The sequence below is a fragment of the Brevundimonas sp. genome, from assembly GCF_965227765.1.
Classification (GTDB): domain Bacteria; phylum Pseudomonadota; class Alphaproteobacteria; order Caulobacterales; family Caulobacteraceae; genus Brevundimonas.
Genome location: NZ_OZ245778.1, coordinates 114,619 through 337,433, shown reverse-complemented (window position 1 = coordinate 337,433; position 222,815 = coordinate 114,619). Strand labels below are relative to the sequence as shown.

Here is a 222,815-nt window from a genome sequence, read left to right as displayed (position 1 = left end):
TCAGGCTCGCGTGTGAGTCTTTCGCTGGGAAATGGAGGGAAGACGAGGATGATCGGCTGTTTCACCCGCTGCATCTGTCGCAGAAGATGGGCCATCAGACTGTGATCGAAGGCGCGCTCCGCTGCCGTGACGAAGGCGCGCTCGCTTATCAGACGCGCCTGTCCACCGACATGGCAGGCATGGGGCTGAAAATCCTTGAACAGATTCAGCACACGTTGTTGCTTCATGCCTAGGTCAACCAGAACAAAAGCGTCATAGTCTGCGAACGAAATCTCCGTGGCCCTCGCGGTCAGCTTGAGCCATCGGCTGGCGTCGCGGGTCTCGGCGATAAACCCGGACTTGTCCGGCCTCAGGGTCAGGCCGCGCAGCATGGAGGCCGGAGCGCCGAAGAAGGTGAAATCCATTTCGCTGCCGACGCCGGCCTTAGCGGCGAACAGGAGCATATTCACGTGGGAGTTGGCGATGACGCAGACCTTCATGGCGCGACCCTGCAGCAAAACGCCCGGTCGCGCCACGCAGCCTTGCTCAGCGGCTGGTCAGATTCGGAACCGCCGTTCCTCGCAGCCTATGCCAAGGCGTAGGGCCCCGAGTCGTGGCAATCCCACTCACTTCCGTCGTCGGAGAGATCGTCGCTGTCCCCATCATGCGGTTGGGCCAGCGCCCGAGCATTCAGCGCCGTCTCGATAGCTTCCAGAGAGCGAGCGATACGCTCCAGCTTGTCCTGGCCGCCCGCGTTAGAACCTCTCATCCAGATCATGACTCTGACTCCCGTCGCGATGAACTCGCTCTGGAAAAATGCCTGATCGGGACGATGATTTCGTGACGGTTGTCCGACACTCAGGCGAAGTTTCACCTGCTGAGCAGTTCCGTCGCTCAGCTCTCCACCGTCACCACGATCTTGCCCATGGCGGTGCGGTCGCCCAGCGCCTGAATGGCCTCGTCGGCGCGTTCCAGGGGGAAGGTCCGTGACACGCGCGGCTTGATCTTGCCCTCGGCGTAGAGCGCCAGCAGGTCGGCCATATTGGCCATGTGGGCGGCGGGGTCGCGCGCCACCGCCGCGCCCCAGAAGACGCCGATCACCGATACCGACTTCAACAGGGTCAGGTTCAGCGGCAAGGACGGGATGCCCGCCGGGAAACCGACCACCAGATAGCGACCGTTCCAGTCCATGGCCCGCAACGCAGGCTCGCAATAGTCGCCGCCGACTGCGTCATAGACCACGTCGGGGCCGTCGCGGCCCGAGGCCAGCTTCAGCTCGCCCGACAGCTCCTTCTGGGCCGTCTTGTCCATCTTGCCCGCCGGATAGATCAGGCCGTTGTCGGCCCCCATCTCCAGGGCGAACTGGACCTTGTCGTTGGTCGAGGCGGTGGCGATGACATGGGCGCCCATGGCCTTGCCCAGTTCCACCGCCGCCGAACCGACGCCGCCCGCCGCACCCAGCACCAGCAGGCTCTCGCCCGCCTTCAGCTGCGCCCTGTCCTTCAGCGCGTAGTAGGAGGTGCCGTAGGTCATGACGAGGGCGGCGCCCTCTTCGAATGACATGGCGTCCGGCATCTTGATGACCGAGGCGGCGGGAACGGCGATCCGTTCGACCAGTCCGCCCCAGCCCGGAACGGCGATGACGCGGTCGCCCTTGAAGATGCCCTTCACCCCCTCGCCGACACCCTCCACCACGCCGGAAATCTCGGCGCCGGGCGAGAAGGGGCGCTGTGGCTTGAACTGGTACTTGTCCTCGATGATCAGGGTGTCGGGGAAGTTGATGCCCACGGCGCGCACCTCGATGACCACCTCGCCGGGCTTGGGCGTCGGGTCCAGCACGTCCTCGACGACAAGGCTCTCGGGTCCGCCGACGGTCTTGGACAGGACTGCGCGCATCTTTTGGGGTCTCGCTTCGCTCGGACGGGCTATCGCGCGTTCGCGCTACTTGAGCCCGTCTTGTCAGGTGGGTTTGAGCGGGCGCCCCCGGCTTGGGTGAGTGGTGGCGCCCGCACGCGGAGAAGGCTAGTCAGCGGACGGCCCGATTGAAAGGGCCAAATCCGAGGAGCCCCCCTTGTCTCAACGCGCCATGACCCGACCAGCCCTGATCCTACACGGCGGCGCAGGCGCGCGGCGCGAGCGCAACTATGACCGCGAGGTCGTGCATATGCGCGAGGTGGTCGAGGCGATGAAGCTGCGGCTGGACGCCGGGGCCAGCGCCCTGGACGTGGCCATGGAGGCGGTCGTCTTGCTTGAGGATTCGGGCCTCTATGTCGCCGGGCGCGGCGCCTCGCCCAATCTGGCCGGCGCCTATGAGCTGGACGCCAGCATCATGGACGGTGCGACGCGCAAGGCCGGCGCCGTGGCGGCGCTTCAAGGGTTCAAGAGCCCGGTCACGGCGGCGCGCGCGGTCATGGATCGCACCCCCCACGTCATGCTGGCGGGCGAAGGCGCCGCCCTGTTCGCCCTGGATCAGGGCCTTGAGCCCATCGCCGACGAGGCGGCCTGGTTCACCCAGGCGGGCAAGGGCGAGGACAACCATCCGCCGGGCACGCTGAGCCACGGCACCGTCGGCTGCTGCGTGCTGGACAGCCAGGGCCGGCTGGCGGCGGCGACCTCGACGGCGGGCGTGTTCGGCAAGATGCCGGGCCGTGTCGGCGACACCCCTATCCCCGCCGCCGGAACCTGGGCCGACGAGGGCGCCGCGGTGTCCTGCACCGGCCAGGGCGAGTATTTCATCCGCGTCGCCGCTGCGGCCCAGGTCGCCTGGCGGGTCAGGGCCGGACAGTCCCTGGCCGAGGCCACCCGCGCCGTGATCGACGAGATCGGCGGGCTGGACGGCGATGGCCAGGACGGCAAACCCAGGGGCGGCGACGGCGGCCTGATCGCCCTGGACGCCCATGGCCATATCGCCGCGCCCTTCAACAGCCAGGGCATGAAGCGGGCCTGGCTGACGACTGCGGGTGAGATGGGCGTCGAGGTGTTCGGGACCTGAAGACCGCGAGGGACGACATTACATCTCGGTAAGGTGCGCCTTGTCGGAACGCTGGTAGGGTCGCGCCCGACCCTTTTTCGCATTTCGTCAGGACGCCCTCCGATGAAGCTCCGTCTCACCGCCACCGTCGCCGCCTCCGCACTGATCCTCGGCCTTGCCGCCTCGCCAAGCTTGGCCGAGCCCGCCGCCGCCCCCTCCGTCGCGGTCGCCCCCGCCTCTGCCGGCATCGAGGTGCCGCCGCTGGGCTTTACCAAACGCACCCTGGCCAATGGGCTGGAAGTCTATACGGCGCGCGACACCACGACCTCGAACGTGGCGGTCCAGGTCTGGTACCGCGTCGGGTCCAAGGACGATCCGGCCAACCGCTCCGGCTTCGCCCACCTGTTCGAACACCTGATGTTCAAGGCCACCAAGGACTTCCCCGACGAGACCTTCGACCGGCTGACCGAGGACGTGGGCGGCAACAACAACGCCTTCACCGCCGACGACGTGACCGCCTATCACGAGACCGTTCCGGCCAATCACCTGCAACGGCTGATCTTCGCCGAGGCCAACCGCCTATCGTCACTGGTGGTCGATGAATCCGTGTTCGAGAGCGAGCGCGATGTGGTCAAGGAGGAGTACCGCCAGGGCATCCTGGCCAGCCCCTATGGTCGGCTGTTCGGCCTGTTCATGCCCCAGACCATCTATCAGGATCACCCTTATCGCCGGCCCGGCATCGGCTCGATCGAGGACCTGGACGCGGCGACCATCGAGGACGTGCGTCGGTTCCACGCAACCTACTATCGGCCCGACAACGCCATCCTGATCGTCGCCGGCAACTATGACGAGGCTCAGCTGAACGGCTGGATCGACCAGTATTTCGGCCCCATCACCAACCCCGACCGCCCCCTGCCGGTCAATGACGTGGTCGAGCCCGAGCCCACCCAGGCGCGCGAGGCCACCTTCCACGCCCCCAACGTGCCTCTGCCCGCCGTGGTCGTCGCCTATCCGGCCGTGGCGGCCAGGAACCCGGACAGCATCCCCCTGACGGTGCTGGACGCCATCCTGTCGACCGGCGAGAGCTCGCGGCTGTACCGCGCCCTGGTCTATGATCAGCAGATCGCCAACGAGGCCTCGTCCGTTCCCGACTTCGCCCAGCAGGCCGGCTATCTGGCCGCCTACGCCATCATGGCGGACGGACAGGACCCCGACGCCGGCGTCGCCTCCATCCAGGCCGAGATCGCCCGTCTGCGCGACCAGCCCGTCACCGCCGCCGAACTGGCCGAGGCCAAGAACGAGCTGATCGCCGCCGCCCTGCGCGGACGCGAGACCGTCGCCGACCGCGCCCAGGTCCTAGGCTGGGCCCTGATCCGCACCAATGACGCCGCCACCGCCGACCGCGAGGTCGCCGACATCCAGGCCGTCACGGCCGCCGACATCCAGCGGGTGGCCCAACGCTATCTGACGCCCGAACGGTCGATCACCCTGCGCTATCTGAACACCGACGACACAGCCCAGGTGTCGCAACAGACCCTGAACGTCGATGCGCCGGTCAAGATCGCCGACCTGGCGCCCGTGGGCCAGGTCTTCACCCTGTTGCCGCAAGGCCAGCGGGCGCAGATGCCCGAGCCGACCGCCCCCGTGGCCCCGGCCACGCCCGCCGTCGCCGACTTCCGCCTCGACAACGGCTTGAGGGTGCTAGTGGCGAGAAAGGCCGGCCTGCCTCTGGTCTCGGCCCGCCTGGGCTTCGATGCCGGAACCGCCGACGAGCCGCGCGACAAGGCCGGCGTGGCCAGCCTGACCGCCGCCCTCCTGACCCAGGGCGCCGGCGACCTGACCGCGCCCGAGATCGCCACGCAGATCGAACAACTGGGCGCCGACGTGGGCGCCTCGGCCGGCCCCGACTTCACCAATGTCTATGCCAACGCCCCCAGCGACGTCTTCCCCCAGACCCTGGCCCTGATCGCCAAACTGGTGCTGGAGCCGACCTTCTCGGGCGAGGAGCTGGAGCGTCAACGCGACCAGGCCCTGGACGGCCTGCGCGTGGCCCTCAGCACGCCCGGCCCCGTCGCCGGACAGGTCGCCGCCCGCGCCGTCTATGGCGACGCCGCCTATGGCGCGCCGGGCGCCGGCACCCTGACCAGCCTGCCCGCCATCACGCGTGAGGACATCGTGGGCTTCCACGCGTCTCACTATCGCCCGTCGGACGCCACCCTGGTCTTTACCGGCGACATCACGCCCGAGGCGGCCCGCACCCTGGCCCAGTCGGCGTTCGGCCAGTGGACGGCCGCGCCCCTGACCGCCGTGCCGCCCGCAGCGGCGCCGTCCGGCCCGGCCCTGCCGCCCCGTGTCATCGTCGTCGACCAGCCCGGCGCAGGCCAGGCGGCGGTGATCGTCGCCGGACGCAGCATCGCCCGCAGCGACCCCGACTACTTCCCCCTGACCCTGGGCAACACCCTGCTGGGCGGCAGCTTCACCTCGCGGCTGAACCAGGAGATCCGCATCAAGCGCGGCCTCAGCTATGGCACGCGATCCTCGCTGGGCGTCCGCCGTCACGACGGGGCCTTCACCGCCTCGGCCCAGACCAAGAACGAGAGCGCGGTCGAGGTGTCGGACCTGATCCTGGCCGAACTGACGCGACTGAGCACCACCCAGCCGACCGACAGCGAACTGACCACCCGGCGCGCCATCCTGACCGGGGCGTTCGGGGATTCGCTGGAGACCGTGGACGGACTGGGCGGACTAATCGCCAACCTGGCCCTCTATGACCTGCCCATGAGCGAACTGGCGTCCTACGTCGCCAACGTCGAAGGGGTCGATGGCCCAGAGGTCGAGGCCGCCTTCGCCCGCGCCCTGCCGGTGGATCGCGCCAGCCTGGTCATCGTCGGCGACAGCGCCCAGTTCATCGAGGCGCTGCGGGCCAAACACCCGAACGTCGAGGTCATCCCCCTGTCCGACCTGAACCTGGGCTCGGCTACGCTCAGGTAGGCCTTAGTCTGGCGGGCTCAGGTGGACAGACAGATCACCTGAGCCACCCGCAGGTCGCGGCGCAGCGTATCGGCGACCCGGCCGTAGTTTTCGACCGTGACCTGTTCGCCCAGGGCCGCCTCGTCGGCGCCCTGTTCGCCACGGATGGCGGGGCCGAAGGTGTCAGGCGCGGTGGTGTAGATCCGGCCCCGGCGGGGGGCCTCGGCGATGGTCACGCCCACGACCCGGCCCCGACGATCCATGACCGGGGCGCCCGACAGGCCCGCCAGAGTGCCCTCCAGGCCATCCGTCCGGCCCACCTCGGCCCAGGCCAGGACGGGCTCGTCATGCTTGCCCCGGCCCTGGACGTGCAGGGTCTCGCGGCCCAGCAGCCGGCTGGCCACCTCTCCGGCGCGGCCTTGCGGATAGCCCGGATGGAAGGCCCGCTGGCCGACCCTGAGGTCCTCGTTGGCCGACACGGGCAGGGCGGGCGGTCCGCCTTCGGTGATCAGCAGGGCGATGTCGGCCCGGTGCGCCAGGCGCACATCGGCGGCCACGACCCGGCCGCCCCCGACCACCAGCGCGGGCTGGCGGCAGCCCTCGACCACATGACGCGCGGTCAGCCAGCGCCCGGCTCCGGCGATTGAAAAGGCGGTCCCGGCCGAGGGCTGGAACGGCGTATCCGGCGCATTGACGGTGACTGAGGGGTCGAACGGGGTCACAGGCCCGAGCAGCGCCCCCTCGACCGCGTCGGGCGGCGGCGGGGCAGGCGGCGCATTGGCGTTCTCGCGGTGCAGCAGGGAAGCCCCGACCAGCAGGCCCAGCCCCGCAGCATAGATCAGCCAGTCGGGCGCACGCATCCGGGCCTCAGCCCGTCAGGGCCGCCGCCAGGATCAGGGCGGTAGCCAGCTTGGCCGCGACCAGCAGCACGGCGGCCGAGATTTCGCCCTCCTGGATGCGCTGGGGCAGGCCGGTCAGGATGATGTCGACCACGCGGAAGGCCAGCAGCTGAAGAATGAGGGTCGCCAGGCCCCAGATGGCGATGTCGCGCACCGAGGTGGAGACCGACATGGACACGGCCAGGGGGATGGCCAGGCCGACCAGGACCCCGCCGAAGGCCACCGCCGCGGCCGAATTGCCCTCGCGGATCAGGTCGACTTCTTTCCACGGCGTCAGCAGGGCGTAGACCACCGCGCCGATGCCCAACAGACCGAAGGTCACGACCAGATGCAGCACCAGAACGGGGAATCCGCTGGCGAAGGCCTGGATTTCCGGGCTGGACAGGGTGTCGGTGAGGGCCTTGGGGTCCATGGAACTCGGGCTGAAACAACAGGGTCCGGGCGCGGACCGAGGAGGATTTGACAGGGTCTTGCCCGAATCTCGCCCCAATCCGCAAGCGCGCTGACGCCACACTTGGTGACGAAAGATTGCAGCCGCTCAGCGCCTGCGGGGTGACGAAAGATTGCAGCCGCTCAGCGCCTGCGGGGTGACGAAAGATCACAGCCCCTCAGCGCCTGCGGGGTGACGAAAGATTGCAGCCGCTCAGCGCCTGCAGGTGACGAAGGATTGCAGTCTTCGCGGCGGCCTGCTGTAGGCCTTGGCCATGACCGAAACATCCAGCATCCCCACCGTACTTGTGGTCGCCGTCGCCCTGATCGACGTGGATGGCCGCGTGCTGATCGCCAAACGCCCCGAGGGTAAACAACTGGCGGGTCTCTGGGAGTTTCCCGGCGGCAAGGTCGAGCCGGGCGAACGACCCGAGGCCGCCCTGATCCGCGAACTGCGCGAGGAACTGGGCATCGAGGTCAACGAAAGCTGCCTGGCGCCCTTCGTGTTCGCGAGCCACGCTTATGAAAACTTTCACCTTCTGATGCCACTCTACCTGTGTCGGCGCTGGTCCGGCGTGGTCGTGGCCAACGAACACGCCGCCCTGGCGTGGGTGAAACCGGCCAAGCTGTCGGACTATCCCATGCCGCCTGCCGACGCGCCGCTGGTCGCCTGGTTGCGCGACATGATCTGACCTGCAGACCCGACTTTGATCGGCCAGGAGGAGGCAGGATGCGAAATGCTATCGCGCGCTTTTTCCGGGATCAGTCCGGGGCCACGGCCATCGAATACGGCCTGATCATCAGCCTGATCGTCGTGGTCATCCTGACCGCCCTGACGGCGTTCGGCGGAACCTCGACCGGCATCTTCAATACCGCCATGGACACGCTGCGCGCGGCGATCGGCGGCTAGATCAACCGCCCTTCAGCTCACGCACATTCAGCGCATCGGCCAGCCGCGTCTTGGCCGATCCGCGCGCCAGGGGCTTTTGCTGGCTTTCGTGGGGCGCCCATCCGGCCAGGTTGACGATCTCGAAGGTCGCCGGGATCCGCCCGTCCGCATCGCCGAACCGCTCGGCATAGAGGGCGGCGGCGCGCATGACGATGCCGCGCGTCAGGGGCCGCACGATCCCGGCCAGCTGATTGGTCTCGCCCATGGCGCGCAGGTCGCGGACCAGGGCGAACAGATCGGGATAGCGCACCGTCACCCGGTCCACGTCCGAGACCGGCAGGGCGAACCCTGCCCGCTGCAACAGGGCGGCGCCGTCGTATCCGTCCGCAAACGGCGACACCCGCGCCTGGGCCCCGCCCCGCTCGGCCAGCTCGGCCTCGGTCAGGACGGCGCGAAGCTCCTTCAGCGTCGCCGCGCCCAGAAGCGTGCCGATGAACAGGCCGTCCGGCTTCAGCGCCCGGCGCATCTGGCTGAGCGCGCCCGGCAGGTCGTTGGCCCAGTGCAGGGTCATCAAGGACACGATCAGATCCGTCGAACCCGCCGCTAGCGATAGGGGCCTCGCGCCCGGATCGGCGGCGTCCTGCGGCATCGAGACCAGGCTGCCGATCCGCCGTGCGGCCTCGCTGTCGGCCAGGCGTTGCGCGAACGGCCCCGGATGGGCCGACAGGTCGACCGCGACCGCAAAGTCCCGCATGATCGCCTCAAGACTGTCCACCGCGCCCAGGGCGGCGCGGTCGTGCAGGAAATCGGCCTGATGCAGCCGGGCGGTGGACCGGCTCAGGCGGGCGGCGCGGCGGGCGCTGTCGAAGATGGTCGGGGGGCCGACAGTCTGGGCGGTTGCGGTCATGGGCTGCAAGGATGGGGGTTGCGGATGGCGATTGAAAGCACCGGGAACATATCGCCCGTCATCCGGGGGCTGGCGCTCCAACTGCGGACCCTGGGGCGCGGCCTGGCCGACCTGATCCTGCCGCCCGTCGCCCACGACAGCCGCGAGGCGACCGCCGCCGCCGGGCTGAGCACCGACGCCTGGAGCCGGGTCGTTTTCCTTGAGGCCCCCGTCTGCGACGGCTGCGGGGCCGCATTCGATGTCGACGGGGGCGCCTTTGCCGAGGTGCGCTGCGCCGCCTGTATCGCTCAGCCCTACGCCTTCGCCCGCGCCCGCGCCGCCTGCGTCTATGACGAGGCGTCGCGCGGCCTGATCCTGAAATACAAGCATGGCGACCAGCAGCAGTTCGCCGGCCTGTTCGCCCGCTGGCTGGGCCGCGCCGCCGCCGACCTGATCGCAGACGCCGACGCGATGGCGCCCGTTCCCCTGCACTCCAGCCGTCTTCTGGCCCGTCGCTTCAACCAGGCCGCAGAGATCGCCCGGCCCCTGGCCCGTCACGCCGGGTTGGAATACCTGCCCGACGCCCTGATCCGTCAGGTCCGCACCGGCAGCCAGGGCGGCAAGAGCGGGCGGGCGCGCCGGCTGAACGTCAAGGCCGCCTTCGCCGTGACCGAGGCGGGCCGTCGCCGGATCAAGGGGCGGCGCATCCTGCTGGTCGACGATGTCCTGACCACGGGGGCCACGGCCGAGGCCTGTGCGCGGGTCCTGCTGGAGGCCGGAGCCCGCGCCGTCGATCTGGCCGTCATCGCGAGGGTGCGTTCGGCCCGACAGTTGCCTATGTAGGTCACATCCATTCCGGCCTGCGGCGCGTTGCGTCAGTCCAAGCCACTCTTTTTCAAGGAGCCACTCCCATGGCCGACGTCGTCATCTACACCAAGCCCGGCTGCCCCTACTGCTCGTCCGCCCTAGCCCTGCTGAACAAGAAGGGCGCCGACTACACCGAGATCGTCGCCTCCAACGATCCCGAGAAAAAGCAGGAAATGATCCAGAAGTCGGGCGGCAAGGCCACCTTCCCGCAGATCTTCATCGACGGAAAACACATCGGCGGCTGCGACGACATCCAGGCGCTGGAACGTCGCGGCGGCCTCGACGAGCTTCTGGCCGCCTGATGACCGCCGGGCTCGACATCGCCCTGATCCAGACCCGCACCCCGGCGACGCCGGAGGCGGCGCTGAGCCATGTCGAGCCCCTGATCCGCAAGGCCGCAGCCGAGGGCGCCAGGTTCATCCTGACGCCCGAGGTCACCAACTTCGTCGAACAGCGCCGCGACCGCCGCGGCCTGTCGACCACAGACGAGGACCAGGACATCGTCGTCCTTGGCCTGAGGCGGTTGGCGGCGGAACTGGGCGTCTGGCTGTTGATCGGCTCGGCCATCGTCAAGTCGGGCCATGCCGGCGACGACCGGGCGGCCAACCGGTCTCTGCTGATCGATACGGGCGGCGGGGTCGTCGGGCGTTACGACAAGCTGCACGTCTTCGACGTCGACCTGGCCAATGGCGAGACCTATCGCGAGAGCGCCACCATCCGTCCGGGCGACGGGGCGACCGTGGCCGACACCCCCTGGGGCCGGTTGGGGATGGCGGTCTGCTACGACATCCGCTTCCCGCATCTGTTCCGGCAGCTGGCCAAGGCGGGGGCGGCGATGATCTCGGTCCCGGCCGCCTTCACCGTGCCGACCGGCGAGGCCCACTGGGAGACCCTGTTGCGCGCCCGCGCCATCGAGACTGGCGCCTTCATTCTGGCCCCGGCCCAGGGCGGGACGCACGAGGATGGCAGGAAGACCTGGGGCCGTTCGACCATCGTTGGTCCCTGGGGCGAGATCATCGCCAAGGCGGACGACGACGCGCCCGGCGTCCTGCACGCCAGGCTGGATATGGCGGCGGTCGAAAAGGCGCGGGGCTCGGTGCCGGCGCTGAAGCACGACCGGGATTTTGCGGCCCCCCTATGATCCGCTATGCCCTGTCATGCGAACACGACCACCCGTTCGAAGCCTGGTTCGGCTCGTCGTCGGACTATGACGACCAGGCGGCGCGCGGCCTGGTCGAATGCCCGTTTTGCGCCTCTCGCAGCGTGGCCAAACAGATCATGGCTCCGGCCGTGTCGGGGACGAAGAAGGCCGCCCCGACCTCGCCCGACATGGCCAAGATGCAGTCGATGATGATGGAGGCGGCGCGCGAGGTCCGCGCCCATGTCGAACGGAATTTCGACTATGTCGGCGACAGTTTCGCCCGCGAGGCGCGCGACATCCATGAAGGCCGCTCCGAGAAACGCGAAATCTATGGCCAGGCCAGCCCCGCCGAGATCAAGGCGCTGAAGGCCGACGGCGTCCCCTGCTCGCCCCTGCCCGCCGCCCCGCCCGATCCGGCCAAGGTCAACTGACCATGGCCGGGGGGCAGGAACGCTATGACGAACACGAGCCGCCGCCGTCTCTACGGCCCTGGGTGCGCACGATCTGGACCTATGCCAATCCCGAGCCGTCAGGCGCGATCCAGCGTATCGCGCCGGACGGCTGTCCCGAACTGATCCTCGATTTCGCCCATCCCTATGAGGAACAGGGGCCGGACGGCGTATTTCGCCTTCAGCCCCAGGCCCTGTTCGCCGGCCAGATGACCCGCCCCCTGGCCATGCGCTCGGTCGGACCGGTCGAGCTGGTCGCCGTGCGTTTCGAGCCGGACGGCGCCCGCGACTGGCTGGACCGGTCAACCCACCTGGCCGTCGACCAGAGGCTGGACATGACCGCGCGGCTGGCGGGCGTCACGGCTCAGGCGGGAGATCCGGAAGGCCAGGTCGCCGCCATGGTCGCCCGGCTGGAAGACCACCGCGCCCAACACGACTGGACCCTGGATCCGCTCGTCCGTGCCCAAGTCGAGGCGATCCACGCGCGCGAGGATGTGGAGGCTTCCTCTCACGACCGCTCGTCCGCCGAACAGCGCGCCCTGCAGCGCCGCTTCCGCGACCGGGTCGGCGTTTCGCCCCGTATCCTGAGGTCCATCGTGCGGTTTCGCCGGGTGTTCGATCATGTGGCCGAGGGCGACGCCACGCCCTGGCTGGAGGCCGGGCTCGACGCCGGCTATTTCGACCAGCCGCAGATGGCGCGCGACTTCCAGAGGTTCCTGGGCTGCACTGCCACCCAGTGGGCGCGCGATCAGGTCGAACTGGCGCGCAGCCTGGCGTCGCAATCCTACAAGCCCTTGCCCCACTCGCCGCTCTAGCCTGGGGTCTCAACCGCTGGAGCAAAACCCATGACCGTCACCGCCCTCGCCCTGACCGCCGCCCTGACCCTTCCGGCCGCGCCGATCACCGCCGATCAGCTGTCGTGGATGGCCGGCTACTGGCTCGACTGCGAAGGCCGTCGCGAGGCGTCCGAAACCTGGAGCGATCCGCGCGGCGGCCTGATCCTGGGTTCGGCCATCACGCTCGAGGACGGCAAGGTCAGCTTCGAACAGTCGCGCATCGCCCCGGCGGCGACCGATGCTCTGCACGTGGCCTATTTCGCCGGCGTCGAGGGCGCGCCGCCCGTCGTCTTCCCGGCCATCGCGGCGAGCGGAACCCGCGTGGTGTTCGAGAACACCGCAAACGACTTCCCGCACCGGGTGATCTACGAGCGGCGCGGCGATGTCCTGCACGCCCGCATCGAGGGCGAGATGGACGGCCAGCCCCAGGCTATGGACTGGACGCTGCAAAAGGCCGATCTGAACGCGCGATGCCCGATCTAAACCAAGACCTGAACTGGCGACCGATGACCGAGGCGGATCTCGATGCGGTCGCCGCCATCGCCGTGCTGGCCTTTCCCGATCACTTCGAGGGCCGAGGCTGTTTCGCCAATCGGCTCGACCTCTATCCGCGGGGCTGTTTCGTCCTGGCGGAGGGGTCGTCGGTGAAGGGATACCTGATCGCCTATCCCTGGCGGTCGGAATCGGCGCCGCCCCTGAACACCCTGATCGAGGCGATACCGGACGAGGCTGAGGTCGTCTATCTGCACGACCTGGCCCTGCATCCCGATGTCCGGGGCGGCGGCCATACCTCGAAGATCGTGGAGCGGCTGGCCGATCAGGCACAGGGCGACGGCTGGCCCGCCGTGGCCCTGGTCGCCGTCAATGACGCGGCCGGGTTCTGGCGACGTCAGGGCTTTGTCGAACAGGCCGCAACGCCCCAGCTGGCGACCAAGCTGGCCAGCTATGGGGCGGACGCCCGCTACATGGTCAGGCGGCTGAGCGCCTAGGCGTCTCCGAGAGAGAGACATCGCCCGCCCCCTCCCAAGCTCTTCGGCTTTTCGGAGGGAAGCGGGCGTCGAGGCGTTTTTAGCCCTGGGTCCAGCCCTTGGTCGCCATGCAGCTGGCGAAGGCGTCGCGACGGGCGGCGCCCAGAAGGGCGGCGCGGCATTCCGTCTTGGAGGCTTCCAGCGGCTGGGCGTTGGCGCCTTCGACCCAGGTCACGGGACCGGCGGCGGGGGCGGGTTGCAGGCCGGCGGTGGTGCCGCAGGCGGCGGTCATCAGGGCAGCGGAGGCGGCGGCGAGGATCATGAGGCGTTTCATCGGGGATCTCCTGTTTCGATGCGCCGTCATCTCACCGCTAAGGTCGGAAATCCCGTTACAAGGCCGAAAGGTAGATGAATTCGCCGTAAGCTTGGCTTAACGGGAAACCAGCGTTCCACAGCGCGGCCCTCGGCGGCCCGCACTTCAGTCCCGCCCTTCAGTCCCGCGTGGCGACCATCATGTAGTTGATGCCGACGTCGTCGCTCTCGCTCCAGCGACCGGTCAGGGGGTCGATGACCAGGCCGAAGGGGCCCGTGACGGCCAGGGGTTCGGCCGACAGCATCAGGCGGATCTCCTCGGGCTTGAGGAACTGGCGCCAGTCATGCGTCCCCGCCGGAACCCACCGCAGGACGTATTCGGCGGCGAACTTGCCCAGGGCCAAAGCCTTCAGCGTCCGGTTCAGGGTGGCCACGATCATGATCCCGCCCGGCGCGACCAGCCGCGAGCAGGCGCGGATGAAGGCCTCCGGATCGGCGACGTGTTCGATCACCTCCATGGTCAGGACCACGTCGAACGGCCCCGCCCCGCCGGCCAACATGTCGGCCTCCATCTGCTCGACCGTCGCGGCGCGATAGGCGATGTCGAGGCCTTGCGGCTCGGCGTGGGCGCGGGCGGTGCCGATGTTCTCGGACGAGGCGTCGATGGCGGTGACGTCAAAGCCCATGCGCGACATCGGCTCTGCGATCAGGCCGCCGCCGCAACCGATGTCGATCAGGCTGAGACCGGCGAAGGGCGCGCGCTGGCGGGTGTCGCGGCCGAACCGTTCGGCGACCCGGTCGCGCACGAAGGTCAGGCGGGACGGATTGAACCGGTGCAGCGGGGCGAACGGCCCGCGCACATCCCACCACTCGGCCGCCTGGGCGGAAAAGCGCGCCACATCGGCGGGGTCGATCGAGGGACCGGCGGCGGTCTGCGCCAGGGGTTTCGGGTCGAGGATGGGATCGGAAATCTGGGTCACCGCCGATGCCTCGCGCCGAAAGCGGGCGGGGTCAAGGCGCCGGCCCCGATAGCAGGCCTGTCGGCGTCCGCAGGTCTGTGAAAGCAGAGCTGCGTTGTGATCCCCCGCCCGGGCCGCTAGAAGCCCCTCGTCCTGATACACCGGAGCCACCCGCTCGAGATGACGACACCTGACACCACCCGCTTGGTCATGAAGTTCGGCGGCACCTCCATGGGTGACCTCGAACGCATCCGCCGCGCCGCGCGCATCGTCGCCGCCGAGGTCAAGTCGGGCAAACAGGTCGCCGTGGTCGTTTCGGCCATGGCCGGCAAGACCAACGAGCTGGTCGCCTGGACCGACGGCGCGGGCCCCGCCGCCGCCGGCCTGCCGCTGTCGGACGATGAATACGACGTCGTGGTCGCCTCGGGCGAGCAGGTGACGGCCGGCCTTCTGGCCCTGACCCTGCGCAACATGGGCCATAACGCCCGCACGTGGATGGGCTGGCAGATTCCCATCATCACCGACGACGCCCACGGCCGCGCCCGCATCGAGGACGTGCCGGGCGAGGTGCTGGGCGCCGCCATGGACCTGGGCGAGATCGCCGTCGTCCCCGGCTTCCAGGGCGTCACCACCGGCGGTCGCATCACCACCCTGGGCCGGGGCGGTTCCGACACCTCGGCGGTGGCGGTGGCGGCGGCGCTGAACTGTCCGTGCGACATCTACACCGACGTGGACGGCGTCTATACGACCGACCCGCGCATCGAGAAGAAGGCCACCAAGCTGAACCGGGTCTCCTATGAAGAGATGCTGGAGATGGCGTCCCTGGGCGCCAAGGTGCTTCAGACCCGCTCGGTTGAACTGGCCATGGCCAAACAGGTGCCCCTGCGGGTCCTGTCGAGCTTCATCGAGCCCGATGAAGACGGAAACCTTCCGGCCAACGCCGGCACCCTGATCTGTGACGAGGAAGACATCGTGGAAAAGCGCATCGTATCGGGCGTCACCGTCAGCCGAGACGAGGCGCGCATCACCCTGCTGGGTCTGGCGGACCGCACCGACGCCCCCGCCGACGTCTTCACCCGCCTGGCCGAGGCCAACGTCAACGTCGACATGATCGTTCAGTCCCAGGCCCGCACCGAGGGGGCCGTCAACCTGACCTTCACCACGGGCCGCCGCGACGCCGTCCGCGCCGAGGAGCTGATGCGCGCCGCGCAGGCTGAGATCGGCTTTGAGGAAATCCGCGTCGACGCCGACGTGGCCAAGGTGTCGGTCATCGGCGTGGGCATGCGCAGCCACGCCGGCGTGGCCCAGACCATGTTCCAGGCCCTGGCCGACAAGGGCGTCAAGTTCCAGGCGATCTCGACCTCGGAGATCAAGATCAGCGTGCTGATCGAGGACGCCTATTCCGAACTGGCCGTCCGCGCCCTGCACGCGGCCTATGAGCTGGACGCGCTTTAGGTCACCAAAATCCGGGCATGAGGGTTCATTCGCCATCTTCCCCATCCGCGCTATAGGTAACCCGACGCGCGTCTCCTATCTGGGGAACGCAACACGGGAGGCGGGATGCCGGTAGGCGGCGGATTGACGACGAGGGGGCCGCGCAACCTCCTGCGCCAGATCCGCGAGGCCATGGCCGGTGCGGGCGCGGGCGCTGCGCCGGCTCAGGAGCGGCTGGACCGGGTGGTGCGCACCATCGCCCAGTCCATGGTCGCCGAGGTCTGTTCCATCTATCTGCGGCGCGGCTCTGGCGAACTGGAGCTGTTCGCCACCCACGGCCTGAACGTCGAGGCCGTGCACAATACCCGCCTGCGGCCCGGCGAGGGCCTGGTCGGCGAGGTGGCGCGGATGGCCGAGCCGATCAGCCTGTCCGACGCCCCGTCCCACCCCTCGTTCGCCTATCGCCCCGAGACCGGCGAAGACCCGTATCACGCCTTTCTGGGCGCGCCCCTGCTGCGCGGCGGGCGAGCCATCGGCGTGCTGGTCGTGCAGAACCGGGCCGAGCGGCGCTATGACCCCGACGAGGTCGAGGACATCCAGACCATCGCCATGGTCCTGGCCGAGACGGTGGCCTCGGGCGAGCTGCTGGCCCAGGACGAGCTGCGCGACGTCGAGGTGGCGCCCCACCGGCCCGAGCGGCTGAAGGGCCAGAAGTTCGCCGAAGGTCTGGCGTTCGGCCACGTCGTCCTGCACGAGGCGCCCCTGGCCCCCGAACGGCTCTTGTCCACCGACGCGGCGGCAGAGGAAATCCGCCTGAACCTGGCCCTGGCCGAGCTGAAGGCCGGCATCGACGCCATGCTGGACCGCTCCAAGGGCAAGCTGGTCGGCCAGTCGTTCGAGGTCCTGGAAACCTATCGGATGTTCGCCGACGACCGGGGCTGGAACCGCTCGCTGCTGGAGGCGGTGCGCGGCGGGCTGACGGCGGATGCGGCGGTCGACCGGGTGCGCAACGAACACCGCGCCCGCTTCGCCCAGGCGCGCGACCCCTATATCCGCGAACGGCTGCACGACTTCGAGGACCTGGCCAACCGGCTGCTGAGGGTGCTGGCCGGGCACAAGCCGGGCGAGCGTGAACTGCCCGACGACGCCATCCTGGTGGCGCGCAACCTGGGGCCGGCCGACCTGCTGGAATATCCGCGCGACAAGCTGAAGGGCCTCTTGCTGGAAGAAGGCTCGGCCGCCAGCCACGCCGCCATCGTGGCGCGGGCCTTTGGCATTCCGTGCGTCGGGCGCCTGATGGGGCTGCGCGACCGGCTCAGCGAAGGCGATATCGTCATCGTCGACGGCGAATCCGGCGAGGCCTATCTGCGGCCGCGCGGCGACATGCTGGATTCGGCCCAGTCGCGCATGGCCGTCCGCAGCCAGCAGCAGGCCGAGTTCGCCAAGCTGCGCGACGTGCCCGCCGTCACCGCCGACGGCCAGCGGATCACGCTTCTGACCAACGCCGGCCTGGCCGTGGATCTGGAGAACCTGGACACCACGGGCGCCGAGGGCATCGGCCTGTTCCGCACCGAGTTCCAGTTCATGGTGTCCGAGGAACTGCCGCGCCTGAACTCGCAGACGGCGCTGTACAAGCTGGTGCTGGACGCGGCGGGCGACCGGCCGGTCACCTTCCGCACCCTGGACATCGGCGGCGACAAGGTCCTGCCCTACATGGAGACCACCGAGCGCGAGGAGAATCCGGCCCTGGGCCGCCGCGCCGTTCGCCTGGGCCTGGATCGGCCTTCCCTGTTGCGACTGCAGTTGCGCGCCCTGCTGTCCGCCGCCGCCGGGCGCGAGCTGCGCGTCATGTTCCCGATGATCGCCACGGTGGACGAGTTCCGCGCCGCGCGCGAACTGGTCGATGTCGAATGCGAATGGGCCCGGCGTCGCGGCCGCGCCCTGCCCGCGCGGCTGCGGGTCGGGGCCATGATCGAATGCCCCAGCCTGTTGTGGCATCTGGACGCCCTGCTGCCGCTGACCGACTTCGTCTCGATCGGCACCAACGACCTGTTCCAGTACATGTACGCCGCCGACCGGACCAACCCGCTGGTCTCGGACCGCTACGACCCCCTGTCGCCGCCGACCCTGCGCGCGCTCCAGGCCATCCAGACGGCCTGCGAGGAGACGGGCACGCCGGTCTCGGTCTGTGGCGAACTGGCGGGGCGGCCGCTGGAAGCCTTCGCCCTGATCTCCCTGGGCTACACCCAGCTGTCGGCCCCGGCAGCCGGGGTGGGTCCGGTCAAGCGCATGATCCTGTCGGCCGACCTGGGCGCCGCTCGCCGAAGCATGACCAGCCTGCTAGCCAGCTCGGCTGGGTCGATCCGAAACGAGATCGAAAGTCTGGCCCGGAAGTTGAACGTCGCCGTCTGACGCGTCTCACGCCGGGACAGGGGCGGAACTCAACCCTCCTGAGGGGAAAAACACCCCATCCGAGCGAACCGCGCGTCCATAACAAGACGTTGATGGGGCGGCATTAATGGTTTATCCACAGCAGCAGGACGATGGGCTTCCGGGGGGAAGCCAGGGTCGCGATCTCAACGTGATATCGTTTCCCGGTTGGTCGAGTACGGCAAGCGCCCAGAATTTCGCAGTTCCGGAATTCGGCGCGCCGAGTGTGGGGTCAGGCGTCATGGCGCTGGATACGGGGACTGTCCCCGACGAGTTTCGTTCGCATCCGGACTGGAAGGACCCCATGCCCTCCATCGACGATGCCGCGACTCTGGGCGCCGGACTGCGCATGGTCCGCGAAGCTTCCGGCAAGTCCATGGCCGAACTGTCGGTCGAGACCCGCGTCCACACCCGCTATCTGATCGCGCTGGAGGAAGGCGACTTTTCCGCCCTGCCCTCGCGCGTCTTCTCCATCGGCTATGTCCGCGCCTATGCCAGCGCCCTGGGCATCGACGAACAGCTGGCCGTGGAACGGTTCAAGCGCGACAGCCCCGACGCCTCGGTGCCGCTTCAGGCGCCCGTCGGCGTGGCCTTCGAGGAGGTCCGTCGCTATTCGCCCCGCATCGTCGGCGCCATCGCCATGGTCGCCCTGGCCGTCGTCGGCTGGAACGTGTTCCAGCGCGTCAGCCTGATCCACGCCGCCGCCCCGTCCGACATCGCCGAAGTGCCTGAAAGCTGGTCCCTGGGCGCCGTGCCGGGTCAGGAAGGCCTGGTCATGATCGGCGCGCCGCGTTCGGCCCCTGCAGATCAGACGACACCCGCCCTCTACATCACGCCAGGTCTCGAGGCCCAGCTGACCGGCGTCGATCCCACTGATCCCGCGTCTGTGGCGGCGGCTGCCGCTGCCGCTGCCGCCTCGCCCGTTCAGGCGGCCTTCAACCCGCGCGGCGCCATCTATGGCGCCTCGGCGACCGCCTCGCAGGTCGTGCTTCAGGCCAAGAAGGCTGCGGCCCTGGTGGTGCGGATGTCCGACGGACGCGTCCTGTTCGCCCGCCAGCTGGCCGCAGGCGAAAGCTGGCGCGCCCCGGCCGACGTGGCCGCCACCGTGGACGTGTCGGACCCCACGGCTTTCGACGTCTATCTGAACGGCGAGCACAGCGGCGCCCTGGGCGGCGTTCTGACACCGCTGAACCAGCTCAATACGCGCGCCCAGGCCCTGGCCCGGACCACAGCAGCCCAGTTGGCGGCTCAGGCCGACGCGGCTCAGGCCGCCGCCAGCCAGGCCGCCTATCAGACCGGGCAACAGTTCAACACGGCGGTTCAGACGCAGTAGTCGGACAGACGGTATTCGGGGTGGGCAAGCGTCTCAGCCGCACCCGCCCCAGTCCCTGTTCGCTTCGCCCTACTCAGGACGCTCGGAAGCGCCTATCTTGCGTCCGACATGAGCGACCATTCCCACATCCGACCCTGGCGCCACATCGAGCGCCGCAAGAGCCGCCAGATCATGGTGGGCAATGTGCCGGTGGGCGGGGATGCGCCGATCACGGTCCAGTCGATGACCAACACCCTGACCTCGGACGCCAATGCGACCATCGGTCAGATCCGCGAATTGGAAGAGGCCGGCGCCGACATCGTGCGCGTCTCCTGTCCCGACGAAGACTCGACGGCGGCCTTCAAGACCATCGCCAGGGCCGCCAAGGTCCCCTTGGTCGCCGACATCCATTTCCACTACAAGCGCGGCATCGAGGCGGCCCAGGCGGGCGCCGCCTGCCTGCGCATCAATCCCGGCAATATCGGCAATCCCCAGAGGGTCCGCGACGTGGTTCAGGCCGCCAAGGACCACGGCTGTTCGATGCGGATCGGCGTCAACGCCGGGTCTCTGGAAAAGGAACTGCTGGAAAAATACGGCGAGCCCTGCCCCGACGCCATGGTCGAGAGCGCGCTGAACCACGCCCGCATCCTTCAGGACCACGACTTCCACGAGTTCAAGATATCGGTGAAGGCGTCCGACCCCTTCCTGACGGTCGCCGCCTATCAGCAGCTGGCCGAGGCCATCGACTGTCCCCTGCACCTGGGCGTCACCGAAGCCGGTCCGCTCCGCACCGGCACGATCAAGTCGGCCATCGGCATGGGCAATATGCTGTGGTCCGGAATCGGCGACACCATCCGGGTCAGCCTGGCCGCCGATCCGGTCGAGGAGATCAAGGCCGGGTTCGACATCCTGAAGTCGCTGGGCCTGCGCCACCGGGGCGTCAACATCATCGCCTGCCCGTCCTGCGCCCGCCAGGGCTTCAACGTCATCGAGACGGTGGGCGTGCTGGAGGAACGGCTGGCCCATATCTCGACGGCCATGTCGCTGTCGATCATCGGCTGCGTCGTCAACGGTCCGGGCGAGGCCCTCTATACCGATGTCGGCTTCACCGGCGGCGGCAAGGGATCGGGCATGGTCTATCTGAACGGCAAGATCGCCCACAAGCTCGACAACCCCTCGATGGTCGAACACATCGTCGAGCTGGTCGAGGCCAAGGCGGCGGAACTGGACGCGGCGCGGGCCGACGCCCTGGAAGCCGCCGAGTAGGGCGACCGTTACGCTTCGCAGGCCGGGGCATTCGTCAAAGGCCGGAGTTTGCGGCTCAGACCAGGGTTTGCAGCTCAGGGCTTTTCGAACGCCTGTTTGCAAAGCTCCTCGCCGAACGCATTGCTCATATGGGTTTCCGCCCCCGTGGCCATGACCATGCCGCCGACCCCGCCCATCGTGAACGAGCGCCTGATCCGGTAGACGCCGACGACCGCGCCGCTGTCATCCAGCAGGCGAGCAACGCCGCTGATCTGGCTCTGAGCCGGAGCGAACAGGGCCAGGGCGGGATTGGCCGCGCTCCAGCCGTCCAGCGTGACCTCCAGTTTCAGGGCGCGTGTTCCCGCCGCACAATCCGACAACCGCGACTGCACCCGTTCGGCGAAAACGGTTTCGAACGCGCTGCTCGTTCCCTGGGGTGTGTTCTGCAGGGCGATCGTAACCACCCGCGCATCCGCGCGAAGCGCCTGGGGCAGAGCCGTGAGCGTGGCGCTGCCGGTCGACGACTGGCATCCGACCAGCAGGAAAGCGGCCGCAAAGCCGGCGATGATCACCTTCATGAAATCCCCCGAGAACATGGCTTATTGTCAAGCTCGGTTCGGTTCTAGGTCGCCCCGCATAGGTTGTCTTGAGAAAAAGACCGCGTTGACTGTCGCGGCGGTCAATGCGAGACAAACCATGGTTCGCCGGGGGGCGAACCTTATCCTTTTCAGGGGCTTTCATGTTCTCATATGTTTCGACGCGCACCGGCGTGCGTCTTCTGGCGCTTGCCGGTGCGGCTCTGTCCCTGTCCGCCTGTGCGACCGTAACGCGTGGCAGCAGCCAGGAATTCCGTGTCGAAAGCACTCCGGTCGGCGCACGCGTCGAGACCTCCAACGGTTTCCGCTGCGACGCGACGCCCTGCGAGTTCAAGATCAGCCGCAAGAACCCCTTCAGCGTCTCGGTGTCGCTCGACGGCTACGTCACCCAGGAACATGAGATCGAAACGAAGGTCGCCGGCGCCGGCGCCGCGGGCATGGCGGGCAACTTGCTGGTCGGCGGCATCATCGGCGGCGTGGTGGACGCCAGCTCCGGGGCGATGAACGACCTCACCCCTAATCCGCTGATCGTGCGTCTGCTGACGCCGGCCGAACAAGCCGCTGCCGATACGGCGGCGCGTGAACTGGCTCCCGCAACCAGCGGCGCGGCCGACTGATCGAGAACTGCGGGGCCTGGCCTACACAGCGAAATAGGGCGGGATCGGCGCAGGCCGGTCCCGCCTTTTTCGTTTCGCCTACAGCACCCCGAACAGCCGCAGCGCCTGGTAGCCGGCGCTGAGCAGAACCACCGCGCCGACGCCATAGGTCAGGACCTGGCGCGGGGCGATGCGGGCGATGATGCCGGCGAAGGGCGCGGCGATCAGGCCGCCCAGGATCAAGCCGGCGATCGAGCTGGCATGACTGGTGATGCCCTCGGCCTGGTCCCAGTGTCCGGTCAGCAGGGCCGTCAGGAAGGTCGCCGAGATGGCGGCGGTGACGAAGAATTCGGCGGTATTGGTCGTGCCGATGGAGATGCGCGGGTCCTGTCCCGAGCCGACCATGGTGGTAGTCACGGTGGGCCCCCAGCCGCCGCCGCCGATGGCGTCGAAGAAGCCGCCGACCAAACCCAGGGGGCCCGAGAACTTGATCGGGAAGGCCCGTTCGCGCGTCTTCTTGGTGGCGCGCCAGATGATGACCAGGCCCATGATCGACAGATAGACGGTGATCCAGGGCTTCAGAATGTCGCCGTCGATGCTGGTCAGGACAAAGGCGCCCAGCACCCCGCCGACCACGCCCCCGGCGACCAGCGGCGCGAACAGCTTCCAGTTGACGTTCTTGTTGACCGTATGGGATCCGGCCGAGGCGGCCGTGGTGAAGACCTCGGCGGCATGGACCGCGGCCGAGGCGGTCGCGGGCGGAACGCCAAAGGCCAACAGCACGGTCGAGGATATCACGCCGTAGGCCATGCCCAGCGCGCCATCGACCGACTGGGCCAGGAAACCGACGAGCAGGAAGATCAGGAAATCGTGCATGAAAGCTCTGCGGGAAGTGGAGCCGACGTTGTCCGATGGCGCAGAACGCCGGTAAAGCCACAAATCCTAGCTGACAGAGGGAGTATTTCTCGCCGCGCTGCGCCGAGCCCTCTGCCTAGCCGCGCCCCCGTCTAGCCGCGCTGGCGGCGAAGACCGGCCTGAAAATGCGCCAGGGCGGCCAGCACGTCGCGCCCTGAATAGGGCTTCAGCACCATGGCCTCGGCCAGGTCGGCATGACGCGCCGCCGCCGTCACATCTCCGGACAGGAACAGGATGGGCAGGCCCCAGCGGTCCTTCAGCGACCGCGCCAGGGTCACGCCGTCGGTCTCGCCCGACAGGTTGATGTCCAGCAGGGCCACGTCGATCTGGTGCAGGGCCGCCGCGGCCTCCGCCGCCTCGGCGATGTGAAAGGGACCGACGACGCTATGGCCGGCGTCGGTCAGGGCCTCGGTCAGGTCGGCTGCGGTCTCGGGGTCGTCCTCGACGACCAGGACAGTCATGGGATCCAGCGCCTCTGCGGGGGTGACTTCGGCGTCCTCCTGGGGGGCCGACTTGGTCAGAACGGCGCGCAACTCGGCCCAGGTCTCGGCGTGGGGCCGGTCGGTCTGAAGATCATAGATCCCCGCCATGGCCGTCAGTTCTGAAGCCTCTGTCTCGCTCAGCACCGTATCGGGCGCATCCAGCAGACGGTCATAAGCGGCCCGCAGACGCTGGGCGCTTTCACGGGCGGTCGGGGTGTTTTCCGATGCGGTCTGGGCCGTTTGGGGGGCGGCGTCTGGCTGGCGGTCGAACATGGGGCGATCTCCGGTCTGAACGTCTTGGCCGCCACCTAAGCCGTGAAAGCCGGCTTGGTAACCGCCCCTGACGGGAACGTGAGACCTCATCAAGTTTTCGCCATCGGGCGGATCGGTCGCGTTTCTGAGCAAACCCGCCGCCCCTTCTCTATGCGGTCGGGGCGCCGTAAAGACGCGCCTCTTTCCGTGAACAGGCGATATTTCCCTTGCGACTGCCCCAGGCCCGGCTCGATCAGGTGCTCGACCGTTTCCACCAGGTGGAGGCGCGGATGGGTGCGGCCACCGACGGCCAGGAAATCGTCCGCCTGTCCAAGGAATACGCCGAGATGAAGCCGGTCGCCGACGGGGTCTCGGCCCTGGCCCGCGCCCGCGCCGAGATCGAGGATCTTCAGGCCATGGCCGAGGATCCCGAGATGGCCGCCATGGCCGCCGACGAACTGGAAACCCTCAACGCCCGTCTGCCGGACATGGAGCGGGACGTGGCCCTGCTTCTGGCCCCGCGCGACGCCGACGAGAACGCGTCGGCCGTGCTGGAAGTCCGCGCAGGCACCGGCGGGGACGAGGCCGCCATCTTCGCCGGCGACCTGTTCCGCATGTATTCCCGCTATGCCTCGGGCCGCGGCTGGAAGGTCGAGCTGGACTCAGCCACCGAGGGCGATTCCGGGGGCTATAAGGAGATCATCGCTACGGTCACCGGCGACGGCGTCTTTGGCCGGCTGAAATTCGAGAGCGGCGTTCACCGCGTCCAGCGTGTGCCCGCGACCGAGTCTCAGGGGCGCATCCATACCTCGGCGGCGACGGTCGCGGTCCTGCCCGAGGTCGAGGACGTCGAGATCGAGATCCACGACAAGGACATCCGCATCGACACCTACCGGGCCTCCGGCTCGGGCGGCCAGCACGTCAACACCACGGATTCCGCCGTCCGCATCACCCACCTGCCCACCGGCATCATGGTGACCTCGTCGGAGAAGTCGCAGCACGTCAACCGCGACAAGGCGATGAAGAACCTGCGCGTGCGGCTGTACGACATGCAGCGCCAGGCCAAGGATCTGGCCCGGTCCGATACGCGCAAGTCCCAGGTCGGCTCGGGCGACCGCTCCGAGCGCATCCGCACCTACAACTATCCGCAAGGCCGGGTCAGCGACCACCGGATCAACCTGACGCTCCATTCCCTGCCGCAGATCATGGAGGGGGACATCGACCCCCTGCTGAACGCCCTGATCGCCGAGGACCAGGCCGCGCGTCTGGCCGACCTGGAAGCCGAGTTCTCCTAGGGTTCATAGCCTCAAGCACTTCCGTCATCCTCGGGCCTGTCCCGAGGATCCAGGCGCCCGGTGCAGGCTCATGGGGCGCGGTCTTGGGGGCGCGATCTGAACGCCCCGTCTTAAACGGAGCGCGGACGGCGACCACGGTGAGTCTGGATCCTAGGCACAAGGCCTAGGATGACGGTGAATCTAACGCAGCGCCTTCAGCCGATAGAGCGCCTCCAGCGCCTCGCGCGGGCTCATAGCGTCGGGATCCAGCGCGGCCACCGCGTCATCGACGGCGGACGAGATCGGCGCGGGCGCAGGCTCGGCCACCGCGAACAGCGGCAGGTCGTCGAGGCGCGCATTGGCCGCCTTCTCGCTTTCCAGCCGGTCCAGAACGCTGCGGGCGCGCGCCACCACCGAGGCCGGAACCCCCGCCAGCTTGGCCACCTGAACCCCATAGGACCGGTCCGCCGCGCCCGGCCCGGCCTCATGCAGGAAGACCAGTTCGCCGTTCCATTCCCGCGCCTTCATCGACAGGTTGGAGACGTGGTCCAGCCGCTCCTCCAGCCGCGCCAGCTCGTGATAATGGGTGGCGAACAGGGTGCGGGCGCGGTTGGTCTCGTGCAGAGCCTCGGCGCAGGCCCAGGCGATGGCCAGGCCGTCATAGGTCGCCGTGCCGCGCCCGATCTCGTCCAGCACGATGAAGCTCTGCGGCGTGGCCTGGGTCAGGATGGCGGCGGTCTCGACCATCTCCATCATGAAGGTGGAGCGGCCCCTCGCCAGGTCGTCGCCGGCGCCGACTCTGGAGAACAGGCGGTCGACGCTCCCCAGCCGCATCGACCGGGCCGGCACGAAACTGCCTGCCTGGGCCAGCACGACCAGAAGCGCGTTCTGGCGCAGGAAGGTCGACTTACCGGCCATGTTCGGCCCGGTGACGATGGACAGACGCGGACAGTCGGACCCGGCCAGAGGCGCGCCGTCCAGCTTGCAGTCATTGGGGGTGAAGGGGTCGCCGGCCTTCTTCACCGCCGCCTCGACCACGGGGTGGCGACCGGCCTGGACCTCGAAGGTCAGGCTGGAATCGACCACGGGCCGCACGGCGCCCACTTCCTCGGCCCATTCGGCCAGGGCGGCGGTGGCGTCCAGTTCGGCCAGGGCGTCGGCGACCGCCTGAAGCGGATGAGCAAGGCTCTGCGTCTGGCCGCGCCACGCCTCGAAGATCTCGCCCTCCATGGCCAGGGCCCGGTGACCCGCCTGGCTGATCTTGGCGTCCAACTCGGACAGTTCGACCGTGGTGAACCGCACCTGGGCGGCCAGGGTCTGGCGGTGGATGAAGGGGCTTTCGGGGCCGGCGCGGAACAGGGGCTCGGCGTGTTTGGCCGTGGTCTCGAGGAAATAGCCCAGCACCGCATTGTGCTTGATCTTGAACGGCACGCCTGAGTCAGCGACGGCGCGGGCCTCCAGGTCGGCAACCACCCGGCGGCTGTCGTCCCTCAGGGTGCGGGCCGCATCCAGTTCGGGCCGGTGGCCGGGCCGGACGAAGCCGCCGTCGCGCGCCAAGTGCGGCGGCTCCTCGATCAGCCCCTCGGCCAGGTCCAGCATCAGCCGCGACAGCTCGGGCGACAGGGTCAGGCGGTCGAGACAGCCCAGGATGCGGGCGGGCGGCGCGGTCAGAGGATTGGGCGAGGCGACGAACAGGCCGGCGATGGCTTCGGCGATGGTCAGCCCCTGACGGATGGCGGCCAGATCCCTCGGCCCGCCGCGCCCCAGGGCCAGCCGCGACACGGCCCGCGCCACATCGGCGGAGGCGCGCAGACCGGCACGCAGATCGCGCCTCAGGTCGCGGCGCTCCAGCAGCCATTCGACCGCGTCCAGTCCATCATTGATCAGGACCGGGTCGCGCAGAGGCCGGGCGATCCGCTCGGCCAGGGACCGGGCGCCGCCCGAGGTCACCGTCCGGTCGATACAGGCCAGCAGGGATCCCTCGCGCTCGCCCCTCTGGGTGCGGTCGATCTCCAGGCTCTGGCGGGTCGCCGGGTCGATGGCCAGGAAACCCGTCTCGCCCGAGCGGCGCGGCGGGGTCAGGGCCGGGATACGGCCCGCCTGCGTCGTCTCCAGATAGGCGGCCATCAGGCCCAGGGCCGAGACCTCGGCCTCCTCGAAGGCGCCGAAACCGTCCAGCGAAGAGACGCCGTACAGCCGCTCGACCCGCCCGCGCGCAGCCTGGGGCTCGGCGACGGCAGACGCCAGGGCCTGAACGATGCCGCCCGAGCCATCCAGGGCCGCCTTCAGATCGGCGTCGGAAAACGCCTTGTCGGTGACCAGCACCTCGCTGGGCCGAAAGGCTGCGAGCGTCGCCGCCAGATCGGCCAGATCACAGGCGACCGAATCCACCACCCCGGCCGACAGTTCGACCACCGCAACCGCCGCCCGGCCCTTGCGGACCGCGACCGCCGCCAGCCGGTTGGCGCCGCGCGCATCCAGAAGCGTGTCCTCGGTCAGGGTGCCGGGGGTGACGACGCGGACGATGTCGCGCGCCACGATGGATTTGGAGCCGCGTTTCTTGGCCTCGGCCGGGGTCTCGATCTGGTCGCAGATGGCGACCCTCTGACCGGCCCGGATCAGTCGCGCCAGATAGCCGTCCATGGCGTGGACCGGCACCCCGGCCATGGGAATGTCCTCGCCCCTGAGCTTGCCCCGCTTGGTCAGGGTGATGCCCAACAGGCCCGAAGCGATCTCGGCGTCCTGGAAGAAGAGCTCGTAGAAATCGCCCATGCGGAAGAAGACGATGGCGTCGGGCTGGGCCGATTTGGCCGCCAGATATTGCGCCATGACGGGCGTGACGCCCTCTAGGTCGGGGGCGGCGGTCGGGGGATGGGAAAGGGGGGCGTTCATGCGTGCCGTCAGGGTGACGGATCAGGCCCATGGGCTCAAGCCCGCTGGCTCAAAGTCTGCCGACGCTGCACAGGCTTTGCCGCTCTGCGACAGGCTGGCTTGACCCGGTCAGGCCGCGTTGCTGATGGACAGACGCGGACCGACGGCCAGGGCCGCAGGTTCGTCCAGCGCCAGCGCCTCCCAGTCCAGGTCTGGCCGGGGCGCGTGGGCGGCGGCCACGATCGCGCGCAACTCGGCGGCCGAGGCCACGCTGGCGATAACGGCGGCGGCCGGCGGCAGGCCCAGGGCGAAGGCCAGAGCGGCCTGCATCGGATCGACCCGCGCCTCGGCCAGTCGCCTGCGGGCGCGTGACAGGGCCATGCCATGGGCGGCCAGATGCGGGGGCAGGCTCTCACGGCTGGCGAACAGAAGTCCGCGCGCAAAGACGGACGAGACGTGGACCTCGACCCCCTGGCCAGCCAGTTCATTCAGCACGCCTTCGGTAACCGGGCGCTGATCCAGAAGATTGCAGGGCATCTGGACCACGTCGGGCTGGAAGCGACGCGCCAGCAGGGCGGGACCATCCTCCATCGTGGCGCAGAAGCCGATGCGGCGATAAAGGCCGCGATCCTTGAGCGCCTTGATCCGGTCCCACAGGGCGCGGCCCTCGGCCCCCGCCAGGTCGGCGGCGTTTGACACCAGAAGCACGTCGCCGCGCGGCAGGCCCAGCCGCTCCAGCGAACGGCGCGCCCGCGCCTCGACCCGGTCCACGCCCTCGGAAACGGACACCGTGCGAACGGAAACCCGGAAGGGAGAGGGGAAGGGCCAGGCCTGGCCCAGCAGACGTTCGGTGTCGGCCTCGGGCCGGGTGGCGATGATCTGAACCCCGGCGTCGGCGCCGGTCTGCAACAGGGTGCGCATCGCGTCCTCGCGCGCGCCCGCCGGCGCGCTCATGACCGAATGCTGCGCGCGCTCGGGCGCCGTCACCACCGCAAGGGCGAGTTTGCCGATCGGGTCCTGACCCTTGGGGCCGAGACCTTTCGACGATGAGGCGTGGAAGGGCTGCACGCCGCGACCATGGCGCCTAAAGTTTAAGGGAGGCTGACCCGGAAGCTTACAGAGTCTTACTCCGCGACCGCCGGTCGATCGAAAGACCCAGTGGAATCAGTCGGCGTCCGGCTGCAGATCCGGGTGGGCGGCCACGAATACGGGATGTTCAGCCGCGCGCGCTTCGATGGCCCGCAACCGGGGCCAGGGCGTCAGATCGACATTATAGCGGTGCGCCGAATAGAGCTGGGGAATCAGGCAGCAGTCGGCCAGTCCCGGCCTGTCGCCGAAGCTCCAGTCTCCGCCGACCTGCGCGATCATCGCCTCCAACGCGTCAAAGCCCGGCCTCATCCAGCGCGCGGCCCAGGCGTCGACACCCGACTGGTCCTGGCCATAGTCCTCGCGCAACGACCGGACCACGCGCAGATTGTTCAGGGGATGAATGTCGCTGGCCACGATCCCGACCATGGCCCGGACCTGGGCGCGATCCGAGGCGTCGGCGGGCAGCAGCGGCGGCTGGGGATGGGTCTCTTCCAGCCATTCGAGAATGGCCACGCTCTGGACGATGACTTGGCCGTCGACCTCCAGCGCCGGGACCATGCCCTGGGGATTGAGCGCCATATAGTCAGCGGCCTTCTGGGCGCCCGTCCGCAGGTCGTGCGGCACGGTGCTGAAGCCGATCCCTTTCAGCCCAAGGCCGATGCGAACCCGATAGGCCGCGCCCGAGCGCCAGTATCCATGCAGAATCATCGCCGCCGCCTATCGCACCGTGAACGTCAGAGACGCCAGGCCCGCCACATCGGCCTCGACCCGGTCGCCGCGCACCAGGGGGCCGACCCCCTCGGGCGTGCCGGTATAGATGAGGTCGCCCGGTTGCAGGCTCCACAGCTCCCCTGCCGCCGCCAGGACCCTGGCGGGGTCCAGGATCATGTCGGACAGACTTCCCGACTGGCGGACCTCGCCGTTGACCTTCAGCGAAATGACGGCCGCCGGATCGGGCAGATCGCCCAGGGTCAGGGCGCCGCAGGGGGCGGACTGGTCGAACCCCTTGGCGGCATCCCACGGACGCCCCTTGGCCTTGGCTTCGGCCTGGATGTCGCGGCGGGTCAGATCGACGCCGACGGCCCAGCCGATGATCGTTCCGCCCGGTCCGACCGCAGCGACCAGTTCGACTTCGTGGTGCAGATTGTCGGTCATGCCCGGATAGGCGGGATCCAGGCCATCCGAGACCAGGGCGTCCCCCGGCTTGGAAAAGAAGAAGGGCGCCGACTTCGTCGGATCCGAGCCCATCTCGCGCGCATGGGCGGCGTAGTTCTGGCCCACGCACAGGATGCGCCGGACGGGAAACCGCCGTGTATCGCCGACGATGGGCAGGGACGGGGCGGGCGCGGGGGGAAACAGCCAGTCGGTCATGGGCACAGTCTTATGCCCCCTATGAGCCTGCGTCATGTTGCATTGCATCAGCCGCGACCGGAACAAGCGTCGGGGTGTGGCGTTCAGGGGCGGGGACCTCTATTTACGGTCAAGCTAGACACCGGAGCGCAGATCATGGCCACGACCAAGGCTCGAGAAGACATCAAGAATGACCTGAAGACGCTGAAGGATGACCTGAAGGTCGGCGCCCGCGAGGAAACCGAACGCCTGAAGGAAAAGGCCGCCGAGGCCAAGGCCCGTCTGTCGGCCAAGGCCAGCCAGGGCGAAGCCGCCGCTCGCGAGAAGGCCGAGGAGCTGCGCGAACAGGCGCGTGGCTATTATGACCAGGCTCGCGTTCGCAGCCGTGAGTATTACGACGACGCCTCCGAGCGGTTCGATGAAGCCCAACGCTACATCACCGAGCGGGTGCAGGAACGCCCGGTCCAGTCGACCGCCATCGCCCTCGGCGTCGGCGTCGTGCTCGGTCTGCTGCTGGCGGGTCGTCGCCGCTGATGATCGGCAAGGGGCTGGTAAAGAAGCTGGTCGCCGCGTTCGTCGCCGCGGCCAGCGCCTCCGTTGCGGTCGTCGCTCTTGGCGCGGCCCTGTTCTTTGCGCTTGATCTGGTGATGCCGGCCCTCGGAGCCGCCGCCATCACCTTTGCGGTCTTCGCCGCCGTGACCGGCCTGGTCGCCGTCATCTTCCTGGGCGCAGGCCCGGATCACGATGACGAGGACGAGTTCGACGAGCCCGAGACCCTAGTCGAGAAGGCGGTCCACCTGATCAAGGACCGGCCCATCCTCGGCGCCGCAGGCGGTCTGGGCGTGCTGTTCTTCCTGCTGCGCAATCCGGCCCTGGCCGCGATCGCCGCCAGCATGATCACGGAGCGTCGCATGGAAAGCCGCGGCTACGGTAAGCGGCGCCGGTGAATTGACGGCCCAGGGAACAGTGAGGCCAGGGAACAGCGAGGGTTGAGACGCGTTGACATTCTAACGAAGCAGCGAACCAGCAGCTTCAAGTCATCGTTGCTTTCGTCTCAACCCTTTACTCGGAGATCGTCATGATCCGCTGGGCCATTATCTTCTTCATCGTCGCTATCGTAGCGGCTGTTCTCGGTTTCGGCGGCATCGCCGGCATGTCGATGGAAATCGCCAAGTTCGTCGCCGTCATCGCCGTCATCCTGTTCGTGATCTCTCTGGTCGCAGGCGGGCTTCGCGGGCGCGGCACGCGAATCTAGCGTCGTCGTCACGCAAAAATTCAAAGGCCGTCGTCCGAAAGGGCGGCGGCTTTTTCGTTCGCGCTGAGGCAGTTCCGGCGAGGCCTTCCGGACGGGCGTCAGACCGCCGCCCTCTCCTTCTCGCCGGGTGCGGTCGGATCGGGGGCCGTCTCGGGATGCCGGGTGTCCTGGCGTCGGGGCAGGCGCCAGGTCTGACTGGGCTCGAACATCGAGCCGGTCCAGGCCATGGCCGTGACCACGATCTCTTTCGAGGTCCAGTCCACCTGGTTGAAGCTGGGCGGTGCACCCCGCTCGCGATGCGACAGGGTTCCGCAGCCGACGGCATAGGAACAGCGGTCCGACAGCTCGATCGGCAGGGCGAAGGGAATATGGGTGTGGCCCGTCATGATCAGATCGACCCCCGCCTCGGCGAAAATCTGGGCAGCCGCATCGCCGCGTTTGACGTCGCCGGTCATGGGCGTTCCGATCATCTCGATCAGGGGATGGTGACAGGCCAAAATACGCAGGGCGCCCACCGGCGCCTGACGCAGGGCTGTCGCTGCTCGCCGGGTCTGATCCAGGTCGATGACCCCTTTTGACCAGTTCAGTCGCGCCTGCCAGCCACGCGCCGTGGTCACGCCCCGCACCATCAGCCGATCGGATTTGAACTCGCCGTCGTGAGCCGGGTGGCCCGTCGCCGCCTCGAAAGCCTTCCACGGCCAGAACAGCCGGTCGAGCAGTCCGTAATAGGGCACGTCGTGATTGCCCACGATGACGAAGCGCGGTTCCGGCATGGCCCGGATCCAGTCGCCCGCGGCGCTGAATTCATCCGGCAGCCCCTTCTGCGTCACGTCGCCGGTGATCAGGATCAGGTCGCTGGGCGTCGCATGGGCGTATTCCAGGGCAGCGGCGCAGGCGCGCCTGTGCTCCACCCCGAAATGCACGTCCGAGAACTGGATCAGGCGACCTTCACTCAAGACGCAGCTCCAGAACGTGTCACGCCACCCGCCATCACGTCGCCGCGTCGGCGTCGGCAGCCGGATCGGGATTGGGCGCCAGGGCGCGGAAAGCCTTGGGCATGAAGGTCACCTTGGCCTCGGATCCCAGCAGCACCGGCTCGCCGTCGATCACGGCAGGAATCTTCGAGCGCCCCCAGACCTCGATGAGCCTGGCCGGTTGCGTCGTTACCGAAGCGTCGGAGCGCCAGTCGCTGAACAGGGCCGTGGCCGCCAGCCGGAAGGCCTGTGAGGTGTCGCCCGGATCCATGGCAGCAGCCTCCAGCCCGACCGGCTCGTCCAGGGCGCGCGAGATCATCGGGCTGATCAGGACCAGGGCCTCGGTCTTGCGCCGATCTCCGCCGTCCAGAGAAAACCGCAACCGGCCGCTGAAAGCGCGCCTCCAGGCGCGGCGCCCATAGGCCCAGGCCAGGGAAATCTTGCCGGTGCGCATCGCCTCGCGCGCGGGCGCCCACAGCGCCGGAGAGCCCAGGATGGCGGCGCAATAGAAGGCCTGGCCCGCCACAGTCCCACCCGAGACGAACTGGGCCTCGCCCTGTTCCAGGGCGGCGCGCATGGCGATCTTCCAGTCCGCCGTGCCGTACAGGGCCCTGGGCAGCATATTCATGGTCCCGCCAGGCAGGGGGACGATCAGCGCACCCTTGGCCCCGGCGCGTGACGCCACCGCCCGCGCCGTGCCGTCACCGGCCAGTACGAACAGGACATCGGGGCTGGACGACAGAGCCTGATCGATCTGGGCGTCGATCTGTCCGTCGCCCAGAATGACCACCTCCGCCTCGCAGTCGTATTCGGCCATGATGGCCTCGACCTCGGCGGGGGCCTTGGGACCGACGGAGCCGGACAGCGGATTGATGAGGACGACGACCCGCCCAATCTTGACATGGCGCGTCAGGGTTCGCGCCTCGGCGGGCGTGTCCGCGTCGGAGGCCGACGTCGTCTGAGGCGTCGGGGGCGTGGTCAGGCTATCGGTCATCCCGCCCGAACGAACGGGCGGGACTGACGTTCCGAACAAGCGTGACTATTGTTTCTTCAGCTGGTCCGCAGTCTCGGCGGCGCCGGCCTGAAGCGCGTCGCCGGTTTTCTCGGCTGCGGCTCCGGCCTTGTCGGCGGCGGCCTGGGCGGTTTCGGGCGCCTTTTCAACGGCCTGGCCTGTGGCGGTCTTCACCTGGGCCACGCCAGCGGCGATCCAGCCGTCGACGATCGCGCCGCCCTCGGCCAGCGAGCGCTCCTTGATGCCCAGCACTGCGGTCAGGGCGCCGAACAGGGCAAGCAGGGTGACCAGGACGCCGACAAGGCCCGAGCCGCCACCGCTCGACCGACGCTTGCTGCGCGCCCAGACGGGGCTGTGGCTGTCCTCAGCCATACGAATTGGTTCAGGAAATTGCATTTCAGACCCCTCCCAGTGTCATCACGCCAGTCGCTGCTTTGATACAGCGATTTTTTCAGCCTAATCCATGGCCGAATACGAGCATAGGCCGGGAACCTGTGCCATAATCCAGCGTTCTCCCCCCGGGGGCGAACTCAAGGCCCGCAAACAGGGAAAAGGGATCAAACCCATGAAGATGACAATCCTCGCGATCGGCGCTGCCGGTCTCATGGCCACCGCCTGCGCCAGCGACCCGTATGGCAACTCCAACCAGACCGTCCGCCAGGGCGCCATCGGCGCCGGCCTGGGCGCTGTCGCCGGCGCCATCATCGGCAACAACGTTGGTGACGGCAACGCCGGACGCGGCGCTCTGATCGGCGCGGCCATCGGCGGCACCGCCGGCGCCATCCGCGGCTCGAGCCAGGACCGCGCGAACCAGCAGCGCTACGGCTCGTCGGGCCAGTACTACTACTGCTACGACAACAATCAGCGTGAATGCTACTGGGAGAACGGTCAGCGCCGTAACTAGGCCGCCGATCGCTCGGCTCCTAGGGGCCGGATGAGTTCAAGGGGCGGTCGTCGCAGGACGGCCGCCCCTTATCGTTTGTGAGGACTGCTCGTGGGGCGAGCAAAGGGGATGCATCGAATGAAGATCATTATCGCCGTGACCGCGATCGGGCTGGGCCTTGGGCTGACCGGGTGCGAAAGCACGGGCCTGTTCAACAGCCGCGACCAGATTGTCGCCGCACCGGCGTCCTGCGCCCCGCAACGATTCGAAATCTATTTCGCCGAGGGCCAGGCCCAGCTGACCGATGCGGCCAAGCAGGCGATCAGCATGACGGCGGCTCAGGTTCAGGGCTGCAATATCCGCTCGGTTCAGGTGCTGGGTCTGGCCGATGCACAAGGAACCGCCGACGCCAACCTGAGCCTGTCCGAGCGCCGGGCGCGCACCACGGCCGAGGCCCTGGTCAAGGCCGGCCTGCCGATCCCCGCCTTCTCGGTCGCCGCCGTGGGCGATCTGGGCGCGACGACATCCGAGGGGCTGCGCGAACCGCTGCGTCGGCGCACCGAGGTCGTCATCGACGCCGTCTCACGCTGATTGAAGACCCGAGCCCGGCCGCGCATTTCGGCGCATGGTCGGGACGGGCGGGACTGGCTATAGAGCGCGGGTGTTCTCGCGCGCCCCCTTCTCACTGTCGAACCGCTTGCGGACCGCTTGGCTGACCCTGCTGGCGGGGGCTGTCCTGCTGGTGGGCGGCGCGCCTGTTGCGGCCCAGGTTCCCGACGCAGCCGCCCTCGACCGGTTGGAGGCCGAACTGGTCCCCATGTCGACCTGGGCCACGCCCGGCGCGACCGTCATCGTCGCCGTGCGCCAGAAGATCGCGCCCGGCTGGCATACCTATTGGCGCAATCCCGGCGATTCCGGCGGGGCGACGACCCTGGACTGGACCCTGCCCTCAGGCGTCGAGGCCGAGCCCATCCTGTGGCCCCTGCCCCAGCGCCAGAGGCTGCAAAGCCTGATGAACTACGGATATTCGAACACGGTCTATCTGCCCGTGCCGATCCGCATCCCGGCCGGCGCGCGGCCCGGTTCGACCCTTCCGCTCAGCGTCCAGGCCCTGTTCCTGGTGTGCAGCGACCAGATGTGCGTGCCGGATCAGCGCACCCTGAGCCTGGACCTGCCCGTGAGCGAGGGCGCCGCCCCCCTGGCCGGCGCCGACGGCCGCCGCATCCAGACGGTGATCGAGACCGCGCCCCGCCCCGCCGGGATCGAGGCGCGCGTGACCAGAAACGGCTCAAGCCTGACGCTTTCGGCGACCGGCGGCCCTCTGGCGGGCGCCGACCTGAGCCGGGCGACCTTCTTTCCGTTCGAAGGCGCGGTCATCGACCACGCCGCCCCCCAGTTCGGTCGCCTGGGGCCCCAGGGCCTGACCCTGGAACTGGCCGCCGCCCCGGCCGGCAAGGGCAAGGTCGCGACGCAGGACGGGCCCATCTCCGGCGTCCTCGCCACCGATGCGGGCGCCTGGGAGATCACCGCCACGCCCGGCCCGCCCCTGGCCGGCGCCGCAGGCGGCAAGGCGCTGGAGGCCTCCGAGGACGCGCCCGCCGCCCCCGGCTGGAGCCTGATCCTGCTGCTTCAGACGGCGGGCCTGGCCCTGCTGGGCGGGCTGATCCTGAACCTGATGCCCTGCGTCTTTCCGGTGCTGGCCATGAAGGCCGCCGCCCTGACCCGCACGGCCCACGACCCGGCCGAGGCCCGCCGCGACGGCCTGGCGTTCCTGGCCGGGGTGCTGCCGACATTCGCCGCCCTCGCCATCGTGCTGCTGGCGGTGCGGGCGGGCGGACAGGCCATCGGCTGGGGCTTTCAGCTGCAGTCGCCCGCCGTGGTCGCCGTCCTGGCCCTGCTGATGCTGGCCGTGGCCCTGAACCTGTCGGGCCTGTTCGAGATCGGCGTGCGGTTGCAGAACCTGGGGTCAGGCCCCCTGTCGCGCCTTCACGGCGGGGCGGGCGCCTTCTTGACCGGAGTGCTGGCCGTGGTCGTCGCCGCCCCCTGCACAGCGCCCTTCATGGCCTCGGCCCTGGGCGCGGCCCTGCTGCTGCCGGCGCCCGCTGCGGTCCTGGTTTTCCTGATGCTGGGGCTGGGGCTGGCCCTGCCCTATCTGGCCATCAGCCTGTCGCCGCGCGTCCTGGCCCTGCTGCCCCGACCCGGCCCGTGGATGGCCAAGCTGCAAAGACTTCTGGCCCTGCCGATGTACGCCGCCGCCCTGTGGCTGGTCTGGGTCTTCGCGCGCCAGACCGGGACCCTGCCTCTGATCCTGCTGGTCTGCGCCGGTCTGGCCGTCGTTCTGGGCCTGTGGGCCTTTGGCCGCCCCGCCGCCAAGCCGACGCGAGCCATCGCCATCGCCGGCCTTATCGCCGCCCTGGCGCTGACAGGATTGGCCGTCCGCACCGCCGGATCGGCGCCCGAGGCTGCAGAAATCCAGCCCGACGCCTGGTCGGAGGCCCGCGTCGCCGAGGCCCTGGCCCAGGGCCGCCCCGTCCTGGTCAACTTCACCGCCGACTGGTGCGTGACCTGCAAGATCAACGAACGCTCGGCCCTGGGCTCGCCCGCCGTGGCCAGGGCGCTTGAGCGGACCAACACCCTGTATCTGAAGGCCGACTGGACCCGCCGCGACGACGCCATCACCCGCGCCCTGCAACGCCACGGCCGCTCGGGCGTGCCGCTCTATCTGCTCTATGCGCCCGGCCAGCCCGAGCCCCGCATCCTGCCGCAACTGCTGACCGAGGGTCTGGTGGTGGAGGCGCTAAAGCGGACGCCGTGAAGGTCGGCTAAGGGTGGGAAGCGGTCGATCTCACAAAGGCGGAAAGCAACCTACCAATAGCTATTGCGGCGTCACCGCCTAACTGACGGCTTCATCCCTTCTGTCCAGCTGCAAATCCAGTCCCAAATGCCACCGAGCAAAAACATGAAAAGTACTGAAACTTGAGAAATTACGTCAAAATGCCAGCGGAATTCTACAGGCCCCCAATAAGACAGGGGCAGACTTACCATCCAAACAACGATGACGACTAGAGAAAGCGCTCTTCGACCTTTCTGGCCATAGGCCAGTTTTGAAAGAAGCCGTTGATTGTGCCGATGTTTGCTCACGCCGCATTCCCGCTTCGATCTCAGGATGGGTCAACCCTCTGAGCTCGTCAATGTCCGCAACGGGTCGGTTGACGACTTCGGCGCCCGGCCCGAAAGCGGACATTCCGCTGATCGCCCGCAAACGAACTCCCCTCGCACGGTCGGCCTAAGGGCGGTCTGCAGACCCTGGCTCAGCGACGGACGTCGGAGGCAGAGGCGCCGGTGCGGGCCGGCCTCGGTCGCCCGGCAGGGATCGGATGTATCGATAGATCGCGCGTCTGTCGTATTCCGACATGTTGCGGACGCTGGGCCACGGCATCGGCGGCAGGCTCGATCCCGTGCCGAGAAGCGTGACCCATTCATCTTCCGAAACACTGGCGACGGTGAGCCGCAGGTTCTTGCCGTAGCTTGTCCCCCAGGGGCCGGTGTGCGGTTCCGAACTGCCCTTCAGCCATTCGGCCTCAGCAGGCGTGGCGCCCCCGGTCTGGGCATACATCGGCGTGTGGCAGTCGTTGCATCCGCTGGTGGCGACGATGTAGCGGCCGGCCGCGATGTCGGAGGCGGCCACCACGCGCGGACCCTCGGTCAGATCGACCTGGACGACATTGCGGTCATCCCGCGGCTGACAGGCCGACAGGAGCACGGGAACTGCAAGGACCCACGCCCATGCGCCGCTTTTCATCATCCGAAATTCCCCCGTTCGCCGAACAGAGACATCGGCGCGCGGGCAGGGTCAAGAGAGATTAGGCCGGACGGCTGCCCTACCCCTCCAGGCCCGACTGGGCGTCGTGCTGGGGCGGCGAGGTGATGACCTCGACATTGTCGTTCAGAAGATAGGACATTTCCGACAGGGCGACGGCGCGGGCCTCAGGCGAGGCGGCGGCCTCCAGGGCGGCGATCTTGTGCACGATGTCCTCGGAAATGCCGCGCAGGATGCATTTCAGGTCGCCATCGGTGCCACGCTCCTTGAGGATCAGGTGGGCCTGCATGTCGGTCTGCGACAGGGCCTGGGCGCGGGTCTTGAAGTCGGCGTAGGCCGGGCCGGAAAAGAAGCCCTCGGCGTCGGCGGCCTTCGAGGCGGTCCAGGCGTCGACCACCGACTTCAGGGCGGTGGAGCGGCCGACGATATCGACGAACAGGGGCTCGGACGCGACCGAGACCGGGGCGTCTGCGGCGGGGGGCGCCAAAGCTGCGGCGGCGGCGACATTGGGGTCGCTCATCATCAGGGCGAGGCTGAGGGCGAGACCACAGGACATGACGGCTATCTTCCGATGGGCGATGTAACGCGGATCAATTCCGGAAACAGCGATTGAACCGGCTTACGCCTGACCCGTAAACGAGAGCTTGATAACCATGAGGATCGCCGGATGACTGCCGACTGGACCCGTTTCGACGCCGCCGCCCATAAAGACGCCGACGCCCGCATCGTCGATCAGTTCACGGCCGACGCCGGTCGGCTGGCGCGGATGAGCGTGGAGGCGGCGGGCCTGTATCTGGACCTGTCGAAACAGAGCTGGACCCGCGAGGGCTTCGAGGCCTGCCTGGACCTGGCGCGCTCGGCCGGGGTCGAGGCGGCGCGGGGGCGGCTGTTCGCCGGCGAGGCGATCAACTCGACCGAGGGCCGGGCCGTGCTGCACCCGGCGCTGCGAGCCGCGAGGGGCTCGAACTATCACGCCCTGGGCGAGGCGGTTTCGGCCGAGGTGGACGCGGTGCGGGCCGACATGGCCGCCTATGCCCATGAGGTGCGCTCGGGCGCGGCGACGGGGGCGACGGGCAAGGCGTTCAAGGCCATCGTCCACGTCGGCATCGGCGGATCGGACCTGGGGCCGCGCGTGGTCTGGGATGCGCTGAGGCCGCTGGATCCCGCGATCGACCTGAGGTTCGTGGCCAATATCGACCCGCGCGACATGGCCGAGGCCCTGACCGGGCTGGACCCCGAGACCACCCTGGTCATCGTCGTGTCCAAGACCTTCACCACCCAGGAGACCCTGGCCAACGCCGAGGCGGCGCGGGCCTGGCTGGCGGCGGGCCTGCCCGAGGCCGGACGCGACAGGCATTTCATCGGCGTCACGGCCGCCCCGGACAAGGCCAAGGCCTTCGGCTGCGCCCGCACCTTCGCCTTCCGCGACTGGGTCGGCGGCCGCTATTCCCTGTGGTCGGCGGTGTCCTTGAGCTGCGTCATCGCCCTGGGGCCGGACGTGTTCGAAGCCATGCTGGCGGGGGCGGCGGCCATGGACGACCATTTCGTCGCCGCGCCCCTGGACAAGAATGCGCCCGTGCTGCTGGCCCTGGCCCAGGTGTGGAACGTCGATGGTCTGGGCCGCACGGCGCGGACGGTGGCGCCCTATGCCCACGCCCTGCGGCGCCTGCCCTCCTTCCTGCAGCAGCTGGAGATGGAATCGAACGGCAAGCGGGTGGATCGTGACGGCAAGCCTGTCACGCGTCAGACCTGTCCGGTCGTGTTCGGCGAGCCCGGCACCAACGGCCAGCACGCCTTCTTCCAGCAGATCCATCAGGGGCCGCAGGTGGTCCCGGCCGAGTTCGTCATCGTGTCGAAGACGCATGAGGATGCGCCGGAATCGCCGCTGTGGTCCAACGCCCTGGCCCAGGGGCAGGCCCTGATGCTGGGCAAGACGACGGACCAGGCGCGAGCCGAGCTGATCGCATCCGGCGCCGACGAGGCCGAGGCCGACCGGCTGGCCAGCCACAAGACCTTCCCCGGCAACCGGCCGTCGTCGGCCATCGTGATGGACCGGCTGACGCCCGAGACCCTGGGCGCCCTTCTGGCCCTTTACGAGCACAAGACCTTCGTCGAGGGCGTGATCTGGGACATCGTCAGCTTCGACCAGTGGGGCGTCGAACTGGGCAAGGTGCTGGCCAAGGCCATCCTGAAGGATGTGGCGGCGGGCGGGCCGTCGGCGGATCTCGATCCCTCGACCTCGGCCCTGATGACGCGGCTGATGGCCTGACAAAGAAAAGGGCGGGCGCCGTCTCCGGTAGCCCGCCCTCAGCCTGGCAGTCTCAGGCGATTACCAGCGATGCCCGCCATAGCCGCGGCGGTCGTGGTCGCGGCCCCGGTGACCGCGATCGCGGTAGTAGTGGCCCCGGTCATGGCGGTTGTCGTTCAGCGCGCTGACGACCAGTGCGCCCGCGACGGCGCCGACGGCCAGCCCGACCCAGGCGTTGTTGTTGTTGCTGGGCCGGCTTTGCGGCTGGCCCTGGTAGCCTCGGTCGTAGCCCTGGTCGTAATAGCCGCCCTGATCATAGCCCTGGCTATAACCGCCGGGCTCGTAGTTCTGGCTGTAGCTCTGGCTGTAGGTCTGGCCATAGGTCTGCGCGGCCGGGGTCGAATAGTTGGACGGATAGTCCTGATAGACCGGGCCGTCATAGGGCTGATAGCTCTGGGCCTGGACGGGCATGGCGCCCATCACGGTCATGGCCAGCAGAGGCGCGGCCAGTACGGCGATCTTGATCCTGGTGTTCATCCTTCAGCCCTCTTGGCCGGTGCGGCCTGCGGCGGCCCTTCAGACCGTCACCCAGATCTGTAACAGCCCAGGCTGAACACGCCTGAACAACCGGCGTTCATTTTCGGTTCATGTCGCGCTTGTCGGTCTCGGCCCTGAGGCCTAGCCTTCCTTCGGGGGAGCGACCGATGACACGAGGACTTTCGGCGGCGTTGGCGATGACGGGCGGCCTCCTGATGGCCATGCCGGTCGAGGCCGCAGCGATCCCAGCCCAGACGACCCCAGCCCAAACGGCCGCAGCTCAGTCCGATCTGACCGCCCAGGTCGAGGCCGGTCTGGCCGCCGCCCGCGCCGCCTATGCCGCCGACCAGACCGACGAGGCCGTCGCCGGGCTGGAGGCGACGAAAGCCCTGATCGTGGCGCGCGAGGGCGAACAGTCGCCGCGCCTGGCCCTGCCGCTGAACCTTCTGGCCCGCATCCGCATCGACCAGGGCCGGTACCCCGAAGCCCTGGCCCTGATCGACCGGGGCCTGGGCGTCAACGCCCGCGCCGACCCGCCCGCGCCGGTGATCGAGGCCGGTCTGCTCTACGACAAGGCTAAGGCCTTCGACGCCCTGGGCCGCAACGAGGAGGCCGAGACCACGGCGCGCCAGAGCTATGACCTGCGCGTCGTCCATCTGGGGCCGGCGCACGAAAAGACCGCCGACGCGCTGAACCTGTACGCCAACGCCCTGGCCGCCCAGGGCCGCTACGCCGAGGCCGACCCCGCCTATCGCCAGGTGCTGGGGATGTACGAGGGGCTGCACGGGTCCAAGGATTTCCACCTGGCCATCGTCCTGTCCAATCTGGGCAACGCCCTGCGCCGCACCGGACGCGGGCCCGAGGCCAGTCCGCTTTATCGCCGCGCCGTCTCGGTCGCCGAGGTGTCGGACGACCCGGTGCTGCTGGCCCAGTGCCTGACCAACTACGGCTGGTATCTGCACACCCAGGGCGACGGCCTGAAGGCCGAGATCCAGTTCCGGCGCGCCCTGGACCTGGCCGTCGAGGTCGCCGGGCCGGACCATCCCTTCACCGGCGTGGTCCACACCAATATCGGCCACGCCCTGTCCGACCAGGGCCGATACGCCGAGGCCGAGCCCGAGTTCGCGCGCGGCCTGGTCCTGCTGGACGCCGGCCTGGGACCGGAAAGCCCCGACGTGGTCGATACATTGACGGGCTATGCCGGCGCCCTGTCGGCCCTGGGCCGACCCGGCGAGGCCGAACCCCTGTTCGTGCGCGCCCGCGCCATCACCACCGCCCGGCTGGCCCCCGGACATCCCGACAGCCTGGTCGAGGCCAATCTGTTCGCCGGCTTTTTGCTGGACCAGGACCGGCCCGGCGACGCCATGGCCCAGCTGCGCACCGCCCTGGCCGCCCTGCTGCGGCGTGAACAGGGCCGCACCGACAGCGAGGGCGGGCGCGACTGGCGCACCAGCGTACGCGGCGCCGCCCCCCTGTTCGAACGCCAGGTCGAGGCGGCGTGGCGACTGGCCGCCACCGAGACGCCCGCGCCCTGAGGCCTTCTGCAAAATCCCGGCCGACCCTTTATCCGGGCTGAATCTTTGCGTCTCCGCCCACCGCCCCCGCTTGACGGTGGCAGGCGGCCCCCCTACTTGCACCCTGCGTTAGCACTCGTGAGGACCGGCTGCCAAAAGCCGACCCCGAGCCGCTTGCGAGGAAACTTTGAAGTTCACATCGGAGAATATGCAGATGGCGTTTCGTCCCCTCGGCGATCGCGTGCTGGTCAAGCGCGTGGAAGAAGAATCCAAGACCAAGGGTGGGATCATCATCCCCGATACGGCCAAGGAAAAGCCCCAGGAAGGCGAAGTGATCTCCGTCGGCCCCGGCGTCCGTGACGATTCCGGCAAGGTCAACGCCCTGGAACTGAAGGCCGGCGACCGCATCCTGTTCGGCAAGTGGTCGGGCACCGAGGTCAAGCTGGAAGGCGAAGACCTGATCATCATGAAGGAATCCGACGTCCTGGGCGTGCTGTAAGCACACCGATGTCCCGGGCGTGCTGTAAGCACACCGACGTTTCGACGACCTTCCTCAACGAAATCAATATTTAGGAGCTGCCCGCATGGCCGCTAAAATCGTACAGTTCAACACCGACGCACGCGACAAGATGCTGCGCGGCGTCAACGTCCTCGCCAACGCCGTCAAGGTGACCCTGGGTCCCAAGGGCCGCAACGTCGTGATCCAGAAGTCCTTCGGCGCCCCGCGCTCGACCAAGGATGGCGTGTCGGTCGCAAAAGAGATCGAACTCGAAGACGCCTTCGAGAACATGGGCGCCCAGATGATCCGCGAAGTCGCTTCGAAGACGAACGACAAGGCGGGCGACGGCACCACCACCGCCACCGTCCTGGCTCAGTCGATCGTGCAAGAGGGCCTGAAAGCCGTCGCCGCCGGCATGAACCCGATGGATCTGAAGCGCGGCATCGACAAGGCCGTCACCGCTGTCCTCGCCGACATCAAGGCCTCGGCCAAGAAGGTCGAGAACAACTCCGAGATCGCCCAGGTCGGCACCATCTCGGCCAACGGCGACGCTGAAGTCGGCGAAATGATCGCCAAGGCCATGGCCAAGGTCGGCAACGAAGGCGTCATCACCGTCGAAGAAGCCAAGACGGCTGAAACCGAGCTGGACGTCGTCGAAGGCATGCAGTTCGACCGCGGCTACCTGTCGCCCTACTTCATCACCAACGCCGACAAGATGGAGGTTCAACTCGAAGAGCCTCTGATCCTGCTGTTCGAAAAGAAGCTGTCCTCGCTGCAGGCCATGCTGCCGATCCTGGAAGCCGTCGTGCAATCGGGCCGTCCGCTGGTCATCATCGCCGAGGACATCGAAGGCGAGGCCCTGGCCACGCTGGTCGTCAACAAGCTGCGTGGCGGCCTGCGCGTCGCCGCCGTCAAGGCGCCGGGCTTCGGTGATCGCCGCAAGGCCATGCTGGAAGACATCGCCGTCCTGACGGGCGGCCAGGTCATCAGTGAAGACCTGGGCATCAAGCTCGAGAACGTCACCATCGACATGCTCGGCAAGGCCAAGAAGGTCACGATCACCAAGGACGACACCACCATCGTGGACGGCGTCGGCGGCAAGGAAGAGATCGAAGCCCGCATCGGCCAGATCAAGAAGCAGATCGAGGACACCACCTCTGACTACGACAAGGAAAAGCTGCAGGAACGTCTGGCCAAGCTGGCCGGCGGCGTCGCCGTCATCCGCGTCGGCGGCTCGACCGAAGTCGAAGTGAAGGAAAAGAAGGACCGCGTCGACGACGCCCTGAACGCCACGCGTGCAGCGGTTGAAGAAGGCATCGTCCCCGGCGGCGGCATCGCCCTGCTGAAGGCTTCGAAGGCTCTGGACGGACTGAAGGGCGACAACGCCGATCAGACCGCCGGCATCGCCATCATCCGTCGCGCCATCCAGGCCCCGATCCGTCAGATCGTGGAAAACGCCGGCGTCGAAGGCTCGATCGTGGTCGGCAAGGTGCTTGAAAACGCCTCGGCCACCTACGGCTTCAACGCCCAGACCGAAGAGTACGGCGACCTGGTCGCCATGGGCGTGATCGACCCGGCCAAGGTGGTTCGCACCGCCCTGACCGACGCCGCCTCGGTGGCCTCGATCCTGATCACGACCGAAGCGGCCGTGGCCGATGCACCCAAGAAGGGCGGCGCCGGCGGCGCTCCCGACATGGGCGGCATGGGCGGCGGCATGGGCGGCATGGACTTCTAGTCCACGCTTCTCCTACGCTGAACAAAGAGAGGGCGGGTCCAGCAATGGGCCCGCCCTTTTTGTTGCATCAAACCCTTCTCCCTTTCGTCATCCTCCGGCAAGCCGCGCCTTCGCGGCGCAGACCGGGGGACCCAGCGGCGCCGAAGGCGACCCTTGAGCTGAGGCGTGTGACAGGTCCCGCTATCGCGGGCCGCTGGGTCCCCCGGTTCCGCTGCGCGGCCCGGAGGATGACGAAAGAACGGTGATCGCTTAGGTTACACCCATGCCGACGCATCGCACTTTTATTGCGACCTACATCATGGCTAGCCAGCGGAATGGGACGATCTATGTCGGTATGACATCGAACCTTTTCGCCCGGGTCTGGAAGCACAGGAATGGAACTTTCGACGGGTTCACCAAGACATACGGTTGCGACCGTCTGGTCTGGTTCGAGCGCCACGTCTGGGTCACTGAAGCCATCCAGCGCGAGAAGCGGCTGAAGAAATGGCGGCGCGACTGGAAGCTGAAGCTGATCGAGGACGCCAACCCCGGATGGGACGATCTGGCGGCGGACTGGTATCCGGTCAACGATCCCGACTGGCGGCCGCCGGTTGAAGACTGATCGGACGGTAAACAGCCCCTTAACCCTGCCTGGGCGACAAGGGCGGTTCCTGTGTGTCGGCTGGAGTTCGCCTGCCCATGTCCGCCGTTCTCGTCCTTGGCAATCGCGCCTGGTCCAGCGCCCGCATTCTGTGGGACGCGCCCTTTGTGGTGCGGTTCAGGGGGGTGTTGCAGGCCCTGCTGGCGAGCCTGTTGCTGGTGGCCCTGATCTCGTGGAACCCGGCCGATCCCAGCCTGAATGCGGCCTCCTCCATGGCGGCGACCAACTGGCTGGGGGCGAACGGCGCCCTGTTCGCCGACCTGTTCATGCAGAGCCTGGGCCTGGCCGCCTGGCCCGCCTGCGTCCTGCTGATCGCCTTTGGACTGGCCGGCGCCATCGGCGAGGCCATCCAGCAGAGGCTCAAGCCCACGCCGCTGAAGGCCCTGTCGGCCAGCGCAGGGGTGCTGTTGCTGTCGGCCGCCCTGTCGGCGCCGACCGAGCCCGCCGCCTGGCCCCTGGCCTCGGGCCTGGGCGGGTTGTGGGGCGACGGGGTCTCGGGCCTGGCCATCGCCGGGCTGACGGCCCTGAGGATTCCGGGCGGGGCGATCATCGTCGGGGTGCTGTTCGCGGCCCTGGGCCTGTGGGCCTGCGGCTATGCCGTGGGTCTGAGGACCGCCGACTTCACCGACACCCTGGACTGGAGCAAGACCCTGCGTCGCACGCCGGCGGCGCCGGAACCCACAGCCGCCCGCAAGCCTGCGCCGCGCAAGGCCCGACCCGCGCCTGAACCCACGGACGAGACCCCGGCGAACGAACGGACCGCCGCCGTCGCCTCGCCCCGCGCCAGCGCCGCAGCGGCCGATCTGGACGACGACACCCCGCCCTGGGACGAGCCCGAGGTCGAGCCGGTGCTTCAGCCCGTGACCCGCGCCAGCGAGCCCCGCGTCGCCGCGCCCAAGGCCCCTCGCCCCAGCAAGAAGGCCGTCGACGACGACCAGATCGGGTTCGAGTTCACCCGTCCCGAAGGCGCATTCGACCTGCCGCCGCTGGGCATGCTGTCCAAGCCCGCCGCCCGCTCCGGCGCGGTGGACGAAGAGGCGCTGAAACAGAACGCCAAGATGCTGGAAGGCGTGCTGGCCGAGTTCGGCGTGCGCGGCGTGATCGACCAGATCCGCCCCGGCCCCGTCGTCACCCTGTACGAACTGGCCCCCGCGCCCGGCGTCAAGCACGGCCGCGTCGTCGCCCTGTCCGACGACATCGCCCGGTCGATGTCGGCCCGCGCCTGCCGCATCAGCGTGGTTCAGGGGCGCAACGCCATCGGCATCGAACTGCCCAACGCCAAGCGCGAGACCGTCTATTTGAGGGACCTCTTGTCCTCGGGCGAGTTCGACAAGAAGTCCCATCTGCTGCCGCTGGCCCTGGGCGAGACCATCGGCGGCGAGCCCTATGTCGCCGACCTGGCGCGCATGCCCCACCTGCTGATCGCGGGCACCACCGGCTCGGGCAAGTCGGTCGGGGTCAACGCCATGATCCTGTCGATCCTGTATCGCCACTCGCCGGCCGAATGCCGCTTCATCATGATCGACCCCAAGATGCTGGAGCTGTCGGTCTATGACGGCATCCCGCACCTCCTGGCGCCCGTCGTCACCGATCCCAAGAAGGCCGTCGTCGCCCTGAAATGGACGGTGCGCGAGATGGAGGACCGCTATCGCCGCATGTCCAAGCTGGGGGTCAGGAACGTCGCCAGCTACAACGAGCGCGCCATCGAGGCCCAAAAGAAGGGCGAGCATTTCGAGCGCACGGTCCAGACCGGCTTCGACGACCAGGGCCGCCCGGTCTATGAGAGCGAGAAGATCCGCCCCGAGCCCATGCCCTATCTGGTCGTGGTCATGGACGAGATGGCCGACCTGATGCTGGTCGCCGGCAAGGACGTCGAGGGCGCCGTGCAGCGCCTGGCCCAGATGGCCCGCGCCGCCGGCATCCACCTGATCATGGCCACGCAACGCCCGTCGGTCGACGTCATCACCGGCACCATCAAGGCCAACTTCCCGACCCGGATCTCCTTCCAGGTCACCTCCAAGATCGACAGCCGCACCATCCTGGGCGAGCAGGGCGGCGAGCAGCTGCTGGGTCAGGGCGACATGCTCTACATGGCCGGCGGCGGCCGCATCACCCGCCTGCATGGCCCGTTCGTGACCGATCAGGAGGTCGAAGAGGTCTGCAAACACCTGCGCGCCCAGGCCGAGCCCGACTATCTGGACCTGATCACCGACGATCCCGATGGCGACGGCGACAACGCCATGGGCGGCGAGGACGGCGGGGGGTCATCGGGCGACGACCTGTACGACCGGGCTGTGGCCGTGGTCACCCGCGACCGCAAGGCCTCGACCTCCTACGTCCAGCGCCGCCTGCAGATAGGCTATAACCGCGCCGCCTCCCTGATCGAACGGATGGAGCAGGAGGGCGTGGTCAGCCAGGCCAACCATGCCGGCAAACGCGACGTGCTGGCGGGTCCGCCGCCGATGGGGTGAGGCGGCTCAGGCTGTGCGTCTCGCACGGCTGAGCCCCAGAGACATCACGGCGACGAACAGGCCAAGGGCCACCAGGCTGATGCTCTGGGCGCGGTCGGGAGCCGTCACCCCAAAATCTACAGGCCCAACGGCCTGCAGCGCCGCCTGAACATTCATTTCGCCATAGGCGGCGCCGAGCAGACCGATGGCGACTGCGAGCAAGGATACAATCCCAGCAAGCGCCGCTTCACGCAGCAAGCCTCCGATCACCCCCGTCATCGCCAGCAGCAGGACCACAACGGCCGCCATCTTCATCACCACGGACATCTCAAGAAGGACGGCGAGTGGTGAAACGCCGGACATGAAGGTCGCAAAAAGCCAAATCTCGATCACCAGCACCACGGCGAGCGCAATGACGGTCCCGACAAAAATCGTATTCGATCGCATGAGTGAATCCCCCTGCGGCCATTTCGATGGCAATCACAAAGCCTGTCAAACCCCGTAGGCCCGGCTGCGCTGCAAAAGCATAGGCGAAACCTCGACCCTTGCACCGCGTTTAGGCCGCTCACGCCTGAACAGACCTTCATCCCGGCGCCGGAATATGGTCTGGCTTGGGCCATATCGACGCCAAGGCCGGTCGCGATAACGGCAGGATCAACGCATCATCCCGAACGGGAGGAAGACCTCAATGACCGTCTCACGCCGCCAACTGGGTTTTGGCATCGCCGCCATCTCCGCGCTCGCCGCCCTGCCGGCCGCCGCCCAGACCGGGCTGTCCGCCGATGATCAGGCCGTGCTGGCCACCGCCCAGGCCAATCTTCAGAACCTGACCTCGGCCCAGGGCAATTTCGTCGAGACGGGCGCGGGCGGCCAGCGCCGGACCGGTCGCTTCTATCTGCAGCGTCCGGGCAAGATGCGGTTCGAGTATGCTGACCCCGCCGGCCTGCTGGTGGTGTCGGACGGCCACAACGTCAAACGCTACGATCCGCGCCTGAACGTGTTTCGCCAGGTGCCGCTGAGCCAGACGCCGCTGTCGACCTTCCTGGCCCGGACCGTGCGCCTCGATCAGGGGGTTCGCATCGACCGCGTCACCCGGATGCAGTCGGGCGCCTTCGCCATCACCGCACGCGATAATCGCCGCCCCAACGACGGATCTGTCATCCTGGCCTTCGCCGGTAACCCGCTGAGGTTGCAGGAGTGGACCATCACCGATGCCCAGGGTGGTCGCACGCGGACGCAGCTTACGACGCTGAACGCGGCGCCAAATCTGGCCAATAGCCTGTTTCAACTGAATGATCCGACGCGCCGGCCCGGACGGAACTGATTGTCGCGATTTGGTGATCGTGGTTCTTGGAGCACAGGCAATTGGGGTTTGTGACGATTTGACTTATTTCCAGGGTCGTGACATCAAGAACACAGAGCGACGGCGGTCGCTCGATCCGCATCGGACGTCATCCCCTCCCGAACGCGGCCTCTGAGAGAGACTGAACTTTACGCCCGGCGCCTCGCGCGCCGGGCGTTTTTTCATGTTTCCAACGTGTCGCTTCGCGACGCGCATTCTGCGCAAGACCGCTAACGCTCGCGACGCGGTCGCTCGCTGCTTGAGCGGGAGCTTTCTTGAGGCGCAATCGGTCGGCTCGCGGCTTGAGCGCAGTCTTGCCGGGTTAGCAGTCGCCTTGAGCGAACGGCCCCGCTAGAAGCGCCCGCATGACCCTTCGCATCGCCACCTGGAATATCAATTCGGTCCGTCTGAGGATCGAACAGGTCGCGCGGTTCGTGAGCGAGGCGAACGTCGATGTCCTGTGCCTGCAGGAGATCAAATGCCTGGAGGACCAGTTTCCCAGAAACGCCTTTGTCGACATGGGGGTGCCCCACCTGAAGGTGGCGGGTCAGAAGGGCTGGCACGGGGTGGCCATCGCCTCGCGCCTGCCGATGGAGCCATCAGACACCTTTCAGTCCTGCAAGCTGGGCCACGCCCGCTGCGTTTCGGCGCGCATCGCCGGGATCGACGTGCAGAACTTCTACATCCCCGCCGGCGGCGACGAGCCGGATCGCGCGCTGAACCCCAAGTTCGATCACAAGATGGACTTCTACGAACAGCTGACCGCGACGGTGGCGGCGCAGGACAAGTCGGCCCGCCTCCTGATGTGCGGCGATTTCAACATCGCGCCGTCCGAGTTCGACGTCTTCAACCACAAATTCATGCTGAAGGTCGTCAGCCACACCCCCGGCGAGATCGAGACCTTGCGCAGGCTGCAGCAGGCCGGCGGTTTCCATGACGTGGTGCGAGACGCCTATCCCGAGCCTCAGAAACTGGCTTCGTGGTGGAGCTATCGGGCCAAGGATTTCCGCGTCTCGCAGCGCGGCCTGCGCCTGGACCATATCTGGACCTCGCCCGGCCTGACGCCCTCGGTGGTCCCGCAAAGCGCCGTCATCCACGAGCCGGTCCGGGCCTGGGAACAGCCCAGCGACCACTGTCCCATCACGGTCGATCTGGACCTGTAGAGCCGCATGACCCTGGCGCGTCGCCTGATCCAGCTGTTCGTCGGCCTGTTGTTCTATGGCCTGTCCATCGCCCTGATCGTGCGGGGCGACCTGGGGCTCGACCCCTGGAACGTCCTGACCCAAGGCCTGTTCGAGCGGTGGGGCCAGGCCATGGGCATCAGCTTCGGCATGATCGTCAACCTGCTGGGCGTCGTGGTGCTGCTGCTGTGGATCCCCCTGCGCCAGAGGCCGGGATTCGGCACCGTCGCCAACGTCGCCCTGATCGGCCCGGCGGCCAATCTGTTCCTGGCCCTGATCCCGGCGGATATGCCGATCGCGGTGCGCGCCGTCCTGTTGGTGTCGGGCATCGTTCTGACCGGCCTGGCCAGCAGCGCCTATATTGGCGCGGGCCTGGGGGCCGGCCCGCGCGACGGACTGATGACCGGCATCGTCGCCCGCACAGGCTGGCCGGTGAAATGGGTCCGCACGGGGATCGAGCTGGTCGTCGTCTGCGTGGGCTGGATCCTGGGCGGATCGGTCGGCCTGGGCACCGTGCTGTTCGCCCTGAGCATCGGGCCGCTGGTCCACGTCTTCCTGCCGATGTTCACGATCAGCGAGAAGACGGGCCGCGACGCGAAAGAGACCGCCGTCTAGGGCTGTAGTCGGTATCCGCCCGCATCGGTCAGCAGCAGGCGCGCCTGGCCGGGCTCGGGCTCGATCTTCTGGCGCAGACGATAGATGTGGGTTTCCAGGGTGTGGGTCGTGACCCCGGCGTTATAGCCCCAGACCTCGGTCAGCAGCTCCTCGCGCGACACCGGCTTGGCCCCGGCGCGATAGAGGTATTTGAGGATGTTGGTTTCCTTCTCCGTCAGCCGGATCTTCTTGCCGCGCTCGTCCAGCAGGATCTTGCCGGCGGGGCGGAAGGAATAGGGGCCGATGGCGAAGACGGCGTCCTCGGACTGTTCGTGGCTGCGCAGATGGGCCCGGATGCGGGCCAGCAGCACGGCGAAGCGGAAGGGCTTGGTGACATAGTCATTGGCCCCGGCGTCGAGGCCCAGCACCGTGTCGGAATCCGAATCCTGGGCCGTCAGCATGATGACCGGGGTCGAGACCCCGTCCTTGCGCAACAGGCGGCAGGCCTCTCGCCCATCCATGTCGGGCAGGTCGATGTCCAGCAGGATGAGGTCGGCGCGGATCTCTCGACCCAGGCGAACGCCCTCGGTCGCGGTCGCGGCCTGGACCGTCCGGAACTCCTCGTGCAGGGCCAGCTGTTCAGCCAGCGCCTCGCGCAGGTCGTCGTCGTCGTCGATGATCAGCAGGGTCTTTGGCGTGGGCATATGCAGACAATGGCGAGGCTTCAGGGCGACGCCAAGGCCGAACCGAAAAATCGTGTCGATTCAGGTGGCAGGCGACGGGGTGCGAACGCCGAAAAGCGCGGTTCCGATCCGGACATGGGTGGCGCCGAGACGAATTGCCGCCTCGTAGTCCCCGCTCATGCCCATCGACAGGGTCTTCAGCCCATTGCGGGCGGCGATCTTGGCCAGCAGGGCGAAATGCAGGATCGGCTCCTCGTCCGCCGGGGGAATGGCCATCAGGCCCTCTATCTCTAGGCCGTGTTCGCGGGCCGCGGCGATCAGGGCGTCGGTCTCACCCGGCAGGATACCGGCCTTCTGGGGCTCTGCGCCCGTATTGACCTGGATCAGCAGGCGGGGCGTCCGTCCGACCTTTTCGATCGCCTTGGCCAGGGCGGGCAACAGGCTTTCCCGGTCGACGGTCTCGATGACGTCGAACAGGGCCACGGCGTCCTCGGCCTTGTTCGATTGCAGCGGGCCGATCAGGCGCAGTTCGAGGTCGGACAGAGCGGGGCGGCGCTCGCTCCAGCGGCCTTGCGCCTCCTGCACCCGGTTTTCGCCGAACACCCGCTGGCCAGCGGCCAGGATGGCGTCGATGGCCTCGGGACTCTGCGTCTTGGACACCGCCGTCAGGGTGACGCTGGCCGGATCGCGCCCGACCGTGCGGGCGGCGGCGGCGATGTGGTCATGCACCTGGGCCAGGTTTGCGGCGATGCCGCCTTCGACGGTGGACGGGGGCGACGAAGCGGGGGATGAGGAAGCCATGGATCTCCCGGACAAGGCTAGGACGCTGTGGGACGCCGCCACGGCGCTGAACCAGCGGTGGCGGGACGCGCAGCCTGTAGCGCGCGGCGGCGCGGCTGTCAGCCGGATTGGCCGCCTGCCGCCCCTGCTGTTCATGACCGATCCCCAGCGGACGCCCGCGCCCTGGGTCACCGCCGCCGCCCTGCCCGCCGGGGCCTGTGTGGTGTTCCGCCATTTCGGCGCCAGCGACGCCGCGGCGACCGCGGACCGGCTGAGGGAGGTGACGCGTCAGGCCGGGGTTCAGCTGCTGATCGGACAGGACGCGGATTTGGCGGAACGGGTCGGCGCCGATGGCGTGCATCTGGCCGAGCGTGATCTGAGCCGGGCGCAGGATCTGAGGCGGCGCTGGCCCGCCTGGCTGCTGACCGGCGCCTGTCATGGCGAGGCGAGCGAGACCGCTGGTCTGGACGCCCTGGTGATGTCGCCGGTGTTTCCCGCCGGCGGAGCGTCGGCGATCAAGCCGCCGCTGGGCGTTGAGGCGTTCACGGCCCGCGTGGGGAAATCCCCCCTGCCCGTCTATGCCCTGGGCGGGATCACGGCGGCGAACGTCGGACAGCTTGCCGCCAGCGGCGCGTGCGGAATCGCAGGCGTAGCGGCGATCAGCGAAGCCTTTGCGGCCTCAACCTAGAATTTGAAGATGGATTCCAGCCGGATGCGCGGCTGCGAGCGGCGGTCCGTTTCGGGGGCGCGGGCCGGGTCGGCTTCGGGCGAACCCAGGCCAGCGGCGGCGCCGACGCTGAGGCGCGGGTTCAGCCGGTAATAGGCGCCGGCCTCGACATCGCCCCACTGGGCCTCGCGGCCGACCGGCTGGTTCATGTTGAAGTCCAGACCCCAGCGGCCGTTCTGGTTCCAGCGCAGGCCACGACGCGGGGTCGTGGTGGTCGCGCCGCTGCGCTGGCTGGCGGCGGCGTCGGAGAGAGACACGCTGGGGGTATGGGTGCGCGACTGCGCCGCGGCCTCGCCGGCCACGGTCGTCAGAGCCATCAGGCTCACTAGCGCTGCGATGATCCCGAAGACCCGCATTTCCAACCCTTGGGCGTCATCGGATGACGACGCATGAAACCTGAACCGACGTTTTCGTCGTGAGCCAAGGAAGTAGACACCCCAGGCTCGCCCGGTCAACGCAACGTAGCGGAAAGATTCAAGTTCCGGGCGACTCCGGTCCAGCCTGTGGCCCAAGCGTCACGGGCAAAGGCGATGGAACTCGCAGACCTGGGGCCTCGACAGCCATCCAGCGGTGCGAAGGCTGAGCCGAACCCGGTGGCGCCAGACACGGTTCGCCTTGTCATCGCCCCTTTTGGACGTGTTATAGAACGTCGCTGCGGCGCCGATGCATCACATGGGCGACGCAACGCCAATCTGAATGGAGAATTCCTTGATGGCCCCCTCTAAAGCGGTGATCCGCGGCGCAACGGTCGTCGTCATCGCATCCGGCCTGATGCTTTCCGCCTGCGGCGGCGTGCGCGTGCCCTTCACCGGGGGCGACAAGAAGCCGAAGGCCAATGTCCAGCAGGGCATCGGCGTGAACGGCTATCTGTGGCGCGCGACGCTCGACACGCTCAGCTTCATGCCCCTGCTGACCGCTGATCCGTGGGGCGGGGTCGTCAACTACGACTGGTACGTCAATCCGCAGACGCCGAACGAGCGTTTCAAGGCCACCGTCTTCATCCTCGACACCCGTCTGCGGGCCGATGCGCTGAACGTGACCGTGACCAAGGAAGTCAAGGACGCCGCCGGCGCCTGGACCAGCGCCCCCGTCGCCGCCCAGACCGAGACCGACCTGGAAAACGCCATCCTGACCAAGGCGCGCCAGCTCAATCTCGCCAACGCAGGCTAGGCGCTTTCGCGCCGACGACTTTCCGATCCCGGGCCCTGTCCCTTGCCTCTCTTGCTGAGCCCGGGGGGCGGGGCCTGATTTCCTTGGGCATGCGCGTCCTTCGGGCTATGTGAGCGCGAGGGCGTGTCGCCCTCTTCGCTTGGGCGCTATCGCCCTTCGGGCTACTTGAGCGCGAGGGGCACGGAGCCCCTCTCCGCCCTCAGGATTCCCGTGGCCCGTTACGAACCCAAGACCGCTGAACCCCGCCAGCAGGCGCGCTGGGCGGAGGCGAACGCCTTCGTCACCAAGGACACGGGCCGTCCGAAATACTATGTCCTTGAAATGTTTCCCTATCCTTCGGGGAACATCCACATGGGCCACGCCCGCAACTATGTGATGGGCGACGTGGTGGCGCGTCACAAGCGCGCCCAGGGCTTCGACGTGCTGCACCCCATGGGCTGGGACGCGTTCGGCATGCCGGCCGAGAATGCGGCCATGGAACGCGGCATCCACCCCAAGGGCTGGACCTACGACAACATCGCCCAGATGCGCGAACAGCTGAAACTGCTGGGCCTGTCGCTGGACTGGTCGCGCGAGTTCGCCACCTGCGACCCGGAATACTACGGCAAGCAGCAGGCCTGGTTCCTGGAGCTGTTCAAGCGGGGCCTGGTCTATCGCAAGGACGGCATGGTCAACTGGGACCCCGTCGACAACACCGTCCTGGCCAATGAACAGGTCATCGACGGCAAGGGCTGGCGCTCGGGCGCCGTGGTCGAGAAACGCAAGCTGAACCAGTGGTTCCTGCGCATCACCGACTATGCCGACGACCTGATCGAGGGCCTCAAGGATCTGGATCGCTGGCCCGATAAGGTCCGGTTGATGCAGGAAAACTGGATCGGCCGCTCCAAGGGTCTGCAGATGACCTGGGCCTGGTCGGGCGAGGCGCCGGCTGCGTCGCCTGATGGTCTGGAAATCTACACCACCCGCCCCGATACCCTGTTCGGCGCCAGCTTCATGGGCATCGCGCCAGATCATCCGATCGCCAAGGCCATGGCCGAGGCCGACCCGAAGGTCGCCGCCTTCGTCGCCGAATGCCGTGCGGGCGGCACCTCCACCGCCGACATCGAACAGGCCGAAAAGATCGGCTGGGACACGGGCCTGAAGGTCAAACATCCCTTCACCGGCCATGAGGTCAGCGTCTGGATCGCCAACTTCATCCTGTCGGAATACGGCACGGGCGCCATCTTCGGCTGTCCCGCCCACGACCAGCGGGATCTGGATTTCGCCCGCAAATACAATCTGCCGGTCCAGGCGGTGGTCCGCCCTGAGGGCGCCGGCGACGACTTCGCCGTCGAGACCGAGGCCTATGTCGGCCCCGGCGCCCTGTTCCACTCCGACTTCCTGAACGGCCTGTCCATCGAGGACGCCAAGGCCGCCGCCATCGAACGCATCGAGGCCGCGGGCGCAGGCAAGGGCGCGACCATCTATCGCCTGCGCGACTGGGGCGTCAGCCGCCAGCGCTACTGGGGCTGCCCCATCCCGGTCATCCACTGTGCGTCGTGCGGCGTGCAGCCGGTGCCGGCGGACGAACTGCCCGTGGTCCTGCCCGACGACGTGACCTTTGACGTGCCGGGCAACCCCCTGGCCCGCCACCCGACCTGGAAACACGTCAAATGCCCGTCGTGCGGCGCCGATGCGACGCGCGAGACCGACACCCTGGACACCTTCGTCGATTCCAGCTGGTACTTCGCCCGCTTCACCGACCCGACGGCGGATGCGCCCATCGACAAGGCCGCCGCCGACCGCTGGCTGGCCGTGGACCAGTATATCGGCGGGGTCGAGCACGCGGTCCTGCACCTGCTCTATGCCCGGTTCGTGACCCGCGCCCTGGCCGATGTGGGGATGCTGTCGGTCAAGGAACCCTTCGCCGGCCTGTTCACGCAAGGGATGGTGGTCCACGAGACCTATCGCCGGGCCGACGGCGCCTGGGTCGAGCCCACCGACGTGGACCTGAAGAACGACGCCGGCGTGCGCAGCGCCCGCCAGCTGTCGACCGGCGAGAGCCTGGTCATCGGCGACATCGAGAAGATGTCCAAGTCCAAGAAGAACGTCGTTGCGCCCCAGGAAATCCTGGGCAGCCACGGCGTGGACGCCGGTCGTCTGTTCGTTCTGTCCGACAGTCCCCCCGAGCGGGATGTGCAATGGACCCCCGGCGGCGTCGAGGGCGCCAGCCGCTTCGTCCAGCGCGTCTGGGCCGAGTTCGATGGTTATGACGCCTCGGCCGCCGGGACCGAGGCCGCCAACGCCGCCCTGGTTCGCGAGACCCACAAGGCCATCAAGGCCGTGTCCGAGGGCGTCGAAGGCTTCCGCTTCAACTCTGCCATCGCCAAACTCTATGCCTTCCTGGCGACGGTGCGCGACGCCAAGGACGCGGGCGGCGACGCCAAACGTCAGGCCCTGTCCGCCCTGGCCCGTCTGATCGCCCCGTTCACGCCCCACCTGGCCGAGGAATGCTGGGCCCGGTTGGGTGAGGCCGGCATGGTCCTGGACGCGCCCTGGCCCGTCTATGACGCCGCCCTCGCCGCTGACGACGAGGTGGTCCTGCCGATCCAGATCTCCGGCAAGCGCCGTAGCGAGATCTCGATGCCGCGCGGCGCCGCCAGCGCCGACGTGGAGGCCGCGGCCCTCGCCAACGCCGCCATTCAAGCCTACCTTTCAGCCAACAGTGTCTCGGTGAAGAAGGTGATCGTGGTGCCGGATCGCATCGTCAACCTGGTGGTCGGCTAGTGCGCGGGGTGCGTGTCGTCGCCGCCGTTCTCGCTATCACGGCGGCGACGCTGGTGTCGGCGTGCGGATTCACGCCCCTGTACGGCGATGTCGGCGGATCGCCGGTGCTGTCGCGCATCGCGGTCTCCACGCCCGACGACCGGCTGGGTTATCGCCTGCGCGAACAGCTTGAGGACGCCTTTGGCCGCAGCCCCGGCCAGCCGCCCCTCTATCGGCTGGAGACCCAGGTCGAGCAGGACCGCATCCCGCTGGGCCGCCGGATCGACGACACCGCCACCCGCTATCAGCTGACCGTGCGCGCCGCATGGACCCTTGTGTCCCTGAGCGGCGGCGAGCCCCTGTCCGGCGTCGAGACGGCCACACTGACCTATGCCGCCGCCGACCAGCCCTATGCCGCCATCGCCGCCCAACAGGACGGCGAGGAACGCGCCGCCGCCGAGCTGTCGCGCCTGATCCGCATCGACATCCTGCGCGCCCTATCGGGGCGCTAGACCCATGATCCTGGCCAAACGGCCCGACGTCGATCGCTTCCTGGCCCGACCCGATCCGGCCATCCGCGCCGTGGTCATCCACGGCAAGGACCGGTCCGGCGTCGCCGAGCGCGCCACGGTCCTGTGCAAGGCCATCACCCCCGACCTCAACGACCCCTTCAACGTCACCGTCCTGACCGATACGGACATCGACGGCGACGAGGCGCGGCTGGAAGAGGCCCTGACAGCGCTGAGCATGATCGGCGGGCGTCGCCTGGTGCGCGTCCGGCTGGGCGGGGAAAAGGCCTCGGTCGACAAGATGCTGGCCGCCGCCTTGAAGACCCACGCCGATGGCGGTTTCAACCCCGACGCCATGCTGGTGGTCGAGGCGGGCGCCCTGGGCCGGGATTCGGCGCTGAGGAAGGCCGCGGAAGCCTCAAAGGCCGCCGCCAGCATCGCCTGCTATGAGGACGAAACGGGCGACGTGGCCCGGATGACGCGCGAGGCCCTGGGCGCCGACAAGGTCGGGTTGACCTCCGACGCCCTGGAGCGGTTCGTGTCACGCCTGCCGCGCGAGCGGGGCCTGATGCGCCAGGAGATCGAGCGCCTGGTCCTCTATGTCGGGCCGGGCTCGGGGCGCACCATCGATGTCGAGGAGCTGGAGGCGCATCTGGGCGTCGAACCCGACGCCTCCCTGCAGGATGCGGCGCTACAGGCCTTCGGCGGTCGCCCTGCCCCGTCCCAGGCCGGCCTGCGCCGCGCCCTGGCCGAGGGCGAGAGCGCGGTCATGGCCGTGCGCCAAGCGTCGATCCATCTGGGAAAACTCCGACGGATCAATGTCTTGCAGGGTGCGGGGGCCGGAGCCAAGGAGGCCGCCAAGTCCGCCGGGGTGTTCTGGAAGCAGGAGGCCGAAATGCTGCGCCAGGCCCGGTCCTGGCGGCTGGAGGACCTCGATATCGTTCAGGACAGCGTCAATGTCGCCGATGTGGCGACCAAGACCACGGGAATGCCCGAGGCCCTGATCGCCGAAAGGCTGCTGCTGGAAATCGCCGCCCGCGCGCGACGACTGGGGCTCTAGAGGCCTAGCCCCGCTTGGACGCCTTGCGGAAGGCGGGCTTGGCCATGGCCGTGTTCTTGGCGTTGACGGCTTTTTCCGGATGCTGACCGGGCTTGAAGGCCGTGCCGCCGCCGCCGCTCCCCGCCTTCTTGGCGGCGAGTACGCGTTTCAGGGCTTCGGCAGCAGTTTCTGAGGCGGGAGTGTCGGGCGTATCGTTCATGTCCCCACCCTAGCACAGGTTGGCGATCAGGAGCGCATCAGACGACGACAAAGGTCGTCCAACTGCTCCAGCGAGGCATAGGACAGGGTCAGTTCGCCCTTACCGCCCTTGTCCGCCACAGACACCTTCAGGCCCAGGGCGTCGGCCAGATCCTGTTCCAGCGCCGCGGTGTCGGCGGAGGGTGTGGAAGACGACCGGGTGGACGCAGGCTTGGGCGTATCGCCAGCCTGAGCCTTGCGGGCCAGGGCCTCGACCTGGCGCACGTTCAGGCCGTCGCGGTAGGCCTGGGCCGCCAGATCGCCGGCGTTCGGGGCCGTGATCAGGGCGCGCGCATGACCGGCGCTCAGCTTGCCCTCACGCACATAGGCCAGAACCTCTTCCGGCAGTTGCAGCAGGCGCAGGGTGTTGGCGACGTGGCTTCGGCTCTTGCCGACGACGCCGGCGACGGCGTCCTGGGTGCGGCCGAACCGCTCCATCAGGGCGCGATAGGCGTCGGCCTCTTCCAGCGGGTTGAGGTCGGCGCGCTGGACGTTCTCGATGATGGCGACTTCCAGCACCTCGACGTCGTCCATCTCTCGGATGACGATCGGCACTTGCGTCAGGCGCGCGGCCTGTGAAGCGCGCCAGCGGCGCTCGCCGGCGATGATCTGCCAGACCCCGTCCTCACCCGGCTGGGCGCGGACCAGGATGGGCTGGAGCACGCCGCGATCGCGGATCGAGACAGTCAGTTCGTCCAGATCCTCGCGGGTGAAGATCTTGCGCGGCTGATCCGGATTGGGCTTCAGGCTCTCGATCGGCGCCATCAGCACGCCGTTGGGCAGGGGCGTACCGCCGCCGCCGGTAACGGCGACCGCCTCTGCGACCGGCTCGCCCAGCAGGGCCGAAAGGCCGCGGCCCAATCCTCTTTGACGTTCAGACACGCGTTGGATTTCCGTTTCTTGTTCTTCAGACGGCCGGGAAGCGATCCTGGCGGGACGATAGAGATTCAGGCGGCCAGTTGCTGGCGGCGACGGCGTTCACGACCGACCACCTCCTTGGCCAGTCGCAGATAGGCCTGACTGCCCGTGCATTTCAGATCATAGATCAGCACCGGCTTGCCGAACGACGGCGCCTCCGACACCCGGACGTTCCGCGGGATCACGGCGTCATAGACCTTGTCGCCGAAGTGGGACCTCACGTCCGCCGCCACCTGACCCGACAGGGCGTTGCGGCGATCGTACATGGTCAGGACCAGACCCTGGATCTCCAGAGATGGATTCAGCGACTGACGCACCATCTCGATAGTCTTCATCAACTGGCTGAGGCCCTCCAGGGCGAAGAACTCGCATTGAAGTGGCACCAGCACCCCATCGGCGGCTGACATGGCGTTGAGCGTCAAGAGGTTCAGCGAAGGCGGGCAGTCGATCAGGACATAGTCATACCGGGTCTGACCTGCCTCGCCATGGCTTGCCAGGGCGTCCCGAAGTCGGAAAGAGCGACGATCGGCCTGGCTGAGCTCGATCTCCACACCTGACATATCTGCGTCGGCGGGGACGATATCGAGGCCCGGGACTGCGGTCTTCACCGCAGCATCATTGATCGAGCGCCCATCCACGACCACGTCGTAGATGGTGATCCGGCGTGTTTCACGTGGAACACCCAGACCCGTGGAGGCATTGCCCTGAGGGTCCATGTCCACGATCAGCACCTTCTCGCCGATGGCTGCCAGGGCGGTGCCCAGGTTGATCGCGGTCGTCGTCTTGCCCACCCCGCCCTTCTGGTTCGACACGGCGAGGACGCGCGTAGGCTTGGGAGCGGATCGGTTAGCGGCCACGGTGAAGGGTCCTTACAGTCACGATCCGTCCACGCGGATCGCTGCGGGACACGGAGAGGTCCGCCTTGAAATGCCAGACCTTGGCTGCCTCCTGCAACTCGGCTTCGGCCTTCTCTCCCTTGAGAAAGAGACCTTGTGCACCGCGCGCCATATAGGGCTGTGCATAACCGAGCAATTTCTCGAGCGGCGCCACGGCGCGAGCCGTCACGACATCGACCTTGATCGCCTGTTCCTCGGCCCGGCCCCAGACCACGGTCGCCGGCAGATTCAACTCATCGACCACGGACTGCAGGAACCGGCAGCGCTTCTGCAGCGAATCGACCAGATGCACGTGGGCGTCGGCGCGGCCCTTCAGCAGGATCGCCAGGACAACGCCGGGAAACCCCGCCCCTGCCCCGAGGTCGGCCCATGTCTTGGCCTCGGGCGCGAGGTCCAGCAACTGGGACGAATCGAAGACGTGGCGGTTCCAGAAGTCCGGCAGACTGTCAGGGCCCACCAGGTTCATGACCGCATTGGTCTCGACCAGAAGCTCTCGGAAGATTTCCAGGTCGGCCATCCGCTCGGGCCAGGCTCCGGTCAGGGCCTGGAAATCATCGGCGGTCATCAGGGCGGCTGTCGTCGAGGCAGGCGACATCAGGCGGCCACCGCCGCGCCCTTGGGCGTCTTTTTCACGTGGGACAGAAGGGCGGTCAGGGCGCCCGGGGTCATGCCCTCGATGCGGCCCGCCTGGCCCAGCGTCAGGGGCCGGATCAGCCCGAGCTTCTCGCGCAGTTCATTCGAAAGCCCGCCGATGGCGGCGTAATCCAGCTCACCGGGCAACTTCAGCCCCTCCTCACGCTTCAAGGCCACAGCGTCCGCCGCCTGACGATCCAGGTATCCGGCATAGCCCGCGTCGATCTGGACCTGTTCGCGTACGGCCAGGCTCCAGCCGGCGATCTGCGGATAGGCTGTGATGAAGTTGTCCAGGGTCACCTCCGGATAGCCGAGCAGGTCACGCACCGAGCGGCGCTGGCCATCGGCATTGACCGAAATCCCAAAGGCTTGCGCCTCCTTGGGCGTGAACCGAGTGTCCCTTGCAAAGGCCGCCGCTTCGGCCAGCTGGATCGACTTGGCCGCAAAGGCGTCACGGCGTGCGGCGCCGACTACCCCGACCTCCACGCCGAGCGGCGTCAATCGTTGATCGGCGTTGTCGGCCCGAAGCGTCAACCGGTACTCGGCCCGGCTGGTGAACATCCGGTATGGCTCGGTCACACCGCGTGTGACCAGATCGTCGATCATGACGCCGATATAGGCCTGGTCCCGCCCCAGCACGATTTGCGGGGCTCCGGAAGCCGAGCGCGCCGCGTTCAGGCCCGCAATCAACCCTTGAGCGCCGGCCTCTTCATACCCGGTCGTGCCATTGATCTGGCCGGCCAGATAGAGACCCGGCAGACGCTTGACCTCCAGGGCCGGGGTCAACTCGCGCGGATCGACGTAGTCGTATTCGATGGCGTACCCGAAGCGCAGGACCTCGACCTGCTCCAGCCCCGGCATGGTGCGCAGGAATGCCAGCTGGGTCGCCGGCGCGACCGAGGTCGAGACCCCGTTGGGATAGACGGATGGATCATCCAGACCCTCGGGTTCCAGGAAGACCTGGTGAGAGGTCTTGTCGGCGAACCGCACCACCTTGTCCTCGATGGAGGGGCAGTAGCGCGGCCCGCGGCCCGACAGATGCCCGCCATAGACGGCGCTCTCGCCCAGGTTGGCGGCGATGATGTCGTGGGTGGCCTGGGACGTATGGGTGATGCCGCAGGCGATCTGGGGCACGTCGATCCGGTCGGTCAGGAAGCTGAAGGGCGCCGGCTGCTCGTCCGCCGCCTGCATCTCCAACCGGTCCCAGGCGATGGTCCGCCCGTCCAGGCGCGGCGGCGTGCCGGTCTTGAGCCGGCCCATCATCAGGCCCGCGCCATAGAGGTCGGCGGCCAGACCGATGGAGGGTTCGTCACCGACCCGGCCCGCAGGCGTCCGCTCGTCGCCGCGATGGATGACGCCGTTCAGGAAGGTGCCGGTCGTCAGCACGACGGCGGCGGCGCGGATCTCCCCCCCCTCCCCGGTGACGACCCCGACGATGCGCTGGCCGTCTTCGTCCCGGATCAGGCTTTCGGCCGTGCCCGCCACCAGGGTCAGGTTCAGCGTCTGGGCCAGCTCAGCCTGCATGGCCTCGCGGTAGAGGCGGCGGTCGATCTGGCTGCGCGGCCCCTGGACGGCGGCGCCCTTTGAACGGTTCAGCAGCCGAAACTGGATGCCCGAGACGTCGCCCAGCCGCCCCATCAGCCCATCCAGGGCGTCGATCTCGCGCACCAAATGGCCCTTGCCCAGCCCGCCGATGGCCGGGTTGCAGCTCATCTCGCCGATGGTTTCCAGCTTCTGGGTCAGCAGCAGGGTGCGGGCGCCGGTGCGCGCCGAAGCGGCCGCAGCCTCGCAGCCGGCATGGCCGCCGCCGATGACGATGACGTCGAAGGAATGGGGGGAAGACATCGCGAGGACATAGGCGAAATGGGCCGAAAACGCCATGGCTAGCGCGTCTTCTCTCCCGCCGCCGGGTCGGTGACGGGAGAGAAGACGTGACTACTTGCCGATGCAAAAGCTGGAGAAGACTTCGCCAAGAATGTCCTCCACCCCGATGGCGCCGGTGACGCGGGCCAGGGCGTCGGCGGCCCGACGCAGGTCGTCGCCGGCGAGTTCCGGCGCGATGTCCAATGCGCGGCGGCCGGCGCCCACGGCGGTCAGGGCCTCGGTCAGACGACGGCGGTGGCGCTCTCGGGTCACAGCGGGGAAGTCGGCGCCCGACAGGTCGCGGGCCAGGCGCTCAGCGATCCAGTCATGCAGAGCGCCCATGCCCTCGCCGGTCGTGGTGCTGACGACGACGGCGGGTCGGTCCGACGGCGGCGCCTCCACACCCAGGTCGGCCTTGGTCAGGACCAGCAGGTCCTCGGGCCGAGCGAAATCGGCGGCGGCGCCGTCCGGGTCGCCGGGCGCGCGGACCCAGATTCTGAGGTCGGCGGCCTCGGCGCGGGCGCGGGCGCGTCGGACGCCTTCGGCCTCGACCACGTCATCGCTGTCGCGCAGGCCCGCCGTGTCGGACAGGGTGACGGCGTATCCGCCGATGACCAGCTCGGCGTCGAGCACGTCGCGGGTCGTGCCAGCGATGGGGGTCACGATGGCTGCTTCACGTGAAACAAGAGCGTTGAACAGGGATGACTTGCCGGCGTTGGTCTCGCCGATCAGGACGATGCGATAGCCTTCCCGCACCCGACGGCCACGATCCGCGTCGGCCAAGGCGGCCTCCAGGTCGGCGATCAGTCCGTCCAGAACTGGGCCGGCGGTCCGGGCCAGGTTGTCGGGGATCTCCTCGTCGGGAAAGTCGATCTCGGCCTCGACCAGGGCAAGGGCCTTGAGCAGGTCGAGGCGGAAGCCCGCATAGGTCTGGCTCAGGGCGCCGTCCAGCTGTCCCAGCGCCTGCCCGGCCTGGGCGGCCGTCTCGGCGTCGATCAGGTCGGCGACCGCCTCGGCCTGGGCCAGGTCCATGCGGCCGTTCTCGAAGGCGCGGCGGGTGAACTCCCCGGCTTCGGCGGGTCGCAGGCCCAGGGCGATCAGGGCGGACGACGCCGCCTCGACCACTGCGCGGCCGCCATGCAGATGCAGTTCGGCGCAGTCCTCGCCGGTATAGCTGGCCGGTCCCGGGAAGCGGAGCACCAGGGCCTGGTCTATGGCGACGCCGGCGTGGGTCAGGGTCCGGACCGAGGCCAGTCGGGGCTTGAGACCACCCGCGCCCAGGTCGGCCAGGGCGGCGTCTGTCCTCGGACCCGACAGGCGGATGATGGCGATGGCGCCCCGGCCGGCAGGCGTGGCGAGGGCGAAGATGGTGTCAGTCACGGGCGGAGGCGATCAGGGCTTCGCCACAGTGCTGGTCGCCGCCTGCATCAGCTGGCGAAACTGGTCCTGCGCCTGCATGCCGAAACTGGCCCAGGACTTCATCAGCTCCTCGGGCTGCATGGCCGAGATGTTGGCGTCCATGCGGGTCTTCATCTCGGCGACCAGGTGGTCGTTGAGCGGCTCGACATTGGGCAGGCCCAGAAAGGCGCGGGCCTCGGCCGGTTCGCACTCGATCGTGATGTTGACTTTCATGGGGGCGCTCCGACCTGTGGTGAGTGTTCATAGGCTGAACGCGTAACCCAAAGGAACCCCGTCATGATCCCTGGCCAAAACTCTTCGCAACGGACGGGCGTCTGATGCGTGCGGTTCGGATCGCCGGCCCAGGCGGGCCTGAGGTCATGGAGGTGGTGGAGGTCGAAAGGCCCGAGCCTGGCCCCGGCCAGGTCCGCGTACGGCATGAGGCTATCGGGCTGAACTTCATCGACGTCTATCACCGCACCGGCCTCTATCCCCTGCCCTACCCCAGTGGCCTCGGAATGGAGGCGGCCGGGATCGTCGAAGCGGTCGGAGAGGGCGTCCGCCGCTTCAAGGTCGGCGATTGCGTCGCCTACGCTAGCGGTCCGATCGGCGCCTATGCCGAGGCTCATGTCGTCAACGAGACGCAGGCCGTCCATGTGCCCCAATCAGTGCCGTTGAAGACGGCCGCTGCCGTGATGCTCAAAGGCATGACTTCGGAATACCTCGTTAGGCGAACGTTTCACGTGAAACAGGACCAGGTCATCCTGCTTCATGCGGCCGCCGGAGGCGTCGGCCAGATCCTGTCCCAGTGGGCCAAGGCCATCGGCGCGACTGTGATCGGCACGGTCGGGTCGGAGGCCAAGGCCGAACTGGCGCGGGCCAACGGCTGCGATCATGTCATCCTCTATGATCGCGAGGACGTGGCGGCGCGGGTCAAGGCGATCACTGACGGCGCCGGCGTCGCGGTCGCCTATGACTCGGTCGGAGCGGCGACGTTCGAATCCTCGCTGGCCAGCCTGGCGCGGCGCGGGATGCTGGTGCTGTTCGGCAACGCCTCAGGCCCTGTACCGCCGCTTGATCCGCTCAGACTGTCGCGCGGCGGCTCGCTCTATGTCACCCGCCCCACCCTGTTCGACTATGTGGCGACGACCGAGGAACTCGACGCCAGCGCCGCCGCCCTGTTCGACATGATCGGCTCGGGCCAGATCCGGATCGACATCGGCCAGACCTTCGCCCTGGACGATATCCGTCAGGCGCATGAGGCCCTGGAAAGCCGAGGCACGACGGGCTCGACGGTCATCATCCCCTGAACGCAAAAGGGGCGGACCGCATGGCCCGCCCCCTTCATTTGTCATCCCCGCGAAGGCGGGGACGATCAGGTGTTCATCGACTGGAAGAAGTCCGAGTTGTTCTTGGACTGGCGCAGCTTGTCGAGCAGGAACTCGATGGCGTCCTGAGGTCCCATGGGGTTCAGGATGCGCCGCAGGACATAGGTCTTCGTCAGCTGATCCTTGGGCGTGATCAGCTCTTCCTTGCGGGTGCCGGACTTCAGCACGTCGATGGCCGGGAAGATGCGCTTGTCGGCGACCTTGCGGTCCAGCACGATTTCCGAGTTACCCGTGCCCTTGAACTCTTCGAAGATGACCTCGTCCATGCGGCTGCCGGTGTCGATCAGGGCGGTGGCGATGATGGTCAGGCTCCCGCCCTGTTCCACGTTCCGCGCGGCGCCGAAGAAGCGCTTGGGCCGTTGCAGGGCGTTGGCGTCGACACCGCCGGTCAGGACCTTGCCCGACGACGGGACGGTGGCGTTGTAGGCGCGGCCCAGACGGGTGACCGAGTCCAGCAGGATGACGACGTCCTTCTTGTGCTCGACCAGGCGCTTGGCCTTTTCGATGACCATCTCGGCGACGGCGACGTGACGGGTTGCGGGCTCGTCGAAGGTCGAGGCCACGACCTCGCCCTTCACCGTGCGCTGCATGTCGGTGACTTCTTCGGGGCGTTCGTCGATCAACAGGACGATCAGGACGACCTCGGGGTGGTTCTTCTCGATCGACTTGGCGATGTTCTGCAGCATCACCGTCTTACCGACCCGCGGCGGGGCGACGATCAGGCAGCGCTGGCCCTTGCCGAGCGGGGCGACGATGTCGATGACCCGGCCCGAGCGATCCTTCAGCGTCGGATCCTGGATTTCCATGTGCAGCCGCTCATCCGGATAGAGCGGGGTCAGGTTGTCGAACAGGACCTTGGTCGAGACCAGTTCGGGGTCCTCGAAATTGATCGTGTCGACCTTCAACAGGGCGAAGTAGCGCTCGCCTTCACGCGGGCCGCGCACGGCGCCGTGGACCGTGTCGCCCGAGCGCAGGCCAAAGCGGCGGATCTGCGAGGGCGAGACATAGATATCGTCCGGACCCGGCAGGTAATTTGCGCCCGGGCTGCGCAGGAAGCCGAAGCCGTCGGGCAGCATTTCCAGCACGCCGTCGGCGATGATCTCGACCTCCTCGTCGGCCAGGGCCTTGAGGATGGCGAACAGCAGGTCCTGCTTGCGCAGGTTGGACGCGTTCTCGATCTCCAGCTGTTCGGCGAAGGCGACCAGTTCGACCGGCGTCTTGTCGTTCAGTTCCTGAAGCGTGATGCGGCCGGACGGGACGACGGATTCGCCGTCTTCCTCGTCAGCCAGTTCCGAGGCCTCGATCTGGGCGTCGGTGGCGGCGGCTTCTTCGGCAGAGGTTTCGTTCGCCTCGGACGAGGCCTGGTCGGCGTTCTCGCCCTCGAGCGCTTCGGCTTCGGGAGCGGTGGAATCGGTGTCGCGGATATCGGTCATGGTCGTGCACTCGGCCGCACGCCGACGCCGATCGGCGCAAGCGGTGGGCTAGGGGTAAAACGTCTGGCCTTTCGGCCGGAGGGAGGGCGGCGGGTCCGACGGCGGCCTGGAAGGCTCAGCGCGCTGGTCGTCGCAAGAGAAGGGCAGCGTGACGGATCACGCCTCGCCGCCAGCGAAACCACGGAACGGGCGTTCAGGTCAAGCGGAGCCTTGTTCTGGCGCTATCGCTCGCCGCGCGTGTCTCCTCCCCGTGCGCAGCATGGGGAGGTGGCTCGGAGGCCCCTTGGCCGACGAGACGGAGGGGGCGACACTGGGGGGCGACACTGGGGGGCGAAACGGCGGCAGGAGCAGCACCCCGGCCCTTCCCCTACAGACCCGGTCGCCCCCTCCGTCTCGGCCTAAAGCCAGGCCGCGCCACCTCCCCATCGCCAGCGCGACGGGGAGGAGACGGTCAGCCGAACGTCCACTCGGTCGTGACCGACAGCACCATGATGATGGCCAGGACGAAGGGGATCTCGTTGGTCATGCGCCAGAACTTGCCGGTTCGGGTCGAGGTCCCGGCGGCGATCTTCCTGCGCTCTGCGGCCAGGAAACCGTGCCAGCCGGCCAGCAGGAAGACGCCGATCAGCTTGGCGACCATCCAGGGCTCGGCGAGAAAGGCCCAGCCACGCATCTGGACATCCAGATGGATCAGCCAGAAGCCGAAGACGAAGGCCAGGATCATGGCGGGGTTGAGGATGATGCGCAGCAGACGGGTCTGCCAGGTCCGCAGCAGGGCCTGCATCTCGGACTTCAGCGGCTCGGGCTTGGCCTGCTGTTCGGCGTCGTAGGCGTAGAGCCGCGGCAGGAACAGCAAGCCCGCCATCCAGGCGATCACGGCCAGGATGTGCAGGCCTCGCGCCAGATCATAGGCGTTCATGCGGCCATCTCCGGCTGATAGGGGCGCTCTTGCTGATAGGGACAGGCCGCCCAGCGGTTGCGGCAACCCTGACCACAAGGGGCCACGACGGGACCGGCCGACGGGCGAGCCACGACCTCGACCACCGCATCCGCCAGGGTATCGATGAAGGGCTGGGACAGGCTGACCGTCGGGGTGCGGATATAGGGGGCGACACCCAGGCCGTGGGCCAGTTCGCCGTACTCGATATCCAGCTCGACCAGGGTCTCGATATGTTCGGAAACGAAGGCCACGGGCACGACGATGGCGCCGACGCCGTCCTGACCGGCCTGGGTCAGGGCCTCGGGCGTCGAGGGGCCCAGCCATTTCATCGGCCCGACCCGGCTCTGGTAGCAGATCTGGTGGTCGACGCCGCCCAGCCGGGACACGATGGCGGCGACCGTGGTCTCGACCTGCTCCTGATAGGGATCACCCTGGGCGACCAGCTTCTCGGGGATGCCGTGGGCGGAAAACAGGACGCGCACTGGTTGGCCTTCAGCCTTGAGCATGGCCGCCTGGATGCTTTCCACCTGAGCCTCGATCCAGCCCTTGGCCTCAGGATAGCAGCAGACGGTGCGCGATCGGCCAGACCCGGCGTAGGCGGCGTTCCAGGCCTTGAGCGAGGACTGGGTCGTGGTGGTCGAGAACTGGGGATAGAGGGGCAGCAGCACCACCTCGTCCGGCCCCCAGACCGTCACGTCGGCGGCGACCTCGGCCGTCATCGGATGCCAGTAGCGCATGCAGATGAAGGTGCGGACCTCGTCGCCCGGCAGGACCTGGCCCAAACGGGCCTCCAGCGCCGCCGACTGGCGCCGGGTCTCGGCCAGCAGGGGCGAGCCGCCGCCGGCGTCCATCATCGCATAGTTGGCCTGGGCCGGCTTTTCGCGGCGCGATGAGATCAGCCGGGCCACCGCCGTGCGCAGCAGACCAGGCAGGCCGATGATGGCCGGGTCGTTGAACAGGTTGAACAGGAAGGGTTTGACCGAGGCGGCGTCGTCGGGACCGCCCAGGTTGAACAGGACCACCGCCACCCGGCGTCCGCCCGTCGATGATCCCGCCCGTTCGACCATTACTGGGCGCCCAGCCGTTTCAGCACCTGCTCGACGTGGTCGATCGGCACATCGGGCAGGATGCCGTGGCCCAGGTTGAAGATCCACGGCCCGTCGGACCAGGCCTCCATCATCTGATCGACACGGGCGTCCAGCGCCTTGCCGCCGGCGCGCAGCAGAAGCGGGTCGAGCGCGCCCTGGATCGGCTTGATCTTCTGCACAGCCCGGCCGGTCGCCAGAGGACAGGCGGTGTCCAGCGCTATGGCCTGAACCTCGATGTCCGCGGCGTAGCGTTCGGCGTGGATGGCCGAGCCGCGCGGGAAGCCGATGATGGGCACGGTGACGCCCAGTTCTCGCGTCCGGGCGATCAGGGCCTTGTGCGGGCGCATGACCAGGCGTTCGAACAGATCGTCGGGCAGGCCCTCGGCCCAGCTCTCGAAGATCTTCAGAACCTGGGCGCCGGCGTCGGCCTGCATCTTCAGATACCGCGCGGTCGACTCGACCAGCACGTCCAGCACCGCATCCACCTTGTCCGGGTCGGAATAGGCGTAGGTGCGGGCCGTGGCGCGCTCGCCCTTGCCGATCGTGTTGTGATGCCCGTCCAGCATATAGGTGGCCACGGTCCAGGGGGCGCCGGCAAACCCGATCAAGGCGCGCTCAGGTTCAAGCTTGGAGCGCACGATCGACAGGGTCTCACCGACCTGGCTCAGATACTCGCCGGCTCCATCGGCCAGTTCCGCCATTCGACCCACAGCGGGAAGCTCGCCCAGGCGAGGCCCCTCCCCCGTCTCGAACCACACGTCCTGGCCCAGGGCGCGCGGGATCAGCAGGATGTCTGCGAAGACGATGGCGGCGTCAAAACCGAACCGGCGCATCGGCTGAAGCGTGGCCTCGGCGGCCATCTCCGGGTTCAGGCAGAAGGCGATGAAGTCCGGCGCTTCGGCCCGCAGCTTGCGATATTCAGGCAGATACCGCCCCGCCTGACGCATGAACCAGACCGGGGGACGGCCCAGTTCACGAGCGGAGGTCCGGTCCTCAAGGACACGGAGCAGCGAAGGCTTGATCGGCGAGAGATTGCTCATGACCGGGGTTTACGGGGGCCGTGCCCTGGCCTCAACCCCGGCGCCCACTCCTTATCCTGATCAAGAATAGAAAAAGGATGGAGGTAGGAGGTAGGGCCGGGGACGACGGGTATGAATCGCCCGGCAGACGGGGTTTTCGGCGGCTTATCCCTGTCTCCCGTTAAGCATCCGGTCGGGCCGGGAAAGACCTGTCGATACCGGGGATAAATCTTAATCAGGCCTTAACGGGCGGGGCCAGGCGCGGGGCGGAGGGTTGGATGAACCCGTGTGTCGTTTACGTTTCATTAACCCTTTCCACATGGATGTCGGGCGGGCCTTTCCGCCTGGGGAGCGGCAGGGCGCCTTTGGCCGAAATGTCCGACCTGATCCCCACTCGCCCGGCGCACACCGTCTCGCTATAGAGATCGGCGCCCAGGCGACGCGCTCGGCGCCCCCGTCGGCGCCCAGTCGGCGCCCTGGCCGATCCACAGGAATCCGCAGCGCCATGCGCAGTTTCTCCCCATCCGGCGTCACTCCGGCCCACCGACCGCAACAGACAGACGGGATTTGCCGATGAGCCCGATGAAGCCAGCCCGTCTCGCCACCTATTTCCATGTCCACCTGGTGTCGGATTCCACGGGCGAGACCCTGAACGCCATGGCCAAGGCGGTGACGGCCCGTTTCGACGGCGTGATCCCGATCGAACATATCTATGCCCTGGTCCGCTCATCCAAACAGATGGAACGGGTGCTGGAAGAGGCGGGCGCGGCGCCTGGCGTGGTTTTGCACACCCTGGTCGACCGGGAGCTTCGGGCCCAGTTGGAAGAGGGTTGCCGTCGCCTGGACCTGCCCCAGATCGGGGCGCTGGACCCTCTGGTCGGCGCCTTGTCCCGCTATCTGGGCGCGGCCCTGTCGACGCGGGTCGGCGCCCAGCACGCGCTGGACCACGACTATTTCAATCGCATGAGCGCCCTGGACTACGCCATGGCCCATGACGACGGCCAAGGCACGGCGGAACAGTTGGAAGGCGCTGATGTGGTGCTGTGCGGCGTGTCGCGAACCTCAAAGACCCCGACCTGCATCTATCTGGCGCACCGGGGCATACGGGCGGCCAATGTGCCCCTGGTGCCGGGCCAGGAGGACGGCGAACGGCTGGTCGGGCTGAAGAATCCGCTGGTCGTCGGTCTGACTGTGTCCCCAGACCGGCTGATCCAGATCCGCCGCAACCGCCTGGATGGGCTGAACGCAGACCAGTCTTCCGCCTATGTCGATCATGAGGCGGTGCGCGAGGAAACGGTCAAGGCGCGCCGGGCCTTCGAACGACGCGGCTGGCCGACCATCGATGTGACGCGGCGCTCGGTCGAGGAGACGGCGGCGGCCATCGTCAACCTGTTGAGCGAACGCCGAACCCGCAGCCTGGGAGCGCCCTGGTGACCGGATCGGTGGAGACGACGGGCGTGGAGCGACTGGTCCTGGCCTCGCGTAGCGCTGCGCGGCGTCAGATGCTGACCGATGCTGGCCTGGTGTTCGGGCTGGAGGACGCGGGCGTCGACGAGGATGCGATCAAGACTGCGCTGAAGGGCGCCCGTCCCGACGAGTTGGCCGTCGAACTGGCCTCGGCCAAGGCCCTGGCGGTGTCGCGGCGCGATCCCGACGCCTGGGTCCTGGGCGCCGATCAGACCCTGGCCTTCGACGGGGGCCTGGTGTCCAAGGCCGGGTCGCTGGACGAGGCGCGCACGCGCTTGATCTCCATGCGGGGCAAGACCCACGAACTCCATTCCGGCGCCGCCCTGGCCTATAAGGGGACGGTGGTCTGGTCCGGGGTCGGGACCGCCCGGATGCGGATGCGCGACTATTCCGACGCCTTCCTCGACGCCTATCTGAAGGCCGAGGGCGAGGGGCTTCTGGCCTGTGTCGGCTCCTATCGGCTGGAGGGCATGGGGGCGCAGCTGTTCGAGGCTGTGGACGGCGACTATTTCACCGTGCTGGGCCTGCCCCTGTGGTCGGTGCTGGCGGAGCTGCGTCGGGCCGGAGTGATCCTGACATGAGGCCGAGCGGCGCAACGATCGTCGGCGGCGTCGCCGGCTTCCCGATCGACCATTCGCTCAGCCCGGTGATCCACGGCGCCTGGATAGCGGCGGCGGGGCTCAACGCGACCTATGGGCGCCACGGGCCGGATAGCCCCGAGGCCTTCGCCGCCCTTCTGGCGCGGGGCCGGGCGGGCGAACTGCGCGGGCTGAACGTCACGGCCCCCTACAAGGAACAGGCTTTCGCGGCGGCGGATCAGGCCTCGGCGGCGGCGAGACTGGTCAGCTCGGCCAATCTGCTGGTGTTCGAGGACGGACAGATCACCGCCGACAGCACCGATGGCTTGGGCCTGATGCTGGCGCTGCAGGAACAGGCGCCGGATCTGGACGTCCACGGCCAGGCGGTCGTCATCCTGGGCGCCGGCGGCGCCGCAAGGGCGGCGGCGGGGGCCCTGGCCGGAGCCGGGGCTGCCGTGCGGATCGTCAACCGCTCGACGGAACGGGCGGAACGTCTTGCCGCCGACGTCGGCGCCTCGGTCATCGTCAGCCAGACCCCTGAGGCGTTCGGCGACGCGGTCCTGGTGGTCAATGCGCTGAGCGTCAGGCCCGATCTGGACGTGGGCCTGCTGGAGCCGGGGACGGTGGTCATGGACATGACCTACAAACCCCTCGTCACGCCCCTGCTGGCGGCGGCGAAGGCGCTGGGCCTGACGACCGTGGATGGTCTGGCCATGCTGATCGGTCAGGCGCGGCCGTCGTTCCAAGCCATCTTTGGCATTGAGGCGCCCGACATCGACGTGCGCTCCCTGGTCCTGGCCAAACTGGAGCAGACGGCGTGATCCTGTTGGGCCTGACAGGCTCCATCGGCATGGGCAAGTCGACCACTTCGACCATGTTCGCCGATCTGGGCGCGGTGGTTTGGAACGCCGACGAGGCCGTGCACCGTCTCTATGGCGCGGGCGGCGCGGCGGTGCAGCCCATCGACGCGGCCTTTCCCGGCGTGGTGATCGACGGAGCCGTGGACCGGACCCGACTTGCCCAGGCCCTGGGTCGCGACGACACAGCCTTCAGGCGGCTGGAGGCTATCGTCCATCCTCTGGTGGCGCACGGGCGGATGCAGGATTTGGCGCAGGCCGAGGCGCGCGGCGTCAGGCTGGCCGTCCTGGACATTCCCCTGCTGTTCGAAACCGGGGGCGAGGCGACCATGGACGCCGTGGTGGTGGTCACCGCCGACCCCGAAATCCAGCGTCAGCGGGTTCTGGCCCGGCCCGGCATGACGGTCGAGCGGTTCGAAGCCATCCTGGAACGCCAGACGCCGGATGTAGAGAAACGCCGCCGCGCCGATTTCCTCGTGGATACGGGCCGGGGGCTGGACGCGGCGCGGGCGCAGGTCGAGGCCATCGTCGAAACTGTCCTCAGCCCAGACTGGGCGGGACGCAGGGCGAGTCTTTCGCCCGAGGCCGAACCTCGCCATTAAGAGGTTATGGCTCGCGAAATCGTCCTCGACACCGAAACAACCGGCTTCGATCCCAAGACGGGCGACCGGCTGATCGAGGTCGGCTGCATCGAGATTCACGATCTGCTGCCGACCGGGCGGACCTTTCACCGCTTCGTCAATCCGGAACGGCTGATTCCGCCGGATGCGACACGCGTGCACGGCATCACGGACGATAAGGTGAAGGACGCGCCGAAGTTTGCGGCCATCGTCCACGACCTGATGGAATTCATCGGCGACGCCCCGGTCATCGCCCACAACGCCCAGTTCGACCGCAACTTCATCGACTTCGAATGCAAGGGTTGCGGCCATGTGCTGCTCGAAGAGACGCGCTGGATCGACACGCTTCAGCTGGCGCAGAAGCGGTTTCCAGGCATGCCCAACTCGCTGGACGCCCTGTGCAAGCGGTTCAAGGTGTCCCTGGCCGACCGGTCCTTCCACGGCGCCCTGATCGACGCCCGCCTGCTGGCCGAGGTCTATCTGGAGCTGCGCGGCGGCAAGGAGCGGGTGCTGGACCTGACCAGCCGGCGCGGCGCGGAACAGGCGGCGGCCTTTGCGGCGGCGGGCGGTCATCGCCCACGGCCCCATCCCCTGGCGCCCCGCTCGACCGAGGCCGAGCGCGAGCGGCACCTGGCCTTCCTGGCCGGTATCCTGAAGGACCAGTCCCTGTGGACGGCCTATGGTGTTGCGCCTGCCGTTCAGGGCGAGGCCTAGTCCCCCACGACTGATTTGGCGTCCGCCCCCTCCGTCACAGCGCGAAGCCGCGCCGTGACACCTCCCCCCACGGAGGAGGATTTCCATGGCGTCTTGCGCTCAAGCAGCGAGCGACCGCGTCGCGAGCGGTAGCGCTCTAAGCATCCTGCGCTCAAGCAGCGAGGCTCCGCGAGCCGAGCGTTAGCGCACTTCGCGCAGGATGCGCGGCCGCGAAGCGGCCCAGGGAATCAGGCCTGACCGGTGTCTTTCGGACCGGCGGCGATCTGTTGCTGGCGGGCGACATAGATGCCGGCGAAGTCGATCGGGTCCAGCATGAAGGGCGGGTAGAAGCCGCCATCTGCGGTGGCGCTGGCCACGACCTGGCGGGCGAACGGGAAGAGGTAGCGCGGGCATTCGATCAGCAGCATCGGCTCGATGTCCTGCGGGGCGACATTGTTCAGCTGGAACAGGCCGCCATAGACCAGTTCGACATGGAAGACGGCGGTGGCGTCGGTCGAGGCCTTGATCGACAGTTTCAGGTCGACTTCGAACAGGCCGTCCGGACGGCCCTGGGCGGCCAGTTCGACGCCCAGGTCGATGGCCGGCTTGCCCTCGATGCGCAGGCTTTCCGGCGCCTTGGGGTTCTCGAAGGACAGGTCGCGGACGAACTGGGCCAGGATGCGGAAGCCGCCGGGGCCTTCAGCCGCCGGGTTCTGGCCATCGGCAGGGGCGTTGGTGTCGGCGGGGGGCGTGACGTCGGTCATGGTCGGGCCGTGGAAAAGTGAAGGGGACGGACGCGTCCCGGAAGGCGCGGCGACTACCACGGCGTGGGGCGGTGCGGCAATGTCGCGGCCTTGCGGCGACGGGCTGCGGGGTGCGCGGCGACTTGCAACCGCCTATATCAGCACCTAATCGTCCGTCGAGACGCCGGTTCAGCCCCTGAGCCCGCACCGACGCAGTCAGGATGCCCCAGTGCCGGTCCAGTTCCAGATCGTGATCTTCGCCATCATCGCCGCCGTGGTGCTGTTCTACTTCTACAACGTCCTGGGCAAGCGGGTCGGCCGCCAGCCTGCGGACAACAAGCCCGCCGCCCTGCCCGCGGGCGAGGCCCCTGCCCTGCAGCGTCCGGCCATCGACCCGGTGACCCTGGCCGCCATCGCCGGTCTGAAGACGCGGGATCCGGCCTTCGACCCGACGAAATTCCTCGAAGGCGCGCGCCAGGCCTATGAGACCATCGTGCGGGGCTACGCCGCCGGTGACCGCGCCGCCCTGACGCCGCTCCTGGCGCCTGCCGTGATGAGCTCGTTCGAGACCGGCATCGCAGCGCGCGAAACGCGTGGCGAGACCGAGTTGGTCGAGTTCCTGCACGCCCCGCGCGCCGATCTGGAAAGCGCCACCGCCGAGGGCGACCGCGCCATCGCCAAGGTGCGGTTCCTGTCCGAACTGCGCAGCCGGATCATCCCGGCGGGCGGCGAGGATGCGTCCGAGCCCCGGATCGAGGAACGTCGCACCGCCGAACACTGGACCTTTGAACGGGTTCTGGGCGCCGCCGATCCCAACTGGGTCCTGGCCCGGGTCGAGGCGGCCAGCGCCTGATGCGTCGGTCGCGGCGGTCCGTGACACTGGCCAAGCGCCTCGCCGCTCTCGCGGGCCTCGCCCTGCTGGCGGCCTGTTCGACCATGACGCCGCAGACGGGGCCGTCATCCGGCCCGGTGCTGGTGCCCGCCATCGTCACCCCGCCGCCGGGAGAGCCCGGCGCGACCGCCCCTGCCGCCCTCGACAGTCCCGCCAGCCTGGCCGGATGGGCCCAGGAGGATCACCTCGCCGCCTTCGAAGCCTACGCTCAGGGTTGCCAGGTCGCCCGCGATCCCGCCGCCAAACGCCAGTGCGACCGGGCCATGGACCTGAAACGCACCTCGCGCCCCGTCCTGCCTGGCGCGGCCAAGCTCTTCTTCGAAACCGGTTTCCGTGTCGTCGCCCAGGGCAATGACCAGGGCAGCGTCGGCCTGCTGACCTCCTATTTCGCGCCCGAGTACGAGGCGCGGCACGCGCGCGACGACCTGTTCGACATGCCGGTTCTGGCGCGGCCTCTCGATCTGGAGCGGACCTCGGCGGGCGTGGTTCAGCGCCGGCCCGACGGATCGACCGGCCCCTATGCCGACCGCGCCGCCATCGAGGCCGCAGCAGCCGCGGGCAGTCCGTCCGCCCCTGTCCTGGCCTGGATGAAGGCCGAGGACCTGTTCTTTCTGCAGATCCAGGGTTCGGGCTATCTGACCTTCGACGACGGCTCGACGGCCCGCGCCGCCTATGCCGCCGACAATGGCCGGCCCTTCACCGGCATCGCTCGCCCCATGGCCGAACAGGGTCTGCTCCCCCAGAACGGCACCTCCGGCGAGGCGATCCGCGCCTGGCTGGCGTCGCACCGCGGGCGTGAGGCGCGCCAGATCACGGCGCTGAACCCGCGCTACATCTTCTTTGATCTTCAGGCCGACGACGGCGGTCATCCGGCCGGCGCCGCAGGCGTGCCCCTGACGCCGCGTCACGCGATCGCGGTCGATCCGGCCAGCTGGAACTATGGCGATCTGGTCTGGATCGACGCCGACGGCGGCAACCTGCGCGGCGCGCACGCCAGCTATCGCGGACTGGTCGTGGCCCTGGACACGGGCTCGGCCATCCGGGGGCCGGTGCGGGCCGACTACTACATGGGCCGGGGCGCCTCAGCCGGGGCAGAGGCCGGAACCGTGCGCCACCCCTTGCGGATGTGGCGGCTGGTCCCCCTGCCCTAGAGCCTGATCAGCCCACGCGGTCCAGACGGGCGGCGAAGAAGCCGTCCACCCCGCCCTTTTCCGCCCACATCGATGGCAGGATGCGAAGCCAGCCTTCGGGCGTCAGGGCCTCGTCAGGCGCGCCGACCTCGGCAGGAACGGCCGGAGCGGTGCGGAAGGCCGGATTGCGACGCAGGAAGGCGATGATCTGGGTCTCGCCCTCCTCGCGCTCCAGCGAGCAGACGCAATAGACCAGACGACCGCCCGGCCCGACGCGCAGGGCGGCGGCGTCCAGCAGCCGATGCTGGACATCGGCCAGCTTGGCGACCTCGGCCGGCTTGGTGGCGCGCAGCACCTCGGGATTGCGGCGGAAGGTGCCGGTCGCCGTGCAGGGCGCATCCAGCAGCACGGCGTCGAAGGTGCGGCTGTCCAACCACTCCTCTGCCGGCATGACGGCGACCTCGGCCTGCAGTCCCGTGCGTTTCAGGTTCTGGTGCAGGCGTTTCAGCCGGGCCTCCGAACGGTCCAGGGCGACGACCTTGGCGCCGGATGCGGCGATCTGCAGCGTCTTGCCGCCGGGGGCTGCACACATGTCCAGAGCGGTCTCGCCGGCCTTGGGGGCCAGCAGGCGCACAGGAGCGGCCGCAGCGGCGTCCTGGACCCACCAGGACCCCTCCTCGAAGCCGGGCCACTGGGCGACGTCGCCGCGCATGCCAGTGCGCACAGATCCGCCGGGCAGGACCTCGCCCTCGACGGCCTCGGCCAGGGCGGCGGCGTCCTGATCGGGCTTGAGGCTCAGATCGGTCGGCGGCTCCTCGCGCGCGGCCAGGGCCAGGCCGATCAGGGCCTGGTCGCCATAGGTCTGTTTCCAGCGCGCCGCGATCCAGTCGGGCAGATTGCTCTCGGCCGTGGTCAGGCCGGGGCCTTCGCGCTCGATGCCGCGCAGCACGGCGTTGACCAGGTTCTTGTAGGGACGGGTCTTGGGATCGCGCTCGGCCAGTTTCACGGCGGTCGAGACGGCGGCGAAAGCCGGGGTCTCCAGCACCAGGGTCTGGGCCAGGGAGATGCGCAGCAGGGTGCGGACCACCTCGGGCGGGCGCTTGGTCAGCTTGCGGTCCAGGATCTGGTCGATCTCGCCCAGACGGCGCAGGGCCGCCATGGCCACGGCGCGGGCGAAGGCGCGGTCGGGACCGGGCAGGGCGGTGACGGCGGGCAGGGCCAGGGCCTCGTCCAGGCCGCCGCGACGGATCAGGGCGGCGTTCAGCAGCACGCCGGCGGCGACGCGCGCCTCGACGCCGATATCGGCGGATTCGTCGTCGACCGGGCGTTCGGCCTGGGGCTTGGGCTCACGACGGGGTCCGCGCGCCTTGTCGGCCAGACGGCGACCGCGCGCGCCCGAATCCTTGCCCTTGGGCGAGCCGCCGCTCACACCGACACCTGCGTGCCGAGCTCGACCACCCGTCCGGGCGGGATGTGGAAGAAGTCGGTGGGGTTGGCGGCGTTTCTCATCAGGAAGATATACAGCTTGTCCTGCCAAAGGGGCATGCCCTGGCTTGCGGAAGGGACCACCGAGCGGCGGCCCAGGAAGAAGCTGGTCGACATGATGTCGAACTTCAGCCCCTGTTTGCGGCACTGGGCCAGGGCGCGCGGGACCACGGGGCTTTCCATGAAGCCATATGTCAGGGTGATGCGCTTGAAGTCGTCGTTGATGGGCTCCATCAGCACCCGCTGGCTTTCGGGCACGCGCGGACGGTCGGCGGTGCGCACCGTCAGGATCACGTTTTTCTCGTGCAACACCTTGTTATGCTTGAGGTTATGCATAAGCGCGACCGGGGCGACGTCGGGGTCCGAGGTCAGGAAGACGGCGGTGCCGGGCGCGCGGTGCGGTGGCCGTGCGCTGAGCATCCCGATCAGGTCCGCCATGGGCAGGCTGTCCTTACGCGCCTTGTCGGCCAGAATCTGGCTGCCGCGCGTCCAGGTCCACATCACCAGCACCAGGGCCGCGCCCATGACCAGGGGCAGCCAGGCGCCTTGCGGGATCTTCAGCAGGTTGGAGGTCAAGAAGACGGTGTCGATGAAGCCGAAGGGGATCAGGGTCCCCAGCACGGCCCACATCGGCCATTTCCACTTCTTGGAGATGACCGAGAAGCTCATCAGGGTGTTGATCAGCATGACGCCCGTCACCGCCACGCCATAGGCCGCCGTCAGGTTGTGCGAGCTCTGGAACACGACCAGCAGGGTCAGGACGCCGATCATCAGCAGGCTGTTGACCGCCGGCACGAAGATCTGGCCGGCCTGGCTCTCGGAGGTGAAGCGGATGGTGATGCGGGGCAGCAGGCCCAACTGGACCGCCTGTTGCGTCACCGAGAAGGCGCCGGTGATCACGGCCTGGGAGGCGATGACCGTGGCCACGGTCGCAAGCAGCAGCATGGGCCAGTAGATGGCCTGGGGCACCATGGCCCAGAAGGGATTGGTCGCCGCTGCGGGATTGTCGAGGATCATGGCGCCCTGTCCCAAGTAGTTCAGGGTCAGGCAGGGCAGGACCAGATAGAGCCAGCCGGCGCGGATCGGCCCCTTACCGAAATGGCCCATGTCGGCATAGAGGGCCTCAGCTCCGGTCACCGCCAGGAAGACGCTGCCCAGGATGACGAAGCCCAAAAAGCCGTCGTTGATCAACAGCATCACCCCGTAGTGGGGCGAGATGGCGCGGAAGATGGAAATGTCGTCGAAGATGTGAACCAGGCCGAGCGCACCCAGGCTGAGGAACCACACGGCGGTGATGGGGCCAAAGAACTTGGCCAGTCCGGCGGTGCCGCGCGACTGGACCAGGAAAAGGCCGATCAGGATGACGGCGGCGACCGGCACGATGAAGGCGTCCAGGCTGGTTCCGACGCCGGGTGCATCCTTGACGCCCTCGATGGCCGACAGGACCGAGATGGCCGGGGTGATGACGCCGTCGCCATAGAAGAGGGCTGCGCCGCAGACGCCCAGGGCGAAGATCCACGGGCTGCGTCGGCCCACCGCGTGGGTGGCCAGGGCCATCAGGGCCAGGGTGCCGCCCTCGCCCTTGTTGTCCGCCCGCATCAGGAACAGCACATATTTGAACGTGACGACGATCATCAGGGCCCAGAAGGCCAGGGAGACGACGCCGATCACGGCCAGATCCCCGCCGACGCCTTCCTGGGCATGGGCGATGGCTTCGCGCAGGGCGTAGAGGGGGCTGGTGCCGATGTCGCCGAACACCACGCCGATGGCGCCGATGGTCAGGGCCCAGAATCCGGCCTTGTGCGCGTGATCGCCTACGCTGGGCGCCGCCGCGTGCGGGGCCGAACCGGTATCCGCAGGAGGCAGGGCAGGGGGAGCGCCGTCGCCTCGGGGAGCATCCCCAGCCATGAATATCCTCCGGGCGCCGCGTCGGCGGCCCCATCAAAGCGGGCCGCCTGTAGGCTCATTCCGCGCCGGGTTCAATCACGATGGCGGGATTCGGTTGCACGCGGTTACGCCGTCCCGATGAGGCATAGGGCCGCCGATTTGTGAATCCGGGTGGGGCGCACTACCTTGAAGGCTGGAAACCCATCAGATGTCAGACAGTCAACGCTTCCCCGTCGCCGCCCACACCCTCGCCTATCTGGCGCACAAGGGGGCGTTCGACGCCGCGCGCGCCATGCCCAGCGCCGTGCTGGCCAGTTCGATTCCCACCAATCCGGTGGTCATCCGCCGCGTCACCGCCCTGTTGGCCAAGGCGGGCCTGATCGCCACCCGTCCCGGCGCATCCGGCGGATCGTGGCTGCTGCTTCAGCCTGAGGAAATCCGGTTGGACGCTGTGCTGCGGGCCGTGAACGGCTGCGCCCACCTGGGCTCGCCCCCCCAGGGCGCCAAGGGCTGTCCGATCAGTGAACATATCCCGCGCCAGGTGGCCAAGGCCCTGACCGCCGCCGACAGCGCCGCCCACGACGCCCTGTCCAACGTCACCATCGCCGACCTTCTGGCCGAGAACCCGGCCTCGCTCGCCGCCTTCACCCCCCACGCCAGCTGTCCGGTTCCGGCGGAACCGCTCGACGAGACTGCCGAACCTGTCGCGGCCTGAAGCCCGGTCGAACGTGAACCGCCCCGTCATCCTCATTACCGGCGCCTCTGCCGGCATCGGCGCAGCCCTGGCGGACGTCTATGCGCGCAAGGGCTGGGATCTGGTCCTGACCGCACGGCGAGATGGTCCCCTGCGAGACCTGGCGCGTCGGCTGACCAGCGAGCATGGCGCCACCGTGCGGATCCTGACCGCTGACCTCGCCGATCCGGACGCGCCGACGGCTCTGGTCCGGGCCATGCGGGATCAGGGCGTCAGCCCCGACGGCCTGATCAACAACGCCGGCTTCTCACGCACGGCAGGCTTTCTGGCCACCGACCCCGCTGACCACGCCGCCATGCTTCAGGTCATGCTGACGGCGCCCGTCGAACTGTCGCGCCTGCTGCTGCCCGACATGGTCGAGCGCGGATTTGGCCGGATCCTGAACGTCGCCTCCCTGGCCGGGCTGATGCCCGCGACCGGGGGCGACACCCTGTATGGGCCGATCAAGAGCTTTCTGATCAAGGCTTCTGCGGGCCTGCATCTGGAGACGGCGGGAACCGGGGTCCACGTCACCGCACTCTGCCCCGGCTATACATTGACCGAGTTCCACGATGTGAACGGCAGCCGCGAACAGGTGTCGTCGGCCTATCCCGCCTGGATGTGGCAGAGCGCCGACCATGTGGCCGAGGTCGGCTACCGCGCCTGTGAGGCCAACCGCGCGCGGGTCGTGCCGGGCTGGCGCAATAATCTGCTGGCTGCGATCCCCAAGCTGCTGCCTGACGCCCTGGCCCTGCGGATCATCGGCGGCCACGCCAAAAGGCTGAAGCGGATCTGACAGCGGCCTCCGGCTTCAGTGACCGCCCGCCGGATAGGGCGAGGTGACCGAGCCGGCGAACATCCCCGGAATGGCCTCGCCCAGGCCCGCCAGGATGAACTGGATCGCCAAGGCGCACAGGATCAGGCCCAGGACGCGCACCACGATGGCCATGCCGACCTCGCCGATCAGGCGGCTGATGGGGCCGGTCAGGGTGAAGACGACAAAGGTGGCCAGGCTGGCCAAACCGATGGCGACCATGCCCGCCGCCGTGCCCGCCGCGCCGATCTTCTGAGCCTCGCCCGCCTGGATGATGATGGTCGAGATGGCGCCCGGACCGATCAGCAGGGGCATGGCGAAGGGGACGATCAGCCGCTTGAACCGCCTGCGGGCATAGCCGCGCACGTCGGCGGCGTCCTTGGCCGCGTCCGCATCGGCGAACATGGTCAGGAAGTCCTCGCGCGTCATGTCCAGGCCCAGCAGCAGCAGCAGGATGCCGCCGGCGATGCGGAAGGCCGCCAGCGAGATGCCGAAGAACTGCAACAGCCCCAGGCCGGTGAAGAAGAAGAAGGCCAGGAAGGCGGCGATGAACAGGCAGATCAGGGCGCTGACCGACAGCCTCTGACGCATGGTCGCGCCCGCCGTGGCGGCGGCGAAGATCGGGATGTTGCCGATGGGATCCAGCAGGGCGAACAGGGCCACGAACAGGTTGACCCCAAGATCGACGGCGTCCATGCGTGTTCCCTAGCCACAATCCACACGCCGGCCCGGCCGACGCATCCTAGCGTCAGGTCTAGCCGCTCTGCGCGAGTCCGTCGATGACCCAAGCTGCTGTCCGCTCGTCCACGTCCGATGGCCTGGCCAATCGACCCGCCGATCCGCGCCTGATCTGCGCCCTGGACGTGCCGACCTCCGATCAGGCGCGGGCCCTGGTCGACCGGATCGAGGGGGCGGTGGGTTTCTACAAGATCGGACTGCAGCTGTTCGCCACCGACGGCATGGGGCTGGCGCGGGCGCTGAAGGCCGAGGGGCGACAGGTCTTTCTGGACTGGAAGCTGCACGACATCGGCGCGACGGTCGAAAAGGCGGCGGCGGCCCTGGCGGATGCGGGTTGCGACCTGCTGACCGTCCACGCTCGGCCCCAGGTGATGGCGGCGGCGCAGCGGGGCGTGGCGGGCTCGGACCTGAAGATCCTGGGCGTCACCGTCCTGACCAGCCTGACCGAGGACGACCTGATCGCCGACGACCATTCGCTGTCGCCCGCCCTGCTGGTCGAGCGCCGGGTGCGTCAGGCGCTCGACGCCGGTATCTCGGGCGTGGTGGCCAGCCCACAGGAAGCCGCGCGGGTGCGCCAGATCGCGACCGAGGCAGGCCGACCCGACTTTCTCATCGTCACGCCGGGCGTGCGGCCTGTCGGGGCAGCCATGGACGATCAGGCGCGGGCGGCGACGCCGGAACAGGCGCTGAGGGACGGGGCGACCCATCTGGTGGTCGGGCGGCCGATCACGGCGGCGGGTGATCCCCGCGCGGCGGCCCTGGCCATCGCCGAAAGCATCGCCCTGATCTGACCTGTCGGGTCAGTGCGCCGCTTTTGAGAAGACGTTCATCACCACCACCCCGGCGATGATCAGCCCCATGCCGGCCATGGCGGGCAGATCCAGCTTCTGTCCCTGGAAGATCCAGGCCGCGGCCGAAATCAGCACGATGCCGACCCCTGACCAGATGGCGTAGGCCACGCCCGTCGGGATGGTCTTGAGCGTCTGCGCCAGAAAGAAGAAGGCGATCAGATAGCCGACCACCGTCAGCACGCTCCAGAGCGGGCGGGTGAAGCCATCCGACTGTTTCATCGCGGTGGTGGCGAGAACCTCGGAGACGATGGCGATGGAGAGCATGAGATACTTCATGCGGATCGACTAGCACACGGATGATGGCGCGATAGCGGCGCCCTTCATGTCGGGTTGGGTCGGGCCGGTCCGTCGCAGGCCGACATCGGGCCCATCGCAACAGAAAAGGCGGCCCGCCTTTCGACGGACCGCCTCATCTGTAGTCAGTGACCTGACGGTCGCGGGGTTTAGCCGCGCTCGCCGGGCTCCTGGGCGTAGCCCGAGCTCGAAGCCGGAGCGCCGACCGGATAGACTGCGCCGCCGTCGACGGGGGCGTAGATCGCGGCAGGAGCGCCGACCGGAGCCAGCGGAGCGTTGTAGCTGCCAACGGGCGCGCCGATCGGACCGCCGATGGACGGCGGCGGGACGTTCAGCTGAGCCGAAGGCGGCGAGGCCACATCGCAGCAATGCTCGTCGGGGTGACCCGGCGCGGCAGGCGTGAAGTGGATTTCCGGCGGAGCCACGTTCACTTCCGACGGACGGACGTGGACGTCAGGCGCTTCCAGATAGACCTGGGCGGGTGCGACGTTGACCGGCGGGGCGTCCACATAGATGGGCGGGCCCTGGATGTAGATGGCGGGCGACGGTGCGAAGACCGGAGCCGACGACACCCGGATGCCGGGGGCGCGCACGCGGATCGGCGGAGCCGTCGGGCGCACCGTGTAGAAGGGCACGTTGACGGTCGGCAGGTTGCACTCGCAGTTGCGGTCCAGGGCGTTGCCGCCCCAGCGCTCGTTTTCGGCCATGGCGACAGTCGTCGCCGAACCCATCGGAGCCGCAAGGCCCAGCGCGGCGAACGGGAGACCCGATGCCATGCCGGTATAGGCGGAAGCATACGGCGAAGCGGCCGTACCGACGCTGGCGGACGAAACGTCCCCAGCATACGCCGCACCAGCAGATGCGACGGTGGCGCCCAGCGCCAGGATCAGTACTGATTTCATATCGATGTCTCCCCAGTCATCCCGAACAATAATAGCAGTTACACACAGCGGTTGCGCTTGCACCTGACAGGAGAAAAACAGCGTTCGATGCTGCGCGTCCCGCGAGTGATAACCCCACCCCCAGCGGGCGTTCTTGAGTTAGGACCCGCCCGTAACCATCTCCCGCTTTCAATCTTAATGCAAATTTCATCAACCAGGATTCGCTCATGACCTTCGCCGACCCCAAAGCCGATCTTTCGGGCGACCTGATCAAGGACGGTTCGGACGCCGGGTTCATGGCCGACGTGATCGAGCAGTCCAGGATTCAGCCGGTCATCGTCGACTTCTGGGCCACATGGTGCGGACCTTGCCGTCAGTTGACCCCGGCGCTGGAAAAGGCGGTCCGGGCTGCGGGCGGTGCGGTGAAGCTGGTCAAGATCGACGTCGACAAGAACCCCGCCTATGCGGGCCAGCTTCGGGTCCAGTCGATCCCCACAGTCTACGCTTTCGTCGACGGCCAGCCGGTCGACGGCTTCCAGGGCGCCGTGCCCGAAAGCCAGCTCAAGGCCTTCATCGAGAAACTGACGGGCGGCGAGGGGCTGAACACCGAGACGGAACAGCTTCTGGCCCTGGGCGAGGAATCCCTGGGGCTGTCGGACTTCGGCGGCGCGGCTCAGGCCTTCGCCCATGTCCTGACCATCGAGCCCGAGAACGAAAAGGCCATCGCCGGCATGGCCCGCGTCTATCTGGGCGGGGGCGACGAGGACCAGGCGCGCCAGACCATCACCATGGCCCCGGCGGATTCGACCGAGCCCTCGGTGGTCAGCGTCCGCGCCCAACTGGCCCTGGCCTCCAGCGCCCCGACCAGCGAGACCGCCGAGCTTGAGGCCCGCGTTGCGGCCGACCCCTCGGACCATCAGGCGCGCTATGACCTGTCCCTGGCCCAAGCGGCTTCGGGTGAACTGAAAGGGGCCGTCGACAGTTTGCTTGAAATCGTCCGCGCCGATCGCGAGTGGAACGACCAGGCAGCCCGCAAGCAGTTGCTGGTGGTGTTCGAGGCGGCGGGGGCGAACAGCGAGGTGGCCCGTGACGGTCGCCGCCGTCTGTCGTCCATCCTGTTCGCCTGATATTGTTTCGCCTGATACCGGGAGCCCGACTTGGCCCAGAGTTACGTGAAGGCTGCGGACCTGCCGCAGGTCATTCCTGTCTTCCCCCTGCCAGGGGCGATCCTGCTGGCGCGCGGGCAACTGCCGCTGAACATCTTCGAGCCGCGCTATCTGAACATGATCGACGACGCCATGGCCGGGGACCGGATGATCGGCCTGATCCAGCCGGCCGGCGGGGCGCCGGATCTGCCGTCCCTGTCGGCGGTGGGCTGCGCCGGGCGGATCACCAGTTTCGCCGAGACCTCGGACGGACGTTATCTGATCACCCTGACCGGCATCTGTCGGTTCGGGATCACGACCGAGATGCCCAGCCCCACCCCCTATCGCCAGGTGCGCGCCGCCTTCGCCCCGTTCGAGGCCGACCTGACGGCTCCGCCCCAGGACGGGTTCGACCGCGAGCCGTTCATGGCCGCGCTGAAGGCCTATCTGGAGCGTCGGCAGCTGGAGGTGGACTGGGAAACCGCGGAATCGGCGCCTCAGGAAGCCCTGATCAACAGCCTGGCCATGGCTCTGCCGTTCGAACCCGCCGAGAAACAGGCCCTGCTGGAATCCCAGACGCTTGAGGATCGCTGCGCCGTCCTGACCGCCCTGATGCGGATCGACGCGGCCGAGACCGGAGACGGCGACACGCCCAGCGCGATGCAGTGACGCCGAGTGGGCGCGCTACCGCTCGCGACGCGGTCGCTCGCTGCTTGAGCGCGGCGTGGGATGGGTCCATTGAAGGCTGTAGCCCTACTGTCGGGCTCAAGTAGCGCGACCGCGCGGTAGCCCTAGAGAACGATGAGCGACGCCTTCAACACCCCGACTTCCGTCGATCCCCGCCTGCTGGAGGTGCTGGTCTGTCCGGTGACGCGCGGGCCGCTGACCTTCGATCGGGAAGCGGGCGAACTGATCTCGGTCCGGGCCAAGCTGGCCTTCCCGATCCGCGAAGGCGTGCCGATCATGTTGCCCGACGAAGCCCGCAAGCTGGACTAGACCGTCTCGCCCCGCAGCAGTCGGGGCAGATCCCCCGTGGCGCCCCCGGCCTCGCGCATGAAGGCGCGGCGCAGGGGTCCGATGCGGTTGACCGTCGCCATGCCGAGATCCCGCGCCAGCCGCACCGGCGCAAGATCGGTCGAGAACAGTCGCACGAAGGCGTCGAAACCGGCGGCCAGGGCGGCGTTGTCGAACCGGCGCCAGGCCGCATAGCGGTCCAGCACGATTTCGGAGCCAATATCCTCGCCCAGACGCAGGGCCTCGACCAGCACCTCGGCCAGGGCGGCGGCGTCCTTCAGCCCCATGTTCAGCCCCTGGCCCGCGACGGGATGCACCCCGTGGGCGGCGTCGCCGATCAGGGCGATGCGGGGCGCCGTCAGCCGTTCGGCCAGGTCCAGCGACAGGGGATAGACGAACCGGGGTCCTTCCGGCGTCGCGCCATCCAGGAACTCTCCGAACCGACGCATCAGGTGAGAGCCGAAGGCTTCGTCGGAGGCGGACCTCAGGGCCTCGGCCCGGCGCGTCGGCTCGGTCCAGACCAGGCTGGCGCGCTGGTCTGTCAGGGGCAGGATGGCGAAGGGGCCGCCCGGCAGGAAATATTCGTGGGCCACGCCGCCGTGCGGACGGCCTAGCCGCACCGTGGCGACGACGCCGCTCTGGCCATAGGCCCAGCCGACCGTGCCGATGCCGGCGGCCTTGCGGACGGTGGAGTTGCGCCCCTCGGCGCCGATGACGACCGGGGCGGTCAGGACCTGTCCGTCCGACAGGGTGACGCGGGCGGCCACGGCGTCGGTGGTCACGGAGACGACCGAGACCGGCGCGCGCAGGTCGATGTCGGCGGCCTCGACCGCCTGGGCCAGGGCGGCGCGGATCTGGCGGTTCTCGACCATATAGCCCAGGGGCTCGCCGCCGTTTCCGTCGCCGATCTCGGCGGCGTCGAACCTCAGATAGGCGGGCGAGGCGGTATGGGACGCGGCGCCGGGACGCCGGCCGTCGGTCACCAGGATATGGTCCATGCGACAGGCGTGGGGGCGCAAGCCTTCGCCCAGCCCCAGGGCGTCCAGCATCCGGAAGGTGGAATAGGCGATGGCGGTCGAGCGGCCGTCGAAGGTCGGGGCCAGCTGGGTCGCGAACCGCTGGGGATCGACCAGCGCGACCTTCAGCCCGCCCTGGGCGGCGGCAAGGGCGAAGGTCGCCCCGGCCAGTCCCGCCCCGGCGATGATGACGTCATGGCTGTAGGGCGAAGTCATCGTGGAAAAGGCTCAGTCGTCCTCGAGCGGCGGCAGGCCGGCTTCCTTGCGGGCGGCGGCGGCGGCTTTCTTTTCGGCCTTGGCGGCGGCTTTCTCAGCGGCCTTCTTGGCGTCGGCGCGGTCGCGCTCCTGGCGTTCGAAACTGTAGTTGGGCTTACGGGCCATGGGCATTCCTCGTTGCGCTGACGCGCGGCGCGCCACTTGAGCGCAGGGAGCGTCGTCGCCGACGCCGTATGGGTCTTGTTGTGGGGCATCCGCCCGGTCGGAACAACCGTTGCCGTGGGCGGAAAGTTCAATCGACGGCCACGATCTCCACCGACTGGCCGGCGATCAGGGCCTCGTCGCCGACCCGTTTGCCGATCAGGGCGCGGGCCAGGGGCGAGACATGGCTGACCGACCCCGCCGCCGGATCGGCTTCGTCCTCGCCCAGGATGCGCCAGGTCTGGGTCCGGCCGTCCTCGCGTTCGATGGTCACGGACCCGCCGAAGCGAACGGTTCCGTCAGCCGTGGTCTCGACCAGCTGGGCGTTGGCGCGGCGCGCGGACCAGTAGCGCAGGTCGCGCGTGGCCCGCGCCATGGCCGTGCGGTCGGCCTCGATCGAGCCCTTGGTCTGGGCGGCGGAGTATGCTGCGCGCGCCGAGGCCAGCTCGGCCTCGATGGCGGCCAGGCCGGTCGCCGTCACCAGATTGGCGTGCGGCGATATGGGGCGGTCGGGAAGATCGGCGGCCGTGGCCTCCAAGTCCTCCTCACGGGTGAAGGCGACGCTCATCGACGGAATATAAGACATGCGCGCGCGATTTGCGCCCTCTGCGTCGATGCGCGCATGGGCTAGAGGGAGTCCATGACCTCTCCTGCCTCCGCTTCCTCGCCCGCCGTCACCGTCATCGGGGCCGGTCCCGCCGGTCTGATGGCCGCCGAGGTGCTGGCCTCGGCTGGCGTCCGGGTGACGGTGCACGAGCGGATGCCGTCTCCGGCGCGTAAACTGTTGATGGCCGGGCGCGGCGGGCTGAACCTGACCCATAGCGAGGATCAGGCGGCCTTTCTGGCCCGGTATGGCGCGCGGGCGGACGTGGCGTCCGACTGGCTGGACGCCTTTTCGCCCGACGAACTGATCGCCTGGGTCGAGGGGCTGGGCCAGCCGACCTTCACGGGGTCGAGCGGGCGGGTCTTTCCCAAGGCGATGAAGGCCTCGCCCCTGGTGCGGGCCTGGCTGAGGCGGCTGGACGGGCTGGGCGTGACGCTGAACACCCGCTCGCGCTGGACGGGCTGGAATGACAAGGGCCTGACCTTCGACACCCCAGAGGGCGAGGCGGTTCAGACGCCGGATGCGACCGTCCTGGCCCTGGGCGGCGCCAGCTGGCCCAATCTCGGCTCGGACGGCGCCTGGGTCGAGACGCTGGAAGGGCAGGGGGTCGCCGTGGCGCCCCTGGTCCCCACCAACGCCGGGTTCGACGTGGCCTGGTCCGAGATCCTGATCGAACGGGCCGCCGGGCAGGCCTTGAAGCCCGTCGCCCTGAGTTTCACCGACAACGGGCCTCAAGCAGCGCAAGGCGCGGTAGGCCACACAGTGAAAGGCGAGGTGATGCTGACGCGCTACGGCGTCGAGGGCGGGGCCATCTACGCCCTGTCGGCGGCGCTGCGCACGGCGATCCAGCGCGACGGCGAGGCGACCCTGGTGCTGGATCTGCGCCCCGACCTGTCGGTCGAGGCCCTGGCCGCCCGGCTGGACCGGCCGCGGGGCAAGGACAGCATGACCAACCATCTGCGAAAGGCCGGAGGCCTGTCGCCCGCCGCCATCGCCGTGCTGCGCGACATTCCCGGCGACCTGCCGACCGGCGCCCAGAAGCTGGCCCTGCGGATCAAGGCCGTGCGGCTGAAGCTGACGGGGATGCAGGGGCTGAAGCGGGCCATCTCGACCGCCGGCGGCGTCGCCTTCGACAGCCTCGACCCACGCCTGATGCTGACCGCCCGCCCCGGCGTCTTCATCGCCGGCGAGATGCTGGACTGGGAGGCGCCCACGGGCGGCTATCTGCTGCAGGCGTCTCTGGCGTCGGGCGTGGTGGCGGGACGGGGCGTGATCGAGTGGCTGGGGCGATCAGAGGGCTGATCGACTTCTATGCCTCCGGCGCAGCCAGGCGACTTGCCGTGCGTTCATTCTGACGCCGAACCACAACAGTCGCGCACTTAACCCGAGGGACAGGAAGCCTTGCATGGCCTGGCTTGAAGTCATCTCGTGGGCCCCCGATACAAGGCCAGACCAATGCGTGATGACCTGCCACAAGAGGAAGGCGGGGATAGCCGCGCCCAGCAGGGTGATCATCGTACCGGTCAGCAGCCCGGCGTAGGCGCTTTCAATGTCGTCAGGGTCTTCCATGGCGTCGATGATATCGTCGTTATCGGCGTCGGCAACCACTCACAGACGGTGAGCCGCGGCCCTTTCCCCGACCGGTTCCGATTGTCTAAACACTTCCCATGACCGATTTGCCCGAGATCCACGGCGTCTGCCCGGCGCCCCTGTCCGCCGTGAAGGACGCCTTCGCCCAGAACTTCGTCGATGCGCCCGAGGGGCTGGACGAGCAGGCGGCGCGGTTCAGTGTCTGTATCGAGGGCGAACTGGTCGTGGACCTGTGGGCGGGCGCGGCCGATCCCCGAAGCGGCGTCGCCTTCGACGCGCGGACCCTGACCCCCGTCTATTCGACCGGCAAGGCGGTGATGTCCCTGCTGATCGCCCAGTGCGTCGAGCGCGGCCTGATGACCTATGACCAGACGGTCGCCTCGCTCTGGCCCGCCTATGGCCAGGCCGGCAAGGACGCCGTCACCGTGGCCCAGCTGATGAGCCATCAGGACGGCCTGCCGGGCTTCGACACCGAGATGGACCCGACGATCTGGTTCGATCCGCCCGCCGTGCTGGCGCGGCTGGCGGCCCAGGCGCCGATGTGGCCGCCCGGAACCGCGTCCGGCTATCACCCCATCACCATCGGCTATCTGGCGGGCGAGCTGTTCCGCCTGACCGACGGGCGCAGCATGGGCATGGCGCTGAAACAGGATTTCGCCGAACCCTTCGGCCTGGACCTGTGGCTGGGCCTGCCCGAGGCCGAGCATGGGCGGGTGGCCACGATGAAGAAACCCGCCAAGGCCGTCGACCTGGGCCCCATCGACGCGGTCAAGAAGGCGGCCTTCCTCGACAAGGGATCGGCGCCGGGCGGGCGTGGCTCGGCCGAGTGGCGGACGATGGAGATCCCCTCGGCCAACCTGCATGCGACGGCGCCCGGCCTGGCGCGGATCATGGGCGTCCTGGCCAACGACGGCCTGCTGGACGGCAAGGCCATCCTGTCGGCGGCGGTGGTCGATCAGGCCATCAAGGAACGCATCCACGGGCGCGATCGGGTCCTGCCCTTCGACCTGAGCTGGGCCGCAGGCTTCACGCGCAACGCCGGTCTGGGCATCTTCGGGCCGGGCGCGCGCAGCGTCGGCCATTGCGGCTGGGGCGGGTCATGCGCCTTCGCAGATCCCGACGCGCGGGTCTCGGCCGCCTATGTGATGACGCGCCAGTCGCACCATCTGCTGGGCGACCCCCGGGCGCAACGCCTGGTCGACGCCCTCTACGCCGCGCTCTAGCGGGCGCGATCCTCGGCGGGATCATCCAGAAGGCCGGGTTCGGGCGCGACGGCGGACAGGGCGGCCTCGTTGCGGTGGCGGCGCTCGACCAGGGCTCCGGCGGCATAGACGGCGGCCCCGGCCCAGATGAAGGCGAACGAGACGCCGCGCAGCCAGCCGAACGGCTCGCCCTGCATGACGCCGAAGACGAAGACCATGGTCGGGGCGATGAACTGCAGGAAGCCCATGGTCGACAGGGGCATGCGCCGCGCGGCCCAGGCGAACAGCACCATGGGAATGACGGTGACCGGCCCGCCCGCCAACAGCCAGAAGGAGGCCTCTGGCGAGACGCCGAAATGGCCCTGGCCCTGGCTGGTGATCCACAAAACCCAGGCCAGGCCGATGGGCCCCAGGATCAGGCATTCCAGAAACAGTCCGCTCTGGGCGTCGACCGCCACGCGCTTTCTGATCACGCCATAGCCGCAGAAGCTGAAGGCCAGGATCAGCGCCACCCAGGGCAGATGGCCCAGGGCCACGCCCTGCAGCACCACGCCGACCCCGGCCAGGCCGATGGCCACCATGCCGAAGCGAGAGATGCGCTCGCGGAACAGCCAGGCGCCGGCGGCCATGTTGAGCAGGGGATTGAGATAATAGCCCAGGCTGGCGTCCAGCATCCGGCCGTGATTCACGGCGATGACATAGGTGGTCCAGTTGATGGCGATCAGGGTCGAGCTGAGCGCGATCCAGCCCATGACCTTGGGATTTTTCAGCGCCGCCATGACCTGGCGTCCCTGCCGGGCCAGCAGCACCAGCAGCAGGGCCAGGGGCACGGCCCAGGCGGTGCGGTGAGCCATGATCTCGAACGGATCGGCCCCGGCCCGCGCCATGGCCTGGAAGACCAGGGGGATGAAGCCCCACATCAGATAGCAGCCAATCCCCGCGATCAGGGCGTTGCGGGCTTCGGTCTGACCAAGGGAGGCGGGGGAACTCATCGCACAGGAACTTTCGTCCCCTCTCCCGGCGGGAGAGGGGACAGGAGGTCAGTTAGACCGTGATCGAACGGTATCCGGTCGAGGGTTTGATGACGCCCGTCTCGTCCAGCAGCTGGGCGATCTGGACGGCGTTCAGGGCGGCGCCCTTACGCAGGTTGTCGGACACGACCCAGAAGCTGAGGCCGTTCTCGACGGTGTGGTCCTTGCGGATGCGCGACACGAAGACGGCGTGTTCGCCGGCGGCGTCGACGGGGGTGATGTAACCGTCGTGCTCGTGCTTATCGACCACCAGGACGCCGGGGGCTTCGCGCAGGATGGCGCGGGCCTCGTCGGGCGAGATCGGGCGATCGAACTCGACCGTCACGGCTTCCGAGTGGCCGACGAAGACCGGCACGCGCACGCAGGTCACCGTCAGCTTGATCTCGGGGTCCATCATCTTGTGGACCTCGTTCCACATCTTGGCCTCTTCATCGGTATAGCCGTCGTCGTTGAACGACCCGATGTAGGGGATGACGTTGAAGGCGATCTGCTTGGGGAATTTCTTCGGCTTGGCGTCGCCCAGGCCGTAGATGGCCTTGGTCTGGTTCCACAGCTCGTCCATGCCTTCCTTGCCGGCGCCCGACACGGATTGATAGGTCGAGACCACGACCCGCTTGATCTTGGCGGCGTCATGCAGGGGCTTGAGGGCCACGACCAGCTGGGCCGTCGAGCAGTTGGGGTTGGCGACGATGTTCTTGCGGATATCCTTGACGGCGTCCGGGTTCACCTCGGGCACGATCAGGGGCACGTCGTCGTCCATGCGGAAGACCGACGAGTTGTCGATGACGATGGGACCGGCCTTGCCGATCTTCTCGGACCATTCCTTGGACACCGATCCGCCGGCCGACATCAGGACGACGTCGACGGTGGAGAAGTCGAACGCCTCCATGTCCTCGCACTTGATGGTCTTGTCGCCCCAGGCGACGTCCATGCCTTTCGATTTTCGCGAGGCCAGCGCGTGCATTTTCTCGACGGGGAAGTTCAGTTCCTCGAGGATGGTCAGCATTTCCCGGCCGACATTGCCGGTGGCGCCTACGACGGCGACGCGATAGCCCATATTGGTTGTCCTTCGGACGCGCTAACGCTCGGGACGCGGTCCCTCGCTGCTTGAGCGCGATTGGTCTGGGGTCGAACGCGCTTGCGCGCGTGCCACGAGACGGTTTTCGCGCGGCAGGCAGGGGATGTAGTCTTTCGCGGGCGCGAAGCAATCGCTTTTCATGCGACGGGCGCAAGGTTATGCCCCAGTTCGATGACCTCCCGCATACGTTCCGCTTATGAGATCCGCATCGAAGAAGGGGTTCTGGTCCCCGATCCGGCGCAAGCTCCGCTGATCGCGGCGCTGGAACGGCTGGAGACGGATCTGGCGAAAAAGGGCCTGTTCGGCAAACAGCCCGAGGTGCGCGGCCTCTACATCTGGGGTCCGCCGGGACGGGGCAAGTCCATGCTGATGGACCTGTTCGTCTCGGCCTCGCCTGAGCCGAAGAAGACCCGCGCCCACTTCCACGCCTTCATGGCCCGCATCCACAAACTGGTCGACCAGTGGCGCAAGGGCGACAAGAAAGCCCGCCAGGCGACCTTCGGCACACACAAGGGCGACGACCCGATCGAGCCCATCGCCGACCTGATCGCGTCCGAGGCCCGGCTCTTGTGCTTCGACGAGCTTCAGGTCACCGACATCGCCGACGCCATGATCCTGGGCCGGCTGTTCGAGGCCCTGTTCGAGCGCAAGGTGGTGCTGGCGGTGACCTCCAACCGCGCCCCGACCGAGCTCTACAAGAACGGGCTGAACCGGCAGCTTTTCCTGCCCTTCATCGCCGAGATCGAGACACGCTGCGTCGTGATCGAGATCGACGGCGCGCGCGACTGGCGGCTGGATCGGCTGATGGGATCGCCGGTCTGGTTCACGCCAGACCAGGGTGCGGCCTTTGAATCCCTGTGGTTCGACCTGCGCGGGGGCGAACCCGAGGAGCCGGCCCATCTTCAGGTCCTGGGCCGCGAGGTCGTCGTCGAGCGGACCGCCGGGTCCCTGGCGCGGGCCACTTTCGACCAGCTGTGCGATACGGCCCTGGGGCCGCAGGACTATCTGGCGGCGGCGGCGCGGTTCCACACCCTGTTCCTGGACGATGTGCCGGTGCTGGGGCCGGAGCGGCGCCAGGCGGCGCGGCGGTTCGTGACCCTGATCGACGCCCTCTATGAGGCCGGGACGCGGCTGGTGGTCCGCGCCGCCGCCGAGCCGGAGGCCCTCTATCCCAGCGGTGATGGCGCCTTCGAGTTCGAACGGACCGTGTCGCGCCTGCGCGAGATGTCGAGCGCATCCTGGCTGGAGAAGGCGGAACATGCCTGATCCTCACATAACTTCGCCGCAATAGAGCTTAGGGTGACGCTCCGAACCGGAGACCGCCCGTCCATGAAGTCCCTCGTCCTCGCCGCCGTCCTCGCCACCCTGGCTGCGCCCGCCTTCGCCCAGGAGGCGCCGGCCCAGCCGGCCGACGAAGTCGTCACCACCGCCAGAAACAGCGCCACAGCCGCCGAGGTCGCGGCCCTGGCCCCGCCGACCGCCGCTGCGGGTCTGGCCCCCGCCGCCATCGTCGCCTGGCTGGGGCGCCAGGGCGTGACGCCGGGACCGGTCGAGCCCGATGGCGACAACGCCTATGTCCGGGTCACGGACGGTCCGCTGAACTGGATCCTGTTCTTCCAGTCGTGCCAGAACGGCGTCTGCGCCGACCTGCAGTTCTCGATCGGCTTTGCGACCGCGGCGGTGACGCCCGAACTGGTCAATGACTGGAACCGCGACCGCCGCTTCCTCAAGGCCTTCTACGAACCGGCGGCCACGGCGGGCGAACCGGCCTCGGGGGTGGTCCAGTACGACCTCTTCCTGCGTCCGGGCGAAGGCCCAGAGCAGTTGAGCGACCACCTCGCCGTCTGGCGTGGCCTGGCCCCCGAGTTCGCGCGCCTGACCACGCGGCCCACGGCGGCGAACTAGGCGACGAAAAAAGGGCCGTGGTGCGAACCACGGCCCTTTTCATTGTCTTGCGCTCAAGCAGCGCGCGACCGCGTCGCGCGCGTTAGCGCTCGCTGGCTATGCCAGCGAAGGCTCCAGGTCCTTGCAGGACTGGATCAGGCCCTGGACCGAGGCGACCGACTTCTCGAACATCGCCTTTTCTTCGTCGTTGGTGGTGAACTCGACGATCTTCTCGACGCCGCCGGCGCCGATCAGGGCGGGCACGCCGACATAGAGGTCAGAAAGGCCGTATTCGCCCGACAGCCAGACGGCGCAGGGCAGGACGCGCTTCTGGTCCAGCAGGTAGGACTTGGCCATGGCGATGGCGGATTCAGCGGGCGCATAGAAGGCCGAGCCGGTCTTCAGCAGGGCGACGATCTCGCCGCCGCCTTTACGCGTCCGCGTGACGATGGCGTCGAGGTCTTCCTGGCTCAGGAAGCCGGCGGCGACGGCGTCGGGCAGGGGCAGGCCGCCGACGGTCGAGTGACGCACCATCGGCACCATGTCGTCGCCGTGACCGCCCAGGGTCCAGGCGTGAATGTCCTGAACCGAGACGCCGGTCTTTTCCGACAGGAAGTAGGCGAAGCGGGCCGAGTCGAGAACGCCGGCCATGCCGACGACCTTTTCCTTGGGCAGGCCCGAGAACTTCTGCAGGGCCCAGACCATGGCGTCGAGCGGATTGGTGATGCAGATGACGAAGGCGTTGGGGGCGTGGGCCTTGATGCCTTCACCCACGGCCTTCATGACCTTCAGGTTGATCGACACCAGGTCGTCGCGGCTCATGCCGTCCTTGCGGGGCACGCCGGCGGTGACGATGCAGACGTCGGCGCCCGCGATGTCGGCATAGTCGTTGGCGCCCTTGAGCGAGACCGACGAACCGAAGACGGCGGTGGCTTCGGCGATGTCCAGAGCCTTGCCCTGGGGGGTGCCCTGGGCGATGTCGAACAGGATCACGTCGCCCAGGGCTTCACGCGCAGCCACATGGGCCAGGGTGCCGCCGATCATACCGGCGCCAATGAGGGCGATCTTTGCGCGAGCCATAGGCACGTCTCCGTCTTGGGGTCGCCGCGCTGTGCGCGCGGTTCGCAGGTGCGAGAAGAAATCGTGGGCGGCGGTCTAGACCCGGCGCGCTTCGCCCGCAAGACACGTGCGCCACCGTGATGGAACGTCAGGCCTGTCGTGCGGAAATAATCGGCCTGTTGATACAGCCCGCTCCATGGCGGCCCTATGATGCCACCACCCCGGCCTATGGCCGTCCTGCCTGACCGGTAGGCGACCCCATCGGGATCGGCCGATTTCAGACCCTTCAGACCTTTCAGACCCGGTTTCATCTGTTCAAGACGACGATGGCGGCCCAGGATTCAGACTGTTCGGACTATTCAACCCCGGTTTCATCCTGCCGCAGGACCCGGTGCATTGGAGATCAGATATGCGTGACGCCCTCTTCGGCTCGGTGATCCTGGCGACGCTCCTGTCCTCGGGCGCCGCCTTGGCCCAGACCCCGCCGGCCACCATCGGCCAGCAGTATGTCCCGGCGCCCTGGTGGATGCGCGATCCGGTGATCGCCTCGATCGGACAGGTGCGGGTCGAGATCCAGGCCAATCGGGCTGGCTTTTCGGCCAGCTTCCAGTCGGTCGAACGCAATGTCAGCGAGGCGTCGAGAAAGGCCGCCGATCAGGTCCGGGCGCTGAGCCAGGCTCTGGGCGCCTATGGCGTCGACAAGGTTCGCGTCGAGACGACCCTGACGACCCAGCCCCTTTATGACCAGTACCGCGACGAGAACGGCAACCTGCGCGACAATGTCCGCGCGGATCGGATCGAACGTTATCAGGCCGTGGCGACGGTCAGCCTGTCGATACGGGACACCGCCCTGCTGGAGCGGGTCTATGCGACCGTGGTGGCGTCCCAGCCGACCTCGATCAGTCAGGTTTATTTCTCGCTGGAGCCGGACAACGCCTGGAAAGCCAACCTGGCGGCCGAGGCGATCAAGGACGCACGGCGGCGCGCGGTGGCGGCTGCCGAGAACGCGGGCGCGACCCTGGGGCCCGTTCGGCTGATCGATTCCACCAGCCGCGCCTGCCAGACGGACGTGCTGGCCGGCTGGCCGTCGTACGGAGGCAGCGACGATCAGCAGACCTCTCTGGATCAGGTCGTCGTGACCGGCAGGGCGAGGATGGAAATGGCGGCGCCGCCGGCGCCGCCGCCCCCGCCCGCAGGTGGAGCGGCCCCGAGCGAGGCGGCTATCGAGGCGGCGCGGCTGGCGCTGCAGCCGCCGCTGCAGACCCTGACCGACAGCGCCTGCGTCGTTTACGGCCTGAACTGAGCATGGACGACTGGTCTGTAGCACCCGCCTTCGAGGCGGGATCGGTCGCAGTCGCCGACTGGCCCCTGTGTCATGTCCGGCTTCAGGACGACGCGCGGTTTCCCTGGTTGATCCTGATCCCGCGCGTGGCCGGGGCGGTCGAGCTGGAGGACCTGTCGCCGATCGACCGGGCGCTGCTGATGGAAGAGGCGGTGCGCGCCGGAACCCTGGTCCGCGCCCTGGGCGAAAGCGCCGGGCGTCCTGTCGAGAAGCTGAACCTGGGCGCCATCGGCAATGTCACCGCCCAGCTGCACGTTCACATCGTCGGCCGCCGCCGCGACGACGGCCTGTGGCCCGACCCGGTCTGGGGACGTGGCGAGGCGGTGCGATACGAGCAGGCTCGACTGGCCCTATCGGTGGCGACACTGGCCTAGCTGCCGAGAAGCGCGCTCAAGCAGCGAGGCTCCGCGAGCCGAGCGTTAGCGCCCTTGACCGAGAATGCGCTCAAGCAGCGAGGCTCCGCGAGCCGAGCGTTAGCGCCCTTGACCGAGAATGCGCTCAAGCAGCGAGGCTCCGCGAGCCGAGCGTTAGCGCGTCGCGAAGCGACCTCAAACAAGAGGCGCAGGCCCGAACTTGCCGGCGTTATAGTCCTCGATGGCCTGGATGATCTCCTCGCGGGTGTTCATCACGAAGGGGCCGTGGCTGAAGACCGGCTCGCCGATCGGCAGGGCGTGGCCCAGCAGGACGACAGCCTCGGTAGAGGCTTCAATGCCCACTGTATCGCCGTCGGGGTTGAGGGCGACCAGGTTCCAGGGCTCGACCGCCGTGCCGCCGACCGAGACCTGGCCCGAGACAACATAGAGGAAGACGTTGCGATCCGGCGCGACAGGCGCGGTGAATACGCCGCCCGGCCGGAACTTCAGTACGGCCAGATGGATGTCGATCAGGGACTGGATCGGCGCCTGGGTCTCGCCCCACCGGCCCGAGACGGGTTCGACGGTGACCCGGCCCTCATCGGCGGTGAAGCTTGGGATGTCACCGGCCTGCAGGCCGACATAGGCGGGCGGGGTCATCTTCAGCCGCGAGGGCAGGTTGACCCACAGCTGCAGGATTTCCATCGGGCCGCCGTCGCGCTTGAAGTCGGCGGGCGACAGTTCGGCGTGGATCAGGCCCGACCCGGCGGTCATCCACTGGACGCCGCCGGCGCGAATAATGCTCTCGCCGCCCGAGGAATCGTTGTGGGCCAGTTCGCCGTCGAGGATGAAGGTCACGGTCTCGAAGCCGCGATGCGGATGCGGCCCGAACGGCAGGCCCCGGTTGCCCGGCGCATAGGTCTGCGGCCCGTGGTGGTTCAGGAACAGGAAGGGATCGATCTGTTCGATCCCCGGTCCCGGAACCGGGCGGCGGGTGACCAGGTCGGCGATGTCGTCGCGGATCGCACGATGGCTGCGGGCGACGGTGCGGAGGTTATATGTCGTCATCCGTCACAGATGGAGTGGCGGATTGGGGTTGTCCAGTCCAGCCATTGTCGTGCGGGCTCAACCTGGGTTGGAGGGCTTCAGGCTGACGGGCCAGCTCAGGCCTGCCCCAGCAAGGTCGCCGGCCCAGCCTTGCGGCGTGGGCGTCAGGCGCAGCCGGGTGGTGCGAGCGCCGATCCCGGCCTCGATGACCACGGCGTCGCCTTCGCGGCGGGCGGTGGTGGCGACATCGCGGGCGCCGCTCAGGCTCCAGGCGGCTTCCAGACGGCTGTCGGTTCCGGCGTCGCTGACCACCAGGTCCGACAGCACGTCGCCCTGGGCGTCCATGACCTGCCAAGCGCCGTCCAGCCCGCCCATCAGCGCCTGAGCGTCGATCTGCGCCTGGGCCACGCCCTGTTCGTAGCTCGTCTCGCTGTCCGAGGGGCTGTATTCGTAGCTGCGGTGATAGGCGTCGACGCTGACCGGCGCGGTCAGGGGGCGGCGATAGTGGTCGGTCTCCGCATCGCCCTGGGCCCGGCTGCGGCCGAAGCTGGAGGCCGGTTCGAACGGGGCGATGGCGGGCCGGGAATAGGTCTCAGGCTCGGATGCCGGATCGGCGGCGGCTGAGATCACGGCGATGAGGAAGGGCAGCACCAGCATGGGCCCAGACTGAGTCCGGACACCGGGCGCGGCTAGTGCATTGCCGCAACACTCGAAATCGTGATCGGTTCCGCACCGACAAGAATTGTTTCCGCCGCAGCGCACAAGCGCGCGTTGACACCCCGGCTTTGGGGTCCTTAAAGCCACTGCATCCTGCAAGAACGCCTGATTTCAAAGGGTTTTGAGAACCATTCGCATGACGAGCGTCCCCAATATTCCGGCCGATGCCGACAAGGCGGGCGACCTGTCCGCCAAGGTCGTGATCCAGCCGAACGGCCGTCCCCGGCCCATGTCCCCGCATCTCCAGACCTGGCGCTGGCACGTCACGATGACGGCCTCGATCCTGTTCCGCATCACGATCGGCGCGGCCAGCGTCGCCGCCATCATCCTGGTCGGCTGGCTGGCGGCCCTCGCCTTTGGACCCGAGGTCTACGCCTGCGTTCTGAAGTGCGCGGCCTCGCCCCTGGGCCTGTTCGTCGGCTTCGGCCTGACGGTGGTGCTCTTCTCCTTCCTGCTGAACGGCGCGCGCCACCTGATCAACGATCTGGGCCGGGGCCTGACGCTGAAGCCCGCCAACCTGATGTCCAACATCGCCGTCTGGGGCCCGATCCCGCTGGCAGTGCTGTTCTGGGTCCTGTTGTTCGCCACGGGGAGGGTCTCGCTGTGAGCGCAGCCGCCAAATTCCATAAGGGCGTGAAGATCTCCGAGCGCCACGGCGCCGGCGAGTGGAAGACCGAAAAGCTCGCCCTTGCCGCCCTCATGCCGCTCGGCCTGTGGGTCCTGTCCAGCGTCGTCACCCTGTCGGGCGCAGGCTATGCGGCGGTGCTGGCCTGGTTCGGCAGCTGGCTGAACGCCGGGCTGGCCATCGTCACCGCCCTGGTCTTCTTCGGCTTTGCGGCCCTGGCCTGGAAGGTCATCATCGAGGACTACATCCACAAGCCGGGGACCAGCCGGGTCCTGATGGGCCTGCTGAATCTGGTCTGCCTGCTGCTGGCTGCGGCCAGCGTCTTCTTCATCGTGCGGCTGGCGCTGGGTTCTGCGCCCCTGCCCGCCGGACTGGGGTTCTGATCCTTCATGGCTAGTTACGAGTTCGTCGATCACGAATACGACGTCGTCGTCGTCGGCGCCGGGGGCTCGGGCCTTCGCGCCGCGCTCGGCGCCGCCCAGCAGGGCCTCAAGGTCGCCTGCGTGACCAAGGTCTTCCCGACCCGTTCGCACACGGTTGCGGCCCAGGGCGGCATCTCCGCCTCGCTCGGCAACATGGGTGAGGATTCGTGGAAATGGCACATGTACGACACCGTCAAGGGGTCGGACTGGCTGGGCGACCAGGACGCCATCGAATACCTGGTCCGCGAGGCTCCCAAGGCCGTCTATGAGCTGGAACACTGGGGCGTGCCCTTCTCGCGCACCGAAGAAGGCAAGATCTATCAGCGCGCCTTTGGCGGCATGACCCGCAACTATGGCGAAGGCCCGGTGCAGCGCACCTGCGCCGCCGCCGACCGCACCGGCCACGCCATCCTGCACACCCTGTACGGACAGTCGGTGCGCCGCGAGGTCGAGTTCTTCATCGAATACTTCGCCCTCGACCTGATCATGCAGGACGGAACCTGCACCGGCGTCACCGCCTGGAAGCTGGACGACGGCACCCTGCACCGCTTCCGCGCCAAGATGGTGATCCTGGCTACCGGCGGTTACGGCCGCGCCTACTTCTCGGCCACCTCGGCCCACACCTGCACCGGCGACGGCAACGCCATGGTGCTGCGCGCCGGCCTGCCCCTGCAGGACATGGAGTTCGTGCAGTTCCACCCCACCGGCATCTATGGCGCCGGCTGCCTGATCACCGAGGGCGCACGCGGCGAGGGCGGCTACCTGACCAACTCGGAAGGCGAGCGCTTCATGGAGCGCTATGCGCCGACCGTGAAGGACCTTGCCCCGCGCGACATGGTCTCGCGCTCCATGACCATCGAGATCCGCGAAGGCCGCGGCGTGGGTCCGAACAAGGACCACATCCACCTGCACCTCGACCACCTCGATCCGAAGATCCTGCACGAGCGCCTGCCCGGCATCTCCGAGAGCGCCAAGATCTTCGCCGGCGTGGACGTGACCAAGCAGCCGATCCCGGTCCTGCCGACGGTCCACTACAATATGGGCGGCATCCCCACGAACTATCACGGGGAAGTCCTGACCCTGCGCGACGGCAACCCCGACAGCGTGGTTCCAGGCCTGATGGCCGTGGGCGAGGCGGCCTGCGTCTCGGTGCACGGCGCCAACCGCCTGGGTTCGAACAGCCTGACCGACCTGGTCGTGTTCGGCCGCGCCGCCGGCCTGCGGGTCGGGGAAGTGGTGGACAAGGGCTCCAAGACGCCGGACGCCCCGGCCTCGACGACGGACGCCCACCTGGCCCGCCTGGACCGCTTCCGCAACGCCTCGGGTTCGACCCCGACCGCCAAGCTGCGCATCGAGATGCAGCGCGCCATGCAGTCCGACGCCGCCGTGTTCCGCACCGGCAAGACCCTGGAAGAAGGCGTCGCCAAGCTGCGCGCCATCCACGCCCAGGGGTCGGACATCAAGACGACCGATCGCGGCATGATCTGGAACACGGATCTGGTCGAGACCCTGGAATACGACAACCTGATCGATCAGGCCCTGGTCACCATCGAAGGCGCGCTGAACCGCACGGAATCGCGCGGCGCCCACGCCCGCGAGGACTTCCCGGACCGCAACGACAACGAATGGATGAAGCACACCCTGGCCTGGAAGCGTCCGGACGAGGGTGTGAAGATCGACTACCGGCCGGTGCACAAATACACGATGTCCACGGACGTCGAGTACATCGAGCCCAAGGCGAGGGTTTACTGATATGGCCGCATTCACCCTTCCCATCGGTTCCAAGCCCTCCAAGGGCAAGGTCCACAAGGCTCCGGCCGGCGCCAAGAACGTCAAGACCTACAAGGTCTATCGCTACGACCCCAACGTCGACGCGAACCCCAGCTGGGACGAGTTCGAGGTCTCGGCCGACGATCACGGCCCTATGCTGCTGGACGCCCTGATCCACATCAAGAACGAGATCGACCCGACCCTGTCGTTCCGTCGTTCGTGCCGCGAGGGCATCTGCGGCTCCTGCTCGATGAACATCGACGGGCGCAACACCCTGGCCTGCACCAAGGGCATGGACGAGTGTTCCTCGAACACCATCGCCATCGGCCCCCTGCCGCACCAGCCGGTGGTCAAGGACCTGGTGACGGACCTGACGCTGTTCTACGCCCAGTACGACAGCATCAAGCCCTACCTGCAGTCCGACGAGGCCGATCCCACGACCGAACGTCTGCAGACGCCCGAACAGCGCGCCAAGCTGGACGGCCTGTACGAGTGCATCCTGTGCGCCTGCTGCTCGACGTCGTGCCCCAGCTACTGGTGGAACCAGGGCGAGTACCTCGGCCCGGCGGCGCTGCTGCAGTCCTATCGCTGGATTTCCGACAGCCGCGACGACAAGACCCAGGACCGCCTCGACGACCTCGAGGACCCGTTCAAGCTCTATCGTTGCCACACGATCATGAACTGCGCTCAGGTCTGCCCCAAGGGGCTGAACCCGGCCAAGGCGATCGCGGAAACCAAGAAGCTGATGGTCGCCCCCAGCCGTCGCAAACAGGCGGCCTAGGTTTGCTTCGCCCTATCGCTGACGCTACTTGAGGGCTCATGGCCAAGGTCACCTATATCGAGCACTCGGGCGCCGAGCACGTCGTTGACGTGAAGAACGGCCTGTCGGTGATGGAAGGCGCGGTGCGCAACAACGTCCCCGGCATCGACGCCGACTGCGGCGGGGCCTGCGCCTGCGCCACCTGCCACGTCTATGTCGACGCGGCCTGGGCCGAGGCGGCGGGCAAGGCAAGCGCCATGGAGGAGTCCATGCTCGACTTCGCCGAACAGGTGGAGCCGACCTCGCGCCTGTCGTGCCAGATCCGCGTGTCGGACGCCCTGGACGGCCTGATCGTGCGCCTGCCCGAGAGCCAGCACTGACGTGATCCACCCCCGGCTGCTGTCGGCGGTCGCGGAAATGGTCGCCAAGGCCAGGACATCGGGCGCCGCGGTTCCCCTGATCGGGATTTCGGGCGCGCAAGGCTCGGGCAAGTCCACCCTGGCCCGTGCAGCGGCGGCCAAGGACATGTCCATCGTCAGCCTGTCGCTGGATGACGCCTATCTGAGCCGGGCCGAGCGGGAAGCCCTGGCGCGCCGCCTGCATCCGCTATTCGTCACCCGCGGCCCGCCCCTGACCCATGATCTGGAGGGCCTGTCCGCCCTGATCGCCCGCCTGCGCGCGGCGGGCCCGGGGGATCGCACGCCCCTGCGCACCTTCGACAAACTGGCCGACGACGTGGCGCCCCGCACCGACTGGCCCGTCTTCGTCGGTCGCCCATCCGCCATCCTGCTGGAGGGCTGGTGCCTGGGCGCGGCGCCCCAGACGGCGGCAGACCTGGCTGAACCCGTCAATGATCTGGAACGCGAACAGGACGCCGACGGGCGCTGGCGCGGCCTGTGCAATCAGGCCCTGAGCGAGGGTTACGCCGACCTGACCGCCGCTCTGGACGGGCTGCTGTTCCTGCGCGCGCCCTCGTTCGACCGCGTGCTGGACTGGCGCTCAGAACAGCAGGCCGGGTTGCTGGGCGTCCCGGCCTTGGATCTCGATCCCGACGACCGGGCGGCTATGGCGGACTTCATCGCTCATTTCGAGCGGATCACCCGGTCGATGCTGGCCGGCAATGTCGCCGCCGACTGTATCATCGACCTCGACGACGACCGCTCGCCCCGCTTTGATGGATCGGCTTCGATCCCTCCGGCGCCATGATGTCCCTGAAGCGTTAGCGTCCCCATGGCCCTTTTCGACAAGACACCCGACCGCCGGTTCGAGCCGCGCCGACCCGCCAACACACGCGGCGTCCTGGTCGCGCCCGGACTGGAACTGGCCTGCCGCATCGTCGATCTGTCGGATGGGGGTATGCGGTTGCGGCTGGACCGCGCCATCTCCCTGCCCGCCGTAGTGACGGTGGTCGACGTGGACGCCGGCACGGCCTGCGAAGCCTCGGTGGCCTGGTCGAAGGGACAGGAGGCGGGGCTGAAATGCGCCGCCCGCCCCACGCCTCTGAAAGGTCTGGTCCCGGCCCGTCTGGCCCACGCCCGCGACGCCTGGGCCCGCGCCGGGGGGCGCTAAGCTCCTAGATCCCGGCGGGCATGGCGCCTTCGTTGATGGCGATGCGGCCGATCAGGCCCTTGACGATCAGGTCCAGCGGCTGGCCCTCGCGATAGTCGGCGGCGGCGACGAAGTTGACCCGGTCCTCGGAGATCAGGCTGTAGATCTTCTTCTGGTCCTTGTCGGAGTTGCGCGGGTCATAGACCGCGATCGAGAAGCCGCCCTTGGTGTGCATCATCTTCATGGTCGGCACGTCGGTGTCGCCGTCGCCCAGGAAGATCATGCGCTCGAACGGGATGCGGCGGTCGTCGTCGGGAACGAAGCGGTTGATCGGCTCGTGGTCCCAGTGGTTCAGCACCCCCTTGTTGATGCGGAACAGGTACTGGGTCTTGGTGGTGTAGTTGACCCCGACCGCCGGCCAGATGGCCACGCCGTGGTCGTCGTAGGCGAACTTGGAGGCAAAGACGTGGTGGAAGGCGTCGCGGATCGGACAGCCCTCGATCATCTCCTCAAGGCCCGCAGAGATGATGTAGTGCTCGATCTCCAGGCCGTATTTGGCGCCCACCGCGTCGATGCGCTCGAACCAGCCTGGGCCGGTCAGGTCGGTGCGCAGGCCGTCGAACAGCTTCACGTCCTCGCCGTGTTCCTTGAGCAGCTTCTTGGTGATCGGTTCGCCATGCTCGCGGGCGCGCTGCAGCATCAGCTGCATGTACATCAGGATGTTGTCGCCATCGGCGGATCGGGTCAGACGGTCGGCCTCGCCCCAGAAGTCGCCGATGCCCATGCCCACCGAGGGGATGAAGGTCACCTCCTGCATGTTGCCGCGCGCCAGGGTGCCGTCGAAGTCGTAGATGATGGCGGTCTTGAGGGGGGCGGTCATTTGGAGGTCCGAGAGGCAGGAAAAGCGGGGCTGATGGCCCGACGCCTACTCCCTAAACCCTAATCGCGTCTCACCCCAGCAGCAGCTCGGGCGCAGCGGCGTCGCGGACCGCCTCCAGCGGCAGGTGCAGGATGAAGGCCGCGCCCTTGCCGGGCTCGCTCTCGACCTCGGCCCAGCCGCCGTGCAGTTCGACCAACGCCTTGACCAGGGCCAGGCCGACGCCGGGGCCGCCCCGGTCGCGACGCACGAAGCGATCGAAGACGTGGGCCTGCAGGTGATAGGGGATGCCGCGTCCCGTATCCTGAACCCGGATCCGAACCTCGGACGCATTGGTTTCGGCGGTCAGGGTGACTTCGCCTCCGTCGGAGACCGCGCGGGTGGCGTTCTCCAGCAGGTGATCCAGGGCCTGGCCGATGCGTTTTTCGTCGGCGCGCATGGGGCGCAGCCTGTCGGGACAGACGATGGTCAGTGTCGCACCCCGCCCCTCGATGCGGGCGCGGACCTTCTCGGCGGTCTCGCTCAGCAGGTCGCAGACCCGGACGTCGCCCAGGGTCAGCTCCATCTCGCCGGCGTCGATCTGGGCCATGTCCAGCACGTCGTCGATGGAGCGGGCCAGCTGGCTGGCGGCGACGCGGATGGCGCCGGCGTGCTGGCGGCTGCGCTCTGGCAGGTCGCCCAGGGTCTCCAGCAGTTCGGAATAGCCGACGATGGTCGTCAGGGGCGTGCGCAGCTCGTAGCTGACCGAGCCGACGAACTCGCGCTTCAGGGCCTGGCTTTCCTCCAGGGCGGCGGCCTTGGCGGCCAGGGCCTGTTCCAGCTCGCGCCTTGCGGTGACGTCGGAGAAGGCGACCAGTGTGGCGCCGTCCGGCAGCGGGCGGGTCTGCCAGGCGGCGATACGGCCATCGGTGGTGCGCGCCTCGCCCGAGACGGCGATGCGGCTTTCGGGATCGGGATCGGCGACCCGCGCCTTCAGCCCCAGCCACAGGGCCGGATCGGGGATGACGGCTTTCAGCAGTTCGGCGATGGCGTCGAAGTCGCTGGCCGCCTCCAGCCGGTCGCCGAGGATGTCCCAAAAGCGTTCGAACGCCTCGTTGTGCAGCCGCAGCCGCCCGTCCGAGCCGAACACGGCGACGGCGTCGTTCAGCTTGTCGAGCGTCGCCGTCTGGACCTGGATCTGGGCGTTGTAGCGGCTGCGCAGCTTCAGCTCGTCGGTGATGTCCGAGAACAGCAGCAGGATGCCGCCCAGCGGGTGGGGCTGGCGCACCACGCGCAGGGTCCGGCCGTCGGGCAGGGACCAGCTATCGTCGGGCGCGGCCTCGGCGGCGCCATAGAACTCCAGTTCGCGCGTCTTCCAGCCGGCGTAGTCGATGACCTCGGGCAGCATCCGGCGCTGGCGCAGACGATCCAGCAGCTCGGCATGGGTCGGGCGTTCGTCCAGCCAGGCCGGGTCGATGTTGAACAGGGCCTGGAAGGCGGTGTTGTGGAAGGCCAGTCGCTTGGACGGGCCGAAGATGGCCACGGCGTCGGCAAGGTGGTTCAGGGTCTCGTCATGGGCCTCGACGTGGCGGCGCAGGGTGTCGCGCGTCTCCTCGGCCTCGGTCATGTCGATGGCGAAGGCCAGGACGGCGCCGGGACTCGACAGGTCGCCCGCATCGGCCGAGGCCCCGCCCAGGGGTTCGGCGACGATCCGCCAGGCACGCCTGCGGCCCCCGCCCGAGGTCCAGCGGAAGCCTTCCTGGCGCACGCCCAGCCGCCCCGCCTCGGCCAGCACCGCCTCGGCGCCTCGATCGAAGCTGAGGCTGCGGCTGCGGGCGTCGTCCAGGCTGGGGGCTTTCACCTCGCTCAGCCAGGCGCGGTTGGCCCAGACCAGTCGACCCTCTGCGTCCACGACCCAGGTCGGCGCCGGCGAGGCGTCGGCCAGCAGCCCCAGGCCCAGGCCGACACCCGTATCGACCTGATGCGGGGCGGCGCGGGCGGGGGCTAGCCTCAGCCAGGCGGCGCCGCTGACCAGCCGTCCCTCGATGGCCCAGGCGCCCCGGTCCGTCTCGATCCGCAGGTCGCAGCCGATCCCCTGTTCGACCAGGGCGGTGACGGCGGCGGGATGGGCGGTATGGACCGCGACGGCCAGGACCACGGCGTCGTCGACGTTCTCGACACCCGGCGCCAGGTCGGCGCGGGCGGCGGCGATGCCCTCGGGCGCGCCAAGGATGGCGGTCACCCCGCCGTCCGATCTCAGGCCGATGCGGATGTCGTCGAAGGCGGACAGGGCGGCGTCGCGCTCGGCCAGGGTCTCGGCGGCATAGGCCGCGCCGCTTTCGACAGCGGCCTCCCGCGCGGCCAGGCGATGACGAAAACGCCATGCCCAGGCGCTGACGGACAGGGCCAGACCCGCCGCTCCGCTAGCCGCCACAAAGGCGATGTCGGCTCCCGCCATTCCGTTTCACCCGCCGATTCGGCGTTCACCATAATGGAAATGGAGAGAGGGAGTAGGGGTTAGGGCGTTGGCGGTAGGGAAGGGCGTGCTGTTGGCGCTAGGCTGGGCTTCCCCTACTCCTCAATTTCGACTCCATAACCTCTGAGCACAATGACCGAACCCGCAGACACCCGGTGGCTGGATCAGCCAGCCCCCTCCCTCGACGACTTCGCGCGACTGGCCGAGCAGGCCTTCGCCGACCTGCCCGAGGGGTTTCGTCAGGCGGCAGGCGAGGTGGTGTTCCGTATCGACGACTTCGCCGACGAGGAGACGCTGAGGGGCATGGGGATCGAGGACCCGTTCGAGCTGACCGGCCTCTATCACGGCGTCGATATCGGCAGCCGCGACAGCATGGGGCCGGCGGCTGAGCCGTCGCGGGTCTTTCTCTATCGTCGTCCGATCCTGGACGAGTGGTGCGAGCGGGGCGACGTGGGGCTGGCCGAGATCATCGCCCATGTCCTGATCCACGAGATCGGCCACCATTTCGGCCTCGACGACGATCAGATCCACGCCATTGAGGGCGACGACTGAGGGTCGCGTCAGGCGAACCGCCTTGCCATTGGCGAAACTTGGCATGAAGACTGTCCCGATGAAGATCGCCCTTCTTTCCGCGCTCCTGGTTCCGGCTCTGGTGGTCCTGGCGACCGCCTCCGCCGCCTCGGCGCAACAGACCGGCAGCGTGCCCGTCCCGCCGCCGCCGCGCGCCAGTGCGCCCGTGCCGCCGCCCGTGGGAACTCCTGTGGCCCAGCCGGACGAGACCGCCGTCAGCGTTCCGGCCCCGCCTGCAGTGATCGCCCCTGCGCCCGCCGGAACGGTCAGCGCCCCGACGATCACCGTCATTCCAGGCGCCCAGACCTCGGGCGGCTCCGTCGTCGCGCCGACCCGTCCGCGCAGCCCCGGCTCGACCCAGGTCACGCTTCAGATCGAACTGGAGACCAGCCAGGAAGGCCGGATTTCGGTGTCCATCTATCAGGACGCGGAGGCCCTGCGACGGGGCGAAGGCGCGCTGCGGACCCTGATGGTCGAGCGCAACGGCCCGGTGACCCGCGCCTGGGTGCTGGGCATGACCCCCGGCCGCTACGCCATCGCCGCCTGGCAGGATGTCGACGGCGACGGGATTCAGCGCAAGGGCGCCCTGGGCCTGGGCGGCGAACCCCAGGGTTGGTCCAACAATGTGCGCGGCCGGTTCGGCCCGCCGCCGTTCGATCAGGCCGCGTTCGACCTGCCCCCGACCGGGATCACCGAACGGATCAGGTTGAGGTAGAAGCGGGTGTCGGCGCAGGGGCCGCACAGACGGCCCTGAACCCCGCGGCGGCGAACCGGACCATGTAGTCGCAGGCGCTTTCCAGATCGCCCGATCGGCACAGGCCGCCCGACAGGCGATCCAGCCGTCCGGTCTCGCCCAGGGTCAGGGTCAGGGCGCCCGACAGGTTGTGATAGGCCCAATAGACGTCCTGCTCGCGCGCCTCGGGCATGACCTGGCGGATCAGGGTGATGAGCCTCAGGATGGCCGGGTCGAAATAGCGGGCCATGGTCTCGCCGCCAAAGGCGGGGTTGGCGTTGGTCTGGGCCACCAGGGCCGAATAGTGTTTCCAGCCCGGCCCGCCCTTGGCCGACCACTCGAACGGCGGGCGCAGGAAGGCCTCGAACAGACCCTCCAGGGTCATGTCGTCGCCGTGGGTCTCGGCATAGAGGTTGATGGCGTTGACCCGGTCGTTGTTCCAGACCTCGGCTCGACGCAGGAAGACGGCGTCGAACAGGCCGCGCTTGGCGCCGAAATAATAGTGGATCAGGGCGGTGTCGACGCCCGCCTCGCGCGCCACCTCGCGGATGGTGACGCCATAGAAGCCGTGTTTTGAAAACAGGTCCTCGGCCGCGTCCAGGATGGTCTCGCGCGTGCCGGATACGGCCGCGGCCGCCTGGGTCTTGGGCGGTCGGCCGCGACGGGCGGGGGCAGGGCCAGCGACGTCTGCGGCCCGCCCGGACGGGTCGTCGATGTCGTTCGAGGCCTGGGGCGTCGGATGGGCGGAACTGGTCATGACCTCACGCTAGGCCCTCTGCCGCACCTAGTGCAACGGCGCCACAGCAGAGGCGGCGCGACCACCCGTCCAGGCCGCACGGTTTGACAGAAGGCCCCGTTACGGTCACGGTCACGAAAATCATTGAACGTTGAATAAAAAACAGCGTCTTTGGAAACAACAGAAATCAAGAACGGGATTCTCATGAACCGACTCGTCAAGAGCTCGCTGCTGGCCGGCGCGGCTGTCGCCGCCATTTCGACCGGCGCCTATGCGCAGGATGCAGCCCAGAACACCGACGCCGCGACGGTCGAAGACATCATCGTCACCGCCCGCCGCACCGAAGAATCCGCCCAGCGCACGCCGCTGGCCCTGACCGCCTTCTCGGGCGAGACCCTGTCGCGCATCGGCGCCCAGCAGGTCACCGACATCCAGGGCGCCGTGCCCAACCTGAACCTGGTCCAGGGCCGGGGTTCGTCCAACGCGACCAACATCTATATCCGCGGCGTGGGTCAGCCCGACGCCCTGCAGACCTTCGACCCCGCCGTCGGCGTCTATGTCGACGACGTCTATTTCAGCCGTATCCGCGGCACGCAGTTCGACCTGCTGGACCTGGAACGCGTCGAGGTCCTGCGCGGACCGCAAGGCACCCTGTATGGCAAGAACACCATCGGCGGCGCGTTGAAGCTGGTGTCGCGTCGTCCCGGCCAGGACTTCCGCGCCCGCGGCTCGGTCGCCTATGGCGACTATGACCAGATCGACGTCCAGGGCGCCGTGTCGGGCCCCATCAGCGACACCCTGGCCCTGGGTCTGTCGGCCCTGCATTCCGAGCGTGGCGGCTATGTCACCGATCCGGCGACCGGCGCGGAATACAACGACAAGAACTCCAACGCCGTCCGCGCCGCCCTGGCCTGGGACCCGGCCTCCAACCTGCGCATCGACCTGACCGCCGACTACTCCAAGGACGACGCCGGCCTGACGGTCGGCCAGGCCCAGAACACCCTGACCAATCTGTTCGGCGCGCCCCTGATCGTTCTGCCGACTGCGACGCCGGAATATAATTTCGAAACCCGCACGACGCCGGGCCTGCCCAACGAGACCCGTCTCGAGTCCTGGGGCACGTCTTTGCGCGCCGCGTGGGACCTGTCCGACGCCCTGACGCTGAAGTCGATCACCAGCTACCGCGAGCTGCGCACCGACGACTACATCGACTTCGACGCGACCCAGCTCGAAATCGCCGACGCCCTGGTCGCCGTGGATCAGGACCAGGTCAGCCAGGAACTGCAACTGACCTACACCAACGACCGCCTGACGGCGGTGGGCGGCCTGTACTACCTGAAGGAAAACGTCACCTCGCATCAGGAGTCGTACAACGACGACCTGACGTCGAACCTGAACCTGCCGCCTCTGTTCCCCGGCAGCTACACCTTCACGCGCTTCATCGACGACGACCTGGAGACGACGTCGAAGGCGGCCTACGCCAACCTGTCCTATCAGGCGACCGAGGCCCTGCGCCTGTCGGCTGGCGTGCGCTACACCGAGGAAGAGAAGGACTATGCGCGGTCGACCAATGTGACCTCGACCTCGCCCTTCCTGGTCTCGGCCTACGGCTTTACGCCGCCGACCGGCAAGTATGACGACACCTCGATCATGCTGTCGGCCGACTATCAGCTGTCGCCGGACGCCATGGTCTATGGCCGCTATTCGCAGGGCTTCAAGTCGGGCGGTTTCAACGGTCGCGCCAACACGCCCGGTGAATCGACCGAGTACCAGCCGGAAACCGCCGACACCTTCGAGGTCGGCGCCAAGACCCAGTACTGGGATAACCGCCTGCGCCTGAACCTGGCGGCCTTCTTCACCAAGTACGAGGACTTCCAGGCGCGCGTCACGGGTCTGGAAACCGACCCCGTCAGCGGCGTTCCGGTCGGCACCCTGTCGGTGATCAACGCCGGCTCGCTCGACATCCTCGGCTTCGAGATCGAAGGCGTGGTCGTGCCGGTTCCCGGTCTGACGCTGGACACCCAGATCGGCTTCCTCGACGCCGACTACAAGGAGTTCGACGACGCCCGGTTCACCAACTTCTCGGGCAGCCGCGCCTTCCAGGATCCGGCCTTCTCGCCGAAATGGACCCTGCGCTTCGGCGGTCAGTACGAATACGTGCTGGACGGCGGCTCCAGCGTGACGGTCGGCGGCGCGGCCAAGTTCCGCTCGAAGATGGCCCTGGCGGTGGACAACACCTTCACCAACACCGACACCGAAATCGACGGCATGTACCAGGACGACTACTGGCTCTACGACGCCCGCGTCGTCTGGGCCGACGCCTCGGACCGCTACACCGTCGGCCTGTACGGCCAGAACCTGTCGGACGAGGTCTACAAGACCGACGCCCAGGAGTTCTCGTCCATCGGCAACATCCGCACCGCCTACTACGGCGCGCCACGGACCTGGATGGTCAAGCTGACCGCCAAATACTAGGCGCGACGCGAACAGGACGACGAAACGGGGCGGCGGCATTCTGTCGCCGCCCTTTTTCTTGGGCTCATTTTTCTTTTGCGGGGCGCCGATCCCGCCCTAGGCTGACGACAGCCCTAGAATGTGCACAGGCGCGCAGACGCCGATCGAGGACAGGAACACAACCATGGCTTCAGACCAGGCTTCGGCGTCGCCGACTTCGGGCGAGCGCCCCGGCTATCGCTTCTATGTGCTGGCCATCCTGATCCTGGTCTACATGCTCAACTTCGTGGATCGGCAGATCATCGGCATCCTGGCCGCGCCGCTGAAGGCCGAGTTCGGGATGTCGGACCAGCAGTTCGGCCTGTTGGGCGGCATCGCCTTCGCCTCGGTCTATTCGACCCTGGCCATCCCCCTGGCCTGGCTGGCCGACCGGGTCAGCCGGGTGTGGATCATGACCGGCGCCCTGGCCGTCTGGTCGGGCTTCACCGCCCTGTGCGGCATGGCCGGGTCGTTCGGCCAACTGTTCCTGTGCCGCATGGGCGTGGGCGTGGGCGAGGCGGGCGGCGTGGCCCCGGCCTATTCCCTGGTCGCCGACTATTTCCCGCCGCACCAGAGGGCGCGTGCCCTAGCCGGCTTCGCCTTCGGCATCCCGCTGGGCACGGCGGCCGGCACCCTGGTCGGAGGTCTGCTGGCGGCCGAGTACGGCTGGCGCACGGCCTTCATCGTCGTCGGCGTGCTGGGCCTGCTGGTCGCGCCCCTGCTGCGGCTGACGGTCAAGGACCCCAAGCGGGGCGGCATGGATGTGGTCAAGACCGCGCCCGTAGCGCCGCCTGCGGCGATACCGGCAAGCGCCGCCGCTGTCGCCGCGCCTGTCGCCGGCGATGGTCGCCTCGGCAAGACGGTGGCCCTTGGCCTGATGGGTCTGGCCGCAGGTCTTCTGGTGCTGGCGGCCCTGGCCTGGGGCGGGCTGATCCCGGCCAACCCGTTGCTGCTGATGTTCGCAGGTCTGTTGGCGGGCGTGATCGGCGTCTCCTTCATGATCGCCCGCGTCACCGCCTCGGCCGTCCTGCCCAAGCCCAGCTTCTGGCTTCTGGCGCTGGGCGCGGCCTCGTCGTCGGTGTGCGGCTATGGCGTGGCCGGCTGGCTGCCGCTGTTCTTCATGCGCAGCTTCGACCTGACCCTGGCCCAGACCAGCTGGTACTATTCCGGCATCGCCCTGATCGGCGGCATCCTGGGCATCTGGGGCGGCGGCATGGTCGCCGACAAGCTGTCCAAGCGCGGCAAGGGCGCCTATCCCCTGACGCCCGCGATCGCCTTCCTGATCTCGGCGCCCTGTTTCATCCTGGCCATGAACTCGCCCTGGCTGATCGGCCTGGTCCTGCCGGGCGGCGGGTCGCAGGTGCAGCAACTGACCCTGGCCTTTTTGATCTTCCTGATTCCCACGGGGCTGAACCTGGCCTGGCTGGGTCCGATCACGGCGGCGGTCCAGCATATCGCCCCCGCGCCGATGCGTTCGACCGCCTCGGCCATCTTCCTGTTGTTCAACAACCTGCTGGGGATCGCGGTCGGATTCTATTATTTCGGCTGGATGAGCGACCTTCTGGCGCCTCGGTTCGGCGACGAGAGCCTGCGCTGGGCCATCTACACCGGCATGGGCTTTTATCTGATGGCCTCGGCCCTGCTGTTCGGCGCCTCACGGACGCTCCAGAAGGACTGGGTCGACTAAGGTCCAACGCGTTTCACGGATCGGTGAATATTCCCACGGTTGCACCTGCGAAGAGCCGACGCCTATAAGCGCCGCAACTTATCCAGACACAGTCAGGGCAACGGTCCATGAACATTCACGAATATCAGGCCAAACAGGTCCTCAAGGGCTTTGGCGCTCCGGTCGCGGCCGGTGTGGCCGTCACCTCGGTCGATCAGGTCGAGGCCGCCGCCAAGTCCCTGCCGGGCCCTCTGTACGTCGTGAAGTCGCAGATCCACGCCGGTGGCCGCGGCAAGGGCAAGTTCAAGGAACTGGGCGCCGACGCCAAGGGCGGCGTCCGCCTGGCCTTCTCGGTTGAGGAAGCCGTTTCCCACGCCAAGGAAATGCTCGGCAACACCCTGGTCACCGCCCAGACGGGCGACGCCGGCAAGCAGGTCAACCGCCTCTATATCGAAGACGGCGCCGACATCGACCGTGAGCTCTACTGCTCGCTGCTGGTCGACCGCCAGTTCGGCCGCATCGCCTTCGTCGTCTCGACCGAGGGCGGCATGGACATCGAGGCCGTCGCCCATGACACACCCGAGAAGATCCAGAACATCGTCATCGACCCGGAAACCGGCGTCACCGACGCCGACGTCGCCGCCATCAACGCCGCCTACGGCCTGACCGGCGCGGCCGCCGAAGACGGCAAGTCGCTGTTCCCCATCCTCTACAAGGCCTTTGTCGAGACCGACATGGACATGCTGGAGGTGAACCCCCTCATCGTCATGAAGGACGGCCATCTGCGCGTTCTGGACGCCAAGGTCAGCTTCGACGGCAACGCCCTGTTCCGCCACGAGGACATCCGGGCCCTGCGCGACGAGACCGAAGAAGACGCCAAGGAAATCGAAGCCTCCAAGTGGGACCTCGCCTACGTCTCGCTCGACGGCAACATCGGCTGCATGGTCAATGGCGCCGGTCTGGCCATGGCCACGATGGACATCATCAAGCTGTACGGCAAAGAGCCCGCCAACTTCTGTGACGTCGGCGGCGGCGCCGGCAAGGACAAGGTTGCGGCCGCGTTCAAGATCATCACCGCCGACCCCAACGTCCAGGGCATCCTGGTCAACATCTTCGGCGGTATCATGAAGTGCGACGTCATCGCCGAGGGCGTTGTCGCCGCGGTGAAGGAAGTGGGCCTGAAGGTTCCGCTGGTCGTCCGTCTGGAAGGCACCAACGCCGAGCTGGGCAAGAAGATTCTGAACGAATCCGGCCTGACCATCCAGGCCGCCGATGACCTCGACGACGCCGCCCAGAAGATCGTCGCGGCGGTCGGTTGAGCCTTAGGGCTCATCCACCGACCGTCCCGCTGACCGAATAATCAGAGCAGATCCATGTCCATCCTCGTCGACAAGAACACCAAGATCATCGTCCAGGGCCTGACCGGCAAGACCGGCGGCTTCCACACCGAACAGGCGCTGGCCTATCACGGCACGCAAATGGTCGCCGGCGTCCACCCCACCAAGGGCGGCACGAACTGGACCGGCTCGCACGGCGAAAGCCTGCCGATCTACGCTTCGGTGGCAGAAGCCAAGGAAGCCACCAAGGCCGACGCCTCGGTGATCTATGTCCCGCCGGCAGGCGCCGCCGCCGCCATCATCGAGGCCATCGACGCCGAGATCCCCTTCATCACCTGCATCACCGAAGGCATTCCGGTGATGGACATGGTCAAGGTCAAGCGCCGCCTGGAAAACTCCAAGTCGCGCCTGCTGGGCCCCAACTGCCCGGGCGTCCTGACGCCCGACGAGTGCAAGATCGGCATCATGCCGGGCTCCATCTTCAAGAAGGGCTCGGTCGGCATCGTCTCGCGTTCGGGCACCCTGACCTATGAGGCCGTTTTCCAGACCACCAACGAAGGCCTGGGCCAGACCACAGCCGTCGGCATCGGCGGCGACCCGGTCAAGGGCACCGAGTTCATCGACATGCTGGAAATGTTCCTGGCCGATGACGAGACCACCTCGATCATCATGATCGGCGAAATCGGCGGCGGCGCTGAAGAAGACGCCGCCCAGTTCCTGATCGACGAAGCCAAGAAGGGCCGCAAGAAGCCGATGGCCGGCTTCATCGCGGGCCGCACCGCTCCCAAGGGCCGCACCATGGGGCACGCCGGCGCCGTCGTCTCGGGGGGCAAGGGCGATGCGGAATCCAAGATCTCGGCCATGGAGGCCGCGGGCATCCGTATGTCGGAATCGCCGGCCCGCCTCGGCAAGACCCTGGTCGAAGTTCTGAAGGGCTAAGACGCCCTCCAGCCTGGCGGCTTGTGAGAAGATTGAAGACGCCCCCGGTCTCGGCCGGGGGCGTTTTTCTTTGGCCCAAGCGGAGCGAAATCGCGCTTCATCTGCGGCGGAAGCGCGCAGGTGACGACCCGGCGACGAAATTTGTCTCTCAATGACGCTTTTTCGGCCCGACCGCCCCCATTCGGTCATGACCCATAAGGAAACAGAGCCTATATGAAACGCACCGCCCTCACGTAAACGTGTACGGAGGGCCTAGGGACGACGAGAACGATGGCGGACGATGCCGGCCGGCTGAACCAGGTCTTTGCCGAGACCAGCTTCCTTTATGGCTCCAATGCCGGGTTCATCGAAGACCTGCACGAGAAATGGGCGACCGATCCGGGCTCCGTCTCGGGCGAATGGCGCGCCTTTTTCGACCAGCTGAAGGATTCCGCCGCCACGGTTCAGGCCTCGCACGCGGCCGGGTCGTGGGGACGCGGCGTGGCCAGCGAGCCCACCGAGGACGCCGCCGTGTTCGACGGTCGCTGGCCTGCGCCCAAGCCCGATCCCAAGAAGCCGGGCGCTGCGCCCGTCGCGGCTCCGGCTCCGGCGGCTTCAGCGGGCGTTTCCGCCGAGGAAATCCGCGCCGCCGCTCATGATTCCATCCGCGCCCTGATGCTGATCCGCAGCTACCGGGTTCGCGGCCATCTGCAGGCCACGCTGGACCCTCTGGGCATTGAGCAGGCGGTCAACAATCCCGAGCTGACGGCCGAATTCTATGGCTTCACCGAAGCCGACATGGATCGCCCCATCTATCTGGACGGGGTTCTGGGCCTGCAGACCGGCTCGATCCGCGAAGTCCTGTCGATCCTGAAGCGAACCTACTGCGGCAACATCGGCATCCAGTTCATGCATATCGCAGAACCGGAGGAGAAGGCCTGGCTGCAACAGCGCTTTGAAGGCCCCGACAAGTTCGCCGAGAACGCCTTCACCAAGGAAGGCAAGCTGGCCATCCTGAACAAGCTGATCGAGGCCGAGGGCTTCGAACGCTTCCTGCACAAGCGCTTCCCCGGCACCAAGCGGTTCGGCCTGGACGGCGGCGAGGGCATGGTCCCCGCTCTGGAGCAGATCATCAAGCGCGGCGGCGCCCTGGGCGTGGACGAGATCATCGTCGGCATGGCCCACCGGGGCCGCCTGAACACCCTCGCCGCGGTGATGGGCAAGCCCTATAAGGCCATCTTCCACGAGTTCCAGGGCGGTTCGACCGTGCCCTCGGACATCGAGGGCTCGGGCGACGTCAAATACCACATGGGCGCCTCATCGGACCGTGAGTTCGACGGCAACAAGGTCCACCTGTCTCTGACCGCCAACCCGTCTCACCTCGAGATCGTCAACCCGGTCGTCCTGGGCAAGGCGCGGGCGAAACAGGCGTTCGACATCCGCGAGGCCAATGTCGGCGTGCCCGAGGGCCAGTGGGCCCTGGACCGCTCCAAGGTCATGCCGTTGCTGATCCACGGCGACGCGGCCTTCGCCGGCCAGGGCGTGGTCGCCGAATGCTTCGCCCTGATGGGGCTGAAGGGTTACCGCACGGGCGGGACGATGCATTTCGTCATCAACAACCAGATCGGTTTCACCACCTCGCCGCGCAACTCGCGCTCGACGCCCTATTGCTCGGACGTGGCCCTGATGGTCCAGGCGCCGATCTTCCACGTCAACGGCGACGATCCCGAAGCGGTCGTCTTCGCCGCCAAGGTGGCCACCGAGTTCCGTCAGAAATTCCACAAGGACGTGGTGGTGGACATGTTCTGCTATCGCCGCTTCGGCCACAACGAAGGCGACGACCCGACCTTCACCCAGCCTCTGATGTATTCCAAGATCCGGGCCCAGCCGACGACGCGCGAGATCTATTCCAAGCGTCTGGTCGAAGAAGGCGTCATCGACCAGGCCGGCGTCGACGCCGAGGTCAGCCGCTTCGAGGCCTGGCTGGACGAGCAGTTCGAGGCCGGCAAGACCTTCAAGGCCGAGAAGGCTGACTGGCTGGACGGCCAGTGGAAGGGCGTGGGTCTGCCAGACGGGGAGGAGCGTCGCGGCGCCACCGCCGTGGCTGAGTCCAAGCTCAAGGACTACGCCCACCGGCTGACGACCATCCCCAACCGCATCGACATGCACAAGACGCTGAAACGCGTCATCGAGGCGCGCCGGGATTCGATCGACGCAGGAACCATCGATTGGGCCACGGCCGAGAGTCTGGCCTTCGCCTCCTTGCTGGACGAGGGATTCCCGGTCCGCCTGTCGGGCCAGGATTCGGTGCGCGGCACCTTCTCGCAGCGGCATTCCGGCGTCATCGATCAGACGACCGAGGAACGCTACATCCCGCTGAACAACCTGCGCGAAGGCCAGGCGGATTTCGAAGTCATCGATTCCGCCCTGTCCGAAGAGGCGGTGCTGGGCTTCGAATACGGATACGCCCTGTCGGACCCCAACACCCTGGTGATGTGGGAAGCCCAGTTCGGCGACTTCGTGAACGGCGCCCAGGTGGTGATCGACCAGTTCATCAGTTCGGGCGAACGCAAATGGCTGCGCATGTGCGGCCTGACCATGCTGCTGCCCCACGGCTATGAGGGCCAGGGCCCGGAACACTCCTCGGCTCGCCTGGAGCGGTTCCTGCAACAGTGCGCCGAAGACAATATGCAGGTCGCCAACTGCACCACCCCGGCCAACTATTTCCACATCCTGCGCCGCCAGATGCACCGGCCGTTCAGGAAGCCTCTGATCCTGATGACGCCCAAGTCTCTGCTGCGTCACAAGAAGGCGGTCTCGACCCTGGCCGAGATGGCCGAGGGCTCGTCCTTCCACCGCGTGCTGCACGACGACGCCCAGACGCGTCCCGAGGTCTCGGGCATCAAGATCAAGGCCGACAAGGACATTCGTCGCGTCGTCCTGTGTTCGGGCAAGGTCTATTACGACCTGCTGGACGCCCGCGAGAAGAAGGTGAAGGCCGGAGAGGCGTGCGACGACGTCTATCTGCTGCGGCTCGAGCAGTTCTATCCCTGGCCGATGAAGTCGGTCTCGACCGAACTGGCCCGCTTCCCCAACGCCGAACTGGTCTGGTGTCAGGAAGAGCCCAAGAACATGGGCGGCTGGACCTTCGTCGATCCGTGGCTGGAGCTGACGCTCGACAAGCTGTCGGTGAAGGCCAAGCGCGCCCGCTACGTCGGACGACCCGCCTCGGCATCGACCGCTGCGGGTCTGATGAGCCGCCACCTGAAAGAACTAGAAGCCTTCACGACCGAGGCCCTCGCCTGATAAGCGAGTAAGCCGAACCACACACCCTCCATAAGAACGCCTGACCCGAAAGCCTGGACCCGACATGGCCGACATCCTGACCCCCGCCCTTGGTGAATCCGTTTCGGAAGCCACCATCGCCAAATGGACCAAGAAGGTCGGCGATGCGGTGAAGAAGGACGAGGTCCTGGTCGAACTGGAAACCGACAAGGTGTCGCTGGAAGTCGTGGCCCCGGCCGACGGCGTCCTGTCCGACATCAAGGCCGCCGATGGCGACACCGTGGTGCCGGGTACGGTCCTGGGCGTGGTGTCGGACGGCGCTGCCAAGCCCGCCGGCAAGGCCGAGGCGCCCAAGGCCGCCGCAACTGCTGCGCCTGCCGCCGCAGCTGCTGCGCCCGCACAGGCTCCGGCTCCAGCCGCCGCCAGCGGCGCGACCGTCAGCATCAACGTCCCGACCATGGGCGAGAGCGTCGCCGAAGGCTCGATGGGCAAATGGCTCAAGAAGACCGGCGACAGCGTCAAGAAGGACGAAATGCTGGTCGAGATCGAGACCGACAAGGTCGCGGTCGAGGTGTCTGCGCCCGCCGACGGCGTCCTGACCATCGCCGCCGAAGAAGGCGCGACCGTCACCCCCGGCCAGGCCATCGGCAGCATTTCCGGTTCGGGCGCGGCCTCTGCGCCCGCTTCCGCTGCTCCGGCGGCATCGGCCAACGCCGGTTCGGCCCAGATCAAGTCGGACGCCGCCCTGTCCCCAGCCGTTCAGCGCGTCGTCGCCGAGAACAACCTGGACCCCAAGGCCATCGCCGCCACGGGCCCCAAGGGCAACATCACCAAGGGCGACGCCCTGAACGCCGCAGCCGCTCCGGCTGCTGCGCCCGCCGCTCCGGCCGCCAAGGCTCCGCCTGCCGCGCCGCGCGCCGACCAGCCGCGTGAAGAGCGGGTGAAGATGACGCGCCTGCGTCAGACCATCGCCCGTCGCCTGAAGGAATCCCAGAACACCGCCGCCCAGCTGACCACCTTCAACGAGGTGGACATGACCAACGTCATGGCCCTGCGCAGCCAGTACAAGGACGTGTTCGAAAAGCGCCACGGCGTGAAGCTGGGCTTCATGTCCTTCTTCACCAAGGCGGTCATCGCCGCCCTGAAGGAGATCCCGGCCGTCAACGCCGAGATCGACGGCACCGACATCATCTACAAGAACCACTATGACGTCGGCATCGCCGTCGGCACCGAAAAGGGCCTGGTCGTGCCCGTGCTGCGCGACGCGGATGTGCTGTCGCTGGCCGGCATCGAGAAGGGCATCGCCGCGCTCGGCAAGGCGGCCCGCGACGGCGCCCTGACCCTGGACGACCTGCAGGGCGGCACCTTCACCATCACCAACGGCGGCACCTATGGCTCGCTGATGTCGACGCCGATCCTGAACGCGCCCCAGTCGGGCATCCTGGGCATGCACAACATCGTCCAGCGCCCGATGGCCATCAACGGCGAGGTCAAGATCCGCCCGATGATGTACCTGGCCCTCAGCTACGATCACCGTATCGTCGACGGCAAGGAAGCCGTGACTTTCCTGGTCCGGGTCAAGGAACTGCTGGAAGACCCGGCGCGGGCCCTTCTGGACCTGTAAGGGTTACAGGCGATTTGAGAACGATGACGGCGGGGCTCGAAAGGGTCCCGCCGTTTTCAATTTCGGATCAGTCAGGCTTGATCGCGCCGAGAACCGCATCCGTGTCCGCGCCCAAAACCGGCGGCGGCAGGTCATAGCGCACCGGCGTTCTCGACATCCGGATCGGCGAGGCGACGGTGCGGATGGGGGCGGCCAGGTCGTCGCGGAACTGTTCGACCACCAGGCCGCGATGGAGGGCCTGGGGCTCCTCGAACACCTGGTCGATGGTGTTGACCGGACCGCAGGGCACGCCCGCCGCCTCCAGAGCCGCCATCAGAGCCTTCATGGTGAAGCCGGCCGTCAGGGCCGACAGGGTCGGCGAAAGTTCTGTGCGGTTCTGGACCCTGAGGGCGTTGGTGACGAAGCGCGGATCGGCGCCCATGGGCTCGACGCCCAGAGCCCTGGCCAGCGCCCGGAACTGGCCGTCGTTGCCCACGGCGATCACCACCATCCCGTCCGAACAGGGGAAGGGCTGATAGGGGGCCAGGTTGGGGTGGGCGTTTCCCATCCGCGTCGGGGCCTTGCCGCTGACGAAATAGTTGGTCGCCTGGTTGGCCAGTATCGCGGCCTGAACGTCGAACAGGGCGATGTCGACATGCTGGCCCTCGCCGGTCGCGCGCGCGTGCATCAGGGCGGCCAGGATGGCGTTGGAGGCATAGAGGCCGGTGAACAGATCCACCACCGCCACCCCAACCTTCATCGGCTCGGCGCCCGGCGCGCCATCCGCCTGGCCGGTGATCGACATCAGCCCGCCCATGGCCTGGATCATATAGTCATAGCCGGCGCGGTGGGCGTCGGGGCCGGTCTGGCCAAAGCCGGTGATCGAGCAATAGACCAGCCTGGGATTGACCGCCGACAGGCCGGCGTAGTCGAGGCCGTATTTCTGCAGGCCCCCCGTCTTGAAGTTCTCGACCACCACGTCGCAGGTGGCGGCCAGGCTGCGCACGGCCTGCGCGCCTTCAGGGCTGGCGATGTCCAGTTCGACGGATCTCTTGCCCCGGTTGGCGCAGAAGAAATAGGCGGCGTCGCCCTTCGAGCCGTCCGTCGTGGTGGTGAAGGGCGGGCCCCAGTGGCGGGTGTCGTCGCCCTCGCCCGGCCGTTCGATCTTGATCACCTCGGCGCCCAGATCGGCCAGGGTCTGGGTCGCCCAGGGCCCGGCCAGCACCCGGCTGAGGTCCAGCACGCGGACGCCGGAGAGCGGGCCTTGAGACGGAGAGGCAGGGTTCTGGGTCATGACGATCTCTTATCCGCCCCGGCCCGCGAAGGGGAGCAGGATCGCTAAAGTCCCGGATCCCAGACGCCGGCGTCGCGCATCCGGGTCTCGCGTGCGTCCTCGGCGCGGTCGCCCAGGTTGGCGGCCATGGCGCGGATCTCCCCCGAGACCGTGGTCTTGGCCAGGCTGGGTATCAGGCCATGCAGCAGGGCGGTCGCCGACAGGCGGGCCAGTCGAAACCCCACGGCCCATGCCGCGCCCAGATGCTGGAAATAGCTCTCGCCCACCTCGTGCGGATGGTCGAGAAACAGGCGGCTCAGAGCGCGTCTCATGCAGATCCCGGTCGGCGGCGGGCGCGGGTCTACCCGTCGTCGTCATTCTGGCCTAAACCGCGAGGCAGAACAGGGGGCGTTCGTCACCATCGCGTGACGACCTGAGCCCTCGCCGACACTCAGGATCTGCTCATGGCCGACGGCGCCGCTACACCCGCTCAGACGTTCCGCTGGGACGACCCCCTCGATCTGACCGGCCGCCTGACCGAGGACGAGCGCGCCATTCAGGAGGCGGCGCGGTCCTATGCCCGCGAGAAACTGCTGCCGCGCGTGGTCGCCGCCTTCCGCGACGAGACCTTCGATCGTTCGATCATGACCGAGCTGGGCCATATGGGTTTCCTGGGCGCCACCCTGCCCGAACAGTACGGCGGCTCGGCCGTCAGCCACGTCGCCTATGGCCTGATCGCGCGCGAGATCGAGGCGGTCGATTCCGGCTACCGCTCGGCCATGTCGGTGCAGTCTTCGCTGGCCATGTACCCGATCTACGCCTTCGGCTCCGAAGAGCAGAAGATGAAGTTCCTGCCCAAGATGGCGGCCGGCGAATGGGTCGGCTGTTTCGGTCTGACGGAAGCGGACGGCGGCTCGGACCCCGCCGCGATGAAGACCCGCGCCGAGGCCGTGGACGGCGGCTACAAGCTGAACGGCGGCAAATATTGGATCACCAACTCGCCCATCTCGGACCTGGCGGTGGTCTGGGCCAAGCTGGACGACGTGATCCGCGGCTTCATCGTCGAGCGTGATTTCGACGGCTTCACCACCACCAAGATCGGCGACAAGCTGAGCTTGCGCGCCTCCATCACCGGCGACATCGGCCTGAACGACGTCTTCGTGCCCGAGGCCAACATCCTGCCTGGCGTGAAGGGTCTGCGCGGGCCGTTCAGCTGCCTGAACAAGGCGCGCTACGGCATTTCCTGGGGGGCGATGGGCGCCGCCGAGGCCTGTTTCCACCTGACGCGCGACTATGTCGGCGAGCGCATGCTGTTCGGACGGCCCCTGTCGTCGCGCCAACTGGTGCAGAAGAAGCTGGCCGACATGCAGACCGAGATCTTCCTGGGTCTGGAGGGTTCGCTGGCCCTGGGTCGGCTGTTGGACCAGGGCGCCTGGGTGCCCGAAGCCATCTCGATGATGAAGCGCAACAACTGCCAGAAGGCGCTCAACATCGCCCGCGAGGCCCGTGACATGCACGGCGGCGCCGGCATCACCGGTGAGATGCACGTCATGCGTCACGCCATGAACTTGGAAACGGTCAACACCTACGAAGGCGCCGCCGACGTCCACGCCCTGATCCAGGGCCGGGCGATCACGGGCCAGAGCGCGTTCTAGAAGGGGTCGCTTCCTAGAAGGGTCGCTTCGCGACGCGCTACGCTCGGTTCGCGGAACCTCGCTGCTTGAGCGCAGCCCAGTCGGGTCGCTGACGCGATGAGGCGCGCCGCTTCAGCGCGACAGGCGTTGGGACGGGCTTTAGGGTTAGTCCCTAGTCCTTCGGCGCGTCGTCGCGCGAGCCGGTGTTGACCTCGGGCACATAGAGGCCTGTGACAACACGGGTCAGGAAGCCAGCGGGCTGAGTGCGCGGACCATAGGCGGCGCAGGGGTCGGGGCTGGGGATGTCGCGAACGGCACGGTCCTTGGGCGCGATGGCGTCACCGACCGCGTCGCCAAAGGGTTCGGCCATCTGCAGGGCGTCGCCGACCCGTGACAGGGACGGGGTGTCGGTGCCGACGACATTGGCGTTGCGCGCCCAGGCCAGGGCCGCCACCTGACGACCTTGCGGATCGACCAACTCGGCCTCGGCCGCCAGGCCGCCGGTCGTGCCGGGCACGCGGAAGGTTCCGGGGCCGGGAATGAAGGCGTTGGCGACGGCTGAAACGCCCGACGCAGCCTGACCCGTCGGCCGCACGCCTGTGACGCCGACGCGGACACGGGCCACGCCGTCCGGCTGTTCCACGATGGTGAACCGCTCGCTGACCTCGTAGCAAACCTGACGGTCGACCTCGCGCAGAACCAGGGCGACTTCATCCTGGCTGAGACCCGCGCCTGCCTCGCCGACCATGATGGTCGGGTCCAGATGGACGGCGTCGATGGCCGTAGCGGCGCCCTCGTCCCGCCGTTCGCGGATCGAGGCCCGGATCGTGTCCTCCCGCTCGACCAGACCGTCATAACTCTTGAGGAATCCGCTCTCCGCGGTGGGAGCCGTTTGGCAGGCCGACAGGGCTGCCGCGAGCGAGGTCAGCAGGATGGTGGTGCGGGCGATTGTGATCATGAGGCGACTACAACACATCCGCGACGCCTTGGATGCATCAGGAAGCGTCACGGCGAACAGCGTTGTCGAATTTGCCGCAGGCTCGTATCCTACTGGCGGGCTTGGGGCGGGATTTGGGAATGCGCGTGTCGACCGAAGCGGACCTGGGTCACAGCGACCTTGTCGACGACGCCTTCCTGGCGCTGTCGGACATGTTCGCCGGGCGCCGGGTGTTGCTGCTTGAAGACGATCCCAGCCTGTCGGACCACGTGGCAGGACGATTGATCCGAGCCGGGTTCGCCGCCGTGGACAGGGTCGATACCGGCGAGGCGGCCCTGAGCGCGGCCCAGGTCGCCGCCTATGACGTGCTGGTGCTGGATCGGCTGACGGCCGGACTAGACGGGCTGGAAACGCTGAAGCGGCTGCGTAGCGGCGGCGGTCCCTCCTGTGACGCCCCGGTCCTGATGCTGACGGCCCTGGGGGGCGAACGTCAGAAGGTCGAGGGCCTGTTGAATGGCGCCGACGACTATCTGGCCAAGCCGGTCGGAGACGAAGAACTTCTGGCCCGGATCGCCGCTCAACTGCGCAAGGCGGCCAGACTGTCCCGGCCGGCGGGAGGGGACCTGCTCAATGGACCGCTACGCCTGTCGCCCGGCGCACGCACCCTGAAGCTGGATCTGGGCGAAAGCGGTGCGCGGCTGATCGACCTGTCGCCCCTGGAGTTCGCGATCGTCTGCGAACTGATGACGGCGCGGGGGCAGCCGGTGACCAAGACCATGTTGTGGGATCGCTGCTGGGTCGAATGGACCTTTCTGCCCGACAACTTCGTCAACATCATCGACGCCCGGATCAGCGCCCTGCGGCGGCGGCTCAAGGAACAGGCGCCCGAGCTTGGCGAGGATATGCACCCGCTGATCGTCTCGGCGCGCAGCCAGAGCCTGATCTTCCGCGACCTCGATCCGGCACCCTGAGGCGACCACCATGGGGCGGGGCCTGATCCGACGCTGGCTGGGACGACGCACGACCACTCAACTGGCCTCGGCATTGGCGGTCCTGGCCGCCTTGGCCCTGACCGGATCTCTGGTCGTCACCGGACAGGCGGTGCGCATGGACCAGCGCCAGCAGGCCGCCCTGCTGGCCTTGGCCGACTACGGCGCCATGGCCTCCAAGCTGGGCGTCGAATCCGGCCTAGACGCCTCCAGCCTGACGGCGGGGGACGCGGCCTATCTGTCGGCCTGGCTCAGCGCCTTCCAGAGCGGTCCGACGCGCGAGGCCCGTTCGCTGGAGGAGACCTGCCGCACCGGCCGGGGCGGCGCCGGGGTACGCTATATCCGCGGGCCGATCGGCAAGCCTGCGGGCCTCCTGGCGCTGGAGGCCGCAGCCCTCGCGCCCCAGCCGCGCCTGGGCGAAGACGTCTATCTGACCACGCTAAAGCCCGGCGCCCTGTGTCCGGGCCGCAGCGTCGAGGCGGTGGTCGTGCGTCGTCAGGTTGGATCGCTGCAGATCGCCGTGGGTCGGGTGGTCGAGCGCTCCGGACAGGCCTGGGGCTGGGCCGTGCTGGCCGTGGCCCTGACGGGGGCGGTGATCCTGATATCGGGCCTGGCCGCCTCGACCTATGCCCGGCGCCGCCTGACCCACGCGGTGGCCGATGTCAGCCAGGCCCTGGACCGGGCCGCCGTGGGCGATTTCACCCGACGCGCGCCCGAGAACGGGGCGCCGCCCGAACTGACGGAACTGACGCTTCAGGCCAACCGCACCATGGACCGGCTGGAAGAGCTGATGACCTGGCTGCGCGATTCCGCCGACCAGCAGGCCCATGATTTCCGCACGCCTCTGGCGCGCGCCACGGCCCGGCTGGAACGTCTGGCCGAGAGTGACGATGGCGGGGTCCGCGAACGGCTGGCGCGAGAGGCGGCGGGGGATCTGCGCGACCTGACGCGAGCGATGAACGAGGCCATGGCTTTGCGCGACGGCGAGGCTTGGCGGTTCGAAACCATCAGCCTGGACGACCTGGCCTTGGCCGTCGCCGAGCTCTATCAGCCCCTGGCCGAGGCCAAGGGCGTGGCCATTGTCGTCGAGACGGCCTCGATCCTTGAGGCGCCAGCGTCTGCAGTAACGGCATTGGGCGTGCGGTCCCTGCTGCAGCGGGCGGCGTCCAATCTGGTGGACAATGCGGTCAAGTTCTCGCCAGAGGGCGGGCGGGTGACGATCCGCGCCTTCATGCTGGAGGGTAGACCCGCCCTGTCGGTCAGGGATCAGGGGCCGGGCGTCGATCCTCGGCTGCTCAGCGACGGCGCAGCGAGGGCCTTCGACGCCGACGCCCATGGCCGGGAAAGCCATGGCATGGGTCTGGGGTTCGTGCGCGCCATCCTGCGCAGGCACGGGGCGGAAATGACGATTGATGACGCCGGACCGGGAGCCATCGTCACGGCGCATTTCTCTCGCTAGGCTGTGGCCTGCGGCGGCGAATTGCGCGGCCGGCTCCGCTGAGGATCTGTCTGAATGCCGCGTTCGAAAATCATGTCGGGTACCGCTCTGGCTCTGGTGATGCTGGCCATGGCCCCGGCGACGATCCTCGCCACACCCGCCATGGCCAGGACCAAGACGGCTCAGGCGGCGTCTGCGCCCCAGACCCCCATGCCCTATGACGCCCGACGCGGGGTCTTCACCTTTGCGGCCGGGCTGGAGCGGTCGCTGCCTGCGGTGGTGCAGGTGACGACCCTGGGGTCATCGAGCGGCCCCTCCTCGGACGATGAAGAACCAACGGCGATGCAGGGCGGGTCCGGCGTGGTCATCGACGCGGCCCAGGGCATCGTCGTGACCAACAATCACGTCATCAAGGGGGGCTCGAAATTCACCGTCGACCTGACGGACGGCCGCCTGTTCGACGCCACCCTGATCGGGGCCGATACGGCGACCGACCTGGCCGTGTTGCGGATCGAGCCGATCGACGGTCAACCGTTGAACCTGTCACAGGTCGAGATCGCCGATTCCGACACCCTGCGCACCGGCGACCTGGCCTTTGCGGTCGGCTATCCCCTGGGTCTGGACCAGACCCTGACCATGGGCGTGATCTCGGGCCTGGGCCGTTCCGGCCTGGGCGACGCGGTCGAGGACTATATCCAGACCGATGCGGCGGTGAACTCGGGCAACTCGGGCGGGCCGCTGCTGGACAGCCGGGGCCGGTTGATCGGCATCAACACCTCCATCCTGTCGGGCGGCCAGGACATGTTTGGCATGGGCGGCGGCAACGACGGCATCGCCTTCGCCGTGCCGACCCGGATCATGCGGTTTGTCACCGACCAGCTGCGCGCCAACGGAGAGGTCTCACGCGGCCGGATCGGGGCGATCATGGGGTCGCTGAACGCCGAGCGGGCTCGGGGTCTGGGTCTGAGGATCGTGCGCGGCGCCATCGTCGAGGACGTGGCTCCCGGCTCACCCGCCGAGGGCGCGGGCCTGCGTCGCAACGATGTCATCACCCGAATCCAGAACCGCCCCGTCGCCAACGCCGGATCAGTCCAGGCCACGGTCGGCATCGCTGCGCCAGGCACCCGGATGGACATTCTGTATCTGCGTGACGGGCGCGAACACACGACCAGCCTGTCGGTCGAGGCGCCGACCCCGTCGTCGGTCGTGGTCGGGGCCTCGGTCGTCGAGGCCTTCGGCGCTCAGTTCGGCGACGCCTCCAGCCTTCCGGTCTCCGAAGACAACAAGACGCCCGGAGCGCCGACATCGGGGGTGCTGGTCCTGTCGGTCGAAGGCGGATCGGTCGCGGCTCAGCGCGCGCTGCAGGCCGGCGATCTGGTGATGTCGGTGGGGGGGCGCAGCGTCGGCGATCTGGCCAGCCTGGCATCGGCCCTGTCGGGAGCCGAGACCCTGCCCGCGCTCAGCGTGCGTCGGGGCGAGGAAACGGTGGAGATCACGGAGACCTCACGTCCCGTCCAAGCCTCGGAGCCGGACGTGGTCATGATCGAGGTCCCCGCAGGATCCTGACGCGAAGGGGCCGGGGCCTGACCCCGGTCCACGTCTACGCCGGACAGCAAAACGCCCGCCATGCCGGAGGGGGGAGGGGGCAGGACGGGCGTCTCGCTTGGAGGAAGCGCCGGCCCGTCGGAGCCCTTGAAACTGGAAACATCCAGGGGGGCTGGGGGGGCTGTTCAGGATCCGGGACGCTTCCGAACTCCGACTGGCCGACGGTTCGTATTTCGCGGGCCAAACGGGCGGGCGCTGGACCGAAACGGGGCCATTTCGTGTTCGCTGAGCGATTTCTCGGCAAGTGCGGTTCTGCCGCCAGGGGCTGGACAGGCGGGGTCTGGCGTTCGTCCGCCGGAGGACTAACCTTATCGCATGACCTTCGACCGCACGACGCCCGGATCCGACGCCCCATCGACCGCCTCGGTCTTCTTCGATCGCAAGGAGCTGGACCTGATCCTGCGGGTCTATGGCCGGATGGTCTCGGCCGGAGAATGGCGCGACTACGCCATGGTCGGCCACAGGGACGTCGCCGAGTTCGCCGTCTTCCGCCGCTCGGGCGACGCGCCCGCCTATCGCATCGAGAAACGACCCGCCTTGCAGACCAAGCAGGGTCAGTGGGCGGTCATCGGCGAGGGCGGGGTGGTGCTCAGGCGAGGTCGCGAACTGGCCCAGGTGCTGCGCGTCTTCGACAGCCGCAGGTTCCAGGTTGTGGAATAGAAAAGGCCCCGGCGTTTCCACCGGGGCCTTGTCCGTCTCAGGTCGTCTCGATCCCTAGTTCCGGTTGCCGCCCATGAAGGCCAGCAGGAATTGGAACAGGTTCACGAAGTTGATGAACAGGCTCAGCGCACCGAAGCCGGTGGCCACGCCCATCGCCTGCTGGTCGCCGCCCAGGGCGTAGTAGGTCATCTTCAAACGCTGGGTGTCGTAGGCGATCAGGCCCGCGAAGATCAGCACGCCCAGGGCCGAGATGATCAGGTAGAAGGTCCCGGACTGCATGAACATGTTGACGATCGAGGCCAGGATCAGGCCGATCACGCCCATGATCAGGAAGCTGCCCATGCCGGTCAGGTCCTTCTTGGTGGTGTAACCCACCAGGCTCAGACCGCCGAAGGCCGCCGCCGTGACCAGGAAGGTCGAGGCCAGCGAACCGCCGGTGTAACGCAGGAACAGCACGCCCATCCCGGCGCCGATCGAGGCGACCACGGCCCAGTAGAGCATGTTCACGCCCTTGGCTGTGGGGTTCTTCATGAAGAACATCGAGCCGAACAGCAGGACCAGCGGCAGGAACTGCACCACCATGCCCAGCAGGGTCATGCCGACGCGACCGTCGGGGCCGACGGCGAACAGCAGTTGCTGGACAGCGGGGACGTTGCCCGTCGTATAGGCCAGAGCGCCCGCCACCAGCAGGCCGACGGCCAGCTTGTTATAGACACCCAGCATGAAGCTGCGCAGGCCGGCGTCGACCGACATGTCGGCCGCGGCGGGCGCCACGTTGCTGAAACCGTTTCTGAAGTCGCTCATCGCGAGATCAATCTCCCAAAGGAAAGCGGGGCAAACCCCCGGCTTTGAAGGAAATATCGGCGTGGCCTGCCCGTCACGCAAGGGAAACCGGCTTCCCTGCGACCGTTTGGCGCCTCTATTCTGCATCCATGCTTCGCCTGTTCACCGCCCTGCCCATCCCCTGGGACGTCGCAGAGACCCTGAAACGCCGCCAGACGGGCCTGCCCGGCGCGCGCTGGCGCTCGGACGAGCAACTTCATGTCACCCTGGCCTTCTATGGCGAGGTGACGGAACGCCAGGCCGACGATCTGGCTGGGGAGCTGGCTCGCATTCCCCCAGGCGTATTCGAGATCACGCTGAAAGGGGTCGGGGCGTTCGGCGACGCCCACCGCAGCCACACCCTGTGGGCCGGGCTGGAGCCGTCGGAGCGGCTGGAGGTCCTGGCCGGGCGCTGCAAGTCGGCGGCCGAGCGGGCGGGGGTGCGCATGGAGCCGCGCGTCTATCGGCCCCACCTGACCCTGGCCTATCTGAAGCTCCAGACCAATCCGGACCGCATCGGGGCCTGGATCGCCGGCCACAACCTGCTGCATTCTCCGCCGATCCGGGCCGACCGTTTCGGCCTCTATTCCAGCACCCTGACGGGCGACGGCAGCGTCTATGCGCTGGAACGGGAGTATCCGCTGTGAGCCAGACATCGCCCATCGGCCCGACGCTTGAGACGCCCCGCCTGATCCTGCGCCCCCCTGCGGTCGAGGACTTTCCGCGCTGGGCCGCCTTCAACGCGGAGGAGGAGACGGTCCGCTTCATCGGCGGGGTCCAGGCGCCGGCCGCGACCTGGCGGATCATGATGGCCATGGCCGGGATGTGGGCCCTGACCGGCGAGGGGATGTTCTCGGTGATCGAGAAGGAGACCAGCCTGTGGATCGGCCGCATCGGACCGCTTCACCCCTATGGCTGGCCCGGCAAGGAGGTCGGCTGGAGCCTGATGGCCGAGGCTCACGGCAAGGGCTATGCGCTGGAGGCGGCGGCGGCGACCATCGACTATGCCTTCGATGCGCTGGAATGGGCCGACGTCATCCACTGCATCGCCCCCGCCAATGATGCTTCGGCCGGTCTGGCCCGACGCCTAGGCTCGACCAACCGCGGCCCCCAAACCATGCCAGCCCCGTTCGAGGGCGTCGTGGTGGACATCTGGGGCCAGTCGAAGGCCGAGTGGGCGCAGAACCGCAAGGCGTTCGTCGACTGAGCCGGAGAGCAGACTTAGCCAAGGTCCGTTATGGGTGGGAAGCGGACCTTGCGCGGCGCGACCGGAAGGGTCCGCATTCGTGCAAAGTGGCTTCGTAGGAGGTTGAGTGAATCTCGATATCTGGGACGCCATACGTGCGCACCTCGTCGTCGAACTCGAATGCGACGGCGTTCGCCATCAACTTGAACCATACGAATGCGACGGCATGGGCAGCCCGCTGCGAGGCTACGTCCTCACCGGACCAGAACTCGGTTGGCGAGAGTTCCGCGACTGGAACAATCTCAAAATCACGAACCGCCGGTTTGAGGCGAGAAGTGACTTTGACTGAACTTCCGCATGGTCGACCGTCGCTTCAGCGTGGTTATCGGACATTATGCGTCATTGGTCGCATAGCTGACCACGCGCTCAACCAAGGCATCACCGTCGAGCCATCCCGCCGATTTCAGGTCTTCGATCAGATCGCGAGCGACAGCGACCTCTAGGAAATATGTGCGTCCATCGTCGGTCATCTGAGCGACTAGCAGATCGACCGGAAACTCGTGCACGATGGCATCGGAAGATGGGGTCCACGGCTCGCGGACGAGTATGGTTGCCTCGCCTGAGAAGTCGCTGATCGTTCGCAGGACGTCGCTCAGGTGCATACAACAATCCTATGGCAGAGACGGCAGCTTTGAAATGTCCGCTACGGGTCGCTTTGCGAAGTTGGCTTCTCGGTCGTGGGCGGTCGATCGCACCTGCGCTGAAAGCGGACCTCAGCAACCGCCACTGCAGGCGGTCAGCGAACGTCTGGCACAGTCAGAACGTGCGGGAAGTATTCCGCGTCCCATTCGTCCAGCCGGAAAAGAACCTTTCCAAACTCGAACACCTCATCCCCTGGCACGTACGCGATGCTACGGGTGGGGATGTCGGCGAACGCGTCGCCTTCTGGCATGATGTGATGATGATCGTCGTTTGGGCTGAGCCGCAGAAGCTGTTCGACCAATAGATCGCGGCCTTGGGGATTGAGCCAAATCTCGAGAAGTCCGTCCGTTGCTCGGGTGAACGTGATGCGGGGGGCGGCGCTAGGTGGCTGGTCCATCTTTCCAGTCTATGACTGGTCCCAAGCTTCCGCAAAAGGGTCGATAGCTGTCCTTGATGCTGGCTTTGCAAGTGGACTTGGGCCGATCGCTTGAAACCGGAACGGACCCGGAACATAATCGCGGTATGCCCGCCGCCGCCGTTCACCTGGAACTCGTCTTCAGCCGTCCCGAGACCACCCTGGGCATCACGCGCGGGGCGGCGCGGCTGCTGGCCGACATGGGCTATGCGCCGCTGCTGGAGGTCTGTCTGCCCAATGGGCGCAGGGCCGACGTCATGGCCGTGGGGCGCAAGGGCGACATCGTCATCTGCGAGGTGAAGTCGGGGATCGAGGACTACCGCGTCGATCGCAAATGGCCGGAATACGCGCCCTTCTGCGACGCCTTCTTCTTCGCGGTGGCCCCCGAGTTTCCGCAACACGTCCTGCCCGAGGAACCGGGCCTGATCGTCGCCGACGGCTTTGGCGGGGCGGTGGTCAGGGAGGCGCCGGTGCTCAGCCTGGCGCCGGCGCGAAGGAAGGCGCTGACACTGGCCTTCGCGCGGCTGGGGGCCATGCGGCTGATGCGGGAATAGCCCCCGTCTTCAGCGCGGGGCGCGCTTGGCCAGGATGCGTTGCAGGGTGCGGCGGTGCATGCCCAGGCGACGCGCCGTCTCCGAGACATTGTGATCGCACAGCTCATAGACGCGCTGGATATGTTCCCAGCGCACCCGGTCGGCGCTCATCGGGTTTTCGGGCGGCTCGGGCGCTTCGTCGCCGACGGCCAGCAGGGCCTTGACCACGTCGTCGGCGTCGGCGGGCTTGGACAGGTAGTCGACGGCGCCGGCCTTGACCGCCGCGACGGCCGTGGCGATGGCGCCGTATCCGGTCAGCATGACGATGCGCGAATCCTGGCGGCGCTCGCGGATGGCCTCGACCACCTTCAGGCCGTTGCCGTCCTCAAGCCGCATGTCCAGCACGGCGAAGGCGGGCAGGGCGACGCGCAGGGCGTCGGTCGCCTCGGCGACGGAACTGGCGGTGGTCACCTCGAAACCGCGCGATTCCAGCGCCCGGCCCAGGCGGGTCCGCAGCGCCTGATCGTCGTCCAGCAGCAAGAGCGATTTGTCCGTGAGGGCGGCGACGCGGTCCTCGAGGATCGTCATGTCTTGTATCTCCATACGGCCCAAGTCGCTGTGGACAGCCCTCGGGTCAACCGACACGCGTCGATTGGTCGCTGTGTTCCACCGCTGCGTCAATCCTGTGGCGGCGGGGAGAGTTCCAGTGCTGACCGGGGCCAGCGCACGGTGACGCGGGCGCCGCCGTCGGGGCCGGGGCCGGCGGAAACCTTGCCGCCTGTCCGCTCCAGCAGGGTGCGGGCGATGAAGAAGCCCAGCCCCATTCCGCCCTGGCTGGGAATGATGGCCTCGACGGGGGGCTCCTGCGTCTTCCGGCGGCCCCTGCCCGGTTTAGGGGAGCCAACCTTGGGCGGGCGGGCGGCGGCGCGGATCTGTGCGGCCAGAGCCAGCCGCGCCTTGCCGTGCGGACGGCTGGTGACATAGGGCTCGCCCAGCCGTGGCAGGATGTCGGGGGCGAAGCCGGGGCCATCGTCTGTGACGGTGATGGTGATCTCGTCCTCGTCTACCATGGCTTGGACCTGCACCTGGGTCGCGGCGAAATCGGCGGCGTTCTCGACGATGGCCGACAGGCCGTGGACGACCTCGGCCAGGCGTTTCACCTGTGGCTCCGGCTCGCCCTCGACCGAGACGCCGATGTCGAGATCGAAGCCCAGGTGCGGATCGACCACCTCGGCCAGCAGGGCCTTGAGGCCCACCTCGGTATAGAGGGCGTCGCCGTCCTCGGGTCGCTGGGACAGGCGTTTGAGGATGTCGCGGCAACGATCGGCCTGTTGCAGCAGCAGGGTGGCGTCCTCGGCGACGGGGCCGTCCGGCGGCGATGAGCGCAGCAGTTCCTTGGCCACCACCTGGATGGTCGCCAGCGGCGTGCCCAGTTCGTGGGCGGCGGCGGCGGCCAGTCCGCCCAGGGCCGCCAGCCTCTGTTCGCGCTGAAGCACGTCCTGGGTCGTGGCCAGGGCCAGTTCCAGTTTCTCGGCGTCGGCCGCCACCCGCCAGGCGTATGCGGCGGTGAAGACCACCCCGGTGATCAGGGCCAGGCCCAGCCCGAGCCGATAAAGCGTCGGCAGCACCAGTTCGGTCCCCGACTGCCAGGGCAGGGGCAGGGACCAGAAGAACAGCACCCCCGTCGCCATGGCCACCAGAAGGCCCAGGCCGATGGCCTGTCGTCCCGGCAGGGAGGCCGCCGCCACCGTCACCGGCGCGACCAGCAGCAGGCAGAAGGGATTTTCCAGCCCTCCGGTCAGTGCCAGCAGGATCGACAGCTGCAGGATGTCGAAGCTCAGGTGGATGGCGGTCTGGCGACCGTCCGGCAGGCGGCTGTCGGATCGTCTCAACTGCGCGACCGAGACCAGGTTGACGGCAACGCTGACGGCGATGACCAGCACGCATTCCCACAGGGGCAGCGGGAAATGCAGCATCAGGACGGCGACGGCTATGGTCGCGCTCTGGCCGATGATGGCCAGCCAGCGCAGGATGATCAGGGTCCGCAGAGACAGGCCTCGGCCCCGCCTGGGCAGATCGCGGCGGTGCTGTTCCTCGGCGATTGAGATCGGCTGCGACGCCGCTTCGACTTCGTTGTTGCTCACGACCGCTCTATAGACCGTTCGGCCTCGAAAGTCCGGGGCGCTTCGTCGCCTGCTGGAGGCCCCCGATGCCGCGTCGTTCCATCATCCTGTTCGCCGCCGCCTGCTGCGTCATCGCCCTGTCCCTGGCCATGGTCACCGTCGTGGTGGTGAAGATGCGCGACGCCGGGGCGGGCGAGACCGCTTCCGAAGGCGTCGCCAGTGTCGGCGGCCCGTTCCAGATGGTGAACCAGGACGGCCAGGCGGTCGATCAGACCCTGCTGGACGGCAAGTGGAGTCTGGTCTTCTTCGGCTTCACCTACTGCCCCGACTATTGCCCGACCACCCTGACCGGGCTGGCGGCGACCAAGCAGCGGATGGGCGCGGCGGCCGACGACTTGCAGATCGTCTTCGTCAGCGTCGATCCGGCCCGCGACACGCCCCAGGCGCTCAAGGATTATCTGTCGTCGGACGGCTTTCCCCAAGGCGTGATCGGCCTGACCGGCACGCCCGAGCAGGTCGCCGAGACGGCCCGTGTCTACCGCGCCTATTTTCAGAAGGTCGGCGAGGGCGAGACCTATACGATGAACCACTCCCTGACGGTCTATCTGATGGGACCGGACGGCAAGTTCCGCTCGGCCTTGACCCACGACCTGGGGCCGGAACGCTCGGCCCAGCTGATCGAGCGGGTGATGGAGCGGGGCTAGGCGGCAGGCGGCGCGACGCGGCGCCTCTAACCCCTGATGTCCGCTCCCTAATTTAAATCCTTTTGCAGTGCAGCGCGTTCTATGGTGCGTTGCCCGCTTCCGGCGGGGGCCGTTCGAAGGATTTCATGCTCTACGCACTTCACGAGCTCGCCTATCAGTCGGCCCAGCCTTGGCGCATCGGGGCCCAGATGGCCCGCCGATTCTGGACCTCGCCGCTCAATCCCGCCAGCGACACGGCCCTGGGTCGTACCGCCTATGCCTCGGCCGAACTGTTCGAGAGCGTCACGCGTCGCTACGGCAAGCCGGACTGGAAGCTGGAAACCATCACCATCGACGGCAAGCCGGTACGCACGACCGAGCAGGTGGTCTGGTCCAGCCCCTGGTGCCGGCTGGTCCGGTTCGCCCGCAACATCGGCGACCTGAAACGGGCCGGAAAGCCGGCCTCCGGCCCCAGCGTGCTGATCGCCGCGCCCCTGTCGGGCCACTATGCGACCCTGTTGCGCGGGACGGTTGAGACCTTCCTGCAGGACCACGACGTCTATGTGACCGACTGGGTCAACGCCAAGCAGGTGCCGATGCTGGAGGGGCGTTTCGACTTCCACGACTATATCGACCACATCCGCGAGATGCTGGCCGCCATCGGCCCGCGCGCCCATGTCGTCGGCGTCTGCCAGCCCGGGCCGCCGGTGCTGGCCGCCTGCGCCATCATGGCGGCCGAGAACGACCCGAACCGGCCCGCCTCCATGACCTTCATGGGCTCGCCGATCGACGCCCGTCTGTCGCCGACCGTGACCAACAAGCTGGCGGAGGAGAAGCCTTTCGCCTGGTTCAAGTCGAACATGATCCATACCGTGCCCATGCCCTATCCGGGTGTCGGGCGTCGGGTCTATCCCGGCTTTGTCCAGCTCTACGCCTTCATGTCGATGAACGAGGATCGTCACACCGACGCCCACTGGGACTATTTCAAGAGCCTGGTGTCGGGCGACGGCGACGGGGTCGAAAAGCACGAGGAATTCTACGACGAATACCTGTCGGTGCTGGACCTGACCGAAGAATTCTATCTCCAGACCATCGATATCGTCTTCCAGTCCCACATGCTGCCGCGCGGCCTGCTGGAGCATCGCGGCGTGCCGGTCGATCTGGGCGCGGTCACAGACATCGGCCTGATGACGGTCGAGGGCGAGAACGACGACATCTCGGGCGTCGGCCAGACCCAGGCGGCGCACATCCTGTGTTCGAACATCCCCGATGCGCGTCGGGTGCTGTACGTCCAGCCTCATGTGGGCCACTACGGCGTGTTCAACGGTCGCCGGTTCCGCGAGGAGATCTATCCCCGCACCCGCGATTTCATCGCCGACAACGAGAAACTGAGTGCAGTATCGCGACGGACAGACGCTGCCGCTTGAGGCCCCTGGCGGGACCGCGGTTTCGCTGCGCCTGAGCGTCAACGCCCGCGCCCGCCGGGTCTCGATCCGCATCGACGCCCGCAAGGGCGAGGTCGTCGCCGTCGCCCCGCGCGAGCGGCTTCTGGCCGAGGCGGTGGCGTTCGCCCGCTCAAAGACCGGGTGGATCGCCGAGCGGATGCAGTCGCGGGTCGAGGGACGCCCGCTGGAGCCAGGCCAGGTTATTCCCCTGCATGGTCGCGACACTCGGCTGGAGGCGACGGGGACGGCGGGCGCGGCGCGGCTGGCCGAGGATGAGGCCGGGCCGGTCATCCGCTCTGGCGGCGAGGGCGAGGCCTTCGCGCGCCGCGTCGAGAACCTGCTGAAGCGCGAAGCGCGGGCGGCGCTGGTGGCGCGCACGGACATCCATATCGCAGCCCTGGGGCTGAAGCCGGTGAGGGTGTCGATCGTGGACACCCGCTCGCGCTGGGGCAGCTGCAGCCCGCACAATCGCTCGATCCGCTATTCCTGGCGCGTGGTCCTGGCTCCCCCTGCGGTGCTCGACTATCTGGCCGCCCACGAGGTGGCCCATCTGGTTCATGGCGATCACAGCCCCGCCTACTGGTCGGTGGTGCATCGGCTGGTGGGGGATCACAGGCCGTTCCGCGCCTGGCTGCGCCAGCACGGCCAGGCCCTGCACGCGGTCGGCGCCTAGGCTCTCTATTGGCGGTCGGTGCGGCGGACGGGCGGATAGCCGTAGTCGATGACGCACATATAGGCGAAGGTCCGGTGCGGGCCGCAGCCGACGCCGGCGCGCACGAAGCCGTCGCGGAACAGGTTCACCCGGTGGCCCCGGTCGGCGATATTGTCGTCGACCAGCAGCTGGATGATGACCTCTCGGGCAGTATCATAGCCGTAGGAGATGTTCTCGCCGCCATAGGGCTCCCCGCCCCGCCGCGAGACCCGAACGCCGAAATCCCAGCCGTCCGAACTGTAGTGGCCGACGATGCCGTTCGTGCCCTGGTCATGGACATGATCGCCGGCGGCCAGGGCCAGGGTGTGGTCGGGCGAAAGCGGCGCGACGGGGGGCTGGGTGCGCAGGAACCGGATCGCCTCGTCCACGGCGGCGACGCCTTCATAGGTGCGGATGCGGATGCGGCCTGGCCGGATCACCAGATCTCCGTCGAACTGGGCGCGATAGGCCTCCAGCACGGCGATATAGCCCTGGGGATCGGTGCGCAGCAGGTTCATTTCCTCCAGCACCTCTCGGGCCAGCTGGGCGCTGCCGCCCACGGGGCCGGCGCCGGAGGGCATGACCGTGACCACCCGGTCGGCCGCCATGCGATTGGCCATGTCGGCCCGCGCGGGCGCAGCCAGGCTCAAGCCCGATCCGAGGATCAGGACCATGCCCAAGGCGGCCGCGACGCGGGCTGCGGATTTCACTGTTCGGACCCCCCGGACATGACAGACCTCATCCTGCACCGGCTTGCCGAACAGGGCTAGATGACTCGTCATTTCGGCGAACTTCATGTCGAGACGGCGAGACTGGCCCGGCCTATAGTCGCTGGGATGGCTCCTCCCCGCCCCCTCGACCCTCCGCTTTCGGACCTCGACGTCGCCCTCGACGCCGTGGCGACGCAAACGGATGTGCGGGGCGCGGTCTCGAACATCCTGCGCGAACACTATGACGCAGCGCGCGACCGGGCGGCGGCGCGTCTGTCGGGTTCCCTGGGCGGGGTCGAGGTGGCGCGCAAATACGCCCGCGCAGCCGACGAGATGCTGGTCGCCCTGTGGCGGTTCACGACGCGGACCCTCTATCCGTCGCACAACCCGACCGAGGCCGAGAAGCTGAGCCTGATCGCGGTGGGCGGCTATGGCCGGGGGGTGCTGGCGCCCTTCTCCGATCTGGACCTGCTGTTTCTCAGGCCGTGGAAGACCACCGCCCGCACCGAGACGGTCGCCGAGTTCGTTCTCTATGTGCTGTGGGACCTGGGCATCAAGGTCGGGTCCGCCGCCCGGTCGGTGGACGAATGCCTGATGCTGGCCCGCACCGACATGACGGTGCGCACCACCCTCTTGGAAGCGCGTTATCTGGCGGGGGACGAGCCCCTGGCGCGCGACTTCCTGTGGCGGTTCCGGGGCACGGTGACCAATGCCGACCCCCGCCCCTTCATCGCCGCCAAGCTGGACGAGCGCGAGGCCCGCCACGCCAAGGCCGGGGCCGTTCGCTACCGGGTCGAGCCCAATATCAAGGACGGCAAGGGCGGCTTGCGCGACCTCAACACCCTGTTCTGGATCGCCCGATCCCTGGCGCCTGACAGCGAGATGGGCGCGGCGGTGCTGGACGACCTGCTGACGCCCAAGGAACAGCGCACGTTTGCGGAAGCCTTCGACTTCCTGTGGCGGGTGCGGGCACATCTGCACCTGACGGCGGGCCGGGCCGAGGAGAAGCTGACCTTCGACCTCCAGCCCGAGGTGGCGCGGCGGATGGGATGGCGCGGGCGGGGCGACGAGCCGGCGGTCGAGCGCTTCATGCGACGCTATTTCCTGGTCGCCCGCGATGTCGGCGCCCTGACCCGGGCCATGAGCGCGACCCTGGAGGCGCGGCACCAGAAGCGGCCGATGAGCCTGTCGCGGCTGATCCCGGGGCGCAAACCGAAGACCCTGGGCGATCCCGACTTCTTCGAGGATCTGGGCCGGATCTCGGTTATGGGCACCCAGGCGTTCGAGCGGGATCCGGTCAAGATGCTGGCCCTGTTCGTTCAGGCCGACATCCACGACATGGACCTGCACCCCGACGCCTTTTCGGCCGTCACCCGGTCGCTGCATCTGGTGACGCCCAAACTGCGCCGCGATCCGCGCGCGACGGCGGCTCTGCTGCATATCCTGGCGCACGGACAGAGGCCCTACCGCGTCCTGACCATCATGAACGAGACGGGTCTGCTGGGCCGGTTCCTGCCCGAATGGGGGCGGATCGTCGGCCAGACCCAGTTCAACATGTACCACGCCTATACGGTCGACGAGCACAGCCTCCAGGCCATCGGCATCATCAACGACATCGCCCGTGGCAAGCTGCGTCAGGACCATCCGATGTCTTCGGAGATCGTCCACCTGATCGCCGATCCCGAGGTGCTGATGCTGGCCATGCTGCTGCATGACGTGGGCAAGGGCGGCGACCTCGGCCAGCTGGAAGAGGGCGCCATCGCCGCGCGGCGGGCCTGCGTGCGGCTGGGGATCGAGACCCGGCGCACCGAGATGGTGGTCTGGCTGGTGCGCAACCACCTGGCCATGTCGGATTACGCCCAGAAGCGGGACCTGTCCGACCCCGACACCGCCCGCGCCTTCGCCGAACGGGTGGCGGACCCCGAGCGGCTGCGGCTGCTGCTGGTGCTGACCGTCGCCGACATCCGCGCCGTGGGGCCGGGCGTCTGGAACAGCTGGAAGGGGCAGTTGATCTCCAGCCTCTACGCCCAGGTCGAGGCCATCTTCCGGGGCGAGGATGCGGTCAGCGGAGATCTGCAGGCCGCCCTGGCCGAGGAGCACGCCGACCTGATCGTGCGCGCCGCCGAAACGGGTGCGGCGGCGATGCACCGCCTCAGCCCCGGTCGTTTCGAGGCCACGACCGAGATCGTCCTGGCCGCCCGCGACCGCCCCGGCCTGTTCGCCGACCTGACCGCGGTGCTGGCGGCGGCGGGGGCCGATGTCGCCGGCGCGCGGGTGGCGACGGCGGCGGACGGCACGGTGCTGGACATCTTCCAGGTGCAGGACGGCGCCGACGCCCCCTATGGCCAGGCCGAGCCGCGTCGTCTGTCGAGCCTGATCTGCACGCTGGAGGCGGCGGCGCGGGGCGAGGCCTCGATCCCGGCCCCAGCCATGCCGATGGCCAGTCCCCGCCGCGCCGTGTTCGACGTGCGTCCGGTGGTGATGATCGACGCCCACGGCAGCGACGCCGCCACCATTATCGAGGTCTCGGGCGCCGACCGGCCGGGTCTGCTGGCCGAACTGTCCCGCACCCTGTCGGATCACGACCTGTCGATCCGCTCGGCCCATGTCGCCGGGTTCGGCGAGCGGGCGGTGGACAGTTTCTACGTCACCGACAGAGCGGGACGGAAACTGACTTCGGGCATGGTGCTGGACGAGTTGCAGGCGGCGCTGGAGGCGGTGCTGGAGCGCATGCCCGCCGCGCCTGCGGGGCGCCGCATCACCGCCGCACGCGCCAGCGCGCGCGACGTTTCCGAACTGGCCCAGCCGGTTCGCGGCGCCCGCAGTTCCTGAACCGCGGCTGGGCGCGCATTAACGCCCCGAACCGCAATACAAAGGCCGTTCCGCGCGAGGCGGAAGCGGGTTAAGCGACTTATCGCCGCGCGTCTCCGCACGGCTTTGAGGTGGGTTCGTGGCCAAGTCTGATCTTCCCCCTTCCGATCTTCCGGAACCCATCGAACCGGCGGCCCCCGTGGCGGGGGCTACGGCCACGGTCGAGCCCCTGGTCCAGCCGCCCGCCTCGGCGACGACGGCGAAGAAGGGCGGCGGCATGCTGCGCTCCTCAGCCATCTTTTCCGCCCTGACCCTGGTCAGCCGGCTGGTCGGGTTCGCCCGCGACCTGGCCATCAGCTTCGCCATGGGGGCCTCGGCCAGCCCGGCGGCGGACGCCTACAACACCGCCCTCAGCTTCCCCAACCTGTTCCGCCGCATCTTCGCCGAAGGGGCCTTCGCCGCCGCCTTCGTGCCTGCCTACGCTAAGACCCTGCAGACCGAAGGCCCCGAGGCCGCCGACAAGGTGGCGACCGACGCCCTGGCCGCCGTGGCCATGGTCACCGTCGCCCTGACCATCGTGGCTCAGCTGGCCATGCCGTGGATCATGACGGTCATCAACGTCGGCTTCCTGGACGATCCGGCGCGGTTCAAACTGGCCGTCGTCCTGACCCAGATCACCATGCCCTATCTGCCCTGTATGGCGGTGGCGGCCCTGTTGTCGGGCGCCCTGAATGCGCGCGGACGGTTCATCGTCTCGGGCGCCTATCCGATCCTGCTGAACCTGATCATGCTGGCCTGCGTCCTGCCGGCGGCGGGCGATCAGGTCCAGGCGGCCTATGCCGCCTCCTGGGGGGTGCTGGTCGCGGGCGTCGCCCAGGCCGGGCTGTGCTGGTGGGCGGTCAGGAAGGCCGGGGCGAACATCCGCCTGGGCCTGCCCAAACTGACCCCGGCGGTAAAGGCCATCATCATCACCGCCGTCCCAGCCGCCATCGGCAACTCGGCGACCCAGATCAACGTCTTCATCTCCGGCAATCTGGCCAGCTTCCAGGCGGGCGGACGCTCGTGGCTGGCGACGGCGGACCGGCTGTATCAACTGCCGCTGGGTCTGGTCGGCGTCGCCATCGGCATCGCCCTGTTGCCCCGCCTGTCGGCGGCGGTGGCGTCGCAGAACCATCAGCAGCAACAGGCCTCGATGGACGAGGCCCTGACCCTGTCCATGGCCCTGACCTTGCCCGCAGCGGCGGCCCTGATGGCCATGCCCTATTTCCTGATCGACGCGCTCTTCACGCGCGGCGCCTTTCTTCAGGTCGATGCCGAACAGACGGCCGCCGCCCTGTTCCACTTCGGCTGGGGCGTGCCGGCCTTCGTGTTGATCCGCATCCTGGCCCCGGCCTTCTTCGCGCGCCGGGATACGAAGTCGCCGATGACCTTCGCCCTGATCAACGTCGCCGTGGGTTCGGCGGGGATGCTGGCCCTCTATAACCTGGGCCTCGGCGTGCCCGGCATCGCGGCGGGGACCAGCATCGGCGCCTGGGCCAACGCCCTGCTGCTGGGCGGCGCTCTGTGGCGGCGGGAGCATTACCGGCCCAGCGTGGCGGCGACCTCGCGGCTGGCGCGGATCTGCATGGCCAGCGCGGGTCTGGCGGCTGTCGTCGCCTTCGCATCATGGTCGCGGCCATGGCTGCAGGGCGGCGTCGAATCCGGCCTGGCCATGCTGGGGACCTCGCACGGCGGCAAGGAGATCAGCGTCATGGTCGTCGCCGGCCTGGGCGGCCTGACCTATGTGGTCCTGGCCTTCGCCACGAAAGCCGTCACCCTGGCCGAGGTGAAGGGGCTGGTGCGCCGGTCCAAATAGGTCTCGACCCTTGCCCTGACGGCCTTGCTGGGGCATCTGCCGCTGCATGTCCGACGACCAGCCGACCCCCGCCCAGTCCCCCGAACAGGCGCCCGTGTCCGCCTATACCGGCCCCCGCCGCGTGCTCTCGGGCATCCAGGCCTCCGGCGCCCTGCACCTGGGCAACTATCTGGGCGCGCTGAAGCGCTTCACGACCTTGCAGGACGCGGGCGCCCCCTGTTTCCTGTTCGTCGCCGACATGCACGCCATCACCGTGTGGCAGGACCCGGCCCTGCTGACGGCCCAGACGCGCGAGATCGCGGCGGCCTATCTGGCCTCGGGTCTGGACCCGGCGAAATCGGTGATCTTCCCGCAGTCGGCGGTGCGCGCCCACGCTGATCTGGCCTGGATCTTCAACTGCGTCGCCCGGCTCGGCTGGCTGGACCGGATGACCCAGTTCAAGGAAAAGTCGGGCAAGCATAAGGAGAGAGCCTCGGTCGGCCTCTATACCTATCCGGTGCTGCAGGCGGCCGACATCCTGCTCTACAAGGCGACCGAGGTGCCGACCGGCGAGGACCAGAAACAGCATCTGGAACTGACCCGCGACATCGCCGCCAAGTTCAACAACGACTTCGGCGCGCCGGGCTTCTTCCCCCTGCCCGAACCCCTGACCCAGGGACCGGCGCCGCGCGTCATGTCCCTGCGCGACGGCTCGGCCAAGATGAGCAAGTCCGATGCCTCGGATCAAAGCCGTATCAACCTGACCGACGATGCCGACACCATCGCCGCCAAGATCAGAAAGGCCCGCACCGACGCCGAGCCCCTGCCAGAGACGCTGGACGGCCTGAACGACCGGGCCGAGGCGCGGAACCTGGTCACCCTCTACGCCGCCCTGGCCGACATCAGCCGCGAGGACGTGCTGGCCCAGTTCGGCGGACAGGGCTTCGGCGCCTTCAAGCCCGCCCTGGCCGATCTGGCGGTCGCCTCAATGGCCCCCGTCACCGCCGAGATGCGCCGCCTGATGAGCGACACGACCGAGATCGACCGCGTCCTGAAAGACGGCGCCGAACGCGCCGCCGCCATCGCCGATCCTGTGGTGGCGGAGGTCAAGAAGATCGTCGGCTTCTGGCAGGCGTAAACACCGATCTGGGCGCGGTTTTCGCACGCGGCGTCGGGACCCCCGGCTGACAGCCGCGCTGGGCGACGTTAGACCGTGGCCATGAACCACCCGCTCGATCGTCCTGCCTGGAACGCCCTGACCGGGCGGCTGAAGACATTCGCCCTCGGCGACGCCCACGCGGTGCGGCTGGACCCGGCCCTGGGCGTGTTTCTGGCCGCCGCGGATGATGGCGCAGAGAGCCGGGCGGCCTTGAATGATCTGGCGCTACGCTATCCGGGGTCCGGGCTGGTCGAGCGTGAGGACGGGCCGATGGTCGATGTGCTGCCGGAGGGTCCGGTGGCCAGCCGCGCGCCCTGCGTGCAGATGGTCTGTTCGGCGCTGAAGGGCGGCCCACAAGACGCAAGACTGGGCGCAAGATTGGGCGCCGATGTCGGGGCCATGCCTTTGAAACCGGATGATGCAGCGCAGATGCTGGCCCTGGCGACCCTGACCAAACCTGGCCCGTTTCGGGCGCGGACGCACGAAATGGGCGGCTTCATCGGCGTGTGGCGCGACGGACGGTTGGCGGCGATGGCCGGTCAACGGTTGAGGCTGGACGGATTCACTGAGCTGAGCGGCGTCTGCACCCATCCCGATTTTCGTGGACAGGGCCTGGCCGACGCCCTGTCACGACAGGTGGTGGCGGGCATCCTGGCGCGGGGCGAACAGGCCTTTCTGCACGCCTATGACGGACACGCGGCGACGATCCGGCTTTACGAGTCTCTGGGTTTCGCGGTTCGGACGCGGGTGATCTATACGGTGATGGCCGATTGAGCGGGAGAACCGGATGAGCGCGCACCACACCAAGATCGAATGGCTGCGCGGCGATCAGCCGTTCGTCGACAAGCGATACTCTCGCGCCCACGTCTGGACCTTCGACGGCGGGGCTGTCGTGCCGGGATCCTCGGCGCCGGAAAGCGTGCCCCTGCCGATGTCGGACGCCTCCGCCGTGGACCCGGAGGAGGCGATGGTGGCCTCCCTGTCCAGCTGTCACATGTTGTGGTTCCTGGCCTTCGCCGCCGGGGCCGGGCTGGTGGTCGATCGCTATGTGGACGAGGCATCCGGCGCCCTGGGCCGGGACGATGCCGGGCGGCGCTACATGAACCTTGTGACCCTCAGGCCGGTGACGACCTTCAGCGGTCGAACGCCGGACCAGGCCGAACTCGACGCCCTGCATCATCAGGCGCACGACCACTGCGAGATGGCCCATTCGGTCCGGGCCGAGATCGTGGTGGAAGCCCGCGTCGGCTGACCGCACGGGCTCTGCGCTCAAGCAGGGAGCCGCCGCGCGGCGAGCGATAGCGCTCTAAGCAAGGATGCGCTCAAGCAGAGAGCGACCGCGTCGCGAGCGATAGCGCTCTAAAGCAAGAACGCGCTCAAGCAGAGAGCGACCGCGTCGCGAGCGGTAGCGCTCTAAAGCAAGAATGCGCTCAAGCAGAGAGCGACCGCGTCGCGAGCGATAGCGCCCTAAACAGCTGCCGTATCTTCCAGCAGGGCCTTGAACCGGCGGATGGCCTCCAGCGTCAGTTCGGGATCGTGGCGCATGGGCGGGTTGTTGGTGGGTTCGTCGAAGCTGTGAGTGCCCTGGGCGACCCAGGTCTCGACCTCGGCGCCGCAGTTGCGGATCATGTCGTTGACGCGCTCGGCGTTGCGCACGGTGGTCAGGTGATCGCGAGAGGCGGTGACGGCCAGGGTCCTGGGGCAATGCCGCCACGGACGCATCCGGTTCAACGCCCACATGCCGACGTAGGGATAGGCCAGATAGGTCGCCTTGACCCCTTCCAGCGAGACGCCGCCGGGGTCGGCCAGACCGAGGGTGTTGGCGCGGCGCTCGGCGCTCATGGCCTCCATGATGCCCCAGCCGCCGTGGCTCCAGCCGGCCAGGGCGATGCGTGAGGCGTCCACATCGGGGCGTCTGGATATGCCGTCCAAGGTGGCCAGGATGTCGCCCGCCCGCTCGTCGCCGCGCAGCACCAGACCGGTGCAGACCGTGGTCAGGGCGAACAGCCGGCCCCAGCCGCGCGGGGCGTAGGAATCGACGATGACGGCGCGCCAGCCAGCCGCCTTGGCCGCCTCGGCGTATCTGGGCAGATGACCCCTCAGACCACCGCAGCCGTGGAACAGCAGGGCGGTCGGGCGGGGTCGGTCATCGGCGGGTCCGACGGTGATCGTGTGCGGCTCAAGCCGGTCCCAGCGTTGTTCAAGCGTATCCATCTCGTCTGTCGTAGCGCTCAAAGCCACGACAGACGAGAGGCGAATGCCGTCCTGAAAAGACTAGCTCAGGACGACGATGGCGACGCGGCGGTTCTGGGCGCGACCGTCGGCGGTGTTGTTCGGCGCGACCGGGGCTTCTTCACCATAGGAGATGGTGGCCATCCGGTTCAGGGCGATGCCCTGGACGCTGAGATAGCGGCGCACGGCCTCGGCGCGGGATTCGCCCAAGGCGTTGTTGTAGGCCTCGGGGCCGCTGGAATCCGTGTGGCCCTGGATTTCCAGATAGACGTTGCGGTTCTCGGCCTTCAGGCGCTGGACCAGTTCGGCCAGGCGCGCCTCGGCTTCCGGCGACAAGGTGTCGGCGTCGGCGGGGAATTTCACCGAGTCGTCGGACAGGACGACCTCATAAAGGAACTTGCCCTCGGCCAGTTTCTGGGCGGCGGTGGCGCGGGTCAGGGCCTCGCCCGCAGTTCCGGCGACTTCGGTGACCCGGGCGTCGGTGGCGTCCACCCGGCCGTCGACCACGGCCAGATTTTCACGCACGAACTTGTGGCTGGCGCAGGCGCTGGCGCTGAGGCCGGCCAGGGCGACGACGCTGACCACGGCCAGTTTGCGGGGGGAGAAATGGATCAAGGGGAAACTCCAATGCGGGCGTCCCGGGGGCGGACGCGCACATGACAGGTGCGAGGGGACTCAAGGCCTCGTCATGGCCGAGTTGAGGCGAGAATGGGTCGCCTCCGCCCCAGAATGGCCGCGAGGCGCCCGGAGGAGTGTGGGCATGACTGCGTCGCGCGTCCTGTTCGGATATCCATGAAGAGGCGTGAGAAGACGGCCTGTCTGGCTGCGATCCTAGCGGCGCACCTGGCCTTGCCACTGCTATTCGGGGGAGGCGAAGCGCCAAAGGATCTCTCGCCCGCCGTGCCGCCGGAGCCGATATTCGTCTCGCTGCGGCCGCCGCCTCCACCCCCGCCGGTCCCGTCACAAACCCCGACAGCCCAAAGCTCGGATGGGGGGGCGGCTGCGCCGGAGGTCGAAGTCCCGGAACCGGCCGCCGCCGCGCCTGCGCCGCCCATCAGGGTCCGGCCCGCGCGACCGACGACCCGCGTCGAGCCCCTGCCGATCGCTCCAACGCAGACCCCGACGCCGGTCCGAAATCCTACGCCGGCCCCGGATCCCGCGCCGACCGTCGCCCCCATGCCGGTCATCGGCTCAGGTCAGTTGGCAGGAGCCTTGCGGGCGGGCGATGGCGGGTCGGGATCCGGTGGGTCGGGCGACGGGTCCGGCGGCGGGACAGGCTCGGGCGCGGGCGGCAGTTGCGACATGATCGCCCGGTTGCAGCGGGCCCTGAGGGACGACGACGATATCCGCGCCGCCATCGCGGCCGTGCCCAACTCGGCCTCGGGCGCGGTTCTGGTCTGGAACGGCGACTGGATCCAGAGTCCCGGTCAGGCCGGCCGGGGCCTGGCTACGGTGCGCCAGGCCATCGCCGTCGAGGTGGCCTTTGCGCCGCCCATATGTCGGGCCGGCACGGTCAGCGGCCTGGCCCTGATCAGTCTCGGCGACGGGACGGGCGCCCCCAAACTGGTGTTGGGCAAGGGCTCATGGCGCTGGTCGGATCTGGTGTCGACGCGGCGGTGACTTGGAAGCGACCGCGTCGCGAGCGGTAGCGCTCTAAAGGGACGCCCGCGCAAGCAGCAAGGCTCCGCGTGACGAGCGTTAGCGACCCACAAGCAAGCCCGCGCTCAAGCAGCGAGCGACCGCGTCGCGAGCGTTAGCGCCCAAAGGGAACCCCCGCGCTCAAGCAGCGAGGCCCCGCGGGCCTCGCGTTAGCGCTCTTACGTATCAGTGCCGGAAGACCCGCACGCCGGTGAAGGCCATGGCCAGGCCGGCTTCGTCGGCGGCGGCGATGACCTCGGCGTCGCGCATGGAGCCGCCGGGCTGGATCACCGCCGTGGCGCCCGCAGCCGCCGCCTCGATCAGGCCGTCGGCGAAGGGGAAGAAGGCCTCTGACGCACAGGCGGAGCCCTGGGCGAGCGAATGGGCCAGACCCTTGGCCTCGCCGGCTTCCTTGGCGCGGATGGCGGCGATACGGGCCGAGTCGCGGCGGTTCATCTGGCCGGCGCCGATGCCCGCCGTCTGGCCGTCCTTGGCATAGACGATGGCGTTGGACTTGACGTGCTTGGCGATGGTGAAGGCGAACAGCATGTCCTGGATCTCGGTCGGCGTCGGCTGACGCTTGGTGACGATCTTCAGGTCCGAGGCCAGGATGCGCGAACGGTCGCGCGACTGGACCAGGAAGCCGCCCGCCACCGAGCGGAACACCTCGCCGGGGCCGAACGGATCGGGCAGGCCGTTGGTGATCAGCAGGCGCAGGTTCTTCTTGGCGGCGAAGACGGCCTTGGCCTCGTCGTCGGCGCCCGGCGCGATGACGACCTCGGTGAAGATCTCGGTGATGGCGCGGGCGTCTGCGCCGTTCAGCGGGCGGTTGACGGCGATGACGCCGCCGAAGGCCGAGACCGCATCGCATTCCAGGGCGCGGGCGTAGGCCTCGGAGAGGTCCTTGCCGACCGCCACGCCGCAGGGGTTGGCGTGCTTGACGATGACGCAGGCGGGCTGCTCGAACTCGGCGACGAGCTCATAGGCGGCGTCGGCGTCGGCGATGTTGTTGTAGCCCAGTTCCTTGCCCTGGATCTGGGTCGCATAGGCGACGCCGGGGCGGGCTTCGCCGGTGCGATAGAAGGCACCGGTCTGGTGCGGGTTCTCGCCATAACGCAGGGTCTGGGCCAGGGCGCCGGCAATGGACTTGCGGGCCGGGGCGGTGTCTTCCAGCTGAGCGGCGAACCAGCCCGAGACGGCGGCGTCATAGGCGGCGGTGCGGGCGAAGGCGCGGGCGGCCAGTGACTTGCGCAGGACCAGGGACGTCGATCCGTCAGCCTTCAGGGCCTCGACGATCAAGCCGATGGAGGGGCCGTCGACGGCGACGGCGACATAGCCGTGGTTCTTGGAGCCCGAGCGGATCATGGCCGGGCCGCCAATGTCGATGTTCTCGATCACGGCGTCGAAACCGGCGCCCGAGGCCACGGTGGATTCAAACGGATAGAGGTCGATCCAGACGATATCGATCGGGCCGATGCCATGTTCGTCCATGGCCGCCTTGTGCTCGGCCGCGTCGCGCACGCCCAAGAGGCCGCCGTGGACCACGGGGTGCAGGGTCTTGACCCGGCCGTCCATCATCTCGGGGAAGCCGGTCAGGTCGGCGACGTCCTTCACCGGCAGGCCGAACCCGGCGATGGCGGCGCGGGTGCCGCCGGTCGAGACCAGCTCGACGCCCGCCTCATGCATCGCGCGCGCTGCGTCCTCCAGCCCGGCCTTGTCCGACAGCGAAATCAGGGCGCGGACGGGCTTCACCCGGTCAGGGGCGGCGGGGAAGTCGGGAGCTGCGGGCATGGCGAGTCCTTGGGGGTCGATCCGGTCGGGGAGAAGGATGGGCGCGCGTTTAGCATCGCTCGGCGTACACGTCTCCTCCTGCGTACACGTCGCCTCCTATGGGATCGCCGGACCCCGAAGGCGGAAGGGCAGCCACGTCAGGAATGCGCCGATGAGCAGCAGCAGGCTTCTCCACATCGTCTGAAATGTCTGGCCCGGGTCGATGCCGTCGAGCGCCCAGATCGGGTTTGTGACTTCCCACAGAAGAAGCGCCCAGGCCGACGCGGCGATCACGGCGAGGATGCGGGTTCTCACTCGCCCTTCGGCGAGCACGCTGACCCACCAGATGAGAACGGCCAGCGACAAGAGCCCCGCCGTCAGCACCGCCAGAATAACAGCGCCGATCATCATCGTCTTGGCTCCCTAGGCCGGATCGCCCGCCGCGCCGGCGGGGCTGAGCTTCCAGCGGATCTTGGTTTCGGCGTCGGTGCGGGCCGAGCCGCGCACCACGACCTGCAGCGAGCGCCGGGTCTGGCCGTCGTCGACGTGAACGGAGGGCTCGATGGCCACGTCGGGGCCGTCGGTGCGGAACCACCAGCCGCGGCCTGAATGACCACGTAACAGGATCGAGCGACGGTCACGGGCCAGCGACGCCTGTACGCCCGGCTCCAGATGGAAGCGGACGGCATAGGGAGCGGCGATGGCGCGGACGACATCGTTGCTGAAGGCGGCAGGGTGCAGCCGTTCCTCGGCGCGCAGCTCATCCAGGCGCTGATCCAGATAGAGGCGGCGCTGGTGCAGCAGGCCATAGGTTCCGACCCAGCCGTCGTGCTCCATCTCCAGCCAGACGGCGCCGTCAGCCTCGCGGTGTTCGACGTTGATATGCAAGGCACGGCCGATCAGGCGCGGGCCGAGCAGTTCGCCCATCTTGCCGCCCAGCGGCTCGCCCAGAGACTGTTCACCCAGGGTCAGGGTCGAGTGGGCGGGGGTCAGGCGCAGGGCCTGGCGATCCGCGGCGCGTGGTGTCCAGCCGCAGCCGGTGATGAGCCGGTCGCGGCCGCAGGCGATCTCCAGCGCCAGGGGCTGGGCGCAGGCTGACGCCCCCCAGGCGCCGTGGGCGGGCGGGGCCACGTCCGCCATGATGGTCAGAAGGCCGCTGCCGATGCGCCGGATGCCGCCGACCAGGCCGCTGGCCTCGCCGCCATGGGGAGCGGCGGCCGGTGCGTCATCGTCATGGGCGCGGGCGGCGGCGACCACGGCCGGGTCGCGCGGACCTCCGCCCTGGAAACTGGCCAGTCGTCCATCCGGCAGGGTCAGGACGCGCAGCGCCGTGGTCAGCCGACCGATGGCCTCTTCCACCGCCAGCGGCGTCGGTTCGGACAGTTGCGACAAGGCGTCGTCCAAGGTCAGCAGGTCGAGCAGCAGCTCGAGAGCCGCCTCGGGGCTGCGGCTGTGATGGCCGCCGTCGGCGCCGACTGTGATCTTGAGCGCACCGGCCAGGCGGCCCAGGGCGATGTTTCTCAACCGCGCGCCGGGCGGCCCAGCCAGAACGCATCCCGCGACGGCGGCGGCGATCAGCCGCTCGGCGCGACCCGCCAGTCCGCCTGGCGGGCGCAGCAGCTGGCGGCCCTGACGCGCCAGGGTGTCGGCCAGCCTCAGCCGTTCGGCCTCGGTGGCGACGGCCCCCATGCGACGGGCGGCGCACGACAGGTTCAGCACCCGCCGCGACAGAATCTCGGGACCCCAGGCGAAGGGCGACCAGCGGCTGAAATGATCGGCCCAGGCCAGGGTCAGGCGCAGAGCCTCGCGCGCCCCGGCATCGCCCTGGTGCATTAGGTCGGGCAGCCAGGCGAAGGCGTGCAGATCGACGGCGAAGGCGCGGGTCGGGCTTGGCCGGTCCCAGGGGTCGAAGCCGGAAGCGCCGGCGCCTGAACCGTCGGGCGTCTCGTCGTCGCCTTCCAGAGTGGCGCCCGCAAGGTTGAACCGCCCGCTCAGCAGGGCCTTGCCCCGCGCCGCGTCCACAGGCCGGAAATCGCGCGGCGAGGTGGCCAGGGTGGTGGCCGCACCGCCCGACAACAGCCCGCCCAGGGTCGCGCCATAGCCGGGCAGGCCATAGAGCTCGATCCAGATCTGGCGCGTCAGCAATCGGCCGGCCACGGCGGGCCACAGGGCGGGGCCGCCGGAGGGACCGCCGGAGCGGACCGGGGTGCGGACCGGGGCGCCGCGCAGGCCGGGGATGGCCCCCGGCGCGGGCGCATCCGCATCGGAGGAACGCGGCGCGAAGGGTCCGATCGGGTTCAAGCGGCTCAGGCCTTGAGGGCTGCGATATTGGCGGCGTAGGCGTCGGGTCCGCCCCGGAAGACGGCGGTCCCGGCGACCAGAGCGTCAGCCCCCGCGGCGACGCAGGCGGCGGCGTTGGCGGCGGTGACCCCGCCATCCACCTGCAGGTGGGCCTTGGATCCCACGGCGTCGAGCATGGCGCGGGCCGTCTCGATCTTGCGGTAGGACGACTCGATGAAGGACTGGCCGCCAAAGCCCGGGTTGACCGACATGATCAGGACCAGGTCGACCAGCTCGACCACGTCGGCCAGCAGGTGCAGGGGGGTGCCGGGGTTGAAGACCACGCCGGCCTTGGCGCCCAGCTGGCGAATGCGGCCCAGGGTACGGTGCAGGTGCGGGCCGCTTTCGGGATGGACCGTCAGGATGTCGGCGCCCGCCTCCCGGTAGGCCTCCAGCCAGGGATCGACCGGCGCGACCATCAGGTGGACGTCGAACGGCAGCTTGGTGTGCGAACGCAGCGCCTTCACCACGTCGGGGCCGATGGTGATGTTGGGCACGAAATGGCCGTCCATGACATCGACATGGACCCAGTCGGCGCCCGCCGCCTCGATGGCGGCGACCTCCTGGCCGAGTTTGGCGAAATCGCTGGCGAGGATGGATGGGCAGATCAGGGGCGCGGTCATGACGACGGGATAAGGCGGCTCGGCGGCAGGAGCAAGGCATCCTTGTTTGGGCCTTGCGTGGCAAGGCGCGCTACCGCTCGCGCCGCGGGCGCTCGCTGCTTGAGCGCGTTCCTTTTGAAGAAGGGCGCTACCGCTTGCGCTGCGGAGCTCACTGCTTGAGCGCCTGCTCCCGCAACGGTTGACGCGGGCGACGCGGTGGGCCAGCCAGAGGCATGGTCGCAGTCGAGCCCGTCCAGACCCCTCCCGAACGCCCGCGCGCGCTGGCGCCCCTTGACCATCCGGTGTTCCGCGCCGTGTGGATCATGAGCCTGGTGACCAATTTCGGGGGGTTGATCCAGTCGGTCGGCGCCTCGTGGATGATGTCTTCCATCGCCTCGGCCCAGATGGTGGCCCTGGTCCAGGCCTCGGTTAGCCTGCCGATCATGCTGCTGTCCCTGTTGGCCGGCGCCCTGGCCGACACGGTGGACCGGCGCAAGATGATGCTGGCGGCCCAGGGCTTCATGCTCAGCGTCTCCGTGGTCCTGGCGGGGGTGACGGCCATGGGCTGGATCTCGCCCTGGCTCTTGTTGACCTTCACCTTCCTGATCGGCTGCGGCACGGCCTTCAACGGCCCGGCCTGGCAGGCGTCTGTCGGCGACATGGTGCCCAGAAAGGATCTGGCGGGGGCCGTGACCCTGAACTCCATGGGCTTCAACCTGGCCCGCAGCGTGGGGCCGGCCATCGGCGGCCTGATCGTGGCGGCGGCGGGCGCGGCGGCGGCCTTCGCCGTCAATGCGGTCAGCTATGTCGGCCTGATCGTCGTCATCTTCCGCTGGAAGCCCGAACGCCCGCCCCAGACCCTGGCCCGCGAAGGCGTATTCCACGCCATGGGCGCCGGCCTGCGCTACGCCGCCATGTCGCCCCGCCTCTATTCCGTTCTGCTGCGCGCGGTGCTCTTCGGCGTGGGGGCCAGCGCGCTTCAGGCCCTGATGCCCCTGGTCGCGCGCGAAAGTCTGAACGGCGGCGGGCCGTTCGTGTTCGGCCTGTTGCTGGGCGCCTTCGGCATGGGGGCGGTCGGCGGAGCCGTGCTGTCCAGCCGCTTGAGGGCCCGGTTCGAGACCGAGCCCATGGTCCGCGTCACCTGCCTGATCTTCGGGGTCTCCGCCCTGGTCGTCGGCCTCAGCCCCTGGCTGGCCCTGACCCTGCCGGCCCTGCTGGCGGGGGGCGCGGCCTGGGTCCTGACGCTGTCGACCTTCAATGTCACGGTGCAGATGTCGGTGCCGCGCTGGGTCGTGGCCCGCGCCCTGGCCATCTATCAGATGTGCGCCTTTGGCGGCATGGCCGTAGGGGCCTGGCTCTGGGGCTCGGTGGCCGAGGGGCAGGGGGTGACGACGGCCCTGTGCGTGTCGGCGGGGGTGCTGGGCGCCTGCGCCCTGGCCGGATGGAAACTGCCCCTGCCGGCCGCCGACGACCTGAACCTGGACCCGCTCAGCCGCTGGACCGAACCCCAGATCGCCGTGGCCATCGAACCCCGCAGCGGGCCGGTGGTGATCGAGATCGAATATGTGATCGACGAGACGGACATCCCCGCCTTCCTGGCCGCCATGGCCGAGCGTCGGCGCATCCGAAGACGAGATGGGGCGCGGCACTGGACCCTGGCGCGCGACCTGGGCGATCCCCGGCTGTGGATCGAGCGCTATCATACGGCGACCTGGACCGACTATGTCCGCCACAACCAGCGCATTACCCACGACGACGCCGAGATCACCGAGGCGATCCGGAGGCTGCACCGGGGCGAGCGGCCGCGGGTCCACCGGATGATCGAACGGTCCACCTCGGCCGTCGCCGACCATCCCGACCTGCGCGAGATGCCCGAGCCGATGACGGACGCCACGCGGGCGTCCTGACGGCCTTGGTCGGCGCTAGCGCTTCTTCAGGCCGCCCAGAATGCCGCGCAGCAGTTCGCGTGTGATGGTCGAGCCGGCTGTCCGCAACACAGATTTCGTCAGGGCCTCCATCGGCGTCTGGCGGGTGGATTTGCGCGGGGCAGGGGCCGGCCTTGGCGCCGCCCGTTCGCGAGGCGCAGGAGCCTGTTCGCGGGTCTGTTCGCGGGTCGGGGCGCGCGCAGGCTTGGACGGCTCAGCCTCCGCCTCGATGGCCGCGCGGCGGGCGGCCAGGACTTCTTCGGCGGATTCGCGGTCGATGGCGGTGTCATAGACGCCGCTCACCGGGCTGGCGGCCATGACGGCGGCGCGCTCGGCGTCGGTGGCGGGGCCCAAACGGCTATTGGGCGGTCGGATCAGGGTGCGCTGGACGATATTGGGCGCGCCCTTCTCGTCGAGCGTCGAGACCAGGGCCTCGCCGGTGCCCAGGGCCTGGATCGCCTCGGCGGTGTCGAAGGCGGGATTGACGCGAAAGCTCTGCGACGCCGCCTTCAGGCCGCGCTGGTCGGACGGGGTATAGGCGCGAAGCGCATGCTGGATGCGATTGCCCAACTGGGCCAGGACGCTGTCGGGGATGTCGGCCGGGTTCTGGGTGATGAAATAGACGCCGACGCCCTTGGAGCGGATCAGGCGCACCACCTGCTCGACCTTTTCCAGCAGAGGCTTGGGCGCGTCCTTGAACAGGAGGTGGGCCTCGTCGAAGAAGAAGACCAGCTTGGGTTTCTCCGGGTCGCCGATCTCGGGCAGCTGCTCGAACAGCTCGGACATCAGCCACAGCAGGAATGCGCCGTACAGGCGCGGGCTGTTCATCAGCCGGGTGGAATCCAGCACATTGACCTGGCCGCGACCGTCCAGCGAGGTCCGCATCATGTCGGTCAGCCGCAGGGCGGGCTCGCCGAAGAAGGCGTCGCCCCCGTCCTGTTCCAGTTGCAGCAGGGCGCGCTGGATCGAGGCGATGGAAGACGGGGCGACATTGCCGACCTCGCGGCCGATCCGGGCCGCGTTTTCGGACACATAGACCAGCATGGAGCGCAGGTCGTCGAGGTCCAGCAGCAGCAGCCCCTCCTTGTCGGCGACGTGGAAGGCGACGGTCAGGACGCCCTCCTGCACCTCGTTGAGGTCCAGCATCCGCGCCATCAGCAGCGGCCCGATCTCGGACACGGTGGCGCGGACCGGGTGGCCCTTCTGGCCGTACAGATCCCAGAACACGGTCGGCGCGGCCTTGGGCTCCAGCGTCAGGCCCATGCCCTCGGCGCGGGCGATCAGTTTCTCGTTGGGGGCGCCGACCTGGCTGATGCCCGACAGGTCGCCCTTCACGTCGGCGCAGAAGACCGGAACCCCTGCGTCGGAAAACCCCTGGGCCAGGATCTGCAGCGTCACCGTCTTGCCCGTGCCGGTGGCGCCGGCGATCACGCCGTGCCGGTTCGCCCGCTGCCACAGCAGGATTTCGGGCTTTTCCGATTGGCCGAGGAACAGGCCGGCTGTGGTGTCGGGCATGGGGTTCTCCGTGATCTGCAAGGCTTAGCGCAGCCATTGCGGCCGTAAAAGCGTTGGCGGTCCTGAACAGAGCCATTCTCCGTTTGACGCGGTCCTGTCCGCCATCGAAGGTCTGCGTATGAAACCGCCTATCGCCGTCGCCACCCCGACCGTCGCCCGCAACGCCCTGGTGCTGATCGCCGTGGTCGCCACGGCGGCGGCGCTGGTCTGGCTGGCCGACATCCTGACGCCTCTGGCCATGGCCATCTTCCTCATGATCGTCATCGACGGGGTGAAGCGGTTCATCGAGGAAAAGACGCCCCTGCCGCATCGCTGGGCCGGGATCGCCTCCCTGGTGGTGGTGGTGCTGATCTTTGCCGGGTCCATCTGGATCATCGTCAACGGAGCCGCCGGATTCTTTGGCCAGGCGTCGGGCGTGTCGTCCAACATCGGCCCGCGCATCGACCAGATCCTGAAGGACGGATCCGGCCTGTTCGGCATCGCCGAGCCCCCGACCATGCAGGACCTGATAAACGGCATCGACCTTCGCGGCTATCTGACCTCCGCGGCGGTTCAGGCCCAGGGCGTGGCCTCGGGCGCCTTCTTCGTGCTGGTCTATCTGGGCTTCCTGCTGGCGTCGCAGGGCGGTTTCCGCCGCAAGCTGGTGTCCATGTTCCCCGAACGCCTGCAGCGGGCCGAGGCGATGGAGGTGTTCCAGCGCGTGCGCGGCGGGGTCGAGGGCTATATCTGGGTCCAGTCGGTGACCGGGGTGATGATCTGTATCGTGGCCTGGATCCTCATGAAGGCCGTGGGTCTGCAGAACGCCGAGTTCTGGACCTTCGTCATCTTCGTGGTCGGCTTCATCCCGGTGCTGGGCGGGGCCGTGGCCGGCCTGGCGCCCCCGCTGTTCGCCCTGGTCCAATTCCCCACCTACTGGCAGGCCATCGTGCTGCTGATCGGATTGCAGTCGGTGCTGTTCGTGGTCGGCAACATGATCCAACCCCGAATGCAGGGGGACAATCAGAATATCGACCCCGTGGCGGTGCTGCTGTCGCTGGCCCTGTTCGGCAAGATGTGGGGCGTGGTTGGGATGTTCCTGTCGACCCCCCTGGCGGTCATGGCCATGGCCATCCTGGCCGAGTTCAAGGGGTCGATGTGGATGGCGGTGCTGCTGTCGGGCGACGGCGCCCCCTACGCAGGAGAGGACGACAAGCCTGCGCCCGCGCCCAAGAAATCCCGCGCCAGGGTGTCGCGGGCGAAACCGGACGATGGCTGAGTTTGGAGGGCCTCATTCGAAAAGGGCGGCCAAGGGGTCTTGAAGCCGTCTGACGAAGACCCATCTGGGGTTCTGGACGACGCGGCCTCCCTCCCCCTCCTGGCCGTGACGATCCCCGGGGCTGGCGCTTTCTCCCCCCTCCAGCGCCGCCCTGAAAAGCAGGCCGTCGGACCCCCCGTCCGGCGGCCTTGTTTTTTGCCTGAAGGCGATCGGCGGCCGAGCCCGACGGGCGCCGCATCGATGTCGCAGCGACTATCTTATCAATGATAACTCAACTTCAGCGGCAGAATCCGGGTCCGAGCTTGCGTTTGGCGCTTTCAGTCCGCGTCGGCGGGGCCTAATCACCCAGGCATTGATAAGGCCCGCCTTAGGCCTAGTGTGGCGGGTCAAACCGGCGGCCCACCGGCCGCGCCTCAAGAGACCTGTCCATGTCCGGCGAAACGCGCACCATCCCTCAGGCGATCACCCTGGAGGCGCTGGGCCGCGAATTTTCCAAGGGGCTCGGCCGCCCCAACGCGGCCGAGCTGGACGCGATGGAACAGGCCTATCTGCGTCAGGCGTTCGAGGACTTCGCCGCCGACGAAACGCCTGAACTGGGCGCCGAGGATGTGGGTGCCCTTCTGGCCCGTGTCTGGCTGTCGGCCGAGATCCGCAGGCCAGGCGAGGCGCCGCGTATCGAGGTGCAGACCCTGACCACCGCCGATGGGCGGCCCAGCGGCTATGACGTGATCTCCATCATTCAGGACGACCGGCCGTTCCTGGTCGACAGCGTCATGGGCGAATTGGCCGAAGGCGGCGTTTCCGTCCGGTCCCTGTTCCACCCCCTGGTCCCGCTTGAATGGCTGGGCGAGGGACGGCGCAAGGCCTCGGACGGTCAGGGCGACGGATATCGCGAGTCCATGATCGTCGTCGTCGTCGATCCCCTGCCGACGGAGCGTCGCGCCGCCCTGGTCGAGGGCCTGACCCAGGCCCTGGCCGACGTGCACGCTGCCGTCGCCGACCACGCCGCCATGTCGGCCCTGATGCAGAAATCGGTCGATCATCTGGAAGCCTGTCCCGGCGGCATCGATCCGGAACTGGTCGCCGAGGACCTGGCCTTCCTGCGCTGGCTCAACGACGACCATTTCGTCTTCCTGGGCGCGCGCGACTACGACTATCCGCGCTCCGCCGACGGCGGTTATCAGGCCGAAGCGCCCCTGAGCCAGTCGGGAGAGGGTGTCGGCGTGCTGCGCGACGCCGAACGCACGGTCCTGCGCCGCTCGTCCGAGCCCGCGGTGCTGACGGCCCAGATCAAGCGGCAGATGGACCTGTCGGATCCGGTCACCGTGGCCAAGGCCAACCTGCGCAGCCGGGTCCACCGCCGCGCCTATATGGACTACATCGGGGTCAAGCGTTACGGCGCAGACGGCCGCCCCTCGGGCGAGACCCGCTATGTCGGCCTGTTCACGTCGGAGGCCTATGACCGCGCCGCCAGCCAGGTGCCGCTGGTCCGGCGCAAGGTCGCCAATGTCCTGGCCCGCGCCGCCAAGGCCCCCGGCAGCCACAACGAAAAGCGGCTGCGCAACATCCTCGAGAACTACCCACGCGACGAGCTGTTCCAGATCTCCGAGGACGAGTTGCTCGACATCTCCCAGGGCATTCTTCACTTGTTCGACCGGCCCCGGATCAAGATCTTCACCCGCAAGGATCCGTTCGACCGCTTCGTCTCGGTCCTGACCTATATCCCGCGCGAGCGGTTCGACGCCGCCGTGCGCGAACGGATAGGTCAGATCCTGGCCCGCGCCTGGGGCGGCCGCATCTCGGCCTTCTATACCCAGCTGTCGGACGCGCCGCTGGTCCGCATCCACTATGTGCTGGGCGTCACGCCTGGCGATCACCCGACGCCGGACCTGATCGCGCTGGAGGCCGCCGTCGCCGAGGCGGGCCGCAGCTGGGTCGACCGGTTCGAGAGCGCCCTGCGTCTGGGCGGTGTCGACGAATCCGAGATCGGCGCCCTGAGCGCAACCTGGGCCGAGGCGTTCGGCGCCGGCTATCGCGCCCGCTATGACGCCGCAGAGGCGGTCGAGGACCTGTTGCAGATCGACCGGCTGAACGCCTCCGGCCAGTCGGACGGGGCCAGCGAACCTGTCGCGGTCCGGGCCTTCCGCGCCCTGGGCGACGGGGCGTTGCAGCTTCGTTTCAAACTCTATCGTCGCGGCGCAGCCGTGCCCTTGTCGGATGTCCTGCCGATCCTGGCCGACATGGGGCTGAAAACGCTGGAAGAGTTCGGGCACGCCCTGCATCCGGCCAACGGCGACGGGGCGGAGATCCATGTCCACGAATTCCTGTTGGAGGATCCGCGCGGCGAGGCCTTGAGCTTCGCCGATGTGAAGGACCCGTTCGAGGCCGCCTTCGCCGCCGTCTGGAGCGGGCGCACCGAAAGCGACGGCTTCAACCGCCTGGTGATCGAACTGGGCGTCGACTGGCGTGAGGCGGCCCTGATCCGCACCCTGGCCCGCTATCGCCAGCAGACTGGCCTGGACCCGTCCCAGGCGGTTCAGGAAGAGGCGCTGCGGGATTATCCCGGCGTCGCGCGCGGCCTGCTGGCCCTGTTCGCCACCCGGTTCGATCCGGCGACCGGAGCGGCGGAAGACGCTCGGGGCGAGGCCGCCCAGGCGCAACTCGCCATCATCATCGACCAGCTTCAGGCGGTGAAGAGCCTGGACCATGACAAGGCCCTGCGTCGCCTGGCCCTGCTGATCATGGCGATCAAGCGGACCAACTATTACCAGATCGCCGCCGACGGCCTGCCCAAGCCCTACATCTCGATCAAGATCGCCTCGCGCGAGCTGGACGATCTGCCCCTGCCCAAGCCCTTCCGCGAGATCTTCGTCTGGGCGCCGCATATCGAGGGGGTTCACCTGCGTTTCGGTCCCGTGGCGCGGGGCGGCCTGCGCTGGTCCGACCGCCGCGACGACTTCCGCACCGAGGTGCTGGGTCTGGTCAAGGCGCAGCAGGTCAAGAACGCCGTCATCGTGCCGGTCGGCTCCAAGGGCGGCTTCTTCCCGAAAAACCTGGCGGGCCTGGTCCGCGCCGGCGCCGATCGGGATGCGCAACAGGCCGAGGCCATCCGCGCCTACAAGACCTTCCTGTCGGGCCTGCTCGACATCACCGACAACATCGGTTCCGACGGCGGCGTGATCCGGCCCGCCAATGTCGTCGCGGTCGGAGAGGGCGACGATCCCTATCTGGTCGTGGCGGCCGACAAGGGCACGGCCAGCTTCTCGGACATCGCTAACGGCGTGTCGGCCGACTATGGCTTCTGGCTGGGCGACGCCTTCGCCTCGGGCGGGTCGATCGGCTATGACCACAAGGGCATGGGCATCACGGCGCGCGGCGCCTGGGAAGCGGTCAAGCGCCACTTCCGCGAGCTGGGCAAGGACATCCAGACCGAACCCTTCACCGTGGTCGGCGTCGGCGACATGTCCGGCGACGTGTTCGGCAACGGCATCCTGCTGTCCAAGGCGGTCAAGCTGGTCGCCGCCTTCGACCACCGCGACATCTTCATCGACCCGACGCCGGAGCCGGCCTCCAGCTGGATCGAGCGCAAGCGGCTGTTCGATCTGCCGCGGTCGTCCTGGCAGGACTATGACGCGGCCCTGATCTCCAAGGGCGGCGGCGTCTTCTCGCGCTCGGCCAAGTCGATCACCCTGACGCCGGAAATCAAGGCGGCGCTCGACGTCGCCGACGACGTGATGGACCCCGTCAGCCTGATCCGCGCCATCCTCAAGGCGCCGACGGAACTGCTCTATCTGGGCGGCATCGGCACCTATGTGAAATCGGCCGCCGAGACCGACGCCCAGGTCGGCGACAAGGGCACCGACGCCCTGCGGATCAACGCCGACGAGCTACGGGTCAAGGTGGTGGGCGAGGGCGCGAACCTTGGCTTCACGCAGGCGGGCCGGATCGCCTTCGGTCAGCTGGGCGGGCGCATCAACACCGACGCCATCGACAACTCCGCTGGCGTGGATACCTCGGACCACGAGGTCAACATCAAGATCCTGGTCGGGTCGGCCGTGACCGATGGGGTGCTGCCGGCTTCGGAGCGCGCCGCGCTGCTGGCCTCGATGACCGATGAGGTCGGGTTGAAGGTGCTGGCCCACAACTACGATCAGACCCTGGCTCTGACGCTGCAACAGGCGGACGGGGTTGGCGGCCTGGACGCCCAGCAGGGCTTCATGCAGGCGCTGTCGGCGCGTGGCAAACTGGACCGCAAGGTCGAGGGTCTGCCCAACGACGCTCGCATCGCCGAGATGAAGACGGCGGGCACGCCGATGACCCGGCCCGAACTGGCTGTGCTTATGGCCTACGCCAAGCTGGAACTGGCCGACGAGATCGTTGATTCAGCCGCGCCCGAGGATCCCTTCTTCGAAGAGACCCTGGTCCGCTATTTCCCGCAGGCCCTGGCCCGGTTCGAAGGTCAGATGCAGGGTCACCGCCTGCGCCGCGAGATCGTCGCCACCGTCCTGTGCAACGAAATCGTCAACATGACCGGCCCCAGCTTCCCCGACCGCCTGCGCGCGGCGGCGGAGTGCGACACGACCGCCATGGTCCTAGCCTTCGAGGCGGCCCGAAGGGTCTTCCGCCTGGACGAGGCCTGGGACGCCGTGTCGGGCCTGGACCTCAAGATTTCGGCTGAGGCCCAGACCGCGCTGTACCGCGAAATCGCCACCGTCCTGCGTCGCCAGACCTTCTGGCTGGCGCGCCGGGCGATGCGGGACGGGGCCAGCGTCAAGGGGTTGATCGACCTGTATCGTCCCGCCGCCGACGCCCTTCGCGCGGACGAGGGCAGCGTGCTGTCGCGCTTCGAACAAGGCCGGTTGCAGGCGCGTGTCGACGGCTTCGTCGCCGACGGCGCGCCCAAGGCCCTGGCCCGCACCGTGGCCCTGATGCGGCCCCTGGTGGCGACGACGGACATCGGCGACCTGGCCGCCGAGCTGGGCTGGGCGCCCTCGCCGATGGCGCGCCTGTATCACCAGGTCGGCGCGGCCTTCGACTTCGACCGGCTGCGCGCCGCCGCCGGGTCGGTCCCGTCTGTCGATCATTTCGACAGGCTGGCGGTGCGCCGTCTGATCGAGGATCTGATGATGGAACAGGTCGCCCTGACCCGCGCCGTCGCCCGCTCGACCGACGCCTCTGTCGGCGCCAGCGAGGAGACGGCCGAGGCCGCAGTCGACGCCTGGATCGGCTCGCGCCAGGCGGCGGTCGAGGCTGTTCGCGCCTCGGTGGACGAGATCGAGGCCTCCGGGTCAGGCTGGACCTTCGCCAAGCTGACCATCGCCAATGGCGCGATCCGGTCCATGGTCACGGCGATCTAGAGAGGGCAGGGGGAAGCGAATGCCGCGCAAGTTCCTGGTCGTCGTCGACGACAGTCCCGAGTTCGACGCGGCCCTGCGCTATGCCGCTCGCCGCGCCCGCTCGACCGGCGGGCGGGTGGTGTTGCTGCGGGTCCTGCCTGACAGCACCGACGAGCACTGGTCGGGCGTGCGTGAGGAAATCCAGCGCCAGCAGCGGGCCGAGGCGGAAACGCTTCTGTCGCGGCTGGGAGAGGAGGCCAACCAGCGTTCGGGCGGCCAGCCGGTCTTCCTGATCGAGACCGGCGAACCCCTGGACGCCATTCGCAAGGTCGTCGGCGAGGACCCGGACATCAAGATCCTGGTGCTGGCCTCGGCCGGCGGCGGCAAGGCGGGGCCTTTGGTCTCGGCCTTCCTCAAACAGGGCGCGGCCCTTACCGGCCGGAAACTGCCCGTGACCATCGTTCCGGGCGAACTGACGGACAAGGAAATCGAAGACCTCGCATAGTTAGTTGGGTCGCTTCGCGACGCGCTAACGCTCGGCTCGCGGAGCCTCGCTGCTTGAGCGCATTCTTGTTTTAGGGCGCTAAGGCTCGGCTCGCGGAGCCTCGCTGCTTGAGCGCGAAGGGAAGCGTGAAGGAAGCAGGGTTGCGTATGCGGCCTTTCCGCACCGTCGAGAGAGGCAGGGGCGCGCCGCTCTTGAACCTTCGACCGCGCGGGCGCATCTGCACTCCATGTTCATCCAGACCGAACCCACGCCCAATCCGAACGTGCTGAAGTTCCTGCCGGGGCGAGATGTCGCGCCGGACGGCGTGCGCGAGTTCCTGACGATCGACCAGGCGACGGCCTCGCCCCTGGCTGAGGCCCTGTTCCAGCTGGAGGATGTGGCCGGCGTTTTCCTGGGCGCCGACTATGTCTCGGTGACCAAGGCCGCGCACGGCCTGGACTGGTCGGACATGAAGGCCCCGATCCTGACCGTCATCATGGACCACTACGCCTCGGGCGCCGCCATGCTGCGCGACGTCGAGGCGGAGGCCGACACCTCCGAGGATTCCGAAGTCGTCGCCGAGATCAAGGCCCTGCTCGACAGCCGGGTCCGCCCGGCCGTGGCCCAGGACGGGGGCGACATCCTGTTCGACGCCTTTGATGAAGAGACCGGGGTCCTGTCCCTGCGCATGCGCGGCGCCTGCGCCGGCTGCCCCTCGTCGTCCGCCACCCTCAAATCCGGGGTGGAGCAGATGATGAAACACTATGTCCCCGAAGTGACCCGGGTCGAACAGGTGATCTGAACCCGCAGGCGCCGTTTCACTGAAACGGTTTCGCTGGTTTCGCCTCTCTATCTGCGCCATCTTCCACCCATGCCCCGTTTCGAACAGGACAGCGATGTGCGCGCTCTTGGCGAGGCGCTGGGAGCCTTGCGCCGGGATCGCGGTCTGAGCCAGGCCGAGGCGGGCGCCCGCGTGGCCATGACCAGTCAGGGTTGGGGCCTGTATGAATCCGGCAAACGGCCTGGCCTGTTTCGTCCCGACGTGCAGCGTCGGCTGACCGCTGCGCTGGACGCCTCGCCCGAGGATCTCGCCCTGGCCGCCGCGCGGGCGCAGGACGGGGGGCTGGGCCCGGCCTCTTCGACGGGCGTCGAGAGTGGCGCGAGAGCGTGGATCGCGAACCCGAAGACCTCTGGTGCGTCACGGTCCGAAGTCGAGCGGCTGCAGCTGTCGAATGATGATCTGGCCCCTTGGGCTGTGTCGGGCGTGGTGCTGGAGTTCGATGCAGGCCGCTGGCCGCGCCGAGACCAGGGCTGTGTCGTCGACAGGAACGACGGCGTGCGGCTGGTGCGGATCTACGAGCGCGCCGATTCCGAGCGTCTGTACGTGCGCGGAGGACCGCAGGGACTGAGCGTCGAGACGGCTCTGGCGCGCGCGGATGTGGCCCGCGTCGCTGCGGTCATCGGGCGGCTGGAATGAAAATGAAACAAAATAGTTGTTATCGCGCGAGTTTCATGAAACTTTCGGTTGCAGGATCAACCGAGAGCGATGTCGCCTATGCCCAGAACGCTCGCGCCCAGTGCGATTGGCAGTCCGGGGTCGTCCGCAGCGTTTGCGAAAACCAGGGCGCCAGGCGACATCGACGCCTTTGTAGGCTCGCGCATCGCCATGCGCCGCGTCGCCTTGGGCCTGTCGCAGACCGCGCTGGGCGAACGTCTGGGTGTCAGCTTCCAGCAGGTGCAGAAGTACGAACAGGGCGCAAATCGGGTCTCGGCCTCTCGGCTGCATGCGATCTCGGGCGTGCTTGGCGCCTGCGTCGCCGACTTCTTTCCGCAACGGCCCGCCGTATCGCCGGCGCACGATCCGGACGAGATGATCGACCTGCGCCTGTTGAGCGCCAGCGCCGAGGGCCGGATCGTGGCCCGTGGATTTCCCCGGATCGCCAGTCGCGAGTTGCGTCAGGCGCTGGCCTGCATCGTTCAGAGCTTGGTCGCAGTGGACTGAGGGGGCGCGGCGCCACCACTGTGGGCCGAGTTGAGCCATGAGAGTTCTGGTGATCGATACGGCCCTGGGGGCCTGCACGACGGCTGTGTATGAGGCGGACCGATGTCTGGCCGTGCGATCCGATCCTATGGCCAAGGGACATCAGGAGCGGCTGGGCGGCCTGGTGCGCGCCGTGGCGGACGAGGCCGGGGGCTTTGGCGACATAGACCGGATCGGCGTCACCGTGGGGCCTGGCTCCTTCACCGGTCTTCGTGTCGGCCTGGCCTTCGCCCAGGGCCTGGGCGCGGCCCTTGGGCGGCCGGTGGTGGGAATCTCTACCCTGGCGGCCCTGGCCTGGTCGCCGGAGGGCGGAGGGGCGACGGCGGCGGTGATCGATGCCCGGCGCGGACAGGTCTATATCCAGACCTTCTCGGACGGCGCCGCGACCCGCGAGCCTGAAGCCCTGTCGATCCTCGATGCGGGCGCCCTGTTGGCCCAGGCCAACGCGGGTTGGCGCTTGGTCGGTTCGGGCGCGGCCCTGGTCCAGCCGGATGGCGAAGGGAATGCGGGCGCCGAGCCCTATGCGGCGCACAATCCGACGGCGGCGGGTCTGGCGGCCCTGACCATCGCTGCCGATCCTGCGACGGCCTTGCCGCGCCCCCTCTATCTGCGCGCGCCCGATGCGACGCCGCCGACGCGGCTGCCGGGACAGGCCAGGACGAAACCTGCGACCGCCGTCGATCCTGCCCATCCATGACGCCCGAGACCATGGCCCAGGTCCATGCCGAGGCCTTCGCCGCGCCCTGGACCGCCCAGGCGTTTGCCGACCTGTTGGCGCAGGCCGGTGTGTTCGTCCTCGGCGACGACGACGGCTTCGTCCTGATTCGCGTGGTTCTGGACGAGGCCGAGGTGCTGACCCTGGCCGTCCGGCCCACGGCGCGGCGTCGCGGCCTGGGCGCAGCCCTGACACGGGCGGCGGCGTCGGCGGCCGGATCCCTGGGCGCCGAACGCCTGTTTCTGGAGGTGGCCGAGGACAATGTCGCGGCGCGCAACCTGTACGAAAACATCGGCTTTGCGACCGTCGGGCGCCGCCCAGGATACTATGCCGCACCGGATGGGGGCCGGGTTGACGCGATCCTGATGAGCCTTGGCCCGCTTGAGATTGTTCTCGGGCTTCCCACGGCGTGACGACATCCCTATCGTATCCGCCCATGGACCGTATCGAACGACTTTGCGCCGAACGCGGCATGCGTATGACCGAGCAGCGGCGCGTGATCGCTCGCGTGCTGTCGAACGCCGAGGATCACCCCGACGTCGAGGAGCTGTATCGCCGCGCCTCGGCGATCGATCCGCACATCTCGATCGCCACCGTCTATCGCACCGTGCGCCTGTTCGAAGAGGCGGGCGTGGTCGAGAAGCATGACTTCGGCGACGGCCGCAGCCGCTATGAAGAAGCGGGGGACGACCATCACGACCACCTGATCGACACCCGCACCGGCGAGGTCATCGAGTTCTTCGACGCCGAGATCGAGCGACTGAAGACCGAGATCGCCGAACGGCTGGGCTTCGAACTGGTCGGCCACAAGCTGGAACTGTACGGCAAGGCGATCGAGGGGGCTCAACCCTCGGACCGCGAAGGCCTGATGTTCAAGCGTCACGCCGCCCGCGTCGACCCGGACAGTGTCGCCTGACAACTTGCATGGGCGGCCGGTCGGCCCGCCGGTTCGTGCACAGGTCTGCGCGCTCAAGTAGCGCCCAGCGCGCTAGCGGCCTAATATGTCTTCCATGACCGAGACCCTGCTCGCCCAGCCGGAAGCTGACGACCGCGCGCCTGCAAAGCGCCTGTTCATCAAGACCTACGGCTGTCAGATGAACGTCTATGACAGCGAGCGCATGGCCGACGTGCTGCGCCCGCTGGGCTACGCCACGACCGACACGGCCGAGAGCGCTGACTTCGTCATCCTGAACACCTGCCATATCCGCGAGAAGGCGGCCGAGAAGGTCTATTCCGAACTCGGCAAGCTGAGGGAGATGAAGGACAAGAGGGCGGCGGCTGGGGCCGGTTCGATGACCATCGCCGTGGCCGGCTGCGTGGCCCAGGCCGAGGGCGAGGAGATCATGCGCCGCCAGCCCGCCGTCGATCTGGTCGTCGGTCCCCAGGCCTATCACCAACTGCCCGAGCTTCTGACCCGTACGGCGCGGGCACGGGGCGAGCGGATCGGCGCCGACTTCGCCCCCAATGCCAAGTTCGACGCCCTGAGCGCCGAGGGGGCGGCGGCGCGCGGCGTCGACGGACCCACCGCCTTCCTCACGGTGCAGGAGGGTTGCGACAAGTTCTGCACCTTCTGCGTCGTGCCCTATACGCGCGGGGCCGAATGGTCGCGCCCGGCCGCCGACGTCCTGGCCGAGGCGCGCGGGCTGGCGGCCAAGGGGGTGCGCGAGCTGACCCTGCTGGGCCAGAATGTGAACGCCTATGACGGGCAGGCCGTCTCGGGCGAGGGCGTCTGGAGCCTGGCCCAGCTGGCGCGCGCCCTGGCCGAGATCCCCGGCATCGCCCGCATCCGCTATACGACCAGCCACCCCAACGACATGACCGAGGACCTGATCGCCGCCCACGGAGACGGCCCCGATCGTATCGACGCCCTGATGCCCTATCTGCATCTGCCGGTGCAGTCGGGGTCTGACCGGATCCTGCGGCTGATGAACCGAAAGCATGGGCGCCAGGCCTATATCGACCTGATCGCCCGCATCCGCGCGGCGCGGCCGGACCTCGCCCTGTCCGGCGATTTCATCGTCGGCTTCCCCGGCGAGACGGACAGGGATTTCGAGGACACGCTCGATCTGGTGCGCCAGGTCCATTACGCCTCGGCCTTCTCCTTCATGTATTCGCCGCGTCCGGGCACGCCCGCCTCCGGCATGGGGGCTCAGGTGCCCGACGCCGTGGCGCGCGAGCGGCTGCATCGCCTCCAGGCCCTGCTGTTCGAACAGCAGACCGCCTTCAACGCCTCCCAGGCGGGCAAGGTGATGAACGTCCTGTTCGAGAAAAAGGGCCGTTACGGGCGTCAGGCCATCGGTCGTTCGCCCTATCTGCAATCGGTCCATGTCGAGGACGCGGATCATCTGATCGGCCAGATCGTTCCGGTCGAGATCCTCGATGGTCAGCAAAACAGTTTGAAAGGTCGCCTGATTGGCGCGTGAATCCGAATTCCTCTCCCTCGAAGACAGCGCCCTGCGCGCCGTCATCGGCCCGAACAGCCGCCACGTCGCCCTGATCGAGGACGCCTTCAAGGTGCTGATCGAGGCCCCTGGCGGCGGGGTGTCGATCAATGGCGGGGCGCGCGACCGCGCCAACGCCAAGCAGGTCATCGAGACCCTGGCCGGGCGGGTGTCCAAGAAGGCCGACGTCAACGAGGCCGACGTCCGCGCCGCCATCGGCCTGGCCCGGACCGGGGTCAGCGGCGGCGGTCGGCGTGTCGATCCCATGGCCCTGCCCATCGGCAAGCGGGGCGCCATCGTGCCCAAGACCGACGCCCAGGCCCGCTATCTCGACATCCTGGCCAACCATGAACTGAGCTTCGGCGTCGGCCCGGCGGGGACGGGCAAGACCTTCCTGGCCGCGGCCTACGGCGCCTCTTTGCTGCGGCGCGGACAGGTGGACCGGCTGGTCATCACCCGCCCGGCGGTCGAGGCGGGCGAGAAGCTGGGCTTTTTGCCCGGCGACCTGAACGAAAAGGTAGATCCCTATCTGGCGCCCATCTGGGAGGCCCTGAACGACATCCTGGGGGCCGAGGACGTGCAGCGTCGGCGCGACAAGGGCGAGATCGAGGCCGCCCCCATCGCCTTCATGCGCGGCCGCACCCTAAGCCACGCCTTCGTCATCGTTGACGAGGCCCAGAACACGTCGCGGCTGCAGATGAAGATGGTCCTGACCCGTCTGGGCGAGGGCGCGCGCATGGTCGTGACCGGCGACCCGTCGCAGATCGACCTGCTCAATCCGCGCGACAGCGGCCTGGCCCATGCGCTTCGCATCCTGCGCGGGGTCAAGGGCGTGGGCGTGCTGGAGTTCGAGGCCCAGGACGTTGTGCGCCACGCCATGGTCGAGCGGATCGTGCGCGCCTATGACGCCGACGCGGCGGGCAATCGTCCCAAGGCCGACCTCGAAGACCCGGCGGCCTAGAGCGTGATCGAGGTCGAGATCGAGGCCGACGACTGGGCCGCTGCATTGCCGGACGCCGAGGCGATCGTGCAGCGGGCGGCTGAAGCAGCCCTGGGATCAGTCGCCGGCGACATCGTGGTTCTGTTGACCGACGACGCCGCCGTTCAGCGTCTGAACGCCCAGTTCCGCGACAAGGATCGGCCGACCAATGTCCTGTCCTTCCCCGGGGGCGACATGCCGATGCCGGGTCAGGCGGCGCATCTGGGCGACATCGTCCTGGCCTTCGGCGTCTGCCGCGACGAGGCGGAGGCGCAGGCCAAGACCCTGGCCAACCATCTGACCCATCTGGTCATCCACGGCGTGCTGCACGTCCTGGGTCACGACCATGAGGATGAAGCGGAGGCCGAGGCGATGGAGGCGCAGGAGCGCAGCCTGCTTGCCAGCCTGGGCGTCGCCGACCCATACATCCTGCCTGATGACCTCTGAACCCCTCGGCGAAGACCCAATCCATGCCCCCGCCGTCGCATTGGCGGCGGCCGACGAGGGCCGTCGCAGGTTGATCCTGCGGCTGGGTCGGATCGGTCTGGCCCTGCTGTCGGGCGTTCTGGCGGCCCTGGCCCATCCGCCGTTCGGGGTCCTGCCCGGCCTGCTCGGCTATCCCCTGCTGATGGTCCTGGTCGAGCGGTCCGAGAGTGGACGGGGCGCCTTCTGGATGGGGTGGCTGTCGGGGTTCGCCTATTTCTTCGTCGGCTGCTGGTGGGTGGCCGAGGCCTTCATGGTCGATCCGGCCCAGGCCTGGATGGCGCCCTTCGCCGCCAGCCTTCTGCCCGCCGGGATCGGCCTGTTCTGGGGCGCGGCCATGCTGCTGTATCGCCGCGTCATGCCTGCGGGCCTGGAGCGGGTGCTGCTGTTCGCCGCCCTGTTCTGCCTGTTCGAATGGCTGCGCGGCCATGTCCTGACCGGCTTTCCGTGGAACCCGGCGGGCGCCAGCTGGAAGGCGGGGTCGGCCGCATCCCAGTTCGCCGCCCTTTTTGGCGTCTATGGCTTGAGCCTGGTGACCGTGGCGGGCGCCGCTGCGGTCGGCGCGCTTGCGGGTGACGGAACGCGAAAGGCGCGGGTCGGGGTGGCGGCCGGCGGGCTTGCGGCCTTGGCCGCGCTGGTGATCGGCGGGGCCGTGCATCTGGCGGGCCAGTCGGTCTCGAACACGGATGTGCTGGTCCGCATCGTCCAGGCCGACGTCAGCCAGAAGGCCAAATGGTCGGCCGAGGCCTATCAGGGGATCGTCGATCGCTACGTCAATCTGACCGCGCGGGCGGGCGCGGCGACGCCTGACGTCATCGTCTGGCCCGAAGGCGCCTTGCCGGCCAGCGCCAACAGCGTCTTCGCCGACGGCGCGCCAGAGGCGGCGGCCATCTCGCGGGCGCTGGAGCCCGGCCAGACCCTGCTGCTGGGCCTCGCCCGCGCCGAGCCCGGAGCGCTGTCCGCCCGTTCTTTGGCAGCGGGGCCGGAAGGCGACCTCTACTACAACAGCCTGTTCGCCCTGCACGACGACGGCGCCCATGTGCGGATCGCGGCCGTCTATGACAAATACCGGCTGGTGCCGTTCGGCGAGTTCATTCCGCTCGGCGGGCTGATGGGCCAACTGGGCGTGCGCAGCCTCGTGCGGATGCCGTCCGACTTCGCCAGCGGACCCCGACCCTCGCCCATCGACCTGCCCAATGCGCCGCGGGTTCAGCCGCTGATCTGCTACGAAAGCCTCTATCCGGGTCTGGCGCAGGACGGCGGCCAGCGGCCCCAGTGGATCGTCAATGTCTCCAACGACGCCTGGTTCGGCCGCACCTCGGGGCCGTTGCAGCACCTGAACCTGGCCAGCTATCGCGCCATCGAATCCGGCCTGCCGGTGGTTCGGGCGACGCCTACGGGGGTCTCGGCCATGATCGATCCCTGGGGCCGGGTGGTGGAGGGCAAACGATTGAACGCAGGCGAAAGCGGGGTGATCGACGCTCTTCTACCCCGCCCGACACCGCCGACCCTCTATGGCCGTTTGGGAGACCTGCCGTTCGGTTTGGCGCTGCTGGTCTGCCTGGCTCTGGCCCAGCCCGTTCGACGCCTGAAATGGCGGAACCACGTTCGCATCTGATGCCAATTGTCGCGATTTCGAGACAATTGACCCGGAAAGACGACTAATTGCCCTCTTCAAACGGCTCAGCTTGCAAAATCGAGTGACACGCAAGCCGTAGCCGGGCATGGCACAGGTCATTAACGCATCGTAGCAGAGTGATTTAACATGGCGCGTGGCGTGGCAGAGGACGGACCCCACCCCGTCGATCGTCATGTGGGCCGACGGGTCTGCGAAAAGCGTATCAGTCTCGGTTATAACCAGAGCGATCTGGGACGCGCCCTGGGCCTGACTTTCCAGCAGATCCAGAAGTACGAGAAGGGCGCCAATCGGATTTCGGCGTCCAAGCTCTGGGACATCGCCCGCTTCTTCAAGGTCGATATCGGCTATTTCTTCCAGGGGCTGACGGCTGGCCAGCTCGGCGTCGCCGAGGATGACGCCGCAGGCTTCGACCACGACTTCCCCGCGACCCGCCATTCGATCGAGATCGCCCGGCTGGCGCCCCAGCTGTCCAGCCGCCGTCAGAAGCTGGCGCTGGAGCTGATCCGCGAAATGGCGGCACGGGACGAGCCCGAAGGCGCCTGACCTTCGGCTTCACCCAAGCCTGCTCAGTCCCCTGACCGGTTCTGACCAAAGGTCGGGGCGCTCGCCTTCTGTTCCTGCCAGTAGTTGGGACCGTCGTCCGGCTTGAACATGGTCCGTGGCGTGCCGTCGCGGGCCACGACGGCGAAGGTGTTGGTCGATGCCTGATAATAGAGGGTGTCGCCGTTGGGACGCTTGATCGTGTCCGTCCCGCTCGGCGGCTGGCCGGTGAAGGCCTGGATCTTGGCCAGGTAGTCCTCGGCCGATTTCGCCCCGAACGCCGCGCCGTTGCGTTCGTACAGACGCGCCACCTTGGCGTCGACGGTCTCGCGCCGACTTGCCGTCAGGACCGCCTTCTCCGGTGGGGCCTCGGCGACCGCGTCGGAAACCGGCGCTTCCACGACAGCCGCATCGGCCGTTCTGTCTCGCGTCTCGACGGCGGACGGCCCGTTGTCGCAGGCCGCCAGCAACCCCAGCGCCAGCCCGGCCACGAGCCCGAAAATCCCTATTGCGACCCTCATTTCAACCCTCCCTAGAAACCCGCAGGCCAACCTAGCCACAAGTTAACTGTTCCTGCAATGTTCTTTTCGTGGGCAGGGTCGGCCAGCGACGACCGCTCGACCTCGCGCGTCGCCGCCGCTAGACCTGCCGCATGGACAACAGCGCCCTTTCTTCCCGCAGGATTCTGCTGATCGTCGGCGGCGGCATCGCCGCCTACAAGGCGCTGGAACTGGTGCGGCTGATCAAGAAGGCCGGGGGCGAGGTGCGGGTGATCCTGACCGCCTCGGGGGCCGAGTTCGTCACGCCCCTGTCGCTCGCCGCCCTGACCGGCCATCCCGTGCACCAGGCCCTGTTCTCGCCCGAGGACGAGACGGCCATGGGCCATATCGAGCTGTCGCGCTGGGCCGATCTGGTAGTCGTGGCGCCGGCGACGGCGGGCCTGATCGCCAAGGCGGCCAACGGCTTGGCCGACGACCTGGCCTCGACCACCCTGATCGCCACCGACAAGCGCACCCTGCTGGCCCCGGCGATGAATGTGCGGATGTGGCTGCACCCGGCGGTCCAGGCCAATGTGGCGCGACTGAAGGGCTTCGACGGCTTTCACGCCATGTCGGTGGTCGGCCCCGACGACGGCGAGATGGCCTGCGGCGAGTACGGCCCCGGCCGGATGGCCGAGCCGGCGGCCATTCTGGACGCGATCAAGGGCCTGCTGGCCGGACCGGCGTCGCGGGTCCTGGCGGGCAAGACCGCCGTGGTCACCGCCGGCCCCACGTTCGAGGCCATCGACCCGGTGCGCGGCCTGACCAATCGCTCCAGCGGCAAACAGGGCTACGCCATCGCCGCCGCCCTGGCCGAGCTGGGTGCGGATGTGACCCTGGTGTCCGGCCCGACCGGTCTGTCGGCGCCCCTGGGCGTGACGCGGATCGAGGTCGAGAGCGCCCTGGACATGCAGGCGGCGACGCAAAGGTTGCTGCCCGCCGATATCGCGGTCATGACCGCAGCCGTCGCCGACTGGCGCATCGACACCATCGCCGGCGGCAAGATCAAGAAGGGCGCAGGCGGCCCGCCTGCCCTGGCCCTGATCGAGAACCCCGACATCCTGGCGGGCGTCTCAGCCCCCGGCCCCTTGCGCCCCAAACTGGTCGTCGGTTTCGCGGCCGAGACCAGCGATCTTGAGGCCAACGCCCGCTCCAAGCTTTCGAGGAAGGGCTGCGACTGGATCGTGGCCAATGACGTGTCGTCCGACGTGTTCGGCTCGGACGGCAACGCCGTGCTGCTGGTCCGCCGCGAGGGCGTCGAGACCTGGCCGCGCCAGTCCAAGACGGGTATCGCACAGCGCCTCGCCCAGACCATCGCCGACCATTTCGAGACTGCTGAATGACCGTCCTGCCGATCCAGATCCTGCGCTTGGCCAATGGCGAGGGCCTGCCCCTGCCTGCCTATGAGACCGCCGGCGCAGCGGGCATGGACCTGAGGGCGGCGGTGCCCGAGGACGCGCCCATGACGCTGGCGCCCGGCGCGCGCGGTGTGGTCCCCACCGGGCTGAGACTGGCTGTGCCGCTGGGCTACGAGGCCCAGGTGCGGGCGCGCTCGGGCCTGGCGCTCAAGCACGGCATCATCTGCCCCAACGGGCCGGGCACGATCGACAGCGACTATCGCGGCGAGCTGGGCGTCATCCTGGCCAATATCGGCTCCGAGCCCTTCGTCATCCGGCGCGGCGAACGCATCGCCCAACTGGTCATCGCCCGGCATGAGCGCGCCGACTGGATCGAGGTAGAAGCACTGGACGATACGGTGCGCGGCGCCGGCGCCTTCGGCTCGACCGGACGCTAGGGGGGCGGCTCTAGACCGGCGTCGCCGTCGCTTGGATCAGGCGGTCGCGGCGGCGGACGTGTTCGCGCCAGACGGTGTAGAGGCCGCTGGCCGCGATCAGGGCGGCTCCGGCCAGGGTGTTCATCGTCGGCGGACTGGACAGCAGCCACCATCCGAAGATGACGGCGCCGACCATCTGCAGATAGTCGAAGGGCGCAACCACGGCGACCGGGGCCGATTGCAGCGAGGCGGTCATCAACAGCTGCGCCACGCCGCCCATGATGCCTCCGCCCGCCAGCAGCAACAGGGTCGGCGTGTCGTGCCAAGTCCCGAAAAATGGCAGCAGCAGCGCGCCGACGCCTAGAGAGGCGACGAAGAACCAGAAGACGATGGCCGCGACATGCTCGGTGTCCTTGAGCTGGCGCAGGGTGACGGTCACACTGGCCTGCCCCAGAGCCGCCATCAGGGCGACGGCCACACCGGCCAGCGGAGGCGCATGACCCCCGCCCGGCCGCATGACCACCGCCACGCCGATGAAACCGACCAGCACAGCCAGCCAGCGATGCGGCCCCACAACCTCCTTCAGGATCAGGCCCGACAGCAGGGTGGCGAAGATCGGGGCGGTGAAGTTGATCGTCGCCGCATCGGCCAGGGTCAGCATGGTCAGGGCCTGGAACACGAACAGTATGCCGGTGATGCCCAGGGCGCAGCGGAACACATGGGCCCAGGGCCGCTCGGTGCGGATGGCGCCGAGGCCCGGTTTCATCACGATCCACAGGACCACGATCGGCAGGCCGAACAGGGCGCGATAGAAGAGCATCTCGGGCGCCACGACACCGTGGGTCGAGGCGAGCTTCAGCAGGGCGGTCATGACCGAAAAGGCGCCCGCCGAGCCGATCCGCAGGGCGATGCCCGTGGCGATGGCGTCGCGAGGAGCGGGGACCGCTCCGTTCACCTCTTGGACCTCTTACTCAACATGGTCAGTTTCTAGCGCAGCGCGGTCTTCACGTCAGGATGAATTAGGGCGGGGACGGCAAGGGGGATCGAATCCCCGCGAACGTCGTTAACCCTGCCGACGGCCAAGCTGGGCCGTGGATCAGGAAGGGATGGCTGATGGAAACCCTGTTCGACCAGATCGGCGCCCTGCTGATGGGGCTGTGGGCCCTGGCGCAAGGCGGCTTCGAGGGCGTGAACCAGATCACCGGCCTGCTGGTGGCGCTTGTGGCGACCTTTTTGATGACCAGTTGGCGGGGCCTGTGGGGGACGGCGGCGGGCGCCACCGTGGTGCATATCGCCATCGGCGTGCTGGCTCCCATGCTGGACGGCGCGGCCTTCGCCCTGCCGCCTCTGCTGACCGGCGCCTTCTGGATGACGGCCTTCGCCCTGTTCCTGGGCTATGCGATCGTCATCGCGGTCTTCTTCCTCATCAAGTCGCTGCTGACCGGCAAGGCCTTCGGCCGACGCCACAGCCACGCGCATTAGGCTGGGGTCGCTGACGCGACGCGCTACGCTCGGCTCGCGGAGCCTCGCTGCTTGAGCGCAAGACGCGCCGACCGCCGAGATCGGTTTGCGCTCAAGTAGAGAGCGACCGCGTCGCGAACGTAGCGCGCGCTCGAAGAGCGCCCGGCGACTACGCCTGCCGGAAGCCCAGCACGTCCTGCATGTCGTAGAGGCCGGGGCGGCGGGTGCGGACCCAGGCGGCGGCGACCACGGCGCCCTTGGCGAACAGGGACCGGTCGATGGCCGAATGGCTGAGCGTCAGGGTCTCGTCCTTGGAGCCGAACATGACTGTGTGGTCGCCGACGATGCCGCCTGCGCGGATCGAAGCGAAGCCGATCTTGCCCGTCTCGCGCTCGGCTGTAAGGCCGTCATAGGGGGCGGCGCGCAGGTCGGCGAGGTCGGCGTTGCGGCCGGCGGCTGCGGCCTCGCCCAGCATCAGGGCCGTGCCCGAGGGGGCGTCCAGCTTCAGCCGATGATGGGCTTCGATGATCTCGATGTCCCAGTCGCGCGCGTCCAGCCGCTGGGCCGCGTGCTCGACCAGGCCGATCAGGATGTTGACGCCCAGCGAGAAATTGCCGCTGCGGACGATGGCGACCTTTTCCGAGGCGGCCAGGATGGCCTCGTCCTGTTCGGGGCTGAAGCCGGTCGAGCCGATGACCAGGGCCGGTCCGCCGCGCTCGGCCGCCAATTGCGCCAGGGCCACGGAGGCCTCGGCCGAGGTGAAGTCGATGACCACGTCGCACAGGCTGAGGTCGGGGGTCTCGCCCCAGTCGAAGCGGATGGCGACCACCACGTCGTCGCGGGCGTCCAGCACCTGGTCGACGGCCCGGCCCATGCGGCCGCGTGCGCCAGAGATGCCGGCGTGGAAAATCGCGCTCATTGGTTCGCCCCCTTCAGTCCGCCAAACGACCCTGAGGTCGCTGACCCATCCCTCACTGGACGGTGTCTTTCGTATCCGATTCCGCGCCCAGGATGTCGGCCCAGAAACGCTTGGCCTTGCCGGCGAAGGTGGAGTTGCGCGGGTTCTGGTCCTCGCCGAACGACTGGGCCAGTTCCTGCATCAGTTCCTTCTGGCGCGCGGTCAGCTCCGTCGGGGTCTCTACGAACAGCTCGACCACCAGATCGCCGCGCTGGCGGCCGTTCAGGTGGGGCATGCCCTTGCCCTTGATGCGGACGGTCTTGCCCGTCTGGGCCCCCGCCGGGACCACAACAGGGGCCTTGCACTGGCCGTCGCAGGCCTCGGACACCAGACAGGGGGCGTCGATCTCGCCGCCCAGGGCCGCCACCGTCATCGGCACGGGCACCGTGCACAGCAGGTCCAGGTTGTCGCGTTCGAACAGCTCATGCGGCTGGACCGACAGGAAGACGTAAAGGTCGCCGCGCGGGCCGCCGCGCTGGCCGGCGTCGCCCTCGCCCGACAGGCGGATGCGCGAGCCGTCGTCCACGCCGGCCGGCACCTTCAGCTGAAGCTTGCGGGTCTTCCTGACCTGGCCGTGGCCGGTGCAGCTGGGGCAGACATCGGCGGCGGCGATCCGCTGGCCGGCGCCGCCGCAGCTGGGGCAGGTGCGTTCGACCTGGAAGAAGCCGTTGGCCTGGCGCACCCGGCCCTGACCGGCGCAGGTCGAGCAGGTGGAAGCCTTGGCGCCCTTCTTGGCGCCTGTGCCCTCGCAGGTATCGCAGGTGGCGGTGGAGGGGATCGAGACCTCGACCTCGGCGCCCTTGTAGGCCTGCTCCAGGGTGATCTCGAGATCATAGCGCAGGTCCGAGCCGCGACGCGGGCCGTTCTGCTGCTGACGACCGCCGCGCCCGCCGAAGACGTCGCCGAAGGCGTCGCCAAAGACCTGGCTGAAGATGTCGTTGACGTCGTGGAAGCCCTGCTGGCCGCCGCCGCCGCCCAGGCCTGCGTGGCCATGGCGATCATAGGCGGCGCGCTTCTGCTCGTCCGACAGCACGGTATAGGCCTCGGAGATTTCCTTGAACCGCGCCATGGATTCCTCCGAGCCGCCATTGCGGTCGGGGTGATGCTCCATCGCCAGCTTGCGATAGGCCGATTTCAATCCGGCGGCGTCGATGGTCCGCTCGACCGAAAGCACCTCGTAATAGTCACGCGCCATGTGGCGAACTCGTCCTCTTAACCCCGTGGCTCGTGCGGCGCCTCTAGGGGCGATCGCTGCGAACCTTGACCCGTTCACACATGGGAACCGGGTCGTGTGATGCAACCTTCACAAAACGAACCCCCGCTCGCGTTGGCAAGCGGGGGTTTTGTCTTTTTCGGCCTGTGTGGCTTACGCGTTCTTCTTGTCGTCCTCGTCGTCCGAGACTTCCTCGAACTCGGCGTCGACCACGCCGTCGTCGGCGGTGGCCGTGACGTCTTCGTCAGAGGCGGCCGATTGGGCGTACATGGCCTCGCCCAGCTTCATCGACGCCTGGACCAGGGTGTTGGTCTTGGTGCGGATGTCCTCGGGGTCGGTGCCGGCTTCCTTGGCGGCCTTCAGTTCCGACAGAGCGGTTTCGATGGCTTCCTTCTCGGGCGCGCCGACCTTGTCGCCGTGTTCGGCCATGGCCTTCTCGGTCGAGTGGATCAGGCTTTCGGCGGCGTTGTTCGCCTCGACCAGGTCCTTCTTGGCCTTGTCCGCCGTGGCGTTGGCCTCGGCTTCCTTGACCATCTTCTCGATGTCGTCGTCCGACAGGCCGCCGTTGGCCTGAATACGGATCGACTGTTCCTTGTTGGTGGCCTTGTCCTTGGCGGTGACGTGGACGATGCCGTTGGCGTCGATGTCGAAGGCGACCTCGATCTGCGGCAGGCCGCGCGGCGCGGGCGGGATCCCCATCAGGTCGAACTGACCCAGAACCTTGTTGTCGGCCGCCATCGGGCGTTCGCCCTGGAAGACCCGGATCGTCACGGCCGACTGGTTGTCGTCGGCGGTCGAGAAGACCTGGCTCTTCTTGGTCGGGATGGTGGTGTTGCGCTCGATCAGGGGCGTGAAGACGCCGCCCAGGGTCTCGATGCCCAGGGTCAGGGGCGTCACGTCCAGCAGCAGCACGTCCTTGACGTCGCCTTGCAGAACGCCGGCCTGAACGGCGGCGCCGAGGGCCACGACCTCGTCAGGATTCACGCCCTTATGGGGTTCCTTGCCGAAGAAGGCCTTCACGGCTTCCACGACCTTGGGCATGCGGGTCATGCCGCCGACCAGGACGACCTCGTCGATATCCGAGGCCTTCAGGCCTGCGTCGGCCAGAGCCTTCTTGCAGGGCTCGATGGTGCGGGTGATCAGATCGTCGACCAAGGCTTCCAGCTTGGCGCGCGACAGCTTGATGTTCAGGTGAAGCGGGCCCGACGCGTTCATGGTGATGAAGGGCAGGTTCACTTCGTACTGAGTGACCGAGCTGAGTTCCTTCTTGGCCTTCTCGGCCTCTTCACGCAGGCGCTGAAGGGCAAGCTTGTCCTGACGCAGGTCGACGCCCTGTTCCTTCTTGAACTCGTCGGCCAGGTAGTCGGCCAGGCGCACGTCGAAGTCCTCGCCGCCCAGGAAGGTGTCGCCGTTGGTCGACTTCACCTCGAACACGCCGTCGCCGATCTCCAGGATCGAGACGTCGAAGGTGCCGCCGCCCAGGTCATAGACGGCGATCTTCTGACCGGCTTCCTTGTCCAGGCCATAGGCCAGGGCGGCCGCGGTCGGCTCGTTGATGATGCGCAGGACTTCGAGGCCGGCGATCTTGCCGGCGTCCTTGGTGGCCTGACGCTGGCTGTCGTTGAAGTAGGCGGGAACGGTGATGACGGCTTGCGTCACGGTCTCGCCCAGATAGGCCTCGGCGGCCTCCTTCATCTTCACCAGGGTGAAGGCGGAAATCTGCTGGGGCGAATAGTCCTTGCCGTTGGCGCGCACCCAGGCGTCGCCGTTCGGACCCTTGACGATCTCATAGGGGACCATCGCCTTGTCCTTGGCCACGACGGGGTCGTCGAAGTTGCGGCCGATCAGGCGTTTGATGGCGAAGAAGGTGTTGGCGGGGTTGGTGACCGCCTGGCGACGCGCCGGCTGGCCGACCAGGGTCTCGCCGCCGTCCTGGATCGCGACGACCGAAGGGGTCGTGCGGTTGCCCTCGGCGTTCTCGATGACCTTGGGGTTCTTGCCGTCCATGACGGCGACGCACGAGTTGGTCGTGCCGAGGTCGATGCCGATGATCTTGGCCATAAGCTTAAAGTCTCTTTCGTCTAGCGGGCGATGCGGCGGCCTTCGCATGAAGCGCCGCGCCTGACCGCCCCCGTTGAAGTCTGCGCCCCTCCGAAAAGGGACAGGTTGGGTGGTTCCGGCCGAAAACCCCGAAAGGTTCCCGCGTTCGCCGGTTGGCAGCGGATATGGGAAAGTCCTCATGCGCCGCAAGGCCTTCGTGCGCAATCCTTTGACTGTCGGCATCGCCAGGATCGCGAATCCCGACGCCTCGAAGGCGACTGCGTTGTCAGAAGCCGTCAGACGCCCGGCCGCAGAGCCTGGGCTAGGGTGAGGTATCGACGGACATCATGTCCGGTCGCCAGCTTGGGGAAGGACTGACATGACCAAATTCGCATCGACCGCCCGCGCCGCTCTGCTCGGCCTGACGGTCGCCGTCGCCGGAATCGTGGGGAGCGCTGGAATCGCAGGGGCCGCCTCCGCGTCGCCCGTCGCCGAAAACACCATGGTGATCAAGGTGCAGTCGCGAGACGGCCAGAACCGCCGCGTCACCGTGCATAACCAGACGGGCTGGACCATGCTGCGCTTCTACGCCTCTGATGCGCGCAGCTCATCGTGGGAGGAGGATATTCTGGGCTCCGACACCCTGGCCTCGGGCCGCAGCTGGACGGTCAACATCGACGATGGCTCCGGCGCCTGCGTCTATGATTTCCGCGCCGAGTTCACGAATGGCGAGGTGCTGACGCGCGGCGGGATCAACGTCTGCCAGATCGCCGACTACTACTATACGCGCTGATCCGGCTCATTTTTCTGGGCGTATGAAAAGGGCTCCTGCCGCCGGCGGGAGCCCTTTTTGCCAAGACGCGCTAGACTGCGTGAAACCGGAGAGCCCCCATGACCGTCCTGATCCGTCCCGAAGGCCAGACCCCAGACGATTTCCGCTTCTCGCGCCGCAGCCTCGCCAAGGGAACCTTGGCCGGAACCCTGGGTGGGCTGTTCTTCAGCCAGTACGCCGTCGCCGCCCTGGCCCAGAGCGCCGAGCCCATCGTCACGGACGCCGAGGGGCTGGAGACCGCGGACGTGACCTATCCGGCGCCGGACGGGTTTTCCCTGCCCGCCTATGTCGCCCGCCCGAAAGGCGACGGGCCCTTCCCGGTCGTCGTCGTCGCGTCCGAAATCTTCGGCGTTCACGCCTATATCCAGGACATCTGCCGCCGGCTGGCCAAGCAGGGCTACGCCGCCATCGCCCCGGCCTTCTTCGTGCGGGTCGAGGACCCGGCGCCCCTGTCGGACATGGGCCGCATCCGCGAGATCGTCGGCGCCGCCAACTATGAGCAGGTGATGGGCGACGTGTCGGCGACCCTGGACTGGGCCAGCCAGCAGCTGTGGGCCGATTCAGATAAGGTCGGGATCACCGGCTTCTGCTGGGGCGGCAAGGTGGTGTGGCAGGCCTGCGCCCGTTTTCCTGCGATCAAGCAGGGCGTCGCCTGGTACGGCCAGCTGGCCCCCGCCGCCGACGCTACGCCGGAACAGGCGGCGCGCGGCGCGCCCTGGCCCGTCGATCTGGCCAAGGACCTGAAAGCGCCGGTGCTGGGCCTTTATGGCGGTCAGGACCAGGGCATCCCCCAGACGGCGGTCGAGGCGATGCGCGCGGCCTTGCAGGCGGCGGGAAACACGACCAGCGCGATCCACGTCTATCCCGACGCCCAGCACGGTTTCCACGCCGACTACCGCGCCAGCTACAACCCCGCCGACGCCGCCGACGGCTGGGCCAAGCTGACGGCGGCGTTCGACGCGACGCTGAAGTAGGGCCTAGGCCTTGCCGTCGTAGGCTTCGCCGTTGGCGGCGGGGGCTTCGCCATAGGGGGTCTGGCCCGGCTTCGGACCCGACCCCTTGGCGGCGACCACGACCATGGCGGGACGGATGGTGCGGCCGAACAGCTCATAGCCCGCCTGCATCGTCTGCAGCACGGCGCCGCCGGGCACGGTGTCGGACGGCTGTTCCATCACGGCGTCATGCAGATGGGGATCGAAGGCCTCGCCGGGCCCCGGAGCGACCTGCTTGAGGTTGTTGGAGGCAAAGGCGCCCTGAAGCGCCTTTTCGACCAGTTCCAGACCGGCGACCAGAGCCGCCGCCGGGCCTTCGGAATCCTTGGGCGCGGCCTGAAGCGCGCGCTGCAGGCTGTCGGCGACCGGCAGCAGGTCCTTGGCGAAGCGCTGGATGGCGAAGGCGCGGGCGTCGTTCTGCTGGGTCTCCGAGCGGCGCTTGAGGTTTTCCATCTCGGCGGCGACGCGCAGGGCGCGGTCCTTCCACTCGTCGCGCTCGGCGGCGACCTGGTCCAGGACGCTCGGGTCGATACCCTCCGCCGCATCGGCGGCGTCCAGGAATGCGTCGGCGTCGGCCTCGATGGCGTCGAGTTCGGCTTGTGTCGGGTTGTTGTTGGTGTCGCTCAAGAGTCCTGTCCGTCCAGCATTCGCCCCAGCACCCGTGCGGTGTAGTCCACCAACGGAATGATGCGGGCGTAGTTCAGTCGCGCAGGTCCTATCACGCCGATGGCGCCCAGGACCCTTTGTCGGCCGTTCATATAGGGCGCCGCGATGACAGCGGAACCCGAAAGCGAAAACAACCGTGTTTCCGCGCCGATGAAGATGCGCACCCCTTGCGCCGCATTGACCCCGTCCAGCAGGCCGATCAGCTGTTCCTTCTGCTCCAGATCGTCGAACAGGGTGCGGACGCGGTCCAGGTCGGCGGCGGTTTCGGCGTCGTGCAGCAGGTTGGCGCGGCCGCGCACGATCAGGGCGCGCTCGCGCTCCGGCCCGCCTGACCAGGCGGCCAGCCCGTCCTCGACCAGGCGGGCGGCGGCGACGTTCAGGTCGCGACGGGCGGCGTCCAGTTCGCCCCGCATCTCGCTGCGCGCCTCGGCCAGGGGGCGGCCCTTGAGCCGGGCGTTGAGGAAGTTGGAGGCCTCTTGCAGGGTCGAGGGCGTGACGCCGGCGGCCAGGGGCATCAGCCGGTTCTCGACCGTGCCGTCGTCCGCCACAAGCACCGCCAGGGCCTGATCGTGGCCCAGGGCGACGAACTCGACGTGCTTGACGCCCGCGTCTCTGACCGGAGAGGCGACGATCCCGGCGCCGCCCGCCAGACCCGACAGCAGGGCCGAGGCCTCGTTCAGCGCCTCTTCGAAGCCGCGTCCGCCGTGCTTGCCTGAGTTGGCCGCCAGTCTTGCGTCGATCTCGCGCCGTTCCTCGGTGCCCAGGTCGCCGATCTCCAGCAGACCGTCGACGAACAGCCTTAGACCCGCATGGGTCGGGATCCGGCCTGCCGAGGTGTGGGGCGCGGCCAGCAGTCCGGCCAGGGTCAGGTCCTGCATGGTGTTGCGGATCGAGGCGGGGGATAGCGAGAAGCCCCGCTGCGACAGGGTCCGCGATCCCACCGGCTCGCCATTGGCCAGATAGGATTCGACGATGCTGCGAAAGATGTCGCGCGCCCGGGCGTCGAGCGTGCTCAATCCGGCAGTCGGGCCGAACGGCGGCGTGTTGGGGGCATACAGGCTCACGCTTTCAGGATAAGCAGCCCGGCCTCCGCTTGCTAGGACATTGATATGCGCCCCTCAGATCGCACCCCCGAACAGATCCGCACCGTGACCCTGGAAACGGGCGTGAACCGCTATGCCGAGGGATCCTGCCTGGTCTCGTTCGGCCACACCAAGGTGCTGTGCACCGCCTCGATCGAGGAAAAGGTGCCCGGCTGGATGCGCAACACCGGCCAGGGCTGGGTCACCGCCGAATACGGCATGCTGCCCCGCGCCACCCACACCCGCGGTCGTCGTGAGGCCGCGGCGGGCAAGCAGTCGGGCCGCACCCAGGAGATTCAACGGTTGATCGGCCGCAGCCTTCGCGCCGTCGTCGATCTCAAGGCCCTGGGCGAGCGTCAGGTGCTGATCGACTGCGACGTGATCCAGGCCGACGGCGGCACCCGGACCGCCTCCATCACCGGCGCCTGGGTGGCGATGGCGACGGCGCTCGGCTATCTGAAGGCCGAGGGCGTGCTGAAATCCGACCCCATCCTGGATCAGGTCGCGGCGGTGTCGTGCGGCGTGTTCGAGGACGAGCCGGTTCTGGACCTCGACTACGAAGAGGATTCCAACGCCGAGGCCGACAGCAATTTCGTCCTGACCGGATCGGGGACCATCGTCGAGATCCAGGCCACGGGCGAGAAGCGCGGCTTCTCCCGCGCCGAGTTCGACCGTCTGTTCGCCCTGGCCCAGATCGGTTGTGACGAGCTGTTCGTCTTGCAAAAGGCCGCTCTGGACGAGGCCCTGAAGCGCGCCTGACGACTTGGCGGAACGATGGTTCGCCAATCGCGTGTCGGGACTAGCCCCGGCGAGCGAACCGGGCCATCGTCGCCGCTTGCCTCGCTATTCGGAGACGACGTGATGCGCAGTTCCGCCCTGTCCCTTGCCGCCGTGACGGCCATCCTGATGTTGTCGGCGACGGGTCTGGCGGCCTGCGGCGACCGGTCCGTCTCTCCCGAAGCCGCGCCCCGCAACGTCGAGGCGGCCACCGCCGTCGATCCGGGCGTCGCCATGCCCGAGGACGCGCCGCCCCAGGAAGAGGCCATGGCCGAGGCGCCGGCCGAAACGGCAACTCCGGTGTCCTGCCTGGCCGAGGCGGGGGCTGCGGCCTCGGCCCGTCTGGTCGAGCGGTGCATCGCCGTCAGCCCGGCGACCCACCCGCCCTGCAACGCCCAGAACGACTGCGCCACGATCCAGGGCGAAATCGACCGCTCGTGCGCCATGTACGGCGCGGGTGAGACCAAACCCGCCGAGTGCGCCGCCTGATCCAGAGCTGAAGCGGTGGGGGCCGGCGCCTGCGGGCCCCTCAGGCCGGCAGCTCGCGCTTGTCGTGCTGGCCGACCCGTTCGACCAGGGACTGGGCGGTCGGGTTCAGGCCGATGACCTCGACCTGGGCTCCCTGGCGGCGATATTTGAACACCACGCGGTCCAGGGCGTCGACGCCGGTCAGGTCCCAGACATGGGCCTGGCTCAGGTCGATGAGGACGCGGCGCGGCTGACCGTGATGCTCGAAGCCGGCGGTGAAGATACCCGCCGAGGCGAAGAAGAGCTGGCCGGTGACGCGATAGGACAGGGTGGTCTCGTCAGGCGCGGGCAGAGCCTCGACGACGATGGTCTTGCCCACCTTTCGCATGAAGAAGATGGCCGACAGGACCACGCCCAGCACCACGCCCTTCGACAGGTCGTGGGTGATGACCACGGTGGCGGTGGTGGCGATCATGACGATGCTGGACTGGATCGGGGTGGTGCGGATCTTCCAGATCGAACCCCAGTCGAAGGCGCCTATGGCTACGGTGATCATGACGGCGACCAGGGCCGCCATCGGGATACGGGCCACCCAGTCCTGAAGCACCAGGATCAGAAACAGCAGGAACAGCCCCGCCCACAGGGTGGACAGCCGCCCGCGCCCGCCGGCGTCCACGTTCATCAGCGACTGGCCGATGACCGCGCACCCGGCCATGCCGCCGAACAGGGCCGAGGCGATGTTGGCTATGCCCTGGCCGCGCGTCTCGCGATCCTTGTCCGAGGGGGTGTCGGTGATGTCGTCCAGCAGGCTGGCGGTTAGAAGGCTTTCCAGCAAGCCGACGAAGGCCAGGGTCGCCGCCACCGGCGCGATGATGCTGAGGGTCTCCCAGTTCAGCGGGACCTGGGGCAGGTGGAAGACGGGCAGGCTGCGAGGCATGGCGCCCATGTCGCCCACGGTGCGGACATCGACGCCAAGGATCATGACGAAGGCGCTGACCACGACCACGGCGACCAGGGGGGCGGGGATGGCCTTTGTGATGCGCCGAAAGCCGTAGATGATGGCGATCCCCGCCGCGACCAGGCCATAGGTCCGCCAATCCACCCCGGTCAGCTGTGGCAACTGGGCGAGGAAGACCAGAATGGCCAGGGAGTTCACAAAGCCCGTCATCACCGAGCGCGACACGAACCGCACATACCGCCCCAGCTTCAGCAGGCCGATGACGATCTGGAACAGGCCGGTCAGGATCGAGGCGGCGAACAGGTATTCGATGCCGTGGTCGCGCACCAGCACCACCATCAGCAGCGACATGGCCCCGGTCGAGGCCGAGATCATCGCGGGGCGTCCGCCGACGAAGGCGATGGTCGTGGCGATGATGAAGCTGGCGTAGAGGCCCACCGCCGGATCGACCCCGGCGATGATGGAAAAGGCGATGGCCTCGGGGATCAGGGCCAGGGCCACGACCGTCCCGGCCAGCAGGTCTGCGCGCGGATTGGCGAACCAGTCTTGGCGCGCCGAGGCGAGGGATCGCGTGGCCAGAGAAATCATGCGGGCGTCTGTCGCTTGAACAGCGCCCCTGCCGGGCGGCCTGTTCAGGTTTCCCGAGGGATGGGCGCCCGGGCTAGCCACCCGGTCACGCCGGGTCCTTGTATTCTGGCGTGATGGGGCAAACCCTGCGCCAAGGCAAAGAAAAAGGCCCCGCTGTATCCAGCGGGGCCTCTGTCATCTCAGCAGAGCTGAAGCGACAAACCTAGTCGCGGCAGTCCTAGTCGCGGCAGTCCTAGTCGCGGCAGTCCTAGTCGCGACGGGGACGGCGACCGCGGTCACCGCTGCCGCCTTCACGCTTCTTGCCGCCGCCGCCGGTGTCTTCGGTCAGGGGGGCTTCACCGCGTTCGGCGCGCTCGGCGTTGATCTTGTCCGTCAGGTCTTCACCCGTGGCCTGATCGACAACCTTCATCGACAGCTTGGTCTTGCCGCGATCGTCGAAGCCCAGGAACTTGACCTTGACCTCTTGGCCTTCGGACAGGACGTCAGCCGGGTTGGCGACGCGTTCCAGGGCGATCTGGGACACGTGGACCAGACCGTCCTTGGCGCCGAAGAAGTTCACGAAGGCGCCGAAGTCGACGACCTTCACGACCTTGCCGGAGTAGATCATGCCGGGCTCGGGCTCGGACACGATCGACGAGATCCAGTTCTTGGCGGCGTCGATCTTCTCTTGGTCCGAAGCGGCGATCTTGACGGTGCCGTCGTCCTCGATGTTGACCTTGGCGCCGGTCTTTTCGACGATCTCGCGGATGATTTTGCCGCCGGTGCCGATGATGTCGCGGATCTTGTCGACCGGGACCTTGATGGACTCGATCTTGGGCGCGAACTCACCCAGTTCGGTGCGGGCGCCGTCGATGGCCTTGTCCATCTCGTCGAGGATGTGAAGGCGGCCGGCCGAGGCCTGCTGGATCGCCTTCTTCATGATCTCTTCGGTGATGCCCGTGACCTTGATGTCCATCTGCAGGGACGTGATGCCCTCGCGCGTGCCGGCCACCTTGAAGTCCATGTCGCCCAGGTGATCTTCGTCACCCAGGATGTCGGACAGGATGGCGAACTCGCCGGAGGGTTCCAGGATCAGGCCCATGGCGATGCCCGAGACGGGACGCGTCAGCGGCACGCCCGCATCCATCAGCGCCAGCGAGGCGCCGCAGACCGAAGCCATCGAGGACGAGCCGTTGGACTCGGTGATCTCCGACACGATGCGGATCGTGTAGGGGAAGTCTTCCGCCTTGGGCAGCATCGGACGGATGGCGCGCCAGGCCAGCTTGCCGTGGCCGATTTCGCGACGACCAGCGCCGCCCATACGACCGGTTTCACCGACCGAGTAGGGAGGGAAGTTGTAGTGCAGCAGGAACTTCTCTTTGTAGGTGCCCGCCAGCGAGTCGACGTATTGCTCGTCTTCGCCGGTGCCCAGGGTGGCGACCACGATAGCCTGGGTTTCACCGCGGGTGAACAGGGCCGAACCGTGGGTGCGCGGGAAGACGCCGACTTCCGAGACGATCGAGCGGACCTTGTCGAGGGCGCGGCCGTCGACGCGGTGACCGTTGTCGATGATGTCGCGACGCAGGACGTGGGCTTCGCATTCCTTGAAGGCCGTGCCGAACTTGGCGGAATCGACGCCGTCGGGGTTTTCGTCGGTCTTCACCAGAGCGGCCGAGGCCTTCTTCTTGGCGGCGCCGACGGCGGCGTGACGGTCATGCTTGGCGACGTGGGTGTAGGCGGCCTTGATGTCTTCGCCGACCAGCGACTGGATCTGGGTGACGACGTCGGAGTGGTCTTCGGCCTGGAAGTCGAAGGGCTCCTTGGCGGCGTGCTCGGCCAGTTCGATGATGGCGTCGATCACCGGCTGCATGCCGCGATGCGCAAACATCAGGGCGTCCAGCATGACCTGTTCCGACAGCTCCTTGGCTTCGGATTCGACCATCATCAGGGCGTCTTGCGTGCCGGCGACGACCAGGTCGAGCTGGCTGTCAGGCAGTTGGTCCAGGGTCGGGTTCAGCACGAACTCGCCGTCGATGTAACCAACGCGGGCGGCGCCGATCGGGCCCTGGAAGGGAACGCCCGAGATGGTCAGGGCGGCCGAGGTGGCGACCATGCCGACGATGTCGGGGTCGTTCTCAAGGTCGTGCTGCAGCACGGTGATGACGACCTGGGTCTCGTTCTTGAAGCCCTTGACGAACAGGGGGCGGATCGGACGGTCGATCAGGCGGGAAACCAGGGTTTCCTTCTCGGTCGGACGGCCTTCACGCTTGAAATAGCCACCCGGGATCTTGCCGGCGGCGAAGGTCTTTTCCTGATAGTTGACGGTCAGCGGGAAGAAATCCAGGCCCGGCTTGGGCGCGCGACCGTAGACGACGGTGGCCAGGACGATGGTCTCGCCATAGGTGGCCAGGACGGCGCCGTCGGCCTGGCGGGCGATACGGCCCGTTTCCAGCGTCAGCGGGCGGCCGGCCCAGTCGATCGTCTTGCGTTTGATATCGAACATGTTTCGTCTTTCGTATGCCGGACGGCGTATTCCGCCCAAGCTGCCCAGAAAGGGCGTCCCATCAGTGGGTGCGGATGCGTCGGGTGTTCAGTCCGGCGATCCAAGAACCGTCGCCCCATGGCGATCGATCCGGCAGCGGCGGGGACTGGATTTCAGCCCTCGCGGTCAGTGGAGCCTGGGTTCTAGGGCCAGGATCCTTGCGCTGAGCTTACCGCAGCGCGCGGCTGGTTGTTAGATACGGAAAGAGGCGCGGACATGGCCCGCGCCTCGAAACTGTTCCGTGTGGCTCGCGCTTAGCGGCGCAGGCCCAGCTTGGTGATCAGGGCGGTGTAACGCGCCTTGTCGACCTTGGTCAGGTGGTCAAGAAGGCGACGACGCTGCGAAACCATCTTGAGCAGGCCGCGGCGCGAGTGGTTGTCCTTCTTGTGGGTCTTGAAGTGTTCGGTGAGGTTGGCGATGCGCTCCGACAGGATCGCGACCTGGACCTCGGCCGAGCCGGTGTCGCCAGCGGTGCGGGCGTTTTCGGCGATGACTTCGTTCTTGCGTTCAGCAGTAATCGACATCGTAGAACTCCTAGTGCGCTAACGCTCGGCCTTCGAGGCCTCGCTGCTTGAGCGCGGATTGGTGTCCCCGTCGGCGCCCCTTGGGGATCGCGTCAGGCGAGATTGAAAACACGGTCGGGTTCGAGGCGACCGGCCCGCAACTGACCGAGGCAAACGAGGGTCTGACCCTGAAAGGCTGAAACCGTCCGCGAACCGTCCGAAAGGCGGCTCTTGAGCGTTTCGACCTGTCGGGGGAGCAGAACGATCGGTCGTCCCTGACGAAGCGAGAAGGCGTCCTGGTCCGTAATGGCCAGCTCCGGGATGTCGTCCAGGGCGGTCGCTACGGGCAGAAGGCCTTCAAAGGCGGCGTCCCTATGCACCAGATCGGTCAGGAAATCCAGAGTGACCGCGTTATCGACGCTGAACGGCCCGACCCGCTCGCGACGCAGGGCGCTGACGTGTCCCTCGGCGCCCAGCATGACGGCCAGGTCGCGCGCCAGGGAGCGGACATAGACGCCCTTGCCCGTGCGCATGGTGATCTCGACGTGATCCGCGTCGGGGGCGTCGGTGACCTCGGCCTCGTGGATGGTGACGCGGCGGCTTTCCAGCTCGAATTCGACGCCGTCGCGGGCCAGGTCATAGGCGCGCTGGCCATCCACCTTGATGGCGCTGAAGCGGGGCGGGGTCTGGTCGATCTCGCCGACGAAGGACGGCAGGGCCGCGCGCACGGCCTCAAGCGAGGGGCGCACGTCCGAACGGGCGATGATCTCGCCCTCGCGGTCGACGCTGTCGGTGGAAATCCCCCATTCGATCGAGAAGCGATAGACCTTCTGCGCCTCCATCATGAAGGGCACGGTCTTGGTCGCTTCGCCCAGCGCGATGGGCAGGATGCCCGAGGCCAGCGGGTCCAGCGTGCCCGCGTGGCCGGCCTTCTGGGCGTTGAACAGGCGGCGGATTTTCGAGACGGCGTCGGTCGAGCCCAGCTCGAACGGCTTGTCCAGACAGACCCAGCCGTTGACGACGTCGCCCTTCTTGCGACGGGCCATTAGGCTTGGCCTACCGCGCTTCGCGCGACTTGAGGCCAGGCCATCACGCTTCGTCTTCCTCGACCGGCGGCACAAAGACGTCGGCGCGGACGCGCGGGTCGTCCAGCAGCCGGTTCAGGCGTTCGGCGGCCTCGAAGCTCTCGTCGTGGCGGAAGCGCAGGTCGGGGGTGAAGCGCATGTCGATGTGACGCCCCAGGGCGCCGCGCAGGAATTTGGCGTGGGCGTTCAGGGCCTTGATGATCTCGTCGATATGGCCGGCGGTGTCCGAGGTCTCGACCCCGGCGCCCAGGGGCTCGACGAAACAGGTGGCGTGTTTCAGGTCGGGCGACAGGCGGACTTCGGTGACGGTGACCGACACCCCGACCAGGGCCGGGTCGCGGATCTCGTTTTCGCGCATGACCTCGACCAGGGCGTGGCGGATCATCTCCGAGGCGCGCAGCTGGCGCTGGCTGACCAGGCCGGCGGTGGATTTGGACTTGGGTTTGCGATTGCTCATGGAGGTGATCCTTTGTCCGCCGGGGATCGGACCCGACCGGGAAAGCCATCCCGAAAACGGGAAGGGGCGGGGTCTAGTCGCCTGAGGCCGCTCTGTCCAATTTGGGCCTGTCCGATTTGGCCCTGTCCAATCCAGCCGGCGCCGCGCGGTCGAGACTGGCGACGACCTCGGCCGAGGTGACGGCGCGAAGCGGGCGCACCGGAACCCCGCCTGCGTTCAGCACGCTGGCCGTCCAGTGGTTGCACAGATGCAGGATCGAAAAGGTCTCGCGGCTGGCGAAGAAGCGGGCGTCGTCGCCCGGACGCGCGGCGGCGATGCGCGCGGCGCCGCCGGATAGATCCAGGGACTGCTCGATCCGGCGGGTCATGGCGATCACCCCGGCTTGGGACAGGCTCAGCGACCGGCGGGCCGTGGCGGGATAGCCCAGCGCCGGGTCGCCCTGTTCGGGATCCAGCATGACGACCGAGCGATTGCCGGGCCGGAAGAAGGCGCGAACGCCGTCGGGCAGGCGGTCGCCGATCGGGCTCTGATCGACATAGAAACGGGCGTCGCCCCAGCCGACCCGGATCCAGTCGCCGGGGCCCAGGCTGGCCACCGCATCAGCCAGGGGGCCGGACACCAGCTCGAAAGCCGCGCGCGGCACGGCCAGGTCGGTGTGAAAGCCGTTGTCGAGCAGGTGGACGGTGACGCCGGGGGCTGTGGACGCCGTCATCAGTTGGGGATCGCCGGGCGCGGTCCAGGTCCACAGCGCGGCGAGGATGGCGACCCCCGCCGCCGCCAGCAGCCGACCAAAGCCGTGCAGGCTCGGTAGGGGCAGGGTCGCTCTGGGCGGGGTCGCTCGGCGCCGCGCCATGTGAACTAGTCGGGCCGGGTGGGGGTGACGTCGTCGTCGATGCTCATGGCGCCGGCGGGCGGCATGGCCCACTCGCCGCGATACTCATAGTTCAGCGTGACGCAGTGGCGATACTGACCGTCCGGCCAGCGCCCCAGGGCCTGGACCGTCAGGGGCCTGACGGCGCGAACCTGACCCATGACCAGATAGGTCCGCTCGGCGCCGGGACACAGAGCCCGGGCCAGCCCGCGCGCATCGCCCGCGTCCCCGACGGTATAGAGGGCGGTTTCTGCGGCGCCTTCGGGCAGGGCGCGCAAAGCCTCGTTCGGTCCGCCCTGGCTGATGGCGGCCGAGCCCCGCGCCGCGGTCGAGATCAGGCGATGCACGGTGATGGCGCCGAACCATCCGCGCTCGACCTGAAGGGTCAGGCCCCGCGTCAGGGTCGTGGTGACCCGGTCTGCCGGATCATAGGACAGGAAACGCATATCGGCCGCCGCCGGGGTGGCGACGACGATCAGGGCGAGAGCGGGAAGAACGAAGCGGTACATCAAACGTCACTCCGGGCAGACTGCGGCGGAAGCGGGGCGCAGAACCTCTCCCTCCCCGAGGGGAGGGAGAGGCCAGTGTGCATCTTGCGCTCAAGCAGCGGGGCTCCGCGAGCCGAGCGTCAGCGCGGCGGCGAAGCGGCCCCAAGCTAGAGCGTGCGCTTGATCTCTTCGACGGTGAAGCACTCGATGTAGTCGCCGGCCTTGATGTCCTGGAAGCCCTGGAAGTGCATGCCGCACTCCTGGCCCGACGGGACCTCGTTGACCTCGTCCTTGAAGCGCTTGAGCGTCTGCAGGGTGCCCAGTTCCAGAACCACCACGTCGTCGCGGATGATACGGACCTTGGCGCCCTTGCGGACCACGCCTTCGGAGACCCGGCAACCGGCGATCTTGCCGGTCTTGGAGATGTCGAACACCTGCAGAACCGCCGCGTTGCCCAGGAAGGTTTCCCGTTGCAGCGGGGCCAGCATGCCCGAGAGCACGCCCTTCATGTCGTCCAGCAGGTCGTAGATGATCGAGTAGTAGCGGATCTCCACGCCTTCGCGGTCGGCAAGGTCCTTGGCCTGTTTCGAGGCGCGGACGTTGAAGCCCAGGATCGGCGCGCCGGCCGACTTGGCCAGTTGGACGTCGCTCTCGGTGATGCCGCCAGCGCCGGAATAGACCACGCGGGCGCGGACCTCGTCGTTGCCCATCTTCTCGAGCGAGCCCTGGATGGCCTCGCCCGAACCCTGGACGTCCGACTTGATGAGGACCGGCAGTTCCGAGATCTTCTTGGATCCCAGCTTGGCCATCATGTCGACCAGGCTGACCTGGTTGATGCCGCCGGTGGCCTTCTCGCGCTTGGTGCGGGCGCGGTATTCGGTCAGCTCGCGGGCGCGGGCTTCGGATTCCACGACGGCGAGGGGTTCGCCGGGCGAGGGCGCCTCGTCCAGCCCCAGGATCTCGACCGGGACGGACGGGCCGGCCTCGGTCAACTGGGCATTGCGCTCGTCGAGCAGGGCGCGAACCTTGCCCCAAGCCGAACCAGCCACGACGATGTCGCCGCGCTTCAGCGTACCGCGCTTGACCAGGACGGTGGCGACCGGGCCGCGGCCCTTGTCCAGCTTGGCCTCGATGACCACGCCTTCGGCCGAGCGTTCCGGATCGGCCTTGAGGTCCATGACCTCGGCCTGCAGCAGGATGGCCTCGATCAGTCCATCGAGGTTGGTCTTGGCCTTGGCCGAGATCTCGACGATCTGGGTGTCGCCGCCCAGGGCTTCGCCGATGATTTCGTACTGCAGCAGTTCATTGATGACCTTCTGCGGATCGGCGTCGGGCTTGTCGATCTTGTTGACGGCCACGATGATCGGGGCGCCGGCAGCCTTGGCGTGCTGGATGCTTTCGATCGTCTGCGGCATGACGCCGTCGTCGGCCGCCACCACCAGGATGACGATGTCGGTGACATTGGCGCCGCGGGTCCGCATCGCGCTGAACGCGGCGTGGCCCGGGGTGTCGAGGAAGGTGACCGACTGGCCGTTCGGGGTCTTCACCTGATAGGCGCCGATGTGCTGGGTGATGCCGCCGGCCTCGCCCGCCGCCACGTCGGTGGTGCGCAGGGCGTCGAGCAGCGAGGTCTTGCCGTGGTCGACGTGGCCCATGATGGCCACGACCGGCGCGCGGGGCGTGGTCGCCTCGTCGTCGATCTCGTCGGACAGGAAGCCGGTTTCGACGTCGGATTCCGACACCCGCTTGACGGTCATGCCGTATTCGTCGGCCACCAGTTCGGCGGTGTCGGTGTCGATGACGTCGTTGATCTTCATCATCAGGCCCTGTTTCATCAGGAACTTGACGATATCGACGCCGCGCACGGCCATCCGGTTGGCCAGATCGCCCACGGTGATGACGTCGGGAATGACGACTTCACGCGGCCGGTTCGGCGCGTCGGTGGACCCGCCCTTGCGCTTTTCTTTTTCACGCTCGCGGGCGCGGCGGACCGAGGCCAGCGAGCGCATCCGCTCGGCCGTATCGCCGTCGCCGGCCACGGACTGGATGGTCAGGCGGCCTTCGCGCCGCTTGGGTTCGCCACGCGTGCGGCTGACAGCCTTGCCTGCGTCGGAGAAGCGCTTGTCGCGGTCGTCCTCGCGGGCGACGGGGCGAGCGAAACCGCCGCCGGGCGCGCGGCTCGGACGGGCCACTTCGGCCGGAGTCGGAGGGGCGTTCGGGGTCGGCCGTCCACCAGGGCCGGTGCGGGCACCGGGGCGGGCTGCGCCGGGCGCCGGACGCGGGGTCAGGGCCGAATAGCGGACGGGCTCGGCCGGCTTGGCCGGGCTGGAGCGGGGCGCCGTGGTCGGACGGTCCGTATAGGACTTCTCGCCGCCGCCCATGGCTTCTTCACGCGCCGAACGGGCGCCGAAGGCCGGACGGTCGATGGGCGCGCGGGCCGGGTTCGGGGCCTTGGGAACGCGCTGGCCGAAGTTCACGACCGGGCGGGCAGGGGGCGCCGGACGCGGAGCAGGAGCGGGAGCCGGGGCGACCGGGGCCGGTGCGGGCGTCGGGGCCGGCGCCGCAGCGACGGGAGCGGCCGGCTTGGGCGCTTCTGGCTTGGGCGCGAGTGGCGCGCGTGCGGGCGGCTTGGCCGTCGGCGCAGGCGCGGCGGCGGCCAGTTTGGAGGCCTCGGCGCGGGCGGCTTCGGCGGCGGCGCGAGCGGCTGCAGCCTCGGCCTGGGCGGCGCTGGCGGCGGCTGCGGTCGCGGCGGCCTGTTCACGCGCTGCGGCGTCGCGGCGCGCCTGTTCGGCGGCCTGGGCGGCGGCGCGGTCGGCCTGGGCCTTGGTGGCCAGTTCGATGGCGCGGCGACGGGCCTCCTGTTCCTCATTGGACAGGGAGCCGCCGGCGGGTTGGGGGCGCGGAGCCAGCGGGCGCGGCGCCTGGGCGGGCGCGCTCGTCTCAGGGCGAGGGCGTGCGACGTCAAAGCCCTGCGGGCGCTGATGACCGCCGACCGGAGCGCCGGGGCGGCGCTTGGTCTCGACCACCACTGTCTTGGTGCGACCATGGCTGAAGCTCTGGCGCACGGTGCCGGTCGAAACCGATCCCGCAGCGCGCGGCTTCAGGCTCAACGGCGCGCGCGGACCCGTCGTCGACGGGGTTCCGGTCGGTGCGCCCGTGCCTTGGCCTTCGTTGGTCTTGTCGTTCTCGTCGCTCATCCGGTCGCTTTTACTCGTGGCGGGGAAGTCCGCCTCATCTTGAAATCGTCACGCCCCAAAAAGTCTGGGCATCAAAGTCTACAAACGCAGAAAGTCGTGCGCAGCCCCGCGTTACGAAAACGCCAGGCCCCGCCCGTCAATGCGCCCGTTCAGGCTCGTCCTTCGGGGTCTCGCCCGACCCCTGCCCGCGCATGGAGCCCGGATGATCCAGGTCCCATGCCGCAGGCCGAAGCGATCGAAATCCCGCCAGTCGTTCGACCTCGATGGTCCAGCGATCGGCTCTGCCGCCCTGCAGCAGGACAGCGTGTATCGCATTTTCCAGCCCAAGGGCCAAACTCAAATCGTCCGCGCTGAAAGCGCCGCAGACCTTGGTCGTCTGATGACGGGCCAATGCGACCAGTTTTCCGCGTCCATCGGCCGAGCCGTCGGCGGCTTCGACCAGCCACGCGGCCTTGCCCGAACGGATGGCGGCGGCGGATTTTTCGAAGCCTGAGATAAGCACGCCTTCGCGCCGGGCAAGACCCAGTTGGTCCAGGCAGCGCCGGAAAAGCAGGGTCTCGACCGTCGTCGCCAGGTCGGCGGCGGGGCTCAGCTTGGTCTTTGCGGCGCGCGAGAAGAGGTTCTTCTTGGCCGCCGTCTCGATCGAGGCGCGGTCGGCGGCGACCCACAGGCCGCGGCCGGGCAGCTTCCGCCCCAGGTCGGGGGCGACCGAACCGTCCGGGCCGGCGACGAAGCGGATCAGACGAGATTCATCCATGACCTGGTGCGTGACCAGGTCGCGGCGCTCTCTATCCGATGTGGCGTCTCGCAGGCTCATGGACGGTCCGGGTTCCCATCACGCGTTCTGGGGCTGGTCGTCGTCGGCGACGACTTCAGCGGCTTGGGGTGCAGCGGCGTCTTCACCTGCGGCGTCGTCTTCGTCAGCGGGGGCGTCGGCGAAGACAGCCTCGGGGTCGTATTCACCCTCGGCGAACTCTTCCTCGTACTCGGGCTCGGGCTGCGGCAGTTCCGAGGCGTCGATCCAGCCGGCGGCGACGCGCGCCTGCAGGATCAGCATTTCGGCGTCTTCCTGGGACAGGTTGAAGCTTTCCAGCACGCCGGGGACCTTCACCCGTTCGCCGTTCTTCATCTCATAGCCGCCACGGATCTCGTCGGTGGCCAGGTCGGCCAGGTCCTCGACGGTTTTCACGCCGCCTTCGCCCAGGGCCACGGCGATGGCGCCGGTCACGCCGGGAACGGCCATGACCTCGTCCAGCACGCCCAGTTCGACGCGCTTGGCGTCCAGGGCGGCGGCCTGTTTCTCGAGGAAGTCGCGGGCGCGGGCCTGCAGTTCCTCGGCGGTGTCCTCGTCGAAGCCTTCGATCTCGGCGACTTCATAGGCGTCCACGAAGGCCAGATCCTCGACCGTGGCGAAGCCTTCGGTGACCAGCAGCTGGGCGATGACCTCGTCGACGTCCAGGGCTTCCTGGAACAGGCTGGTGCGTTCCGAGAACTCACGCTGGCGACGCTCGGAGTCCTGGCTTTCGGTGATGATGTCGATCTGCCAGCCGGTCAGCTGCGAGGCCAGGCGCACATTCTGGCCGCGACGGCCGATGGCCAGCGACAGCTGTTCGTCGGGCACGACGACCTCGACGCGGTCGGCTTCTTCGTCCAGCACGACCTTGGAGACCTCGGCCGGGGCCAGGGCGTTGACGATGAAGGTCGGCTCGTCGGCGTTCCACTGGATGATGTCGATCTTCTCGCCCTGCAGTTCGGCGACGACCGCCTGAACGCGCGAGCCGCGCATGCCGACGCAGGCGCCGACGGGGTCGATGGAGCTGTCGTTCGACAGCACGGCCATCTTGGCGCGCGAACCCGAGTCGCGGGCGGCGGCGCGGATCTCGATCACGCCGTCATAGACCTCGGGGACTTCCTGGGCGAACAGCTTGGCCATGAAGCCGGGGTGAGCCCGCGACAGCATGATCTGCGGGCCCTTGGCCTCGGGGCGCACGTCATAGATGTAGGTGCGGATCCGGTCGCCGATGTTGAAGATTTCGCGCGGGATCGACTGGTCGCGGCGCATGATGCCTTCGCCACGGCCCAGGTCGACGATGGTGTTGCCGTATTCGACGCGCTTGACGGTGCCGTTGACGATCTCGCCGACGCGGTCCTTGAACTCTTCGTACTGGTTGGCGCGCTCGGCGTCGCGAACCTTGCCGGTGATGACCTGGCGAGCCATCTGGGTCTGGACGCGGCCGAACTCGAACGGCGGCAGGTCCTCGACATATTCCTTGCCGACGACGGCTTCGGGATCGCGCTTGGAGGCGTCGGTCAGGCGCACCATGGCGCTGTCATTGAACTCTTCCAGCTCGTCTTCGGGCTGCCAGTCGTCCTCGACGATGGTGACGTGACGCGTCAGGGCCAGTTCGCCGGTCTTGGGGTCGATCCGGGCGCGGATGTCGTGGTGCGCGCCATAGCGCGACTTGGCGCCCTTCTGGATGGCTTCTTCCAGGGCCTCGATGACGATTTCCCGGTCGATGTTCTTCTCCTGAGCGACCGCGTTGGCGATCTGGAGCAGTTCGAGACGGTTGGCGGAAATACCGGTGGCGGCCATCAGGCTTTGTCCTCGGAAGGGGTCTTGGTGTTGGTGGTGCGGTCTTCGGGAGCGGAATCGGGCAGTTCGTCGTCTTCAGGTTCGCCGCGCTGGGCTCGCAGTTCGGCCCCGCGCTTGATCAGGGCGTCGCTCATGACGAGCTTGGCGTCCACCAGCCAGTCGAACGGGATCAGGGCCGTGTCGGTTTCACCGTCCAGGTCGATGGCGACCAGGGGCTGGCCGGCGTCGTCGGTGTCCAGGCCCGCCAGCACGCCCTTGAAGCGTTTGCGGCCCTCGACCATGCGGTCGGCCTCAAGCCGCGCCTCGAAACCCTCGAACAGGTCGAAGTCGATGGTGCGGGTCAGGGGACGGTCGATGCCGGGCGACGAGACCTCAAGCAGATATTCGCCGGAGATGGGGTCGGCGGCGTCCAGAACCTCGGACATGGCGCGCGACAGGCGGGCGCATTCCTCGACCGAGATGTCGTGGTCCGACGGGCGTTCGGCCATGACCTGCAACCGCTGGCGCAGGGTGCCGCCCATCAGGCGCACGCGAACGATCGCAAGCCCCAGGCTCTCGGCGACGGGATCGATCAGCTCGATCAGCAAACGGTCCTGGGCGGTCTTGGCGCGCAAGCGGGGATCAACTCAATAAAAAAGCGGCTGGCCGTGGGGCCGCCGCTTGGAAACGCGGCGCCGTCGGACGCCGGTGTCTAACGATGTGAGACGCCCTATAGACCTGTCGGAAGGGGTTGTCAGCCCCTTCCGTTTCAATGGCCTGTCAGCGGGGGCCTGTCAGCCGGGCGCGCCCAGATAGTCACGCTTGCCGATCTCGACGCCCGCCGCGCGCAGCAGGGCGTAGGCGGTCGTGACGTGGAAATAGAAGTTGGGCAGGGCGAAACCGGTCAGGTACTGCGCGCCCTTGAAGTCGAACTGACCGTTCGGAAACTTGAGCACCACGTCCCGGTCCTCGGCGCCGACGAAGGCTTCGCGCGGGACGCTCTCGATGAAGGCGATGGACAGGGCGATGGTGGCCTGAAGCTCGGCGAACGTCGCCTCGTTGTCGTCGGTCACGGGCCAGTCCAGGCCCGTCAGCCGGGCGACGCAGCCCCGCGCCGAAAAGGCGGCCATGCGAACCTGGTTCGGGAGGGGGCGCATGTCGGGCGCCAACTGGGCCTGCATCAGCGCCGCCTCGTCGAAGCCCTGGGCCAGGGCCTTGTCGAGCAGGGCCGACAGCGCCTTCAGGCCGCGCAGGAAGGCGGGAGCGGAGACGTCGTAGAGGTCGAGAGCCATGGGTGTTTCCTTGTTGGCGGTCTTTGGCGGCAGGGCCTTGTCGTCAGCCCTTGCGGTCGCAGCCGCAAATATGGTTCGGCTGGGGCATGACCGCAACGCGCAACACCGCAGCTTTCCGGCGTCTTCGGGGACCGATCCTGGCGCCCGTCCTGGGCTTCGCCATCCTGATCGCCGTCTGCGCCCAGATCGCCATCCCCTTCTATCCCGTGCCGATCACGATGCAGACCTGGGCCGTGCTTGTGGCCGGGGCCATGCTGGGCGCGCGCTGGGGGACGGCGAGCGTGGCGCTGTATCTGGGGCTGGCGCTCGCCGGCCTGCCCATTCTGGCCAATGGGGCGGGGGGCTTTGCGGCCGCGACGGGCGCCAGCGCGGGCTATCTGATCGGCTTTCCCGCCGCCGCCTTCATCGCCGGATGGGCGGCCGAGCAGGGGCGGCTGGACCGTGCGCTTTCTGGTCTCGCAATCCTGCTGGCGGCGCACGCCGTGACCCTGGCGACCGGGGTCGGCTGGCTGATCGTCAGCGTGGGCCTGGATCCCGTGCGGGCGATCGAGGTCGGCGCCCTGCCCTTCCTGATCGGGGCCGTGGTGAAATCCGCCCTGGTGCTGGTCGTGCTGTGGATCCGGCGGCGTGTGCGCCTGAGGTCGGCCTAGGCCCGCTCGAATTCCAGAAACAGCGGCGCGGTGTCGCCCAGCTTCTTTTCCTCATAGCGGGTGACGACGTGATCGGCGGGGGCTATGCGCCAGTCGTCCGCTTCATTGGCCAGCCAGACCAGGTCCGGCGTGCGGTTCAGCCGCTCCAGCGCCCAGCCGGCATAATCCTTCCAGTCGGTGACGAACCGCAGCCGTCCGCCCGGCTTCAACACTCGCGCGATCTGGGCGGCGGTCTCTTCGTTCAGCAGGCGGCGCTTGTTGTGGCGCACCTTGTGCCAGGGATCGGGGAACAGGATCATGACCCGGTCCAGGCTGGCGTCGGGGATGGCGTTCAGCACGTCGCGCCCGTCGTCGGCATGGATGCGAACGTTCTTCAGGCCCCGGTCGTCGATGTGGCGCAGCACCGAGGCGACGCCGTTCAGGAAGGGCTCGCAGCCGATCATCACCGCGTTCGGGTTCTTGGCCGCCTGTTCGGCCAGGTGTTCGCCGCCGCCGAAGCCGATCTCGAGCCAGGCCTCGGTCGCCTCGGGCATCAACAGGCGGGGATCGACCGGCCCGGCCTTGGGATCGGGCACGGCGATGGTCGGCAGCAGGGTGCCGAACAGGGCGGCCTGCAACGGCTTGATGGTGCGCGACTTGATCCGGCCGAACGAGCGCAGCGGCCCTGAGGCGCGCGGATGCAGGGGATCACCGGGTTTCTTGGGACGTGAAGCGGGCATGGCCGGGCCTATAACGCAAAATCGCCGGCCGCGCCCCTGGGCGACGACCGGCGATGAAGATGCTGATGGTTATCGGGCGGAAGACTAGGCCAGAGACTAGGCAAGCGCCTTGAGCTGGTCGATCAGGTCGGTCTTTTCCCAGCTGAAGCCGCCGTCGGCGTCGGGCGTGCGGCCAAAGTGGCCATAGGCCGAGGTGCGGGCGTAGATCGGCTTGTTCAGACCCAGGTGCTCGCGGATGGAGCGTGGCGTGGCGCCGCCGATCAGGCCCAGGATGTTGGCTTCCAGGACGGCCTCGGTGACCTTGCCCTTGCCGGTGCCGTGCAGATCGACGTGGATCGACTGGGGCTCGGCCACGCCGATGGCGTAGGAGATCTGGATGGTGCAGCGCTCGGCCAGGCCGGCGGCGACGACGTTCTTGGCCAGATAGCGGCAGGCATAGGCGGCGGAACGGTCGACCTTGGTCGGGTCCTTGCCCGAGAAGGCGCCGCCGCCGTGCGGGGCCGCGCCGCCATAGGTGTCGACGATGATTTTGCGGCCGGTCACGCCCGCGTCGCCGTCCGGTCCGCCGATCTCGAAGATGCCGGTCGGGTTGATGTGCCAGACGGTGTCTTCGTCGGTGAAGCCCTCGGGCAGGACCGCCAGGATCAGAGGCTTGACGATCTCGGCGACGTCGGCGGACGACAGGCCCGGCGCGTGCTGGGTCGACAGGACGATGGAGGTGGCGCGAACCGGCCGGCCGTCCTCGTACTGGATCGTGACCTGGGACTTGGCGTCGGGCTCCAGCCGCTTGTCGCCGCCGTGGCGAACCTCGGCCAGCTTCTTGAGGATGTTGTGGCTGTATTGCAGCGTCGCCGGCATCAACTCGGGCGTCTCGTTGGAGGCATAGCCGAACATGATGCCCTGGTCGCCCGCGCCCTCGTCCTTGTTGCCGGCCGCGTCAACGCCGACAGCGATGTCGGCCGATTGGCCATGCAGACGGTTGATGAACTCGAACTTTTCCCAATGGAAGCCGGACTGTTCGTAGCCGATGTCCTTGACCGCGGCGCGCACGGCGGCCTCGATCTCGGCCTCGACGCCCGGGGCCCAGGCGCCCGAGGTATCCATCACGCCCGCGCCGCGAATCTCGCCGGCCAGCACCACCAGATTGGTCGTGGTCAGGGTTTCGCAGGCCACGCGCGCATAGGGGTCCTTGGACAGGAACAGGTCGACGACGGTGTCCGAGATACGGTCGGCGACCTTGTCGGGATGGCCCTCGGAGACGCTTTCAGAGGTGAACAGGAAGGATGAACGGGACAAAAGCGGCTCCTGTGGCGCCGTCAGAGGCGCTATCGAGCCGCAAACATATAAAGATATGCTTATATCTTCAAGTGCTCTGCCGAGCCCTTATGGCGCGCGGTTCTGAAGCAGGTTGATCAGGCCCAGAACGCTTTTGATCGTGAACCACACCCCCAGCAGGAACAGCACGCCCCACAGGATGAAGATCAGGACGATCGGCAGGATCAGCCAGGACAGAAGGACGCTGATGACGATCAGGACGCCGGCCGCCGCCGTCCACCAGAAGACCGACCAGAATAGAGCGATGGCGGCGTCCAGATGCTGGCGGGGCAGACCCGTGGCCGAACCCCGCGCCGCATAGGCGACCAACAGCCCGATAGGGGCCAGCAGAGCGACACTGGGGATCGAAAGAATATAGAGGCCCCAGGCGATGAATGCGGCGGGCTTGCCCTCGGCTTCGTGCGCTTCACCGATACGGGGTTGGCCGTCACTCATCTTGTCGTCCCTTTAGAAAAACCAGCCGTTGGGCCGTGCGATCGGACGACCTGCGCTAAGCCTCAGGATGCCTGTGGCGCCGCGAATGACCATCCATACCGCAAGCAGGAACAGAACAAAGACGCCGAGGTTCACCGCAATCAGCACGACGCCCAGGGCGGCGGTGATGGCCGCGATCCACAGGGTGCGCTTCTGATAGACGTAGTGGCTCAGAGCCAGCCCCTGTTGCGGCGCCGGTCGGCCGATGACGGCGACCAGGGCCACCAGGGCCGCGACGCCCAGGGTGGGCACGGCGAACAGGATCAGGGCGTAGATCGTATATAGCCCCATCGCCCCCTCAAGCGGTGCGGCGGGCGTGTCGGCGCGTCCGAAAGCGGGCTTGGCGGCCGTCTGGACCCGAGGCGTTTCCGTCGCCCAGGCGGGCAGGACCTCTACGGGCGCGATTTCCACGGGGCCAGTGTCCACGGGGCTGATGTCCACGGGGCCAGTGTGCACGGTGCTGGTGTCCACAGGTCGGGTTTCGACCGGCTGGGCCTCGACGGGTGCAGACGCGACCGAGGCGGGTTGAGGAACGAAGATCGGTTCCTCGGACCCCGAGATGGGCAGGGGCGGCTGTTCAGGGGGGGATGCGGTCGGAGCCGACTGGTCCTGATGTGCCGGATCCGGGATCATTTCCGGGCTGTCTGCGAAGAGGTCCTCGTCCATCCGCATGGTCGCCGCATCGTCTTCCACGTCGAAATTCGCCGGGCTGGCCGGTTTGGCGCCCGCAGGCGTGGCAGAGACCTCTGGCCTGGTCGAACGCGGATGACCGGCGAGGGACGATGCGGAGGTGAAACCGATCAGGTCGTCGTGCGAATGGTCGACGCGCGTCGCGCCGCCTTCGGGTGCGGGGCGGGTCTCCGACATCGGTTGCGTCGGTCTATCTGGATCGCCGGGTGCGGCCATCTGGGGTCCTCCGACCATGCGTATCGCGGCCGTTCGTCAGGTCGCGACAATGGCGGTATGCCCCTCGCAGCGCAACCGTCAGAAGCCGCAACCTTAAAGGCGGGGAGCGGTCACGGCATCGGCCAAGGGCCGCTCAGGCCCGGGCCAGAGCGGCATCCAGCGTCGCGTCGTCCATGGCGGCGCGCAGGCCGGCGAGGCGGCTTCGGCTGACCGGCAGGACCTCGGCCTGGATCGTGACCAGACGCCAGCGCCCCCCGTCATTCTCCAGGCGGCTGACGTGGGCTAGGTTGGCTATGACCGAGCGATGGATCCGCAGGAAGCCCGGCGGCAGGTCTGTTTCCAGCCTGTCGAGGCGAGCGGCGTGCAACAGACGCCGTCCATCCGCCAGCCTCAGCTCGACATAGTCGTCGGCGCCGACCACGGCGGCGATGGCGTCCAGCGGAACCCGCTCTACCCGCCGCGAGGTCGCGACCGTGAGGCAGTTGGGCCGATCCGCCGCCCGTATCAGGGCCGCCTCGCGATCCCTGTCGTCGCGGCCCAGGCGCACGACCTCGGCCATCAGCAGGGGCAGGATCAGACCGGCGGCGAACAGGAAGTAGGACAGGTCGAGCAGCCACTGGGGCAGGAAGGCGCCCAGGGCGAGGAAGGCGGCGAGATAGGCCAGGGTCGGGCGTGCGGCGGGCGCGCGCCGACGCACGCCTACGGCGGCGACGACCAGGGCGATCGCCACCCCTATCATCAGGGCCAGACCGGTCTTGAGGTCGAAACCGGGCGCCAGACTGGTCGCTGCGATCGCGACCACGGCGGCTGCGACGACGGTGCGGCGCGCGGAAGGCCAGAAACGTGACACGACATAGAAAACGAGCAGGATCGCGAACGCGGCGCACAGAAACCAGATTCCGACCAGCCGCCAGACATGGAAGGGATAGGTGTAGGCAACCAGGGCCCGAAGGCTTTCGACCACCGCCTGAAGGGCCGCAATGCTGGACATGAGCGCCAGGGTCAGGCTGGAGCTGGTGCGGCGCAGGCTGTGGATCACGCCGAACCCGAACGCCGCTGCGAAGAGGGCGCCGGCGGCGACGAAGATGACGGCCAGCACCTCGTAACGGGGCGCAAGCGGATAGGGGGCGACCTGCAGCGCGCCGATCGGCCGATCAAGCCGCAGGTCGCTGTGGAACGACGACATATGCACGATCAGCTCATTCCCGCCCGGCGCCCACCGGGTGTCTGCGATGGGCAGGGCGATCTGGTATCGGCCGGGCGTTTCGGTGTCCGCCGAACCGCCCGGCCTGCCATTGGCGCCCAGGAGCCGGCCGTTGAGCCAGGCCTGTGATGACGCCACGCCGGCGATATAGAGGGCCTGGGCGGGACCGTCCTCAGGCTGCTCGATGACGGATCGCAGCCACAGCTCGCGGCCCTGGGGGTCGATGACGTCTCCCGCCGGGCGGCAATCGGTCAGGAGCGGGGCGCCCGCGCCGGCATCCGGCGCGCCGCGACAGGTTTCCCACGACAGGACCGGGGGCGCAGGCTGCGCCTGAACCGGGGCCGGAAGGCCGATGAAAGATACCAGGATGAGAAGGGCCCGCCACATGATCTCACCCTATCGCGTCACTGACCGAATTGCGTCGCCATTGGCCGATCCGGGGGCGCCGTTCACCGATTCGCCCATACAGGCCGGGCGGATGTCGGCCAACTGCCGCCATGACCTATTCATCTCTGAACCGCCGATCCCTCCTCACTGCCGCCGGTCTCGCCGTCCCGGCCATGAGCCTTCCGTTCTCCGCCCGCGCGCAGGCTTCGCCCGATCCGGCGCTTGCCCCGGGCGCCTTCACCTTCACGGGCTGGCAGGGTCAGGAGACCGACGCCGAACGCGGCTTCTTCGAGGTTCCTGAAGATCGTCGTGACCCCGGTTCGCGTCGCATCCGGCTGGGCTATGTGCGCTTCGCCTCGACGGCGTCAAACCCCGGGCCGCCGATCGTCTATCTGTCGGGCGGCCCGGGCGGCGCGGGAACCGGAGCGCCTATGGGGCCGCGCTTCCCCATCTTCATGGCCCTGCGTGCGGTCGCCGACGTGATCGCGTTCGACCAGCGCGGAACCGGCATCTCGGAACGGATCCCCGAGCGCCCCAGCTCAAGCGGACCTCTGCCGGCCCTGACCCATGCAGGCCTGGCGGCCCATGTCCGCGACGAGATGCAGAAGGCCTGGATCGACTGGACGCGCTCAGGCGTCGCCATGGCCGGCTACAACACCGAACAGAGCGCCGATGACATCAATGATCTGCGTCGTCACCTGGGGGCCGACAGGATCAACCTGTGGGGCATCAGCTACGGCAGCCACCTGGCGCTGTCGGTCCTGAAGAGGCATGGCGACGTCATCGGCCGTGTCGCCCTCGCCAGCCTGGAAGGCCAGGATCAGACGGTCAAACGCCCCGCCCGGATCGACGCCTATCTGGATCAGGTGGACGCCCTGATGGGCGCAGATCCCGTGGTCCGCGCCGCCATCCCCAATATGCCCGCCCTGATGCGGCGAGTTCACGACCGCTACGAAGCGGATCCGGTGACGCTTGTCGCCCCCGCAGACGGTGGTGCGACGGAGCTGAAGCTCGGGGGGTTCGGCATCCAGCTGATGGCAGGCGGGATGATAGCCAACCCGCGCACCCTGACCATGCTCCCCGGCCTCTACCTGGCCCTCGACGCCGGAAACATCGAGGTTCTGGCGCCCTTCGCCGGCGAATTCGCTGGCCTGTTCGGGGTCTCGGGGATGTCAGAGGCGATGGACATGGCGTCGGGCGTCTCTCCGGCCCGGCTGGCGCTGGTCGAGCATGAGGCCCGGACCGCCGTCCTGGGCGATGCCCTGAACTTCCCCATGCCGCATCTGCTGGGCGCGATTCCGGGGGCCGATCTGGGCGAGGCCTTCCGGGCGCCGATCACGATCGACACGCCCGCCCTTCTGATCGCTGGATCCCTGGATGGCCGCACGCCCCTGGCCGAGCAGGCCGAAGTCGAAAGCCAGTTCCGGGTCAAGTCACGCGTCGTGGTCGAGAACGCCGGGCACAATGTCTTCGAGGCCCATCCCGACGTGCAGGATATGCTGGTGCGCTTCTTCCGGGGCGAGGCTGTGGCGGATGCCCGGCTGAGCCTGCCGCCGCCCAGGTTTGCGGTCGCGTGACCGCCGGGGCCGAGCCTAGACCAGGTCAGGGGCGTGTAGGGCGCGTCGAGCGGCAATCAGGCTCGCGTCCGGCACCTCAGCCACTTCATCGCGAACACGCGACGACTTCTGCCGCCTGCGTCGATATGAGGGCGAAGAACGGCTGGCCAGCCTGCGCAGCCTGATGCGTCCGCCGCCCGCGCAATTGTCCCTGGCCACGCCGACGCGGGCCTTCCCACCATAAGGCGGTCCGCAAGAGCCAACCTTGTGGTTCGGGGCCGGCTTCGTGACGTGAGAGAAATGGCGCGCCACCGTGGATGAACCGAGACCTATTCGGCGCTAGTTCCGATGGCGGACGCGAAGCCTGAACACAGATCGGTCGAACAATCGGGGCTCCCCGAACGCCTGCCCGCGGGGGCATCCACATCGCACTTCGATTCGCAGATCTATCAGTGAGGCTAAATCCGAGCTTCTAAGTGTATGATATTTATCGAATAACGTAATCTTGAGAGCCGAGGTTGCCCGTTTGCGCCCAGGTGTTCTGCCGCATAAGCCTTGGTCCCCGGACAAGGGCGGCGAGCGTCGTCCGACCGTTTTCCCAGCGTCGACGAGGCCGACAATGACATCGCATATCCCCACCAACCGCCGGGTCGTCACCGAGGTGACCGGCGTCTTCTCGCTGCCGTGGCAGATCGCCCGCGACGAGGGTCTGTTCGCCGAAGAAGGCGTGGAGGTCGAGTTCCGCCAGACCCCGGCCTCGGTCGAGACCCGCTATCCCGCGACCGATCTCGACTATGTCGAGGACCACACCCTGGTGCCCGCCCTGGCTGGCCATACGGCGCTGGAAGAGAAACAGGTCGACGTCTATCGCGCCTGCGAATGGGGCCAGGTTCGTCGCTCGCAGGACAGCAACAACGGGCGCATCATCTCCAAACGGTCGGCGGTGGTGTCACAGGCGATTTTCTCGGCGCCGGGCTCGCGCTTCACCCATCCTCAGACCCTGGCCAACGAGCGGGTCGCGGTGCGCTTCCACCACGGTTCGCACTATGCCGCCCTGCAATCGCTGGAAGGTTTCCTGAAGCCGGAGGAGATCCGGCTGGTTCACCTCAGCCATATCGACGGGCTCGAGGCCGTGCGTCGGGGCGACATCGCCGCCGTCACCCTGATGGAGCCGTGGATCACCCTGGCCGAGAAGCAGGGCTTCCAGCGCATCGTCGAGACCCATTACCAGGGGTCCGAGATCGCCTCGCCGGACGTCGACCCGGAGACCTGGAAGGCCGTGCACCGCGCGGTGACCAAGGCCACCGAACTGCTGAACGCCGACAAGCGCAAATACGTCCACTACCTGATCGAGACCCTGCCCGAGATATACCGGGACCAGATCACGGCCGAGGACTTCCACCTGCCGCGGCTGCGCTTCGTGCCGCCCGCGCCCTATGACGAGAAGGAGTTCCAGCAGACCTACGACTGGCTCGTGGGTTGGAAACTGATCGCCCCGGAATCCAACTTTACGGATCTGGTCGACAACCGGGTGGCGGCGGCCGCCTGATCCACGACGGCCCGGGTTTATCCCCTTTGCCCGGGCCGTCGCCTTTTCCTTCGATATGAGCCGCAGGAGCCTGCGATGACCGCAGTCGATCGCCGTGCGGATCACGACATAGATCCCGCCCTGACCGCTCGCTGGTCGCGGCGGGATTTTCGCGACGGCGGCATCTCTCAAGCCGAGTTGTTCGCCCTGTTCGAGGCGGCCAGGTGGGCCCCGTCGGCGCGCAACAGCCAACCCTGGCGCTTCCTCTATGTCCGGCGCGACGACGCCGTCTGGCCCGTCTTCCTCGAACTGATTTACGAGCGTAACCGCATCTGGGCGCAGCACGCGGCGGCGCTTGTGGCGGTTATCTCGCGCCGCGACATCGACGGCGAGGACGGCCCCCAGCCGTCTCCGACCCATGCCTTCGACACCGGCGCGGCCTGGAGCCATCTGGCGCATCAGGCCCATCGCAACGGCTGGAACACCCGCGCCATGGGCGGCTTTGACCGCGAACGCGCGCCGGAGGCGCTGCGCCTTCCTGACGATCTTCAGATCCACGCCATCGTCGCCATCGGCCGACCCGGCGATGGTCATGGCCTGCCCGAACATCTCCGGGCGCTGGAACAGCCGACGGCGCGAAACCCCGTTACGGCCTTCGCCCACCAAGGCCTCTATCCCCTCTCCAAGGACAGTGAATGACGAACATCTGGCGGATCGTGCGGATGCTGCCGCGCTATCGCGGTCGCGTCGCGGCGGTGCTGGCGACCAGCGCGATCATCGGCCTGATCGGGTCCTTCACCCCCTTCGTCTTCCGCTACGTCGTCGACGCCCTGGCCCATGCGCGGGCGGCCGACATCTCGATGCCCGAACTGATCGAACGGCTGACCCTGGCCGTCGCCATCTTCGTCGGCTTCCGCATTGCCCTGGTGGTGCTCGGGGCCATCCAGCACTGGCAGTCGTCCAGCCTGTGGCTCGACAATGTCGGCAGCCTGAGGCGGCGTATCTTCAACGACATGTCGACCCTATCGCTGCGCTATTACGAAGGCGCGCGGGTCGGCGACATCATGGACCGGTTCGGCGCCATCGTCCCGGTGACCCACTGGCTGAGGGACCTGGTCGACGGGACCCTGGCCGTCACACTGCAACTGATGTTCAGCCTGACCATCCTGCTGATCGTTTCACCCGTCGCCGGACTGATCATGCTGCTGGCCGTGCCGTTCAACATCTATGCGTCCTGGCGTTCGGTGCAGGCGACGACCGTGCACCGCCGCCGCTGGCAACGTCTGGGCGGCCGGATGAGCGGCATCCTCAGCGAGATGATGAGCCAGATCATCACGGTCCGCGCCTTTGGCGGCGAGCCGGCGGTGCGCAAGCGCTTCTCGGCCGCGCATGAGGACTGGCGCGAGACCCGGATCGACGAATGGCGCATCGACCGGCGCTGGGCGACCCTGCTGCTGGCCAGCAACGGCGTGGCCCTGACCGCCGTCACGGTGATCGTTCTGGTTGAGGCGGTGTCAGGCCGATCCAGCCTGGGCGACGTCTTGCTGGTGCTGATGCTGTCCCAGACGGCGATCACGACGGTCCAGCCGATCACGCGCACCATCAACAGCGCGGGCGACAATGAGACCTCGGCCGAGCGGCTGGTCGAACTGCTGGAGCTGACGCCGACGGTCGAGGAATCGCCTGACGCCATTGCGCTGGACGCCATCCGCGGCATCGCCTTCGAGGGCGTGGGCTTCACCTATCCGGGCCAGGAGACGCCCGTGCTTCAGGGCGTGTCGTTCGCGGTCCAGCCGGGACAGACTCTGGCCTTGGTCGGCCCCAGCGGATCGGGCAAGTCGACGCTGGTGAAGCTGTTGCTGCGCCTCTACGAGCCGACGACCGGACGGATCCTGATCAACGGGCGCGACATCCGCGACTTCACCCAGCAATCCCTGCGCGACCGGATCGGCATGGTGTTGCAGGACGTGGCCCTGTTCAACGACACCATCGGCGCCAACATCGCCTTCGCCAGCGATGACGCGAAGCCTGAGGCGGTGATGGTCGCCGCGCGCCTGGCCCATGCCGACGCCTTCATCCGTCGTCTGCCCGAAGGTTATGAGACCGGCGTCGGCGAGCGGGGGATCAAGCTGTCGGGCGGTGAGCGCCAGCGCATCGCCGTGGCCCGGGCCATCCTGCGTGATCCCGATCTGGTCATCCTGGACGAGGCGACCAGCGCCTTGGACGCCGAATCCGAGCGGATGGTGCAGGCGGGGTTGTCGACCTTGATGCAGGACCGCACCTCGATCGTCATCGCCCACCGGCTGAGCACCATCGTCGGGGCCGATGAGATCCTGGTGATGACGGCGGGGCAGGTTGTGGAGCGTGGCGACCACGATGGGCTGCTGGCGCAGGGCGGCCTCTATCGCCGCCTGCACGCCTTGCAGTTCGGCGAGGCCCAGGCTGCGTGATCCGGCCTGAGCGAGGCGGCCTTTGGCCTCAGGTTGCGTGGCGGCGGGCGCTGCCGGCGTGCCAGGGCAGGACGATCCGCTCGACGATCAGGAAGACGAAGTTCAGCGCATAGCCCAGGAAGGCCAGTGTGAAGACGCCTGAGAACAACTGGACGACGCTGAGGTTCTGTTGGGCGCGGATGACGAAATAGCCCATGCCGTCATTGCCGGCGATCATCTCGGACACCAGGGCGATGACCAGGCCGACAGTCAGGGCGTAACGCAGGCCGACGAAGATCATCGGGGCGGCGGCGGGAAGGACGATCTGCAGCGTCGCCTGCAAGGGGCTCAACCCGAAGGTGGCGCCCGTGTCGCGCATGGTCCGCGACACCGACCGGACCCCGGCGAAGGTGTTCATGAAGACCGGGAAAAAGGCGCCGATGGAGACGACGGTGATCTTCAGCGGATCGTCGATCCCCAGGAACAGGATCAGCAGCGGGATCAGGGCCGACAGAGGCACGGGGCGAGCGATCTCCACGAGGGGCTCCAGCAGTCGCCACAGCCGCTTCGACTGACCCATGGCCAGGCCGACGAGGATGCCGATGGTCGAGCCAATGACATAGCCGAAACCCATGTGGCGCAGGGTCACCACCAACTGCTCGCCCAGGGCGCCGCTTTTCAGGTTCGCCACCCATTCGGTGATGATCTGGGACACCGAGGGCAGGGTCTGGGACTGGATCAGGCCGTAGCGCGAGCCCAGCTCCCAGGCCGCGAAACCGCCCAGGACCAGCAGCCAGCCGGACAGGCGGGTCTCCTTCAGCGCGCGGAGCGGAACCCGCCAGAGGACAGCCGTGTCGAAGGGGGCGGAGGAAGCAGGCAGGTCGGTCATCCCAGCACCAGTCCATGAAGTTCGCGGCGATAGAGGGCGAAGCGCGCGTTCTCGCGGCTAGCCAGCTGGGCGCGGGGGCGGGGGATGTCGATCGCCAGGTCGGCCCGGATGCCCTGGCCCGTCGGGTCGAGGACGACGACGCGGTCGGACAGATAGACGGCCTCGTCGATGTCGTGGGTGACCAGGACGACGGTCAGGCCAAGCTCGGCCCACAGGCTGAGGATCAGGTCCTGCAGCCGCGTCCGGCTGAGCGCGTCCACGGCGCCGAAAGGTTCGTCCATCAGCAGCAGGCGCGGGCGCGAGGCCAGGGCGCGGGCGATGGCGAGGCGCTGCTGCATTCCGCCGGACAGCTCCCACGGGTAACGGCCGGCGGCGTCTGACAGACCGACCATCTCCAGATAGCGGGTCGCCGCATCGCGCGCCTCGGCGCGACCATCGCCGGCCGACCGGGCGCCGAAGGCGACGTTGTCGTGGGCGCTGAGCCAGGGAAAGAGGCTTTCGCCATAGTCCTGAAACACGTAGCGCGCCGAGGCCGGCGGGCGGGTCACGGGCGCACCCTCAACCGACAGCGCGCCGCTGGAGGGGGTTAGCAGGCCAGCGATCAAGCGCAGCAGGGTCGACTTGCCCGAGCCGGAGCGGCCGACAAGGCTGACGAACTGGCCGGTCTGGATATCGAGCGAGACATCGGCGACGGCGGTGTTGGACTGGCCCGCGGCCGAGAAGACCTTGCTGACGGCCTCGACCCGAACCAGGACCTCTGGCGATTGCGCGTGCGGGGACGGCGGCGAATCCGGCAGTTCGAACGTGGAGGAGGCTTTCAGGAGCGCACTCATGCTGCTGCCGCCGGAATGATCGCCGTCTTGTAGACGAAGGGCGCGATGTCGATGCGGCGGGGCAGGGCGCCGTCGCGGGCGGCGATGTCCACCCAGGCCTGGTTGGCCGCGATATCGAAGCCCGCCAGCTGTGGCGGCGTATGGTCATAGGCCTGGATCAGGCCGGGCAGTTCCTGCTCCATCTGGGCGACGGTCTGGCCGATATAGGGGCCGGTGATCCGCGCCTTGTCCACCTGTGCGGCGGCGGCGAACAGGGCGCCCCCCTCGCGCAGGGCCGCCGCCATCCGCTCGACCGCATCTGGCCGCGCCGCCAGGAAGTCGGCGTTGGCGTAATAGCAGGCCCGCGCGGCGCCATGGGGCATGACAGCCTGGGTCGGGTCACCCGCGATCCGCGTCGCGCCCAACTGGCTGACGGCGCGATAGGAGACGGGATCGAAGGTCAGCAGGGCGTCGATATCGCCGCGCTTCAGGGCGTTCTCGGCGCCGGGACCGACGAGGGTCAGGTTGACCTTGGACGGATCGACGCCCTGCTGCTGCAGCCACAGCCGCACGGCCAGGCTGAACACGGGCGCCGGAGAGACGCCGACACGACGCCCGATCAGGTCGGCGGGGCTGTTGTACGCCAGGCCCGGCCGGCCCAGCAGGACCAGGTTGCCGGTGTCGTTGGCCGGGGCGATCAGCTGGGCCTCGAAGCCGTTGCACAGGGCCGCCGCCCAGCCGAGGAAGTCGCCGAAGGTGAAGTCCAGCGCGCCGCCGACCGTGGCCGCGACCGCCGACGGACCGGACTGGATCTGGACGAACTCGACATCCAGTCCGTGGCGCGCGAACAGGCCCGCATCCTGGGCCGCAGAGGCCGCGACGGCGGCGGCGCTGTGACCAAAGCGGATACGGCCATCTCTCGCCTTGCCGCCGCAGCCCGACAGTCCGCCCGCGACCAGAGGCGCGCCCAGGCCGGCAAGCAGCAGGCCCCGCCGGGACAGGGATGCGGATGGGGCGGTGGACCGAAGTCGATCGGATTGGCGAGACACGCGAACTCCTGGAACTTGCCGCATGAGGGGGCGATGAAGACGGGCCGGACCTTCGCGAGCCCGCAAACAGTGGCGTCCGCCGGACATCGGAGCAATCCAACAGCGCCGGTCGATCCGATAGATCGACTGAAGGAACGCGTAGGTTTGCTGATGCCCGGGCGGTTTGCTGATCCCTGGTGAGCCTCGGCTCTAGAAGGCGTAGCGAGCGCTGAGGGTGACCAGGCGCGGCGCGACGAACTTGGCGGATTCGACCCCCAGCGTAGGCGTTAGGACCCGGTAGCCAAAGACGCGGTCGTCATCGAACAGGTTCTTGGCCAGCAGCAGGAAGGTCCATTTGTCGTCCTGCGTGACATAGGTGGCGCCGAGGTTGACGTTGATCTGCTCGGGGTTCTGGATCTCTTCGCGGTTGGCGTTGTCGGAATAGTAGGGGCTGCGATAGTCGACCGTGGCGCGCACGCTGAGCTCGCCCGGGATCGCCAGCGGCAGGCGATATTCGGCGCTCGTGCCCGCAATCCATTCCGAGGCGAAGGGCAGCCAGTTGCCGGCGAAGTCCGAGGCCGCATTGCCCGTCGGGTTGGCGAAGCTGTCGAACTTGGCGTCCAGCCAGGCCGCCGAGAGCCGCCACTCGAAGCCGTCGAAGGGCCGCAGCGTCGCCTCCAGTTCCGCGCCATAGGTCCGGGCCTGGGCGGCGTTGACCAGCACCTGACCGCTGACCAGTTCACCGCCTATGATCGGGTTGGTGATCGTCGCCTGATAGTCCTCGAAGTCGTTGTAGAAGACGGCGAACGACCCGCTCAACAGGTTGTTGGGCGTGCGGCCCTTGGCGCCGATCTCATAGGCGGTGACGATTTCGGGCGAGACGGGGATGGCGGCGATCTGCACGTTGGCGGCCGAGCGGTTAAACCCGCCCGCCTTCGAGCCCCGCGACCAGCTGGCATAGGTCAGCAGGTAGTCGTTCACCTGGTAGTCCAAACCCAGCTTGGGCGAGAAATCGCTTTCGTCATTCTTCAGGTCGGCGACGCTGTAGACGAGGCTGGTCTGATTGAAGTCGGCGTCGGTCCGGTACAGGGCGTTGTCGAAAGTGTCCTCTTCCCAGCTGTAACGGCCGCCCACGGTGACCCTGAGCCGATCGGTGATGTTGTAGTTCAGCTGGCCATACAGGGCGGTGTCGGTCACGCCGACGTCCGACAGGATCTGGCTGTAGACGCTGTTGGACCAGGTGTTGCGATCCATGGTGAAGGTCTCGTCGCGATAGACGGCGCCCAGCACGAAGTTGAACCGGCCATAGTCGCCCAGCAGCTGGAATTCCTGCGAGGTCTGGTCGTTCTCCAGATACTGGATGAAGCCGCTGCGATCATCGGGTAGGCCCGAGGCGTCGTTGGGATTGAGATTGCCCAGCTGGCGATAGGCGGTGATCGAACGCAGCGTCAGATGGTCGTTCAGCTCGGCGCTGACGTGCAGCGAATAGGTGTCCACTTCGCGTGACGGATCGAACCGGCGCGGCGAATAGGTGACGCGCGGATCGACCTCGCCGTAGTTCAGCGGCACCACCGCCTGTGTGTCGGAGTTCTCGCGCAACTGGGTATAGGCCAGCACCGCCTCGATGCGATCATTGGGGGTGAAGCGCAGCTTGAAACGGGCCTGCCGCGAGTTGGCGTCGTCGACCCAGTAGTCGAGTGTCCGGTTATAGGTATAGCCGTCGCGCTGGCGGCTGGTCACCGCGACGCTGCCGGACAGCAGACCCTGGACCAGGGGGCCGGACAGATAGGCCTGGGTGCGCAGGGCGTTGTAATTGCCCACCTCGACCAGGGCGCTGCCCTCGACCTGATCCGTGGGATTGCGCGAGGTGATCTTGATGGCGCCGCCGGTGGTGTTCTGGCCGTACAGCGTCCCTTGCGGACCGCGCAGGACCTGGACCGACTGCACGTCGGGCAGGTCGAACAGATTGTTGCCGAAGGCGCGGGGATTGTAGATGTCGTCGACATAGATGCCGACCGACGGCGGCGATCCCGGATCGGACGTGCCGATGCCGCGGATGAAGAGCGAGGTCTGCGGCGCGCCTCCGGTCGAGCTGAGGCCCGGCGTGCTGACTGACAGGTCGTTCAGTCCCTCGATGCGGCGTTCGCGCAGTTCCTCGGCGCCGACGGGGGTGATGGAGCCGGGCGTTCGCAGCAGCCGGGTCTCGCGTCGCTCGGCGGTGACGATGACCTCGGCAACGGTGGACGCGGTCTGGTCCAGGTCGGGGGTGTCCGTGATCTCCGTGACCGTTGCGGCGAGGGCGTCGGTCGATGCGACCGCAGCGCACGCCATAGCCGACAGCGCGGCGGCTCCCATCAACGAGAGGCGGCGTGAAGATGGCGAGGAGACAGAAATGGGCATGGTCACCGACAGCAGAAATCAGGCGTGGCCGGATCGGCGCGCCTTGCGAGCCTCTATATTCCTACATAGAGAGTAGGATATTCAATCGGCCGGGCGTCCAGTTCGGATCATCCATCGGTGAGTTTTTCTGATGCAGGAACGTGTGGCGTGACCACTGACGACGAGGCGAATACAGGCGGCCGGCTGCCACCGCTCAACGCGCTGAAGGCGTTCGACGCGGCGGCGCGCCATCTGAATTTCTCGCGCGCCGCCCGTGAGCTGAATGTTACGCCGGGGGCCGTCAGTCAGCAGATTCGCCTGCTGGAAGACCACGCCGGAGGACCGCTGTTCGTGCGCGACGGACGGGCGGTCCTGCTGACCGATCTTGGGCGGCGGCTTCAGCCCGTCCTTCGCGAGGGATTCGACCAGTTCAAGAAGGCGGCCGACCTGATCTATGGCGCGACCCGCAGGCGTTCGCTGTCCGTCAGCGTGCCGCCGTCGTTCGCCGCCCGATGGCTCATCCCCCGCATCTCCGACTTCGCCGAGGCCCGTCCGGACATCGAGGTGTGGATCTCGGCGGACATGCAGTTGGCCGATGTGGCCGGCGGGCGTGTCGACGTCGCGGTCCGGTATGGGCGAGGCGAGTATCCGGGTGTCCGCAGCCAGCCGTTGCTGGAGGCCGGCGTGATCCCGGTGTGCAGTCCGGGTCTGGTCGAAGGCATTGCTCGGGGCATTCGTCCATCGGAACTGGTGCGCCATACCCTGATCCACGTCGTGACGGACAGTGAGGAGAGCCGCCCGGACTGGACCGCCTGGTTCACGTCGAAGGGATTAGATCCCAAAGGCGCGGGCGGTGGACCCCGCTTTGATCAGACCGCCCTTGCAATCGAGGCGGCGGCCCACGGTCGTGGCATCGCTCTCGCGCCACGGGCCTTCGTCGCCTCCGACCTGGCGTCAGGACGGCTGATCGCCCCGTTCGCGGACGGCTATGTCGCGACCGATCTTGCGTATCACACGCTCCTTCGAAGGACGGCTCCAAGAGAAGAAGCGCTCGCCTTCGTGACCTGGCTGAGGCGGCAGGCCAGCGCCACGGTCACAGAGGTTGATGAGCTGTAGTCGCAAGGCGTGCTCGGTTTCGTTTCGAGCGTCGCCGTTTGGCCCAATGGCCAATGTCCCTTGCCGGAGCAGCGCTGTTTGAAGCCTACCCCGAGGCGGGGGCGATCATGGTTTGGTGACCAGGCTTGGGACTCATAGCCACAAGAGCACGGTCGCGGCGAGTGCGAGTGCGATGGCGGAGAGGAATACGGTCGGACATCGATCGTATCGGGTGGCAAGGGCATGTCGGTCCCCATGGACAAGTTGGACGATGCCGTCATCGCCCACCTGGAAGAACGTCTGTTGGATCCACAGCGCCTTGAGCGGCTGATGGAGCAGCTACTGGATCGCCGGGAAGAATGGGCCGACCAGCGGCGCAGCCATGTCACGGAACTGCGCAAGCGGACGACGGAGTCAGAAGCCAAACTCAATCGTCTCTACGAGGCCATCGAGAATGGGCTGGTCGTGCCGAGCGATGCGTCGTTGAAAGATCGGATGACTGAACTGACCGGTATCCGCAAGCACGCCAAGGCCGACGTCGAGCGGGTCACATCAGCGGTTGAACGGCTGGCGCCCATCATCACCCCAGAAGCGCTCAACACCTTCGCCAGCGCGGCCCGTCGAAAGCTGCGGGATCGGAGTTGTGGGTACCGGCGCGATCACCTTCGCGCTCTGACACAGCGCGTCGAAGTCATCAGCAAGACAGGGGCGCGGATCATCGGCTCACGGACCGAACTGCTTCGGACGCTGACGTCGAATTCTGGTGTCGAAGCCGCCGCTGTCGGCGTTCTCGGTTTTAAACCGAAATGGCGCGCCCGGAACGATTCGAACGTCCGACCCTCAGATTCGTAGTCTGATGCTCTATCCAGCTGAGCTACGGGCGCGCACAGGCCTTTCGGCGAGGGCGGGTCTTTAGCGGGTGGATTTCGCAGGCGCAAGCCCGGTTTTGCGCTTTGATGCGAGGTTGTCGGTTCTCGCCCGCAAACGGCCCCTTGGCGACGGCATGGGCGCGCTTTAGTCGTGGCCGTCTCGTTACGACCCCAAGGATCATGATGCCCTTCTTCCGCTTTCGCCGCACAGGCCTGACGGCGACGTCGCTGACGATGACCTCCGGGATCGCGGCCCTGACGGCCGTGCTGTTACTGGCGGGATGTCAGACGGTTGCGCCCGGTCCTGCAACGGCGCCCGGCGCGCTCGAAGTCGATGCGACCCCGCAGACGCCCCCGCACCCGCAGGCGGTCGGGCCCTTTGTGGCGACGGCCAATCCCTTGGCGACGGAAGCCGGGTTGGCGGTGTTGCGGCGCGGCGGGTCGGCGGTGGATGCGGCGGTGGCCGTGCAGGCGGTTCTGGGGCTGGTGGAGCCGCAGTCCTCAGGCCTGGGGGGCGGCGCCTTCATGATGCTGTTCGACGCCGCCACTGGCGAGGTTACGGCCTATGACGGGCGTGAGACGGCGCCGGCGTCTGCGACGGGCGAGCTCTTCTATGAGGACGGCAAGCCCCTGTCGTTCATCGACGCGGTGATGAGCGGGCGTTCGACCGGCGCGCCGGGCGCGGTGGCCATGCTGGCCATGGCCCAGGCCGAGCATGGCGTCCTGCCCTGGTCCGGCCTGTTCGGTGACGCCGAGCGTCTGGCGCGCGAGGGCTTCGTGGTCAGCCCGCGCCTGGCCGGGATGATCGCCGCCGACTATCCGTCGGGCCATACCGCCTGGTCGGAGCCCTATTTCACCAAGCCGGACGGGAGCCGCTACGTCGCCGGGGATGTGCTGAAGAACCCGATCTATGCCGAAACCTTGGCGACCCTGGCGCAGGGCGGAGCTGACGCCTTCTATCGGGGGCCGATCGCGCAGCAGATCGCGGCTGCGGTAGCCTCCGGACCACGGCCGGGCGGGCTCACCGCGGACGACATCGCCGCCTATCGTCCGCTGGAGCGGGGCGCGCTTTGTCGGCCCTTCCGGATCTATGTGGTCTGCGTGCCGCCGCCGCCGTCCAGCGGGGTGGCGGTGCTGCAACTGCTGGCCATGGCCGAGGACAGGCCCGAACTGGCCGAGGGTCCGCAGAGCCTGGCCGCGTGGACGGCCTTCGCCCAACTGCAGCGGCTGATGTACGCGGACCGTGACCGCTATGTCGGCGATCCCGCCTTTGTCGGGGTGCCGGTGCAGGGGATGCTGGACGAAGACTATGTCGCTGGTCGCGCAGACCTGGTCGATGGGCTGGTGGCCCCCGCCGCGCCCGGAACGCCGCCGGGGGGGGTCTTGCGTGGCGCCGATGCGACGGCCGAGCCCAGCGGCACGTCGCATTTCTTCGTCGTCGACGCCCAGGGCAGCGCCGTCAGCATGACCACCACGGTCGAGAGTGTGTTCGGCTCGGGCCGGATGGCTGGCGGCTTCTTCCTCAACAACCAGATGACGGATTTCTCCTTCACCCCGAACGAGGCCGACGGGACGCCTGCGGCCAATGCGCCGGGACCGTTGAAGCGACCGCGCTCGTCGATGACACCGGTGATCGTGCTGGACAGCGACGGGCGGCTGGTCGGGGGCCTGGGGTCGCCCGGCGGCTCCTCCATCCTGGCCTATAACGCCAAGGCCCTGATCGGCGCCCTGGTCTGGGTCCTGCCCATGCAGGCGGCGATCGATCTGCCCAACCTGGTGGCGCGGGGGACGACGGTGGGGGCCGATACCGAAATGTTCTCAGCCGAGCTTCGAGCCGGACTGTCCGCTGCGGGTATCGACCTGCGTCCCAACGCCACGGAAAACTCGGGCATCCAGGGCGGCCTGTGGCGCCAGGGGCCGTCGGGATGGACCTGGGACGGCGGCGCGGACAAGCGACGCGAAGGGACGGCGCGGACCGAATAGGCGCTTTAGATCAGATCGCGCCGGCTGAGCGGCTCAGATCGGGTCCGGCAGCCTGAGTTCGAAGGTCGTGCCGGCGGGGCTGGTGTCGACCAGCCGCAGTTCGCCGCCGTGGTTGGCGGCCAGCTCGCGAGAAATGGTCAGGCCCAGGCCCGTGCCGTCGGACGCCTTGCCGCTGACGAAGGCGTCAAACAGGCGTTCGGACAGGCGCGGCGGGATGCCCGGCCCGTCGTCGGTGATGGACAGGACGACGACGGCGCCGTCGCTGACGGCGGTCAGCCGCACCTGTCCCCTGCCGGCGCGCTCGCCCCGCGCCTGATCGGCCTCGATGGCCTGGCGGGCGTTGCGCATCAGGTTGACCAGGATGCGGTGCAACTGGTCGCTGTCGGCGGTGACGGCGAAGCGGGGCGGGATCGCCTTGACCAGCTTCACCCCCTGCGGCTCCAGCCCCGCGTCCTCGGCGGCGGCGGCGGCGGCGGCGGCCAGGGGGATGCGGGTCAGGACCGGGGCCGGTTCCTCGGACTTGCCATAGTCCAGCACATTGCGGGTCAGGGCGGCGGCGCGGCCCAGGGCGCGCTCCAGCCGGGGCATGGCCTTGGCCACCTGGGGGTCGGCGGAGGAGGCCAGGCGTTCGGACGCCATCTGGGCCGAGGTCAGCATGTTTCTGAGGTCGTGGTTGATCTTGGCCACCGCCTCGCCGAGCGCCACGAGGCGTGAGCGGGCGCGCAGGGACTGGCGCACCTCGTCCTGCATCCGCGCCAGTTCGCGCTCGACCCGGCCGATCTCGTCGTGGCGGTCGGACGGCGTGGGGGCGGGGGTCTCGGGATCGGCGGCGAAGCCCTCGATGGACCGGGTCACGCGCCTGAGCGGTTGCAGCACCAGAAAGGCCAGGCCCGCATAGAGCAGGGCGCCGGCCACGATCGAGATCAGGATCGACACCAGAAGACTGTTCAGCAGGAAGGCGCGCAGCTCCAGCCGCAGCGGCTCGGCGGGCGCCACCACGTCGATGAAGTCGCCCGAGCGGTAACGGGGCGCGGCGCGCGCGCGGATCGAGCGGTCGGGATGGCCCCACAGGGTCACCACGGGGTCCCACAGCCTCTGGGCCAGGTTGCGACGCCTCAGGT

The 222,815-nt window shown here is 68.1% G+C and carries 218 protein-coding genes, 1 tRNA gene, 2 pseudogenes and 1 other annotated feature (2 of these 222 only partly in view); of the genes and pseudogenes, 120 read left to right on the top strand and 101 right to left on the bottom strand.

From position 1 onward, the window contains the following. The 3 genes in view from ACO05L_RS01645 to ACO05L_RS01635 are tightly spaced (at most 50 nt apart) and all read right to left on the bottom strand, a layout consistent with a single transcriptional unit that may run on beyond the window. Positions 1-515, bottom strand: the 5' portion of a protein-coding gene (locus ACO05L_RS01645; RefSeq protein ID WP_421730445.1) for a hypothetical protein. 373 nt of this gene lie to the left of the window's left edge; only the first 515 of its 888 coding nucleotides appear in the window; the start codon lies at positions 513-515; its stop codon lies beyond the left edge, outside the window. A 50-nt stretch (positions 516-565) separates the two neighbouring features. Then, positions 566-853, bottom strand: a complete 288-nt coding sequence (locus ACO05L_RS01640) for a hypothetical protein (RefSeq protein ID WP_421730444.1) — start codon at positions 851-853, stop codon at positions 566-568. A 20-nt stretch (positions 854-873) separates the two neighbouring features. Then, on the bottom strand, positions 874-1,875 hold the full coding sequence (locus tag ACO05L_RS01635; protein ID WP_421730443.1) for an NADPH:quinone oxidoreductase family protein: 1,002 nt from the start codon (positions 1,873-1,875) through the stop codon (positions 874-876). A 190-nt stretch (positions 1,876-2,065) separates the two neighbouring features. Here ACO05L_RS01635 and ACO05L_RS01630 point away from each other — a divergent pair, with 190 nt between their 5' ends. After that, positions 2,066-2,971: an isoaspartyl peptidase/L-asparaginase family protein gene (locus tag ACO05L_RS01630; protein WP_421731717.1), complete on the top strand. Its 906-nt coding sequence runs from the start codon at positions 2,066-2,068 to the stop codon at positions 2,969-2,971. Between the two features lie 102 nt (positions 2,972-3,073). Next, positions 3,074-5,941, top strand: coding sequence for a M16 family metallopeptidase (locus tag ACO05L_RS01625; RefSeq protein WP_421730442.1), 2,868 nt, complete (start codon positions 3,074-3,076; stop codon positions 5,939-5,941). 17 nt (positions 5,942-5,958) lie between these two features. On the opposite strand, the gene ACO05L_RS01620 is transcribed toward ACO05L_RS01625, so the two are convergent. Continuing rightward, entirely contained in the window at positions 5,959-6,780 is an 822-nt protein-coding gene (locus ACO05L_RS01620) for a S1 family peptidase (RefSeq protein ID WP_421730441.1), read from the bottom strand. A 7-nt stretch (positions 6,781-6,787) separates the two neighbouring features. Continuing rightward, positions 6,788-7,231: a DUF350 domain-containing protein gene (locus ACO05L_RS01615; RefSeq protein ID WP_421730440.1), complete on the bottom strand. Its 444-nt coding sequence runs from the start codon at positions 7,229-7,231 to the stop codon at positions 6,788-6,790. 292 nt (positions 7,232-7,523) lie between these two features. Between ACO05L_RS01615 and ACO05L_RS01610 the strand changes: the two genes are divergently transcribed. Together ACO05L_RS01610 and ACO05L_RS01605 are read left to right on the top strand one after the other, a co-directional pair. Further along, positions 7,524-7,940, top strand: a complete 417-nt coding sequence (locus ACO05L_RS01610; protein ID WP_421730439.1) for a (deoxy)nucleoside triphosphate pyrophosphohydrolase — start codon at positions 7,524-7,526, stop codon at positions 7,938-7,940. A 38-nt stretch (positions 7,941-7,978) separates the two neighbouring features. Continuing rightward, positions 7,979-8,158, top strand: a complete 180-nt coding sequence (locus ACO05L_RS01605; RefSeq protein ID WP_421730438.1) for a Flp family type IVb pilin — start codon at positions 7,979-7,981, stop codon at positions 8,156-8,158. Between the two features lies 1 nt (position 8,159). Here the strand turns inward: ACO05L_RS01605 and ACO05L_RS01600 are convergent, their stop codons facing one another. Continuing rightward, a complete protein-coding gene (locus ACO05L_RS01600) occupies positions 8,160-9,044 on the bottom strand; it encodes a methyltransferase domain-containing protein (protein WP_421730437.1) in 885 nt (294 codons plus the stop codon). Positions 9,045-9,068: 24 nt separating this feature from the next. On the opposite strand from ACO05L_RS01600, the gene ACO05L_RS01595 reads away from it, so the two are divergent. The 7 genes from ACO05L_RS01595 to ACO05L_RS01565 all read left to right on the top strand — a co-directional run bounded on the left by ACO05L_RS01595 (position 9,069) and on the right by ACO05L_RS01565 (position 13,305). Beyond that, positions 9,069-9,866: a ComF family protein gene (locus ACO05L_RS01595; protein ID WP_421730436.1), complete on the top strand. Its 798-nt coding sequence runs from the start codon at positions 9,069-9,071 to the stop codon at positions 9,864-9,866. Between the two features lie 68 nt (positions 9,867-9,934). Continuing rightward, a complete protein-coding gene (gene grxC / locus ACO05L_RS01590; RefSeq protein ID WP_421730435.1) occupies positions 9,935-10,192 on the top strand; it encodes a glutaredoxin 3 in 258 nt (85 codons plus the stop codon). After that, complete coding sequence (locus ACO05L_RS01585) at positions 10,192-11,031, top strand: carbon-nitrogen hydrolase family protein (RefSeq protein WP_421730434.1); 840 nt, start codon at positions 10,192-10,194, stop codon at positions 11,029-11,031. The genes grxC and ACO05L_RS01585 overlap by 1 nt, the downstream gene beginning before the upstream one ends. After that, the gene (locus tag ACO05L_RS01580; RefSeq protein WP_421730433.1) at positions 11,028-11,462 is read left to right on the top strand and encodes a DUF1178 family protein; all 435 of its coding nucleotides are present in this window, start codon (positions 11,028-11,030) and stop codon (positions 11,460-11,462) included. Before ACO05L_RS01585 ends, ACO05L_RS01580 begins: the two co-directional genes overlap by 4 nt. 2 nt (positions 11,463-11,464) lie before the next feature. Further along, a complete protein-coding gene (locus ACO05L_RS01575) occupies positions 11,465-12,295 on the top strand; it encodes a DUF6597 domain-containing transcriptional factor (protein ID WP_421730432.1) in 831 nt (276 codons plus the stop codon). Between the two features lie 30 nt (positions 12,296-12,325). Next, complete coding sequence (locus ACO05L_RS01570; RefSeq protein ID WP_421730431.1) at positions 12,326-12,799, top strand: DUF6265 family protein; 474 nt, start codon at positions 12,326-12,328, stop codon at positions 12,797-12,799. Next, positions 12,787-13,305, top strand: a complete 519-nt coding sequence (locus ACO05L_RS01565; protein WP_421730430.1) for a GNAT family N-acetyltransferase — start codon at positions 12,787-12,789, stop codon at positions 13,303-13,305. Before ACO05L_RS01570 ends, ACO05L_RS01565 begins: the two co-directional genes overlap by 13 nt. A 79-nt stretch (positions 13,306-13,384) precedes the next feature. Here ACO05L_RS01565 and ACO05L_RS01560 read toward each other — a convergent pair whose 3' ends face one another. Beyond that, the gene (locus ACO05L_RS01560; protein ID WP_421730429.1) at positions 13,385-13,618 is read right to left on the bottom strand and encodes a hypothetical protein; all 234 of its coding nucleotides are present in this window, start codon (positions 13,616-13,618) and stop codon (positions 13,385-13,387) included. Between the two features lie 157 nt (positions 13,619-13,775). After that, on the bottom strand, positions 13,776-14,576 hold the full coding sequence (gene ubiG, locus ACO05L_RS01555; protein WP_421730428.1) for a bifunctional 2-polyprenyl-6-hydroxyphenol methylase/3-demethylubiquinol 3-O-methyltransferase UbiG: 801 nt from the start codon (positions 14,574-14,576) through the stop codon (positions 13,776-13,778). A 159-nt stretch (positions 14,577-14,735) separates the two neighbouring features. On the opposite strand from ubiG, the gene ACO05L_RS01550 reads away from it, so the two are divergent. The 4 genes from ACO05L_RS01550 to ispG all read left to right on the top strand — a co-directional run bounded on the left by ACO05L_RS01550 (position 14,736) and on the right by ispG (position 20,997). Continuing rightward, the gene (locus tag ACO05L_RS01550; RefSeq protein ID WP_421730427.1) at positions 14,736-16,010 is read left to right on the top strand and encodes an aspartate kinase; all 1,275 of its coding nucleotides are present in this window, start codon (positions 14,736-14,738) and stop codon (positions 16,008-16,010) included. A gap of 105 nt (positions 16,011-16,115) precedes the next feature. Next, a complete protein-coding gene (gene ptsP, locus ACO05L_RS01545; protein ID WP_421730426.1) occupies positions 16,116-18,401 on the top strand; it encodes a phosphoenolpyruvate--protein phosphotransferase in 2,286 nt (761 codons plus the stop codon). 322 nt (positions 18,402-18,723) lie between these two features. Next, positions 18,724-19,752: a RodZ domain-containing protein gene (locus tag ACO05L_RS01540; RefSeq protein WP_421730425.1), complete on the top strand. Its 1,029-nt coding sequence runs from the start codon at positions 18,724-18,726 to the stop codon at positions 19,750-19,752. Between the two features lie 108 nt (positions 19,753-19,860). Then, positions 19,861-20,997, top strand: a complete 1,137-nt coding sequence (ispG, locus tag ACO05L_RS01535) for a flavodoxin-dependent (E)-4-hydroxy-3-methylbut-2-enyl-diphosphate synthase (protein ID WP_421730424.1) — start codon at positions 19,861-19,863, stop codon at positions 20,995-20,997. A gap of 74 nt (positions 20,998-21,071) precedes the next feature. Here the strand turns inward: ispG and ACO05L_RS01530 are convergent, their stop codons facing one another. After that, entirely contained in the window at positions 21,072-21,554 is a 483-nt protein-coding gene (locus ACO05L_RS01530) for a hypothetical protein (RefSeq protein WP_421730423.1), read from the bottom strand. Between the two features lie 161 nt (positions 21,555-21,715). Between ACO05L_RS01530 and ACO05L_RS01525 the strand changes: the two genes are divergently transcribed. Continuing rightward, complete coding sequence (locus tag ACO05L_RS01525) at positions 21,716-22,189, top strand: PEGA domain-containing protein (protein WP_421730422.1); 474 nt, start codon at positions 21,716-21,718, stop codon at positions 22,187-22,189. Positions 22,190-22,267: 78 nt separating this feature from the next. On the opposite strand, the gene ACO05L_RS01520 is transcribed toward ACO05L_RS01525, so the two are convergent. Further along, complete coding sequence (locus tag ACO05L_RS01520) at positions 22,268-23,044, bottom strand: sulfite exporter TauE/SafE family protein (protein ID WP_421730421.1); 777 nt, start codon at positions 23,042-23,044, stop codon at positions 22,268-22,270. Positions 23,045-23,175: 131 nt separating this feature from the next. Next, entirely contained in the window at positions 23,176-23,838 is a 663-nt protein-coding gene (locus ACO05L_RS01515; protein WP_421730420.1) for a response regulator, read from the bottom strand. Positions 23,839-24,044: 206 nt separating this feature from the next. Between ACO05L_RS01515 and prfA the strand changes: the two genes are divergently transcribed. Beyond that, the gene (gene prfA, locus ACO05L_RS01510) at positions 24,045-25,112 is read left to right on the top strand and encodes a peptide chain release factor 1 (RefSeq protein ID WP_421730419.1); all 1,068 of its coding nucleotides are present in this window, start codon (positions 24,045-24,047) and stop codon (positions 25,110-25,112) included. Positions 25,113-25,292: 180 nt separating this feature from the next. On the opposite strand, the gene mutS is transcribed toward prfA, so the two are convergent. The 4 genes from mutS to ACO05L_RS01490 all read right to left on the bottom strand — a co-directional run bounded on the left by mutS (position 25,293) and on the right by ACO05L_RS01490 (position 30,422). Then, a complete protein-coding gene (gene mutS, locus ACO05L_RS01505; RefSeq protein WP_421730418.1) occupies positions 25,293-27,983 on the bottom strand; it encodes a DNA mismatch repair protein MutS in 2,691 nt (896 codons plus the stop codon). Positions 27,984-28,091: 108 nt separating this feature from the next. Beyond that, entirely contained in the window at positions 28,092-29,030 is a 939-nt protein-coding gene (locus ACO05L_RS01500) for an aldo/keto reductase (RefSeq protein ID WP_421730417.1), read from the bottom strand. A 96-nt stretch (positions 29,031-29,126) separates the two neighbouring features. Beyond that, positions 29,127-29,759 (bottom strand): maleylacetoacetate isomerase, encoded by a 633-nt coding sequence (gene maiA / locus ACO05L_RS01495; RefSeq protein ID WP_421730416.1) that lies wholly within the window; start codon positions 29,757-29,759, stop codon positions 29,127-29,129. Positions 29,760-29,768: 9 nt separating this feature from the next. After that, entirely contained in the window at positions 29,769-30,422 is a 654-nt protein-coding gene (locus ACO05L_RS01490) for a fumarylacetoacetate hydrolase family protein (RefSeq protein WP_421730415.1), read from the bottom strand. A 135-nt stretch (positions 30,423-30,557) separates the two neighbouring features. Here ACO05L_RS01490 and ACO05L_RS01485 point away from each other — a divergent pair, with 135 nt between their 5' ends. The 3 genes from ACO05L_RS01485 (at position 30,558) to ACO05L_RS01475 (ending at position 31,656) form a co-directional block, all read left to right on the top strand. Further along, positions 30,558-30,935, top strand: coding sequence for a glycine zipper domain-containing protein (locus ACO05L_RS01485; protein ID WP_421730414.1), 378 nt, complete (start codon positions 30,558-30,560; stop codon positions 30,933-30,935). Then, positions 30,935-31,348 carry a hypothetical protein gene (locus ACO05L_RS01480; protein ID WP_421730413.1) on the top strand — a complete coding sequence of 138 codons (414 nt, stop codon included), beginning with the start codon at positions 30,935-30,937 and terminating at the stop codon, positions 31,346-31,348. The genes ACO05L_RS01485 and ACO05L_RS01480 overlap by 1 nt, the downstream gene beginning before the upstream one ends. Before the next feature lie 131 nt (positions 31,349-31,479). Further along, positions 31,480-31,656 carry a DUF1328 domain-containing protein gene (locus ACO05L_RS01475; protein WP_421730412.1) on the top strand — a complete coding sequence of 59 codons (177 nt, stop codon included), beginning with the start codon at positions 31,480-31,482 and terminating at the stop codon, positions 31,654-31,656. A gap of 98 nt (positions 31,657-31,754) precedes the next feature. Here the strand turns inward: ACO05L_RS01475 and ACO05L_RS01470 are convergent, their stop codons facing one another. From ACO05L_RS01470 to ACO05L_RS01460, 3 genes are read right to left on the bottom strand one after another with little or no spacing between them, the layout of a single operon-like run. Next, entirely contained in the window at positions 31,755-32,612 is an 858-nt protein-coding gene (locus ACO05L_RS01470) for a metallophosphoesterase family protein (protein WP_421730411.1), read from the bottom strand. 34 nt (positions 32,613-32,646) lie between these two features. Continuing rightward, a complete protein-coding gene (locus tag ACO05L_RS01465; RefSeq protein ID WP_421730410.1) occupies positions 32,647-33,624 on the bottom strand; it encodes a diacylglycerol/lipid kinase family protein in 978 nt (325 codons plus the stop codon). Positions 33,625-33,669: 45 nt separating this feature from the next. Continuing rightward, positions 33,670-34,014 (bottom strand): hypothetical protein, encoded by a 345-nt coding sequence (locus ACO05L_RS01460; RefSeq protein ID WP_421730409.1) that lies wholly within the window; start codon positions 34,012-34,014, stop codon positions 33,670-33,672. Positions 34,015-34,207: 193 nt separating this feature from the next. Between ACO05L_RS01460 and ACO05L_RS01455 the strand changes: the two genes are divergently transcribed. The 3 genes from ACO05L_RS01455 to ACO05L_RS01445 all read left to right on the top strand — a co-directional run bounded on the left by ACO05L_RS01455 (position 34,208) and on the right by ACO05L_RS01445 (position 37,340). Beyond that, positions 34,208-34,546 (top strand): YMGG-like glycine zipper-containing protein, encoded by a 339-nt coding sequence (locus ACO05L_RS01455; RefSeq protein ID WP_421730408.1) that lies wholly within the window; start codon positions 34,208-34,210, stop codon positions 34,544-34,546. 117 nt (positions 34,547-34,663) lie between these two features. After that, positions 34,664-35,116 (top strand): OmpA family protein, encoded by a 453-nt coding sequence (locus tag ACO05L_RS01450; protein ID WP_421730407.1) that lies wholly within the window; start codon positions 34,664-34,666, stop codon positions 35,114-35,116. Positions 35,117-35,186: 70 nt separating this feature from the next. Further along, the gene (locus ACO05L_RS01445) at positions 35,187-37,340 is read left to right on the top strand and encodes a protein-disulfide reductase DsbD family protein (RefSeq protein ID WP_421730406.1); all 2,154 of its coding nucleotides are present in this window, start codon (positions 35,187-35,189) and stop codon (positions 37,338-37,340) included. A 471-nt stretch (positions 37,341-37,811) separates the two neighbouring features. Here ACO05L_RS01445 and ACO05L_RS01440 read toward each other — a convergent pair whose 3' ends face one another. Both ACO05L_RS01440 and ACO05L_RS01435 read right to left on the bottom strand, forming a co-directional pair. Next, positions 37,812-38,288, bottom strand: coding sequence for a cytochrome C (locus ACO05L_RS01440; protein WP_421730405.1), 477 nt, complete (start codon positions 38,286-38,288; stop codon positions 37,812-37,814). A 118-nt stretch (positions 38,289-38,406) separates the two neighbouring features. Further along, a complete protein-coding gene (locus tag ACO05L_RS01435) occupies positions 38,407-38,901 on the bottom strand; it encodes a hypothetical protein (protein WP_421730404.1) in 495 nt (164 codons plus the stop codon). A gap of 111 nt (positions 38,902-39,012) precedes the next feature. Between ACO05L_RS01435 and pgi the strand changes: the two genes are divergently transcribed. After that, positions 39,013-40,614 carry a glucose-6-phosphate isomerase gene (gene pgi, locus ACO05L_RS01430; protein ID WP_421730403.1) on the top strand — a complete coding sequence of 534 codons (1,602 nt, stop codon included), beginning with the start codon at positions 39,013-39,015 and terminating at the stop codon, positions 40,612-40,614. A gap of 60 nt (positions 40,615-40,674) precedes the next feature. On the opposite strand, the gene ACO05L_RS01425 is transcribed toward pgi, so the two are convergent. Further along, a complete protein-coding gene (locus ACO05L_RS01425) occupies positions 40,675-41,130 on the bottom strand; it encodes a hypothetical protein (RefSeq protein WP_421730402.1) in 456 nt (151 codons plus the stop codon). Between the two features lie 167 nt (positions 41,131-41,297). Between ACO05L_RS01425 and ACO05L_RS01420 the strand changes: the two genes are divergently transcribed. The 5 genes from ACO05L_RS01420 (at position 41,298) to ACO05L_RS01400 (ending at position 47,989) form a co-directional block, all read left to right on the top strand. Beyond that, a complete protein-coding gene (locus tag ACO05L_RS01420) occupies positions 41,298-42,665 on the top strand; it encodes a tetratricopeptide repeat protein (protein ID WP_421730401.1) in 1,368 nt (455 codons plus the stop codon). A 193-nt stretch (positions 42,666-42,858) separates the two neighbouring features. Next, entirely contained in the window at positions 42,859-43,143 is a 285-nt protein-coding gene (gene groES / locus ACO05L_RS01415; protein ID WP_421730400.1) for a co-chaperone GroES, read from the top strand. Between the two features lie 85 nt (positions 43,144-43,228). Next, entirely contained in the window at positions 43,229-44,878 is a 1,650-nt protein-coding gene (gene groL, locus ACO05L_RS01410) for a chaperonin GroEL (protein WP_421730399.1), read from the top strand. Between the two features lie 334 nt (positions 44,879-45,212). Then, positions 45,213-45,479: a GIY-YIG nuclease family protein gene (locus tag ACO05L_RS01405; RefSeq protein ID WP_421730398.1), complete on the top strand. Its 267-nt coding sequence runs from the start codon at positions 45,213-45,215 to the stop codon at positions 45,477-45,479. A 77-nt stretch (positions 45,480-45,556) separates the two neighbouring features. Beyond that, the gene (locus tag ACO05L_RS01400) at positions 45,557-47,989 is read left to right on the top strand and encodes a DNA translocase FtsK 4TM domain-containing protein (RefSeq protein WP_421730397.1); all 2,433 of its coding nucleotides are present in this window, start codon (positions 45,557-45,559) and stop codon (positions 47,987-47,989) included. Positions 47,990-47,995: 6 nt separating this feature from the next. Here the strand turns inward: ACO05L_RS01400 and ACO05L_RS01395 are convergent, their stop codons facing one another. Next, the gene (locus ACO05L_RS01395) at positions 47,996-48,415 is read right to left on the bottom strand and encodes a hypothetical protein (protein ID WP_421730396.1); all 420 of its coding nucleotides are present in this window, start codon (positions 48,413-48,415) and stop codon (positions 47,996-47,998) included. 241 nt (positions 48,416-48,656) lie between these two features. On the opposite strand from ACO05L_RS01395, the gene ACO05L_RS01390 reads away from it, so the two are divergent. From ACO05L_RS01390 to ACO05L_RS01380, 3 genes are all read left to right on the top strand, one after another. Continuing rightward, positions 48,657-49,292, top strand: a complete 636-nt coding sequence (locus tag ACO05L_RS01390) for a LolA family protein (RefSeq protein WP_421730395.1) — start codon at positions 48,657-48,659, stop codon at positions 49,290-49,292. Between the two features lie 383 nt (positions 49,293-49,675). Beyond that, complete coding sequence (gene xth, locus ACO05L_RS01385) at positions 49,676-50,473, top strand: exodeoxyribonuclease III (protein WP_421730394.1); 798 nt, start codon at positions 49,676-49,678, stop codon at positions 50,471-50,473. Between the two features lie 6 nt (positions 50,474-50,479). Then, complete coding sequence (locus ACO05L_RS01380) at positions 50,480-51,106, top strand: YczE/YyaS/YitT family protein (RefSeq protein WP_421730393.1); 627 nt, start codon at positions 50,480-50,482, stop codon at positions 51,104-51,106. Here ACO05L_RS01380 and ACO05L_RS01375 read toward each other — a convergent pair. Both ACO05L_RS01375 and ACO05L_RS01370 read right to left on the bottom strand, forming a co-directional pair. Then, positions 51,103-51,789 carry a response regulator transcription factor gene (locus ACO05L_RS01375; RefSeq protein ID WP_421730392.1) on the bottom strand — a complete coding sequence of 229 codons (687 nt, stop codon included), beginning with the start codon at positions 51,787-51,789 and terminating at the stop codon, positions 51,103-51,105. The two genes, ACO05L_RS01380 and ACO05L_RS01375, sit on opposite strands and share 4 nt — an antisense overlap. Before the next feature lie 60 nt (positions 51,790-51,849). Further along, entirely contained in the window at positions 51,850-52,569 is a 720-nt protein-coding gene (locus ACO05L_RS01370; protein WP_421730391.1) for a YggS family pyridoxal phosphate-dependent enzyme, read from the bottom strand. Here ACO05L_RS01370 and ACO05L_RS01365 point away from each other — a divergent pair. Continuing rightward, positions 52,568-53,236, top strand: coding sequence for a thiamine phosphate synthase (locus ACO05L_RS01365; protein ID WP_421730390.1), 669 nt, complete (start codon positions 52,568-52,570; stop codon positions 53,234-53,236). The genes ACO05L_RS01370 and ACO05L_RS01365 overlap by 2 nt on opposite strands. Here the strand turns inward: ACO05L_RS01365 and ACO05L_RS01360 are convergent. Beyond that, positions 53,233-53,592: an NtrZ family periplasmic regulatory protein gene (locus ACO05L_RS01360; protein ID WP_421730389.1), complete on the bottom strand. Its 360-nt coding sequence runs from the start codon at positions 53,590-53,592 to the stop codon at positions 53,233-53,235. The genes ACO05L_RS01365 and ACO05L_RS01360 overlap by 4 nt on opposite strands. Before the next feature lie 394 nt (positions 53,593-53,986). Here ACO05L_RS01360 and ACO05L_RS01355 point away from each other — a divergent pair, with 394 nt between their 5' ends. The 4 genes from ACO05L_RS01355 to holA all read left to right on the top strand — a co-directional run bounded on the left by ACO05L_RS01355 (position 53,987) and on the right by holA (position 58,759). Continuing rightward, the gene (locus tag ACO05L_RS01355; RefSeq protein ID WP_421730388.1) at positions 53,987-54,445 is read left to right on the top strand and encodes a DUF3576 domain-containing protein; all 459 of its coding nucleotides are present in this window, start codon (positions 53,987-53,989) and stop codon (positions 54,443-54,445) included. A gap of 210 nt (positions 54,446-54,655) precedes the next feature. After that, positions 54,656-57,211 carry a leucine--tRNA ligase gene (leuS, locus tag ACO05L_RS01350; RefSeq protein ID WP_421730387.1) on the top strand — a complete coding sequence of 852 codons (2,556 nt, stop codon included), beginning with the start codon at positions 54,656-54,658 and terminating at the stop codon, positions 57,209-57,211. Positions 57,212-57,219: 8 nt separating this feature from the next. Then, positions 57,220-57,702, top strand: a complete 483-nt coding sequence (gene lptE / locus ACO05L_RS01345; RefSeq protein WP_421730386.1) for an LPS assembly lipoprotein LptE — start codon at positions 57,220-57,222, stop codon at positions 57,700-57,702. Between the two features lie 4 nt (positions 57,703-57,706). Beyond that, positions 57,707-58,759: a DNA polymerase III subunit delta gene (gene holA / locus ACO05L_RS01340; RefSeq protein ID WP_421730385.1), complete on the top strand. Its 1,053-nt coding sequence runs from the start codon at positions 57,707-57,709 to the stop codon at positions 58,757-58,759. Between the two features lie 4 nt (positions 58,760-58,763). Here holA and ACO05L_RS01335 read toward each other — a convergent pair whose 3' ends face one another. The 7 genes from ACO05L_RS01335 to ACO05L_RS01305 all read right to left on the bottom strand — a co-directional run bounded on the left by ACO05L_RS01335 (position 58,764) and on the right by ACO05L_RS01305 (position 64,938). Continuing rightward, the gene (locus ACO05L_RS01335; protein WP_421730384.1) at positions 58,764-58,958 is read right to left on the bottom strand and encodes a hypothetical protein; all 195 of its coding nucleotides are present in this window, start codon (positions 58,956-58,958) and stop codon (positions 58,764-58,766) included. A gap of 26 nt (positions 58,959-58,984) precedes the next feature. Then, on the bottom strand, positions 58,985-59,878 hold the full coding sequence (locus ACO05L_RS01330; RefSeq protein ID WP_421730383.1) for a ParB/RepB/Spo0J family partition protein: 894 nt from the start codon (positions 59,876-59,878) through the stop codon (positions 58,985-58,987). Between the two features lie 65 nt (positions 59,879-59,943). Further along, positions 59,944-60,771, bottom strand: coding sequence for a ParA family protein (locus ACO05L_RS01325; protein ID WP_421730382.1), 828 nt, complete (start codon positions 60,769-60,771; stop codon positions 59,944-59,946). Continuing rightward, complete coding sequence (gene rsmG / locus ACO05L_RS01320; protein ID WP_421730381.1) at positions 60,761-61,405, bottom strand: 16S rRNA (guanine(527)-N(7))-methyltransferase RsmG; 645 nt, start codon at positions 61,403-61,405, stop codon at positions 60,761-60,763. The genes ACO05L_RS01325 and rsmG overlap by 11 nt, the downstream gene beginning before the upstream one ends. Continuing rightward, positions 61,405-63,324, bottom strand: a complete 1,920-nt coding sequence (gene mnmG / locus ACO05L_RS01315; RefSeq protein WP_421730380.1) for a tRNA uridine-5-carboxymethylaminomethyl(34) synthesis enzyme MnmG — start codon at positions 63,322-63,324, stop codon at positions 61,405-61,407. The genes rsmG and mnmG overlap by 1 nt, the downstream gene beginning before the upstream one ends. Before the next feature lie 54 nt (positions 63,325-63,378). Continuing rightward, positions 63,379-64,686 carry a tRNA uridine-5-carboxymethylaminomethyl(34) synthesis GTPase MnmE gene (gene mnmE, locus ACO05L_RS01310; RefSeq protein ID WP_421730379.1) on the bottom strand — a complete coding sequence of 436 codons (1,308 nt, stop codon included), beginning with the start codon at positions 64,684-64,686 and terminating at the stop codon, positions 63,379-63,381. Positions 64,687-64,698: 12 nt separating this feature from the next. Beyond that, on the bottom strand, positions 64,699-64,938 hold the full coding sequence (locus ACO05L_RS01305) for a DUF6489 family protein (RefSeq protein ID WP_421730378.1): 240 nt from the start codon (positions 64,936-64,938) through the stop codon (positions 64,699-64,701). Between the two features lie 104 nt (positions 64,939-65,042). On the opposite strand from ACO05L_RS01305, the gene ACO05L_RS01300 reads away from it, so the two are divergent. Continuing rightward, positions 65,043-66,014: a quinone oxidoreductase family protein gene (locus ACO05L_RS01300; RefSeq protein ID WP_421730377.1), complete on the top strand. Its 972-nt coding sequence runs from the start codon at positions 65,043-65,045 to the stop codon at positions 66,012-66,014. Between the two features lie 65 nt (positions 66,015-66,079). Here the strand turns inward: ACO05L_RS01300 and rho are convergent, their stop codons facing one another. The 4 genes from rho to hemE form a co-directional block, all read right to left on the bottom strand. After that, entirely contained in the window at positions 66,080-67,525 is a 1,446-nt protein-coding gene (gene rho / locus ACO05L_RS01295; protein ID WP_421730376.1) for a transcription termination factor Rho, read from the bottom strand. A gap of 451 nt (positions 67,526-67,976) precedes the next feature. Then, a complete protein-coding gene (locus ACO05L_RS01290; RefSeq protein ID WP_421730375.1) occupies positions 67,977-68,444 on the bottom strand; it encodes a CopD family protein in 468 nt (155 codons plus the stop codon). Then, positions 68,441-69,532, bottom strand: a complete 1,092-nt coding sequence (gene hemH, locus ACO05L_RS01285; RefSeq protein ID WP_421730374.1) for a ferrochelatase — start codon at positions 69,530-69,532, stop codon at positions 68,441-68,443. Before hemH ends, ACO05L_RS01290 begins: the two co-directional genes overlap by 4 nt. Beyond that, positions 69,532-70,593 carry a uroporphyrinogen decarboxylase gene (hemE, locus tag ACO05L_RS01280; protein WP_421730373.1) on the bottom strand — a complete coding sequence of 354 codons (1,062 nt, stop codon included), beginning with the start codon at positions 70,591-70,593 and terminating at the stop codon, positions 69,532-69,534. The genes hemH and hemE overlap by 1 nt, the downstream gene beginning before the upstream one ends. Before the next feature lie 552 nt (positions 70,594-71,145). Between hemE and ACO05L_RS01275 the strand changes: the two genes are divergently transcribed. Genes ACO05L_RS01275 through dnaQ form a run of 5 tightly spaced genes read left to right on the top strand, consistent with a single transcriptional unit; the run spans position 71,146 to position 74,808 of the window. Then, a complete protein-coding gene (locus tag ACO05L_RS01275; RefSeq protein ID WP_421730372.1) occupies positions 71,146-72,006 on the top strand; it encodes a pyruvate, water dikinase regulatory protein in 861 nt (286 codons plus the stop codon). Beyond that, positions 72,003-72,620, top strand: coding sequence for a Maf family protein (locus ACO05L_RS01270; protein WP_421730371.1), 618 nt, complete (start codon positions 72,003-72,005; stop codon positions 72,618-72,620). Before ACO05L_RS01275 ends, ACO05L_RS01270 begins: the two co-directional genes overlap by 4 nt. Next, positions 72,617-73,438: a shikimate dehydrogenase family protein gene (locus tag ACO05L_RS01265; protein WP_421730370.1), complete on the top strand. Its 822-nt coding sequence runs from the start codon at positions 72,617-72,619 to the stop codon at positions 73,436-73,438. The genes ACO05L_RS01270 and ACO05L_RS01265 overlap by 4 nt, the downstream gene beginning before the upstream one ends. Next, a complete protein-coding gene (coaE, locus tag ACO05L_RS01260; protein ID WP_421730369.1) occupies positions 73,435-74,076 on the top strand; it encodes a dephospho-CoA kinase in 642 nt (213 codons plus the stop codon). The genes ACO05L_RS01265 and coaE overlap by 4 nt, the downstream gene beginning before the upstream one ends. Before the next feature lie 6 nt (positions 74,077-74,082). Then, complete coding sequence (dnaQ, locus tag ACO05L_RS01255; protein WP_421730368.1) at positions 74,083-74,808, top strand: DNA polymerase III subunit epsilon; 726 nt, start codon at positions 74,083-74,085, stop codon at positions 74,806-74,808. Between the two features lie 227 nt (positions 74,809-75,035). On the opposite strand, the gene secB is transcribed toward dnaQ, so the two are convergent. Further along, complete coding sequence (gene secB / locus ACO05L_RS01250) at positions 75,036-75,551, bottom strand: protein-export chaperone SecB (RefSeq protein WP_421730367.1); 516 nt, start codon at positions 75,549-75,551, stop codon at positions 75,036-75,038. Positions 75,552-75,759: 208 nt separating this feature from the next. On the opposite strand from secB, the gene timA reads away from it, so the two are divergent. Further along, positions 75,760-76,383 carry a TIM44-related membrane protein TimA gene (gene timA / locus ACO05L_RS01245; protein WP_421730366.1) on the top strand — a complete coding sequence of 208 codons (624 nt, stop codon included), beginning with the start codon at positions 75,760-75,762 and terminating at the stop codon, positions 76,381-76,383. 20 nt (positions 76,384-76,403) lie between these two features. Continuing rightward, complete coding sequence (locus tag ACO05L_RS01240; protein ID WP_421730365.1) at positions 76,404-77,573, top strand: MltA domain-containing protein; 1,170 nt, start codon at positions 76,404-76,406, stop codon at positions 77,571-77,573. Positions 77,574-77,580: 7 nt separating this feature from the next. Here ACO05L_RS01240 and ACO05L_RS01235 read toward each other — a convergent pair whose 3' ends face one another. Continuing rightward, entirely contained in the window at positions 77,581-78,981 is a 1,401-nt protein-coding gene (locus tag ACO05L_RS01235; protein ID WP_421730364.1) for an RsmB/NOP family class I SAM-dependent RNA methyltransferase, read from the bottom strand. Next, the gene (locus ACO05L_RS01230; RefSeq protein ID WP_421730363.1) at positions 78,978-80,945 is read right to left on the bottom strand and encodes a potassium transporter Kup; all 1,968 of its coding nucleotides are present in this window, start codon (positions 80,943-80,945) and stop codon (positions 78,978-78,980) included. The genes ACO05L_RS01235 and ACO05L_RS01230 overlap by 4 nt, the downstream gene beginning before the upstream one ends. Positions 80,946-81,132: 187 nt before the next feature. On the opposite strand from ACO05L_RS01230, the gene ACO05L_RS01225 reads away from it, so the two are divergent. Both ACO05L_RS01225 and ACO05L_RS01220 read left to right on the top strand, forming a co-directional pair. After that, a complete protein-coding gene (locus ACO05L_RS01225) occupies positions 81,133-81,639 on the top strand; it encodes an Rrf2 family transcriptional regulator (protein WP_421730362.1) in 507 nt (168 codons plus the stop codon). 13 nt (positions 81,640-81,652) lie between these two features. Beyond that, on the top strand, positions 81,653-82,453 hold the full coding sequence (locus ACO05L_RS01220; RefSeq protein ID WP_421730361.1) for an SDR family NAD(P)-dependent oxidoreductase: 801 nt from the start codon (positions 81,653-81,655) through the stop codon (positions 82,451-82,453). Between the two features lie 15 nt (positions 82,454-82,468). Here the strand turns inward: ACO05L_RS01220 and ACO05L_RS01215 are convergent, their stop codons facing one another. Next, a complete protein-coding gene (locus ACO05L_RS01215; RefSeq protein WP_421730360.1) occupies positions 82,469-83,167 on the bottom strand; it encodes a MarC family protein in 699 nt (232 codons plus the stop codon). An 83-nt stretch (positions 83,168-83,250) separates the two neighbouring features. On the opposite strand from ACO05L_RS01215, the gene pyrF reads away from it, so the two are divergent. Next, positions 83,251-84,000 (top strand): orotidine-5'-phosphate decarboxylase, encoded by a 750-nt coding sequence (pyrF, locus tag ACO05L_RS01210; protein ID WP_421730359.1) that lies wholly within the window; start codon positions 83,251-83,253, stop codon positions 83,998-84,000. A gap of 9 nt (positions 84,001-84,009) precedes the next feature. Here pyrF and ACO05L_RS01205 read toward each other — a convergent pair whose 3' ends face one another. Together ACO05L_RS01205 and ACO05L_RS01200 are read right to left on the bottom strand one after the other, a co-directional pair. Next, a complete protein-coding gene (locus ACO05L_RS01205; RefSeq protein ID WP_421730358.1) occupies positions 84,010-84,336 on the bottom strand; it encodes a DMT family transporter in 327 nt (108 codons plus the stop codon). Between the two features lie 167 nt (positions 84,337-84,503). Further along, positions 84,504-85,256 carry a hypothetical protein gene (locus tag ACO05L_RS01200; RefSeq protein ID WP_421730357.1) on the bottom strand — a complete coding sequence of 251 codons (753 nt, stop codon included), beginning with the start codon at positions 85,254-85,256 and terminating at the stop codon, positions 84,504-84,506. Between the two features lie 206 nt (positions 85,257-85,462). On the opposite strand from ACO05L_RS01200, the gene ACO05L_RS01195 reads away from it, so the two are divergent. The 3 genes from ACO05L_RS01195 to ACO05L_RS01185 all read left to right on the top strand — a co-directional run bounded on the left by ACO05L_RS01195 (position 85,463) and on the right by ACO05L_RS01185 (position 87,376). Next, complete coding sequence (locus ACO05L_RS01195) at positions 85,463-86,362, top strand: tetratricopeptide repeat protein (RefSeq protein WP_421730356.1); 900 nt, start codon at positions 85,463-85,465, stop codon at positions 86,360-86,362. A gap of 30 nt (positions 86,363-86,392) precedes the next feature. Next, on the top strand, positions 86,393-87,049 hold the full coding sequence (locus ACO05L_RS01190; protein WP_421730355.1) for an LON peptidase substrate-binding domain-containing protein: 657 nt from the start codon (positions 86,393-86,395) through the stop codon (positions 87,047-87,049). 132 nt (positions 87,050-87,181) lie between these two features. Continuing rightward, positions 87,182-87,376, top strand: a complete 195-nt coding sequence (locus tag ACO05L_RS01185; protein WP_421730354.1) for a Trm112 family protein — start codon at positions 87,182-87,184, stop codon at positions 87,374-87,376. On the opposite strand, the gene ACO05L_RS01180 is transcribed toward ACO05L_RS01185, so the two are convergent. The 3 genes from ACO05L_RS01180 to greA all read right to left on the bottom strand — a co-directional run bounded on the left by ACO05L_RS01180 (position 87,373) and on the right by greA (position 89,395). Next, positions 87,373-88,626 carry a UbiH/UbiF/VisC/COQ6 family ubiquinone biosynthesis hydroxylase gene (locus ACO05L_RS01180; RefSeq protein WP_421730353.1) on the bottom strand — a complete coding sequence of 418 codons (1,254 nt, stop codon included), beginning with the start codon at positions 88,624-88,626 and terminating at the stop codon, positions 87,373-87,375. The two genes, ACO05L_RS01185 and ACO05L_RS01180, sit on opposite strands and share 4 nt — an antisense overlap. Before the next feature lie 12 nt (positions 88,627-88,638). Further along, positions 88,639-88,791, bottom strand: coding sequence for a hypothetical protein (locus tag ACO05L_RS01175; protein ID WP_305305119.1), 153 nt, complete (start codon positions 88,789-88,791; stop codon positions 88,639-88,641). A 127-nt stretch (positions 88,792-88,918) separates the two neighbouring features. Further along, a complete protein-coding gene (greA, locus tag ACO05L_RS01170; RefSeq protein ID WP_421731716.1) occupies positions 88,919-89,395 on the bottom strand; it encodes a transcription elongation factor GreA in 477 nt (158 codons plus the stop codon). A 72-nt stretch (positions 89,396-89,467) separates the two neighbouring features. On the opposite strand from greA, the gene ACO05L_RS01165 reads away from it, so the two are divergent. Then, positions 89,468-90,733, top strand: coding sequence for an NAD(P)/FAD-dependent oxidoreductase (locus ACO05L_RS01165; RefSeq protein ID WP_421730352.1), 1,266 nt, complete (start codon positions 89,468-89,470; stop codon positions 90,731-90,733). Here ACO05L_RS01165 and ACO05L_RS01160 read toward each other — a convergent pair. Further along, positions 90,722-91,039: a hypothetical protein gene (locus ACO05L_RS01160; RefSeq protein ID WP_421730351.1), complete on the bottom strand. Its 318-nt coding sequence runs from the start codon at positions 91,037-91,039 to the stop codon at positions 90,722-90,724. The genes ACO05L_RS01165 and ACO05L_RS01160 overlap by 12 nt on opposite strands. A gap of 59 nt (positions 91,040-91,098) precedes the next feature. Here ACO05L_RS01160 and ACO05L_RS01155 point away from each other — a divergent pair, with 59 nt between their 5' ends. After that, complete coding sequence (locus ACO05L_RS01155; protein WP_421730350.1) at positions 91,099-92,244, top strand: serine hydrolase domain-containing protein; 1,146 nt, start codon at positions 91,099-91,101, stop codon at positions 92,242-92,244. Here the strand turns inward: ACO05L_RS01155 and rarD are convergent. Together rarD and ACO05L_RS01145 are read right to left on the bottom strand one after the other, a co-directional pair. After that, positions 92,241-93,215 carry an EamA family transporter RarD gene (rarD, locus tag ACO05L_RS01150; RefSeq protein ID WP_421730349.1) on the bottom strand — a complete coding sequence of 325 codons (975 nt, stop codon included), beginning with the start codon at positions 93,213-93,215 and terminating at the stop codon, positions 92,241-92,243. The two genes, ACO05L_RS01155 and rarD, sit on opposite strands and share 4 nt — an antisense overlap. A 52-nt stretch (positions 93,216-93,267) precedes the next feature. After that, complete coding sequence (locus tag ACO05L_RS01145) at positions 93,268-94,311, bottom strand: aspartate-semialdehyde dehydrogenase (RefSeq protein WP_421730348.1); 1,044 nt, start codon at positions 94,309-94,311, stop codon at positions 93,268-93,270. 192 nt (positions 94,312-94,503) lie between these two features. Here ACO05L_RS01145 and zapE point away from each other — a divergent pair, with 192 nt between their 5' ends. Then, positions 94,504-95,598 (top strand): cell division protein ZapE, encoded by a 1,095-nt coding sequence (gene zapE / locus ACO05L_RS01140; protein ID WP_421730347.1) that lies wholly within the window; start codon positions 94,504-94,506, stop codon positions 95,596-95,598. 63 nt (positions 95,599-95,661) lie between these two features. Continuing rightward, entirely contained in the window at positions 95,662-96,237 is a 576-nt protein-coding gene (locus ACO05L_RS01135) for a YbjN domain-containing protein (RefSeq protein ID WP_421730346.1), read from the top strand. A 96-nt stretch (positions 96,238-96,333) separates the two neighbouring features. On the opposite strand, the gene mdh is transcribed toward ACO05L_RS01135, so the two are convergent. Then, positions 96,334-97,296 carry a malate dehydrogenase gene (gene mdh / locus ACO05L_RS01130; RefSeq protein WP_421730345.1) on the bottom strand — a complete coding sequence of 321 codons (963 nt, stop codon included), beginning with the start codon at positions 97,294-97,296 and terminating at the stop codon, positions 96,334-96,336. Between the two features lie 388 nt (positions 97,297-97,684). On the opposite strand from mdh, the gene ACO05L_RS01125 reads away from it, so the two are divergent. After that, positions 97,685-98,578 (top strand): SIMPL domain-containing protein, encoded by an 894-nt coding sequence (locus ACO05L_RS01125; protein WP_421730344.1) that lies wholly within the window; start codon positions 97,685-97,687, stop codon positions 98,576-98,578. A gap of 2 nt (positions 98,579-98,580) precedes the next feature. Next, positions 98,581-98,991 (top strand): HIT domain-containing protein, encoded by a 411-nt coding sequence (locus tag ACO05L_RS01120; RefSeq protein WP_421730343.1) that lies wholly within the window; start codon positions 98,581-98,583, stop codon positions 98,989-98,991. A gap of 174 nt (positions 98,992-99,165) precedes the next feature. On the opposite strand, the gene ACO05L_RS01115 is transcribed toward ACO05L_RS01120, so the two are convergent. Beyond that, a complete protein-coding gene (locus tag ACO05L_RS01115; protein ID WP_421730342.1) occupies positions 99,166-100,038 on the bottom strand; it encodes a pirin family protein in 873 nt (290 codons plus the stop codon). A gap of 57 nt (positions 100,039-100,095) precedes the next feature. Then, entirely contained in the window at positions 100,096-100,674 is a 579-nt protein-coding gene (locus ACO05L_RS01110; protein ID WP_421730341.1) for a hypothetical protein, read from the bottom strand. Between the two features lie 196 nt (positions 100,675-100,870). On the opposite strand from ACO05L_RS01110, the gene sdhC reads away from it, so the two are divergent. From sdhC to ACO05L_RS01075, 7 genes are read left to right on the top strand one after another with little or no spacing between them, the layout of a single operon-like run. Then, positions 100,871-101,341, top strand: coding sequence for a succinate dehydrogenase, cytochrome b556 subunit (gene sdhC, locus ACO05L_RS01105; protein ID WP_421730340.1), 471 nt, complete (start codon positions 100,871-100,873; stop codon positions 101,339-101,341). Continuing rightward, positions 101,338-101,742: a succinate dehydrogenase, hydrophobic membrane anchor protein gene (locus tag ACO05L_RS01100; RefSeq protein ID WP_421730339.1), complete on the top strand. Its 405-nt coding sequence runs from the start codon at positions 101,338-101,340 to the stop codon at positions 101,740-101,742. The genes sdhC and ACO05L_RS01100 overlap by 4 nt, the downstream gene beginning before the upstream one ends. Before the next feature lie 6 nt (positions 101,743-101,748). Next, on the top strand, positions 101,749-103,533 hold the full coding sequence (gene sdhA / locus ACO05L_RS01095) for a succinate dehydrogenase flavoprotein subunit (RefSeq protein WP_421730338.1): 1,785 nt from the start codon (positions 101,749-101,751) through the stop codon (positions 103,531-103,533). 1 nt (position 103,534) lies between these two features. Continuing rightward, entirely contained in the window at positions 103,535-104,332 is a 798-nt protein-coding gene (locus ACO05L_RS01090) for a succinate dehydrogenase iron-sulfur subunit (protein ID WP_421730337.1), read from the top strand. Between the two features lie 38 nt (positions 104,333-104,370). Next, positions 104,371-104,691 (top strand): 2Fe-2S iron-sulfur cluster-binding protein, encoded by a 321-nt coding sequence (locus ACO05L_RS01085; RefSeq protein WP_421730336.1) that lies wholly within the window; start codon positions 104,371-104,373, stop codon positions 104,689-104,691. Between the two features lies 1 nt (position 104,692). Continuing rightward, on the top strand, positions 104,693-105,517 hold the full coding sequence (locus ACO05L_RS01080) for a kinase (protein WP_421730335.1): 825 nt from the start codon (positions 104,693-104,695) through the stop codon (positions 105,515-105,517). Between the two features lie 24 nt (positions 105,518-105,541). Continuing rightward, positions 105,542-105,880, top strand: coding sequence for a PilZ domain-containing protein (locus ACO05L_RS01075; RefSeq protein ID WP_421730334.1), 339 nt, complete (start codon positions 105,542-105,544; stop codon positions 105,878-105,880). Positions 105,881-105,884: 4 nt separating this feature from the next. Here ACO05L_RS01075 and ACO05L_RS01070 read toward each other — a convergent pair whose 3' ends face one another. Further along, complete coding sequence (locus ACO05L_RS01070; protein WP_421730333.1) at positions 105,885-106,739, bottom strand: HAD family hydrolase; 855 nt, start codon at positions 106,737-106,739, stop codon at positions 105,885-105,887. Between the two features lie 70 nt (positions 106,740-106,809). Continuing rightward, a complete protein-coding gene (locus ACO05L_RS01065; RefSeq protein WP_421730332.1) occupies positions 106,810-109,173 on the bottom strand; it encodes an ATP-binding protein in 2,364 nt (787 codons plus the stop codon). Positions 109,174-109,323: 150 nt separating this feature from the next. Here ACO05L_RS01065 and ACO05L_RS01060 point away from each other — a divergent pair, with 150 nt between their 5' ends. Together ACO05L_RS01060 and ACO05L_RS01055 are read left to right on the top strand one after the other, a co-directional pair. After that, positions 109,324-109,743: a metallopeptidase family protein gene (locus ACO05L_RS01060; RefSeq protein WP_421730331.1), complete on the top strand. Its 420-nt coding sequence runs from the start codon at positions 109,324-109,326 to the stop codon at positions 109,741-109,743. 58 nt (positions 109,744-109,801) lie between these two features. Then, entirely contained in the window at positions 109,802-110,476 is a 675-nt protein-coding gene (locus tag ACO05L_RS01055; protein WP_421730330.1) for a DUF2141 domain-containing protein, read from the top strand. On the opposite strand, the gene ACO05L_RS01050 is transcribed toward ACO05L_RS01055, so the two are convergent. Then, the gene (locus ACO05L_RS01050) at positions 110,463-111,251 is read right to left on the bottom strand and encodes a TetR/AcrR family transcriptional regulator (RefSeq protein ID WP_421730329.1); all 789 of its coding nucleotides are present in this window, start codon (positions 111,249-111,251) and stop codon (positions 110,463-110,465) included. The two genes, ACO05L_RS01055 and ACO05L_RS01050, sit on opposite strands and share 14 nt — an antisense overlap. A 183-nt stretch (positions 111,252-111,434) precedes the next feature. Here ACO05L_RS01050 and ACO05L_RS01045 point away from each other — a divergent pair, with 183 nt between their 5' ends. From ACO05L_RS01045 to odhB, 7 genes and pseudogenes are all read left to right on the top strand, one after another. Next, positions 111,435-113,705 carry a TonB-dependent receptor gene (locus ACO05L_RS01045; RefSeq protein ID WP_421730328.1) on the top strand — a complete coding sequence of 757 codons (2,271 nt, stop codon included), beginning with the start codon at positions 111,435-111,437 and terminating at the stop codon, positions 113,703-113,705. Between the two features lie 163 nt (positions 113,706-113,868). Further along, positions 113,869-115,410 (top strand): spinster family MFS transporter, encoded by a 1,542-nt coding sequence (locus tag ACO05L_RS01040; RefSeq protein WP_421730327.1) that lies wholly within the window; start codon positions 113,869-113,871, stop codon positions 115,408-115,410. Between the two features lie 107 nt (positions 115,411-115,517). Beyond that, positions 115,518-116,708, top strand: coding sequence for an ADP-forming succinate--CoA ligase subunit beta (sucC, locus tag ACO05L_RS01035; RefSeq protein WP_421730326.1), 1,191 nt, complete (start codon positions 115,518-115,520; stop codon positions 116,706-116,708). A 54-nt stretch (positions 116,709-116,762) separates the two neighbouring features. Continuing rightward, positions 116,763-117,665 carry a succinate--CoA ligase subunit alpha gene (gene sucD / locus ACO05L_RS01030; protein WP_421730325.1) on the top strand — a complete coding sequence of 301 codons (903 nt, stop codon included), beginning with the start codon at positions 116,763-116,765 and terminating at the stop codon, positions 117,663-117,665. A gap of 270 nt (positions 117,666-117,935) precedes the next feature. Beyond that, positions 117,936-120,950: a 2-oxoglutarate dehydrogenase E1 component gene (locus ACO05L_RS01025; RefSeq protein ID WP_421730324.1), complete on the top strand. Its 3,015-nt coding sequence runs from the start codon at positions 117,936-117,938 to the stop codon at positions 120,948-120,950. 64 nt (positions 120,951-121,014) lie between these two features. Next, positions 121,015-121,371: pseudogene (locus tag ACO05L_RS01020) on the top strand (biotin/lipoyl-containing protein); the annotation flags it as partial. A gap of 15 nt (positions 121,372-121,386) precedes the next feature. Next, complete coding sequence (odhB, locus tag ACO05L_RS01015; RefSeq protein ID WP_421731715.1) at positions 121,387-122,553, top strand: 2-oxoglutarate dehydrogenase complex dihydrolipoyllysine-residue succinyltransferase; 1,167 nt, start codon at positions 121,387-121,389, stop codon at positions 122,551-122,553. A gap of 67 nt (positions 122,554-122,620) precedes the next feature. Here the strand turns inward: odhB and ACO05L_RS01010 are convergent, their stop codons facing one another. Together ACO05L_RS01010 and ACO05L_RS01005 are read right to left on the bottom strand one after the other, a co-directional pair. Then, positions 122,621-123,826, bottom strand: a complete 1,206-nt coding sequence (locus ACO05L_RS01010; protein WP_421730323.1) for a CaiB/BaiF CoA transferase family protein — start codon at positions 123,824-123,826, stop codon at positions 122,621-122,623. Positions 123,827-123,870: 44 nt separating this feature from the next. Next, positions 123,871-124,137: a DUF6356 family protein gene (locus ACO05L_RS01005; RefSeq protein ID WP_421730322.1), complete on the bottom strand. Its 267-nt coding sequence runs from the start codon at positions 124,135-124,137 to the stop codon at positions 123,871-123,873. A gap of 132 nt (positions 124,138-124,269) precedes the next feature. Here ACO05L_RS01005 and ACO05L_RS01000 point away from each other — a divergent pair, with 132 nt between their 5' ends. Beyond that, on the top strand, positions 124,270-125,460 hold the full coding sequence (locus ACO05L_RS01000) for an acyl-CoA dehydrogenase (protein ID WP_421730321.1): 1,191 nt from the start codon (positions 124,270-124,272) through the stop codon (positions 125,458-125,460). 151 nt (positions 125,461-125,611) lie between these two features. On the opposite strand, the gene ACO05L_RS00995 is transcribed toward ACO05L_RS01000, so the two are convergent. After that, complete coding sequence (locus tag ACO05L_RS00995) at positions 125,612-126,397, bottom strand: DUF3313 domain-containing protein (protein ID WP_421730320.1); 786 nt, start codon at positions 126,395-126,397, stop codon at positions 125,612-125,614. 125 nt (positions 126,398-126,522) lie between these two features. Between ACO05L_RS00995 and ACO05L_RS00990 the strand changes: the two genes are divergently transcribed. The 4 genes from ACO05L_RS00990 to ACO05L_RS00975 all read left to right on the top strand — a co-directional run bounded on the left by ACO05L_RS00990 (position 126,523) and on the right by ACO05L_RS00975 (position 131,068). After that, positions 126,523-127,347 (top strand): response regulator transcription factor, encoded by an 825-nt coding sequence (locus tag ACO05L_RS00990; RefSeq protein ID WP_421730319.1) that lies wholly within the window; start codon positions 126,523-126,525, stop codon positions 127,345-127,347. Positions 127,348-127,357: 10 nt separating this feature from the next. Beyond that, on the top strand, positions 127,358-128,824 hold the full coding sequence (locus ACO05L_RS00985; RefSeq protein WP_421730318.1) for a sensor histidine kinase: 1,467 nt from the start codon (positions 127,358-127,360) through the stop codon (positions 128,822-128,824). A 54-nt stretch (positions 128,825-128,878) separates the two neighbouring features. Then, positions 128,879-130,369, top strand: a complete 1,491-nt coding sequence (locus tag ACO05L_RS00980; RefSeq protein ID WP_421730317.1) for a trypsin-like peptidase domain-containing protein — start codon at positions 128,879-128,881, stop codon at positions 130,367-130,369. Positions 130,370-130,723: 354 nt separating this feature from the next. Then, a complete protein-coding gene (locus ACO05L_RS00975; RefSeq protein ID WP_421730316.1) occupies positions 130,724-131,068 on the top strand; it encodes a DUF2794 domain-containing protein in 345 nt (114 codons plus the stop codon). A gap of 54 nt (positions 131,069-131,122) precedes the next feature. On the opposite strand, the gene ACO05L_RS00970 is transcribed toward ACO05L_RS00975, so the two are convergent. After that, the gene (locus ACO05L_RS00970; RefSeq protein ID WP_421730315.1) at positions 131,123-131,872 is read right to left on the bottom strand and encodes a Bax inhibitor-1/YccA family protein; all 750 of its coding nucleotides are present in this window, start codon (positions 131,870-131,872) and stop codon (positions 131,123-131,125) included. 128 nt (positions 131,873-132,000) lie between these two features. On the opposite strand from ACO05L_RS00970, the gene thpR reads away from it, so the two are divergent. The 3 genes from thpR to ACO05L_RS00955 all read left to right on the top strand — a co-directional run bounded on the left by thpR (position 132,001) and on the right by ACO05L_RS00955 (position 133,425). After that, positions 132,001-132,537 (top strand): RNA 2',3'-cyclic phosphodiesterase, encoded by a 537-nt coding sequence (thpR, locus tag ACO05L_RS00965; RefSeq protein ID WP_421730314.1) that lies wholly within the window; start codon positions 132,001-132,003, stop codon positions 132,535-132,537. Next, the gene (locus ACO05L_RS00960) at positions 132,534-133,097 is read left to right on the top strand and encodes a GNAT family N-acetyltransferase (protein WP_421730313.1); all 564 of its coding nucleotides are present in this window, start codon (positions 132,534-132,536) and stop codon (positions 133,095-133,097) included. Before thpR ends, ACO05L_RS00960 begins: the two co-directional genes overlap by 4 nt. A gap of 106 nt (positions 133,098-133,203) precedes the next feature. After that, positions 133,204-133,425: a hypothetical protein gene (locus tag ACO05L_RS00955; protein WP_421730312.1), complete on the top strand. Its 222-nt coding sequence runs from the start codon at positions 133,204-133,206 to the stop codon at positions 133,423-133,425. A 43-nt stretch (positions 133,426-133,468) separates the two neighbouring features. Here ACO05L_RS00955 and ACO05L_RS00950 read toward each other — a convergent pair whose 3' ends face one another. Both ACO05L_RS00950 and ACO05L_RS00945 read right to left on the bottom strand, forming a co-directional pair. Beyond that, the gene (locus tag ACO05L_RS00950; protein ID WP_421730311.1) at positions 133,469-133,738 is read right to left on the bottom strand and encodes a hypothetical protein; all 270 of its coding nucleotides are present in this window, start codon (positions 133,736-133,738) and stop codon (positions 133,469-133,471) included. Positions 133,739-133,872: 134 nt separating this feature from the next. After that, complete coding sequence (locus tag ACO05L_RS00945; RefSeq protein ID WP_421730310.1) at positions 133,873-134,175, bottom strand: hypothetical protein; 303 nt, start codon at positions 134,173-134,175, stop codon at positions 133,873-133,875. A gap of 125 nt (positions 134,176-134,300) precedes the next feature. Here ACO05L_RS00945 and mmcB point away from each other — a divergent pair, with 125 nt between their 5' ends. After that, positions 134,301-134,747: a DNA repair putative endonuclease MmcB gene (gene mmcB, locus ACO05L_RS00940; RefSeq protein ID WP_421730309.1), complete on the top strand. Its 447-nt coding sequence runs from the start codon at positions 134,301-134,303 to the stop codon at positions 134,745-134,747. Between the two features lie 9 nt (positions 134,748-134,756). Here mmcB and ACO05L_RS00935 read toward each other — a convergent pair whose 3' ends face one another. Both ACO05L_RS00935 and ACO05L_RS00930 read right to left on the bottom strand, forming a co-directional pair. Beyond that, positions 134,757-135,314 carry an ActR/PrrA/RegA family redox response regulator transcription factor gene (locus ACO05L_RS00935; RefSeq protein ID WP_421730308.1) on the bottom strand — a complete coding sequence of 186 codons (558 nt, stop codon included), beginning with the start codon at positions 135,312-135,314 and terminating at the stop codon, positions 134,757-134,759. An 89-nt stretch (positions 135,315-135,403) separates the two neighbouring features. Continuing rightward, positions 135,404-136,870, bottom strand: a complete 1,467-nt coding sequence (locus ACO05L_RS00930) for an ActS/PrrB/RegB family redox-sensitive histidine kinase (protein ID WP_421730307.1) — start codon at positions 136,868-136,870, stop codon at positions 135,404-135,406. A gap of 65 nt (positions 136,871-136,935) precedes the next feature. Between ACO05L_RS00930 and ACO05L_RS00925 the strand changes: the two genes are divergently transcribed. From ACO05L_RS00925 to ACO05L_RS00915, 3 genes are all read left to right on the top strand, one after another. After that, on the top strand, positions 136,936-137,553 hold the full coding sequence (locus tag ACO05L_RS00925; protein ID WP_421730306.1) for an SCO family protein: 618 nt from the start codon (positions 136,936-136,938) through the stop codon (positions 137,551-137,553). 125 nt (positions 137,554-137,678) lie between these two features. After that, positions 137,679-138,959, top strand: a complete 1,281-nt coding sequence (locus ACO05L_RS00920; protein ID WP_421730305.1) for a polyhydroxyalkanoate depolymerase — start codon at positions 137,679-137,681, stop codon at positions 138,957-138,959. Next, entirely contained in the window at positions 138,925-139,650 is a 726-nt protein-coding gene (locus tag ACO05L_RS00915) for a M48 family metallopeptidase (protein WP_421730304.1), read from the top strand. Before ACO05L_RS00920 ends, ACO05L_RS00915 begins: the two co-directional genes overlap by 35 nt. Before the next feature lie 5 nt (positions 139,651-139,655). On the opposite strand, the gene ACO05L_RS00910 is transcribed toward ACO05L_RS00915, so the two are convergent. Further along, on the bottom strand, positions 139,656-140,450 hold the full coding sequence (locus ACO05L_RS00910) for a CAP domain-containing protein (RefSeq protein WP_421730303.1): 795 nt from the start codon (positions 140,448-140,450) through the stop codon (positions 139,656-139,658). Positions 140,451-140,504: 54 nt separating this feature from the next. On the opposite strand from ACO05L_RS00910, the gene glnD reads away from it, so the two are divergent. The 5 genes from glnD to ACO05L_RS00885 all read left to right on the top strand — a co-directional run bounded on the left by glnD (position 140,505) and on the right by ACO05L_RS00885 (position 147,434). Next, complete coding sequence (gene glnD, locus ACO05L_RS00905) at positions 140,505-143,210, top strand: [protein-PII] uridylyltransferase (RefSeq protein ID WP_421730302.1); 2,706 nt, start codon at positions 140,505-140,507, stop codon at positions 143,208-143,210. 256 nt (positions 143,211-143,466) lie between these two features. After that, positions 143,467-145,044: a murein biosynthesis integral membrane protein MurJ gene (murJ, locus tag ACO05L_RS00900; protein ID WP_421731714.1), complete on the top strand. Its 1,578-nt coding sequence runs from the start codon at positions 143,467-143,469 to the stop codon at positions 145,042-145,044. 46 nt (positions 145,045-145,090) lie between these two features. After that, on the top strand, positions 145,091-146,161 hold the full coding sequence (gene trpS, locus ACO05L_RS00895; RefSeq protein WP_421730301.1) for a tryptophan--tRNA ligase: 1,071 nt from the start codon (positions 145,091-145,093) through the stop codon (positions 146,159-146,161). 81 nt (positions 146,162-146,242) lie between these two features. After that, positions 146,243-146,956 carry a GNAT family N-acetyltransferase gene (locus ACO05L_RS00890; protein ID WP_421730300.1) on the top strand — a complete coding sequence of 238 codons (714 nt, stop codon included), beginning with the start codon at positions 146,243-146,245 and terminating at the stop codon, positions 146,954-146,956. A gap of 13 nt (positions 146,957-146,969) precedes the next feature. After that, positions 146,970-147,434: an OsmC family protein gene (locus tag ACO05L_RS00885; protein WP_421730299.1), complete on the top strand. Its 465-nt coding sequence runs from the start codon at positions 146,970-146,972 to the stop codon at positions 147,432-147,434. A gap of 215 nt (positions 147,435-147,649) precedes the next feature. Here the strand turns inward: ACO05L_RS00885 and ACO05L_RS00880 are convergent, their stop codons facing one another. Both ACO05L_RS00880 and ACO05L_RS00875 read right to left on the bottom strand, forming a co-directional pair. Next, positions 147,650-148,396, bottom strand: a complete 747-nt coding sequence (locus ACO05L_RS00880) for a dienelactone hydrolase family protein (protein ID WP_421730298.1) — start codon at positions 148,394-148,396, stop codon at positions 147,650-147,652. Positions 148,397-148,456: 60 nt separating this feature from the next. Beyond that, on the bottom strand, positions 148,457-149,026 hold the full coding sequence (locus ACO05L_RS00875) for an OmpA family protein (RefSeq protein WP_421731713.1): 570 nt from the start codon (positions 149,024-149,026) through the stop codon (positions 148,457-148,459). Positions 149,027-149,626: 600 nt separating this feature from the next. On the opposite strand from ACO05L_RS00875, the gene ACO05L_RS00870 reads away from it, so the two are divergent. Then, positions 149,627-150,034 carry a hypothetical protein gene (locus ACO05L_RS00870; protein WP_421730297.1) on the top strand — a complete coding sequence of 136 codons (408 nt, stop codon included), beginning with the start codon at positions 149,627-149,629 and terminating at the stop codon, positions 150,032-150,034. 204 nt (positions 150,035-150,238) lie between these two features. Here ACO05L_RS00870 and purH read toward each other — a convergent pair whose 3' ends face one another. From purH to rpe, 4 genes are all read right to left on the bottom strand, one after another. Beyond that, positions 150,239-151,843 carry a bifunctional phosphoribosylaminoimidazolecarboxamide formyltransferase/IMP cyclohydrolase gene (gene purH / locus ACO05L_RS00865; RefSeq protein WP_421730296.1) on the bottom strand — a complete coding sequence of 535 codons (1,605 nt, stop codon included), beginning with the start codon at positions 151,841-151,843 and terminating at the stop codon, positions 150,239-150,241. A 96-nt stretch (positions 151,844-151,939) separates the two neighbouring features. Further along, positions 151,940-152,233 (bottom strand): hypothetical protein, encoded by a 294-nt coding sequence (locus ACO05L_RS00860; RefSeq protein ID WP_421730295.1) that lies wholly within the window; start codon positions 152,231-152,233, stop codon positions 151,940-151,942. A 12-nt stretch (positions 152,234-152,245) separates the two neighbouring features. Next, complete coding sequence (locus ACO05L_RS00855) at positions 152,246-154,123, bottom strand: heparinase II/III family protein (RefSeq protein ID WP_421730294.1); 1,878 nt, start codon at positions 154,121-154,123, stop codon at positions 152,246-152,248. A 5-nt stretch (positions 154,124-154,128) separates the two neighbouring features. Further along, positions 154,129-154,785: a ribulose-phosphate 3-epimerase gene (gene rpe / locus ACO05L_RS00850; protein ID WP_421730293.1), complete on the bottom strand. Its 657-nt coding sequence runs from the start codon at positions 154,783-154,785 to the stop codon at positions 154,129-154,131. A gap of 212 nt (positions 154,786-154,997) precedes the next feature. Between rpe and ACO05L_RS00845 the strand changes: the two genes are divergently transcribed. Continuing rightward, positions 154,998-156,671 (top strand): MFS transporter, encoded by a 1,674-nt coding sequence (locus ACO05L_RS00845; RefSeq protein ID WP_421730292.1) that lies wholly within the window; start codon positions 154,998-155,000, stop codon positions 156,669-156,671. Between the two features lie 15 nt (positions 156,672-156,686). Here the strand turns inward: ACO05L_RS00845 and ACO05L_RS00840 are convergent, their stop codons facing one another. Next, entirely contained in the window at positions 156,687-158,204 is a 1,518-nt protein-coding gene (locus ACO05L_RS00840; RefSeq protein ID WP_421730291.1) for a helicase HerA-like domain-containing protein, read from the bottom strand. A gap of 118 nt (positions 158,205-158,322) precedes the next feature. Between ACO05L_RS00840 and ACO05L_RS00835 the strand changes: the two genes are divergently transcribed. From ACO05L_RS00835 to ACO05L_RS00770, 14 genes are all read left to right on the top strand, one after another. Next, complete coding sequence (locus ACO05L_RS00835; RefSeq protein ID WP_421730290.1) at positions 158,323-159,459, top strand: AI-2E family transporter; 1,137 nt, start codon at positions 158,323-158,325, stop codon at positions 159,457-159,459. Positions 159,460-159,887: 428 nt separating this feature from the next. Beyond that, positions 159,888-164,816, top strand: a complete 4,929-nt coding sequence (locus ACO05L_RS00830; protein ID WP_421730289.1) for an NAD-glutamate dehydrogenase — start codon at positions 159,888-159,890, stop codon at positions 164,814-164,816. Between the two features lie 19 nt (positions 164,817-164,835). Then, entirely contained in the window at positions 164,836-165,300 is a 465-nt protein-coding gene (locus tag ACO05L_RS00825) for a universal stress protein (RefSeq protein WP_421730288.1), read from the top strand. 226 nt (positions 165,301-165,526) lie between these two features. After that, positions 165,527-166,081 (top strand): NifU family protein, encoded by a 555-nt coding sequence (locus ACO05L_RS00820; RefSeq protein WP_421730287.1) that lies wholly within the window; start codon positions 165,527-165,529, stop codon positions 166,079-166,081. 69 nt (positions 166,082-166,150) lie between these two features. Beyond that, positions 166,151-166,756, top strand: coding sequence for a helix-turn-helix domain-containing protein (locus ACO05L_RS00815; protein WP_421730286.1), 606 nt, complete (start codon positions 166,151-166,153; stop codon positions 166,754-166,756). A 189-nt stretch (positions 166,757-166,945) separates the two neighbouring features. Next, a complete protein-coding gene (locus ACO05L_RS00810; RefSeq protein ID WP_421730285.1) occupies positions 166,946-167,281 on the top strand; it encodes a helix-turn-helix domain-containing protein in 336 nt (111 codons plus the stop codon). A 37-nt stretch (positions 167,282-167,318) separates the two neighbouring features. Continuing rightward, entirely contained in the window at positions 167,319-168,017 is a 699-nt protein-coding gene (tsaB, locus tag ACO05L_RS00805; RefSeq protein ID WP_421730284.1) for a tRNA (adenosine(37)-N6)-threonylcarbamoyltransferase complex dimerization subunit type 1 TsaB, read from the top strand. Further along, positions 168,014-168,448: a ribosomal protein S18-alanine N-acetyltransferase gene (gene rimI / locus ACO05L_RS00800; protein WP_421730283.1), complete on the top strand. Its 435-nt coding sequence runs from the start codon at positions 168,014-168,016 to the stop codon at positions 168,446-168,448. The genes tsaB and rimI overlap by 4 nt, the downstream gene beginning before the upstream one ends. A 23-nt stretch (positions 168,449-168,471) precedes the next feature. Beyond that, on the top strand, positions 168,472-168,951 hold the full coding sequence (locus ACO05L_RS00795; RefSeq protein ID WP_421730282.1) for a Fur family transcriptional regulator: 480 nt from the start codon (positions 168,472-168,474) through the stop codon (positions 168,949-168,951). Between the two features lie 94 nt (positions 168,952-169,045). Then, entirely contained in the window at positions 169,046-170,458 is a 1,413-nt protein-coding gene (gene miaB, locus ACO05L_RS00790) for a tRNA (N6-isopentenyl adenosine(37)-C2)-methylthiotransferase MiaB (RefSeq protein WP_421730281.1), read from the top strand. Further along, positions 170,448-171,437, top strand: coding sequence for a PhoH family protein (locus tag ACO05L_RS00785; protein ID WP_421730280.1), 990 nt, complete (start codon positions 170,448-170,450; stop codon positions 171,435-171,437). Before miaB ends, ACO05L_RS00785 begins: the two co-directional genes overlap by 11 nt. Positions 171,438-171,440: 3 nt before the next feature. After that, entirely contained in the window at positions 171,441-171,902 is a 462-nt protein-coding gene (ybeY, locus tag ACO05L_RS00780; RefSeq protein ID WP_421730279.1) for an rRNA maturation RNase YbeY, read from the top strand. Then, positions 171,892-173,556 (top strand): apolipoprotein N-acyltransferase, encoded by a 1,665-nt coding sequence (gene lnt / locus ACO05L_RS00775; RefSeq protein WP_421730278.1) that lies wholly within the window; start codon positions 171,892-171,894, stop codon positions 173,554-173,556. The genes ybeY and lnt overlap by 11 nt, the downstream gene beginning before the upstream one ends. A gap of 147 nt (positions 173,557-173,703) precedes the next feature. Next, entirely contained in the window at positions 173,704-174,120 is a 417-nt protein-coding gene (locus ACO05L_RS00770) for a helix-turn-helix domain-containing protein (protein WP_421730277.1), read from the top strand. A 23-nt stretch (positions 174,121-174,143) separates the two neighbouring features. On the opposite strand, the gene ACO05L_RS00765 is transcribed toward ACO05L_RS00770, so the two are convergent. After that, complete coding sequence (locus ACO05L_RS00765; protein ID WP_421730276.1) at positions 174,144-174,638, bottom strand: S-type pyocin family protein; 495 nt, start codon at positions 174,636-174,638, stop codon at positions 174,144-174,146. Between the two features lie 131 nt (positions 174,639-174,769). On the opposite strand from ACO05L_RS00765, the gene coaBC reads away from it, so the two are divergent. Then, a complete protein-coding gene (coaBC, locus tag ACO05L_RS00760) occupies positions 174,770-175,999 on the top strand; it encodes a bifunctional phosphopantothenoylcysteine decarboxylase/phosphopantothenate--cysteine ligase CoaBC (RefSeq protein ID WP_421730275.1) in 1,230 nt (409 codons plus the stop codon). Continuing rightward, complete coding sequence (gene dut / locus ACO05L_RS00755; RefSeq protein WP_421730274.1) at positions 175,996-176,451, top strand: dUTP diphosphatase; 456 nt, start codon at positions 175,996-175,998, stop codon at positions 176,449-176,451. Before coaBC ends, dut begins: the two co-directional genes overlap by 4 nt. 10 nt (positions 176,452-176,461) lie before the next feature. Here dut and ACO05L_RS00750 read toward each other — a convergent pair whose 3' ends face one another. Then, positions 176,462-177,385, bottom strand: coding sequence for a DMT family transporter (locus ACO05L_RS00750; protein ID WP_421730273.1), 924 nt, complete (start codon positions 177,383-177,385; stop codon positions 176,462-176,464). A 158-nt stretch (positions 177,386-177,543) separates the two neighbouring features. Here ACO05L_RS00750 and ACO05L_RS00745 point away from each other — a divergent pair, with 158 nt between their 5' ends. Beyond that, the gene (locus ACO05L_RS00745) at positions 177,544-177,912 is read left to right on the top strand and encodes a hypothetical protein (protein ID WP_421730272.1); all 369 of its coding nucleotides are present in this window, start codon (positions 177,544-177,546) and stop codon (positions 177,910-177,912) included. A 148-nt stretch (positions 177,913-178,060) separates the two neighbouring features. Here the strand turns inward: ACO05L_RS00745 and dapB are convergent, their stop codons facing one another. The 3 genes from dapB to dnaK form a co-directional block, all read right to left on the bottom strand. Next, the gene (gene dapB, locus ACO05L_RS00740; RefSeq protein ID WP_421730271.1) at positions 178,061-178,810 is read right to left on the bottom strand and encodes a 4-hydroxy-tetrahydrodipicolinate reductase; all 750 of its coding nucleotides are present in this window, start codon (positions 178,808-178,810) and stop codon (positions 178,061-178,063) included. Between the two features lie 52 nt (positions 178,811-178,862). Then, positions 178,863-180,044 carry a molecular chaperone DnaJ gene (gene dnaJ / locus ACO05L_RS00735; RefSeq protein WP_421730270.1) on the bottom strand — a complete coding sequence of 394 codons (1,182 nt, stop codon included), beginning with the start codon at positions 180,042-180,044 and terminating at the stop codon, positions 178,863-178,865. A gap of 171 nt (positions 180,045-180,215) precedes the next feature. After that, a complete protein-coding gene (gene dnaK, locus ACO05L_RS00730; protein ID WP_421730269.1) occupies positions 180,216-182,123 on the bottom strand; it encodes a molecular chaperone DnaK in 1,908 nt (635 codons plus the stop codon). 358 nt (positions 182,124-182,481) lie between these two features. Between dnaK and ACO05L_RS00725 the strand changes: the two genes are divergently transcribed. Both ACO05L_RS00725 and ACO05L_RS00720 read left to right on the top strand, forming a co-directional pair. Then, on the top strand, positions 182,482-182,895 hold the full coding sequence (locus tag ACO05L_RS00725) for a hypothetical protein (protein WP_421730268.1): 414 nt from the start codon (positions 182,482-182,484) through the stop codon (positions 182,893-182,895). A gap of 98 nt (positions 182,896-182,993) precedes the next feature. Continuing rightward, positions 182,994-183,908, top strand: a complete 915-nt coding sequence (locus ACO05L_RS00720; protein WP_421730267.1) for a dienelactone hydrolase family protein — start codon at positions 182,994-182,996, stop codon at positions 183,906-183,908. Positions 183,909-183,911: 3 nt separating this feature from the next. On the opposite strand, the gene grpE is transcribed toward ACO05L_RS00720, so the two are convergent. Together grpE and hrcA are read right to left on the bottom strand one after the other, a co-directional pair. Further along, positions 183,912-184,553, bottom strand: coding sequence for a nucleotide exchange factor GrpE (gene grpE, locus ACO05L_RS00715; RefSeq protein WP_421730266.1), 642 nt, complete (start codon positions 184,551-184,553; stop codon positions 183,912-183,914). After that, positions 184,550-185,650 (bottom strand): heat-inducible transcriptional repressor HrcA, encoded by a 1,101-nt coding sequence (gene hrcA / locus ACO05L_RS00710; protein ID WP_421731712.1) that lies wholly within the window; start codon positions 185,648-185,650, stop codon positions 184,550-184,552. The genes grpE and hrcA overlap by 4 nt, the downstream gene beginning before the upstream one ends. 51 nt (positions 185,651-185,701) lie before the next feature. Here hrcA and rph point away from each other — a divergent pair, with 51 nt between their 5' ends. Together rph and ACO05L_RS00700 are read left to right on the top strand one after the other, a co-directional pair. Then, on the top strand, positions 185,702-186,433 hold the full coding sequence (gene rph, locus ACO05L_RS00705) for a ribonuclease PH (protein WP_421730265.1): 732 nt from the start codon (positions 185,702-185,704) through the stop codon (positions 186,431-186,433). Positions 186,434-186,535: 102 nt separating this feature from the next. Further along, positions 186,536-186,940, top strand: coding sequence for a hypothetical protein (locus ACO05L_RS00700; RefSeq protein WP_421730264.1), 405 nt, complete (start codon positions 186,536-186,538; stop codon positions 186,938-186,940). Between the two features lie 40 nt (positions 186,941-186,980). Here ACO05L_RS00700 and ACO05L_RS00695 read toward each other — a convergent pair whose 3' ends face one another. The 12 genes from ACO05L_RS00695 to ACO05L_RS00640 all read right to left on the bottom strand — a co-directional run bounded on the left by ACO05L_RS00695 (position 186,981) and on the right by ACO05L_RS00640 (position 201,451). Beyond that, a complete protein-coding gene (locus ACO05L_RS00695) occupies positions 186,981-188,465 on the bottom strand; it encodes a SulP family inorganic anion transporter (RefSeq protein ID WP_421730263.1) in 1,485 nt (494 codons plus the stop codon). Positions 188,466-188,512: 47 nt separating this feature from the next. Continuing rightward, positions 188,513-188,566 (bottom strand) — a sequence feature (sul1 is cis-regulatory element that is thought to sense ions involved in sulfur or methionine metabolism; They are found in Alphaproteobacteria). A gap of 146 nt (positions 188,567-188,712) precedes the next feature. Beyond that, positions 188,713-190,947, bottom strand: a complete 2,235-nt coding sequence (gene pnp / locus ACO05L_RS00690; protein ID WP_421730262.1) for a polyribonucleotide nucleotidyltransferase — start codon at positions 190,945-190,947, stop codon at positions 188,713-188,715. A gap of 293 nt (positions 190,948-191,240) precedes the next feature. Continuing rightward, complete coding sequence (rpsO, locus tag ACO05L_RS00685; protein WP_421730261.1) at positions 191,241-191,510, bottom strand: 30S ribosomal protein S15; 270 nt, start codon at positions 191,508-191,510, stop codon at positions 191,241-191,243. A gap of 92 nt (positions 191,511-191,602) precedes the next feature. Beyond that, complete coding sequence (gene truB, locus ACO05L_RS00680) at positions 191,603-192,535, bottom strand: tRNA pseudouridine(55) synthase TruB (RefSeq protein WP_421730260.1); 933 nt, start codon at positions 192,533-192,535, stop codon at positions 191,603-191,605. Between the two features lie 43 nt (positions 192,536-192,578). Then, positions 192,579-193,031, bottom strand: coding sequence for a 30S ribosome-binding factor RbfA (rbfA, locus tag ACO05L_RS00675; protein ID WP_421730259.1), 453 nt, complete (start codon positions 193,029-193,031; stop codon positions 192,579-192,581). A gap of 73 nt (positions 193,032-193,104) precedes the next feature. After that, the gene (locus ACO05L_RS00670) at positions 193,105-193,884 is read right to left on the bottom strand and encodes a DUF2459 domain-containing protein (RefSeq protein ID WP_421730258.1); all 780 of its coding nucleotides are present in this window, start codon (positions 193,882-193,884) and stop codon (positions 193,105-193,107) included. A gap of 5 nt (positions 193,885-193,889) precedes the next feature. Beyond that, positions 193,890-194,411: a hypothetical protein gene (locus tag ACO05L_RS00665; protein ID WP_421730257.1), complete on the bottom strand. Its 522-nt coding sequence runs from the start codon at positions 194,409-194,411 to the stop codon at positions 193,890-193,892. 146 nt (positions 194,412-194,557) lie between these two features. Then, a complete protein-coding gene (infB, locus tag ACO05L_RS00660) occupies positions 194,558-197,587 on the bottom strand; it encodes a translation initiation factor IF-2 (RefSeq protein WP_421730256.1) in 3,030 nt (1,009 codons plus the stop codon). 136 nt (positions 197,588-197,723) lie between these two features. After that, the gene (locus ACO05L_RS00655) at positions 197,724-198,404 is read right to left on the bottom strand and encodes an RNA-binding protein (RefSeq protein ID WP_421730255.1); all 681 of its coding nucleotides are present in this window, start codon (positions 198,402-198,404) and stop codon (positions 197,724-197,726) included. Positions 198,405-198,422: 18 nt separating this feature from the next. Then, complete coding sequence (nusA, locus tag ACO05L_RS00650) at positions 198,423-200,180, bottom strand: transcription termination factor NusA (RefSeq protein ID WP_421730254.1); 1,758 nt, start codon at positions 200,178-200,180, stop codon at positions 198,423-198,425. After that, complete coding sequence (gene rimP, locus ACO05L_RS00645; RefSeq protein ID WP_421730253.1) at positions 200,180-200,794, bottom strand: ribosome maturation factor RimP; 615 nt, start codon at positions 200,792-200,794, stop codon at positions 200,180-200,182. The genes nusA and rimP overlap by 1 nt, the downstream gene beginning before the upstream one ends. 159 nt (positions 200,795-200,953) lie before the next feature. After that, positions 200,954-201,451: a DUF1993 domain-containing protein gene (locus ACO05L_RS00640; RefSeq protein WP_421730252.1), complete on the bottom strand. Its 498-nt coding sequence runs from the start codon at positions 201,449-201,451 to the stop codon at positions 200,954-200,956. An 86-nt stretch (positions 201,452-201,537) separates the two neighbouring features. Here ACO05L_RS00640 and ACO05L_RS00635 point away from each other — a divergent pair, with 86 nt between their 5' ends. Beyond that, positions 201,538-202,101 carry a biotin transporter BioY gene (locus ACO05L_RS00635; RefSeq protein WP_421730251.1) on the top strand — a complete coding sequence of 188 codons (564 nt, stop codon included), beginning with the start codon at positions 201,538-201,540 and terminating at the stop codon, positions 202,099-202,101. Here ACO05L_RS00635 and trmB read toward each other — a convergent pair. The 5 genes from trmB to ACO05L_RS00610 all read right to left on the bottom strand — a co-directional run bounded on the left by trmB (position 202,098) and on the right by ACO05L_RS00610 (position 207,126). Beyond that, the gene (trmB, locus tag ACO05L_RS00630) at positions 202,098-202,820 is read right to left on the bottom strand and encodes a tRNA (guanosine(46)-N7)-methyltransferase TrmB (RefSeq protein ID WP_421730250.1); all 723 of its coding nucleotides are present in this window, start codon (positions 202,818-202,820) and stop codon (positions 202,098-202,100) included. The two genes, ACO05L_RS00635 and trmB, sit on opposite strands and share 4 nt — an antisense overlap. 96 nt (positions 202,821-202,916) lie before the next feature. Continuing rightward, on the bottom strand, positions 202,917-204,116 hold the full coding sequence (gene metK, locus ACO05L_RS00625) for a methionine adenosyltransferase (protein ID WP_421730249.1): 1,200 nt from the start codon (positions 204,114-204,116) through the stop codon (positions 202,917-202,919). 87 nt (positions 204,117-204,203) lie between these two features. Next, positions 204,204-204,590 carry a hypothetical protein gene (locus ACO05L_RS00620; protein ID WP_421730248.1) on the bottom strand — a complete coding sequence of 129 codons (387 nt, stop codon included), beginning with the start codon at positions 204,588-204,590 and terminating at the stop codon, positions 204,204-204,206. Between the two features lie 12 nt (positions 204,591-204,602). Next, complete coding sequence (locus tag ACO05L_RS00615) at positions 204,603-205,535, bottom strand: hypothetical protein (RefSeq protein ID WP_421730247.1); 933 nt, start codon at positions 205,533-205,535, stop codon at positions 204,603-204,605. A 133-nt stretch (positions 205,536-205,668) separates the two neighbouring features. Next, positions 205,669-207,126: a LytTR family DNA-binding domain-containing protein gene (locus ACO05L_RS00610; RefSeq protein ID WP_421730246.1), complete on the bottom strand. Its 1,458-nt coding sequence runs from the start codon at positions 207,124-207,126 to the stop codon at positions 205,669-205,671. 110 nt (positions 207,127-207,236) lie between these two features. On the opposite strand from ACO05L_RS00610, the gene ACO05L_RS00605 reads away from it, so the two are divergent. The 4 genes from ACO05L_RS00605 (at position 207,237) to ACO05L_RS00590 (ending at position 212,660) form a co-directional block, all read left to right on the top strand. Beyond that, positions 207,237-208,703 carry an alpha/beta fold hydrolase gene (locus tag ACO05L_RS00605; RefSeq protein WP_421730245.1) on the top strand — a complete coding sequence of 489 codons (1,467 nt, stop codon included), beginning with the start codon at positions 207,237-207,239 and terminating at the stop codon, positions 208,701-208,703. A gap of 598 nt (positions 208,704-209,301) precedes the next feature. After that, positions 209,302-210,231, top strand: a complete 930-nt coding sequence (locus tag ACO05L_RS00600) for an ABC transporter substrate-binding protein (RefSeq protein ID WP_421730244.1) — start codon at positions 209,302-209,304, stop codon at positions 210,229-210,231. A gap of 75 nt (positions 210,232-210,306) precedes the next feature. Continuing rightward, positions 210,307-210,909, top strand: coding sequence for a nitroreductase family protein (locus tag ACO05L_RS00595; protein WP_421730243.1), 603 nt, complete (start codon positions 210,307-210,309; stop codon positions 210,907-210,909). After that, the gene (locus ACO05L_RS00590) at positions 210,906-212,660 is read left to right on the top strand and encodes an ABC transporter ATP-binding protein (protein WP_421730242.1); all 1,755 of its coding nucleotides are present in this window, start codon (positions 210,906-210,908) and stop codon (positions 212,658-212,660) included. The genes ACO05L_RS00595 and ACO05L_RS00590 overlap by 4 nt, the downstream gene beginning before the upstream one ends. Before the next feature lie 28 nt (positions 212,661-212,688). Here ACO05L_RS00590 and ACO05L_RS00585 read toward each other — a convergent pair whose 3' ends face one another. The 4 genes from ACO05L_RS00585 to ACO05L_RS00570 form a co-directional block, all read right to left on the bottom strand. Beyond that, positions 212,689-213,528 (bottom strand): ABC transporter permease, encoded by an 840-nt coding sequence (locus ACO05L_RS00585; RefSeq protein ID WP_421730241.1) that lies wholly within the window; start codon positions 213,526-213,528, stop codon positions 212,689-212,691. Continuing rightward, positions 213,525-214,361: an ABC transporter ATP-binding protein gene (locus tag ACO05L_RS00580; RefSeq protein WP_421730240.1), complete on the bottom strand. Its 837-nt coding sequence runs from the start codon at positions 214,359-214,361 to the stop codon at positions 213,525-213,527. The genes ACO05L_RS00585 and ACO05L_RS00580 overlap by 4 nt, the downstream gene beginning before the upstream one ends. Continuing rightward, positions 214,358-215,389, bottom strand: coding sequence for an ABC transporter substrate-binding protein (locus ACO05L_RS00575; protein WP_421730239.1), 1,032 nt, complete (start codon positions 215,387-215,389; stop codon positions 214,358-214,360). The genes ACO05L_RS00580 and ACO05L_RS00575 overlap by 4 nt, the downstream gene beginning before the upstream one ends. 189 nt (positions 215,390-215,578) lie before the next feature. Continuing rightward, on the bottom strand, positions 215,579-217,723 hold the full coding sequence (locus ACO05L_RS00570) for a TonB-dependent receptor (protein ID WP_421730238.1): 2,145 nt from the start codon (positions 217,721-217,723) through the stop codon (positions 215,579-215,581). A 192-nt stretch (positions 217,724-217,915) separates the two neighbouring features. Here ACO05L_RS00570 and gcvA point away from each other — a divergent pair, with 192 nt between their 5' ends. After that, positions 217,916-218,863 carry a transcriptional regulator GcvA gene (gene gcvA / locus ACO05L_RS00565; protein ID WP_421730237.1) on the top strand — a complete coding sequence of 316 codons (948 nt, stop codon included), beginning with the start codon at positions 217,916-217,918 and terminating at the stop codon, positions 218,861-218,863. A gap of 132 nt (positions 218,864-218,995) precedes the next feature. Here the strand turns inward: gcvA and ACO05L_RS00560 are convergent. Beyond that, a pseudogene (locus ACO05L_RS00560) lies at positions 218,996-219,094 on the bottom strand (IS5/IS1182 family transposase); the annotation flags it as partial. Positions 219,095-219,649: 555 nt separating this feature from the next. Then, positions 219,650-219,726, bottom strand: a tRNA-Arg gene (locus ACO05L_RS00555). A gap of 165 nt (positions 219,727-219,891) precedes the next feature. Between ACO05L_RS00555 and ACO05L_RS00550 the strand changes: the two genes are divergently transcribed. Continuing rightward, on the top strand, positions 219,892-221,694 hold the full coding sequence (locus tag ACO05L_RS00550; protein ID WP_421730236.1) for a gamma-glutamyltransferase family protein: 1,803 nt from the start codon (positions 219,892-219,894) through the stop codon (positions 221,692-221,694). 33 nt (positions 221,695-221,727) lie between these two features. Here ACO05L_RS00550 and ACO05L_RS00545 read toward each other — a convergent pair whose 3' ends face one another. After that, positions 221,728-222,815, bottom strand: the 3' portion of a protein-coding gene (locus ACO05L_RS00545) for a sensor histidine kinase (protein WP_421730235.1). The gene runs 397 nt beyond the window's last position; only the last 1,088 of its 1,485 coding nucleotides appear in the window; its start codon lies off the right edge, out of view; the stop codon is at positions 221,728-221,730.

What these genes read in the sequence shown, in the direction of transcription:
- ACO05L_RS01635 (WP_421730443.1), bottom strand. Translation starts at nt 1,875, where the DNA reads ATGCGCGCAGTCCTGTCCAAGACCGTCGGCGGACCCGAGAGCCTTGTC.
- ACO05L_RS01630 (WP_421731717.1), top strand. Translation starts at nt 2,066, where the DNA reads ATGACCCGACCAGCCCTGATCCTACACGGCGGCGCAGGCGCGCGGCGC.
- ACO05L_RS01625 (WP_421730442.1), top strand. Translation starts at nt 3,074, where the DNA reads ATGAAGCTCCGTCTCACCGCCACCGTCGCCGCCTCCGCACTGATCCTC.
- ACO05L_RS01620 (WP_421730441.1), bottom strand. Translation starts at nt 6,780, where the DNA reads ATGCGTGCGCCCGACTGGCTGATCTATGCTGCGGGGCTGGGCCTGCTG.
- ACO05L_RS01615 (WP_421730440.1), bottom strand. Translation starts at nt 7,231, where the DNA reads ATGGACCCCAAGGCCCTCACCGACACCCTGTCCAGCCCGGAAATCCAG.
- ACO05L_RS01610 (WP_421730439.1), top strand. Translation starts at nt 7,524, where the DNA reads ATGACCGAAACATCCAGCATCCCCACCGTACTTGTGGTCGCCGTCGCC.
- ACO05L_RS01605 (WP_421730438.1), top strand. Translation starts at nt 7,979, where the DNA reads ATGCGAAATGCTATCGCGCGCTTTTTCCGGGATCAGTCCGGGGCCACG.
- ACO05L_RS01600 (WP_421730437.1), bottom strand. Translation starts at nt 9,044, where the DNA reads ATGACCGCAACCGCCCAGACTGTCGGCCCCCCGACCATCTTCGACAGC.
- ACO05L_RS01595 (WP_421730436.1), top strand. Translation starts at nt 9,069, where the DNA reads ATGGCGATTGAAAGCACCGGGAACATATCGCCCGTCATCCGGGGGCTG.
- grxC (WP_421730435.1), top strand. Translation starts at nt 9,935, where the DNA reads ATGGCCGACGTCGTCATCTACACCAAGCCCGGCTGCCCCTACTGCTCG.
- ACO05L_RS01585 (WP_421730434.1), top strand. Translation starts at nt 10,192, where the DNA reads ATGACCGCCGGGCTCGACATCGCCCTGATCCAGACCCGCACCCCGGCG.
- ACO05L_RS01580 (WP_421730433.1), top strand. Translation starts at nt 11,028, where the DNA reads ATGATCCGCTATGCCCTGTCATGCGAACACGACCACCCGTTCGAAGCC.
- ACO05L_RS01575 (WP_421730432.1), top strand. Translation starts at nt 11,465, where the DNA reads ATGGCCGGGGGGCAGGAACGCTATGACGAACACGAGCCGCCGCCGTCT.
- ACO05L_RS01570 (WP_421730431.1), top strand. Translation starts at nt 12,326, where the DNA reads ATGACCGTCACCGCCCTCGCCCTGACCGCCGCCCTGACCCTTCCGGCC.
- ACO05L_RS01565 (WP_421730430.1), top strand. Translation starts at nt 12,787, where the DNA reads ATGCCCGATCTAAACCAAGACCTGAACTGGCGACCGATGACCGAGGCG.
- ACO05L_RS01560 (WP_421730429.1), bottom strand. Translation starts at nt 13,618, where the DNA reads ATGAAACGCCTCATGATCCTCGCCGCCGCCTCCGCTGCCCTGATGACC.
- ACO05L_RS01550 (WP_421730427.1), top strand. Translation starts at nt 14,736, where the DNA reads ATGACGACACCTGACACCACCCGCTTGGTCATGAAGTTCGGCGGCACC.
- ptsP (WP_421730426.1), top strand. Translation starts at nt 16,116, where the DNA reads ATGCCGGTAGGCGGCGGATTGACGACGAGGGGGCCGCGCAACCTCCTG.
- ACO05L_RS01540 (WP_421730425.1), top strand. Translation starts at nt 18,724, where the DNA reads ATGCCCTCCATCGACGATGCCGCGACTCTGGGCGCCGGACTGCGCATG.
- ispG (WP_421730424.1), top strand. Translation starts at nt 19,861, where the DNA reads ATGAGCGACCATTCCCACATCCGACCCTGGCGCCACATCGAGCGCCGC.
- ACO05L_RS01530 (WP_421730423.1), bottom strand. Translation starts at nt 21,554, where the DNA reads ATGAAGGTGATCATCGCCGGCTTTGCGGCCGCTTTCCTGCTGGTCGGA.
- ACO05L_RS01525 (WP_421730422.1), top strand. Translation starts at nt 21,716, where the DNA reads ATGTTCTCATATGTTTCGACGCGCACCGGCGTGCGTCTTCTGGCGCTT.
- ACO05L_RS01520 (WP_421730421.1), bottom strand. Translation starts at nt 23,044, where the DNA reads ATGCACGATTTCCTGATCTTCCTGCTCGTCGGTTTCCTGGCCCAGTCG.
- ACO05L_RS01515 (WP_421730420.1), bottom strand. Translation starts at nt 23,838, where the DNA reads ATGTTCGACCGCCAGCCAGACGCCGCCCCCCAAACGGCCCAGACCGCA.
- mutS (WP_421730418.1), bottom strand. Translation starts at nt 27,983, where the DNA reads ATGAACGCCCCCCTTTCCCATCCCCCGACCGCCGCCCCCGACCTAGAG.
- maiA (WP_421730416.1), bottom strand. Translation starts at nt 29,759, where the DNA reads ATGATTCTGCATGGATACTGGCGCTCGGGCGCGGCCTATCGGGTTCGC.
- ACO05L_RS01490 (WP_421730415.1), bottom strand. Translation starts at nt 30,422, where the DNA reads ATGACCGACTGGCTGTTTCCCCCCGCGCCCGCCCCGTCCCTGCCCATC.
- ACO05L_RS01485 (WP_421730414.1), top strand. Translation starts at nt 30,558, where the DNA reads ATGGCCACGACCAAGGCTCGAGAAGACATCAAGAATGACCTGAAGACG.
- ACO05L_RS01480 (WP_421730413.1), top strand. Translation starts at nt 30,935, where the DNA reads ATGATCGGCAAGGGGCTGGTAAAGAAGCTGGTCGCCGCGTTCGTCGCC.
- ACO05L_RS01475 (WP_421730412.1), top strand. Translation starts at nt 31,480, where the DNA reads ATGATCCGCTGGGCCATTATCTTCTTCATCGTCGCTATCGTAGCGGCT.
- ACO05L_RS01465 (WP_421730410.1), bottom strand. Translation starts at nt 33,624, where the DNA reads ATGACCGATAGCCTGACCACGCCCCCGACGCCTCAGACGACGTCGGCC.
- ACO05L_RS01460 (WP_421730409.1), bottom strand. Translation starts at nt 34,014, where the DNA reads ATGGCTGAGGACAGCCACAGCCCCGTCTGGGCGCGCAGCAAGCGTCGG.
- ACO05L_RS01455 (WP_421730408.1), top strand. Translation starts at nt 34,208, where the DNA reads ATGAAGATGACAATCCTCGCGATCGGCGCTGCCGGTCTCATGGCCACC.
- ACO05L_RS01450 (WP_421730407.1), top strand. Translation starts at nt 34,664, where the DNA reads ATGAAGATCATTATCGCCGTGACCGCGATCGGGCTGGGCCTTGGGCTG.
- ACO05L_RS01435 (WP_421730404.1), bottom strand. Translation starts at nt 38,901, where the DNA reads ATGTCCTGTGGTCTCGCCCTCAGCCTCGCCCTGATGATGAGCGACCCC.
- pgi (WP_421730403.1), top strand. Translation starts at nt 39,013, where the DNA reads ATGACTGCCGACTGGACCCGTTTCGACGCCGCCGCCCATAAAGACGCC.
- ACO05L_RS01425 (WP_421730402.1), bottom strand. Translation starts at nt 41,130, where the DNA reads ATGAACACCAGGATCAAGATCGCCGTACTGGCCGCGCCTCTGCTGGCC.
- ACO05L_RS01420 (WP_421730401.1), top strand. Translation starts at nt 41,298, where the DNA reads ATGACACGAGGACTTTCGGCGGCGTTGGCGATGACGGGCGGCCTCCTG.
- groES (WP_421730400.1), top strand. Translation starts at nt 42,859, where the DNA reads ATGGCGTTTCGTCCCCTCGGCGATCGCGTGCTGGTCAAGCGCGTGGAA.
- groL (WP_421730399.1), top strand. Translation starts at nt 43,229, where the DNA reads ATGGCCGCTAAAATCGTACAGTTCAACACCGACGCACGCGACAAGATG.
- ACO05L_RS01405 (WP_421730398.1), top strand. Translation starts at nt 45,213, where the DNA reads ATGACATCGAACCTTTTCGCCCGGGTCTGGAAGCACAGGAATGGAACT.
- ACO05L_RS01400 (WP_421730397.1), top strand. Translation starts at nt 45,557, where the DNA reads ATGTCCGCCGTTCTCGTCCTTGGCAATCGCGCCTGGTCCAGCGCCCGC.
- ACO05L_RS01395 (WP_421730396.1), bottom strand. Translation starts at nt 48,415, where the DNA reads ATGCGATCGAATACGATTTTTGTCGGGACCGTCATTGCGCTCGCCGTG.
- ACO05L_RS01390 (WP_421730395.1), top strand. Translation starts at nt 48,657, where the DNA reads ATGACCGTCTCACGCCGCCAACTGGGTTTTGGCATCGCCGCCATCTCC.
- xth (WP_421730394.1), top strand. Translation starts at nt 49,676, where the DNA reads ATGACCCTTCGCATCGCCACCTGGAATATCAATTCGGTCCGTCTGAGG.
- ACO05L_RS01380 (WP_421730393.1), top strand. Translation starts at nt 50,480, where the DNA reads ATGACCCTGGCGCGTCGCCTGATCCAGCTGTTCGTCGGCCTGTTGTTC.
- ACO05L_RS01375 (WP_421730392.1), bottom strand. Translation starts at nt 51,789, where the DNA reads ATGCCCACGCCAAAGACCCTGCTGATCATCGACGACGACGACGACCTG.
- ACO05L_RS01365 (WP_421730390.1), top strand. Translation starts at nt 52,568, where the DNA reads ATGGATCTCCCGGACAAGGCTAGGACGCTGTGGGACGCCGCCACGGCG.
- ACO05L_RS01370 (WP_421730391.1), bottom strand. Translation starts at nt 52,569, where the DNA reads ATGGCTTCCTCATCCCCCGCTTCGTCGCCCCCGTCCACCGTCGAAGGC.
- ACO05L_RS01360 (WP_421730389.1), bottom strand. Translation starts at nt 53,592, where the DNA reads ATGGCTCTGACGACCGTGGCCGGCGAGGCCGCGGCGCAGTCGCGCACC.
- ACO05L_RS01355 (WP_421730388.1), top strand. Translation starts at nt 53,987, where the DNA reads ATGGCCCCCTCTAAAGCGGTGATCCGCGGCGCAACGGTCGTCGTCATC.
- holA (WP_421730385.1), top strand. Translation starts at nt 57,707, where the DNA reads ATGATCCTGGCCAAACGGCCCGACGTCGATCGCTTCCTGGCCCGACCC.
- ACO05L_RS01335 (WP_421730384.1), bottom strand. Translation starts at nt 58,958, where the DNA reads ATGAACGATACGCCCGACACTCCCGCCTCAGAAACTGCTGCCGAAGCC.
- rsmG (WP_421730381.1), bottom strand. Translation starts at nt 61,405, where the DNA reads ATGTCGCCTGCCTCGACGACAGCCGCCCTGATGACCGCCGATGATTTC.
- mnmG (WP_421730380.1), bottom strand. Translation starts at nt 63,324, where the DNA reads ATGGCGTTTTCGGCCCATTTCGCCTATGTCCTCGCGATGTCTTCCCCC.
- ACO05L_RS01305 (WP_421730378.1), bottom strand. Translation starts at nt 64,938, where the DNA reads ATGAAAGTCAACATCACGATCGAGTGCGAACCGGCCGAGGCCCGCGCC.
- ACO05L_RS01300 (WP_421730377.1), top strand. Translation starts at nt 65,043, where the DNA reads ATGCGTGCGGTTCGGATCGCCGGCCCAGGCGGGCCTGAGGTCATGGAG.
- rho (WP_421730376.1), bottom strand. Translation starts at nt 67,525, where the DNA reads ATGACCGATATCCGCGACACCGATTCCACCGCTCCCGAAGCCGAAGCG.
- ACO05L_RS01290 (WP_421730375.1), bottom strand. Translation starts at nt 68,444, where the DNA reads ATGAACGCCTATGATCTGGCGCGAGGCCTGCACATCCTGGCCGTGATC.
- hemH (WP_421730374.1), bottom strand. Translation starts at nt 69,532, where the DNA reads ATGGTCGAACGGGCGGGATCATCGACGGGCGGACGCCGGGTGGCGGTG.
- hemE (WP_421730373.1), bottom strand. Translation starts at nt 70,593, where the DNA reads ATGAGCAATCTCTCGCCGATCAAGCCTTCGCTGCTCCGTGTCCTTGAG.
- ACO05L_RS01275 (WP_421730372.1), top strand. Translation starts at nt 71,146, where the DNA reads ATGAGCCCGATGAAGCCAGCCCGTCTCGCCACCTATTTCCATGTCCAC.
- ACO05L_RS01265 (WP_421730370.1), top strand. Translation starts at nt 72,617, where the DNA reads ATGAGGCCGAGCGGCGCAACGATCGTCGGCGGCGTCGCCGGCTTCCCG.
- dnaQ (WP_421730368.1), top strand. Translation starts at nt 74,083, where the DNA reads ATGGCTCGCGAAATCGTCCTCGACACCGAAACAACCGGCTTCGATCCC.
- secB (WP_421730367.1), bottom strand. Translation starts at nt 75,551, where the DNA reads ATGACCGACGTCACGCCCCCCGCCGACACCAACGCCCCTGCCGATGGC.
- ACO05L_RS01230 (WP_421730363.1), bottom strand. Translation starts at nt 80,945, where the DNA reads ATGGCTGGGGATGCTCCCCGAGGCGACGGCGCTCCCCCTGCCCTGCCT.
- ACO05L_RS01225 (WP_421730362.1), top strand. Translation starts at nt 81,133, where the DNA reads ATGTCAGACAGTCAACGCTTCCCCGTCGCCGCCCACACCCTCGCCTAT.
- ACO05L_RS01215 (WP_421730360.1), bottom strand. Translation starts at nt 83,167, where the DNA reads ATGGACGCCGTCGATCTTGGGGTCAACCTGTTCGTGGCCCTGTTCGCC.
- pyrF (WP_421730359.1), top strand. Translation starts at nt 83,251, where the DNA reads ATGACCCAAGCTGCTGTCCGCTCGTCCACGTCCGATGGCCTGGCCAAT.
- ACO05L_RS01205 (WP_421730358.1), bottom strand. Translation starts at nt 84,336, where the DNA reads ATGAAGTATCTCATGCTCTCCATCGCCATCGTCTCCGAGGTTCTCGCC.
- ACO05L_RS01200 (WP_421730357.1), bottom strand. Translation starts at nt 85,256, where the DNA reads ATGAAATCAGTACTGATCCTGGCGCTGGGCGCCACCGTCGCATCTGCT.
- ACO05L_RS01195 (WP_421730356.1), top strand. Translation starts at nt 85,463, where the DNA reads ATGACCTTCGCCGACCCCAAAGCCGATCTTTCGGGCGACCTGATCAAG.
- ACO05L_RS01185 (WP_421730354.1), top strand. Translation starts at nt 87,182, where the DNA reads ATGAGCGACGCCTTCAACACCCCGACTTCCGTCGATCCCCGCCTGCTG.
- ACO05L_RS01180 (WP_421730353.1), bottom strand. Translation starts at nt 88,626, where the DNA reads ATGACTTCGCCCTACAGCCATGACGTCATCATCGCCGGGGCGGGACTG.
- ACO05L_RS01175 (WP_305305119.1), bottom strand. Translation starts at nt 88,791, where the DNA reads ATGGCCCGTAAGCCCAACTACAGTTTCGAACGCCAGGAGCGCGACCGC.
- greA (WP_421731716.1), bottom strand. Translation starts at nt 89,395, where the DNA reads ATGAGCGTCGCCTTCACCCGTGAGGAGGACTTGGAGGCCACGGCCGCC.
- ACO05L_RS01165 (WP_421730352.1), top strand. Translation starts at nt 89,468, where the DNA reads ATGACCTCTCCTGCCTCCGCTTCCTCGCCCGCCGTCACCGTCATCGGG.
- ACO05L_RS01155 (WP_421730350.1), top strand. Translation starts at nt 91,099, where the DNA reads ATGACCGATTTGCCCGAGATCCACGGCGTCTGCCCGGCGCCCCTGTCC.
- rarD (WP_421730349.1), bottom strand. Translation starts at nt 93,215, where the DNA reads ATGAGTTCCCCCGCCTCCCTTGGTCAGACCGAAGCCCGCAACGCCCTG.
- ACO05L_RS01145 (WP_421730348.1), bottom strand. Translation starts at nt 94,311, where the DNA reads ATGGGCTATCGCGTCGCCGTCGTAGGCGCCACCGGCAATGTCGGCCGG.
- zapE (WP_421730347.1), top strand. Translation starts at nt 94,504, where the DNA reads ATGACCTCCCGCATACGTTCCGCTTATGAGATCCGCATCGAAGAAGGG.
- ACO05L_RS01135 (WP_421730346.1), top strand. Translation starts at nt 95,662, where the DNA reads ATGAAGTCCCTCGTCCTCGCCGCCGTCCTCGCCACCCTGGCTGCGCCC.
- mdh (WP_421730345.1), bottom strand. Translation starts at nt 97,296, where the DNA reads ATGGCTCGCGCAAAGATCGCCCTCATTGGCGCCGGTATGATCGGCGGC.
- ACO05L_RS01125 (WP_421730344.1), top strand. Translation starts at nt 97,685, where the DNA reads ATGCGTGACGCCCTCTTCGGCTCGGTGATCCTGGCGACGCTCCTGTCC.
- ACO05L_RS01120 (WP_421730343.1), top strand. Translation starts at nt 98,581, where the DNA reads ATGGACGACTGGTCTGTAGCACCCGCCTTCGAGGCGGGATCGGTCGCA.
- ACO05L_RS01115 (WP_421730342.1), bottom strand. Translation starts at nt 100,038, where the DNA reads ATGACGACATATAACCTCCGCACCGTCGCCCGCAGCCATCGTGCGATC.
- ACO05L_RS01110 (WP_421730341.1), bottom strand. Translation starts at nt 100,674, where the DNA reads ATGCTGGTGCTGCCCTTCCTCATCGCCGTGATCTCAGCCGCCGCCGAT.
- sdhC (WP_421730340.1), top strand. Translation starts at nt 100,871, where the DNA reads ATGACGAGCGTCCCCAATATTCCGGCCGATGCCGACAAGGCGGGCGAC.
- sdhA (WP_421730338.1), top strand. Translation starts at nt 101,749, where the DNA reads ATGGCTAGTTACGAGTTCGTCGATCACGAATACGACGTCGTCGTCGTC.
- ACO05L_RS01090 (WP_421730337.1), top strand. Translation starts at nt 103,535, where the DNA reads ATGGCCGCATTCACCCTTCCCATCGGTTCCAAGCCCTCCAAGGGCAAG.
- ACO05L_RS01085 (WP_421730336.1), top strand. Translation starts at nt 104,371, where the DNA reads ATGGCCAAGGTCACCTATATCGAGCACTCGGGCGCCGAGCACGTCGTT.
- ACO05L_RS01075 (WP_421730334.1), top strand. Translation starts at nt 105,542, where the DNA reads ATGGCCCTTTTCGACAAGACACCCGACCGCCGGTTCGAGCCGCGCCGA.
- ACO05L_RS01070 (WP_421730333.1), bottom strand. Translation starts at nt 106,739, where the DNA reads ATGACCGCCCCCCTCAAGACCGCCATCATCTACGACTTCGACGGCACC.
- ACO05L_RS01065 (WP_421730332.1), bottom strand. Translation starts at nt 109,173, where the DNA reads ATGGCGGGAGCCGACATCGCCTTTGTGGCGGCTAGCGGAGCGGCGGGT.
- ACO05L_RS01060 (WP_421730331.1), top strand. Translation starts at nt 109,324, where the DNA reads ATGACCGAACCCGCAGACACCCGGTGGCTGGATCAGCCAGCCCCCTCC.
- ACO05L_RS01055 (WP_421730330.1), top strand. Translation starts at nt 109,802, where the DNA reads ATGAAGATCGCCCTTCTTTCCGCGCTCCTGGTTCCGGCTCTGGTGGTC.
- ACO05L_RS01050 (WP_421730329.1), bottom strand. Translation starts at nt 111,251, where the DNA reads ATGACCAGTTCCGCCCATCCGACGCCCCAGGCCTCGAACGACATCGAC.
- ACO05L_RS01045 (WP_421730328.1), top strand. Translation starts at nt 111,435, where the DNA reads ATGAACCGACTCGTCAAGAGCTCGCTGCTGGCCGGCGCGGCTGTCGCC.
- ACO05L_RS01040 (WP_421730327.1), top strand. Translation starts at nt 113,869, where the DNA reads ATGGCTTCAGACCAGGCTTCGGCGTCGCCGACTTCGGGCGAGCGCCCC.
- sucC (WP_421730326.1), top strand. Translation starts at nt 115,518, where the DNA reads ATGAACATTCACGAATATCAGGCCAAACAGGTCCTCAAGGGCTTTGGC.
- sucD (WP_421730325.1), top strand. Translation starts at nt 116,763, where the DNA reads ATGTCCATCCTCGTCGACAAGAACACCAAGATCATCGTCCAGGGCCTG.
- ACO05L_RS01025 (WP_421730324.1), top strand. Translation starts at nt 117,936, where the DNA reads ATGGCGGACGATGCCGGCCGGCTGAACCAGGTCTTTGCCGAGACCAGC.
- odhB (WP_421731715.1), top strand. Translation starts at nt 121,387, where the DNA reads ATGGGCGAGAGCGTCGCCGAAGGCTCGATGGGCAAATGGCTCAAGAAG.
- ACO05L_RS01010 (WP_421730323.1), bottom strand. Translation starts at nt 123,826, where the DNA reads ATGACCCAGAACCCTGCCTCTCCGTCTCAAGGCCCGCTCTCCGGCGTC.
- ACO05L_RS01005 (WP_421730322.1), bottom strand. Translation starts at nt 124,137, where the DNA reads ATGAGACGCGCTCTGAGCCGCCTGTTTCTCGACCATCCGCACGAGGTG.
- ACO05L_RS01000 (WP_421730321.1), top strand. Translation starts at nt 124,270, where the DNA reads ATGGCCGACGGCGCCGCTACACCCGCTCAGACGTTCCGCTGGGACGAC.
- ACO05L_RS00995 (WP_421730320.1), bottom strand. Translation starts at nt 126,397, where the DNA reads ATGATCACAATCGCCCGCACCACCATCCTGCTGACCTCGCTCGCGGCA.
- ACO05L_RS00985 (WP_421730318.1), top strand. Translation starts at nt 127,358, where the DNA reads ATGGGGCGGGGCCTGATCCGACGCTGGCTGGGACGACGCACGACCACT.
- ACO05L_RS00980 (WP_421730317.1), top strand. Translation starts at nt 128,879, where the DNA reads ATGCCGCGTTCGAAAATCATGTCGGGTACCGCTCTGGCTCTGGTGATG.
- ACO05L_RS00975 (WP_421730316.1), top strand. Translation starts at nt 130,724, where the DNA reads ATGACCTTCGACCGCACGACGCCCGGATCCGACGCCCCATCGACCGCC.
- ACO05L_RS00970 (WP_421730315.1), bottom strand. Translation starts at nt 131,872, where the DNA reads ATGAGCGACTTCAGAAACGGTTTCAGCAACGTGGCGCCCGCCGCGGCC.
- thpR (WP_421730314.1), top strand. Translation starts at nt 132,001, where the DNA reads ATGCTTCGCCTGTTCACCGCCCTGCCCATCCCCTGGGACGTCGCAGAG.
- ACO05L_RS00950 (WP_421730311.1), bottom strand. Translation starts at nt 133,738, where the DNA reads ATGCACCTGAGCGACGTCCTGCGAACGATCAGCGACTTCTCAGGCGAG.
- ACO05L_RS00945 (WP_421730310.1), bottom strand. Translation starts at nt 134,175, where the DNA reads ATGGACCAGCCACCTAGCGCCGCCCCCCGCATCACGTTCACCCGAGCA.
- mmcB (WP_421730309.1), top strand. Translation starts at nt 134,301, where the DNA reads ATGCCCGCCGCCGCCGTTCACCTGGAACTCGTCTTCAGCCGTCCCGAG.
- ACO05L_RS00935 (WP_421730308.1), bottom strand. Translation starts at nt 135,314, where the DNA reads ATGACGATCCTCGAGGACCGCGTCGCCGCCCTCACGGACAAATCGCTC.
- ACO05L_RS00925 (WP_421730306.1), top strand. Translation starts at nt 136,936, where the DNA reads ATGCCGCGTCGTTCCATCATCCTGTTCGCCGCCGCCTGCTGCGTCATC.
- ACO05L_RS00920 (WP_421730305.1), top strand. Translation starts at nt 137,679, where the DNA reads ATGCTCTACGCACTTCACGAGCTCGCCTATCAGTCGGCCCAGCCTTGG.
- ACO05L_RS00910 (WP_421730303.1), bottom strand. Translation starts at nt 140,450, where the DNA reads ATGACGAGTCATCTAGCCCTGTTCGGCAAGCCGGTGCAGGATGAGGTC.
- glnD (WP_421730302.1), top strand. Translation starts at nt 140,505, where the DNA reads ATGGCTCCTCCCCGCCCCCTCGACCCTCCGCTTTCGGACCTCGACGTC.
- murJ (WP_421731714.1), top strand. Translation starts at nt 143,467, where the DNA reads ATGCTGCGCTCCTCAGCCATCTTTTCCGCCCTGACCCTGGTCAGCCGG.
- trpS (WP_421730301.1), top strand. Translation starts at nt 145,091, where the DNA reads ATGTCCGACGACCAGCCGACCCCCGCCCAGTCCCCCGAACAGGCGCCC.
- ACO05L_RS00890 (WP_421730300.1), top strand. Translation starts at nt 146,243, where the DNA reads ATGAACCACCCGCTCGATCGTCCTGCCTGGAACGCCCTGACCGGGCGG.
- ACO05L_RS00885 (WP_421730299.1), top strand. Translation starts at nt 146,970, where the DNA reads ATGAGCGCGCACCACACCAAGATCGAATGGCTGCGCGGCGATCAGCCG.
- ACO05L_RS00880 (WP_421730298.1), bottom strand. Translation starts at nt 148,396, where the DNA reads ATGGATACGCTTGAACAACGCTGGGACCGGCTTGAGCCGCACACGATC.
- purH (WP_421730296.1), bottom strand. Translation starts at nt 151,843, where the DNA reads ATGCCCGCAGCTCCCGACTTCCCCGCCGCCCCTGACCGGGTGAAGCCC.
- ACO05L_RS00860 (WP_421730295.1), bottom strand. Translation starts at nt 152,233, where the DNA reads ATGATGATCGGCGCTGTTATTCTGGCGGTGCTGACGGCGGGGCTCTTG.
- rpe (WP_421730293.1), bottom strand. Translation starts at nt 154,785, where the DNA reads ATGACCGCGCCCCTGATCTGCCCATCCATCCTCGCCAGCGATTTCGCC.
- ACO05L_RS00845 (WP_421730292.1), top strand. Translation starts at nt 154,998, where the DNA reads ATGGTCGCAGTCGAGCCCGTCCAGACCCCTCCCGAACGCCCGCGCGCG.
- ACO05L_RS00840 (WP_421730291.1), bottom strand. Translation starts at nt 158,204, where the DNA reads ATGCCCGACACCACAGCCGGCCTGTTCCTCGGCCAATCGGAAAAGCCC.
- ACO05L_RS00835 (WP_421730290.1), top strand. Translation starts at nt 158,323, where the DNA reads ATGAAACCGCCTATCGCCGTCGCCACCCCGACCGTCGCCCGCAACGCC.
- ACO05L_RS00830 (WP_421730289.1), top strand. Translation starts at nt 159,888, where the DNA reads ATGTCCGGCGAAACGCGCACCATCCCTCAGGCGATCACCCTGGAGGCG.
- ACO05L_RS00825 (WP_421730288.1), top strand. Translation starts at nt 164,836, where the DNA reads ATGCCGCGCAAGTTCCTGGTCGTCGTCGACGACAGTCCCGAGTTCGAC.
- ACO05L_RS00820 (WP_421730287.1), top strand. Translation starts at nt 165,527, where the DNA reads ATGTTCATCCAGACCGAACCCACGCCCAATCCGAACGTGCTGAAGTTC.
- ACO05L_RS00815 (WP_421730286.1), top strand. Translation starts at nt 166,151, where the DNA reads ATGCCCCGTTTCGAACAGGACAGCGATGTGCGCGCTCTTGGCGAGGCG.
- ACO05L_RS00810 (WP_421730285.1), top strand. Translation starts at nt 166,946, where the DNA reads ATGCGCCGCGTCGCCTTGGGCCTGTCGCAGACCGCGCTGGGCGAACGT.
- tsaB (WP_421730284.1), top strand. Translation starts at nt 167,319, where the DNA reads ATGAGAGTTCTGGTGATCGATACGGCCCTGGGGGCCTGCACGACGGCT.
- rimI (WP_421730283.1), top strand. Translation starts at nt 168,014, where the DNA reads ATGACGCCCGAGACCATGGCCCAGGTCCATGCCGAGGCCTTCGCCGCG.
- ACO05L_RS00795 (WP_421730282.1), top strand. Translation starts at nt 168,472, where the DNA reads ATGGACCGTATCGAACGACTTTGCGCCGAACGCGGCATGCGTATGACC.
- miaB (WP_421730281.1), top strand. Translation starts at nt 169,046, where the DNA reads ATGACCGAGACCCTGCTCGCCCAGCCGGAAGCTGACGACCGCGCGCCT.
- lnt (WP_421730278.1), top strand. Translation starts at nt 171,892, where the DNA reads ATGACCTCTGAACCCCTCGGCGAAGACCCAATCCATGCCCCCGCCGTC.
- ACO05L_RS00770 (WP_421730277.1), top strand. Translation starts at nt 173,704, where the DNA reads ATGGCGCGTGGCGTGGCAGAGGACGGACCCCACCCCGTCGATCGTCAT.
- ACO05L_RS00765 (WP_421730276.1), bottom strand. Translation starts at nt 174,638, where the DNA reads ATGAGGGTCGCAATAGGGATTTTCGGGCTCGTGGCCGGGCTGGCGCTG.
- coaBC (WP_421730275.1), top strand. Translation starts at nt 174,770, where the DNA reads ATGGACAACAGCGCCCTTTCTTCCCGCAGGATTCTGCTGATCGTCGGC.
- dut (WP_421730274.1), top strand. Translation starts at nt 175,996, where the DNA reads ATGACCGTCCTGCCGATCCAGATCCTGCGCTTGGCCAATGGCGAGGGC.
- ACO05L_RS00745 (WP_421730272.1), top strand. Translation starts at nt 177,544, where the DNA reads ATGGAAACCCTGTTCGACCAGATCGGCGCCCTGCTGATGGGGCTGTGG.
- dapB (WP_421730271.1), bottom strand. Translation starts at nt 178,810, where the DNA reads ATGAGCGCGATTTTCCACGCCGGCATCTCTGGCGCACGCGGCCGCATG.
- dnaJ (WP_421730270.1), bottom strand. Translation starts at nt 180,044, where the DNA reads ATGGCGCGTGACTATTACGAGGTGCTTTCGGTCGAGCGGACCATCGAC.
- dnaK (WP_421730269.1), bottom strand. Translation starts at nt 182,123, where the DNA reads ATGGCCAAGATCATCGGCATCGACCTCGGCACGACCAACTCGTGCGTC.
- ACO05L_RS00725 (WP_421730268.1), top strand. Translation starts at nt 182,482, where the DNA reads ATGACCAAATTCGCATCGACCGCCCGCGCCGCTCTGCTCGGCCTGACG.
- ACO05L_RS00720 (WP_421730267.1), top strand. Translation starts at nt 182,994, where the DNA reads ATGACCGTCCTGATCCGTCCCGAAGGCCAGACCCCAGACGATTTCCGC.
- rph (WP_421730265.1), top strand. Translation starts at nt 185,702, where the DNA reads ATGCGCCCCTCAGATCGCACCCCCGAACAGATCCGCACCGTGACCCTG.
- ACO05L_RS00700 (WP_421730264.1), top strand. Translation starts at nt 186,536, where the DNA reads ATGCGCAGTTCCGCCCTGTCCCTTGCCGCCGTGACGGCCATCCTGATG.
- ACO05L_RS00695 (WP_421730263.1), bottom strand. Translation starts at nt 188,465, where the DNA reads ATGATTTCTCTGGCCACGCGATCCCTCGCCTCGGCGCGCCAAGACTGG.
- pnp (WP_421730262.1), bottom strand. Translation starts at nt 190,947, where the DNA reads ATGTTCGATATCAAACGCAAGACGATCGACTGGGCCGGCCGCCCGCTG.
- rpsO (WP_421730261.1), bottom strand. Translation starts at nt 191,510, where the DNA reads ATGTCGATTACTGCTGAACGCAAGAACGAAGTCATCGCCGAAAACGCC.
- truB (WP_421730260.1), bottom strand. Translation starts at nt 192,535, where the DNA reads ATGGCCCGTCGCAAGAAGGGCGACGTCGTCAACGGCTGGGTCTGTCTG.
- rbfA (WP_421730259.1), bottom strand. Translation starts at nt 193,031, where the DNA reads ATGAGCAATCGCAAACCCAAGTCCAAATCCACCGCCGGCCTGGTCAGC.
- ACO05L_RS00670 (WP_421730258.1), bottom strand. Translation starts at nt 193,884, where the DNA reads ATGGCGCGGCGCCGAGCGACCCCGCCCAGAGCGACCCTGCCCCTACCG.
- ACO05L_RS00665 (WP_421730257.1), bottom strand. Translation starts at nt 194,411, where the DNA reads ATGTACCGCTTCGTTCTTCCCGCTCTCGCCCTGATCGTCGTCGCCACC.
- infB (WP_421730256.1), bottom strand. Translation starts at nt 197,587, where the DNA reads ATGAGCGACGAGAACGACAAGACCAACGAAGGCCAAGGCACGGGCGCA.
- ACO05L_RS00655 (WP_421730255.1), bottom strand. Translation starts at nt 198,404, where the DNA reads ATGAGCCTGCGAGACGCCACATCGGATAGAGAGCGCCGCGACCTGGTC.
- nusA (WP_421730254.1), bottom strand. Translation starts at nt 200,180, where the DNA reads ATGGCCGCCACCGGTATTTCCGCCAACCGTCTCGAACTGCTCCAGATC.
- ACO05L_RS00640 (WP_421730252.1), bottom strand. Translation starts at nt 201,451, where the DNA reads ATGGCTCTCGACCTCTACGACGTCTCCGCTCCCGCCTTCCTGCGCGGC.
- ACO05L_RS00635 (WP_421730251.1), top strand. Translation starts at nt 201,538, where the DNA reads ATGACCGCAACGCGCAACACCGCAGCTTTCCGGCGTCTTCGGGGACCG.
- trmB (WP_421730250.1), bottom strand. Translation starts at nt 202,820, where the DNA reads ATGCCCGCTTCACGTCCCAAGAAACCCGGTGATCCCCTGCATCCGCGC.
- ACO05L_RS00620 (WP_421730248.1), bottom strand. Translation starts at nt 204,590, where the DNA reads ATGAGTGACGGCCAACCCCGTATCGGTGAAGCGCACGAAGCCGAGGGC.
- ACO05L_RS00615 (WP_421730247.1), bottom strand. Translation starts at nt 205,535, where the DNA reads ATGGCCGCACCCGGCGATCCAGATAGACCGACGCAACCGATGTCGGAG.
- ACO05L_RS00610 (WP_421730246.1), bottom strand. Translation starts at nt 207,126, where the DNA reads ATGTGGCGGGCCCTTCTCATCCTGGTATCTTTCATCGGCCTTCCGGCC.
- ACO05L_RS00605 (WP_421730245.1), top strand. Translation starts at nt 207,237, where the DNA reads ATGACCTATTCATCTCTGAACCGCCGATCCCTCCTCACTGCCGCCGGT.
- ACO05L_RS00600 (WP_421730244.1), top strand. Translation starts at nt 209,302, where the DNA reads ATGACATCGCATATCCCCACCAACCGCCGGGTCGTCACCGAGGTGACC.
- ACO05L_RS00595 (WP_421730243.1), top strand. Translation starts at nt 210,307, where the DNA reads ATGACCGCAGTCGATCGCCGTGCGGATCACGACATAGATCCCGCCCTG.
- ACO05L_RS00590 (WP_421730242.1), top strand. Translation starts at nt 210,906, where the DNA reads ATGACGAACATCTGGCGGATCGTGCGGATGCTGCCGCGCTATCGCGGT.
- ACO05L_RS00585 (WP_421730241.1), bottom strand. Translation starts at nt 213,528, where the DNA reads ATGACCGACCTGCCTGCTTCCTCCGCCCCCTTCGACACGGCTGTCCTC.
- ACO05L_RS00580 (WP_421730240.1), bottom strand. Translation starts at nt 214,361, where the DNA reads ATGAGTGCGCTCCTGAAAGCCTCCTCCACGTTCGAACTGCCGGATTCG.
- ACO05L_RS00570 (WP_421730238.1), bottom strand. Translation starts at nt 217,723, where the DNA reads ATGGGAGCCGCCGCGCTGTCGGCTATGGCGTGCGCTGCGGTCGCATCG.
- ACO05L_RS00550 (WP_421730236.1), top strand. Translation starts at nt 219,892, where the DNA reads ATGATGCCCTTCTTCCGCTTTCGCCGCACAGGCCTGACGGCGACGTCG.